This window comes from Rahnella perminowiae (assembly GCF_019049695.1).
GTDB classification, from domain to species: domain Bacteria; phylum Pseudomonadota; class Gammaproteobacteria; order Enterobacterales; family Enterobacteriaceae; genus Rahnella; species Rahnella perminowiae.
The window spans coordinates 57,672-264,311 of record NZ_JAFMOT010000185.1 but is presented as its reverse complement, the minus strand read 5'-3'; the positions used below and the strand labels follow the sequence as shown (position 1 = coordinate 264,311).

General features: G+C 52.0%; 191 protein-coding genes, 1 other RNA gene, 1 pseudogene and 1 riboswitch. Of the genes and pseudogenes, 104 read left to right on the top strand and 89 right to left on the bottom strand.

All coding sequences use genetic code 11. The features are described 5' to 3' along the window. The first annotated feature begins 422 nt into the window (after positions 1-422). Genes aceB through aceK form a run of 3 tightly spaced genes read left to right on the top strand, consistent with a single transcriptional unit; the run spans position 423 to position 5,152 of the window. Positions 423-2,021, top strand: a complete 1,599-nt coding sequence (gene aceB / locus J1781_RS20485) for a malate synthase A (RefSeq protein WP_217234119.1) — start codon at positions 423-425, stop codon at positions 2,019-2,021. Positions 2,022-2,061: 40 nt separating this feature from the next. Further along, positions 2,062-3,384: an isocitrate lyase gene (aceA, locus tag J1781_RS20480; protein ID WP_129991922.1), complete on the top strand. Its 1,323-nt coding sequence runs from the start codon at positions 2,062-2,064 to the stop codon at positions 3,382-3,384. A gap of 52 nt (positions 3,385-3,436) precedes the next feature. After that, positions 3,437-5,152 carry a bifunctional isocitrate dehydrogenase kinase/phosphatase gene (aceK, locus tag J1781_RS20475; RefSeq protein WP_217234111.1) on the top strand — a complete coding sequence of 572 codons (1,716 nt, stop codon included), beginning with the start codon at positions 3,437-3,439 and terminating at the stop codon, positions 5,150-5,152. A gap of 45 nt (positions 5,153-5,197) precedes the next feature. Here the strand turns inward: aceK and iclR are convergent, their stop codons facing one another. Then, positions 5,198-6,040, bottom strand: a complete 843-nt coding sequence (gene iclR / locus J1781_RS20470) for a glyoxylate bypass operon transcriptional repressor IclR (protein ID WP_129954849.1) — start codon at positions 6,038-6,040, stop codon at positions 5,198-5,200. Positions 6,041-6,298: 258 nt separating this feature from the next. Between iclR and metH the strand changes: the two genes are divergently transcribed. Continuing rightward, positions 6,299-10,000, top strand: a complete 3,702-nt coding sequence (gene metH, locus J1781_RS20465) for a methionine synthase (protein WP_217234110.1) — start codon at positions 6,299-6,301, stop codon at positions 9,998-10,000. 53 nt (positions 10,001-10,053) lie between these two features. Here the strand turns inward: metH and J1781_RS20460 are convergent, their stop codons facing one another. After that, positions 10,054-10,764, bottom strand: a complete 711-nt coding sequence (locus J1781_RS20460) for a UTRA domain-containing protein (protein ID WP_217234108.1) — start codon at positions 10,762-10,764, stop codon at positions 10,054-10,056. Positions 10,765-10,966: 202 nt separating this feature from the next. Here J1781_RS20460 and J1781_RS20455 point away from each other — a divergent pair, with 202 nt between their 5' ends. The 7 genes from J1781_RS20455 to J1781_RS20425 all read left to right on the top strand — a co-directional run bounded on the left by J1781_RS20455 (position 10,967) and on the right by J1781_RS20425 (position 17,896). Continuing rightward, positions 10,967-12,025: an ABC transporter substrate-binding protein gene (locus J1781_RS20455; RefSeq protein WP_129954846.1), complete on the top strand. Its 1,059-nt coding sequence runs from the start codon at positions 10,967-10,969 to the stop codon at positions 12,023-12,025. An 80-nt stretch (positions 12,026-12,105) separates the two neighbouring features. Then, complete coding sequence (locus tag J1781_RS20450; RefSeq protein ID WP_129991926.1) at positions 12,106-12,903, top strand: alkaline phosphatase family protein; 798 nt, start codon at positions 12,106-12,108, stop codon at positions 12,901-12,903. 26 nt (positions 12,904-12,929) lie between these two features. Further along, complete coding sequence (locus J1781_RS20445; protein ID WP_129954844.1) at positions 12,930-13,772, top strand: ABC transporter permease; 843 nt, start codon at positions 12,930-12,932, stop codon at positions 13,770-13,772. A gap of 22 nt (positions 13,773-13,794) precedes the next feature. Then, entirely contained in the window at positions 13,795-14,580 is a 786-nt protein-coding gene (locus J1781_RS20440) for an ABC transporter permease (RefSeq protein ID WP_129954843.1), read from the top strand. A 2-nt stretch (positions 14,581-14,582) separates the two neighbouring features. Then, complete coding sequence (locus J1781_RS20435; RefSeq protein ID WP_217221061.1) at positions 14,583-15,575, top strand: ABC transporter ATP-binding protein; 993 nt, start codon at positions 14,583-14,585, stop codon at positions 15,573-15,575. Next, entirely contained in the window at positions 15,572-16,228 is a 657-nt protein-coding gene (locus J1781_RS20430; protein ID WP_129954841.1) for an HAD family hydrolase, read from the top strand. Before J1781_RS20435 ends, J1781_RS20430 begins: the two co-directional genes overlap by 4 nt. 15 nt (positions 16,229-16,243) lie before the next feature. Beyond that, the gene (locus J1781_RS20425; protein WP_015699010.1) at positions 16,244-17,896 is read left to right on the top strand and encodes a Na/Pi cotransporter family protein; all 1,653 of its coding nucleotides are present in this window, start codon (positions 16,244-16,246) and stop codon (positions 17,894-17,896) included. Positions 17,897-17,962: 66 nt separating this feature from the next. Here the strand turns inward: J1781_RS20425 and panS are convergent, their stop codons facing one another. Continuing rightward, complete coding sequence (panS, locus tag J1781_RS20420) at positions 17,963-18,880, bottom strand: ketopantoate/pantoate/pantothenate transporter PanS (protein ID WP_217221060.1); 918 nt, start codon at positions 18,878-18,880, stop codon at positions 17,963-17,965. A 93-nt stretch (positions 18,881-18,973) separates the two neighbouring features. After that, entirely contained in the window at positions 18,974-20,362 is a 1,389-nt protein-coding gene (gene lysC / locus J1781_RS20415) for a lysine-sensitive aspartokinase 3 (protein ID WP_129991930.1), read from the bottom strand. A gap of 106 nt (positions 20,363-20,468) precedes the next feature. Beyond that, a riboswitch (Lysine riboswitch) is annotated at positions 20,469-20,659 on the bottom strand. 228 nt (positions 20,660-20,887) lie between these two features. Here lysC and pgi point away from each other — a divergent pair. From pgi to ubiA, 4 genes are all read left to right on the top strand, one after another. After that, positions 20,888-22,534: a glucose-6-phosphate isomerase gene (pgi, locus tag J1781_RS20410; protein WP_129991931.1), complete on the top strand. Its 1,647-nt coding sequence runs from the start codon at positions 20,888-20,890 to the stop codon at positions 22,532-22,534. Positions 22,535-22,785: 251 nt separating this feature from the next. Next, positions 22,786-23,193: a phosphate-starvation-inducible protein PsiE gene (gene psiE, locus J1781_RS20405; protein WP_129954837.1), complete on the top strand. Its 408-nt coding sequence runs from the start codon at positions 22,786-22,788 to the stop codon at positions 23,191-23,193. 89 nt (positions 23,194-23,282) lie between these two features. Further along, on the top strand, positions 23,283-23,822 hold the full coding sequence (gene ubiC, locus J1781_RS20400; RefSeq protein WP_129954836.1) for a chorismate lyase: 540 nt from the start codon (positions 23,283-23,285) through the stop codon (positions 23,820-23,822). Positions 23,823-23,863: 41 nt separating this feature from the next. Beyond that, on the top strand, positions 23,864-24,730 hold the full coding sequence (gene ubiA / locus J1781_RS20395) for a 4-hydroxybenzoate octaprenyltransferase (protein ID WP_217234118.1): 867 nt from the start codon (positions 23,864-23,866) through the stop codon (positions 24,728-24,730). A gap of 99 nt (positions 24,731-24,829) precedes the next feature. Here ubiA and plsB read toward each other — a convergent pair whose 3' ends face one another. Continuing rightward, positions 24,830-27,313: a glycerol-3-phosphate 1-O-acyltransferase PlsB gene (plsB, locus tag J1781_RS20390; RefSeq protein ID WP_129954834.1), complete on the bottom strand. Its 2,484-nt coding sequence runs from the start codon at positions 27,311-27,313 to the stop codon at positions 24,830-24,832. Positions 27,314-27,548: 235 nt separating this feature from the next. Between plsB and J1781_RS20385 the strand changes: the two genes are divergently transcribed. The 4 genes from J1781_RS20385 (at position 27,549) to J1781_RS20370 (ending at position 30,691) form a co-directional block, all read left to right on the top strand. After that, complete coding sequence (locus J1781_RS20385; protein WP_129954833.1) at positions 27,549-27,917, top strand: diacylglycerol kinase; 369 nt, start codon at positions 27,549-27,551, stop codon at positions 27,915-27,917. A gap of 119 nt (positions 27,918-28,036) precedes the next feature. Beyond that, positions 28,037-28,645 carry a transcriptional repressor LexA gene (lexA, locus tag J1781_RS20380; RefSeq protein ID WP_129954832.1) on the top strand — a complete coding sequence of 203 codons (609 nt, stop codon included), beginning with the start codon at positions 28,037-28,039 and terminating at the stop codon, positions 28,643-28,645. Between the two features lie 282 nt (positions 28,646-28,927). Then, entirely contained in the window at positions 28,928-30,292 is a 1,365-nt protein-coding gene (dinF, locus tag J1781_RS20375) for an MATE family efflux transporter DinF (protein WP_217158762.1), read from the top strand. Positions 30,293-30,481: 189 nt separating this feature from the next. Beyond that, entirely contained in the window at positions 30,482-30,691 is a 210-nt protein-coding gene (locus J1781_RS20370; protein ID WP_013577368.1) for a CsbD family protein, read from the top strand. Positions 30,692-30,842: 151 nt separating this feature from the next. Here the strand turns inward: J1781_RS20370 and zur are convergent, their stop codons facing one another. Continuing rightward, complete coding sequence (zur, locus tag J1781_RS20365) at positions 30,843-31,352, bottom strand: zinc uptake transcriptional repressor Zur (protein WP_129954862.1); 510 nt, start codon at positions 31,350-31,352, stop codon at positions 30,843-30,845. A gap of 99 nt (positions 31,353-31,451) precedes the next feature. Further along, on the bottom strand, positions 31,452-32,639 hold the full coding sequence (locus J1781_RS20360; RefSeq protein ID WP_129991934.1) for an ROK family transcriptional regulator: 1,188 nt from the start codon (positions 32,637-32,639) through the stop codon (positions 31,452-31,454). 109 nt (positions 32,640-32,748) lie between these two features. On the opposite strand from J1781_RS20360, the gene J1781_RS20355 reads away from it, so the two are divergent. The 5 genes from J1781_RS20355 to pspG all read left to right on the top strand — a co-directional run bounded on the left by J1781_RS20355 (position 32,749) and on the right by pspG (position 39,932). Beyond that, on the top strand, positions 32,749-36,003 hold the full coding sequence (locus J1781_RS20355) for a DUF5107 domain-containing protein (protein WP_217234106.1): 3,255 nt from the start codon (positions 32,749-32,751) through the stop codon (positions 36,001-36,003). 18 nt (positions 36,004-36,021) lie between these two features. Then, entirely contained in the window at positions 36,022-36,921 is a 900-nt protein-coding gene (locus tag J1781_RS20350) for an aldose 1-epimerase (RefSeq protein WP_217234104.1), read from the top strand. A gap of 9 nt (positions 36,922-36,930) precedes the next feature. After that, positions 36,931-38,370, top strand: coding sequence for a sugar porter family MFS transporter (locus J1781_RS20345; protein ID WP_129954827.1), 1,440 nt, complete (start codon positions 36,931-36,933; stop codon positions 38,368-38,370). Between the two features lie 129 nt (positions 38,371-38,499). Continuing rightward, positions 38,500-39,504: a tRNA dihydrouridine(20/20a) synthase DusA gene (gene dusA, locus J1781_RS20340; protein WP_217234102.1), complete on the top strand. Its 1,005-nt coding sequence runs from the start codon at positions 38,500-38,502 to the stop codon at positions 39,502-39,504. A gap of 191 nt (positions 39,505-39,695) precedes the next feature. After that, a complete protein-coding gene (pspG, locus tag J1781_RS20335) occupies positions 39,696-39,932 on the top strand; it encodes an envelope stress response protein PspG (RefSeq protein ID WP_129954825.1) in 237 nt (78 codons plus the stop codon). A gap of 510 nt (positions 39,933-40,442) precedes the next feature. Here the strand turns inward: pspG and J1781_RS20330 are convergent. Beyond that, positions 40,443-41,426 carry a quinone oxidoreductase gene (locus J1781_RS20330; RefSeq protein WP_129954824.1) on the bottom strand — a complete coding sequence of 328 codons (984 nt, stop codon included), beginning with the start codon at positions 41,424-41,426 and terminating at the stop codon, positions 40,443-40,445. A gap of 182 nt (positions 41,427-41,608) precedes the next feature. On the opposite strand from J1781_RS20330, the gene dnaB reads away from it, so the two are divergent. Together dnaB and alr are read left to right on the top strand one after the other, a co-directional pair. Continuing rightward, a complete protein-coding gene (gene dnaB / locus J1781_RS20325; protein ID WP_129954823.1) occupies positions 41,609-43,015 on the top strand; it encodes a replicative DNA helicase in 1,407 nt (468 codons plus the stop codon). A gap of 179 nt (positions 43,016-43,194) precedes the next feature. Continuing rightward, positions 43,195-44,274, top strand: coding sequence for an alanine racemase (alr, locus tag J1781_RS20320; protein ID WP_129954822.1), 1,080 nt, complete (start codon positions 43,195-43,197; stop codon positions 44,272-44,274). 3 nt (positions 44,275-44,277) lie between these two features. Here the strand turns inward: alr and J1781_RS20315 are convergent, their stop codons facing one another. Beyond that, entirely contained in the window at positions 44,278-45,057 is a 780-nt protein-coding gene (locus J1781_RS20315) for a transporter substrate-binding domain-containing protein (protein ID WP_129954821.1), read from the bottom strand. Between the two features lie 135 nt (positions 45,058-45,192). Here J1781_RS20315 and J1781_RS20310 point away from each other — a divergent pair, with 135 nt between their 5' ends. Further along, positions 45,193-45,657, top strand: coding sequence for an Lrp/AsnC family transcriptional regulator (locus tag J1781_RS20310; protein ID WP_129954820.1), 465 nt, complete (start codon positions 45,193-45,195; stop codon positions 45,655-45,657). 246 nt (positions 45,658-45,903) lie between these two features. Beyond that, complete coding sequence (locus J1781_RS20305; RefSeq protein WP_129954819.1) at positions 45,904-46,536, top strand: YitT family protein; 633 nt, start codon at positions 45,904-45,906, stop codon at positions 46,534-46,536. A gap of 66 nt (positions 46,537-46,602) precedes the next feature. Here the strand turns inward: J1781_RS20305 and J1781_RS20300 are convergent, their stop codons facing one another. After that, positions 46,603-47,352 (bottom strand): 3-oxoacyl-ACP reductase family protein, encoded by a 750-nt coding sequence (locus J1781_RS20300; RefSeq protein WP_217234100.1) that lies wholly within the window; start codon positions 47,350-47,352, stop codon positions 46,603-46,605. A 226-nt stretch (positions 47,353-47,578) separates the two neighbouring features. On the opposite strand from J1781_RS20300, the gene J1781_RS20295 reads away from it, so the two are divergent. Next, the gene (locus J1781_RS20295) at positions 47,579-48,772 is read left to right on the top strand and encodes an amino acid aminotransferase (protein ID WP_129954817.1); all 1,194 of its coding nucleotides are present in this window, start codon (positions 47,579-47,581) and stop codon (positions 48,770-48,772) included. Positions 48,773-48,866: 94 nt separating this feature from the next. Here J1781_RS20295 and J1781_RS20290 read toward each other — a convergent pair whose 3' ends face one another. Then, the gene (locus tag J1781_RS20290) at positions 48,867-49,652 is read right to left on the bottom strand and encodes a DeoR/GlpR family DNA-binding transcription regulator (protein ID WP_129954816.1); all 786 of its coding nucleotides are present in this window, start codon (positions 49,650-49,652) and stop codon (positions 48,867-48,869) included. Positions 49,653-49,688: 36 nt separating this feature from the next. After that, positions 49,689-50,585 (bottom strand): sugar kinase, encoded by an 897-nt coding sequence (locus J1781_RS20285; protein ID WP_217138136.1) that lies wholly within the window; start codon positions 50,583-50,585, stop codon positions 49,689-49,691. A gap of 172 nt (positions 50,586-50,757) precedes the next feature. On the opposite strand from J1781_RS20285, the gene yihU reads away from it, so the two are divergent. From yihU to J1781_RS20245, 8 genes are all read left to right on the top strand, one after another. Next, a complete protein-coding gene (gene yihU, locus J1781_RS20280; protein ID WP_217221054.1) occupies positions 50,758-51,654 on the top strand; it encodes a sulfolactaldehyde 3-reductase in 897 nt (298 codons plus the stop codon). Positions 51,655-51,676: 22 nt separating this feature from the next. Beyond that, the gene (gene yihT / locus J1781_RS20275; RefSeq protein WP_129991942.1) at positions 51,677-52,555 is read left to right on the top strand and encodes a sulfofructosephosphate aldolase; all 879 of its coding nucleotides are present in this window, start codon (positions 51,677-51,679) and stop codon (positions 52,553-52,555) included. 15 nt (positions 52,556-52,570) lie between these two features. Further along, positions 52,571-53,812: a sulfoquinovose isomerase gene (gene yihS, locus J1781_RS20270; protein ID WP_217234099.1), complete on the top strand. Its 1,242-nt coding sequence runs from the start codon at positions 52,571-52,573 to the stop codon at positions 53,810-53,812. A 17-nt stretch (positions 53,813-53,829) separates the two neighbouring features. Beyond that, positions 53,830-55,866: an alpha-glucosidase gene (locus tag J1781_RS20265; RefSeq protein WP_217234098.1), complete on the top strand. Its 2,037-nt coding sequence runs from the start codon at positions 53,830-53,832 to the stop codon at positions 55,864-55,866. 56 nt (positions 55,867-55,922) lie between these two features. Beyond that, positions 55,923-57,308 carry an MFS transporter gene (locus J1781_RS20260; RefSeq protein WP_217234097.1) on the top strand — a complete coding sequence of 462 codons (1,386 nt, stop codon included), beginning with the start codon at positions 55,923-55,925 and terminating at the stop codon, positions 57,306-57,308. A 45-nt stretch (positions 57,309-57,353) separates the two neighbouring features. Continuing rightward, positions 57,354-58,769, top strand: a complete 1,416-nt coding sequence (locus J1781_RS20255) for an MFS transporter (RefSeq protein ID WP_129954809.1) — start codon at positions 57,354-57,356, stop codon at positions 58,767-58,769. Between the two features lie 142 nt (positions 58,770-58,911). Then, positions 58,912-59,337, top strand: a complete 426-nt coding sequence (locus J1781_RS20250; protein ID WP_129954808.1) for a secondary thiamine-phosphate synthase enzyme YjbQ — start codon at positions 58,912-58,914, stop codon at positions 59,335-59,337. Next, on the top strand, positions 59,334-59,687 hold the full coding sequence (locus tag J1781_RS20245) for an MmcQ/YjbR family DNA-binding protein (protein ID WP_129954807.1): 354 nt from the start codon (positions 59,334-59,336) through the stop codon (positions 59,685-59,687). Before J1781_RS20250 ends, J1781_RS20245 begins: the two co-directional genes overlap by 4 nt. Here the strand turns inward: J1781_RS20245 and J1781_RS20240 are convergent. Both J1781_RS20240 and J1781_RS20235 read right to left on the bottom strand, forming a co-directional pair. Then, positions 59,669-60,589, bottom strand: coding sequence for a pyridoxamine 5'-phosphate oxidase family protein (locus tag J1781_RS20240; protein WP_217138140.1), 921 nt, complete (start codon positions 60,587-60,589; stop codon positions 59,669-59,671). The two genes, J1781_RS20245 and J1781_RS20240, sit on opposite strands and share 19 nt — an antisense overlap. 6 nt (positions 60,590-60,595) lie before the next feature. Beyond that, on the bottom strand, positions 60,596-61,216 hold the full coding sequence (locus tag J1781_RS20235) for a glutathione S-transferase (RefSeq protein ID WP_129991948.1): 621 nt from the start codon (positions 61,214-61,216) through the stop codon (positions 60,596-60,598). Positions 61,217-61,317: 101 nt separating this feature from the next. Between J1781_RS20235 and J1781_RS20230 the strand changes: the two genes are divergently transcribed. Then, positions 61,318-62,235 carry a LysR family transcriptional regulator gene (locus J1781_RS20230; protein ID WP_217158738.1) on the top strand — a complete coding sequence of 306 codons (918 nt, stop codon included), beginning with the start codon at positions 61,318-61,320 and terminating at the stop codon, positions 62,233-62,235. Positions 62,236-62,350: 115 nt separating this feature from the next. Beyond that, positions 62,351-63,532 (top strand): esterase, encoded by a 1,182-nt coding sequence (locus tag J1781_RS20225; protein WP_217234117.1) that lies wholly within the window; start codon positions 62,351-62,353, stop codon positions 63,530-63,532. A 50-nt stretch (positions 63,533-63,582) separates the two neighbouring features. Here J1781_RS20225 and uvrA read toward each other — a convergent pair whose 3' ends face one another. Then, on the bottom strand, positions 63,583-66,438 hold the full coding sequence (gene uvrA / locus J1781_RS20220; RefSeq protein WP_129991950.1) for an excinuclease ABC subunit UvrA: 2,856 nt from the start codon (positions 66,436-66,438) through the stop codon (positions 63,583-63,585). A 327-nt stretch (positions 66,439-66,765) separates the two neighbouring features. On the opposite strand from uvrA, the gene J1781_RS20215 reads away from it, so the two are divergent. From J1781_RS20215 to J1781_RS20200, 4 genes are all read left to right on the top strand, one after another. After that, a complete protein-coding gene (locus J1781_RS20215) occupies positions 66,766-67,308 on the top strand; it encodes a single-stranded DNA-binding protein (RefSeq protein ID WP_095924349.1) in 543 nt (180 codons plus the stop codon). A gap of 273 nt (positions 67,309-67,581) precedes the next feature. Then, positions 67,582-68,739 carry an FAD-dependent urate hydroxylase HpxO gene (hpxO, locus tag J1781_RS20210; RefSeq protein WP_129954802.1) on the top strand — a complete coding sequence of 386 codons (1,158 nt, stop codon included), beginning with the start codon at positions 67,582-67,584 and terminating at the stop codon, positions 68,737-68,739. A 131-nt stretch (positions 68,740-68,870) separates the two neighbouring features. Then, complete coding sequence (locus J1781_RS20205; protein WP_217234096.1) at positions 68,871-70,445, top strand: hypothetical protein; 1,575 nt, start codon at positions 68,871-68,873, stop codon at positions 70,443-70,445. Between the two features lie 156 nt (positions 70,446-70,601). Next, positions 70,602-71,141 carry a hypothetical protein gene (locus J1781_RS20200; RefSeq protein WP_217219381.1) on the top strand — a complete coding sequence of 180 codons (540 nt, stop codon included), beginning with the start codon at positions 70,602-70,604 and terminating at the stop codon, positions 71,139-71,141. 55 nt (positions 71,142-71,196) lie between these two features. Here the strand turns inward: J1781_RS20200 and J1781_RS20195 are convergent, their stop codons facing one another. Further along, entirely contained in the window at positions 71,197-71,688 is a 492-nt protein-coding gene (locus J1781_RS20195; protein ID WP_129954799.1) for a hypothetical protein, read from the bottom strand. Between the two features lie 55 nt (positions 71,689-71,743). After that, a complete protein-coding gene (locus J1781_RS20190) occupies positions 71,744-72,646 on the bottom strand; it encodes a LysR family transcriptional regulator (RefSeq protein WP_129954798.1) in 903 nt (300 codons plus the stop codon). Between the two features lie 121 nt (positions 72,647-72,767). Between J1781_RS20190 and J1781_RS20185 the strand changes: the two genes are divergently transcribed. The 3 genes from J1781_RS20185 (at position 72,768) to J1781_RS20175 (ending at position 74,223) form a co-directional block, all read left to right on the top strand. Continuing rightward, positions 72,768-73,508, top strand: coding sequence for an SDR family oxidoreductase (locus J1781_RS20185; RefSeq protein ID WP_217138145.1), 741 nt, complete (start codon positions 72,768-72,770; stop codon positions 73,506-73,508). 116 nt (positions 73,509-73,624) lie between these two features. Further along, positions 73,625-73,879: an AbrB/MazE/SpoVT family DNA-binding domain-containing protein gene (locus tag J1781_RS20180; protein WP_238483175.1), complete on the top strand. Its 255-nt coding sequence runs from the start codon at positions 73,625-73,627 to the stop codon at positions 73,877-73,879. Continuing rightward, the gene (locus J1781_RS20175) at positions 73,879-74,223 is read left to right on the top strand and encodes a type II toxin-antitoxin system PemK/MazF family toxin (protein WP_217234094.1); all 345 of its coding nucleotides are present in this window, start codon (positions 73,879-73,881) and stop codon (positions 74,221-74,223) included. The genes J1781_RS20180 and J1781_RS20175 overlap by 1 nt, the downstream gene beginning before the upstream one ends. A gap of 21 nt (positions 74,224-74,244) precedes the next feature. Here the strand turns inward: J1781_RS20175 and J1781_RS20170 are convergent, their stop codons facing one another. After that, the gene (locus tag J1781_RS20170; RefSeq protein ID WP_129954795.1) at positions 74,245-74,625 is read right to left on the bottom strand and encodes a tautomerase family protein; all 381 of its coding nucleotides are present in this window, start codon (positions 74,623-74,625) and stop codon (positions 74,245-74,247) included. A 364-nt stretch (positions 74,626-74,989) separates the two neighbouring features. Here J1781_RS20170 and zorA2 point away from each other — a divergent pair, with 364 nt between their 5' ends. The 3 genes from zorA2 to zorE all read left to right on the top strand — a co-directional run bounded on the left by zorA2 (position 74,990) and on the right by zorE (position 78,437). Further along, complete coding sequence (gene zorA2, locus J1781_RS20165; RefSeq protein WP_129954794.1) at positions 74,990-76,639, top strand: type II Zorya anti-phage system protein ZorA2; 1,650 nt, start codon at positions 74,990-74,992, stop codon at positions 76,637-76,639. 78 nt (positions 76,640-76,717) lie between these two features. After that, positions 76,718-77,350 carry a type II Zorya anti-phage system protein ZorB2 gene (zorB2, locus tag J1781_RS20160; protein WP_238483592.1) on the top strand — a complete coding sequence of 211 codons (633 nt, stop codon included), beginning with the start codon at positions 76,718-76,720 and terminating at the stop codon, positions 77,348-77,350. A gap of 4 nt (positions 77,351-77,354) precedes the next feature. Then, positions 77,355-78,437 (top strand): type II Zorya anti-phage system protein ZorE, encoded by a 1,083-nt coding sequence (gene zorE / locus J1781_RS20155; protein WP_217234086.1) that lies wholly within the window; start codon positions 77,355-77,357, stop codon positions 78,435-78,437. A gap of 51 nt (positions 78,438-78,488) precedes the next feature. On the opposite strand, the gene J1781_RS20150 is transcribed toward zorE, so the two are convergent. Further along, a complete protein-coding gene (locus J1781_RS20150) occupies positions 78,489-79,394 on the bottom strand; it encodes a DMT family transporter (protein WP_129991956.1) in 906 nt (301 codons plus the stop codon). A 188-nt stretch (positions 79,395-79,582) separates the two neighbouring features. Here J1781_RS20150 and J1781_RS20145 point away from each other — a divergent pair, with 188 nt between their 5' ends. The 3 genes from J1781_RS20145 (at position 79,583) to J1781_RS20135 (ending at position 81,739) form a co-directional block, all read left to right on the top strand. Then, the gene (locus tag J1781_RS20145) at positions 79,583-80,461 is read left to right on the top strand and encodes an AraC family transcriptional regulator (RefSeq protein ID WP_165383761.1); all 879 of its coding nucleotides are present in this window, start codon (positions 79,583-79,585) and stop codon (positions 80,459-80,461) included. Between the two features lie 85 nt (positions 80,462-80,546). Next, positions 80,547-81,080 (top strand): GNAT family N-acetyltransferase, encoded by a 534-nt coding sequence (locus J1781_RS20140; protein ID WP_129954789.1) that lies wholly within the window; start codon positions 80,547-80,549, stop codon positions 81,078-81,080. A 35-nt stretch (positions 81,081-81,115) separates the two neighbouring features. Beyond that, positions 81,116-81,739 (top strand): glutathione S-transferase family protein, encoded by a 624-nt coding sequence (locus J1781_RS20135; RefSeq protein WP_217234085.1) that lies wholly within the window; start codon positions 81,116-81,118, stop codon positions 81,737-81,739. 88 nt (positions 81,740-81,827) lie between these two features. On the opposite strand, the gene J1781_RS20130 is transcribed toward J1781_RS20135, so the two are convergent. Further along, complete coding sequence (locus J1781_RS20130; RefSeq protein ID WP_217234084.1) at positions 81,828-82,943, bottom strand: SDR family oxidoreductase; 1,116 nt, start codon at positions 82,941-82,943, stop codon at positions 81,828-81,830. Positions 82,944-83,390: 447 nt separating this feature from the next. Here J1781_RS20130 and J1781_RS20125 point away from each other — a divergent pair, with 447 nt between their 5' ends. Next, positions 83,391-84,248 carry a PA4780 family RIO1-like protein kinase gene (locus J1781_RS20125; RefSeq protein WP_129954786.1) on the top strand — a complete coding sequence of 286 codons (858 nt, stop codon included), beginning with the start codon at positions 83,391-83,393 and terminating at the stop codon, positions 84,246-84,248. 18 nt (positions 84,249-84,266) lie between these two features. Here J1781_RS20125 and J1781_RS20120 read toward each other — a convergent pair whose 3' ends face one another. From J1781_RS20120 to J1781_RS20110, 3 genes are all read right to left on the bottom strand, one after another. Next, a complete protein-coding gene (locus J1781_RS20120) occupies positions 84,267-85,007 on the bottom strand; it encodes a molybdate ABC transporter substrate-binding protein (RefSeq protein WP_217219064.1) in 741 nt (246 codons plus the stop codon). A 47-nt stretch (positions 85,008-85,054) separates the two neighbouring features. Further along, positions 85,055-86,143 carry an ABC transporter substrate-binding protein gene (locus J1781_RS20115; RefSeq protein WP_217219065.1) on the bottom strand — a complete coding sequence of 363 codons (1,089 nt, stop codon included), beginning with the start codon at positions 86,141-86,143 and terminating at the stop codon, positions 85,055-85,057. Between the two features lie 81 nt (positions 86,144-86,224). Next, a complete protein-coding gene (locus J1781_RS20110; RefSeq protein ID WP_129954783.1) occupies positions 86,225-86,857 on the bottom strand; it encodes a LysE family translocator in 633 nt (210 codons plus the stop codon). Between the two features lie 153 nt (positions 86,858-87,010). Between J1781_RS20110 and J1781_RS20105 the strand changes: the two genes are divergently transcribed. Next, a complete protein-coding gene (locus J1781_RS20105) occupies positions 87,011-87,817 on the top strand; it encodes an inositol monophosphatase family protein (protein ID WP_238483107.1) in 807 nt (268 codons plus the stop codon). A gap of 225 nt (positions 87,818-88,042) precedes the next feature. Continuing rightward, complete coding sequence (locus J1781_RS20100) at positions 88,043-89,605, top strand: methyl-accepting chemotaxis protein (RefSeq protein ID WP_217138152.1); 1,563 nt, start codon at positions 88,043-88,045, stop codon at positions 89,603-89,605. Between the two features lie 10 nt (positions 89,606-89,615). On the opposite strand, the gene J1781_RS20095 is transcribed toward J1781_RS20100, so the two are convergent. Beyond that, entirely contained in the window at positions 89,616-91,709 is a 2,094-nt protein-coding gene (locus J1781_RS20095) for a putative bifunctional diguanylate cyclase/phosphodiesterase (RefSeq protein WP_129991960.1), read from the bottom strand. A 266-nt stretch (positions 91,710-91,975) separates the two neighbouring features. Between J1781_RS20095 and J1781_RS20090 the strand changes: the two genes are divergently transcribed. The 3 genes from J1781_RS20090 to J1781_RS20080 all read left to right on the top strand — a co-directional run bounded on the left by J1781_RS20090 (position 91,976) and on the right by J1781_RS20080 (position 96,356). Then, a complete protein-coding gene (locus tag J1781_RS20090; protein WP_129954780.1) occupies positions 91,976-92,644 on the top strand; it encodes a glutathione S-transferase family protein in 669 nt (222 codons plus the stop codon). A gap of 527 nt (positions 92,645-93,171) precedes the next feature. Continuing rightward, positions 93,172-94,539, top strand: a complete 1,368-nt coding sequence (locus tag J1781_RS20085) for an NCS2 family permease (protein ID WP_129991961.1) — start codon at positions 93,172-93,174, stop codon at positions 94,537-94,539. Between the two features lie 167 nt (positions 94,540-94,706). Then, positions 94,707-96,356 (top strand): Na+/H+ antiporter, encoded by a 1,650-nt coding sequence (locus J1781_RS20080; protein ID WP_129954778.1) that lies wholly within the window; start codon positions 94,707-94,709, stop codon positions 96,354-96,356. A 72-nt stretch (positions 96,357-96,428) separates the two neighbouring features. On the opposite strand, the gene J1781_RS20075 is transcribed toward J1781_RS20080, so the two are convergent. Further along, positions 96,429-97,307: a LysR family transcriptional regulator gene (locus tag J1781_RS20075; protein ID WP_129954777.1), complete on the bottom strand. Its 879-nt coding sequence runs from the start codon at positions 97,305-97,307 to the stop codon at positions 96,429-96,431. 142 nt (positions 97,308-97,449) lie between these two features. On the opposite strand from J1781_RS20075, the gene J1781_RS20070 reads away from it, so the two are divergent. Then, positions 97,450-97,872: a CidA/LrgA family protein gene (locus J1781_RS20070; protein ID WP_129954776.1), complete on the top strand. Its 423-nt coding sequence runs from the start codon at positions 97,450-97,452 to the stop codon at positions 97,870-97,872. Next, positions 97,865-98,554 carry an LrgB family protein gene (locus J1781_RS20065; RefSeq protein WP_129954775.1) on the top strand — a complete coding sequence of 230 codons (690 nt, stop codon included), beginning with the start codon at positions 97,865-97,867 and terminating at the stop codon, positions 98,552-98,554. Before J1781_RS20070 ends, J1781_RS20065 begins: the two co-directional genes overlap by 8 nt. Positions 98,555-99,152: 598 nt before the next feature. Here J1781_RS20065 and J1781_RS20060 read toward each other — a convergent pair. From J1781_RS20060 to dusB, 9 genes are all read right to left on the bottom strand, one after another. Next, complete coding sequence (locus tag J1781_RS20060; protein WP_013577309.1) at positions 99,153-99,914, bottom strand: amino acid ABC transporter ATP-binding protein; 762 nt, start codon at positions 99,912-99,914, stop codon at positions 99,153-99,155. 8 nt (positions 99,915-99,922) lie between these two features. Continuing rightward, positions 99,923-101,032, bottom strand: a complete 1,110-nt coding sequence (locus J1781_RS20055; RefSeq protein WP_408004164.1) for an amino acid ABC transporter permease — start codon at positions 101,030-101,032, stop codon at positions 99,923-99,925. Between the two features lie 9 nt (positions 101,033-101,041). Further along, entirely contained in the window at positions 101,042-102,220 is a 1,179-nt protein-coding gene (locus tag J1781_RS20050) for an amino acid ABC transporter permease (RefSeq protein WP_217234083.1), read from the bottom strand. 184 nt (positions 102,221-102,404) lie between these two features. Continuing rightward, positions 102,405-103,430, bottom strand: coding sequence for an amino acid ABC transporter substrate-binding protein (locus J1781_RS20045; RefSeq protein ID WP_217234082.1), 1,026 nt, complete (start codon positions 103,428-103,430; stop codon positions 102,405-102,407). Between the two features lie 409 nt (positions 103,431-103,839). Then, entirely contained in the window at positions 103,840-104,025 is a 186-nt protein-coding gene (locus J1781_RS20040; protein WP_129954772.1) for a hypothetical protein, read from the bottom strand. Between the two features lie 90 nt (positions 104,026-104,115). Continuing rightward, positions 104,116-105,033 carry a kdo(2)-lipid IV(A) palmitoleoyltransferase gene (gene lpxP, locus J1781_RS20035; protein ID WP_129991964.1) on the bottom strand — a complete coding sequence of 306 codons (918 nt, stop codon included), beginning with the start codon at positions 105,031-105,033 and terminating at the stop codon, positions 104,116-104,118. A 426-nt stretch (positions 105,034-105,459) separates the two neighbouring features. After that, complete coding sequence (locus J1781_RS20030) at positions 105,460-105,888, bottom strand: DoxX family protein (protein ID WP_217234081.1); 429 nt, start codon at positions 105,886-105,888, stop codon at positions 105,460-105,462. Between the two features lie 201 nt (positions 105,889-106,089). Further along, complete coding sequence (gene fis / locus J1781_RS20025) at positions 106,090-106,386, bottom strand: DNA-binding transcriptional regulator Fis (RefSeq protein WP_004097144.1); 297 nt, start codon at positions 106,384-106,386, stop codon at positions 106,090-106,092. A gap of 21 nt (positions 106,387-106,407) precedes the next feature. Next, positions 106,408-107,373 carry a tRNA dihydrouridine synthase DusB gene (gene dusB / locus J1781_RS20020; protein WP_129954769.1) on the bottom strand — a complete coding sequence of 322 codons (966 nt, stop codon included), beginning with the start codon at positions 107,371-107,373 and terminating at the stop codon, positions 106,408-106,410. A 501-nt stretch (positions 107,374-107,874) separates the two neighbouring features. On the opposite strand from dusB, the gene J1781_RS20015 reads away from it, so the two are divergent. Then, positions 107,875-108,744 (top strand): hypothetical protein, encoded by an 870-nt coding sequence (locus J1781_RS20015; protein WP_217234080.1) that lies wholly within the window; start codon positions 107,875-107,877, stop codon positions 108,742-108,744. Positions 108,745-108,919: 175 nt separating this feature from the next. On the opposite strand, the gene J1781_RS20010 is transcribed toward J1781_RS20015, so the two are convergent. From J1781_RS20010 to msrP, 9 genes are all read right to left on the bottom strand, one after another. Next, complete coding sequence (locus J1781_RS20010) at positions 108,920-109,672, bottom strand: carbonic anhydrase (RefSeq protein WP_217234079.1); 753 nt, start codon at positions 109,670-109,672, stop codon at positions 108,920-108,922. Between the two features lie 146 nt (positions 109,673-109,818). Beyond that, entirely contained in the window at positions 109,819-110,703 is an 885-nt protein-coding gene (gene prmA, locus J1781_RS20005) for a 50S ribosomal protein L11 methyltransferase (RefSeq protein ID WP_129954765.1), read from the bottom strand. 43 nt (positions 110,704-110,746) lie between these two features. Beyond that, positions 110,747-112,192 carry a sodium/pantothenate symporter gene (gene panF / locus J1781_RS20000; RefSeq protein WP_217138156.1) on the bottom strand — a complete coding sequence of 482 codons (1,446 nt, stop codon included), beginning with the start codon at positions 112,190-112,192 and terminating at the stop codon, positions 110,747-110,749. Then, positions 112,182-112,424, bottom strand: a complete 243-nt coding sequence (locus J1781_RS19995; RefSeq protein ID WP_165383762.1) for a YhdT family protein — start codon at positions 112,422-112,424, stop codon at positions 112,182-112,184. Before J1781_RS19995 ends, panF begins: the two co-directional genes overlap by 11 nt. Before the next feature lie 84 nt (positions 112,425-112,508). Next, on the bottom strand, positions 112,509-113,858 hold the full coding sequence (accC, locus tag J1781_RS19990; RefSeq protein ID WP_217158708.1) for an acetyl-CoA carboxylase biotin carboxylase subunit: 1,350 nt from the start codon (positions 113,856-113,858) through the stop codon (positions 112,509-112,511). A gap of 11 nt (positions 113,859-113,869) precedes the next feature. Beyond that, positions 113,870-114,334 carry an acetyl-CoA carboxylase biotin carboxyl carrier protein gene (gene accB, locus J1781_RS19985; protein ID WP_013577296.1) on the bottom strand — a complete coding sequence of 155 codons (465 nt, stop codon included), beginning with the start codon at positions 114,332-114,334 and terminating at the stop codon, positions 113,870-113,872. 32 nt (positions 114,335-114,366) lie between these two features. Further along, on the bottom strand, positions 114,367-114,819 hold the full coding sequence (gene aroQ / locus J1781_RS19980; RefSeq protein ID WP_217234078.1) for a type II 3-dehydroquinate dehydratase: 453 nt from the start codon (positions 114,817-114,819) through the stop codon (positions 114,367-114,369). Between the two features lie 241 nt (positions 114,820-115,060). After that, positions 115,061-115,663, bottom strand: coding sequence for a protein-methionine-sulfoxide reductase heme-binding subunit MsrQ (gene msrQ, locus J1781_RS19975; protein WP_129954761.1), 603 nt, complete (start codon positions 115,661-115,663; stop codon positions 115,061-115,063). An 18-nt stretch (positions 115,664-115,681) separates the two neighbouring features. Beyond that, positions 115,682-116,683: a protein-methionine-sulfoxide reductase catalytic subunit MsrP gene (gene msrP / locus J1781_RS19970; RefSeq protein ID WP_217220155.1), complete on the bottom strand. Its 1,002-nt coding sequence runs from the start codon at positions 116,681-116,683 to the stop codon at positions 115,682-115,684. A gap of 319 nt (positions 116,684-117,002) precedes the next feature. Between msrP and csrD the strand changes: the two genes are divergently transcribed. From csrD to tldD, 8 genes are all read left to right on the top strand, one after another. Next, positions 117,003-118,937 (top strand): RNase E specificity factor CsrD, encoded by a 1,935-nt coding sequence (gene csrD, locus J1781_RS19965; protein ID WP_217234077.1) that lies wholly within the window; start codon positions 117,003-117,005, stop codon positions 118,935-118,937. Positions 118,938-119,292: 355 nt separating this feature from the next. Further along, positions 119,293-120,336 carry a rod shape-determining protein MreB gene (gene mreB, locus J1781_RS19960; RefSeq protein ID WP_013577291.1) on the top strand — a complete coding sequence of 348 codons (1,044 nt, stop codon included), beginning with the start codon at positions 119,293-119,295 and terminating at the stop codon, positions 120,334-120,336. 254 nt (positions 120,337-120,590) lie between these two features. Then, positions 120,591-121,598 carry a rod shape-determining protein MreC gene (gene mreC / locus J1781_RS19955; protein ID WP_129954758.1) on the top strand — a complete coding sequence of 336 codons (1,008 nt, stop codon included), beginning with the start codon at positions 120,591-120,593 and terminating at the stop codon, positions 121,596-121,598. Beyond that, a complete protein-coding gene (gene mreD / locus J1781_RS19950; protein ID WP_129954757.1) occupies positions 121,595-122,083 on the top strand; it encodes a rod shape-determining protein MreD in 489 nt (162 codons plus the stop codon). Before mreC ends, mreD begins: the two co-directional genes overlap by 4 nt. Before the next feature lie 7 nt (positions 122,084-122,090). Further along, positions 122,091-122,684: a Maf family protein gene (locus J1781_RS19945; protein WP_217234075.1), complete on the top strand. Its 594-nt coding sequence runs from the start codon at positions 122,091-122,093 to the stop codon at positions 122,682-122,684. Next, positions 122,674-124,143, top strand: a complete 1,470-nt coding sequence (gene rng, locus J1781_RS19940; protein ID WP_013577287.1) for a ribonuclease G — start codon at positions 122,674-122,676, stop codon at positions 124,141-124,143. The genes J1781_RS19945 and rng overlap by 11 nt, the downstream gene beginning before the upstream one ends. A 98-nt stretch (positions 124,144-124,241) precedes the next feature. Then, the gene (gene yhdP / locus J1781_RS19935) at positions 124,242-128,069 is read left to right on the top strand and encodes an AsmA2 domain-containing protein YhdP (protein ID WP_217234073.1); all 3,828 of its coding nucleotides are present in this window, start codon (positions 124,242-124,244) and stop codon (positions 128,067-128,069) included. A gap of 142 nt (positions 128,070-128,211) precedes the next feature. Further along, positions 128,212-129,657: a metalloprotease TldD gene (tldD, locus tag J1781_RS19930; protein ID WP_217234071.1), complete on the top strand. Its 1,446-nt coding sequence runs from the start codon at positions 128,212-128,214 to the stop codon at positions 129,655-129,657. A gap of 46 nt (positions 129,658-129,703) precedes the next feature. On the opposite strand, the gene aaeR is transcribed toward tldD, so the two are convergent. Beyond that, positions 129,704-130,642, bottom strand: coding sequence for an HTH-type transcriptional activator AaeR (gene aaeR, locus J1781_RS19925; RefSeq protein WP_129954753.1), 939 nt, complete (start codon positions 130,640-130,642; stop codon positions 129,704-129,706). Positions 130,643-130,916: 274 nt separating this feature from the next. Between aaeR and aaeX the strand changes: the two genes are divergently transcribed. From aaeX to aaeB, 3 genes are read left to right on the top strand one after another with little or no spacing between them, the layout of a single operon-like run. Beyond that, a complete protein-coding gene (gene aaeX / locus J1781_RS19920; protein WP_015698919.1) occupies positions 130,917-131,120 on the top strand; it encodes a p-hydroxybenzoic acid efflux pump operon protein AaeX in 204 nt (67 codons plus the stop codon). 7 nt (positions 131,121-131,127) lie between these two features. Then, positions 131,128-132,063: a p-hydroxybenzoic acid efflux pump subunit AaeA gene (gene aaeA, locus J1781_RS19915; RefSeq protein WP_217138159.1), complete on the top strand. Its 936-nt coding sequence runs from the start codon at positions 131,128-131,130 to the stop codon at positions 132,061-132,063. A gap of 10 nt (positions 132,064-132,073) precedes the next feature. Then, positions 132,074-134,032, top strand: coding sequence for a p-hydroxybenzoic acid efflux pump subunit AaeB (gene aaeB / locus J1781_RS19910; protein WP_129954751.1), 1,959 nt, complete (start codon positions 132,074-132,076; stop codon positions 134,030-134,032). A 75-nt stretch (positions 134,033-134,107) separates the two neighbouring features. On the opposite strand, the gene J1781_RS19905 is transcribed toward aaeB, so the two are convergent. Together J1781_RS19905 and J1781_RS19900 are read right to left on the bottom strand one after the other, a co-directional pair. Beyond that, the gene (locus J1781_RS19905) at positions 134,108-134,689 is read right to left on the bottom strand and encodes a DapH/DapD/GlmU-related protein (RefSeq protein WP_129954750.1); all 582 of its coding nucleotides are present in this window, start codon (positions 134,687-134,689) and stop codon (positions 134,108-134,110) included. Positions 134,690-134,781: 92 nt separating this feature from the next. Then, positions 134,782-136,380 (bottom strand): APC family permease, encoded by a 1,599-nt coding sequence (locus J1781_RS19900; RefSeq protein ID WP_217234063.1) that lies wholly within the window; start codon positions 136,378-136,380, stop codon positions 134,782-134,784. A 413-nt stretch (positions 136,381-136,793) separates the two neighbouring features. Between J1781_RS19900 and J1781_RS19895 the strand changes: the two genes are divergently transcribed. The 3 genes from J1781_RS19895 (at position 136,794) to J1781_RS19885 (ending at position 139,079) form a co-directional block, all read left to right on the top strand. Next, positions 136,794-138,254: an NAD-dependent succinate-semialdehyde dehydrogenase gene (locus J1781_RS19895; RefSeq protein WP_129954748.1), complete on the top strand. Its 1,461-nt coding sequence runs from the start codon at positions 136,794-136,796 to the stop codon at positions 138,252-138,254. Positions 138,255-138,330: 76 nt separating this feature from the next. Beyond that, positions 138,331-138,780: a ribonuclease domain-containing protein gene (locus J1781_RS19890; RefSeq protein WP_217234061.1), complete on the top strand. Its 450-nt coding sequence runs from the start codon at positions 138,331-138,333 to the stop codon at positions 138,778-138,780. Positions 138,781-138,785: 5 nt separating this feature from the next. Continuing rightward, the gene (locus J1781_RS19885) at positions 138,786-139,079 is read left to right on the top strand and encodes a barstar family protein (protein WP_129954857.1); all 294 of its coding nucleotides are present in this window, start codon (positions 138,786-138,788) and stop codon (positions 139,077-139,079) included. Between the two features lie 52 nt (positions 139,080-139,131). Here J1781_RS19885 and yjgA read toward each other — a convergent pair whose 3' ends face one another. Then, positions 139,132-139,683 (bottom strand): ribosome biogenesis factor YjgA, encoded by a 552-nt coding sequence (gene yjgA, locus J1781_RS19880; RefSeq protein ID WP_129954746.1) that lies wholly within the window; start codon positions 139,681-139,683, stop codon positions 139,132-139,134. A 226-nt stretch (positions 139,684-139,909) separates the two neighbouring features. On the opposite strand from yjgA, the gene pmbA reads away from it, so the two are divergent. After that, the gene (pmbA, locus tag J1781_RS19875; RefSeq protein WP_015698911.1) at positions 139,910-141,250 is read left to right on the top strand and encodes a metalloprotease PmbA; all 1,341 of its coding nucleotides are present in this window, start codon (positions 139,910-139,912) and stop codon (positions 141,248-141,250) included. A 146-nt stretch (positions 141,251-141,396) separates the two neighbouring features. Continuing rightward, entirely contained in the window at positions 141,397-141,783 is a 387-nt protein-coding gene (cybC, locus tag J1781_RS19870; RefSeq protein ID WP_217234060.1) for a cytochrome b562, read from the top strand. A 384-nt stretch (positions 141,784-142,167) separates the two neighbouring features. Here cybC and rnk read toward each other — a convergent pair whose 3' ends face one another. Continuing rightward, complete coding sequence (gene rnk, locus J1781_RS19865; protein ID WP_015698907.1) at positions 142,168-142,578, bottom strand: nucleoside diphosphate kinase regulator; 411 nt, start codon at positions 142,576-142,578, stop codon at positions 142,168-142,170. Between the two features lie 399 nt (positions 142,579-142,977). Here rnk and J1781_RS19860 point away from each other — a divergent pair, with 399 nt between their 5' ends. From J1781_RS19860 to J1781_RS19820, 10 genes and pseudogenes are all read left to right on the top strand, one after another. Continuing rightward, positions 142,978-143,328: a PRD domain-containing protein gene (locus J1781_RS19860; protein ID WP_217158722.1), complete on the top strand. Its 351-nt coding sequence runs from the start codon at positions 142,978-142,980 to the stop codon at positions 143,326-143,328. 46 nt (positions 143,329-143,374) lie between these two features. After that, positions 143,375-143,740 carry an SFCGS family glycine-rich protein gene (locus tag J1781_RS19855; RefSeq protein ID WP_120508349.1) on the top strand — a complete coding sequence of 122 codons (366 nt, stop codon included), beginning with the start codon at positions 143,375-143,377 and terminating at the stop codon, positions 143,738-143,740. Further along, positions 143,740-144,039, top strand: a complete 300-nt coding sequence (locus J1781_RS19850; RefSeq protein ID WP_129954742.1) for a DUF4312 family protein — start codon at positions 143,740-143,742, stop codon at positions 144,037-144,039. The genes J1781_RS19855 and J1781_RS19850 overlap by 1 nt, the downstream gene beginning before the upstream one ends. A 32-nt stretch (positions 144,040-144,071) precedes the next feature. Beyond that, positions 144,072-144,848 carry a DUF4311 domain-containing protein gene (locus J1781_RS19845; protein ID WP_129954741.1) on the top strand — a complete coding sequence of 259 codons (777 nt, stop codon included), beginning with the start codon at positions 144,072-144,074 and terminating at the stop codon, positions 144,846-144,848. A gap of 12 nt (positions 144,849-144,860) precedes the next feature. Then, entirely contained in the window at positions 144,861-145,508 is a 648-nt protein-coding gene (locus J1781_RS19840; RefSeq protein WP_129954740.1) for a DUF4310 family protein, read from the top strand. Positions 145,509-145,579: 71 nt separating this feature from the next. Then, complete coding sequence (locus J1781_RS19835; RefSeq protein WP_217234058.1) at positions 145,580-146,713, top strand: amidohydrolase/deacetylase family metallohydrolase; 1,134 nt, start codon at positions 145,580-145,582, stop codon at positions 146,711-146,713. Further along, a complete protein-coding gene (locus J1781_RS19830) occupies positions 146,703-147,830 on the top strand; it encodes a DgaE family pyridoxal phosphate-dependent ammonia lyase (protein WP_129954738.1) in 1,128 nt (375 codons plus the stop codon). Before J1781_RS19835 ends, J1781_RS19830 begins: the two co-directional genes overlap by 11 nt. Continuing rightward, positions 147,827-148,567, top strand: a complete 741-nt coding sequence (gene dagF, locus J1781_RS19825) for a 2-dehydro-3-deoxy-phosphogluconate aldolase (protein WP_129991977.1) — start codon at positions 147,827-147,829, stop codon at positions 148,565-148,567. The genes J1781_RS19830 and dagF overlap by 4 nt, the downstream gene beginning before the upstream one ends. 17 nt (positions 148,568-148,584) lie before the next feature. Then, positions 148,585-148,727, top strand: a pseudogene (locus tag J1781_RS26540) (beta-propeller fold lactonase family protein); the annotation flags it as partial. An 81-nt stretch (positions 148,728-148,808) separates the two neighbouring features. Continuing rightward, positions 148,809-150,728, top strand: a complete 1,920-nt coding sequence (locus tag J1781_RS19820; protein WP_129954736.1) for a BglG family transcription antiterminator — start codon at positions 148,809-148,811, stop codon at positions 150,726-150,728. A 133-nt stretch (positions 150,729-150,861) separates the two neighbouring features. Here the strand turns inward: J1781_RS19820 and npr are convergent, their stop codons facing one another. The 11 genes from npr to J1781_RS19765 form a co-directional block, all read right to left on the bottom strand. Beyond that, a complete protein-coding gene (npr, locus tag J1781_RS19815; RefSeq protein WP_120131579.1) occupies positions 150,862-151,134 on the bottom strand; it encodes a PTS phosphocarrier protein NPr in 273 nt (90 codons plus the stop codon). Further along, positions 151,131-151,985: an RNase adapter RapZ gene (rapZ, locus tag J1781_RS19810; RefSeq protein WP_129954735.1), complete on the bottom strand. Its 855-nt coding sequence runs from the start codon at positions 151,983-151,985 to the stop codon at positions 151,131-151,133. Before rapZ ends, npr begins: the two co-directional genes overlap by 4 nt. Before the next feature lie 67 nt (positions 151,986-152,052). Then, on the bottom strand, positions 152,053-152,535 hold the full coding sequence (gene ptsN / locus J1781_RS19805; RefSeq protein WP_173362074.1) for a PTS IIA-like nitrogen regulatory protein PtsN: 483 nt from the start codon (positions 152,533-152,535) through the stop codon (positions 152,053-152,055). 98 nt (positions 152,536-152,633) lie between these two features. Then, the gene (gene hpf, locus J1781_RS19800; RefSeq protein ID WP_013577259.1) at positions 152,634-152,921 is read right to left on the bottom strand and encodes a ribosome hibernation promoting factor; all 288 of its coding nucleotides are present in this window, start codon (positions 152,919-152,921) and stop codon (positions 152,634-152,636) included. A gap of 23 nt (positions 152,922-152,944) precedes the next feature. Next, a complete protein-coding gene (gene rpoN, locus J1781_RS19795; protein ID WP_217234056.1) occupies positions 152,945-154,378 on the bottom strand; it encodes an RNA polymerase factor sigma-54 in 1,434 nt (477 codons plus the stop codon). Between the two features lie 101 nt (positions 154,379-154,479). Beyond that, positions 154,480-155,205, bottom strand: coding sequence for an LPS export ABC transporter ATP-binding protein (gene lptB / locus J1781_RS19790; protein ID WP_013577257.1), 726 nt, complete (start codon positions 155,203-155,205; stop codon positions 154,480-154,482). Positions 155,206-155,211: 6 nt separating this feature from the next. Further along, a complete protein-coding gene (lptA, locus tag J1781_RS19785; RefSeq protein ID WP_015698896.1) occupies positions 155,212-155,769 on the bottom strand; it encodes a lipopolysaccharide ABC transporter substrate-binding protein LptA in 558 nt (185 codons plus the stop codon). After that, a complete protein-coding gene (gene lptC / locus J1781_RS19780) occupies positions 155,747-156,316 on the bottom strand; it encodes an LPS export ABC transporter periplasmic protein LptC (RefSeq protein WP_129954732.1) in 570 nt (189 codons plus the stop codon). Before lptC ends, lptA begins: the two co-directional genes overlap by 23 nt. After that, a complete protein-coding gene (kdsC, locus tag J1781_RS19775) occupies positions 156,313-156,879 on the bottom strand; it encodes a 3-deoxy-manno-octulosonate-8-phosphatase KdsC (RefSeq protein WP_129954731.1) in 567 nt (188 codons plus the stop codon). The genes lptC and kdsC overlap by 4 nt, the downstream gene beginning before the upstream one ends. A 16-nt stretch (positions 156,880-156,895) precedes the next feature. Then, positions 156,896-157,882 carry an arabinose-5-phosphate isomerase KdsD gene (gene kdsD / locus J1781_RS19770; RefSeq protein WP_129954730.1) on the bottom strand — a complete coding sequence of 329 codons (987 nt, stop codon included), beginning with the start codon at positions 157,880-157,882 and terminating at the stop codon, positions 156,896-156,898. A 19-nt stretch (positions 157,883-157,901) separates the two neighbouring features. After that, complete coding sequence (locus J1781_RS19765; protein ID WP_129954729.1) at positions 157,902-158,879, bottom strand: calcium/sodium antiporter; 978 nt, start codon at positions 158,877-158,879, stop codon at positions 157,902-157,904. A gap of 307 nt (positions 158,880-159,186) precedes the next feature. On the opposite strand from J1781_RS19765, the gene mlaF reads away from it, so the two are divergent. The 7 genes from mlaF to murA all read left to right on the top strand — a co-directional run bounded on the left by mlaF (position 159,187) and on the right by murA (position 164,081). Beyond that, on the top strand, positions 159,187-159,990 hold the full coding sequence (gene mlaF, locus J1781_RS19760) for a phospholipid ABC transporter ATP-binding protein MlaF (protein WP_129954728.1): 804 nt from the start codon (positions 159,187-159,189) through the stop codon (positions 159,988-159,990). Between the two features lie 15 nt (positions 159,991-160,005). After that, the gene (mlaE, locus tag J1781_RS19755) at positions 160,006-160,788 is read left to right on the top strand and encodes a lipid asymmetry maintenance ABC transporter permease subunit MlaE (protein WP_015698890.1); all 783 of its coding nucleotides are present in this window, start codon (positions 160,006-160,008) and stop codon (positions 160,786-160,788) included. Between the two features lie 3 nt (positions 160,789-160,791). Beyond that, complete coding sequence (mlaD, locus tag J1781_RS19750) at positions 160,792-161,343, top strand: outer membrane lipid asymmetry maintenance protein MlaD (protein ID WP_129954727.1); 552 nt, start codon at positions 160,792-160,794, stop codon at positions 161,341-161,343. 41 nt (positions 161,344-161,384) lie between these two features. Next, positions 161,385-162,020 (top strand): phospholipid-binding protein MlaC, encoded by a 636-nt coding sequence (gene mlaC / locus J1781_RS19745; RefSeq protein WP_129954726.1) that lies wholly within the window; start codon positions 161,385-161,387, stop codon positions 162,018-162,020. After that, positions 162,017-162,331 carry a lipid asymmetry maintenance protein MlaB gene (gene mlaB, locus J1781_RS19740; protein ID WP_129954725.1) on the top strand — a complete coding sequence of 105 codons (315 nt, stop codon included), beginning with the start codon at positions 162,017-162,019 and terminating at the stop codon, positions 162,329-162,331. Before mlaC ends, mlaB begins: the two co-directional genes overlap by 4 nt. Before the next feature lie 168 nt (positions 162,332-162,499). Next, complete coding sequence (gene ibaG / locus J1781_RS19735; RefSeq protein ID WP_129954724.1) at positions 162,500-162,754, top strand: BolA family iron metabolism protein IbaG; 255 nt, start codon at positions 162,500-162,502, stop codon at positions 162,752-162,754. 67 nt (positions 162,755-162,821) lie between these two features. Then, on the top strand, positions 162,822-164,081 hold the full coding sequence (gene murA / locus J1781_RS19730; protein WP_129954723.1) for a UDP-N-acetylglucosamine 1-carboxyvinyltransferase: 1,260 nt from the start codon (positions 162,822-162,824) through the stop codon (positions 164,079-164,081). A 75-nt stretch (positions 164,082-164,156) separates the two neighbouring features. Here the strand turns inward: murA and degS are convergent, their stop codons facing one another. The 3 genes from degS to zapG form a co-directional block, all read right to left on the bottom strand. Continuing rightward, positions 164,157-165,224, bottom strand: coding sequence for an outer membrane-stress sensor serine endopeptidase DegS (gene degS / locus J1781_RS19725; protein WP_129954722.1), 1,068 nt, complete (start codon positions 165,222-165,224; stop codon positions 164,157-164,159). An 86-nt stretch (positions 165,225-165,310) separates the two neighbouring features. Next, positions 165,311-166,678, bottom strand: a complete 1,368-nt coding sequence (gene degQ / locus J1781_RS19720) for a serine endoprotease DegQ (protein ID WP_129954721.1) — start codon at positions 166,676-166,678, stop codon at positions 165,311-165,313. A 148-nt stretch (positions 166,679-166,826) separates the two neighbouring features. Continuing rightward, complete coding sequence (zapG, locus tag J1781_RS19715; protein ID WP_013577242.1) at positions 166,827-167,228, bottom strand: Z-ring associated protein ZapG; 402 nt, start codon at positions 167,226-167,228, stop codon at positions 166,827-166,829. A 285-nt stretch (positions 167,229-167,513) separates the two neighbouring features. Between zapG and zapE the strand changes: the two genes are divergently transcribed. The 5 genes from zapE (at position 167,514) to sspB (ending at position 171,286) form a co-directional block, all read left to right on the top strand. Beyond that, complete coding sequence (gene zapE, locus J1781_RS19710) at positions 167,514-168,653, top strand: cell division protein ZapE (protein WP_129991981.1); 1,140 nt, start codon at positions 167,514-167,516, stop codon at positions 168,651-168,653. Positions 168,654-168,973: 320 nt separating this feature from the next. Further along, positions 168,974-169,402 carry a 50S ribosomal protein L13 gene (gene rplM / locus J1781_RS19705; protein WP_013577239.1) on the top strand — a complete coding sequence of 143 codons (429 nt, stop codon included), beginning with the start codon at positions 168,974-168,976 and terminating at the stop codon, positions 169,400-169,402. 16 nt (positions 169,403-169,418) lie between these two features. Beyond that, positions 169,419-169,811, top strand: a complete 393-nt coding sequence (gene rpsI, locus J1781_RS19700; RefSeq protein ID WP_013577238.1) for a 30S ribosomal protein S9 — start codon at positions 169,419-169,421, stop codon at positions 169,809-169,811. 335 nt (positions 169,812-170,146) lie between these two features. Further along, on the top strand, positions 170,147-170,788 hold the full coding sequence (sspA, locus tag J1781_RS19695) for a stringent starvation protein SspA (RefSeq protein WP_129954717.1): 642 nt from the start codon (positions 170,147-170,149) through the stop codon (positions 170,786-170,788). A gap of 3 nt (positions 170,789-170,791) precedes the next feature. Then, a complete protein-coding gene (sspB, locus tag J1781_RS19690) occupies positions 170,792-171,286 on the top strand; it encodes a ClpXP protease specificity-enhancing factor (protein WP_129954716.1) in 495 nt (164 codons plus the stop codon). Between the two features lie 272 nt (positions 171,287-171,558). Here the strand turns inward: sspB and J1781_RS19685 are convergent, their stop codons facing one another. Continuing rightward, a complete protein-coding gene (locus tag J1781_RS19685; RefSeq protein ID WP_129954715.1) occupies positions 171,559-172,977 on the bottom strand; it encodes a glutamate synthase small subunit in 1,419 nt (472 codons plus the stop codon). A 9-nt stretch (positions 172,978-172,986) separates the two neighbouring features. Then, positions 172,987-177,444 carry a glutamate synthase large subunit gene (gene gltB / locus J1781_RS19680; RefSeq protein ID WP_217138170.1) on the bottom strand — a complete coding sequence of 1,486 codons (4,458 nt, stop codon included), beginning with the start codon at positions 177,442-177,444 and terminating at the stop codon, positions 172,987-172,989. Between the two features lie 871 nt (positions 177,445-178,315). Here gltB and arcB point away from each other — a divergent pair. Beyond that, positions 178,316-180,655, top strand: coding sequence for an aerobic respiration two-component sensor histidine kinase ArcB (gene arcB, locus J1781_RS19675; RefSeq protein ID WP_217234054.1), 2,340 nt, complete (start codon positions 178,316-178,318; stop codon positions 180,653-180,655). Between the two features lie 895 nt (positions 180,656-181,550). Then, complete coding sequence (mtgA, locus tag J1781_RS19670; protein WP_217234053.1) at positions 181,551-182,273, top strand: monofunctional biosynthetic peptidoglycan transglycosylase; 723 nt, start codon at positions 181,551-181,553, stop codon at positions 182,271-182,273. 63 nt (positions 182,274-182,336) lie between these two features. Here mtgA and dolP read toward each other — a convergent pair whose 3' ends face one another. The 4 genes from dolP to J1781_RS19650 form a co-directional block, all read right to left on the bottom strand. Further along, positions 182,337-182,912 (bottom strand): division/outer membrane stress-associated lipid-binding lipoprotein, encoded by a 576-nt coding sequence (gene dolP / locus J1781_RS19665; RefSeq protein ID WP_013577231.1) that lies wholly within the window; start codon positions 182,910-182,912, stop codon positions 182,337-182,339. A 9-nt stretch (positions 182,913-182,921) separates the two neighbouring features. Beyond that, positions 182,922-183,512, bottom strand: a complete 591-nt coding sequence (gene diaA / locus J1781_RS19660) for a DnaA initiator-associating protein DiaA (protein WP_013577230.1) — start codon at positions 183,510-183,512, stop codon at positions 182,922-182,924. 30 nt (positions 183,513-183,542) lie between these two features. Beyond that, positions 183,543-183,911, bottom strand: a complete 369-nt coding sequence (locus tag J1781_RS19655) for a YraN family protein (RefSeq protein ID WP_129954711.1) — start codon at positions 183,909-183,911, stop codon at positions 183,543-183,545. 65 nt (positions 183,912-183,976) lie between these two features. Beyond that, on the bottom strand, positions 183,977-186,013 hold the full coding sequence (locus tag J1781_RS19650) for a penicillin-binding protein activator (RefSeq protein ID WP_217156589.1): 2,037 nt from the start codon (positions 186,011-186,013) through the stop codon (positions 183,977-183,979). A 61-nt stretch (positions 186,014-186,074) separates the two neighbouring features. On the opposite strand from J1781_RS19650, the gene rsmI reads away from it, so the two are divergent. Further along, positions 186,075-186,944, top strand: coding sequence for a 16S rRNA (cytidine(1402)-2'-O)-methyltransferase (rsmI, locus tag J1781_RS19645; protein WP_129954709.1), 870 nt, complete (start codon positions 186,075-186,077; stop codon positions 186,942-186,944). Between the two features lie 25 nt (positions 186,945-186,969). Continuing rightward, an RNA gene (gene rnpB / locus J1781_RS19640) (RNase P RNA component class A) lies at positions 186,970-187,348 on the top strand. 54 nt (positions 187,349-187,402) lie between these two features. Here rnpB and J1781_RS19635 read toward each other — a convergent pair. The 13 genes from J1781_RS19635 to J1781_RS19575 form a co-directional block, all read right to left on the bottom strand. Then, entirely contained in the window at positions 187,403-187,933 is a 531-nt protein-coding gene (locus J1781_RS19635) for a M23 family metallopeptidase (RefSeq protein ID WP_238483591.1), read from the bottom strand. Positions 187,934-188,218: 285 nt separating this feature from the next. After that, positions 188,219-189,016, bottom strand: coding sequence for a prepilin peptidase (locus J1781_RS19630; protein ID WP_269154573.1), 798 nt, complete (start codon positions 189,014-189,016; stop codon positions 188,219-188,221). Between the two features lie 87 nt (positions 189,017-189,103). Then, positions 189,104-190,453, bottom strand: coding sequence for a hypothetical protein (locus J1781_RS19625; protein WP_238483589.1), 1,350 nt, complete (start codon positions 190,451-190,453; stop codon positions 189,104-189,106). Positions 190,454-190,461: 8 nt separating this feature from the next. Next, the gene (locus J1781_RS19620; protein WP_129991985.1) at positions 190,462-191,508 is read right to left on the bottom strand and encodes a type II secretion system F family protein; all 1,047 of its coding nucleotides are present in this window, start codon (positions 191,506-191,508) and stop codon (positions 190,462-190,464) included. Then, on the bottom strand, positions 191,492-193,021 hold the full coding sequence (locus J1781_RS19615) for an ATPase, T2SS/T4P/T4SS family (protein WP_258452859.1): 1,530 nt from the start codon (positions 193,019-193,021) through the stop codon (positions 191,492-191,494). Before J1781_RS19615 ends, J1781_RS19620 begins: the two co-directional genes overlap by 17 nt. After that, the gene (locus J1781_RS19610) at positions 193,018-193,518 is read right to left on the bottom strand and encodes a hypothetical protein (protein ID WP_217234051.1); all 501 of its coding nucleotides are present in this window, start codon (positions 193,516-193,518) and stop codon (positions 193,018-193,020) included. Before J1781_RS19610 ends, J1781_RS19615 begins: the two co-directional genes overlap by 4 nt. Continuing rightward, the gene (locus J1781_RS19605; RefSeq protein ID WP_217234049.1) at positions 193,500-194,345 is read right to left on the bottom strand and encodes a hypothetical protein; all 846 of its coding nucleotides are present in this window, start codon (positions 194,343-194,345) and stop codon (positions 193,500-193,502) included. Before J1781_RS19605 ends, J1781_RS19610 begins: the two co-directional genes overlap by 19 nt. 3 nt (positions 194,346-194,348) lie before the next feature. Then, on the bottom strand, positions 194,349-194,906 hold the full coding sequence (locus J1781_RS19600) for a pilus assembly protein (protein WP_129954701.1): 558 nt from the start codon (positions 194,904-194,906) through the stop codon (positions 194,349-194,351). Between the two features lie 18 nt (positions 194,907-194,924). After that, positions 194,925-196,373, bottom strand: coding sequence for a type II and III secretion system protein (locus tag J1781_RS19595; RefSeq protein WP_217234048.1), 1,449 nt, complete (start codon positions 196,371-196,373; stop codon positions 194,925-194,927). 25 nt (positions 196,374-196,398) lie between these two features. Then, positions 196,399-196,863, bottom strand: a complete 465-nt coding sequence (locus tag J1781_RS19590; protein WP_238483588.1) for a TcpQ domain-containing protein — start codon at positions 196,861-196,863, stop codon at positions 196,399-196,401. A gap of 59 nt (positions 196,864-196,922) precedes the next feature. After that, on the bottom strand, positions 196,923-198,608 hold the full coding sequence (locus tag J1781_RS19585; protein WP_217234046.1) for a type II secretion system protein: 1,686 nt from the start codon (positions 198,606-198,608) through the stop codon (positions 196,923-196,925). An 81-nt stretch (positions 198,609-198,689) separates the two neighbouring features. After that, entirely contained in the window at positions 198,690-199,388 is a 699-nt protein-coding gene (locus J1781_RS19580; RefSeq protein WP_217218822.1) for a prepilin-type N-terminal cleavage/methylation domain-containing protein, read from the bottom strand. 581 nt (positions 199,389-199,969) lie between these two features. After that, positions 199,970-200,674 (bottom strand): pirin family protein, encoded by a 705-nt coding sequence (locus tag J1781_RS19575; RefSeq protein ID WP_217138180.1) that lies wholly within the window; start codon positions 200,672-200,674, stop codon positions 199,970-199,972. A 110-nt stretch (positions 200,675-200,784) separates the two neighbouring features. Here J1781_RS19575 and J1781_RS19570 point away from each other — a divergent pair, with 110 nt between their 5' ends. After that, on the top strand, positions 200,785-201,693 hold the full coding sequence (locus tag J1781_RS19570) for a LysR family transcriptional regulator (protein WP_129954696.1): 909 nt from the start codon (positions 200,785-200,787) through the stop codon (positions 201,691-201,693). Between the two features lie 70 nt (positions 201,694-201,763). Here J1781_RS19570 and J1781_RS19565 read toward each other — a convergent pair whose 3' ends face one another. The 8 genes from J1781_RS19565 to J1781_RS19530 all read right to left on the bottom strand — a co-directional run bounded on the left by J1781_RS19565 (position 201,764) and on the right by J1781_RS19530 (position 206,342). Further along, positions 201,764-202,747 (bottom strand): glutathione S-transferase family protein, encoded by a 984-nt coding sequence (locus J1781_RS19565; protein WP_217234044.1) that lies wholly within the window; start codon positions 202,745-202,747, stop codon positions 201,764-201,766. 247 nt (positions 202,748-202,994) lie between these two features. Beyond that, positions 202,995-203,387 carry a DoxX family protein gene (locus tag J1781_RS19560; protein WP_129954694.1) on the bottom strand — a complete coding sequence of 131 codons (393 nt, stop codon included), beginning with the start codon at positions 203,385-203,387 and terminating at the stop codon, positions 202,995-202,997. 240 nt (positions 203,388-203,627) lie between these two features. Then, positions 203,628-203,912 (bottom strand): YqjK-like family protein, encoded by a 285-nt coding sequence (locus tag J1781_RS19555; RefSeq protein ID WP_129991992.1) that lies wholly within the window; start codon positions 203,910-203,912, stop codon positions 203,628-203,630. After that, positions 203,909-204,316, bottom strand: coding sequence for a phage holin family protein (locus tag J1781_RS19550; protein WP_129954692.1), 408 nt, complete (start codon positions 204,314-204,316; stop codon positions 203,909-203,911). Before J1781_RS19550 ends, J1781_RS19555 begins: the two co-directional genes overlap by 4 nt. Positions 204,317-204,318: 2 nt before the next feature. Continuing rightward, entirely contained in the window at positions 204,319-204,621 is a 303-nt protein-coding gene (locus J1781_RS19545; protein WP_129954691.1) for an ElaB/YgaM/YqjD family protein, read from the bottom strand. A 147-nt stretch (positions 204,622-204,768) separates the two neighbouring features. Then, positions 204,769-205,146, bottom strand: a complete 378-nt coding sequence (locus tag J1781_RS19540) for a DUF1090 domain-containing protein (RefSeq protein ID WP_129954690.1) — start codon at positions 205,144-205,146, stop codon at positions 204,769-204,771. 132 nt (positions 205,147-205,278) lie between these two features. Beyond that, entirely contained in the window at positions 205,279-205,662 is a 384-nt protein-coding gene (gene mzrA, locus J1781_RS19535; RefSeq protein ID WP_217157840.1) for an EnvZ/OmpR regulon moderator MzrA, read from the bottom strand. Next, a complete protein-coding gene (locus tag J1781_RS19530; RefSeq protein ID WP_129954688.1) occupies positions 205,662-206,342 on the bottom strand; it encodes a DedA family protein in 681 nt (226 codons plus the stop codon). Before J1781_RS19530 ends, mzrA begins: the two co-directional genes overlap by 1 nt. Positions 206,343-206,640: the final 298 nt, after the last annotated feature.

Here is a 206,640-nt window from a genome sequence, read left to right as displayed (position 1 = left end):
GCTTCAGCCTCGCGGAGGATACTGATGATCTGTTCGTCGGAAAAACGCTTCTTCATGGGGATGTCCTCATGTGGCTTATGAAGACATTACTAACATCGTGGTGTATTAATCAACGGGGAGCAGGTCAGATCCTTTCCTTCTGTGCCTGTCCCCCCTCATCCGAAATTCATTACCATTTTACGAAAAAATAATTCATTTCTATCTCATTGATTAAAATTAATTATTTTTACAATAAAAAATAAAATGGAAATCATTTTTGATTTTATGAAATTACTGATTACGCTTAAATCTATCGGGCAATAAATGACCAGAGAAAGATCGCCTCAGGAGCATGGGGGCATCTCCGGTGTGTTTTCGACCGTAACAGCGTCTGTTCAGTGAAGTGCTCTGGCAGATTAAACAGATAAATCAGGAGATAAATGATGTCTGAGCAAATTACCCGCAGTCAGCTTGGTTTTACGCGCCGGTTTGGTGAAAATGAAGCACAGATTCTGACCGAAGAAGCCGTTGATTTTTTATCTGAACTGGTTATCCGTTTTACCCCGCTGCGTAACCGCTTACTCGCCGATCGAATTGCCGTACAGCAGAAGATAGATCAGGGAACGTTGCCTGATTTTGTTTCGGAAACAGTTTCCATAAAAAAATCAAACTGGAAGATTCGAGGTATCCCGGCAGACCTACTGGATCGCCGGGTAGAAATCACCGGTCCTGTTGAACGCAAGATGGTGATCAACGCGCTTAACGCTAATGTAAAAGTTTTTATGGCGGACTTTGAGGATTCCCTTGCTCCGGACTGGCAGAAAGTTATCGAAGGGCAGATAAACTTACGCGATGCGGTGAAGGGGACGATCAGCTACACCAATGAATCCGGCAAGATTTATCAACTCAAGCCCGATCCGGCCGTTTTGGTTTGTCGTGTACGTGGTCTGCATTTACCCGAAAAGCATGTGAACTGGCAGGGTGAGGCTATTCCCGGTTCTTTGTTCGACTTCGCTTTGTATTTTTTCCATAACTATCGCGCCTTACTGGCAAAAGGCAGTGGCCCCTACTTCTATCTGCCAAAAATGCAGTCTTATCATGAGGCTGACTGGTGGAGCCAGGTCTTCAGTTTTGCCGAGGATTATGCAGGATTATCGCGCGGCACGATTAAAGCCACGGTGCTGATTGAAACCCTGCCTGCGGTTTTCCAGATGGATGAAATCCTTTACCACCTGCGTGATCACATCGTCGGACTGAACTGTGGTCGCTGGGATTACATCTTCAGCTATATCAAAACGTTGAAGAATCATGCTGATCGTGTATTACCTGACCGCCAGTCTGTGACCATGACGCAACCTTTCCTCAGTGCGTACTCGCGTCTGCTGATCAAAACCTGTCATCGCCGTGGCGCATTTGCGATGGGTGGCATGGCGGCATTTATCCCAAGCAAAGACGTTAAGCGTAACGAATGGGTACTGAACAAAGTCCGGACGGACAAAGAGTTTGAAGCGAATAACGGACATGATGGTACCTGGATAGCACACCCCGGGTTGGCCGACACGGTACTCGAAGTGTTTGATAAAGCGCTGGGTGACCGCGTAAATCAACTGGACGTATTACGCGAAGAAGACGCCGAAATTACTGCCGGGCAGTTGCTCGAACCATGTTCAGGCGATCGTACTGAAGAGGGTATGCGCGCCAATATCCGCGTCGCGGTGCAATACATCGAAGCCTGGATTTCTGGCAACGGCTGTGTCCCGATTTACGGGCTGATGGAAGATGCCGCCACGGCGGAAATCTCCCGTACATCAATCTGGCAATGGATCCACCACGGCAAAACGCTTAATGACGGACAACCCGTGACGAAGCCGTTATTCCGCCACATGCTGAACGAAGAAATGCTGGTCATTCAGCAGGAGTTGGGCGACCAACGCTTCAGCGCAGGACGGTTCACACAGGCAGCTGCGCTGATGGAAAAAATCACCACACAGGACGAATTAATCGATTTCCTGACCCTGCCCGGCTATCAGCTGCTGGCCTGATTCTTCTTACCCTACACATAAAAAGACCGGAGCATTTGCCATGAAAACGACACGTACTCAGCAGATTCAGCAGCTTGAAGAAACCTGGAACCAGCCGCGCTGGAAAAATATTACCCGACCTTACACGGCGGCAGACGTGATTAGCCTGCGTGGTTCAGTCAATCCTGAATGTACGCTGGCACAGCACGGTGCGGCGCGCCTGTGGGATTTACTCCACGGTGGATCGCGTAAAGGGTATGTGAATTGTCTTGGCGCACTGACCGGCGGACAGGCATTGCAACAGGCAAAAGCGGGTATCGAAGCCATTTATCTTTCCGGGTGGCAGGTTGCCGCAGATGCCAATACAGCTTCCAGTATGTATCCCGATCAGTCTTTGTATCCGGTAAATTCGGTACCTGAAGTGGTGGCGCGCATTAACAACACTTTTCGCCGTGCGGACCAGATTCAGTGGGCCAATAACATTGAACCTGGGCTGCCGGGCTATACCGACTATTTCCTGCCGATTGTGGCCGATGCTGAAGCCGGTTTTGGCGGTGTACTCAATGCCTTTGAGTTGATGAAATCCATGATTGAAGCGGGTGCTGCCGCTGTTCATTTTGAAGACCAGCTTGCCGCAGTGAAGAAGTGCGGGCATATGGGCGGCAAAGTTCTGGTGCCGACTCAGGAAGCGGTGCAGAAACTGGTCTCCGCGCGCCTTGCCGCTGATGTTCTTGGCGTCCCGACGCTGTTGGTGGCGCGTACTGACGCTGATGCGGCAGATTTACTGACGTCAGACTGCGACCCTTATGATAGCCAGTTTATTACCGGCGAAAGAACGCATGAAGGCTTCTACCGGACACACGCCGGTATTGAGCAGGCCATCAGTCGCGGGCTGGCGTACGCACCTTATGCCGACGTGGTATGGTGCGAAACATCAACGCCTGATCTGGCACTGGCTCAGCGTTTTGCCGAGGCCATTCATGCAGAGTTCCCGGGAAAATTGCTGGCCTATAACTGTTCACCATCGTTTAACTGGAAGAAAAATCTCGATGATAAAACCATCGCCAGTTTCCAGGACCAACTGGCCGCGATGGGCTATCAGTATCAGTTCATTACGTTAGCAGGTATCCATAGCATGTGGTTCAACATGTTCGACCTTGCTCATGCCTATGCGCAGGGAGAGGGGATGAAGCACTACGTCGACAAAGTACAGGAACCGGAATTTGCAGCCATAAGTCGCGGCTACACTTTCGCCTCGCACCAGCAGGAAGTCGGAACCGGTTATTTTGATAAAGTCACCACCATCATTCAGGGCGGCCGTTCCTCGGTCACCGCCCTCACCGGTTCTACCGAAGAACAGCAGTTTTCCTCTGCGGCACACTGATATTTATCAGGCCCGGTAAAAGCCGGGTCTTTTTCCTCCGGGAGTCGCCACTATGCGTATAGAGTTGTTGATTGCGCAGACTATTTTGCAGGGGTTCGACGCACAGTACGGCCGCTTTCTCGAGGTGACATCGGGGGCACAGCAGCGCTTTGAAAATGCCGACTGGCCGGCGGTACAGGCAGCAATGAAGCAACGTATCCATTTGTATGACCACCATGTCGGGCTGGTGGTTGCCCAGCTCAGATGCATTACCGGCCCGCATTTTTATGATGCCGCGTTTCTGATCCGCGTAAAGGCGTGTTACTCCGGATTACTGCCTGATTATCCGCGGGCTGAAATAGCCGAAAGTTTCTTTAATTCAGTCTATTGCCGCATTTTCAAACATCGTGATCTGACCGCAGACAAACTTTTTATTTTCAGTGAGCAGCCTTTCCGGTGGCCGCAACATTGCGGCCGTCCTTTGTCACGTCTTTACCCGGTTCAGGGCCAGCTTGCCGGCACACTCGCAAGAGTTCTTCATGACCTGCCGGTGCGCTTACCCTGGGAGAATACGCACCGTGACGTAGATTATATTGCTACGGCATTACAACAACGTTTCCCCGCAGAGTGGCTTGCAGAGGCTGATATTGAGATTGCCACCGAGATTTTTTATCGCAATAAAGCCGCATGGATAATCGGTAAAATCAGGACCGGCACGCAGGTATTCCCTATGTTATTGCCGGTGCATCTCAGCAGTCATCAGAAGCAGTTGTTTGTTGATGCCTGTCTTACCGAAAGCAACGATGCCAGTATAGTCTTTGGCTTTGCCCGCTCGTATTTTATGGTGTATGCACCGCAGCCTGGCGCGCTGGTTGAGTGGTTACGCGAGATTCTACCGGCCAAAACCACGGCTGAGCTGTACAGCGCTATCGGTTGCCAGAAGCATGCAAAAACCGAATGTTACCGTGAACATCTGCGCTTTATGGCGCAAACCGATAAGTCTTTTATTATCGCACCCGGTGTTAAAGGAATGGTCATGCTGGTATTTACCCTGCCTGGCAGTGACCGGGTGTTCAAAGTGATAAAAGATAATTTTGCGCCGCAGAAAGAAGTGACCGAAGCACAGGTCAAAGCCTGCTATCAGTTGGTGAAAGAACATGATCGTGTCGGGCGGATGGCCGATACGCAGGAGTTTGAGCACTTTGTTCTGCCGAAGAAAAATATCAGTCCTGAACTGATGGCTGAACTACAGCGTGAAGTACCTGCCAAGATTGAAGATTTGGGAGACAGCATTGCGCTCAGGCACCTGTATATTGAACGGCGTATGACGCCGCTGAATTTATATCTGGAACAGGCCAGCACTAAGCAGCTTCATGATGTGATTGAAGAATATGGCAATGCAATTAAACAACTGGCTGCGGCTAATATCTTTCCCGGAGACATGTTGTTTAAGAATTTTGGTGTGACTCGTCATGGCCGGGTAGTATTTTATGATTATGATGAAATCTGCTACATGACCGAAGTGAATTTTCGCGATATTCCCGCGCCACGTTATCCGGAGGATGAACTGGCCAGTGAACCCTGGTACAGCATTGCGCCAGGTGATGTTTTTCCCGAGGAATTCCGGCATTTTCTTTGCAGCGACAAACGCCTTGGTCAGATGTTTGAAACGCTACACAACGACCTTTTCAGCGCCAGTTACTGGCGCGGTTTGCAGCAGAGGATCCGTGAGGGGCATGTCGAAGATGTCTTTGCTTATCGCCGTTCGCGGCGTTTTAGCCATCGTTAATAAACTGAAATCCTGCCGCATAATGGTGGGATTTCAGCATCTCTCTCAGTGTTTTCCGCCGCCGTAGGCCTGCGTGATTTCTTTCGCCGCGTGAATCACCAGAGCCCCCAGTTCCGTCACTCGGTCATCGGTGATGCGCGAAACCGGACCCGAAATGGAAATGGCCGCATAGGCATCGTTATGCTCGTCATAGATACAGGTCGCCACACAACGCAAACCGAGCGCATGCTCTTCATCATCAAAGGCATAACCGCGTTTACGGGTATCTGCCAGCTCCTGTTTCAGGTTCGCCGGAGACGTTTTTGTTAACGGCGTATAACTGTGCAGACCGATTTTGTGCAGCAGTTTTGCCAGACGTTCTTCCGGCAGGGTTGAAAGAAACGCTTTGCCGGCACCTGACGCATGCATGGGTAATTTTCCGCCAATAGGCGCGGACATTCTCATCAGGGCATTACATTGCACCTGATCGATAATGATCGCCTGATAATCACTATGATCCAGCACGGCCAGATTGACCGTTTCGCCGGACTCCTCCATCAGGCGGCGTAGCATCGGGTGTACCATGGCCAGTAAATTACGGCTTTGCAGGAAACTACTGCCCACGATAAAAGCGTGCGAGCCTATGGTCCACAAGCCCAAATCTCCGACCTGACGAACAAACCCCTGCTGTTGCATGGTGGTCAGAAGGCGGTGGGTGGTGGAGTTGGGTAAACCCGCTTGCTGGGCGAGATCGGTCAGCGCCACGCTGCCCTGAGCTTCGGCAATATATTCCAGCAATTTAAGGCCACGCGTCAGGGACTGAACTTGTCCGGTTGCAGCACTGCTGTTGGCGGCAGCAGCTTTAGTTTTCTTAGCACGTTTGGCCGGAGCCGATACGGACGTTGCCATGAGCCTGTTCCTTGTAAGATGCGCCAAAAGCTGGCGAAGAAAAATCATTTTTGGAATGGGTTTTCGTTTTTACAGTATGGATCGCAACGTGCCTTTACGCTCATCCGATGTGTTGCATGTGTGTTGCATGGCGTTTGCGGGATGTCTTCCCGAATTGAAAAAGTCTCACGTCAGCGCGGCCTTTTGGCTGAGGAAGATATGCTAGGATGTTGACCATAATTTCCGGCGCATGAATGAATAATTTGCCGGGTGTGCGTGATGGGTGATGAGGTGAAAGTGACTAATCGAGTTGAGGCGCTACATAAGCAGCTGGCACAGCGCATTTTGGTTCTGGATGGCGGCATGGGCACTATGATCCAAAGCTATCGTCTGGAAGAAGAAGATTACCGCGGTGAGCGTTTTGCTGACTGGGAAAGCGATCTTAAAGGCAATAATGATCTGCTGGTGCTCTCCAGACCTGAAGTGATCATCGAGATCCACAACGGTTATCTTGCTGCCGGTGCAGATATCCTCGAAACCAACACGTTCAACTCCACCACGATTGCAATGGCTGACTACCATATGGAATCCTTGTCGGCTGAAATTAACTATGAGGCCGCGCGGCTGGCGCGACAGTGCGCCGATGAGTGGACTGCCCGTACGCCGGATAAACCGCGTTATGTCGCCGGGGTGTTAGGCCCGACCAACCGGACGGCATCGATTTCCCCTGATGTTAACGATCCCGCATTCCGTAACGTAACTTTCGATCAGCTGGTTGACGCTTACCGGGAATCTACCCGTGCGCTGATCGAAGGAGGGGTCGATCTGATCATGATCGAAACCGTATTCGACACACTTAATGCTAAAGCCGCCACGTTCGCAGTTGAAAGCGAATTCGAAGCGATGGGTATTGTCTTGCCGGTCATGGTTTCCGGCACGATTACCGATGCCTCCGGCCGTACTTTGTCCGGCCAGACAACCGAAGCATTTTATAACTCATTACGCCATGTGAAACCGCTCACCTTTGGCCTTAACTGCGCCCTGGGGCCTGATGAATTACGTCAGTATGTGGCTGAGTTATCCCGTATTGCAGAATGTTATGTCACCGCACACCCGAACGCCGGTTTACCTAACGCCTTTGGTGAATACGATCTCGAAGCTAAAGAAATGGCTGAGCATATTGCCGAATGGGCACGCTCAGGCTTTCTGAACATCGTCGGTGGTTGCTGTGGTACCACGCCTGCGCATATTGCGGCGATGGTGAAAGCCGTGGAAGGCGTGCCGCCCCGTGCTTTGCCGACCATTCCTGTTGCCTGCCGTCTGGCAGGGCTGGAACCGCTGACCATCGATCCACAGACGCTGTTTGTGAATGTCGGTGAACGTACCAATGTGACCGGCTCCGCGCGTTTCAAACGACTGATTAAAGAAGAAAAGTATGCGGAAGCACTGGCTGTAGCCCGTCAGCAGGTAGAAAGTGGCGCGCAAATTATTGACATCAACATGGATGAAGGAATGCTCGACGCCGAAGCGGCGATGGTGCGTTTCCTCAGCCTGATTGCCGGTGAACCGGATATCGCCCGTGTGCCGATCATGATCGACTCCTCCAAATGGGACGTCATCGAGAAAGGCCTGAAATGCATCCAGGGCAAGGGGATTGTTAACTCCATTTCCATGAAGGAAGGCGAAGAAGCCTTCCTGCACCATGCCCGTATGGTTCGCCGCTACGGCGCAGCCGTGGTGGTCATGGCATTTGATGAAACCGGGCAAGCGGACACCCGTGCCCGCAAAATTCAAATCTGCCGCCGTGCCTATAAATTGCTGACTGAAAAGGTCGGTTTCCCGCCGGAAGATATTATTTTCGACCCGAACATCTTTGCCGTAGCGACCGGTATTGAAGAGCACAATAACTACGCCGTTGATTTCATCGAAGCCTGTGCTGATATTAAAGCACAACTGCCGCATGCGTTGATTTCCGGCGGTGTTTCCAATGTGTCCTTCTCGTTCCGCGGTAACGAACCGGTGCGTGAAGCCATTCACGCTGTCTTTCTGTATCACGCCATCCGCAACGGTATGGATATGGGTATCGTCAACGCCGGCCAGTTGGCGATTTATGATGATTTACCGGCTGAACTGCGCGACGCCGTGGAAGATGTCATCCTCAACCGTCGTCATGATGGTACTGAGCGTCTGCTCGAACTGGCCGAAAAATACCGTGGCAGCAAGGACGATGGCGAAGCGAATAAGCAGCAGGCGGAATGGCGCAGCTGGGAAGTAAAAAAACGCCTCGAATACTCGCTGGTGAAAGGCATTACCGAATTTATCGAACTGGATACTGAAGAGTGCCGTCAGCTGGCCGCGCGTCCTATCGAAGTGATCGAAGGCCCGCTGATGGATGGTATGAATGTGGTCGGTGACCTGTTTGGTGCTGGCAAAATGTTCCTGCCGCAGGTGGTGAAATCCGCGCGTGTGATGAAACAAGCGGTGGCCTATCTGGAGCCGTACATTGAAGCCAGCAAGGAAAAGGGCCAGACCAACGGCAAAATTCTTCTCGCGACGGTAAAAGGCGATGTGCATGACATTGGCAAAAACATCGTCGGTGTTGTGCTGCAATGTAATAACTACGAGATTATTGATCTCGGTGTGATGGTGCCGACTGACAAAATTCTGAAAACTGCCATTGAAGAAAACGTCGATATTATCGGGCTTTCCGGGCTTATCACCCCGTCGCTGGATGAAATGGTCAACGTGGCAAAAGAAATGGAACGCCGTGGTTTCACCATGCCGTTGCTGATTGGCGGCGCAACCACATCGAAAGCGCACACAGCGGTGAAAATAGAACAAAATTACAGTGGTGCGACCTGCTATGTGCAAAACGCTTCACGCTCTGTGGGCGTCGTCTCTGCGTTGTTGTCCAATGATCAGCGCGATGCGTTTATCGGACGAACGCGTAAAGAGTATGAAACCGTACGTATCCAGCATAGTCGTAAAAAACCGCGCACGCCGCCGGTGAGTCTGGCAGTGGCCCGCGACAACGCGACTTTTATCGATTGGGAAACTTACACGCCGCCGGTGGCTCACCGTCTGGGCATCCAGAAAGTGGAAGCCAGCATTGAAACATTGCGTAATTACATCGACTGGACACCGTTCTTTATGACCTGGTCGCTGGCGGGCAAATATCCGCGCATTCTTGAAGATGAAGTTGTCGGCGAGGAAGCGAAGCGCCTGTTCAAGGATGCCAACGATTTGCTGGATAAACTCTCCGCTGAAAAATTACTGAATCCGCGTGGTGTAGTGGGACTGTTCCCGGCAAACCGCACGGGCGATGATATCGAAATCTACAGCGACGAACGCCGTCAGGATGTGCTGGTGGTCAGCCATCATCTGCGTCAGCAAACGGAAAAAACCGATTTCGCCAACTACTGTCTGGCTGACTTTGTTGCGCCGAAATCCAGTGGCAAAAAAGATTACATGGGGGCATTTGCCGTAACCGGCGGGCTTGAGGAAGATGCGCTGGCCGAGGCGTATGACAAGCAGCATGATGATTACAATAAAATCATGATCAAGGCTCTGGCAGACCGTCTGGCAGAAGCGTTCGCAGAGTACCTGCACGAGAAGGTACGTAAAGTGTACTGGGGTTTTGCGCCGACAGAAAACCTGAGCAATGAAGAACTGATCCGCGAAAATTATCAGGGAATACGCCCGGCACCCGGTTACCCGGCCTGTCCTGAACATACTGAAAAAGGGCAAATCTGGAAGCTGCTGGATGTCGAAGCCAATACCGGTATGCAACTGACCGAGTCCTTTGCCATGTGGCCGGGGGCAGCTGTATCCGGCTGGTATTTCAGCCATCCTGACAGTAAATACTTCGCTGTGGCGCAGATCCAGCGTGATCAGGTTGAAGATTATGCAGCGCGTAAAAACATGCCGGTCGCAGAAGTGGAAAGATGGTTAGCCCCTAATCTGGGTTACGATGCCGACTAATAATATAAATGCCCGTTAACGGGCATTTTTTTCCCCTTGATTTCCTTACGGATTCAGCTCACTTCCACATCAATGTGCAGTGCGTCATAGCGCCAGTATTCTAAATCGCAGTCGATGACCCGGTCATGCTGGTCACGGTTGGTTCGCGTGATAAACAGTGCAGGGCTGCCGGGTGCCACTCTCAACGCATGCGAGGCTTCTTCACTCAGCAACGTAGGCACCATATCAAATCGTACGCGTCCGTAATGAATGCCGTAGCGCAGCGCATACAGATCGGTCAGCGATGATGTGAGATCAGCGCTGAGAATATCCTGAAAATACAGCGGATTAAGGTAGTGCTCGACATACAGTACCGGACGGTTATCGATATAACGTAACCGTCTTATGCAAATCACCTCACTCTCTGCCGGCACTAATAACTTCTGACACACCGTATCACTGGCAAGACAGTACTTCGCATCGATCACTTCGGTTTTTGCGCTGCGTCCCTGATCTTTCGCCATCGCGTGAAAATGACTTCTTTGCAGCGGGTTATAAATAATGCGCGGTGGGGACACAAACCAGCCCCGGCGCACTTCCCGGTAAATCAGACCCTGTGCCTCAAGCTGGCTCAATGCTTCCCGTAATGTGATACGGGTAGTGGAAAACTGTTCACTCAACGCGCGCTCAGAAGGCAGCCTTCCCTCTGCAGAAAATGCCCCGGCTGCAATACTTTCGCTCAATGCCTTGCAGATAACGGCAAGGGTGGTCTGCGATTCACTCATCGGTTAGCAAGCCTCATTTCAGTGCGTTTTTGCACCAATCTGACTCTGCATCGTGTCAATAATGTGCGCCCGTTAACAGCGATCAGCTTAAAACTGCTGCTTTTTCGCGCTGACATATAATTATCACAATTGAGCGTTAGATTGGCTTGGTTCTTGCTGGACTAGACCAGCACTTCACACACTATCATCTGGAGCATCCGTTATGAAACAGTTGTTCGCTTCTGTGTTAACCAGCGCGCTTGTCCTCTCCGCTTCACCGGCATTTGCCGCTGAGCCTCCTGCTGCACTCCTCAAAGCGGCACAAGCCGAAGGAACGGTAAACAGTGTCGGTATGCCTGATGACTGGGCGAACTGGAAAGGAACATGGAGTGATCTGAGCACTAAATATGGTCTGAAACACAGTGATACCGATATGAGTTCCGCCCAGGAAATCGCCAAATTCCTGGCAGAGAAGGACAATGCCAGTGCTGATATTGGTGACGTGGGCGCTGCTTTCGGACCGGTTGCTGTGCAAAAAGGCGTGACCCAGCCTTATAAACCGACAACCTGGGATCAGGTACCCGACTGGGCAAAAGATAAAGACGGTATGTGGGCGCTCGCTTACACCGGTACTATCGCCTTCATCATTGATAAATCGCAGGTTAAAGATGAGCCACACAGCTGGGCTGATCTGCTCAACAGCAAATACAAAGTGACTATTGGTGATGTGAGCACCGCAGCGCAGGCGGCAAACGGCGTGCTGGCGGCAACTTACGCGATGGGTGGGAATGAAAAGGATCTAAAACCAGGTCTGGAATATTTCGGCAAACTGGCGAAAGCAGGACGTCTGAGTCTGACGAACCCGGTGATCGCTTCTCTGGAGAAAGGTGAGGTGCAGGTTGGCGTCGTCTGGGACTTCAACGGGCTGAGCTATCGCGACAAAATCGACAGAACCCGCTTCGATGTGGTGATCCCATCGGATGGCACTATCACGTCCGGCTACACCACCATCATCAACAAATTCGCCAAACACCCAAATGCGGCAAAACTGGCACGTGAATACATCTTCTCTGATGCTGGCCAGATCAACTTAGCACAAGGTTATGCCCGCCCGATCCGTGCTGACCACATCACTCTGCCAGACGATGTAAAAGCCAAACTGCTGCCATCCAGTGAATACAAAAATGCACATCCGATTGCCGATCCGGCTGCCTGGGACAAGAGCGCGAAAACCTTGCCGCGCCTGTGGCAGGAAAACGTCATGATCAACATGCAGCAATAAATTCCTAAAAATAAGAAGAACCGGGCAGCGAAAGCATTGGTTAATGACAACACCTGTAAGAAATGAAAGGCATACATGTAATGAAAAGCATTCTGGTAGTTCTCGACGGCCTGAATTATCAGGTCGGCAACGACACAATGGGTTATTTACAGGCGCAGTGTGCCGCAGGACGTGGCCGCTTGTATCAACTGGAATGCGAATTGCCTTCGCTGTCCCGACCGCTTTATGAATGCATTCTCACCGGCATCACGCCGGTGGAGAGTGGCATCGTTCATAACCATGTTGACCGGTTATCGACACAACGCAGTATTTTTCACTATGCCCGCGACGCCGGTCTGACGACGGCTGCGGCGGCTTATCACTGGGTCAGCGAGCTGTACAACCGCACACCATTTGACCCGCCGCGTGATCGTCACACCAGTGATGAATCGCTGGCTATCCAGCACGGTCATTTCTATTACGACGACAGTTATCCTGATTCGCATTTGTTCGATGATGCCGAAAGCCTGCGACGTCGTCATGATCCCGACTTCCTGCTGATCCATCCGATGAACATTGATGATGCCGGGCATAAATTCGGCCTGTCGACACCGCAATATCGTAACAAAGCACGGATCGCAGACGGCATCCTGTCACGCTATCTGGGTGACTGGCTGGATGCCGGTTATCAGGTGATCGTGACCGCGGATCACGGCATGAATGATGACCGCAGTCACGGCGGGATTTTGCCGGAGGAGCGTCAGGTGCCGCTGTTCGTTTTTGGCAGTGCGTTCAGCTTCAAAGAGGCCGCACCGTTGCAGACCGAGTTGTGCGGAACCGTTTGTCAGATCCTTAATATTGCCCACGATAAGCCACATTGCGCGGCATTACTGGCCTGAATCCCGTCACTTTTAGAGGATACCCGATGAAAGCTAAGTGGATTGCGGCGTTGTTTATGCTGCCATTTCTGGTGTTTTTCATCGCTTTTCAGCTGGCGCCGCTGGCATGGATTGCGGTGAGCAGTTTTTACAGTGAGACGTATGAAGCCTGGGGACTGGGCAATTACACCGATATTCTGACATCACCGTTCTATTTACAGGCTATGCGTTTCTCGCTGGATATTTCCATCTGGTCGAGTTTATACGGCTTGCTTATCGCGTTGGTGGGCAGTTACTCACTTCGCCAGTTAGGCCCGACAAAGCTGCACGATTTTGTCATGTCGTTCACTAACATGACCAGCAACTTTGCCGGGGTGCCGCTGGCCTTCGCCTTCGTGATCCTGCTTGGCCTGAATGGTTGCCTGACGCTGCTGTTGAAAAAATATGGCCTGATGGAACACTTTGACCTCTATTCGAAAGACGGCCTGATTGTTCTCTATACCTATTTTCAGATCCCGCTCGGCGTGTTGCTGATGTATCCGGCATTTGATGCGCTGCGGGAGGACTGGCGTGAGTCAGCAGCCTTGCTGGGCGCGGGACGCTGGCGTTACTGGCGTCATATTGGTATTCCGGTGCTGTTCCCGGCCTTGCTCGGTACCTTCGTGATTTTGCTGGCCAATGCCCTTGGCGCGTATGCCACGGTGTATGCGCTGACCACCGGTAACTTTAACGTGGTGCCGGTGCGTATCGCGGCGTTGGTCTCGGGGGATATTTCTCTCGATCCGAACATGGGCAGTGCGCTGGCGATGTTGCTGGTGGTGCTGATGGCCTTTATCACGCTGATCCATCAGTGGTTATTGCGTAAAAGTTATCTCAGTCAGCGCAGCTGACGGGCAGAAAAAGGAACGTAAAATGTCGCGCTCTGAAGCGATTTACCACCGTGTGGTGATCTGGATTTTACTGATTGTCCTGATGTTGCCGCTGCTGGCGACGCTGGTCTATGCGCTGGTGCTGGAATGGGGTGCCACTATATTGCCTAGCGGCTTTACGCTCAAATGGCTGGTGGAATTGTGGAGTGATCCGCGTTTCCTGATTGCGCTCTGGCACTCGCTGCTGGTGTGTTTTGGCACACTTTTCCTGTCGCTGGTGCTGATCCTGCCACTCATGTTTGTGATTGCTTACTATTTTCCAAAGCTTGATGCGCTGATGAATATCCTGATCTTACTGCCGTTCGCCGTGCCACCCGTGGTGTCGTCGGTCGGTCTGATGCAACTCTATTCCGCTGAACCGCTGGCGCTGACCGGCACGCCGTGGATCCTGATCGGTTGTTACTTCACCATCGCGCTGCCGTTTATCTATCGCGCCATCTCCAACAACATGCAGGCGATCAACCTGCGTGACCTGATGGATGCGGCGCACCTGCTCGGGGCCAGCACCTGGAAAGCGGCACTGCTGGTGGTTTTACCGAACTTACGTAAAGGCGGAATGATTGCCGTCCTGCTGTCGTTTTCCTTCCTGATCGGGGAATTTGTATTCGCTAACCTGCTGGCAGGCAGCCGTTATGAAACGGTTCAGGTTTACCTCTATAACATGCGCAATGGCAGCGGCCATTTTACCAGCGCACTGGTCATCTCCTATTTCATGGTCGTCCTGATTTTCACCTGGGTGGCGAACATCCTGAACAAAGGAAAGCGCTGATTATGTCGTATTTACAGGTTACTCAACTCAATAAGTCTTACGGCCCGACGCAAATTTTCAACAACATCGATTTTTCAGCACAAGAGGGTGAATTCGTCACGCTACTGGGACCCAGCGGTTGTGGGAAATCCACACTGCTTCGCTGTCTCGCAGGGCTGACGTCGGTGGACAGCGGAAAAATTCTGATACAGGGGCAGGATATTGTGCCGTTTCCGCCGCAGCAGCGCGGTATAGGTATGGTCTTCCAGAGTTATGCGTTGTTTCCGAATATGACCGTGGAAGCTAATGTCGCATTCGGCCTGAAAATGCAAAAGATACCGGCTTCCGAGTTGCATCGCCGCGTCGGTGAAGTGCTGGAACTGGTGGAAATGAACGACTATGCCAAACGTTATCCGCATCAGCTTTCCGGTGGCCAATGTCAGCGTGTGGCGCTGGCGCGTTCACTGGTCACACAGCCGCGTCTGTTGTTGCTTGATGAACCGCTTTCCGCGCTCGATGCCCGTATCCGTAAGCATTTGCGTGAGCAAATCCGCCGTATTCAGCGTGAAATGAACCTGACGGCGATTTTCGTGACACACGATCAGGAAGAAGCGCTGACCATGTCCGATCGGATTGTGCTGATGAACAAAGGACAAATCGTCCAAAATGCTGACGCCGAAACCCTGTATACTGAACCGGTGGATGCGTTCGCCGCAGGCTTTATCGGCAGTTACAATCTGTTAAGCCCTGAACAGGCGATGGCGCTGACCGGCATACGTTATACCGGTCGCGTCGCCATCCGGCCGGAGTCGGTCACGATGTGTGAACTGACTGAGGGCATTCCGGCTAAAATTATCAGCCACAGCCTGCTCGGTAACGTCGTGCGTTATCGCGTTTTAGCGCACGGCGTTGAGCTTTCTGTGGATGTCTTAAACCGCTCTGTGGCCTCACTTCGTGCCGATGGCAGCGATATTGGTCTACAGTTAGATCTTGTTACGTTACGGGAAGTTGCATGAAACTGGCGCTGTTTGATCTCGATGAAACCCTGATTAGCGGCGACTGTTCGAGTTTGTGGTCAGCCTATATGGTGGCCAATGGCTGGGTGGCCGATGAACAGGCTTTCCTGCAACAAGATGCCGCACTGATGCAGCAATACGCTGCCGGCCAGATGGATATGCAGGAGTACATGCGTTGTACTTTGGTGCCGCTGTCCGGCCGCCGTCAACGTGATGTCGCGGCAATGGTCGCGAATTATATTCAGGATGTGATTGCCCCGCGTGTTTACGCGCAGGCGCGTGAGTGTCTGGCTGCTCACCGCGCACAGGGCGACCGGACGGTGATTATTTCCGCATCCGGTGAACATCTGGTGCAGCCAATTGCCCGTTTCCTCGGTGTTGATGAAACGCTGGCGATTGGTGTTGAAATCAAAGAAGGGCGCTTTACCGGCGCCACACAGGGGACGATGACCTACCGCGAAGGCAAAGTTTCGCGGTTACTTGAACTCATCAATCAGGACGAATCCCTGTTGCAATCAGCCAGTTTTTATTCGGATTCCCATAATGATCTGCCGTTGCTGACACGCGTTGGGCAGCCTGTGGTGGTGAATCCGGACGCCATCCTGCTCCAGCACGCCCGGCAGGCAGGATGGCCGGTCTATGCCTGGCGTTAATGGAGCTGTTTTTTCGTGTTAACCCTTTTGCATCTGTTGTCTGCTATTTCTCTGCTCGTATGGGGTACGCACATCGTGCGTACCGGCATCATGCGCGTCTTTGGCGCCAATCTGCGCCGTGTTCTGAGTAACAGTGTCGAGAAAAAACCGCTGGCGTTTGTGGCGGGGATTGGCGTAACTGCGCTGGTGCAAAGCAGTAATGCTACCGCGCTGCTGGTCACGTCGTTTGTATCGCAGGGGCTGGTGGCACTGGCGCCGGCACTGGTGATTATTCTCGGTGCAGATGTCGGGACCGCCGTGATGGCGCGTATCCTGACTTTCGATCTCTCCTGGCTTTCTCCGCTGCTGATTTTCGTCGGTGTTGCATTCTTCCTCAGCCGTAAACAAACCCGCGCGGGGCAAATGGGCCGCGTCGGTATCGGACTGGGTCTGATTTTACTGGCGCTGGAACTGATTGTGGGCGCAGCAACACCGATCATGCAGGCCTCCGGCGTGAAAGTTTTATTCTCCTCACTGACGGGTGATGTACTGCTCGATGCTCTGACCGGCGCAGTGTTTGCCATCATCAGTTATTCCAGTCTGGCTGCTGTGTTGCTGACCGCAACCCTTGCCGCAACCGGCGTGATTTCGCTTAAAGTATCGCTGTGTCTGGTCATCGGTGCCAATCTTGGCAGCGGGCTGCTGGCGATGATTAACGCCAGTAAAATGAACGCTGCCGGTCGCCGGGTCGCGCTCGGCAGCACGTTGTTTAAACTGATTGGTTTAGTGATTGTGCTGCCGTTTGTCGGACCGTTGTCGACCCAACTGGCGCGGCTTGGGATCCCGGATGAGGAACTGGTGATTTATTTTCACATGTTCTACAACCTGATCCGTTGTCTGGCAATGGTGCCGCTGACTGCGCCGATGGCGAAGATTTGCCAGATGATGATTGCCGATGTGCCGGAAGATGATCCGCGTCTGCGCCCGCGTCATCTTGACGTCAGCGCGATAGATACACCGACGCTGGCGCTGGCCAATGCCGCCCGCGAGACTTTGCGCATGGGCGACGTGGTCGAACATATGCTGATCCTCAACCGGGAAGTGATGCACGGTAAACTGGCGCAGGATCGCGAAGTGCGGCGTCTCGACGATGACGTTGATGTGTTGTACACCGCCATCAAACTGTATCTGGCGCAAATCAATAAAGAAGGGTTGGGCGAAGATGATTCCCGCCGCTGGGCAGAAATTATCGAAATGGCGCTCAACCTCGAACAGGCCGGTGACATTATCGAACGTATGACCGGCGATATCACCGCCAAATCCCACGCTACGCGCCGCGCGTTCTCGCCTGAAGGCTTGGTGGAACTGGATGCCTTACATGAAAAATTACAAGATAATCTGCGTCTGAGTTTGGGGGTATTCCTGTCAAACGATCTCACCAGCGCACGCCGTCTGCGACGTTCCAAACACCGCTTCCGCATTCTTGACCGCCGTTACGCGCATGCCCATGTTGATCGCTTGCATCAGCATAATGTGCAGAGTATTGAAACCAGTTCGCTCCACCTCGGGTTACTGGGAGATATGAAACGTCTGAACTCACTGTTCTGTGCGGTGGCGTATAACGTGCTGGATCAGGATGAGCAGGAAGACGAGCAGCGCGAACCGAATGATGATGCGCAACGGGTGTAGTCCGAATAAAAACGGGCGCTGAGGAAGGCGCCCGTTTCTTTTTCCTGTTTTTTTACGGTCTGGACATCAGTCTTTTTTGACCGGTTTGCCGGACCAGTAACCGGCCAGTAAAGAACCTGAAAGATTATGCCAGACCGAGAACAATGCACCCGGCAGTGCGGCCAGCGGGGTGAAGTAGATTTTCCCCAGCGTCGCGGCTAAGCCTGAGTTCTGCATCCCGACTTCCATCGCCAGCGTGCGACAGGTGGTTTCGTCAAAGCCAAACAGTTTTCCACCCCAGTAACCGCTCAGTAAACCAATGCCGTTGTGCAGAATAACCGCCACAATCACGATCAGTCCCACAGAACCGATAAAGCCCTGACTGCCCGCCACGACGGCGCTGATAATGGCGATAATGCACACCATTGAGAAAAGCGGCAGCAGCGGTTCGATGCGTTTTACGGTTTTCGTGAACAGATGATGAATAATCAGACCGGCTAAAATCGGGATGACGACGATTTGCAAAATGCTCAACAGCATGCCTTCCACATCGACCTTGATGTGTGTATCAACATACAGACGTGTTAGCAATGGCGTGGCGAAAACACCAACCAGCGTGGAAACCGCAGAAATCGTCACGGAAAGCGCGACGTCACCTTTCGCCAGATAAATCATAACATTAGAAGCGGTTCCGCTGGCCACGCTGCCAACCAGAATCATCCCTGCCGATAAATCTGCGGGCATATGGAACAGCTTTGCCAGTACCCATGCCGCCAGCGGCATGACCAGATAATGCAGGAAAGTAGCGGCAGCAACCGGGCCGGGCCGGGAAAGCACGCGTTTGAAATCACCGAATTCGAGAGTGACGCCCATCGCGAACATGATCAGCATCAGCAGGGTAGAAACGTGCGGGCCGATCGGCGTAAACGTGCCGGGCGAATAGTAGGCCGCAACGGATAACAGCGCGGCCCACAACGGGAACAGGCGGGTTATTATGGCTAACATTGAGGATGATCCTTGTCTTTGTTGTTTTGCAAAAGTACAGACAAAAAAAAGACCGGGCACGTGGCCCGGTCTTCTCAGATACCGCGCCCGTCTTTATTCGAATAGGTTGCGGTGTAGAGTTTTAACAACCTGATCGGCATCGTTGCCCGGCACCAGGAAGCATAAATTGTAGCTACTTGCGCCGTAGCAAATCATGCGGATATTGAACGGATCCAGTACGCCGAAGACTTCTTTGCCGACGCCACAGGCCTGTGACAGTTTGTTACCGATAATCGCGATCAGTGCCAGATTTTCTTCGACTTCCACGCGGCACAGTGAGGATAATTCTGTCAGCAGCGAGGTGGTCAGCAGGCTGTCACCCGAGGATGTGGAACCGGTGGTATCCAGCGTCAGTGCGACGCTGACTTCGGACGTTGTGATCAGATCAACAGAGATGCTGTGACGAGCCAGAATGCCAAACACTTCGGCGAGGAAACCGCGTGAATGGAGCATACTCAGGCTGTGCAGCGTGACCAGCGTTTGTCTGCGGCGCAGGGCTATCGCGCGGAACAGCGGCGGATTATCGCTGGTATCACACACCAGGGTGCCACCGCCTGACGGGTCCTTGCTCGAGCCTACAAACACCGGAATACCGCGGCGCACCGCTGGCAGCAGCGTTGCAGGATGCAGAACTTTCGCACCAAAAGTCGCCATTTCAGCCGCTTCTTCAAATGCTATACGGTCAATACGTTTTGCCGCCGGCACCAGACGTGGATCGGTAGTATAAATCCCCGGTACGTCCGTCCAGATATCCACCCGGGAAACGCTCAGCGCTTCGCCTAACAATGCGGCGGTATAATCGCTGCCACCACGGCCAAGTGTCGTGGTACGCCCTTTGCCTTCAGAACCGATAAAACCTTGTGTGATCACCAGAGCGTCCTGCAAGCGCGGTTGCAACTGCTGAACGGTTAACTCGTTTAATGCCTGAGTATCTGGCTCCGCCCGGCCAAAGCGATCATTGGTGCGCATAATTTTACGCACGTCGAACCATTCCACCGGCACGTTACGCTGGCGAATGATTTCAACAAACAGCAGAGTAGACATCAGTTCGCCATGGCTCACCAGTTCGTCAGTCAGCGCGGTAGATGTCGCCAGGCTCGCCGCTTCTGACAACATAGCGATATTTTCCAGCATGCGGCCGATTTCTTCGCGGATCACTGTCGGATTATCGAGGCGGTCGATGATAGCGCTCTGGATGCGCCGAATTTCATCAAGCAGGAACACCCGTCGTTCGGTTTCTTTACCTTCGGCCAGCTCGACTAATAAATTGGTGACGCCCGCAGAGGCGGAGAGGACAACCAGACGCACTTCAGGACGCGACAGCACGATATCCGCGCTGCGGTTCATTGCGTCGAAATCCGCCACGCTGGTACCGCCGAATTTGGCGACGATGACATTACCCAAAGGCTGCTGACTGGCGTTGCGGGATACTGCGTGATTCATGTAAAACCTCGTGTCCGGGTCGTCATACCATGACGGCCATCGATTCCATAAGAATTGGCACAAAGGGAAGAGCGGGAAACGGGAGCAGGCGTAGAGATACTACGATACACCCAGAAGCGCCCCACCTAGCCGACACCCTTTCGGGGTGTTCCGGTGACAACCCAGGGGATTCAGCCCCTGTAGTCGATCGTTCGCCTGCCGCGGGCTTATGATCTCGGCGCCGCTCCCCCTGATGTATCTTCGTAGGATTTCGGCTCCTCCGATACACTGCCTGGGCGACGCGCCTCTTCTGGCTCGCGCACCGAGCGCGCGAGTTAGGCGCTTAGGAATAGCCGTTTATCGCCCGTCTGTCAACGGTCAGGCAGCGCATGCGCTACATTTTGAGCGATTCTCATCTAATATTGTTCTCTGTCATTGTGATTAAGCAGATCTGACCTATCGCAAGAAAAGGCATCTCTTCCCGGGAACTTCAGGCTACAATCGGGACAGTTACCTCATATTTATTCTCAGCCTAAGAGCATTGCTATGAAAAATATCAATCCAACTCAGACCGCTGCCTGGCAAGCCCTGCAGCAGCATTTCGACAAGATGAAAGATGTGCAGATTAGCCATCTGTTTGCTGAAGATGGTGATCGTTTCTCCAAATTCTCTGCCACGTTTGAAGACCAGATGCTGGTCGATTTCTCTAAAAACCGTATCACTGCAGAGACGCTCGATAAACTGCAGGCGCTGGCGAAAGAGACTGACCTTCAGGGCGCAATCAAATCGATGTTCTCTGGCGAGAAGATCAACCGCACCGAAGACCGTGCTGTTCTGCACGTAGCCCTGCGTAACCGCAGCAACACACCAATCATCGTGGACGGCAAAGATGTTATGCCGGAAGTGAACGCAGTTCTGGCGAAAATTAAAGGTTTCACCGGGCGCGTTATCGGTGGCGAGTGGAAAGGGTATACCGGCAAAGCCATCACTGATGTGGTGAACATCGGGATCGGCGGTTCAGACCTCGGTCCGTTCATGGTGACTGAAGCACTGCGTCCGTACAAAAATCATCTGAATATGCATTTCGTCTCCAACGTAGATGGCACGCATATCGCTGAAACGTTGAAAGATTTGTCTCCGGAAACCACGCTGTTCCTGGTGGCATCAAAAACCTTCACCACACAGGAAACCATGACCAACGCCCACAGCGCGCGTGACTGGTTCCTGGAAACTGCCGGCGACAACAAACACGTGGCGAAACACTTCGCTGCGCTGTCTACCAACGGTAAAGCAGTGAGCGAGTTTGGTATCGATACCGACAACATGTTCGAATTCTGGGACTGGGTCGGCGGTCGTTACTCTCTGTGGTCAGCAATCGGTCTGTCTATCGCGTTGTCTGTTGGGTTCGATAACTTCGAACAATTGCTGAGCGGTGCTCATGCAATGGACAAACACTTCGCGAATACGCCGGCTGAGAAAAACCTGCCGGTGCTGCTGGCACTGATCGGCATCTGGTATAACGATTTCTACGGCACTGAAACCGAAGCTATCCTGCCATACGACCAGTACATGCACCGTTTTGCCGCTTACTTCCAGCAAGGCAACATGGAATCTAACGGTAAGTTCGTTGACCGTAACGGTAATCCGGTGGATTACCAGACGGGCCCGATCATCTGGGGTGAGCCGGGCACTAACGGCCAGCATGCGTTTTATCAGCTGATTCACCAGGGGACTAAAATCATCCCTTGTGACTTCATTGCGCCAGCCATCAGCCATAACCCGCTGAGCGATCACCACGCGAAACTGCTGTCTAACTTCTTCGCCCAGACGGAAGCGCTGGCATTCGGTAAATCTCTGGACGTTGTCGAGAAAGAATTCGCCGATCAGGGCAAAAAACCGGAAGACGTGAAACACGTTGCGCCGTTCAAAGTGTTCGAAGGGAACCGTCCGACCAACTCCATCCTGCTGCGTGAAATCACGCCTTACAGCCTGGGTGCGTTGATCGCGATGTACGAACACAAAATCTTTACTCAGGGCGTGATCCTCAACATCTACACCTTCGACCAATGGGGTGTAGAACTGGGTAAACAACTGGCAAACCGTATCCTGCCAGAACTGGAAGATGACAAAGACGTGACCGGGCATGACAGTTCGACTAACGGCCTGATCAACCGCTTCAAAAACTGGCGCTAATACCCGTTATCCTTCGCGCTGCCCCGGCGTTGGCTGCCTTCATGAACCCCGCTCACATACTTGTGTATGCTCCCGGGGATTCATTCAGTTGCCGCCTGGATGCAACACGAATGATTTAGGGCATTAAGGTTTTTATACGTCAAAATAAAAGGGTTAGCCTTCACCGGCTGGCCCTTTTTTAATGGCGCTTTTCCTGTGCTGACTCTGTGGTATTCTGCGGGTATTAATAACAAAAGTGGGATGTAGATCACATGGCAGGATCAAAGCGGGCATTAATGATATCCGTCATTATGCAGCGAATTTTGAACATATTCTTATTAGGACTGGCCGCAATCCTGATGATTTTTATCGGGCGTGAAACCTACCACTTAGCAATGGTGCTGTTCGTGAATAACGATCAGTCGTCCTCGTATCTGCTCATCGAGGGGATTGTGATTTACTTCCTCTATTTTGAGTTTATTGCCCTGATAATTAAATATTTTTCATCGGGCTATCATTTCCCTTTACGCTATTTTATTTACATCGGTATCACCGCGATCATCCGTTTGATCATCGTTGATCACAAAAGTCCTTACGACACATTGGTTTACGCCTGCGCCATCCTGGTGCTGGTTGTGACGCTGTTCCTGGCCAATGGCGAACGTCTGCGTCGCGAATAAATGAGGCAATTACTGCCTCGCATTCATACGCTAGAATGTGAGGCAGATAATTCATTGGAGGTATGAACACCTTCATTACGGAGCCATTGATGTCTGATTCCCATTCCACCGAAAAATCCCCGATCCACTGGTTTGACGATCCTTCGCAGGTGCCTGCGGATGTGGCTGACTGGCTGATGGAAATGGGATCCATGACCCGCCGGTTTGAAAAACAGGGTGTGACCGTCACCGTGAAACCGCAAAACGAATGTTTTGTCAGCCGCGAAGAACTGGGTGAAAGCGAGGCGCAGCAGTTGCCGGAAAGCGCCCGTTACTGGATCCGGGAAATCGTATTGTTTGGTGACGCACAACCGTGGCTGCTGGGGCGCACGGTCATTCCTGAAGAAACACTGACCGGGCCAGATCTGGCGCTGGTCGATTTAGGGACTGTGCCGCTGGGCCGCTACCTGTTCAGTGGCAATAATCTGTCCCGTGATTATATCCATCTGGGTCAATTACACAGTGAGCAGGGCGAGTTATGGGCACGCCGTTCCCGCCTGCGCTTGTCTGACAAGCCGCTGTTGTTGACCGAAATTTTCCTACCGGACTCACCGGTTCATCGTCCGCAAAGTCAGGCGGAGCAGGAATGAGTCAGACTAACCAAGCAGGAGAACAAAGAGTGTCAGGAAGTATGACTCAGGGCACATGGCGTGATTACTGCCGCCTGATGCGTATTGATAAGCCGATCGGCTCATTGTTGCTGTTGTGGCCAACGTTATGGGCACTGTGGGTAGCCGGTGGCGGAATGCCCTCTGCGAAGATTTTGCTGGTCTTCGTGCTGGGCGTGTTTTTCATGCGTGCCGCCGGTTGCGTAGTGAATGACTACGCCGATCGCAAATTTGATGGTCATGTAAAACGTACCGCTCAACGGCCATTGCCGAGCGGGGCGATCACTGGCAAGCAGGCGAAAATATTATTCGTCGGACTGGTGCTGGTGTCATTCCTGCTGGTTCTGCTGCTTAACCGCATGACCATTTTACTGTCTCTGGCCGGACTGGCGCTGGCATGGATTTACCCATTCATGAAGCGCGTCAGTCATCTGCCTCAGGTCGTTTTAGGCGCAGCGTTTGGCTGGGCTATCCCGATGGCTTATGCGGCGGTGAGCGAAAGTGTGCCGCTCAGTTGCTGGTTAATGTTCGTGGCAAATATCTGCTGGACGGTGGCTTACGATACGCAATACGCGATGGTCGATCGTGACGATGATGTGAAAATCGGCGTGAAATCGACAGCGATTCTGTTTGGTCGTTTTGACACGCTGATCATCGGCCTGCTGCAACTGGCAACGCTGGTGCTGATGGGCATTGTCGGTCATCTTTCCCAGCTCGGTGCACCGTTTTACTGGTCGCTGCTGCTGGCTGCTGCGCTGTTTGTACATCAGCAGAAGCTGATTGCCCAACGTGAACGTGATGCCTGTTTCCTGGCTTTCCGCCAGAACAATTATGTCGGGCTGGTGCTGTTCCTCGGCATTCTGATGAGCCTGTCAGGGTTCACGTTGTAAATATTCCTGAACTGATTCAACGCCCATAAAAAAACGCCCGGCCTCCGTAAAGAGTCCGGGCGTTTTTATGCAGCCAGCACTGGCTGGCGCTAATGGCGGTTAATGATTGGTATCGCGCACATCCAGCTTCGGCTCCGCCGGAGGCGCAGTCGGTTGCGGCAAATCAGACGGCATACCCGCACTCTCAATGGTCAGCTTGATGTCTGATGTCATCAGATCACTGAGCATGAGATAAATTTCACGTGTTTGTTCCTGAATGGCATCACCGCTGTCACTGATATAGCCTTCAGCGCGAAGTGTACCGACCAGCGTCGAGAAAACGGCTTTATCGAAGAATTCAGGGGCATTGATACCGTGCAGTACGGACAAACGCTGCGCCATAATCCGGCTCTCTTTTTCCAGCGCACCACGGTTGATACTTGGGTTATTGGTGAGCAGGGAGAAGGTAATCGCGTAGCGTTGCAGCGTTTCACGTACACCGGCCGCCAGCAGTTGCAGGGTACGGATCCGCGCCGGATTAAGGGTCAGTTCATCATCTTCAAGATGAATGATTTGCTGACGTGCCAGTTCCAGCGTCAAAACATCCAGTACCTGTGGCAGCTCAGACGTCTCGAAATGCATAAACAATTCGGCTTTGAGCATCGGATAAATCAGTTCGACCTGACGCAGTAATTCCGCGCGGCTGACCTGACGGTGATGCATCACAATGCTTGAAATCAGCGACGGCAACACCAGCATATGATGGATGTTGTTGCGGTAGTACGTCATCAGAACGGCCTGTTCGCGAGGCAGTACGATGATGTCGCCAATGTTGTCTTTCTCAACCTGGAACTTGTTCATGTTCAGCGCGTGATCGAGCAACTGATCGGCAGTCAGATCCGGCACCGTTGAATCCGCGTTGTAAGGTACGTTACGCAGTAATTGCAGGTAGCAGTCTATTTGCTCGGTCAGTTGTTCACGAGTCAGTGAACGCTGACGGGACGCCAGCAGCGCGGTACAACACAAGTTCATAGCATTGGCAGCCGCTGAATTGTTGATACGCACCATGATCTGTTCTGCTAAGTCCTGTACCGTTGGCGTCAGCCAGCTAGGACGTTGTGCTTCGATCGGGTCGATGGCTTCACGCCAGGTCGGCACATTCTGGTTCAGGTAAGTGGTCAGATGCAGCGGTTCACCAAAGTTCACATAACCCTGGCCGAGATTGCGCAGCTTGCGCAAGCCGTTAAGCATTTGCGTCAGGCTTTCTTTCTCTTTAGTCGCACCGCGCAATTCTTTGGCATAGGTGCCCACTTCCATGACGTGCTCATAACCGATGTAAATTGGCACCAGCGTGATCGGGCGTGAACCACCGCGCAACATGGCCTGAATAGTCATGGCCAGCGTACCGGTTTTCGGCTCCAGCAGGCGTCCGGTTCGCGAACGCCCCCCTTCCACAAAGTATTCCACCGAATAACCACGGCTGAATAGTTCGCCCAGATATTCACGGAACACCGTTGAATAGAGCTTGTTGCCTTTGAAGGTTCGACGAATAAAGAACGCACCCAGACGGCGGAAAATCGGGCCAGCTGGCCAGAAATTCAGGTTGATGCCAGCGGCAATATGCGGCGGTACCAGCCCCTGATGATAGAGCACGTAAGACAGAAGCAGATAGTCCATGTGGCTGCGGTGGCAGGGCACATACACAATTTCCTGACCGTCCAGCGCCAGCTGGCGTACACGCTCAGCATTATTAACATTGATGCCTTTGTACAAACGGTTCCACGTCCAGCTCAGTACGCGATCAGAGAGGCGCACGGCTTCATAAGAGAAGTCAGCGGCAATCTCTTCCATCAGGGCGATGGCATTTTGCTGGGCTTTTTCGTGGGAAATTTTCTTGCTGCGGGCTTCGTCTTCAATCGCTTTTTCAATGGCTTTTGAGGACAGCAATTTGTTGAACAAGTCCTGACGTGCCGGAAGACGTGGGCCAACGGCGGCCAGACGTTGACGGGAGAAGTGCATCCGCGCCACACGTGCCAGCTTTTGAGCAATGGTTTTATCTGTGCCGTGTTCCGTCGCCATATAACGCAGGGAAACAGTATTGGAGAAGCGGACAAAACTGTCCCGCCCCAGCCAAAGCACAGCGAAGAATTTCTGGATGCCGTTCAGTACGCGCAGATGTGGCGTGTCATCCTGACCTTCACGGCCCGGTGCCCGACCAAACATCACCGACACCGGCAACATCTGAATGTCTAAATCCGGGTTATTGCGGTGCAAATCAAGGTAGTCGTGGAACAGCTTTACGGATTCCTGCTTCGGCGTGTAATAAGAGAATACGCGCGGACCTTCAGCAATAAAGACATGGCTTGGCAGCAGGGTTCCGTCAATTTCCAGCGGAATAAGGGGATCAGGCAGATTCTGTGCCAGACATTGCGCACGCAACGTCAGCAAATCGGCTTTGGAATTATAGGGCAATACATACAAAATCGGCCGCGTCGGGTCTAAATGCAACTCGGTAACCGGATCTGAAGGTATGACCTTGCTCTTTACCAGCAATGAGAGCGGTAAATTCAATAATGTGTAATAAAGTCTACGCCAACCTGACATAAAAACGTGAAGCCTCTTGTTAGCCATTTCGCCGCAAGGATACCAGAAAGCTCAGATGAGATCTGTGGTGATGCAATACCCTTCTTATTTCAAGCCGCAGGGGTGTTGGCTTAAGACGTTCACCCGAATCACTTACTCATGTAAGCTCATCAGGATTCACTTCTTTACCGCCTTTCTGCACCCCGACTATTTGGGGTATAAAGTGCGGCAAATTCTCTAAGGATCAGTAAAAGAAATGGCTAACCAAGTCACTGGATTTACCCGAATTTATAAAGCAGCTGGCTATTCCTGGAAAGGGCTGAAAGCGGCATGGCAAAATGAAGCGGCCTTTCGCCAGGAAGCCAGCGTCGCTATTCCGTTAATTTTGTTATCTTTTTGGTTTGATGTCAGCCCCGTAGAACGCATTCTGCTGGTGGGATCCGTTGTTTTGGTCTGTGTCACTGAACTGCTCAACAGCGCGGTGGAATGCGCGATAGACCGTATCGGATCTGAGTTTCACGTACTTTCAGGCCGTGCAAAAGATATCGGCTCGGCTGCCGTACTTCTGACCATCATATTGGCGTTTTTTGTCTGGGTCAGCATCTTTTGGCCACGATGGTTCTGATTTGGAATCTGCATTCCAGGAATCAACGTTATGCCCTGTTTTTATTCAATCTTAGGTTTTCATTGATCGTTTAGCTGTATATACTCACAGCAAGACTGTATAAACAACCAGGGGGCGGAATGAAAGCTTTAACGACCAGACAACAAGAGGTCTACGACCTTATTCGCGATCATATCTCCACCACCGGTATGCCACCCACCCGCGCAGAGATTGCATCACGTCTGGGGTTCCGTTCCCCCAATGCGGCGGAAGAGCATCTCAAAGCGCTGGCGCGTAAGGGTGTTATTGAGATTGTTTCCGGCGCATCACGCGGCATTCGTTTGCTGATGGAAGAAGAAGAGGGTTTACCGCTGATCGGCCGGGTTGCTGCCGGTGAGCCGTTGCTGGCCCAGCAACATATTGAAGGACACTATCAGGTCGATCCGGCCATGTTTAAGCCGAGTGCCGATTTCCTGCTGCGTGTCAGCGGTATGTCGATGCGTGATATCGGTATTCTTGATGGCGATCTGTTGGCTGTACATAAAACGCAAGACGTGCGTAATGGACAGGTTGTCGTGGCCCGTATAGACGATGAAGTCACCGTGAAACGTCTGAAAAAACAGGGCAGTGTGGTGCAGTTATTGCCTGAAAACAGCGATTTCCAGCCGATCGTGGTTGATTTACGTGAGCAGAATTTCAGCATTGAAGGGTTGGCCGTAGGCGTCATCCGCAACGGTGACTGGATCTGACCTTCGTACTTCGGGCTGCAGATGCGTTGGCTGCGTGCGTTCACCCGAATCACTGACTCCTGTCAGCTCATCGGGATTTTTTTACTTGCCGCCTTCCTGCAACTCGAATGACTCGGTCAGATATTACTGGGTCAAATTCTTGATCCCAATGGTCATATTGTTGATTTGCGGGTTCGTTAGCCGCCTCTGACATACCGCTAAGCTTTAACGTTTCATCTCGTCGCCCCTTCCGGGGCGATGTCACTTACAGGCATAACCTGAACCTCCGGCATGAGATTCTCTATGCAACATCATTCCCTGCGACAAACACTCAAAAACACCTTTTTAAGCCCCGCCGATAAGGCGCTCTGGAGGCTGGCATTGCCGATGATTTTTTCAAATATCACGGTGCCTCTTCTCGGGCTTGTGGATACGGCGGTGATCGGTCATCTCGACAGCCCGGATTATCTCGGCGGAGTGGCTGTGGGTTCGATGATCACGACTTTCCTCTTTATGCTCTTACTTTTTTTACGGATGAGTACCACCGGCATGACCGCTCAGGCGCTGGGCGCGAATGATAACCGGTTGCTGGCGCGCGCTTTCGTACAACCCTTTCTGCTGGCCGTATTGTCTGGTCTCACCATAGTGTTGTTCCGGCACCCCCTGATGGAACAGGCGTTTCATATCGTCGGGGGCAGCCAACCGGTGCTTGAACAGGCGAGGCTGTTTATCGAAATTCGCTGGTTCAGTGCCCCGGCTTCACTGGCGAATCTGGTGATCCTTGGCTGGCTGTTGGGCATTCAGTATGTTCGCGGGCCGGTGATTTTGCTGATTGCCGGGAATCTGCTGAATATCATTCTGGATCTGTGGCTGGTGATGGGGCTGGGCTGGAATGTGCGTGGTGCTGCCATGGCGACGGCAAGTTCCGAGTATTTCACGCTATTTATCGGGCTGTACTTTGTCTGGCGGGTGATGAAGCAACGGGGTATAACCGGCGCACAAATCACCTCGGCCTGGCGTGGTAACCTGCGCCGTCTGCTGGGGCTTAACCGCGACATTATGTTGCGTTCACTTCTGCTTCAGCTTTGCTTTGCCTCACTGACCGTTCTCGGCGCACGGCTTGGCAGCCACATCGTGGCGGTGAATGCGGTGCTGATGAACCTGCTGACCTTCACCGCTTTTGCGCTGGACGGTTTTGCCTATGCTATCGAAGCGCATTCCGGTGAAGCATTCGGTGCCCGGAATCGCCAGAAATTGCTGGATGTCTGGCATGCCGCGTGCCGTCAGGCCGGGCTGGTTGCCCTGATTTTTGCCCTGATTTATGCGCTTGCAGGCGGGGCGATCATTGATGCGCTGACGTCACTACCTGAGTTACGCGAACTGGCGGACCATTATCTGGGCTGGCAAATCATCCTGCCGCTGGTAGCTGTCTGGTGTTATTTACTGGATGGCATGTTTATCGGTGCCACGCGCGGGCGGGATATGCGTAACAGTATGGTCGTGGCGGCGATAGGATACGGGCTGACGCTTTTCAGCTTACCGCTGTTGGGCAACCATGCCTTGTGGCTGGCATTGACGGTTTTCCTGGGGATGCGGGGATTATCCCTTGGCTGGATTTGGCGCCGTTACTGGCGGCACGACACCTGGTTTTCGCTTCATGCGGACTGATTTGTATGCTTTTCAAAGGAATAAACCCCGCCCTGGCGTTATTTCCTGCTTTGGATTAATCCTAATAACGGGTTTTATCTCTGTTTCAGGAGGATTAATCGAGATTCTCTACTAACCTTTAAAGTGTTAAGGACGAACTGCAAGCCAGAAATGCAGTTCACAAAACCCAAGGTAACAGGAGATATTATTATGAATAAGGATCAAGCCGACGGTAATTGGAAACAGTTCAAAGGGAAAGTGAAAGAACAATGGGGTAAATTGACTGATGATGACCTGACAGTGGTTGAAGGTAAACGTGATCAGTTAGTGGGTAAAATTCAGGAGCGCTATGGCTATCAGAAAGATCAGGCCGAGAAAGAGCTCAATGAATGGGAAACCAAAAATAAATATCACTGGTAACATGCGACTCCCCCTCGCATATCAGTGACGTATCCTGAAAAATGCTGCTCCTACCCGGAACAATTCAGGATACGGGTACACGGAAGTACCCAACCTTTGCATTTCATCTTCCCGCAGTCTTTCAGTTCCTCTGCCGTAACACCTTCATCTCTCAGCGTTTTTTCACCACTATACTGTGGTCGTGATCACACCGGTCATGGCTGTCACAGGTTTCCACTACTTTACATTCTGCACATAATCCATGCGCTTCCACCACAGAATGGCGAAGATCAAAGCCGGATTCCATTGCCAGTTTTGCCAGGCGCTCTTCAATGCCATCGGTGGTTTTTTCGGTGACCAGCCCACAGCGGTCACAGATAAACAGCGCAGAAGTATGGCTTGGCTCTTCAAAATGATGGCAGAGAACATAACTATTTGCAGATTCAACGCGGTGAATAAACCCCTGTTCCAGCAGAAAATCCAGCGCCCGGTAAACCGTTGGCGGTTTCGCCTGAGGTTCGCTCACACGCAACAGATCCAGCAAATCATAGGCGCTGATCGCACCGGGTTGTTGCGTCATCAGACGCAGTACTTCCAGCCGCTGCGGGGTCAGGCGAACATTGCGCTGCTGGCAAAGCTCTTCAGCTTGTGAAAGTAATTTTTCCGGGTTATTCAGGGTCATGGCAACGGTCTCTGAGCGCAGATTGGAATAAATAGGCCACATCATGCGACCCGTGATGATTTTACCATGCTTGCACCAAAACGACGAATTATGCGCCATTCAACCTGCCATCGCGTCCAGCGCCTTTTCCACATACAGATATCCGATACCCATAATCTGCTGCTCCCGGCTCAGTATTCCCGGTGCAATATGCGTCGCCTGAGTTTTGACGTGATCGATACGATCAAAGGGATTGAGGCCGCTTTGTCCGCAGACGGTTTTCAGCCAGGCATCGCCAAAACCACAACTGCGGCCATAAAGATAAATGTGATTGATATTCAGAATGTTGAGAAAGTTATACAGACTCAGCCCCAGCGCGCGGGCACCTTCCATAACCTGCTCGCAAATGGCACTTTCACCCCGATGATAGCGGTCGATCAGTTCCTGTGTTGAAGGCGTTCTCCTTGCCGGATCCGCAGGCTCAAGCTGACGGGCCTTTTTCTTTAATGCTGACAATGAGGCCAGCGTTTCGAGGCAACCATATCGTCCGCAGGCGCACCGGTCGCCTTGGGGATCAATGATGGTATGGCCGATTTGTCCGCTGCCAAACAGATTACCGCGATAAATTTGCTGGTTAATCACGAAGGAAGAACCGATGCCGTAATCGACATTAATTACACAAAAATCCTGATGATAATTAATGCCTTGCCATTTCTCCGCCAGCGCCAGCATGATGCAGTCATTGTCCATCAGGATGTCAGTTTGCAACTTTTCTTCCAGAAGATACTTAATCTCAATTTCACCGGTCCAGGGTGCCTGCGGCATCCGCTGTGATACGCCGGTAGTCGGATTAACCTGCCCGTGGATCGCCAGTGCCAGCCGGATTTTCAGTCCGGGATAGCTTTTTTTGTACTGATGAAAGCAGGCTTCGATTTGCGTCAGCAGTGCATCCGGCGTTCTGACCGAAATCTCCGTCATTTGATAGTCACTCAGCGGTAAAACGAGTCTGCTGACCAGAATACTTTCGATGCGGTAAGGCGTGATATTCAGGCACAGCACGGCGCTGCCGTCGGTGGCTATCTGGTAACTTCCGCCGCCCAGCCCGCGCGAGTGTAAATTGACCGGACTGTGGATGATTAAGCCATCATTTTGCAGATCGTCGAGGATCTTACTGACGGCCGGGATCGACAGACGGGAAAGCCTGGCCAGCGTGGATTTACTGGCATTTTTCTCGCGATATAGCAACGTCATCAGCACCTGCTTGTTGAACTGACGCAGCCGCAGATTATTCAATCCGGTTACCGACATTTACTAAACCCCGTTTACTGAATTGCGTGACCGTAGCAAATCCTCCCTGTCAGTACGCTGCGTAGAATCTCGAAATTGATATTTCGATCCAGCGCACTGAGGGGAAATCATGAGCACAGCGGTAAAAGTCTGGCAGGAAGCGATCGAGCTCCCGACCTGGCTGACAGGAAAACAGGACACGCACCCGATGTTTCTGGCACACCGGGTTTATCAGGGGTCTTCCGGTGCGGTATATCCGTACGGCGTGACGGATACGCTGACCGGTGAGAAGGTTATGAAAACCTATCAGGCGCTGTATCTGGAAAATGATTTTCTTAAAATCATGCTGCTACCGGAGCTGGGTGGTCGTGTCCACCGAGCCTGGGACAAAATAAAACACCGTGATTTTGTCTATTACAACGAAGTGGTGAAACCCGCGCTGGTCGGTTTACTGGGGCCGTGGATTTCCGGGGGTATCGAATTTAACTGGCCGCAGCATCACCGTCCGACCACTTTTATGCCGGTGGATTTCACTCTTCAGGCGCACGATAACGGTGCTCAAACCGTGTGGATGGGCGAAGTGGAACCGATGCGCGGCTTGCAGGTAATGACCGGTTTCACCCTTTATCCCGATAAAGCGCTGCTGGAAATCAGCGCCAAAATTTACAACGGCAATCCGACGCCGCGTCATTTCCTGTGGTGGGCTAATCCGGCAGTTACCGGCGGAGGTGGCCATCAGAGCGTATTTCCGCCGGATGTCACCGCCGTTTTCGATCACGGTAAACGGGACGTTTCTTCCTTCCCGATAGCCACCGGCACCTATTATAAGGTGGACTACTCGGCGGGCGTGGATATCTCGCGCTATAAAAACATTCCCGTTCCGACGTCCTACATGGCCGACAAATCTGACTATGACTTCGTGGGCGCGTATGACCACGACCAGCAGGGCGGATTACTGCACATCGCTGACCATCATGTATCGCCGGGTAAAAAGCAGTGGACGTGGGGGAACTGCGATTTCGGTCGTGCGTGGGATCGTAATCTGACCGATAACAACGGGCCTTATATTGAGCTGATGACCGGCGTATTCACCGATAATCAGCCGGATTTCACCTGGCTGGATGCATTTGAGGAGAAGTGTTTCGTTCAGAACTTCCTGCCTTACAGTGCCCTGGGTACGGTGCAGAATGCCTCCGGGCAGGCGGTGATTAAACTTGAGCGTCACGGGCCAAAACTGGCGTGGGGCATTTATGCGGTCAGTCCGTTGCAAGGCGCGAAAATCAGGATCAGTTCTGAAGATGGCACGCAAATTCTGCTGGAAAAGGACATGACTTTGCAGCCTGGAGACGTGGTTCAGGGCGAACTGAGTGGCGAATTCCCATCGCGCCTTCAGCTGCGCTTGCTGAATGAACAGGGGCAAGAGCTGTTGTCCTATCTGGAGCATCAGGCCAGTGAGACGCCGTTACCGTCGCCTGCCAGCGCGCCCTTGCCCGCGCAGGACATCACTTCGGCAGATGAGGCCTGGTTTATCGGTCAGCATCTTGAGCAATACAACCATGCCAGTCAGGAGGCTGTGAATTATTACCGGCGTGGTGTGGAACTGGATGCGCTGGATTATCGCTGCAATCTGGCGCTGGCAACACTCAGCTACAATCAGGCTAATTTTACTCAGGCCCTGGCTTTTGCTGATGTGGCGCTGAGCCGGGCACACAGGCTGAATAAGAATCCGCAATGCGGGCTGGCGAGTCTCGTTCGTGCGAACGCGCTTGAGGAGACCGGTGATTTTGACGCGGCTTTTGACAGCTATTACCGCGCCGTCTGGAGCGGCAACGCTAAATCCGGGGGCTACTTCGGGCTGACACGGATAGCCATCCGCCGTGAGCAGTATCCGCAGGCGCTGAGTTTCTGTGAGCAGGGGCTGGCGACGCAGGCGAATCATTACGGCCTGATAGGACTGAAAGCCACGCTGCTGTGTCTGCTAGGTCAGGACGCCGAGACGTATATCGAAGCACATTTAACACGTTACCCGCTGCATTACCTTCTGCACTTTCTGCGTTATCACCTTTCGCCTGATGCGAAATCGGCAGCGCAATTGCGCGATGTCACCGGCCGGCGTGGCGAAAACGCCATGAATATCGCCATTCAGCTGACCGGTTGCGGACTGGATGCGCTGGCACTCGAAGCGCTGGACGTGCTGAAAAGTCAGGAAACGTTACCGCTGTATTTGCAAGCTTCCCTGCAAAAAGAAGGGCGCGAGGCATTGTGTCTGGCAGCGCGAAATGCTTTCCCGCAGCATGTTCGTTTCCCGCAATGGCTGGCGGAAGTTCGCATGCTTGAGGCTTTCCCTGATGACGCATTTGCCTTGCATTTACTGGCGTCTTTCCATTACAGCAAAGGTAATACACAAACGGCGGTGGCCTGCTGGCAGCGTTGTCTGGTGCTGGAACCGGACTTTGCGGATGCATGGCGCGGACTGGGAATTGATGCGTGGAACCGTCAGCAAGATAGTGCAAAAGCGCACCACTGTCTGGAAGAGGCGTGCCGTTTACAGCCACAGGATGCGCGGCTGTTATTTGAATCTGATCTGCTTAACCGCCTGACCGGCGTTGCGCCGCAAATCCGTCTGGCGCGGTTGGAAAAAGTGTTGTCCGTCGCCACACAGCGTGACGATCTGATCGCTGAACTTCTCAGTTTATATAACCAGTGCGGACAGTTACAGGCAGCACGGGCACTGCTGGCTGACCGGAAATTCCATCCATGGGAAGGCGGTGAAGGGCGCATCACCGGTCAGTATCTGCTGAATAAACAGTTGCTGGCGTTTGAATATCTCAGTGCAGGAGATGTGGTTGCCGCGCAGACGCAGCTGTTATCCGCGCTGGAATATCCGCAAAACCTCAGCGAAGGACGGCTGGTCGGGCAAACGGATAACGATATCTGCTTCTGGCTGGGTATTTGTGCGCAAAAACTTCAGCAGCATAAACAGGCGCAGACTTGGTTTGAGCGTGCGGCGGCGGGCGACAAAGGGATTGGCGAGCGGCGCTATTACAATGATCAGCCGGTAGATTATTTGTTCTATCAGGGTATGGCACTGCGCAAACTTAATGATATAGAGCAAAGCCGTCAGGTCTTCAGGCACATGCTGGAATGGGCGGAGAGCACAGCGGACCAGCCTGTTCAGGCTGATTTCTTCGCGGTGTCATTGCCGGATTTAGTCGTGCTTACCAGCGATCGTCAGAAAGAGCATCGTATTCATTGTCTGCTGGTGAAAGCGCTGGCCCTGCGTGGTCTGGAAAACGAGGCTTACGCTGATGTGTTACAGCAAATCTTTGCGCTGGATCCTTCCTGTGCCAAAGCACATCTCTTTTCACAATTACCGGATTGCTGAGTGAAGGAGAAGAGAAAAATGGCTCTGTATTCTCTGGAAAATCATAGGCTTGCATTGACTGTGTCGCCATGCGGCGGCACTATCCTGCAACTGCTGGCAAAGCGGGCGGATGACAATATCCCTCTGCTGCGCCCGTCAGTACTGAGTGAGGATACCCCAGCCGCAGAGTCGGCCTGTTTTCCTCTTCTTCCCTTTGGTAACCGTCTGAAAGGCAACGCTTTTGATTTTGAAGGCCGCCATTACACTCTGCCGCCCAACACCGGGGACGCGCATTATCTGCATGGCGATGGCTGGCTGGGAAACTGGCAATGCGTTTTCCAGAGTGAGGTCGCGCTGACGCTGGCGTTTACGCATCGCAGCGACAGTTACTGCTATCGGGCGGAGCAGCATTTTTCTTTGCATGATAACCGGCTGGATATCAGCTTATGTATCACCAATCAGGGGGCTGATCCCCTGCCTTTCGGGCTGGGGTGGCACCCGTTTTTCCCGCTCAGCGAAACCACCCGTCTTCAGGCAAAAGCGTCCGGTTACTGGCAGGAAGACGCGCAGTGGCTGGCGGGCAAACACCATAACAAGCTGCCTGCCGGTCTGGATTTCTGCACGCCTCAGCCCCTTCCCCGCCACTGGGTGAATAACGGTTTTTCCGGCTGGGATGGCAAGGCAGAGATTGTCTGGCCAGAATCCGGCCATACGCTGCGGCTGACCACGTCTCCGGACTGCCCGGTGTTCTTCCTGTTTATATCCGACAGCCGTTTTGACCCCGGTTGTCAGCATGATTTCTTCTGTTTTGAACCCATGACCCATGCGGCAAACGATCATCATTTGCCGCACGGGGGCTCGCTGCGGGTGTTATCTCCCGGCGAATCTCTGACACAGCAAATGTCGCTGCACAGTGCGACGATTAACATCCCGGAATGAGGAATGCTTATGTCTGACTCAAAAGCTTTGAATATGCCCTACGTGTGGATGATTTGTCTGGTGGCTGCCTGCGGCGGCTTATTGTTTGGCTATGACTGGGTGGTGATCGGCGGCGCAAAACCTTTCTACGAGGCGTATTTCGGCATCACCGATGCGGCAATGTCTGGCTGGGCCATGAGCTCCGCGCTGCTGGGTTGTGTTCTGGGCGCGGCAGGTTCGGGCTCACTTTCGGACCGGTACGGACGTCGCCTGCCTCTGATTATCGCTGCCGTTCTGTTCACTGCATCAGGTGTCGGTACGGCACTGGCATTCAGCTTTAACAGCTTTGTGTTCTGGCGAATTGTGGGCGGTGTTGGGATTGGCCTGGCTTCCGCGCTGGCCCCGGTTTACATCGCAGAAATCAGTCCGGCAGAAAAGCGCGGGCGCTTTGTGGCCGTGAATCAGCTGACAATTGTGCTGGGGGTGCTGGCCGCACAGCTTATTAATCTGATGATAGCCGAACCGGTCGCCTCTGCCGCTGTGCAGGCGGACATTTTACAGAGCTGGAACGGTCAGACCGGCTGGCGTTATATGTTTGGTGCTGAAGCTATCCCGGCCGCCATCTTCCTGATCCTGATGTTTGTGGTACCGGAATCCCCGCGCTGGCTGGCGAAAGCTAACCGTTATCCGCAGGCCGAAAAAGTTCTGCAACGGATCGGTTCCGTGGAATATGCCCGCGTTACGCTGGCGGATATCCGCCGGTCACTGGGCTCGGAAAACCAGAAAGTGCCGTTTTCCACGCTGTGGGAACCGCGCGTCAGGCCGGTCATTCTGATGGGGATTGTGCTGGCAATTTTCCAGCAATGGTGCGGCATCAACGTGATATTCAACTATGCACAGGAAATTTTTGCCTCGGCGGGATTTGACATCAACGATACGCTGAAATCGATTGTCGCCACCGGCCTCATCAACCTTATTTTCACTTTACTGGCACTGCCGCTGGTGGACAGAATCGGCCGCCGTCGCCTGATGCAACTGGGGTCTGCGGGGCTGACCGTCATTTATATTTTGATCGGACTGTCTTATTCGTTTGGTGTCACGGGGTTACCGGTGTTACTGCTGGTGCTGGTGGCTATCGCCATTTATGCCATGACGCTGGCACCGGTGACCTGGGTATTGCTGTCTGAAATTTTCCCTAACCGGGTGCGTGGTAACGCGATGGCGGTGGGCACGCTGGCATTGTGGATCGCCTGTTTCCTGCTGACTTACACCTTCCCGCTGATGAACGCAGCGTTGGGTGCGGCGGGCAGTTTCTTCATCTACGCTGTTATCTGTCTGGCGGGTTGGATTTTCATCCAGTGCAACGTGCCGGAAACGCGCGGGGTGACGCTTGAAGCACTGGAGCAGCGTCTCAGCCGTACCGACGCCGAGCGAAAAGCTGAAAAAGCGGCGATGTCCGAAAGCCACTAAACCCCATACGATGCCGAATCTTTGTTCTGTGGTATAATCAGCGATTAACTTCCCTCTGGCGTTGCGCCGGAGGGAGCACCACGAACCCCTTCAGCGAATGTCAGGCCGATGTCAGAAACTCAACACGCAATGCCCCAGCCCACCTCTTTTTCCGCCCAGCGTTTTTCCGTTGCGCCGATGCTCGACTGGACCGATCGCCACTGTCGCCATTTTCACAGGCTGTTGACCGGTCAGACGTTGCTGTATACCGAAATGGTGACCACCGGTGCCATTATTCACGGCAAAGGGGATTATCTGGGGTTTGGTGAAGAAGAACATCCGGTTTCATTGCAGCTTGGCGGCAGCAACCCGGCCGATCTGGCGTATTGCGCGAATCTGGCGCAAGAGCGTGGTTATGATGAAATTAACCTGAATGTTGGCTGCCCGTCTGATCGTGTGCAGAACGGCATGTTTGGTGCCTGTCTGATGGGGCAGGCATCGCTGGTCGCCGACTGCATTAAAGCGATGCGCGATGTCGTCTCGGTTCCGGTTACGGTCAAAACCCGTATCGGCATTGACGATCAGGACAGCTACGAATTCTTGTGTGATTTTATCCGTCAGGTCTCTGAAAACGGCGGTTGCGATACTTTCATTATTCATGCGCGTAAAGCCTGGCTTTCCGGCCTCAGTCCGAAAGAAAACCGTGAAATTCCGCCGCTGGATTATCCGCGTGTGTATCAGCTCAAGCGTGATTTCCCGCACCTGACCATGGCCATTAACGGCGGCATCAAAACCCTCGAAGAAGCTAAAACGCATCTGCAACATATGGATGGCGTGATGGTCGGTCGCGAGGCTTACCAGAATCCGGGTATGTTGCTGAACGTTGATCGTGAATTATTCGGCTCTGATGCACCGCTAAAAACCGGGCCGGATATTATCCGCGCGCTGTATCCGTATATCGAAGCGGAACTGAGCAAAGGCACTTACCTCGGCCACATCACCCGTCATATTCTCGGCCTGTTTCAGGGGGTGCCGGGAGCGCGTCAGTTCCGTCGCCATCTTAGCGAGAATGCACATAAAGCGGGTGCGGGCATCGATGTGGTCGAACAGGCGCTGCAAATGGTTGCTCAGCAGCAAGTGACAGCGCAGGCCTGAAAACAGGTGGGTAAAATCACTATTTATTAGTCAAATTTACTATATTTTCGCAGGCTGTACGTGCCTGCGGAGATTTTTTCCGTTATTATTCAACAGATTATTTACCCTCTCATACTGGCACGTTTCTTGTAATGGCTAATACGTGTTTGGACGCTACGTCTTATTGCACATGGCTTATTAAGGAGCACCCGATGCTGGAAATTCTCTTCGTGCTTGGTTTTTTCTTTATGCTGATGCTGACCGGCATTTCTCTGCTGGGTATGGTTGCGGCCCTGATCGTAGCATTTGCTCTGATGATGTTGGGCGGCTTCCTGGCTATTGTTATAAAAATGTTACCATGGCTGGTTCTGGCCGTGATTACGGTCTGGATTTATCGGACATATTTCCGGCCTGATGAGCCGAAATACCGCCGCCGTCGCTTGCCGTAATAACAGCTTCAATTTATAGATTTACGTAACCGCATGAAATCATGGTGATTGCTGGCTGTGTTTTGAGCGCAAAAAAATGTAACCGTTGCAGCGATAACTTTTGCTTATGTGCTAGCGATCACAAGCTGAATCAGAATGTGCGGTCGAAATACATAAATCATATTTTTTAACATGGGTGACTGTTAGGATGGAATTCATTGGCAGCCAGCAGGCTGTAAAACGAATTCATCAAGTCCGCTGAGGCACACAATAGTCGCTTAAGTGACATCGCCCTGCGGATTTACCCGGCAGTACCCTACAGCAGTACCCGTCTGATATCAGAGGTCGTCTGAGTCAGGCAGTAAAAAAGGCTTTCACATCCGTGAAAGCCTTTTTTGCATTTTTCCCCGTCGCCCTTGCCGCCACAGCTGTATTAGCTGCACTCACTCACCCGAATCACTTACCTGAGTAAGCTCATCGGAACGCATTCGTTTGCTGCCTTGCTGTAACGTCAATGGCTTAAGGAAACTGTTATGGGAGGAGCAAACTCGAGCCTTGCGTCACGCGGCTTTCCAGCGTTTCATGTGCGCGTTTTGCCTCGGAAAGCGGGAATTTCTGGGCATCGCTGACCTCCACTTTTATCGCGCCACTGGCGATCAGTGAGAACAACTCACTGCTTGCTTCCAGCAGTTCTTCCCGGTTAGTCACGTAGCCATTCAGGGAAGGACGCGTCACAAACAGCGAACCTTTCTGATTGAGTATCGCCAGATCTACGCCTTTTACCGGGCCGGACGCATTGCCGAAACTGACCAGCAAACCGCGGCGTTTCAGGCTGTTTAACGATTTTTCAAAGGTATCTTTGCCGACGGAGTCATAAACCACACCGACTTTTTCGCCGTTGGTCAGTTCTGCCACGCGGGTTGCGATATCTTCTGTCCGGTAATTAATGGTTTCCCACGCACCGGCTTGTCTGGCACGTTCAGCTTTTTCATCGGAGCCCACGGTGCCAATCAGTTTTACACCCAGTGCTTTCGCCCACTGGCAGGCAATCAGGCCTACGCCACCTGCTGCGGCATGGAAGAGAATGGTTTCACCGGCCTGAACTTCATGGGTTTTGCGCAGTAAATAATAAACTGTCAGCCCTTTAAGGAAAGAGGCTGCGGCCTGTTCAAAGCTGATCGCCTCCGGCAAAAGAGCAATTTTTTCCTGCGGCACGTTATGGAATTCGCTGTAAGCGCCAGGCGCGGATTGTGCATATACCACACGATCGCCCGGTTTGATGTCAGTGACACCGCTGCCAACTTTGCTGACTACGCCTGCCGCTTCCGTGCCTAAACCCGCCGGAAAACTGGCTGGTGCATAAAGACCGCTGCGCACGTAAGTATCAATATAGTTGATGCCGATGGCTTTATTCTCGACCTGGACTTCACCTGCCTGCGGATCCCGGGGCTGATAATCAACGTATTGCAGGACGTCCGGGGAACCTGTTTCAGAAAACTGGATGCGCTTTGCCATGTTTTTTCCTCGTGATGGAGACTGATTTCAACCCTAGGCTAAATATCCCGGACAATCCAGATTTTCGGCACTAAGGGTTAATACCCTTTTGAAATGGTTTATACTGTCGCGCGAGTCAGGCTCCGATTTTTGGAAACCTGACGCTCATAAAACAGGCGCTTAGAGCAGGAAATAATCCACAGATGGCAGCAAAAAAACCGACCAATCAACAGAACGAAAACCGCGATCGCCAGATGGAAGGCTTGAAACTTCCGCCGCATTCGCTGGAAGCTGAACAATCCGTTCTGGGCGGGCTGATGCTGGACAATGAACGCTGGGATAACGTGGCCGAGCGGGTGGTCAGCAATGATTTCTTCAGTCGCCCGCACCGCCTGATTTTTACCGAAATGCAGCGTTTGCTGGAAATGAGCAAGCCGATCGACCTGATCACGCTTTCTGAATCTCTGGAACAGAAAGGCGATCTGGATTCTGTCGGCGGTTTTGCTTACCTGGCAGAACTTTCTAAAAACACCCCAAGTGCGGCGAACATCGGCGCTTACGCGGACATTGTGCGTGAACGTGCTGTGGTCCGGGAAATGATCTCCGTCGCTAATGAAATTGCCGACGCAGGCTATGATCCGCAAGGCCGCAGCAGCGAAGACCTGCTGGACTTAGCCGAATCCCGGGTATTCCAGATTGCCGAAAGCCGCGCCAGTAAAGACGAAGGTCCGAAAAGCATCGACCGTATTCTGGAAAGCACGGTTTCCCGTATCGAAGAGCTGTTCCAGCGTCCGCACGACGGTGTAACCGGCGTTTCAACCGGTTATGCTGACCTCGACAAGAAAACGGCGGGTCTGCAAAAATCTGATCTGATCATCGTGGCGGCGCGTCCGTCGATGGGTAAAACCACTTTTGCGATGAACCTCGCCGAAAATGCCGCGATGATGCAGGATAAACCGGTCTTAATCTTCAGCCTTGAGATGCCCGGCGATCAGCTCATGATGCGTATGCTGGCGTCGCTTTCCCGCGTCGATCAGACCAAAATCCGTACCGGTCAGCTTGATGATGAAGACTGGGCGCGTATTTCCAGCACCATGGGGATTTTGCTCGAAAAACGTAACATGTATATCGATGACTCCTCCGGCCTGACGCCAACCGAAGTTCGTTCGCGTGCGCGACGCATCTTCCGTGAGCACGGGGGTCTGAGCCTGATCATGATCGACTATTTGCAACTGATGCGCGTTCCGGCGTTGTCCGACAATCGTACGCTGGAAATCGCCGAAATCTCCCGCTCGCTGAAAGCGCTGGCGAAAGAATTGCAGGTGCCGGTGGTAGCGCTGTCGCAGCTGAACCGAAGCCTGGAACAACGTGCGGATAAACGCCCGGTCAACTCCGACTTACGTGAGTCCGGCTCAATCGAGCAGGATGCCGACTTAATCATGTTTATCTATCGTGACGAGGTCTATCACGACAACAGTGAAGAAAAAGGCATCGCGCAAATTATTCTCGGCAAACAGCGTAACGGCCCGATCGGTACCGTCCGCCTGACCTTCAACGGTCAGTGGTCGCGGTTTGATAACTATGGCGGCCCGCAATACGACGAAGATTAGTGTGGGGCTATTTTGCTTGCCATTTTGTGGCCGGGCAGTGCTCACTTTTTTTGGAAAGATTGGCTCGTGTACTACGTGTACACTCCGGTTTTTCCGCGCTGGCCGAACGCAAACTGGCTGCGCCAATAACGCCCCTTTAGGCTGCTAAAACCTCAATAATTTCATGCAAAGGACTTAAAATGAAAGCGGCTACGGCTGTCATTGATCGCCGCGCTCTGCGACACAATCTGCAACGGGTTCGTCATCTGGCGACACAAAGTCGTCTGGTTGCGGTGGTGAAAGCAAACGCTTATGGGCACGGTCTGCTGGAGACGGTGCACAGCCTGCAGGATGCCGATTATTACGGTGTTTCGCGGCTCAGTGAGGCACTGATGCTGCGTAAAGCCGGAGTGGTAAAACCCGTCCTCCTGCTCGAAGGTTTTTTCTCTGCCAGCGAATTACCGCTGCTGGTCGGCCATCAGCTGGATACCGCTGTTCACAGCATCGAACAACTTGAGGCGCTGGAAAGTGCTGATCTCGCGCGTCCGCTGAATGTCTGGTTGAAAATCGACACCGGTATGCACCGTTTAGGTGTCCATCCGGCACAGGCCGATGCATTCTATCAGCGTCTGAGTGCCTGCAAAAACGTGGTTCAGCCAGTCAATATGATGAGCCATTTCTGCCGCGCGGATGAACCGGAAAGCGATGCCACACCGAAACAGCTGAGCTGCTTTAATGAATTTGCCAAAGGCAAGCCGGGGCAAAAATCCATTGCGGCTTCCGGCGGTATTTTACTGTGGCCGGAATCGCATATGAATCTGGTTCGCCCGGGCATTATTTTATATGGTGTGTCGCCGATGGAAACCGGAACGGCCAGCGATTTTGGGCTTCAACCGGCAATGACCCTGACTTCCAGCCTGATTGCCATACGTGAACATGCCGCCGGTGAACCTGTCGGTTACGGCAGTACCTGGGTCAGTGACCGCCATACCCGCCTTGGTGTGGTGGCAATGGGATACGGCGACGGTTATCCGCGCAGTGCGCCAAATGGTACACCTGTGTGGGTTAATGGCCGTGAGGTACCGGTTGCCGGGCGCGTGTCGATGGATATGATCACCGTCGATCTGGGGCCGGAAGCCACAGACAACGTAGGGGATGAGGTGATTTTCTGGGGCGAGAAATTACCGGTTGAGCGCATTGCGCAGGCAACCGGTATCAGTGCTTATGAGCTGATTACCCAACTCAGCGAGCGGGTCGCCCGCGTTTATATTGGCGACTAAACCTTACTTTTTCACCGCCAGCCACTGGCTGACAATTTTCTGATATTCGCCGGTGGCTTTACTCAGGTGCAGCCACTGGTCGACATACATCTTCCAGCTTATGTCATCACGCGGCAGCATGTAGGCCTTTTCGCCATACTGCAGCGGCTTCTTCGGGTTCACCGCACACAGTTTCGGATAATGTTTCTGCTGATACAGCGCTTCCGACGCATCAGTGATCATCACGTCCGCTTTCTTATCCACCAGCTTCTGGAAGATGGTCACGTTATCGCTCAGTGCCAGCGTGCCTTGCGGCAGATGGCTGTGCACGAAGGCTTCATTGGTACCGCCCGCCGGTTCAATCAGGCGCACGGACGGGCGATTTAACTGCGCAATCGTCTGGTACTGACGCACATTTTCACAGCGCACCAGCGGGATTTTCCCGTCCTGATCCAATACATTAGCGAACCAGGCTTTTTGCTGGCGTTTAAGCGTCACTGAAATTCCGCCCATCGCGATATCACAATGCCCGGCGCTCATTTCGTCCGGCAGTGATTTCCAGGTGACCGGCACCCAGTTCACTTTTACATCCAGACTTGCCGCCAGTGATCCCGCCATCGCAATATCAATACCTTCGTACTCTCCGTTTTCTTTCAAAAACGTATACGGTTTATAGTCACCGGTGGTACAGACATTCAGCGAGCCTTTCTGTAATACGCGCTCAAGGTGTGAAGATGGGGTGTCAGCTTTTGCCAGACCGGGCAAGGCAGACAGCAAAGCGAGAGAGCAGAGTACTTTTTTCATTATTTTTTCCTTGCGTTTAAATCATGCGCAAGTATAAGAAAAAATCGCCGGGAAGTATTTATAACTGGCCAGAGTGGGAATGTTTTTTGCAATAAGAATCCGACACATAAAAATTAAAACGACAGGAACACTGCCATGTACAGCATTGATGATTACGATCTTAAAATTCTGACCTTATTACAAACGAACGGAAGGCTGACCAATCAGGAATTAAGCGAACTGGTGGGGCTGTCAGCATCACAGTGTTCACGTCGGCGGATAGGTCTTGAACAGGCTCAGATGATCCTCGGCTATCACGCGCGTCTGGCACCGGAAGCACTGGGCTTGGGGATGATTGGACTGATTGAAGTCAGGCTTATAAACCATTTACCTGCACAGGTCGATGCATTTCACAGCATGCTGGGTGAAGTTGATGCGATTATTGATGCCTATAAAACCACCGGGGATGCGGATTATCTGCTGAAAGTGGCGGTGAAAGATTTAGCCGGTTTAAGTACGTTGATCAGCCAAATCCTGTCAGCGCATAAAAGTGTCTCCCATGTAAAAACATCGGTAGTGCTTAACCGTCTAAAAGAAAACGGCTTATTGACGATTGCCTGAAAAAAATCCCCCCTTTATTTTGCGTGCACTATTAAGGTGATTTGTTTTGGTGCAATGTCACTTTTATGGTGCATTATTTTGAATTAATATGCGTGTTTTGTGCATGTAAAGAATAATTAACGCGTCATAAAATCTTATTTTCGATTTTTGATGCAAATTACGCGCGTGAATATTGCCTTAATTCTCTGTCTCAATAATTATCTCAAAATCAGACGTTAGGATTATTATTTTGGGGTATGGGGAATTATGGCAACTCTTGATGACATCAAACAGCCGGTTGAACAGCCGCGCATCGGGCATACGCTGATTGAAGATGCGCTGGCGATCATTATCGGTACACTGATGGTCTCTTTTGGCGTGGTGATGTTGCGGCAGGTCGGCGCACTGACCGGCGGCACGGCAGGAATGGCATTTCTGGCACATTACGTCACGCAGGTTTCGTTCGGTACGGCCTTTTTTATCATCAACTTACCTTTCTATTATCTCTCTTTCCGCCGTATGGGTTTGCCGTTCACGCTGAAAACGTTTGCCGCTGTTGCACTGGTTTCCGTCTTCTCCGATCTGCATCCGCTTTTCGTGCACTTTGATCATCTTCAGCCATTCTACGCGACGTTGTTTGCTAACGTGATTATGGGCATCGGCTTTATTGTGCTGTTCCGTCATAAAGCCAGTCTGGGCGGCGTGAACATTCTGGCGCTGTTTCTGCAGGACAAATACGGTATCCGTGCCGGTAAACTGCAAATGGGTGTGGACTGCTGCATCGTGCTGGCGTCGCTGTTCGTCGTCAGTTACGAAATGCTGATTGCTTCGGTGTTGGGCGCGGTGATCGTCAATCTGATCATTGCAATGAATCACCGTCCGGGGCGCTACAGCGTCTGACGACATGGATGAAAATGACGCAGGGTTCAGAGACCTGCGCCATTTTTGTCAGTACATCGGCATAAATTATGCGCCGAAGCCGCCGTCAATCGTCAGGTTTGCACCGGTGATATAACCCGCTTCAGAGCCGGAAAGATAAGCCACAAAGCTGGCGATTTCACTGTCTTTGCCGTAGCGGTTGAGCGCCATATAAGAACGCATGCCATCAGCCATTTCGCCGTCAGCCGGGTTCATATCGGTATCGACCGGGCCGGGTTGGACGTTGTTCACGGTAATGCCACGCGGCCCTAAATCCCGTGCCAGACCTTTGGTCAGGCCGACGATAGCTGATTTGCTCATGGCATAAACAGCACCACCCTGGAATGGCATGCGATCGGCATTGACGCTGCCGATGGTGATGATGCGTCCGCCGTCAGGCATATGGCGCGCAGCCTGTTGGCTGGCGACAAAAACGCTGCGCACATTGATGGCGATGGTACGGTCGAAATCATCCATCGTCAGCGCATCGATTTCGCCGAACGCCAGCACACCGGCGTTATTGACCAGAATATCGATTTTACCGAATGCTTTCGCCGCGCTGTCGATGGCGGAGCGGACGCTACTTTCATCGGCGCTGTCGGCTTTAATCGCCAGCGCTTTGCCACCGCTGGCTTCGATAGTTTTCACCAGCGCCTGCGCTTTATCTTCAGATGAGACATACGTGAAAGCCACGCTGGCACCTTCGCTGGCCAGACGCTGAACAATAGCGGCACCGATGCCGCGTGAACCGCCCTGAACAAATGCGGCTTTACTTTGCAATGCGTATTGAGTCGTCATATTACGGTACTCCGGATGGATGAAGTGATGGTTTGATCGTAGCTCATAGCAGCAAATCAGAATCTCAGGTGAACGGCCGGTTTGATATGCAATACGTGCCCGAAAATTGCCAACATAGTTGTCATCTTTTTTAACGAACTTTGATAGTCTGTGAAACAGTTGTGATGCGCCGGCTTACCGGACGTGGATCGCAGCGCCACTCAACCCAACCCAGGAGATGTATACCGTGTTCCAACATGTCGATGCCTATGCCGGTGACCCGATTTTGTCGCTGATGGAAAGCTTCAAGACCGATCCGAGACAAGATAAGGTAAACCTGAGTATCGGTCTTTATTACGACGGGCAGGGTATTATTCCGCAACTGGCGGCGGTGGAAAAAGCCGAGCAACAACTGAATGCCGGGCCGCAGGCCGCGTCAGTCTATCTGCCAATGGAAGGGTTACCTGCGTATCGTGCAGGTATCCAGGCGCTGCTGTTTGGTGCCGGACATCCGGCGCTGAAACAACAGCGTATCGCGACTATTCAGACCGTCGGCGGTTCCGGTGCACTGAAAGTTGGCGCTGATTTCCTGAAGTTTTATTTCCCGAATTCTGAAGTTTATGTGAGCGATCCGACCTGGGAAAACCACGTGGCCATCTTTAGTGGCGCAGGTTTCAAAGTGCATACTTATCCTTACTTTGATCCTGAAACCTTGGGAGTGAATTTCCCGGCGATGATTGACCGCCTGAAAAGTTTACCAGCGCAAAGCATCGTTCTCCTGCATCCGTGCTGTCACAACCCGACCGGTTCTGACCTGACGCCAGCACAGTGGGATCAGGTGATTGAAATCACCAAACAGCGTGAGCTGATCCCGTTCCTCGACATCGCTTATCAGGGCTTTGGCGCGGGCATTGACGACGACGCCTACGCTATCCGCGCGATGGCCTCTGCTGGCGTTAACTGCTTTGTCAGTAACTCCTTCTCGAAAATTTTCTCCCTGTACGGTGAACGTGTCGGCGGCCTGTCTGTGGTCTGCGAAGACAGCGATGCGGCGGGACGTGTGCTGGGTCAGCTGAAAGCAACCGTGCGCCGTAACTACTCCAGCCCGCCAAGCTTCGGTGCAAAAGTCGTTGCAGAAGTTCTGAGCGACAGCGCCCTGAACGCCCAGTGGAAAGCGGAAGTCGAGAGAATGCGCATCCGTATTCTGGAAATGCGCCACACCCTGGTCGACAGCCTGAAAACGGCCTTACCGGGGCGTGATTTTGGCTACCTGCTGCAACAGCGCGGTATGTTCAGCTACACCGGTTTCAGCGAAGCGCAGGTTGTCCGTCTGCGTGAAGAGTTTGGCGTTTACCTGATCCTCAGCGGCCGCGTCTGCATGGCCGGTCTGAATCACCATAACGTCAGGCAAGTGGCTGAAGCTTTCGCCGCGGTCCAGTAAATCCCCGTCATATTTCGGGCTGCGGATGCGTTGGTTGCGCTCATTCACCCCGGTCACAGGGTACGCTTAAAGGCCGACAGAAATGTCGGCTTTTTTATTCCGCCGTGCTGACTTTGATGACTTCTACCTGATGGTTTTTCAGTACCTTGAGCAACCCGGCGGCCGGAAGTTCGTCAGTGAACAGCGCTGTGGCTTGCGAGATATTGCCGATTTCGACCGCTGCAGAGGCATGATATTTGGTATGGTCAGCGGCCAGCAGAATATGACGTGAATGCGCCATCATGGTTTTCACCACGCTGGCTTCGTTGACGTCGAACTCCAGCAGGGCACCGTCGCTTTCAATAGCGCCGACACTGGTCACCAGATAGTCGGCACGGAATCCTGCGACAAAAGCCGTGGCGGCAGGGCCGATAATTCCGCCATTGTGCGGACGCAGTGTTCCGCCCGGCACCATCACTTCAAAGCGCGGATTCTTATACAAGATATGTGCGACACGCAGACAGTTGGTGATAATCCGCAGGCGGTTATGATTGAGCAGCGAATGGGCGACCTGCTCGACCGTGGTACCGATGGTGATAAACACTGTCGAGCCGTCAGGAATGTAATCAGCGATGGCTTCCGCAATGGCTTTTTTCTCTTCCGTCCAGGAAATCTCGCGCTGTTCGAAGGCGGTATTAACCACACTTGACGCACGCCCCGCACCGCCGTGATGGCGCGTGATCAGCCCCTGATCGCTGAGTTTGCGGATATCGCGGCGGGCAGTTTGGGTCGAGACATCCAGCAGCGCCGCCAGCTCTTCAATGTTCATGTAACCGCGCTCGGCAATCAGTGCGAGCAGTTGATCGTGGCGCGGATTGCCGGTCAGTTCAGTAAGACTCATGGATACATCCTTCAAAATGAGCGTCTGAGTCGTATTCTATACAGAAAGTGACAAAAAAGACCGGGTCTGATCACAGTCAGGTATCCCCGCGCGGCCACCGGGCTGTGTACATTTCAGTGCCGCGACCCCGCTGGCAAAGCGAACCGCTTCGGCAGGCAAGGCGTTCTGAGACAGACTGACCGCCAGTGCGCCATGAAAAACATCGCCTGCGCCGGTTGTGTCTACGACATTAACGGCGAAGCCCGGCTGATGATGCAGCCTGTCATTTTCCAGCCACAGACAACCTTGCCCGCCCTGTGTGACATAGACATGACCCTTTGTGAGCGTTTTGGCTTTGGCTAATGCAGAACCGGCGTCAGATTTTCCGGTCAGCCGTTGTAAACCCGGAGCGGAAAACGCGGCGTGATCGCTTAAAGCGACTAAATCGGCGATATCCTGCGGCGTCACATCGGCATCCAGCACCGTCATTACACCCGCCTGACGCGCCAGCGTAAATGCCTGTTTCGCCCCCTCATGCCAGCGCACATCTGCCAGCACCACATCCCACTGTGAAAAATCGATAGCCTGTAACCATGTGGCACAAGCGGGCAAATCCGGGCCGGGATAATTGATAATGATCCGCTCACCGTTGTTGTCCACCAGAACGGCGGATTGAGACGAGCTGGCGCCTTCCACGCGGCGGACGTACCGGGTATTTACCCCCAGGGAGTCCAGCTCCGCGAGCAGCCGGTTTCCGGTATCGTCATCACCCACACGGCCAATAAAATCCACCTGCGCCCCCAGCCGGGCTGCCGCAACGGCTGCCGTAGCGGCGGGACCGCCGCCCACTTCATGATATTTTTCAGCGACATATTTTCCCCCTCCCGCAGGCAATTCTTCAACGTAATAGATCCGGTCCATTACGGTAATCCCGACACAGGCAATGCGAATCATGGCTATTCCTTAAGCGTATTTTGATGAGGTTATTTTAATTTAGCCAATTGTTAAAAAAGTGATGGCTGTCAATTTTTTGACTTTAAATTACAAATACGATCAAAAAACGACAAACAAAGACACCGCTGATTATCAAAAAGTGACATGTCTGATCAGCACAAAGGAGAGACGCATGGCAAATGTGGCATTTATTGGTCTGGGGCAAATGGGCGCTCCGATGGCGGCCAATCTGGTTAAACAGGGGCACCGGTTAGCGGTGTTCGATCTCAGCCCGCAGGCAGTACAGAAGCTGGTACATCAGGGCGCATCGGGCGTTAAGAGTGCGGCAGAGGCGGCGCAGGGTGCGGATTTTGTTATCACCATGCTGCCCAATGGTGATCTGGTGCGCGAGGTTCTGTTTGGCCCTGAGGGTGTCTGCGAAACCCTGAACCCGTCGGCACTGGTTATCGATATGTCGACAATTCACCCGTTACAGACCGACAAGCTGATTGCTCAGATGCACGAAAAGGGCTTCAGCATGATGGATGTGCCGGTGGGCAGAACCTCTGATCATGCAGTGGCCGGGACTTTACTGCTGCTGGCGGGCGGTACGCCTGAACAGGTTGAACGCGCAACGCCGGTGCTGATGGCGATGGGGTCTGAACTGATCAATGCGGGCGGGCCGGGCAAAGGGATCCGCGTCAAGCTGATCAACAACTACATGAGCATTGCCCTGAATGCGCTCTCCGCTGAAGCCGCCGTGCTGTGCGAGGCACTGGATCTGTCTTTCGATGTGGCGCTGCAGGTGATGAGCGGAACACCGGCCGGAAAAGGCCACTTCACCACGTCATGGCCGAACAAAGTGCTGAAAGGGGATGTGTCACCCGCTTTCATGATTGACCTCGCCCATAAAGATCTGGGTATTGCGCTGGATGTCGCTAATCAGCTGCATGTGCCGATGCCGCTCGGTGCGGCTTCCCGTGAAGTATACAACCAGGCACGCGCCGCAGGACGCGGACGTCAGGACTGGACGGCCATTCTTGAGCAGGTGCGCACCAGCGCCGGTCTGACACAAAAAATACATCCGTAACGCCTTAACCAAGGAAAGTTGAATGACTCACTACAGCCTTAACGATATCACCCGTCCGTCCGGCGGATTCGCCATGCTGGCGGTCGACCAGCGTGAAGCCATGCGTTTAATGTTCGTGGCCGCCGGCGCGAAAGCTCCGGTTACCGATCAGGTGCTGACCGATTTTAAAGTCAATGCCGCGCGGATTTTATCGCCGTACGCTTCTGCAATTTTGGTCGATCAGCCGTTCTGTTACCGCCAGATTGTTGAGCAGAATGCCATCGCGCAAAACTGCGCCATGATTGTGGCGGCTGACGAATTTATTCCGGGCAACGGCTTGCCGGTGGACAGCGTGGTGATCGACAAAAGTGTAGATCCGCAGGCGGTCCGGGAAAACGGCGGCAAGGCGCTGAAATTACTGGTGTTGTGGCGCAGCGATGAAGATCCGCAACAACGTCTGGAGATGGTGAAAACATTTAATCAACGCTGCCATGCGCACGGTCTGCTGAGCATTATCGAACCGGTGGTCAGGCCGCCTCGCCGTGGCGATAAATTTGACCGCGAACAGGCGATTATTGATGCCGCGAAAGAACTCGGTGACAGCGGCGCTGACCTTTATAAAGTCGAAATGCCCCTTTGCGGGCGCGGTACACAGGCCGAACTGCTGCGCGCATCACAACACCTCAATGAACACATTCATATGCCGTGGGTGATCCTCTCCTCAGGTGTTGATGAAAAACTCTTTCCGCGCGCAGTCAGCGTCGCCATGACGGCAGGCGCCTCCGGTTTCCTCGCAGGCCGTGCAGTCTGGTCATCCGTGGTCGGTTTACCGGATACCGAACTTATGCTCAGGGATATTTCCGCGCCGAAATTGCAGCGTCTGGGCGAGATTGTCGACGACATGATGGCCCGCCGCCGCTAACGAAAGGAGTGGAAAATGAAATGGTTTAACACGATGAGCCACCACCGCTGGCTTGAACAGGAAACCGACCGGATCTTCGAATTTGGCAAAAATGCCGCTGTCGCCACCGGCTTCGGCTGGCTGGGTAATAACGGACAAGTCAGGGCGGATATGGGGACCCATTTGTGGATCACCGCCCGCATGTTGCACGTGTATTCGGTTGCCGCAGGCATGGGGCGTCCCGGAGCGTATGCGCTGGTGGATCACGGGATCCGCGCCCTTAACGGCGCACTGGCGGATAAACAGTACGGCGGCTGGTACGCCTGTGTAAACGATGAGGGCGTGGTGGATGCCTCGAAGCAAGGTTATCAGCATTTCTTCGTTTTACTGGGCGCAGCCAGCGCCGTCACCACCGGCCATCCGGAAGCCAGAACGTTACTCGATCAGGCTATCGGTGTGATCGAAAAATACTTCTGGAGTGAAGATGAACAGATGTGCCTCGAGTCGTGGGATGAAGCGTTCAGCCAAACCGAAGCTTATCGCGGCGGCAATGCAAATATGCACGCCGTCGAAGCTTTCCTGATTGTCTACGACGTTACGCACGAGCGGAAATGGCTGGATCGCGCACTGAGAATTGCCTCGGTGATTATTCATGACGTCGCCCGTCGCGGCGAATACCGGGTCAATGAGCATTTTGATACGCAGTGGAACCCGATCCGCGATTACAACAAAGATAATCCGGCGCACCGTTTCCGTGCTTACGGCGGCACGCCAGGGCATTGGATCGAATGGGGCCGCCTGATGTTGCATCTTCATGCTGCGCTGGAAGCCCGTTTTGAAACGCCTCCGGCCTGGCTGCTGGAGGATGCAAAAGGATTATTCCACGCCACAATCCGCGACGCCTGGGCGCCGGACGGCGCAGACGGTTTTGTCTATTCCGTCGGCTGGGACGGGAAACCCATTGTGCGTGAACGTGTGCGCTGGCCGGTTGTTGAGGCGATGGGCACCGCGTATGCCCTGCATTGTGTTACCGGCGAAGCGCAATACGAAACCTGGTATCAGACCTGGTGGGACTATTGCGTGAAATACCTGATGGATTACGAAAATGGTTCATGGTGGCAGGAGCTCGATACCGACAATAAAGTCACTACCAAAGTCTGGGATGGCAAACAGGATATTTATCATCTCCTGCATTGTCTGGTGATCCCGCGTCTGCCGCTGGCGCCGGGGCTGGCACCTGCCGTGGCCGCCGGACTGCTGGACATCAATGCAAAATAAAAATCACGGAGACCATCATGAGTACCCTACAAAATAAAAATACTCAGATTGAATTTACCGCCGGTAATAATGAATTTTCGCTGATTTATCAGCAGCGCCTGATTTTACGTCATACCGCGCAAGCACCCTGTTTATGGATTGGCGGCGGCGAAGCGGATATCGCTATGTTTCGTGGCAATTTCAGTATTAAAGATCGCCTGAATGAAAAGGTTGCGCTGACGGATATCACCATCACCGCTCAGGCTGCGGGGTGGCAAGTGCGTTTCAGCCGTGGTGGTACGCTCAGCGCAACGCTGATTATCACCACCGATGATACCGGGCGTTTACAGCTCAACCTGCAAAACGACGACAGCAGGCATAACCGCATCTGGTTGCGGCTGTCGGCGCAGGCGGAAGATCATATTTACGGCTGCGGTGAACAGTTCTCTTACTTCGATTTACGCGGCAAACCCTTCCCGCTGTGGACCAGCGAACAGGGCGTCGGGCGCAACAAACAAACCTATGTTACCTGGCAGGCCGACTGCAAAGAGAACGCAGGCGGTGACTATTACTGGACATTTTTCCCACAGCCGACCTTTGTCAGCACACAAAAGTATTACTGCCATGTGGAAAACAGCGGCTATATGAATTTCGATTTCAGCGCGCCGGAATACCATGAACTGGCCTTTTGGGAAGATAACGCCGCCCTGCGTTTTGAATGCGCCAGTGACTATATCAGCCTGCTGGAAAAACTCACCGCGCTGTTAGGCCGCCAGCCTGAGTTGCCGGACTGGGTGTATGACGGCGTGACGCTGGGCATTCAGGGCGGTACGGAAGTCTGCCAGCAAAAACTGGACGTGATGCGCGAAGCGGGTGTGAAGGTTAACGGCATCTGGGCACAGGACTGGTCAGGCATTCGCATGACCTCGTTTGGTAAACGTGTGATGTGGAACTGGAAATGGAACAGTGAACTGTATCCGCAGCTTGACGCACGTATTCCGCAGTGGAAAGAAGAGGGCGTGCAGTTCCTTTCTTACATCAATCCCTACGTTGCCAGCGACCGGGATTTATGCGCCGAAGCCGCAAAAAAAGGCTACCTGACGCGGGATGCCAGCGGCGGTGATTATCACGTCGAGTTTGGCGAGTTCTATGCAGGCGTGGTGGATCTGACGCATCCGGCGGCCTATGAGTGGTTCAAAAACGTTATCAAAAAGAACCTGATTGAACTGGGTTGCGGCGGATGGATGGCAGATTTTGGCGAATATCTGCCGACCGACACTTTCCTGCACAACGGCATCAGCGCGGAAATCATGCATAACGCCTGGCCTGCACTGTGGGCGAAATGTAACTACGAAGCCCTGCAGGAAACAGGCAAACTCGGCGAGGTGCTGTTCTTTATGCGTGCCGGTTACACCGGCAGCCAGAAATATTCGACGATGATGTGGGCGGGCGACCAGAACGTGGACTGGAGTCTGGACGACGGACTGGCCTCGGTTATTCCGGCGGCATTGTCTCTGGCGATGAGCGGTCACGGTTTACATCACAGCGACATCGGCGGTTACACCACACTGTTCGGGATGAAACGTAGCAAGGAATTGCTGCTGCGCTGGTGCGATTTCAGCGCCTTCACGCCGATGATGCGCACCCACGAAGGCAACCGTCCGGGCGATAACTGGCAGTTTGACGGCGACGCCGAAACCATTGCGCATTTTGCCCGCATGACCGGCGTATTCACTCATCTCAAACCCTATATCCGGCAGGCCGTACAGCAAAACAGCCAAAGCGGTTTACCGGTGATGCGTCCGCTGTTTCTGCATTACGAAGAGGATGACCGCACGTATACCCTGAAATACCAGTATCTGTTCGGTCGTGATCTGCTGGTGGCACCGGTGTATGAGGAAGGGCGCAGCGACGGGTCTCTGTATCTGCCGCAGGATACCTGGATCAACATCTGGACCGGCGAAACGCATCACGGCGGCGATGTAACGGTGGCCGCACCGTTGGGTCAGCCACCGGTCTTTTATCGTGCAGACAGCGAGTGGGCAGCGCTGTTCGGTGCATTACGTCATATCTGATAAGACTCAGCAGCCGGGGTTGGCGACCACGCCCCGGCGTATGAAGGAGAATCATAATGAGTCAGACAACACCGGAAAATCCCGCGACCCTGCGCCTGCCTTTCAGGGAAAAACTGGCCTACGGCATGGGGGATTTAGGCTCCAATATCCTGCTCGATATTGGCACGCTGTACCTGCTGAAGTTTTACACGGACGTGCTCGGTTTGCCGGGCACTTACGGTGGCATCATTTTTCTGATCGCCAAATTCTTTACCGCCTTCACCGATATGGGCACCGGCATCATGCTGGATTCACGGCGTAAGATCGGCCCAAAAGGCAAATTCCGTCCCTTCGTATTGTATGCCGCGTTTCCGGTCACCCTGCTGGCGGTCGCCAACTTTGTCGGCACACCGTTTGAGATAACCGGTAAGACCGTCGTGGCAACACTGCTGTTTATGTTGTACGGGTTGTTTTTCAGCATGATGAACTGCTCCTATGGCGCGATGGTGCCTGCCATCACCAAAAATCCGGACGAGCGTGCGTCGCTTGCGGCCTGGCGGCAGGGCGGTGCCACACTGGGACTGCTACTGTGCACTGTCGGTTTTGTGCCGGTAATGAATCTGCTCGAAGGTAATGCGCAGCGCAGTTATATCTTTGCCGCGACGCTGTTCTCGCTGGTGGGTTTGCTGTTTATGTGGCTGTGTTATGCCGGAGTGAAAGAGCGTTATGGCGAGGCGCAGCCTGCAAGTCAGACGCAAAAACCGGGGCTTTTGCCGTCATTTCGCGCCATCGCCGGTAACCGTCCTTTGTTCATCCTGTGTATTGCCAATCTCTGTACGCTGGGGGCGTTTAACGTCAAGCTGGCGATTCAGGTGTATTACACGCAGTACGTGCTGAACGACCCTATTCTGCTCTCCTATATGGGCTTTTTCAGCATGGGATGCATTTTCATCGGCGTATTCCTGATGCCTGCCGCCGTCAGACGATTCGGCAAGAAAAAAGTCTATATCGGCGGTCTGGCGCTGTGGATCGTCGGCGACATCCTCAACTACTTCTATGGCAGCGGCTCCGTCAGCTTCGTCGCATTCTCCTGTCTGGCGTTCTTCGGTTCGGCGTTCGTCAATAGCCTGAACTGGGCACTGGTGTCCGATACGGTGGAATACGGCGAGTGGCGTACCGGCGTTCGTTCGGAAGGTACGGTTTACACCGGCTTCACCTTCTTTCGCAAAGTCTCGCAGGCACTGGCAGGATTTTTCCCCGGCCTGATGCTGACGCAAATCGGCTATGTGCCCAATGTTGTGCAGTCGGCGCACACGCAGGAAGGGTTGCGTCAGTTGATCTTCATTTATCCCTGTGTGCTGGCGGCAATCACCATCGTGGCGATGGGCTGTTTCTATAACCTCAACGAGAAAATGTACGTGCGCATCGTTGCGGAAATTGAACAGCGTAAGCAGACGGCATAGTGCATTCACTGTAACAGCGCCCTGCGGGGCGCTTTGAGGATTGCCATGAAGGATTTCCATCACCCTGATCCGCTGACATTGCGGGAGAAGTGTGCCTATGGAATGGGCGATTTTGGCTCGAACCTGATGTTGTGCATCGGGACGCTGTATCTCCTGAAATTTTATACTGATGAGCTGGGCATGCCGGCGTTTTATGGCGGCATCATCTTTCTGGTGGCGAAGTTTTTCACCGCGTTTACCGATATGCTGACCGGCGTGTTACTTGATTCCCGTCGTCATATTGGAGCCCGGGGTAAGTTCAGACCGTTCATTTTATATGCTTCCGTGCCGGTCGGGCTGGTTGCGACGGCGCAGTTTATGGCGAATGATTTCGGTCTGCCGGTAAAAACGGCACTCGCCACTGTCCTGTTTATGTTGTTCGGCTTGTTCTACAGCCTGATGAATTGTTCTTACGGCGCGATGGTGCCGGCTATCACCAGAAATCCGCATGAGCGGGCGCAGCTTGCCGCCTGGCGTCAGGGCGGTGCCACACTCGGGTTGCTGCTGTGTACGGTCGGGTTTATGCCTGTCCAGGCGTTGCTGGGCAATTCCCCTTCGGTGGGATATTTCTGTGCCGCGCTGATTTTTGCCACCTGCGGTATTCTGTGTATGGGCTGGTGTTATCGCGGCGTCAGGGAGCGTTACGTCGGGATTACGCCTGCGGAACATAAATCCGGTATTCTGCGGTCATTTCGCGCCATATTCCGTAATCCGCCGTTACTGGTACTGTGCCTCGCCAACCTGTGTACGCTGGCGGCGTTTAATATCAAACTGGCGATCCAGGTGTATTACACGCAGTACGTTCTCCACGATATTCATCTGCTGTCATGGATGGGTTTTTTCAGCATGGGCTGCATATTGATTGGCGTGTTTCTGGTACCGGGTTGTGTGAAACGCTTCGGCAAAAAGCAGGTATACCTGGGAGGATTATTGCTGTGGGCAACCGGCGATATACTTAACTTCTTTTGGGGAAACAGCTCGTTAAGCTTTGTGCTGTTTTCCTGCATGGCATTCTTTGGCACCGCATTTGTCAACAGCCTGAACTGGGCACTGGTACCGGATACCGTGGATTACGGCGAATGGAAAACCGGTATTCGTGCCGAAGGCTCGGTGTATACCGGTTATACCTTTTCACGAAAAATATCTGCCGCGCTTGCCGGTTTCCTGCCGGGAATTATGCTGACGCAAATCGGTTATATCCCGAATGCGGTGCAGGGCAGCGCGACCTTACTCGGTTTACGCCAGTTGATCTTTGTCTGGCCCTGCTTACTTGCCATTACCGCCGCCATCATCATGGGCCTCTTTTATAAACTGAACGAAGCACGCTTCGCGAAAATAATTGAGGAAATCGCTCAGCGCAAAAAAGATAACGAGCCTGAAACACCGGCTGAAAAAAGCAATCTTTCCGCCGTCATACAATAAAAAAGCAGGTCGCCACGATGAACGGATAATGGGGCGGCCTTTTTCATCTTTACGGCTCTTTACGTCTCCCGCCTTTATTTTTAGCCATGTTGTTGCACACTTACTACAGTTGAATTTACGGCTGAAAGGATGTGGAAAGTATATGTGGCATCAGCAAACTATTACGCTCGGCGCGAAAGCGCGGGGTTTCCATCTGATCACCGATGAAGTGGTCAGCCAAATTGAGCGTCTGCATGAAGTACAAACCGGGCTGGTGCATTTATTTATTCAGCACACTTCAGCGTCGCTGACGCTGAATGAGAACTGTGACCCGACCGTGCGCTACGACATGGAACAACATTTCATGCGTACCGTGCCGGAAAACGCGCCCTACGAGCATGACTACGAAGGCCGCGATGATATGCCGGGTCACATTAAGTCATCGCTGTTAGGTGCATCATTAGTGCTGCCCGTTTCCCGGGGAAGGTTGCTGCTTGGCACCTGGCAGGGGATCTGGATGGGCGAACATCGGATCGACGGCGGACAACGCCGGATCGTCATCACGTTACAAGGAGAAATCCAGGCATGACCAGTTCAGAATTGCTGACCTACTGCATGGGGAAACCCGGTGCGGAGCAAAGTGTTGAAAATCAGCGCGGCGCAAATCAGGTAAAAGTGGGCGATGCGATGTTCGCCATGGTGTGTGAAATCGACGGTCGCGAGGCCATTTCGCTGAAAGCCAGCCCGGAGCTGGCAGAGCAATTACGTGCAACACATCCGGATATCGTGCCGGGAGATCATCTCAACAAAGCACACTGGAATACGGTATTCCTCGACGGTTCGCTGCCCGATTCGCAGTTTTATTATCTGATCGACGGCTCTTATGCGTTGGTGGTATCCGGTCTGCCGGAAGCGATACGTCAGGAAATCGGCCGCTGATTGTCCGGCCAGTTGCCGCTGTTAAGTGTTGAGGGGGAGAAGTCTGCCGCCTCAGCCCGCCATGGCAGTGCGCCACGAAAGCGCCACGCGCGTGTGATGTCCAGACTCCAGTAACGTTCTGCGCCCGCAGGCCCTGGAATATCTTCCGGGTGCCAGTGGATCTGCGTGTGTCCCTGAAGATGCAGCACATCACCGTTCTCAAAATCAATAAACAGCAGTGCCGCACGCGGTTCTGCCAGTAAATTCCCCAGCGTATTCATATAACGGTTACCGCGAAAATCAGGCACCCACAAACGGTTTCCCACCAGATGCGCAAACCCGGGCTGACCGCCGCGATGTGACATATCGGCACCGCCGTGTGCGTGGCTGGCGATAAAAAACGTATCGGCACGGGCAATCAGTGCGCGGGCATCAGCATCCGGTTCGGACATATCCTCCCGCGCAGGCAGCGGCAAACTGACGGGTACATCGGCCAGTTTGCGAACCTGAATATACTGCGGACAATTGCCAAAACTCTGATCGACGACGATCTCAATGCGGTTTTTATCCATGCGCCCGATCCTGCCGTTCACACGGTTACGCCGCCGGTTGGAAAAATCGATCCCCAGCCCGCCGATCTGTTTCCCCGGTTGTAAGGCGGCCAACGCCGGATCGTCATCCCGCCGCGGTGTATTGATCCGCAAATGCGACGCGTCCGGCGTACGGATAAACCCGGCGGGGCCGGTCAGCAGAGTCGCCACCGGCCAGCCGTGGTCATCCAGCGTCGAGATAAACAAATACGGTAGCGCGGCGAAAAACAGCCGGTGCTGTTCCGGCATCGCATCGCGGATGCCGTGTGCGGAAACGTCAAACCCTGCCATGTCCTGCGCCAGGATTTCGTCTGCATGGAAGGGGGTATTCATCGTCTTTTACCCCGCGTTCTCAGGCAGTGGCAACGCCGGAAGTGGCGTAAAGCCCGGCAGGCTTTCGATCCGTTTCAGCCAGCGGTGAATCGCCGGATAATCCGCCAGCGAAACGCCGCCTTCCGGTGCCGCCGCTACATAGCTGTAACAGGCCAGATCGGCAATCGTGGCCCGCTCCGTCGCCAGAAACTCGTGGTTTTCCAGATGCTGTTCAAGCTGCGGCAGGAATTTTGCCGACACTTTCAGCGCACTTTCATACACTTCCGGTGCTGAGAATTGTTTCACCATACGGGCAGATGCCGGGCCGTAGCGCACTTCACCGGCAGCGCGGGACAACCACTTTTGGACTTCCGCCGCCTGGAACGGATCTTCCGGTAACCAGTGACTGTCGGGTGCGTAGCGTTTCACCAGATATACCAGAATCGCATGACTGTCGGTGACAATGTGTTCGCCGTCGGTCAGCACCGGCACTTGTCGCAGCGGGTTTAACTGCGCGAATTCTGCGGTCTGGCGAACCTCTTTGCCGCCGTCTTTAGTTTCAAAGGGCAGACTGAGCATGTTCAGCAGCAGGATGACGCGGTGGCAGTGACCGGAAAGCGGCGTACTGTAAAGTTGAATGGCGGGCATGGGTTGTCTCCTTTTGAGGTATGAATCAAAGATTACTCTTGCGCCAGATGATTGTGATCCACGAAGATTGAAATTGAGCGTTTCACTTTGTGGAAGAATCTATGGACCGTTTGGATGAAATGGCGATTTTTGTCGCTGTACTTCAGTATGGCAGCCTGGCGGAAGCTGCCCGTAAACTTCACCGTTCTCCACCGGCCATCACCCGCGCCATCGCCTCGCTGGAACACCGGTTCGGCGCAAGGCTGGTCGAGCGCACCACGCGCAGTCTGGCGCCGACAGAAGCGGGCGCACGGCTGGCGGAAAAAGCCCGGCTGCTGCTCAGCCAGTATCAGAATGCGGTAGAAGATACCGCTGAAACTCAGCTCAGCGGCCTGCTGCGCATCACCGCGCCGGTGCAGTTCGGGCGTAAACACGTTGCGCCCCTGGTGATGGAGTTTCTGGCGCAACACCCTGATATGCAAATCGAAATGATACTCAATGACCGCAATCTGGATCTGATCGACGAAGGGTTAGATCTGGCGGTACGCATCGGTCATCAGGAAGATTCAGGCAAAGTCGCGCGCAAGGTCGCCGAAGTCACCCGCGTGCTGGTCGCCAGCCCGGCGTATCTGGCACAGCATGGCGAACCGAAGCATCCGTCTGAACTGGCGGTGCATCAGACGGTGACGGGCACGCTGCGCACGCAAATCTGCGAATGGCGTTTCGGGCCGCATGAGGATGATTTGCGCGTCCGGTTGTCGCCGCGTCTGCTCTCCAATGATGTGGAATCGCAGTTGCTGGCGGTGCGCAGCGGGCAGGGGATAGCACGGTTACTGTCGTATCAGGTGAAGGATGATGTGCAGGCGGGCCGTATGGTACGGCTTCTGGCGGATTTCGAACCTTTGCCTTTGCCGGTACAACTGGTGGCGCAGCAGGTCCAGCAGATGCCACGCAAGGTGCGGATATTCTGGGATTTTGCTTATCAGCGACTGAGTGCATTGCCTCAGCTTCATGCGTTAGACGCATCTTCTGAACAGTGACGCCGATCACGCCCGCTGACGGAAAAAATAATCTACTCTGAGAGTTGTGCAAAAACAGTGAGTTACTTAAGGGCACGTTGTCCATTTGCTCACGCCAACCCAAAAGGAAAGGATGATGACCCGTAACCGGCTGAATCTTGCCACGCTTTTGATTCTGGCGCTCAGTGCGCCGTTTCCCCTGACCGTCAGTGCGCAAAGCCTGCCGCAGGATCCTGATACGTCGGTGCCTGCGAAGAATTACATCACGGCGGTGAATCCTGATTTAACCATCACTTACCGGTTGTATGCGCCGACGGCTGAACATGTCGATGTGGTGACCGGTGCCACGCCGGTGACGTACATTCCGCATCAGATGACCAAGGACGATAAAGGTATCTGGAGCTGGACGTCAGATGTACAAAAACCTGATCTCTATGAATATTTCTTCAACGTCGATGGCTTGCGGATTGCCGATCCGGGCAGTGCAATGCCCAAGCCACAGCGTCAGGTGAATACCAGCCTGATTCTGGTGCCGGGCAGTATTCTGGATGTGAACAAGGTGCCGCACGGAGAAGTGCGCACGCTGACCTATCATTCCGTCGCGCTGAATTCTGAACGTCAGGTCGCGGTGTGGACGCCACCGGGTTACAGCGATGCCTCACAGCCGCTGCCGGTGCTCTATTTCTACCACGGTTTTGGCGACACCGGCCGCTCGGCGCTGGATCAGGGTCGCATTCCGCAAATCATGGATAACCTGCTGGCGGAGAAAAAAATCGTGCCGATGCTGGTGGTGATCCCGGATACAGAAACCGATGCCAAAGGGGTGGTGCCGGAAGATTACGTCACCAAAGATCGTCGCAAGGAATTCTATCCGCGCAATGCTGCCGCTGCCGATAAAGAACTGACCGGTGACATTATCCCGCTGATTTCCAAAACTTTCCGCGTACGTGATGATGCCGCCGGACGCGCGCTGGCCGGGCTGTCACAAGGGGGTTATCAGACGCTGGTCAGCGGCATGACGCACCTCGACCAGTTCGGCTGGCTGGCGACCTTCAGCGGTGTCAGTACCACGACGGTGCCGAATGCCGACGTTGAGAAACGCTTCGCCGAACCGGATAAAATCAACGCGCAGCTGAAAAACTTTACGGTCGTTGTCGGCGAAAAAGATGTGGTAACGGGCAAGGATATCGCCGGACTGAAAACCGAGCTGGAAGAGAAAAAGATTAAATTCGATTACCACGAATACTCGAAGCTTGGCCACGAAATGGACGTCTGGCGCCCGGCCTATGCGGAGTTTGTGCAGAAGATATTTAAGTGATCTCAGCGCCTCCCCCTTCGCAGGGGAGGGCGCTGATCGGCGCTTAAAGATTACGCTGTTTTCTTCGCCTGCTGGCTGTGGCGTTCCAGCAGCGGTTTCAGGAAGCGCGCGGTATGCGATTCTTTGCATTCCGCGACGGTTTCCGGTGTACCGGCGACCAGAATCTGTCCGCCACCCGCGCCACCTTCCGGCCCGAGATCGACAATCCAGTCCGCGGTTTTAATCACGTCCAGATTGTGTTCAATCACCACGATAGTATTACCCTGATCACGAAGCTGATGCAGCACTTCCAGCAGTTGCTGGATATCGGCAAAGTGCAGGCCGGTGGTCGGCTCGTCGAGAATATACAACGTCTGACCGGTGCCGCGTTTGGACAGCTCACGCGCCAGTTTCACACGCTGTGCTTCACCGCCGGACAGCGTGGTCGCGGACTGGCCAAGGCTGATGTAGGTCAGACCCACGTCGATCAGCGTCTGCAATTTACGCGCAAGCGCAGGGACGGCATCGAAGAAATCACGCGCTTCTTCAATGGTCATCTCCAGCACTTCGTGGATGCTCTTGCCTTTGTATTTAATTTCCAGCGTTTCGCGGTTATAGCGTTTGCCTTTGCACTGGTCACACGGCACATAAATATCCGGCAGGAAGTGCATCTCGACTTTGATCACGCCGTCGCCCTGACAGGCTTCGCAGCGGCCGCCTTTGACGTTGAAACTGAAACGCCCCGGCGTGTAGCCGCGTGAACGTGATTCCGGCACACCGGCAAACAGCTCGCGCACCGGCGTGAAAATACCGGTATAGGTCGCCGGGTTGGAGCGCGGCGTACGGCCAATCGGGCTCTGGTCGATGTCGATGACTTTATCGAAATGTCCCAGGCCTTCGATTTCACGGTACGGCGCGGCTTCAGCAATCGTCGCACCATTCAGTTCGCGCTGTGCCAGCGGGAACAGCGTGTCGTTGATAAGCGTCGATTTACCGGAGCCGGACACGCCGGTGATACAGGTAAACAAGCCAACCGGCAGCGTCAGCGTGACGTCTTTCAGGTTATTGCCTTTAGCGCCCGACAGTTTCAGCACTTTTGCCGCATCCGCAGGGACGCGCTGTGCCGGTACAGAGATTTCACGTTTGCCGCTCAGGAACTGCCCGGTCAGTGAATTCTCGGTCGCCATAATGTCTTCAGCCGTACCTTCAGCCACCACTTCGCCGCCATGCACGCCCGCGCCCGGTCCGATATCAATAATATGGTCAGCGGCGCGGATGGCGTCTTCGTCATGCTCAACCACAATCACCGTGTTACCGAGGTCGCGCAGGTGGATCAGTGTTTCCAGCAGACGTTCGTTATCGCGCTGATGCAGGCCAATGGAAGGTTCATCAAGTACGTACATCACGCCCACCAGACCGGCACCAATCTGGCTTGCCAGACGGATACGCTGGGCTTCGCCGCCGGACAGTGTTTCCGCAGAACGAGACAGCGAGAGGTAATTCAATCCGACATTCACCAGGAATTTCAGGCGATCGCCGATCTCTTTCAGCACTTTCTCAGCAATTTTGGCGCGCTGGCCGCTGAGTTTCATATTGCGGAAGAAATCCATCGCATGACCGATGCTGAAATCGGAGATTTCCGGCAGCGTGGTTTCTTCGACAAACACGTTACGGGCTTCTTCACGCAGACGGGTGCCACGGCAGGACGTACACGGACGGTTGCTGATGTATTTCGACAGTTCTTCACGTACCGCGCTGGATTCCGTTTCTTTATAACGGCGTTCCATATTGTGCAGCACGCCTTCAAACGGATGGCGACGAATCGAGGTATCACCGCGATCGTTGATGTATTTAAATTCAATCGTAGTTTTGCCGGAACCGTGCAGGATGGCATGTTGTACGTCGCTGCTCAGTGCATTAAACGGCGCTTCCACGTCGAAATCATAGTGCTCGCCCAGCGAGCGCAACATCTGGAAGTAATAGAAGTTACGGCGATCCCAGCCACGGATCGCGCCACCTGCCAGTGAAAGCTCAGGATTCTGCACCACACGATCAGGATCGAAAAACTGCTGTACGCCCAGTCCGTCACAGGTCGGACAGGCACCGGCCGGGTTGTTGAACGAGAACATACGCGGTTCAAGCTCACGCATGCTGTAGCCACACACCGGACAGGCAAAGTTAGCCGAAAACAGCATTTCTTCCGCTTTCGGGTCATCCATATCGGCGACCACGGCGGTACCGCCGGAAAGCTCGAGCGCGGTTTCAAACGATTCCGCCAGACGCTGGGCCAGATCGTCACGTACTTTAAAGCGGTCGACGACCACTTCAATGGTGTGTTTTTTCTGCAGTTCTAATTTCGGCGGATCCGACAGGTCACAGACTTCGCCATCAATACGCGCACGGATGTAGCCCTGCGACGCCAGGTTTTCCAGCGTCTTGGTATGCTCGCCTTTGCGGTCTTTGATGATGGTCGCCAGTAACATCAGGCGCTGGCCTTCCGGCTGCGCGAGTACGTTATCCACCATCTGGCTGACAGTCTGGGCTGACAGCGGAATATTATGATCCGGGCAGCGCGGCTCGCCCACGCGGGCAAACAGCAGGCGCAGATAATCGTGGATTTCCGTGATGGTCCCGACGGTAGAGCGCGGGTTGTGTGATGTTGATTTTTGCTCAATCGAAATCGCCGGAGACAGACCTTCAATATGGTCGACGTCCGGTTTTTCCATTAAGGATAAAAATTGGCGTGCGTAGGCTGACAGCGACTCGACGTAGCGGCGCTGGCCTTCGGCGTACAGTGTATCAAACGCCAGAGAAGACTTGCCTGAACCAGATAAGCCGGTGACAACAATCAGTTTGTCGCGCGGGATAATCAGGTTGATATTCTTGAGATTATGGGTGCGTGCGCCCCGAACTTCGATCTTATCCATTCATCATTCCCGGATTAACTTGATAGCTCACCGTGCCGGTGACCGCCGTGAAAACCTGTTTCGCGCGAGTCATCGAATCGGGCACAGAGAAGAACGTAACGCGCAATTATGACACAAATCACAGCCTGTGCCACCCCAAAACCTGAATGTATATCCAGTACTCGATGTAACGGGTGTTGTTTTGCTAAACGATTTATCGATGTTTCTCGCACGTAAATACTTACGTGGTGGGATTGCTGCATTTTGTGTTTATAATGACGCCATAGTGAGTTACTCACATCTCAAACTGTGGTTTCAGCCACGACATACATCATCAGGAGAATCCACATGGCCAGCAGAGGCGTAAACAAAGTTATTCTCGTCGGTAATCTGGGGCAAGACCCGGAAGTCCGCTACATGCCTAACGGCGGTGCAGTCGCCAACATTACTCTGGCAACGTCTGAAAGCTGGCGTGACAAAGCAACCGGCGAGCAGAAAGAAAAAACGGAATGGCACCGTGTTGTGCTGTTCGGTAAATTAGCTGAAGTTGCGGGCGAATACCTGAAGAAAGGTTCCCAGGTTTACATCGAAGGCGCACTGCAAACCCGTAAATGGACCGATCAGGCTGGCGTTGAAAAATACACCACCGAAGTCGTGGTTAATGTGGGCGGGACCATGCAGATGCTCGGCGGCCGTGCCGGCGGCGGCGCACCAGCAGGTGGCGGTCAGCCATCCGCAGGCGGCCAGCAGGGCGGTTGGGGTCAGCCTCAGCAACCACAAGGCGGCAACCAGTTCAGCGGCGGCCAGCAGGCACGTCCGGCTGCGCAAAACAACGCGCCAGCACAGAACAACGAACCACCAATGGATTTCGACGACGATATCCCGTTCTGATTTGTTGCCTTCGGGCTCCTCTGTCAGAAAAGCAAAAAGCCCCGAAAAGGGGCTTTTTGCTTTCTGGCTTTTACCGCTCTCAATCTTTTGCCGACGCACCAGGCTGGCTCATTGCGCCGCCATTGCGTCAAAACAGCGCCTCGTTTTAGCGCATTTTTCCCCCGTTCAGGGCTGCGGCGGATTGTACTTAAGATTGTATACAAGGCTCCGGCGGCAAATCGCTTTTGTGGTACAGAAATTGCTTTTCTCCAGAGAGACTCAGGGGAGAAAAATATGAAAGCGATCGTGATTGGTGGCGGGATTGGCGGTGCATGTGCGGCGATTGCGCTGAAGCGTTTTGGTATCGAAACGGCGGTATACGAGGCGGTGAAGGAGATCAAACCGGTAGGCGCGGCGATTTCTATCTGGCCTAACGGCGTCAAATGCCTGAATTATCTCGGCATGAAAGAGGCGCTGCGTGAACTCGGCGGCAATATGCGCTTCATGGCCTACAAAGACTATCAGCAGGGGCAGACCATGACGCGGTTCAGTATGGAACCGCTGATCCAGAGCGTTGGCGAACAACCCTATCCGGTAGCGCGTGCTGAACTGCAATCAATGCTGCTTGATACCTATGGCCGCGATAAGGTGCAGTTCGGCAAGCGCGTGACGCATGTTGAGGAATCTGACGACAGCGTCACCGCCTGGTTTGACGACGGCACCTCCGCGACCGGCGATTTACTGATTGCGGCCGACGGCACCCATTCTATTATCCGCCAGCATGTGCTGGGCTATGCGACGGAGCGCCGCTATGCCGGTTACGTCAACTGGAACGGTCTGGTAGAAATCGATGAAAGTATTGCGCCTGCCGATCAATGGACGACATTTGTCGGCGAGGGTAAACGCGTTTCACTGATGCCGGTAAGCGGCAACCGTTTCTACTTTTTCTTTGACGTGCCGCTGCCGAAAGGCTTGCCGCAGGATCGCACCACCGTGCGCGATGATTTGCAGGGTTACTTTGCGGGCTGGGCAGAACCGGTGCAAAAACTGATCAGTCAGATCAACCCGGAGACCACTAACCGCGTTGAAATCCACGACATCGAACCCTTTATGCAACTGGTCAAAGGCCGTATTGCGTTGCTCGGCGACTCCGGCCACAGCACCACGCCGGATATCGGGCAGGGCGGCTGTGCGGCAATGGAAGATGCGATCGTACTGGCGAATATGTTGCAAACCAATTCGTTAGGCATCGAAGATGCGCTGTTGCGTTATCAGGAGAAACGCGCCTGTCGCGTGAAGGATCTGGTGCTGAAAGCGCGTAAACGCTGCGATGTCACTCACGGCAAAGAAATGGCCGTGACCGAACAATGGTACGAAGATCTGAAAAGTGAAACCGGCGAGCGCATTCTTTCCGGTATGTGTGAAACCATTCTGGGTGGGCCGCTGGAATAAATCCGGGGAGGTTTTTAAAAGAAATAAATTTTTACACATCCTTAAAGTTCCCTGCGTTTTTGCCGAAAATAACATCAGAAGGATTAGGGTATCCACTGGCGCTACGGCGCAAAACATAGGGACTTATCGGGATGACAGTTATCTCCTCGGCAGGTAATCAGGCGCTTAATACACTGGTTACGACGACAAAATCACTGACGGCGGTGTCCTCCGCCGCCAGTCAGCAGCAGGCTTCAACGGCGCAATCAGCAGCGGTGATTATCGGCCAGACGGACACCACGTCGCCGGTCTATACCATTACCAAACCGGTATTAGTCTGGGAACGCTCTTCCAGCGACCTGATGTCTTCCAAACTCGCATCGAATTTCAGCAACGCCGGCAATGCGTCGCGTTTTGCCGGGCTCGGCGCGGCGCTGCTTGAGCGTTTTACCACTGACGGCAGCAGTTATTCGCAATCGGTAATAAAGCAAACTTCGGCTTCGCAGGCCACTGCGGCGGCCAATGTGGCTGCCCGGTCCCAACTCCATACCAAAGCCGATAATCAGATAAACCTGAGTATTAAAACCGCCAGCGGTGCACGGGTGGATATTACGCTGGGCAGTGGTGATGACGGTCTTGGCGTGCAGGTGAATGTCAGCAAAGGCACGCTCAGTGATGCCGATCGCAAAGCGCTGGCGGGGCTGGCGGAAGGTTTCCAGAAAGCGATTGATGGTCTGACGGCGCAGCCGCCGAAGCTGGATCTGAGCGGTCTGACGAAGTTTGATTCCTCGGTACTGTCATCGGTGGATTTACACGCTACGCTGGGCACCACCCATACTCAGACGCTGGATTTTCACGCTGATGCCAATACCCGCTCAGTGAAATCGACCGGTATTGCCGGTACGGTGGATATCAGCGTCGACATGAGTAAGCGCGCACTGCTCGGCACAGAAAACCAGCAAAAGCAGGCGCTGAACAGCTATCTCAAACAGATCAACAGTGCGGGTAATCGTGGCAATGCTGATGATTCGCTGATGACCATGTTCAAAGAGGCTTTTACCGCGCTGAACAGCAATTATGGCGATACGGCGACAACCTATAAAAGCCGGGGTTCTGAGCCGGTGTATTTCTCGCTGACCAAAACCGATAAAAACATGATGACCGGACTGGCGGATTTCACGGCCTCGGTGACGCAGACGCCGGTCAGTTCTACCAATCCGATGCGCCCGGATGAAACGGATACATTCTCTTATCAGGTGTCGCAGGCCAGCACCATCACCGGCACCAACACGCAGGATCGCAATATCACGCAGAAACAGCAGTCACATCTGGTCGCCAGCTACCATGAGTCGCTGACACCGGGGCTGAAACTGAATCTGACCAGCGACCGTAACTCGCAGAATTACCTTTACTACCAGATTGATGACACGGCAGAAAGCACGACGTCCGTGCAATATCACAAAGGTGCGCTGGTGAGTGCGTCGGTGGATCAGTCCGCCACCAACTCAACACATATTCAGAAATATGTGAAAGGTGCGCTGGAATCCGACATCACCACGCCGGAAATCACGTCGAAAACTACTGACCTGCTCGGCAAGCTGCAATCCGCCTGGGAAAATAACGCCCCGCGCATGTCGTTCCGGGATTATCTGGATCACCAGACATTGCCGGATCTGAGCGGGATGGTACTGATGGAATCGGATCCTGCGGTATTAAAAAATCATTAATCCATTGCAGTAACGTAATTAAATAAACGGAAAATATAAGCCTCTCTGAATATTTCAGGGAGGCTTTTTATTTATCGGGGATGTGATGTTTATTAATTAAAAATTGGAGACAGGAAATATAATGGAAATCCTTCGTTAAACATTTAAGGAATGAATGTGAAGCTCTTACCATTAACCGCACTATTACTCTTTTTTCCTCTGAGCGTATTTGCCAGTCAGGATATCTCGCCGGAGCCATTAAGACTAAAGCAGGCAATGCAATCTGCGATGGACAGCCTGGGCAGGCAAACCACGCTATGTGACAAAAAAGAGCAACAAAAGCCGAAAATCACCGCAGAAGATCTGAAGCCTTTTGATCGGGAAACGATATCTACTGCGCTTATTTACTTTAAAAATGAATCGCTGAAATCCTGTATTAAACAGCAAGAATATGAATATATGCTGAGTATGATTGCCTATGCGGGCAGTTTTCCTGAAAGCGCACATAGCGGGCAAGATTATCAAACAGTGATCGAATCTTTGATTGTCCTTTCGCCAGGTGCAAATCCCTCTGTGATAAAAACAGAAGGTCGGTTTTTAGCTTTACCCGCACCTTTACAGGAAAAACTTAAACAGACATTCCACTCGAAAACCTTCGATCTCGAATTCGTGCTCAATTATTACGACATCCACGGGCAGGGAAAAAATAAATCCTGATCCAGGGCTAACGTATTAGCGGCTCTGTCCGGGGCTGTTCTTTTCTCTTTAATGCTTACCTGGATATCTCAAACTTCGTCCCTTTCACCACAATTTCATCAAATTGCAGATGATGCATAAACTCGCGCAAAATCAGCAGCGTGGCGGCGAAATCATTGCCGTCAGGAATGCCTTCGAAATGCGCAGGACGGCCATTAATCACCAGCGCCAGCCGGTCAAACGTGCGTTCCACTGCATCCCGCGACAACGTCATAACTTCGTTTTCCGCCTCACCGGCAATGCGGGCCAGCACGCGAATGTCGTTGTCTGTGCTGAATAATTTAGCGCCCGGTGGAATGTCGTGCCGGATGCGCGTCACTTCATCTTCGACCACCATAATGGCGGTTTCCATTTCATCCGGCGTCGGCGGTGAATGGCGGAAATAGCCGACGGAGGTGAGTTGAGAGCCCAGTGTCAGGAGCAAACTTTTATCTTCGCTATCATCATTACGGACGATAACTTGCGTTTCTTCGCTGCCGATATGCAGCAATACAGCAGGTGTGATCATCGGCTTCTCCCAATCGTTAACGTTGTGACATCATGCTTTCTGAGCAGAAAAACTATCATGTCAGATGCGAATCACGCCGCGCAAACTCTTTCACCATCCAGTCGATAAACACCCGCACACGGGGCGAAAGCTGGCGGTTACGCGGGTAAAGCAGGGAAACCGGCAGCGAACCGGCCGGGAAATCCGCCAGAATTTGCACCAGGCTTCCCTGTGCCAGATCCTCCAGCAGACCGTAATGCGGCACCTGAATAATTCCCATCCCGCGCCGTGCGGCTTCTTTCATGCTTTCCGCGCCGTTGACCGACAAACTGGTTGGCAGCAGGATTTCGCGTGTTTTGCCTTGCTGCTGAAAAACCAGCGGCAGCAGCCCGCCGGTCGCACTGGAACGAAAACCAATCATCCGGTGACCGGCCAGATCGTCAGGTGTTTCTGGCGTTCCACAACGTTGCAGATAGTCCGGACTGGCGCAGGTAATTTCCGGCAACGTACCAAGCGGCCGCGCCACCATATCGCTGTCTTTCAGCTCTCCGGCGCGGATCACGCAATCGATGCCTTCCCGCACCAGATCCACCAGCCGGTCACCTTCACTCATGTAAAACTCAATGTCGGGATACTGCGCCAGAAAATCCGGCAGGCCGGGCAGCAGAAAATGCCGCGCCATCGACCCGTGCACATCCACCCGCAACAGCCCTTTTGGCTGCGCACCGGCAAAGGCCATCTCGGCATCTTCCACATCCGCCAGGATACGCAGACAGCGCTGATAATAGGCTTCGCCATCCAGCGTCGGGCTGACGTGGCGGGTGGTGCGTTGCAGAAGCCGGATGTTCAGCCGCGACTCCAGTTGCTTAATGGCATCGGTCACCGTCGAGCGTTTCAGGTTCAGCGCCTGTGCAGCCTGGGTAAAACTGCGCAGTTCCACCACGCGGGTGAATAACTGCATGCTGTCGAGCTTATCCATGATAATTGTTCACCTTTTCCGGATAGTGATAACGAATATCAGGTAATTATCCGGCAGCGTCAATCGGCTACGCTTTCCTCACCGACAACAGATCCGAATCACTGAAAAAAGGGAACGCATCATGACTTCATCCAAACCGAAAGTCGCGCTGGTCACCGGCGCGTCACGCGGTATCGGCGCCGCCATCGCAGAGCGTCTGGCGCGCGACGGTTTTACCGTGATTGTGAACTACTCACGCGGTGCGTCAGAAGCCGACGAGGTGGTCAGAAAAATTGAACAGGCAGGCGGAAAAGCCATCAGCGCGCAGGCGGATGTCAGCGACGCGGCGGCGGTCAGCCGGATGTTTGCCAGCGCGGAACAGGCGTTTGGCGGCGTGGATGTGCTGGTGAATAATGCGGGTATTATGACGCTTTCCGCTATCGCCGACACTGACGATGCAGCATTCGACCGCCTTATCGATATCAACCTGAAAGGCACTTTCAACACGCTGCGTGAAGCGGCGAAACACCTGCACGACGGCGGACGTATTATCAATTTCTCATCAACGGTTGTCGGGTTATATCAGCCGACTTATGGCGTGTATGCCGCGACCAAAGCCGCTGTCGAGGCGCTGAGCCGCGTGCTCACCAAGGAAATGCGCGGCCGCCAGATAACCGTCAATACTGTTGCGCCCGGTCCGACGGCAACGGATTTATTCCTCAACGGTAAATCCGAACAACTGGTGGAAACCATCGCCAAAACCTCACCGCTCGAGCGCCTCGGGCAGCCGGAAGATATCGCCTCCGTGGTCGCTTTCCTCGCCGGACCCGACGGTGCCTGGGTGAACGGCCAGACGCTGAAGGTGAATGGCGGGATTATTTAATCCTTCCGTTTAACGCAGGAAAATAAAAAGCCGGAATGCAGCTCGCAAAAACCCGTACCAGGAATACTGTGACGGGTTTTTGGTTGTATACTCTTTGTAGATACAACGGTGGAGAAATGAACATGCGTACTCAGGCCACATTACAGAAATGGGGTAACAGCATCGCGTTACGGTTGTCAGGGAATTTGAAGTCAATTCCACAATTCGAGGAAGGTGATGTCGTTGATATCGAGATTTCTGAAGACGGGCTGCAAATTCGTAAAGCCGAAAAGCAGAAGGTCACTGAGGCCAGCTTGTTATCGGGGCTGAGCGCGTATAATGCTCACGCTGATGAATTGGCAGAACCGACTGACAGGGAGCTTGATTATTAATGTATTTACCAAAGCGCGGGGATATTTGCTGGCTGGATTTTGAGCCCACCAAAGGAAAGGAAATAGGCAAATATCGCCCTGCGCTGATCCTGTCTCATGAAACTTATAATCAGGTTACCGGGCTGGTGATTTGTATGCCGGTGAGCAGCAGTATCCGGGGCGCGCCGACCGAAGTGCCGGTCAACAATCTGAGCGCACCTTATGTGGTTGCCACCACGTTGATACATACAATGGACTGGCGGCACCGGCAGGCTAAGTTTATCGCTGTTGCCGAAGATGGTGTGTTTAACGATGTACTTGCCCGGATTATTCTGCTGATTGGTGGTGAGAACTTACTGGCCTGAAGTTTACCTTCAGACCTTGTCTCACGCATATTGCGCTTCGCCGTTGCCGAAGGACCAGTTTTCTTTCGGCACTTCGACCAGGCTGATGAACACATCTTCCAGACGTAATCCGACTTTTTCATGCAGCCCGTAAGCTACGGCGTGATAGAACGCCTTTTTCATTTCCAGTGTACGGCCGGCGTTGAGCGTTACCTGAATCACAATGCAGTTCGGGCTGCGCTGGATATTCAGATAATCAGGAGAAATCATCATTTCTGCCGGAGAGTGCTCGGAGATGACAATAAACTTGTCGTTTTCCGGCGCATTAAGAGCTGAGCGCAGCGCGTCATAGACCACTTCGCCGACGGTTTTGCGGTAGGTTTCAGGTTTTCCTTCAACCATATCAATACGTACAAAAGGCATTTTATTCTCCTCATTATTTTCTATAGGGCGTGCATCTCTGAGGATGCGGTCGTTAAGGTATGCAACACGAGGAGTAGAGTTGTCGAGCGATTTTTTGTACGTACCGGTATTCTACGTACACTTCCTCATTAGCCCTTGCTTATCTCATGATACTTAAAAGTATAATAATAACTAAGGTAAAATAGTTCGTTTTCAGTAAAAGTAATAATCCGTTGTAAATGATATTTATCATGCCTTTATTGCAACTTTCTTGGTATTTTATGTCCCCTTTTTCTGATAACGATTGTTTTCAGAATTCACAGCAATAGTTAATTCAAGCATAGCCTTTCGGCGTTTGCTTCTTTCATGTTCCAAAAGGATCACAATGCTGTCAAAAGTGCTGGAATCTTTGTTAAGTGCAATGGATTCATCAACGATAACCGATTGTTTTATTTGGGCTGTTGTACTCGTTTTTTTTGGTGCTTTATATGCCAGGTATAAGAGTAAATCACCCCGTTTTTTGGAATACGCACCGACTTTAATGACTGCGCTTGGGATCTTGGGGACCTTCGTAGGGGTCGTGATTGGACTTTTGCATTTCGATACAACCAATATAGAACGCAGCATTCCTGTCTTATTGGGGGGATTAAAAACAGCATTTATTACAAGTATTGTCGGTATGTTAGGTGCTCTAGCATTTAATATTTTAGATACGATGCTCTCCTCCCCCCGGCCAAACGGTATGAATGTAGCCCAGCCAGAAGCGGTGACGCCTGATCATATTCACCAGGTTCTCCAGTCGCAGCACAAGCTTTTAGAACGAATTGCGTTCGGTTTTGATGGAAATGATGAGGTCTCTTTAGTGGGGCAATTGAAATTGTTGCGCACTGACATGGGTGATATTTCTAAATTGCAAAGAAATCATCATGAAGAGTTCAGTCAGAAATTATGGGCTGAACTGACTCACTTTGGCGATTTGATGGCAAAAGGCGCAACAGAGCAAATCATCGATGCCCTGAGAAAAGTCATTGTCGATTTTAATAATAACCTTACGGAACAATTTGGTGAGAATTTTAAGGCCTTAGACAGTTCTGTTAAAAAACTCGTTGAATGGCAAGGTGCTTATAAAGACCAAGTCGAAGTGATGAGTGAGCAATATAAGCAAAGTGTTGATTCGCTTATGGAGACAAAAAATTCTGTCGCGGGTATTTGGGAAGAGTGCAAAGAAATCCCTCTCGCAATGGCAGAACTGCAAAATGTATTGAAGGTCAATCAGCATCAGATTGATGAACTTTCAAGGCATTTAGACGCTTTCGCGACCTTAAGAGATAAAGCCACCGAAGCTGTCCCTGCAATTCAAATGAAACTGGATGAAGTTGGGGAACAATTAAAAGCCGGTGCTTTAAGTGTCAGTGCTTCGCTGGAACAGACTGGCGGACAGTTGTTGGTCAATGCTAACTCTATGCGTGTTGCTCTGGATGAAGGTGCAGAAGGTTTCAGAAACTCCGTAACGCAAACCCAGCAATCTTTTGCTTCTATGGCACATGACGTAGCGAACTCCTCAGAAGTCCTGACATCCTCTCTTGGAGAAACTGTGGAGGAAATGAAGTCCAGCGCCATTGAACTTCTTACTTCGATGCAAATCTCTGTATCCGACATGGGAGGAAAACTGAAAGATCATTCTGCGGACCTTTCCGCAATGATGAAAACTCAGTCTGATGAACTTTCTGGCGCGTTGAAAAGTAATTCGAGCAATATGCTGGATACTCTGCAGAGTTCGTTTGATAAGGCAAACTCCGGACTTACCGAACATGTTAATGATTCCCTAGGTCGTTTTGGAGAGGCAATCAATAGTCAGCTCAAAGCCTTCGGAGAGGCAACCGATCGTGAAATGAATCGTGAATTACAAATCCTGGCTGATTCACTTATTTCGATCAGTAAAGGCTTCATAAATAACTATGACCAGTTAATTAAAGAATATCAGGTTGTTATGGGGCAACTTAAGTCGATGATTAACAGCAATGAGCGCAGGTAAAAAATGGAGAAATTCTTAGGTAAACCTGTGGAAGTTAAAAAACAGGACAATGAACACTGGATATCCATGTCAGATCTGATGGCGGGGTTAATGATGGTGTTCCTTTTTATTTCTGTTGCTTATATGCACTATGTTCAGGTAGAGAAAAATAAGATCAAAGAAGTCGCCGTTGCTTATCAGAATGCACAAATAGAACTTTATAATGCGCTTGAAATGGAGTTTGCCAAAGATCTGCCTGACTGGGATGCTGAAATTGATAAGCAAACATTAGAATTTCGTTTCAAATCCCCAGATGTATTGTTCAGAACAGGTAGCTCGGATCTTCAATTAGGATTTAAGTCTACTCTCGATAACTTCTTTCCCCGGTATCTTACCGTGCTTGATAAATTTAAAGAACATATTACTGAAGTCAGAATTGAAGGCCATACCAGTAGTGACTGGACCGGGACATCTGACCGTGATGTTGCTTATTTTAACAATATGGAATTGTCGCAAGGTAGAACCCGAACAGTACTGGAATATGTCTATGAAATGGATGAAATTAAAAGCCAGCGGCCTTGGATAAAATCTCATTTTTCAGCAGTAGGTTACTCATCATCACACCCCGTGCTTAACGCTTCTGGCAGAGAAGACCCGAGCCGCTCAAGACGAGTCACCTTTAAAGTCGTCACTAATGCTGAGTTGCAGATTCGACGGATAATTCAGGAGTAATATAATGAAACTTAATATTAACTTATCTGAATTAATCCGGCTGGGAAAACGCATGCTACCAGAAGGATCGGGTTTTATTTTGGGCGAAAAGTCAGTGAGTTTTGAACCTTTAGATGTTGAATTGGAAAGCGGTATAAAAATCAACATTAGTGAGTTGGATGCCGGCACAGGGTTGATTTCATTTAAGGGACGTCAGGTTCTACTTTATATCCGAGATCATAGTCAAATATATGATTCTGCAATAGCTGATCCTGGTAGAGGCAATAAATTTCATATTGCATGGTGTAAAACGCTGGATACTATGCGGCAGGACGGTCGTTTTGGTCGCTATCATGCAACAAACCGACTTGATGGATTTTTCGAAATCGACGATGGCCATGGAAAACATCAGGATATCGAACTTAAAGTCTGTAAAAATTGTCTGGAGAAATTGAATTATCGTGAAAGCGCTAATAAGGCCGTTAGACATATTGTGTTTGCTTCTTTTGTGCTCAAAGATTTCTTTTCTCATTACAGTACTTGTTTTAGCTATATGCCTAAAGGTTTATATAACGCCACAAATAGCGGCTATACTGAAGACTGGAAAGAAATATCTAACAGGATAAGAAACAGAAGTGGTTTTGTATGCAGTGACTGTGGTGTTGATATGAGTTCACACCGTAATTTGTGCGACGTACACCACAAAGATGGTGTGAAATATAATAATACGGAAGAAAATCTAGAAGTCGTTTGTCGCGATTGTCACCGGAAAAAACCGCAGCATGGATGGATGTTCCTTTCATCATCGGATATGCAAGTTATAAAGGCTTGCCGACTACAACAAGGCGTTAATAACGTCAATACCTGGAGTGACGTTTATTCCCTTACTGATACTTCTATTCATGGCGATATTAATATATTAGAAATGAAGAAATATCCGTTACCCAAGCTGGGTTATCAGATAGAAAATGCGGGGCAGGGTAGAGAAATAACTCTGGATGCTGCCTGGGTATCGGAAAAAATTGCTGTAAATCTGGAGCCCGTTTTTTTGCCCGGTTGGACTATTTTTACAGTCAGTGAAGCTGTGTCATATATCAATGAAGGCTAAGGCTGCCGGTTTGCGGCGACCTTGCCAATTGTGTGACGTTACTGGATTTACTTAAACCACAACAGCCTTCCTCCTGAACATCCCCCGCCAGCCTGGGCGACAGAACATCACCAGATTCCCCAGCAGTATCAGCGCCAGCCCGATAACCGCATTAGTGTGCCACTGATAACCTTCATAAAATGTTGAAACCGTCAGCGCGACCAGCGGGAACAGCAGTGTGCTGTAGGCCGCCTGACTGGCACCGATACGGCCAACCAGTGTGAAGTAAATACCGAAGGCCAGTACCGAACCAAACACGGAAAGATAAACCAGTGAGCCGAGATATTGCGGTGTCAGGTCGATGGCAAAGGAAGCGCCCTGCACCAGACTCAGCGCGCCCATGACTGCCGTGCCGTAAAACATTGCGTAGGTGTTTGTGGAAAGCACATCCAGCCCGTGACGCTGATGGCGTGAACTGATCATATTCCCCAGCGAGAAGCCGTAGGTGCCGAGCAGGCTGAGGCCGATGCCTTTTAGCAGTTCCGGTGCAATGTGTGCCGCACTCAGATCATGCCAGAACAATGTGATAATGCCTGCCAGCCCGAGAACCGACGCCGGGATCACTGCCGGAGCCAGTTTCTGGCGGAAAAACAGCATGCCATTGAAGGCGTTAAACAGTACGGCCATCGAGAAAATCACCGATTCCAGCCCGCTGGTGATGTAGGCTGCGGCGTGATAGAAGCAGTAAAAATTGAAGCAAAAAACGCAGCAACCCTGAACCACGCAGAACAGGTGATCTTTCAGCGCCAGGCGGCGCAACCGGCGTGTTGCCAGCAATGCCAGCAGCATGATCACCGCAGCCAGCAGGAAACGGTAGAAAACGGACACCGTCACCGGTACGTCCCCCTGTTGCAGATAAATCGCAAACCAGGTGGTGCCCCAGATCAGGATCACCAAAATATAAAGCAGTGCATTCATAGAATTCTCTCACCCGAAAAGTAATGACTGAGGGAATTCTGCGGTAACGGCAGGCGGCTGGCTTTCAGCGATTTGCGCTGAGTTGCATATTCTTGCGCATTTTTACAGTCCTCCGCGCAGCAAGATCTGGCTCTGCAGTGGGGAAAAACCGTAAAATGAGCGTCATCTTTCTTCCACACGGGCATGTCATGACTAAGGTTTATCAGGCTTTCGAAACGCTGCGTCAGCATAAAGCGGTTCTGCATGACAGTGTGGCGCTGGGTTCCGGCATTCAGCTGGCGGCGTGGTCGAATAAAAATGACATCGTGAATCAGGAAAGCGCCGATCACCATACGCTGAGCCTGTACGTGGCCGATGGCTACGAGTGTTATCACAAAACCCGCAGTGGCTGGCGTAACGGCGGCGGGCCGGATCGTTTTTGTCTGATGCCCAAAGGCAGTATGTCGAGCTGGGATGTGCGCGACGATTTATCGTTTGTGCATCTGTATTGCTCCGACGAACATCTGCGGCATCTGGTGGAGCAGACCTGGGATCGCAGCCCGGCAGCGATTGAGCTGGAAGAACGCACATTCGAAGAAGATCCGCAAATTACGTTATTATATCGCCACTTTTTGCTCAGCAGTCAGTGGCAGGAAAACAGTAATCAGCTGATGCTGAGCAGCGCCGCCAATCTGCTGATGGCGCATCTGGTGAAACATTACACCCGTCTGCAATGGGCGCTGCCAACGGTACGCGGCGGTCTGGCACCGCATATTCTCAACCGCCTGAAAGATTATATTCATACCCATCTCGCGGAGCCTTTATTACTGCCGGAGCTTGCCGCGCTGGCAGAACTCAGCGAATTCCACTTTGCCCGCATGTTTAAACAAAGCATGGGGATGGCGCCGCACCAGTACGTGATGAATGCCCGCCTGATCCGCGCGGAAAATTTGCTAAAAACCAGCCGGATGGACATCACCACAATCGCGCTCGAATGCGGTTTCAGCTCTGCCAGTCATTTCAGTAACCGCTTCAAATCTGTGCGCGGCATAACGCCGACGGCGCTGCGTGGCGGCATTATTACCTGATTTTTATTTCCTGCTAAAACCTCTCTTCCTGTCTGGGCAATTACGGTGCTAACGTAATGGTTCTTCACCTTATTCAGGAAAAACCATGCAGACCTCCGCTCCCGTTATCGAAACCGAACGTCTGATTTTACGGGGTCATCATATTGATGATTTTGAATACATTGCCGCGCAATGGGCCAATCCGGCCGTCGTGAAATATATCGGTGGTACACCGTCAGGTCGCGAAGCCAGCTGGAGCCGCCTGTTGCGTTATCCGGGTCACTGGCAGATGCTCGGTTTTGGTTACTGGATTGTGTTCGAAAAATTGCAGGGTACAGAAGGTGCGTTTGTCGGCGAAATGGGTCTGGCGGATTATCAGCGTGACATCACGCCATCGCTCAATGGCATGGCAGAAATGGGGTGGGTGATTTCGCCGGCATTTCACGGCAAAGGTTACGCCTTTGAAGCGGCAAAGGCGGTGCTGAACTGGGCCGGTGCACATGTCGATCGCCAGCTATGCTGCATTATTGCGCCGGAACATCAGGCCTCCGTTCGTCTGGCGGAAAAGTGCGGTTTCGTGGCTCAAACCGATACCACTTATCATGGCTCAGCCACGCGGATCTTCGTTCGTCCGTCGTGACCGGCTATTCATGCATCACATTAACAGGAGCAACCATGCTAAAGATTCTGGGTAAATCACCGTCGATCAATGTACGTAAAGTGTTGTGGACCTGTCATGAACTGGGGCTGGACTTTGAACAGGAGCAGTATGGTTCGGGTTTTCAGTCTGTCCAGACAGCGGAATTTAAGGCGCTGAACCCGAATGCGATGGTGCCGGTGATGATCGACGGCGAGTTTGTGCTGTGGGAATCCAACGTGATTTGCCGGTATCTGGCGGCGCGTGAAGGACGTGAAGATTTGCTGTCATCCGACCCGAAACGTCGTGCCCTGGCCGAGCAGTGGATGGACTGGCAAGCCGGTGAACTGAATAATGCCTGGCGTTATGCGTTTCCGGCGCTGGCGCGCAACAGCCCGCAGCATCAGGATCCGGCACTGATTGACGCCGGTGTCAGTGAATGGAACCGTCACATGCAAATGCTCGAAGAACAACTTCAGCGTAGCGGCGATTACATTCTGGGCGATAATTTTACGCTGGCGGATATTCCCATCGGGCTGTCGGTGAACCGCTGGTCGATGACACCCATGTCGCGCCCGGCGTTACCGGCTGTGACGGCGTATTATGACCGGCTCAATCAGCGCGAAGGCTTTCGCCTGTATGGTCGTAACGGATTGGTTTAAATTCTGGTAGTAAAAATATGACGCAGCAATGTCCCAGGCTGCGTCATTTTATCTAAACATCTTCTATTATTTCAAACAGACGCCGGGTTTATTTAAAATCCACCTGCATCAGTTCACTAATAGACTGACCGCGGGTTGAGGAAACACATTTATCAATATAGCTATTGAAGGCGACGGGTTTTGGAATGCCCATGTCCAGTAACCGTGAATTATCAAATTTCACGTTTAACTGCGCAAAGCCACCGTAAAGTTTAATTGCGCGTAGAATAATTTTATCATTGCACGGGCCGAGTACATCTTTAAATTGTTTACGGATGCCGGTAAATTCCTGATAACTGATTTGTTCATATTCACTGATAATCCGCGGCGCATTATTGGCTTTTGCCACCGAAGTATCTATTTCATGAAATGGTGTACACATCTCTTCGCCGGAAGAAATATGATAGAAATTATGGCTGAGGCTTTTGGCGAGACACAGTTTTACCAGCACCATCGCGCAATAGTCTACCGGAATGACATCCACCTGATCGTCGAGCGTGCAGGTGAATTTCTTCAGTTTAATTGCCATCATGAACACCCAGAAGATGCTGCTTGAAGGCTGGCAACCATGCTGAGTGTGGCCGACGATAATCGACGGTCGGGCAACCACGAACGGCAGCGACGGGCATTCGGCGCGGACGAGATTCTCAATCGCGCGCTTGGAAGCCGTGTACTGCACCAGATCTTCGTTCTGTTCGTTGTCCGGCATACCTTCGTAGAAAACGCTGTCTTTATCCGGCATTGATGCCATTGCCGTGCCGACATGCACAAATCGCTGCAAACCTTTGACCTGTGCCATGCGTTTGGCGAAGGTCAGTGAACCTTCGACATTTACGCGCCACATAGCCGGATTATTGCCAAAAGAGGCGATCGCAGCGCAGTTAATAACGTGCGTGACATTATCTAAACGTGCGTCATGAATAAAACTTTCCGGTTCGGCCAGGTCACCGGTCAATATAGATTGCTCATTCAGTGCAGAAAAATGGGCATCATTTAATTCAAATTTCTTCAGGTTATCAATAATTCTGGCGAGTCCCGTCGCTTTATCGTCAGCCCTGACTAAGAGTAATAATGCATTATTGGTGGTAAGTTGCTGGCGCAGAAAATATTCGACGACAGCTCCGCCAACAAAACCAGTGGCACCGGTTATTAAAATAGTATTCATATCAGAAAGACCTGCAACGGGAAATTACCGGCACAGTACCACCTCTATTGTAAACGGAACGTATACCATTTTTGGGCTTAAATAAACGAAGGGTAAACAGCACGAAAAGCTTAAAATTGATAAAAAGTTCCGGAAGCATAAAAATTTTCTCACCGCAGATTTTACTTACAGAAGGAAATAATTATCGGGCGTGAATTAATTATTTAAGCCAAATTTAATGCTGTTGCAATAAAATTCTGAGGGGTTTTACCGGTGAAAAGAACGGCTAAAAAGTGATAACGTATGTGCATAAAGTATCCACTCCATCGCCACTACGTTAAACTGTACCCCTGAGAACAGTGAGCGATAAGGATCAGAAAGGATGACGCGAACGGCGTGTCTGGTGTGTAATGCAGGGAATATTGCGCAGGTCATTCCCTCATGCGCTGAAATAAGGTACAAGGCTGCATGAAAATCCCAAATAGAATCCAACCTCTGGTGGATGACGGCCTGATTGATGATGTGGTCCGTCGACTGAAAAGTGGCAAAGAGGCCGACGTTTACACCGTGTTATGCGGTGAAGAGATCCGTTGCGCCAAAGTGTATAAAGAAGCGACACAACGTAGCTTCAAACAGGCCGTGCAGTATCAGGAAGGCCGTAAAGTCCGTAACACCCGCAACGCGCGTGCGATGCAAAAAGGGTCAAAGTTCGGGCGTAAACAGCAGGAAGAATCCTGGCAGACAGCCGAAGTGGATGCGCTGTTCCGTCTGGCGAATGCCGGTGTGCGCGTGCCGCAACCTTACATTTGTCTGGACGGTGTGCTGCTGATGGAGCTTATCACCGATGCTGACGGCGTGGTCGCGCCGCGCCTCAGTGACGTCATCCTGACGGAAGAAGAAGCGATAGCCGATTTTGAGACCATGATCCGCAACATCGTGCGCATGCTGTGCGCCGGTATCGTTCACGGTGACTTATCGGAGTTTAACGTGCTGATGGATGCCGAAGGGCCGGTGATTATCGACCTGCCGCAGGCCGTCGATGCCGCTGCCAATAATCACGCCGAATCGATGTTCGAACGCGATGTGAATAACATGACGGAGTACTACGGCCGGTTCGCACCGCAGCTGCTGGAAACGCGCTTTGCCAAAGAAATCTGGGCATTGTACGAAGACGGCAAACTGACGCCGGAAACTATTCTGACCGGGCTGTTCACCGAAGATACGCATAAAGCCGATGTGGATTCGCTGCTCGATGAAATCACTGCCGCTGAAGATGAGTATTACGACCGTCAGCGCGCAATGAAGGAAAGAGACCTCGATCATTAAGGCATGGTTGTAGGTCCTCTATTCCGGCATTACCGCATGTTTTCCGCAAAAACCGGCGTTCTGCAAAATACGCTGGCCGGTTTCTGAAAGAATAAAGTCTGCCAGCGGTTTCCCTTTCTCCGTGCAGGTCGCCAGCGCATAACGGGCCCGCACGTTATAATCTGCCGGAATATTGAAGACTTCCAGTGCGTCGTTTTCCCGTAACAGCGTGGCATAACTGGTGTAGCCGATGAAAACATCGGCCTGACCGCTGCAGATCAGCCATTCTGCCGCCAGTTTACCTGCCGGGATTTTTGCCGATTTTTCACCACCCACCAGACGCAGTGCTTTGTTGCGTAAAATCGCCCCGGCATCAGGATGCCGCCTTTCAATCAGTTCGAACATCTGCCAGGTGTAATCACCGGAAGGATCGCTTTGCGGTGTGGACGTCGCCAGACGAAAACGGGGATCCAGTAACACGCTCAACCAGTTGAGTTTCTCCAGTTCCGGCCCTTTTCGGGCGGCGACACACAGGCTGTTACCGCAAAAGGCCTCCACTTCCAGCGCCTTACCGTGCTGCTGCAACGTCAGTGGATGCGCGGTGTTGGCGGAAGCAAACAGATCGACCTTTTCGCCCTGTTCGATCCGTTCGCGCAACAGCCCGGCGGGGCCGAATTCTACGTCGATTTTGTTGCCCGTCTCTTCCGTAAAGGCATCGCACAACGGTGCCCATGCGCGGCGCAAACTCCCTGCCGCCAGCACTTTAATCGTCTTTGTCATCAGGTCTCCTTATCACATTGCCTCCGCGTAAAGCGCCGGAGACGAGGCTATTTCTCCGCGCGCGCCGCATCTGCCGCCGATTTAAAATCTGTCCGGTAGAAGCGCTGATAATAAGCATCAGCCTGTTTGTGCATATCAATGTCAGCAAATTTTTGCGGGTAGAGTTTCTTCGCCATCCACAGTTCGCCAATCGCCAGCGCTTCAGGCATCGGATAGCCCCAGGCTTTGGCATATTCCGGCATCAGATAAACACGGTGATTTTTGACCGCATCAATACTCTGCCATTTGGGATCACCGGTGATCTGCCCGACCACTTCCGGATAACGATCCTGTACGAAGATCACCTGCGGGTTCCAGGCGATCACCTGTTCCAGCGCGACCTGCTTAAACCCTTTTACCGTCGCGGCAGCAACGTTCATCGCACCGGCATGGGCCATCATCAGGCCGGTATATTTGCCGGAACCGTAAGTGGTCAGATCGGGATTTGCCATATATGTGCGGATCCGCTGATTGGCCGGAACACCTTTCAGCCGCCCGGCGGTTAACTGGCGCTGAGAAAAAGTATAGTCGATCAACGCCTGTGCCTGTTTCTGGTGATTGACGACTTCGCCAATCAGCGCAATACCTTTCTTCAGTCCTTCGGTATACGCCTTATCTTCATCAGGCAGGACCGGGTTCATCATGTGTTCTTCGCCTTTCGGGTCATCACGCAGTGAAACCGCCACGACGGCGATCCCGGTCTGGCTGATCTGGTCGATCATTTCCTGCGGTGCATAGTGGGTGACGAATACCACTTGCGGATGCAGTGCCACCAGACTTTCCAGATTCACGCTGGTCAGGTCGCCGACCACCGGTGTTTTCGCCAGTTCCGGCGCGAGGCGTACATAACCGTTGCCCAGTTGCCGCTGCCAGTTATTCAGTACGCCGACAATATCTTTAGTGGCATCCAATTGAACCAGCAAGTTGAGGGTCTGATGCTGCAATACGACGACACGGTTAACCTGATCAGGAAGCGTGACCTGACGGCCGAGCTGATCGGTTATCTGGCGGGTGGCAAAAACGGAAGGGGAAAACAGGCTCAGGGCCAGCCCGAGCAGGGTAACCGAGGGCAAAAAACGCAATGAAAATGGGTGCACGGAAAAATCCTCTGATTTCGTTATGCAGAGAATTATATAGCGTTGGTGTGAAACTGAATATAACCGGTGACAAATGGCCGGTTATTTACGTCCGTCCAGCAACATACGCACTGCCAGTCCGCCCAGTACTGCGCCCATAAACCAGCGCTGGATGATCATCCACACAGGCCGTCCTGCCAGGAAAACGGCGATGTAACCGGCCGAAAGCGCAATGAGTGCGTTAACTGACGCACTGATCAGAATTTGCGAGCCACCAAGAATCAGTGACTGTGCCAGCACATGCCCCTGTTCCGGCACGATGAATTGCGGCAACAGTGTCAGATATAATACCGCCGCTTTCGGATTCAGCAGGTTCGTGACCAGCCCCATGGTGAACAGCTTTTTATTGCTGTCACGTGGTAACTCCCTGACCTGAAACGGTGAGCGGCCACCGGGTCTGACCGCCTGCCACGCCATATACAGCAGATACGCCGCACCGCCGATACGCAGGGCGTCATAGGCAAATGGCACCGCCATCACCAGCGCGGTAATACCGAGCGCAGCAAACAGCATGTAAAACAGGAAGCCCAGCACAACGCCCCCCAGGGAAATCAGACCGGCTTTCGGCCCCTGACACAGCGAGCGCGAAATCAGGTAAATCATATTCGGGCCAGGCGTTAACACCAGCCCGAGGCAAATTAACAGAAAGGGGAACCAATGAGCGGCATCTGGCATGACAGCCTCCGGCAGGCTTCAGAAAGTGGCAGCCCACAGATATAGAATGTTTAGCACTGGTTTGGCAAGTGACAGCTTGTCATTTTTTATTCATCGATTCCGGTGCATTCTATAAAGGTGACTTACTTCCTTCAGACTGAAAAATCAGGATTTATGATGACGAACACAACGATGTCGGCGCGTCTGGCGATTGCCGGTCAGATTGCGGCACAGGCCGCTGAACTGGCGCTGGGTTTTTTTAACCGCCGGGACGCCATCGAGGTCAGCAGTAAACGCACCCAGGATTTCGTTTCTGAAGCTGATGTGGCGGTCGAGCAGTTTATCCGCAGCCATCTGGCGCAGCATTTCCCGCAGGACGCGGTGATCGGTGAAGAGATGGGGGGCGTACTGACGGATGCCCCTTGCTGGGTGATCGACCCGATCGACGGAACGTCGAATTTCCTGCGTGGTTCGCCGCTGTGGGGCGTATCACTCGGACTGGTAGAGAATAAAAAGCCGCTGATCGGTATTGTGGCGCTGCCGGTATTAAACGATCTGTTTGCGGCAGAATCCGGCAAGGGGATTTTCCTCAACGGCAAGCCGTTTCGTCGTGATGATCGTTTTGAAGATGTGCAGATTGTGTCGCTGGGTGACAGCTCGGACGACAAACTCGACGAAGCCTCGGCATTTTATCAGGGCCTGCGTGCAGCAGACTGGTCGGTGCATTGCTATCGCTGCACGACCGTCGGCATGGTGTTTGCGGCAAAAGGTATTATCGGCGGGCATTTGCAACGCCGCACGACGCTGTGGGACATTGCAGGTGGCACGGTGCTGTGCCAGGAAGCCGGACTGGACACTGTGGTCAAATTTGCCCGCACCGCAGACGGCATTGAGGATTATCGCCATATGTCAGTAGCCGCCGGCACGGCGGATCTGCTATCGGCAGTCATTCCGCTATGGCCCGGATTTGAACCGAAGTAAGTGGCGATAATCGCTCTCTCTTTATGAGAGAGCAAATTGTCGAAACGTCTGTCAGATCCTATTTTTAACGCTGGCCGGTAACATGAAAAATTCGTCCGGTAACCCTAAAATTACATTTCGAAAGTCAGCATTTAACAAAATGAAATATAGTTTCATTTTCACTAAAGTTCCCTCTGTTCCGGCCGTTATGAGTGTTTCCTGTCACTGACTTTCCGATGTGCCCAGATGAAAAAGATCATCAACCTTTCCATACTTGCCCGTTTGCTGGGTGCATTTGCACTCGTCCTGAGTTTGCTGTTAATTTTGGCGGCGATGTCAGCCTGGCTGCTTAACAGCAGCAATCAGCAGATTGAAAACTACCGCGCTTACCGGCTTCCCGGTGTGCAGTATCCGCTGGTGATGCGTGGCACGCTGGCAGAGTTACGCCTGCAGCAGGTGCAATATATCGCCTCGCCGGAGGGTGCACCGCGTGACGGGCACCGGGGCGAAATCCTTCAGGCAGTGGCCACCTTTAAAAACGCGGAAAATGCGTATCTGAAGCTCAACAGCGGCGGCAGTCAGTCAGCCTTGTTTAAGCAGATCGTCGCTAATTTTGAGCAGTTTTCGCTGGCGAATAATCAAGTTATTGCGGCAGTTGAGCGCAATGATATTGCGCAGGCCACACAAATCAGTGGCGATAACTCACGCAAATACCGCACACAACTGATGGCGGATCTGGCAACGCTGGTCAAAAACGAGCTGACCAACAGTGAAACGGCGGCAGCGGATGCCCGCAGCAGTTACCATACGGCCAGCGCGATGTTTTTAGTGCTGGTCTGTGTGGCCTTTATTCTTTCACTGGCCATGGCGCTGCTGCTGGCGCGCACGCTGGTGAAGCAGCTCGGCGGGGAGCCGGCATATGCCGCATCCATCATGCGTGAAATTGCCGCCGGTAATCTGGCGGCAAAAATCACACTGAAACCGGGTGATGATGGCAGTTTGCTGGCTTCGCTGAACGGCATGAATCAGCAACTGAATAAAACCATTCATCAGATTATGGAAGGCAGTGAATCCATCAATCATGCCGCCAGTGAAATTGAACAAGGCAACGTGGACTTATCACAGCGCACTGAAGAACAGGCGGCCTCGCTGGTGCAGACCAGTTCCAATATGCAAAACCTGACCATGACTGTCAGCCAGAATGCCGAGAATGCCCGGCAGGCGAGTCAGCTGGCGCTGGAAACCTCGAAAACGGCGTCTCAGGGCGGCGTAATTGTGACGGGGATGCAGGCGCATATGCGTGATGTTTCGGGCAGTTCGAATGAAATCATCAATATCATCAGCGTGATTGAAGGTATTGCCTTCCAGACCAACCTGCTGGCGCTGAACGCCGCTGTGGAGGCGGCGCGTGCCGGTACGCAGGGCAAAGGATTTGCGGTGGTAGCGAGTGAAGTGCGGGTGCTGGCGCAAAAAAGCGGGCAGGCGGCAAAAGAAATTAAAGATCTGATCCAGGGCACCGTCAGCAAAATTGCCGAAGGGTCACAGCAGGCCGATCGCGCCAGTAAAGCCATGAGTGAGATCGTCAGCTCGGTGAATAAAGTGGCAGAAATTGTCCGGGAAATCTCGACGGCAAGTTCTGAGCAGCACACCGGTATTCACGAAGTGGGGATTGCCGTTGATCAGATGGATCGGGTTACCCAGCAGAATGCCGCACTGGTGGAGCAGGCGGCGGCAGCGGCGCAATCCCTCACGGAACAAAGCATTGATTTGCGCAACGCCGTGCGGTTTTTCCGCACGGCGACAGCCTGAGCCGTGCGCATCAGCCTTTATGCGTCAGGGGGAGTTTTGACTCCCAGTCCGTATCGGGGTGTTGGGCAATTTGTTGGGGCGTCATCGGACGTCCCAGAAGATAACCCTGCAAGGTATCGCAGCCCAGTTGCGTCAGGAATTCCTGCTGTTGGGTAGTTTCAACGCCTTCGGCCACCACTTTGAGGTTCAGCGTCTGGCCGAGGGCGATGATCGCAGAAACAATACTGGCATCTTCGCTGCCTGCAATCAGGTCGTTAATAAATGCGCCGTCGATTTTCAGCTCACTGGCGGGCAGACGTTTCAGATAGAGCAGGCTGGAATAGCCGGTACCGAAATCATCAATCGAGGCTTTTACGCCGTACTGTGTCAGGCGCTCCAGAATTTCTACGCTGCTATCCGGGTTGCGCATGGCGGTGGTTTCGGTGACTTCCAGCGTGAGCATTTCAGGCGGGATCTGATGGCGTTCAATGGTTTCTATCACCATTTCGACCAGATTTGTCTGTTCAAATTGCAATGTGGAAAGATTCACCGCCACCGTCCATTGCGTATGTCCGGCCATATGCCATTCTCGTAACTGGCGACAGGCTTCGTTCAGCACCCATTCGCCGATCGGAATAATCAGGCCGGTTTTTTCTGCCAGCGGCAAAAATACATCAGGGCTGAGGATGTTACCCCCGCGCTCCCAGCGCAGCAGTGCTTCGAAGCCGCTCACCGGCCCGTAAGGCGCAATAAATTTTGGCTGATAGTGCAGGCGCAGCTCATGGTGTTCAATCGCCAGACGCAAATCATTGAGCATCTGCAACTGGTTCTGCGCGTTGGCGTTCATTGACGGCTGGAAGAAACTGTGGCCGTTGCGACCGGAATTTTTGGTGTGATACATCGCGGCGTCGGCATTGAGCATCAGCTCGCGCTCATTCTCTCCATCGCCCGGATATACTGCGATCCCCACGCTGGCAGAGACCAGCAGTTCATAGCGGGAAACATAAAACGGACGTGCAATCAGATGTACCAGCTTATCGGCCAGTTGTGACGCATCGGTCGGTTCGGTGATTTCAACCAGCAGTACAAATTCATCGCCGCCGAGACGCGCCAGCGTATCCGCCGCCCGGAGCTGTGATTGCAGACGTTCAGTGACGGAAATTAACAGCTGATCGCCGATGTGATGGCCGAAGGCATCGTTAACCGCTTTAAACCCGTCGAGATCCAGAAACAGTACCGCAAACTGCGATTCACCACGCAACGCTTTCTGAAGTGCCTGACTCATGCGGTCTTCCAGTAACAAACGATTAGGTAAACGGGTCAGATTGTCGTGCAGCGCCAGTTGGGTCAGCTCGCGGTTTGCCTGTGCCAGAGAAGACGCCAGAATTGAGGTGCGTGCCTGCATCCGGCCATCGAGAATAGAGATGATCAAGGTGATGGCCAGAATCGCCAGCGTGACCACAATCACCAGTAACGCCAGCCAGTTATTATCCACGCCGCTGAACGCTGCCATACTGTGACTGTCCGTCGGGAATCGGGCTGCCTCCATGCCGATGTAATGCATACCGACAATCGCGGTGCCCATTATCACCGCAGCGCTGATGCGCAGCAGGCGGACATTAGGCGACTGCTGGCGCAAATTGAATGCCATCCACAGCGCCGCGCCGGAAGCGACAATCGCAACAACAACAGAGAGCACCACCCAGCGGTAATCGTAGGTAATGGGCGGCATCATCTGCATGGCGGCCATACCGGTGTAATGCATAGCGGCAATACCGCCGCCCATCAGTAAGGCACCGGCAAATAATCGTCTGGTCGGTAATTCCTGCAGACAGACCAGCCACAGCGCGAAGGCTGAGGAAATGATGGCGATCACCATAGAAAGCAGGGTGATGAAAGGGTCATAACCCATCGGCATCGGGGAATTAAAAGCCAGCATGCCGATAAAATGCATCGACCAGATGCCGATGCCCATTGCAATGGCGCCACCTGTTAACCAAAGTCGGGAAGCCCTTCCTTCCGTGGTGGCGACCCGGCCCGCCATATCTAGCGCGGTATAAGAGGCAAGCATTGCAACAATGAACGAAAACATCACAAGCACATTGTTGTAATTACTGGAAAACATGTGAGGCTCCACAAAGAGAGAGTCGATAGCGACGGGCTGATTTTTATCCGGCGATAATGGCATTAAGAATTATTAAAGGCGAATGAACTTACGATATTTTTTTTCATGTAATTAAGATTAATCCGTAAGTGATTTTAATCAAATAAAAAGTTTTTTGATAAATTAATCCTGAAGAAATGGAGGGTTTTAAAACGAAACAGATACGCGTTTTGAAAGCGTTGTCTATAGTTAACAAATAATTAAATGAAACAGGACGACAGACATTTATGTTAACAGTGCATCATTTGGATAATTCCCGTTCGCAGCGAATCTTATGGATGCTCGAAGAACTGGACATTCCTTACGAAATCAAACGTTATCAGCGGGATAAAAAATCCATGCTGGCACCGGCATCACTCAAAAAAATTCATCCTCTGGGCAAGTCACCCGTACTGGAAGATAACGGACTGATCCTCGCGGAATCCGGCGCCATTATTGAATACCTGCAGGAGGTGTATGACGATGCGGGCACGCTGAAACCCACGGCGTTTGCCGAGCGTCAGCAATATCGCTACTGGATGCACTACGCTGAAGGATCGCTGATGCCTTTGCTGGTCATGAAGCTGATTTTCAGCCGTCTGGGTCAACCGCCAATGCCATGGCTGATCCGCCCGATTGCCGGCGCGATCGGGCAGGGCGTGCAGAAAAATTATCTGGATAAACAGATCCATACTCATCTGGATTATCTTGAACAGCACCTGGTAACTCATCCTTATTTTGCCGGTTATCAGTTCAGCGCAGCAGATATTCAGATGAGTTTCCCGATAGAAGCGATCAATGCCCGGTCCGGACTTGGGAAATATCCGCAACTGAATGCCTGGCTATCAAATGTGACTGCACGTCCGGCCTATCAGAAGGCGCTGGAAAACGGCGGACCATTTAATATTTTACGTTAATCCATTACGCGCTTTTATATTATTCAGGCATTGATTGCGCATCATGGGGTACGCAATCAACGCCTGATAAAAATAAACCACAATAAATACCCTGCTATTTATTTCGCCTCTTTTTCTTCCTTTTTTGCCACCGGATAAATTTCCACCACAATCGCGTTTTTATTGACCGGACAACGGTAAATTATTGCCATTCACAGTTGATGTGCGCCGGTTAAAGGCGAGATAATCGTTTGCGTACCTCCCCTTCATACTTCACGTTGCAGACGTGTTGGCTACGGTCGGTCACCCGAATCACTTACCTGAGTAAGCTCATCGGGATTCCCTTCCTTGCCGCCTTCCTGCAACATGAATTATTTGGGGCGTTTTTTTAATGAGTCCCCGCCATACGCGCTGCGAGTTAAACGTTTGCTTTGCCGTTCTGACGCTGTTTCCGGCGATTCAGGACGACAAATAAGGAAAGGAACGTGCAGAAACGGTTTCATAATGACCACGCCGGCTAATCAGTAAAGACATTCAGAGGATTTTCCATGTCGAGTCAACAACCTCAGGCGGGCAGCGCCGTTGCGCCAAAAAGCCCGCTTGATGCTTTTTTCAAAATGAGTGCGCGTGGCAGTAATGTCCGTCAGGAAGTGATAGCGGGCTTAACGACTTTCCTGGCGATGGTATATTCGGTCATTGTCGTGCCATCCATGCTCGGCAAAGCAGGCTTCTCGCCAAGTGCAGTATTTGTTGCGACCTGTCTGGTTGCCGGTTTTGGTTCCTTGCTGATGGGCCTGTGGGCAAACCTGCCGCTGGCGATTGGTTGCGCCATTTCTCTGACTGCCTTTACCGCTTTTAGTCTGGTTTTGGGCCAGCATATCAGCGTACCGGTGGCACTCGGCGCGGTATTTCTGATGGGCGTCTTGTTCACTATTATCTCGGTGACGGGCATCCGTTCGTGGATTTTGCGCAATCTGCCAACAGGCGTTGCGCATGGCACCGGTATCGGTATTGGTTTATTCCTGTTACTGATCGCCGCCAACGGTGTTGGCCTGGTGGTGAAAAACCCGCTGGACGGCTTACCGGTGGCACTTGGCGCGTTCACCTCTTTCCCGGTAGTGATGACATTACTCGGTCTGGCGGTGATTTTTGGCCTGGAGAAACTGCGTGTTCCGGGTGGCATCTTGCTGGTGATTATCGCGATTTCGATTATCGGCCTGATCTTCGATCCTGCCGTGAAATATCAGGGTTTGTTTGCGATACCTTCTCTGGCAGGCGCTGACGGCAAATCGGTGATTTTCGATCTGGATATCATGGGCGCGCTGAAAGCTGCGGTATTACCCAGTGTACTGGCCCTGGTGATGACGGCGGTGTTTGATGCCACCGGCACCATTCGCGCGGTCGCCGGTCAGGCCAATCTACTGGATGAAAACGGGCAGATCATCAGCGGCGGCAAAGCCCTGACGGCTGACTCCGTGAGCAGTATTTTCGCTTCCCTGGTTGGCGCTTCTCCGGCTGCGGTTTATATCGAATCGGCAGCCGGCACGGCGGCTGGCGGTAAAACCGGCCTGACAGCCACCGTGGTCGGTGTGCTATTCCTGCTGATGTTGTTCCTGTCTCCGCTGTCTTATCTGGTCCCTGCTTACGCCACCGCACCTGCGCTGATGTACGTTGGTCTGCTGATGCTCAGCAACGTCACCAAACTGGATTTCAGCGATTTTGTTGACGCGATGTCAGGGTTACTTTGCGCGGTCTTTATTGTTCTGACCTGTAACATTGTCACCGGCATTATGCTCGGTTTCAGCGCACTGGTGATTGGCCGTATTTTCTCCGGCGAATGGCGTAAACTTAACGCTGGGACGGTGATTATCGCTGTGGCGCTGGTGGCGTTTTATGCGGGCGGATGGGCGATCTGATCTGTTTGCTCCTCTCTCTTCGCAGGGGGAGGAGCAAATCCTCTCTGATGTAACCGCACGCACTGATTTAAATCACATCTCCTTTTGATCTACTATTCCTTAGTTCGCTCCGGACTCACTCACCTGCGTCTGGCTGAAATTTATAAAAACAAGAGTCTAAGGAAAGCATGGAAATCTTCTTTACCATTCTGATTTTGATTCTGGTGGTGTCGCTCTCCGGCGTCGTCACCAGAATGTTGCCGTTTCAGGTTCCTCTTCCGTTAATGCAGATTGCTGTCGGTGCCTTGCTGGCCTGGCCAAATTTTGGTTTGCATGTGGATTTCGATCCTGAGCTGTTTCTCGTCCTTTTTATCCCGCCGTTACTGTTTGCTGATGGCTGGAAAACCCCGACCCGCGAATTCCTCCACCACGGGCGCGAAATTCTCGGGCTGGCACTGGTGCTGGTGTTACTCACCGTCGTTGGTATTGGCTATCTGATTTATATGATGGTGCCGAATATCCCGCTGGTGGCCGCGTTCGCGCTGGCAGCCGTGCTTTCACCAACCGATGCCGTGGCGTTGGGCGGGATTGTCGGTAAGGGGCGTATTCCGAAGTCGATCATGGGCGTGCTGGAAGGTGAGGCGCTGATGAATGACGCATCCGGCCTGGTCTCCCTGAAATTTGCTATTGCTGTGGCGATGGGCACGATGATTTTTACCGTCGGCGGTGCAACGGTCGAATTTCTTAAAGTGGCGATCGGCGGCCTGATGGCCGGTGTGGCGGTGACGTGGTTATACAGTAAATCGCTGCGCATCATGAGCCGCTGGAGCGGTGATGATCCGGCGACACAAATTGTCTTCCTGCTGCTGCTGCCGTTCGCCTCGTATCTGATTGCCGAACATATCGGTGTGTCGGGCATTCTGGCCGCAGTGGCGGCGGGGATGACCATCAGCCAGTCCGGCATTATACGTAACGCGCCACTGGCGATGCGCCTGCGCGCGAACAGCGTGTGGGCGATGCTTGAGTTTGTGTTCAACGGCATGGTGTTTATCATGCTGGGCCTGCAATTACCGGGGATCCTTGAGAACTCTATCGATCAGGCCACACACGACCCGTCTATTGTGACATGGCATCTGTTTGCCGACGTCGGGATTATCTATTTTGCGCTGCTGATCCTGCGTTTCGTCTGGCTGTGGGTAATGAAGAGTTTCAGCAACCGTTTTCTGAAAAAGAAACCGCTGCTGTTTGGCAACTACAGCACGCGTGAGCTGTGGGTGGCCTCTTTTGCGGGTGTGCGAGGGGCCATTACGCTGGCCGGTGTGTTGTCGATTCCGTTATTCCTGGCTGATGGTTCGGCGTTCCCGTCGCGTTATCAACTGGTCTTTCTGGCGACCGGCGTCATTCTTTTCTCACTGATTGCCGGCGTGATTGCCTTGCCGTTCCTGCTCAGAGGTGTGGTGGTGGCTGACGGCACGACCTACCGTGAAGAAGAACGCATGGCGAAATCGATCGCTGCAGAAGTGGCGATCGAAAGCCTGCATAAAATGGAAGAACGTCTGGCGGCAGATACCGAAGAAAATATTGATGAACAGACGCTGAAGGAGATCAGTTCGCGGGTGATCGGGACGTTACGACGACGCACGGCAAACCGTGATGATATGGAAACCGCGCTGAAGCTGGAAAATCTGGAGCGCCGCTTCCGTCTGACTGCACTGCGTGCGGAACGTGGTGAGCTTTATCATCTGCGCGCCACGCAGAAAATCAGTAACGAGACCCTGCAAAAACTGCTGCATGATCTGGACTTACTCGAAGCATTGTTAGTCGAAAAAGAAGTGTAAAAGTTACAAGCAATATCAGGAACCGCGTGTGCTGCAACGTTCACGCGGTTTTTATTTCCCACTAACTTCCCGCTATTTCCAGTAATCCCTGCACAGAGTGATCCAGGCCTGAGCACTGTGCGAGAGATAACTGCCCTGATGCCAGATAAGCCCGAGCTGCCACGGCATCAGCGGATCCAGCGGTAGCCACATCAGCGCATTTTTATCCAGCCGCTGGCAGACCGGTTCCGGCAAAATCGCCACACCCATACCGGTTTGTACCATCGCTGCCAGGAAATCCCATTGCCCGCTGCGTGCCGCAATTTTTGGCGTAAAACCGTGTGAGGCGAAGGCATCCATCAGCTGGCGGTACAGGGCAAAATCTTCGTTATAAATCAGGATGCTTTCTTCAGCCAGTTCGCTTATCGACATACGCGTCCTGTTCAGCCAGTGCGGGGTGCGGGGCATCACCACACACATCGGATGGCTGAAAAGCGGCAGAGAGGCAATAGAAGGCACAGCGTCCGCCGGCAGGGCGGTGAGGGCCAGATCCAGTTCGCCGGATATCACCGCCTGTTGCACCGTCAGGCCGCCAAACTCGGAAATAATCAGTTCGATGCCGGGATATTGCTGGCGAAAGCTGCCGATAAGCGGCGCAATTTGCGTACCGACCATTGGGGGGATGCCCAGCCGTAAATGACCGGATTTCAGCGAGTTAATGTCTTCCAGTTCTGCTTCCAGCTGGCGAAACTCTTCAAGAATATTCAGGCCGCGCTGATACAATGCCTGACCACTGTCGGTCAGCCGTAAGCGGCGTCCTTCGCGGACAATCAGCGTGCATGCCAGTTCTTCTTCCAGATGACGCAGCATTTTGCTGATTGTCGGCTGGGTGACAAATAACTTTTCCGCTGCGCGGGTAAAGCTCTGCTGGCGAACCACTTCGACAAAATAGCGTAAGGTACGAACGTCCATGGGCGGATGTTTTCCCGGTCAGATCGGCGAGTCACGAAGTATTCCAAACTGGAATCATTTTTATAATTTTAATTCATTTCTTTACCGGTTTCCTGCCAGCGTATACTTCTTTTTCACTCTTTCCTCTTTCGAGGTTATTCCCATGTTGTTGGCGTTGCGCACTAAAGCGCCGTCCCTGCTGACCCGTTGCCAGATCCCTGTTCAGGTGGTGCTGTATGCGGTGTTATTCGTTATAGCCGATCGCCTTGTCACTGCGCTCCATCTGCCTTTGCCTGCCAATATTGTCGGGATGCTGATGCTTTTGCTGCTGATTATGTTCCGTATTTTACCGGTGAAATGGGTGAAAGCCGGTTCCCGCTGGCTGCTGGCAGAGATGCTGTTGTTCTTTGTGCCGGCCGTGGTGGCTGTGGTGAATTACGCCCAGTTGCTGATGATCGAAGGCTGGAAAATCTTTCTGGTGATTGGTATCAGCACGATGCTGACGCTCGGGGCGACCGCAGTGGTCGTTGATAAAGTGTATCGTCTGGAGCAACGTCTGGCGGCGAGGAAGGCAAACCGTGACTGATTTACTGATCAGCATGTTGTGTTTCGTGGTCACCCTCGGGCTGTATTACGGCAACAAAAAACTGTACCGCCAGAAACGCACATTGCTCCTGATGCCGCTGGTGTTCACACCCATCGTGCTGGTGATTTTGCTGGTGGTGACGCATACGTCGTATCAGGATTACATCGGTGAAACGCACTGGTTGCTGTGGTTGCTCGGGCCGTCAACCATCGCGTTTGCGGTGCCGGTTTACGAAAATATGGCAGTGATCCGTCGTCACTGGATGTCACTCAGTGCAGGCGTGCTGACGGCGATAGTGGTTGCCGTCAGCAGTTCGGTCTGGCTGGCACGCATGCTGACGCTGCCGGAAGAAATCCAGCGCAGCCTGGCGGTACGCTCCATCACTACGCCTTTTGCGCTGGCCGCCGCTAAACAAATGGGTGGCCAGCCGGATCTGGTGGCGCTGTTTGTGGTGATCACGGGCGTCTTTGGTATGGCGGTCGGCGATATGCTGTTTCTGCGCCTGGCGGTAAAAAGCGGCCTCGCAAAAGGTGCCGGTTTCGGTGCGGCGTCACACGGTGCGGGCACGGCGAGAGCTTATGAACTGGGTGCGGAAGAAGGTGTGGTGTCGAGCCTGGTGATGATGCTGGCGGGGGTGGTCACGGTGGTGATTGCGCCGGTGATCGGGGGGCTGATGTGGTGATGATCTTTTGAAAAAGATCTGAAACTTTAAGTTCAAATTCAAATTCAAGGTTGTGGGCGTCGGCCCACACCGACCAGAGACCCGGTAACACGCGGGCCTCTGGACTCCGCGCTTTTTAACTGCGTGCTTCGCTCGCTGGCCATGTTTCAGGTGCGGCAGCGACAGCCGCAAAATCCTGCCGCTGCGCGGTGCCCTCCCGTCGGGTTACAACCCGCGCAAACTACCGCGCGGTTTTCCACCTCTCGTCCGGCGATATTTTGGAACCGGCCTCAACGTTAACCTCACAACCTCACCATCTTCTTTAAAAAAGCCTGCGGGCGATTCAGAAAGCTTGCTGAACGGAGCGGCCTGGAGACCAGAGGCTCCAGGACCGAGGGAAGGAACCGCGCAGCGGCAAGATTTCCAGCCTGTCACTGTGGTGGCTGAAACATAGCCAGCGAGCGATAGCGCGTGTTGAAAAAGCGAGGGGAAATCCAAAAGGGGAAAAGCACTTTCCCCTTTTGGGCGGTTTCGGCGGCAGCCGCTAAGCGAGCACCGCTATTGAGAAACCGAAACCTTCACCATTCCGTTCATATGCCGGTCAAGCTGCGGCCTCAGCTTAATGGATCACCTGCGATAAGAACTCCCGCGTCCTCGCTGATTTCGGATTGGCGAAGAACTCCAGTGGTGGTGCCTGTTCGACGATCTCCCCGCGATCCATAAAGATCACCCGGTCGGCGACGGTTCTGGCAAAGCCCATTTCATGCGTCACGCACAACATAGTCATGCCTTCTTCTGCCAGCGTAATCATGGTGTCCAGTACCTCTTTCACCATTTCAGGGTCGAGTGCAGACGTGGGTTCATCAAACAGCATGATTTTAGGCTTCATACACAGCGAACGGGCGATGGCTACGCGCTGCTGCTGACCACCGGAAAGCTGACCGGGGAATTTATGCGCATGTTCGGCGATGCGCACACGTTTCAGGTAATGCATCGCCAGTTCTTCGGCTTCCTTCTTCGGCATCTTACGCACCCAGCACGGCGCCAGGGTACAGTTCTGCAACACGGTCAGATGCGGGAACAGGTTGAAGTGCTGAAATACCATACCGACTTCGGTGCGTACGCGTTCGATATTGCGCAAGTCATCGTTCAGTTCAGTGCCGTCCACGACGATGCGCCCTTGCTGGTGCTCTTCCAGATGGTTAATGCAACGAATGGTCGTTGACTTCCCGGAGCCGGAAGGGCCGCATAACACGATACGTTCACGCGGTTTCACGCTCAGGTTGATATCTTTCAATACGTGGAACTGTCCGTACCACTTGTTCACGTTTTCCAGCGTGATCATCATATTTTGGTTTTCAGTGACTTGATGGTCGCTCATGGTTTACCTCAGTGTGCGGAACGTCCGGTGTGAAAGCGTCTTTCCAAATGCTGGCTATAACGCGACATGCTAAAACAGAAAATCCAGTAGACGGCGGCGGCGAAGACATAGCCTTCGGTCGACATGCCGAGCCATTCGGGATCGACGGTGGCTTGCTGAACGCTGCTAAACAAGTCGAACAGGCCGATAATGATCACCAGACTGGTGTCCTTGAACAGCGCGATAATGGTATTGACCAGACCCGGTATCACCATTTTCAGCGCCTGCGGCAGAATGACTAAGCCTTGCGTTTTCCAGTAGCCGAGCGCCAGTGACTCGGCGGCCTCGGTCTGACCTTTCGGCAGCGCCTGTAACCCGCCGCGTACCACTTCGGCGACGTACGCGGACTGGAACAACACAACCCCCACCAGTGCACGCACCAGTTTGTCGATATTTGTCCCTTCGGTCATAAACAGCGGCAGCATCACCGAGGACATAAACAGCACGGTGATAAGCGGCACGCCGCGCCAGAATTCGATGAAAATCACTGAGAGAATGCGCACGACAGGCAGGCTTGAACGCCGTGCCAGCGCCAGCATAATGCCCAGCGGTAACGCACCGGCAATACCGACTGCGGCAATGATCAGCGTCAGCGTCAGGCCGCCCCATTGGCGGGTTTCGACGCGACTCAGCCCCAGGAAACCGCCGTACAGCATGATCCAGGTGAAAATCGGGAAGAGCACCATCCAGCACGCGATATAACGTCCGCGCCGGGGCATGGCTTTAAAGAAGATCGGCGCAAGAGTCAGCAGACCGACGATCAGTGTGACGTTGATACGCCAGCGTTGATCGAACGGATACAGCCCGTACATGAATTGCCCGAAACGTGCATGGACAAAGACCCAGCACGCGCCAGCTTTGGTGCAGTCAGTGCGCGCGGTGCCGACCCAGTTGGCCTGGAAAATCACCCAGTTCAACAACGGGGGGATCACCAGCCACATCAGCCATATACAGAACAAAGTCAGCAGGCTGTTAAACCAGTTGGAGAAGAGATTTTTACGCGCCCAGAGCACGGCGATACCAAGTGGCGTACCGGGCTTCACGGCTCTGACTCCCGGAGGAAGTGTTGTCATTGTCATGGGATTCCCTTAACGCTCGACCAGTGCGATACGGCGGTTGTAAATGTTCATCAGGAAGGAAATTACCAGGCTGATGATCAGGTAGACTGACATCGTAATAGCAATGGTTTCAATTGCCTGACCGGTCTGGTTGAGCACGGTACCGGCGAACAGCGATACCATATCCGGATAGCCAATTGCTGCCGCCAGAGAAGAGTTTTTCACGATGTTCAGGTACTGACTGGTCAGTGGTGGAATAATCACCCGCATCGCCTGCGGCAAAATGACCTGACGCAGGGTGACCGGATTCGGCAGACCTAACGAACGGGCGGCCTCATGCTGGCCGTGCGAAACAGACTGGATACCGGAGCGGATTACTTCGGCGATAAAGGTTGAGGTATAGACCGATAACGCCAGCGTTAACGCTGCCAGTTCCGGGATCAACACCATGCCGCCACGGAAGTTGAAACCGCGCAGTGCAGGCTCGTCCCAGTGCAATGCAGGCCCGAAAAACAGGTGTGCCAGCGCCGGAAATGCAACGATCATGACAATCGCCCACGGCCAGATGTGCCAGATCCGGCCGGTGTGTATCTGTCGGAAATGGTTGTAGCGTTGCAGTGCAATGATGCCAAAAATAGCCAGCAGCACGGCGATAAAACCCGCCAGACTTCCCGGTGCCAGTTCCGGTGACGGCAGGTACAGACCGCGGTTACTGACAAAAGCCAGGTCAAAAGCATTCAGGCTTTGACGCGGCCCCGGCAGGTTACGCAGTACGGCGAAATACCAGAAGAAGATTTGCAGCAGCGGTGGAATGTTGCGGAACGTTTCGATATACACCGTCGAGACTTTACGAATCAGCCAGTTATCGGAAAGGCGCCCTAAGCCGATAATGAACCCGAGAATCGAGGCAAAAACGATACACAACGCAGAAACCAGCAGGGTATTCAGCAGACCGATAACAAATACGCGCGCATAGGTGTCGCCTTCCTGATAGTCAATCAGATGCTGAACAATGCCGAAACCGGCACCTTTTTCAAGAAACGCAAATCCCGAGGTGATCCCTCGTGTTGTCAGATTGGTAATGGTGTTGTGGAGCAGGTAACCCAGACAGGCCACCAGCAACACCACCGCGAAAATTTGGTAAATCCAGGCTCGTACGGCTGGGTTTGCCAGCGAGAACGACGCCTTTACGGTTGGGCGTTGCGACATAGTAATGACCTCGAAATCCCCGTCGTACTTGACGCCGCAGCTGCGTTGGCTGCACGTGCTCACCCGAATCACTTACCTGAGTAAGCTCATCGGGATTCACTCGTTTGCCGCCTTGCTGCAACGCCAATTACTTTGGGGATTTTGTATGCAATTTCTTAAACAAATCTTATTTTAAAAAACTGGATCAACGGACTGGTGGTGCGTACTGGATCCCGCCTTTATTCCAGAGGGCGTTCTGACCACGCTTGATTTTCAGCTCGCTGCCCTGACCGACGTTACGTTCAAAGCTTTCGCCGTAGTTGCCGACCTGTTTAACGATTTTAACCACCCAGTCATTAGGCACTTTCAGATCAGCGCCGTAAGTGCCGGTTTTGCCCAGCAGGTTGCTCATGTCAGGCGTGGTCGGGTTTGCCGCCAGCTGATCGACGTTGGCAGAGGTGACGCCCATTTCTTCGGCGTTCAGCATCGCGAACAGTGACCAGCGAACGATCGCCAGCCAGTCTTCATCACCACGGCGCACAACAGGTCCCAGCGGTTCTTTAGAGATAACTTCCGGCAGCACAATGAAATCATCCGGTTTGCCCAGTTTGATACGCAGTGCATACAGCTGAGACTGGTCAGAAGCCAGGGTGTCACAACGACCGGAGTCCAGCGCTTTGGCGCTTTCATCTGAACGGTCAAAGGTCACCGGGGTGTAAGTCATTTTGTTGGCTTTGAAGTAATCAGCCACGTTCAGCTCGGTATCTGTACCGGCCTGCAGACAGACCGTTGCGCCATCGAGTTCTTTGGCGCTTTTCAGACCCGCTTTCTGGTGGGTCAGGAAGCCGATACCGTCGTAGTAGTTTACGCCGGCGAAAATCATGCCCATGCCCGCATCGCGGGAAGAGGTCCAGGTGGTATTACGGGACAGGATATCCACTTCGCCAGACTGCAGGGCGGTGAAGCGCTCTTTCGCGGTCAGCGGGGTATATTTCACTTTCTCAGAATCACCAAACACCGCAGCAGCCACCGCGCGGCACACATCAACGTCGATACCGGTAAATTTGCCTTTGGAGTCAGCGTAAGAGAAGCCTGGCAAGCCATCGCTAATACCGCACTGAATAAAGCCTTTCTTTTTTACTGCATCCAGAGTGGTACCTGCATGAGCCTGACCAGCCAGTGTCACGAAGCTTGCTGCGGCAATCAGTGTTGAGAGCAATATTTTTTTCATAAAGCGTCCTGTGAGACAAAACTGAAAATTATTATTGTGTGAGTGCCGGAGCACCCTGTCTGTTATGGGGCAACGCCCTCTGCACCTGTCTTTGCAAAGGGAGTGCCAACATGAAAAATGCCCCATCAATCAAGTTGCATAGAGGAATTGCACAGTAACATTGACGAGGTGTATAAAATTTATTGCTCTCTTTCAGTGCGTGGTCAATGTGACTGCCTTAAATGAGTGCGGAATATTTCAATATTGGAGTGCAGATCGCGATGTTTGCAGCGAAGTGAAATATGCCCTCATATTTGGAAAAAAATGAGGCAAAACCATGAGCAAATCTCTCAGTTCGGATGAGCTGAGAGATAAATTGGCATGACGGGGTGTAAAACCGGGGCAGTGCAGCGGAGAAAAACGGGACGTCTTATTTGGCCTGATCTTTACTGCCTGTGATCAGTTTGCGTGCAGCCGCGATCTGGTCGCTATCCGGTGCTTTGGGTTTGGCTTTATTGAGCGCGGTGCTGAGGCCTGAACGTCCCCAGAGGTCAAAGCTGTCATCATCTTTGAGATGGTCGAAGATAGACGGTGTTGCGTCGTTTTTTTTAGCCATGAAAGTTACAGATCTCTTAATGGGATGCGATGAATGAAAAAAGCCCGACGCGGTGGCATCGGGCTGAGGGTTTATCCACTCTTGCGCTTATCAATAAAGCGAAGGTGCACCCGCGGGGCGGGTTTTAAAGCGGCGGTGCAGCCAGAGATACTGATCGGGTGCACGCATAATTTCTTTTTCGATTACCCGGTTCATGTAGGCGGCGGCTGCCATTTCATCATCGAGCGGGTAATCCTGTAATTGAGGCTGGATCACCAGTTCATAACCGGTACCGCCAGCTTTACGTACCAGCACGACAGTCACCAGCGCAGGTTTTGCCAGACGTGCCAGCATAAAGGTTCCGCTGGTGGTTGCGGCCTGATCGACCGCAAACAGAGGGGCAAATACGCTGCCGCGCGGGCCGTAATCCTGATCCGGTGCAAACCAGACGGCTTCGCCTTTTTTCAGCGCGTGAACCATACCGCGTAAATCTTTGCGATCGAGCATCGCCTTGTTAGACCGCATACGGCCCCAGGTCTGCACAAATTCCATCGCTTTATTGTTGTGCGGACGGTACATCGCCATCATCGGCTGACATAAGCCCATCGCACGGCCGCCTAATTCCAGCGACATAAAGTGTACGCCAATCACCAGCACACCCTGTTTATTTTCCTGCGCCTTTTTCAGGTTATGCAGGCCGCTGACGTCAAACCAGCGTTTTACACGGGCGTCCGACCAGAACCAGGCCATGCCGGTTTCCAGCAGACCCATGCCGAGGGATTCAAAGTTGCTGATGATGCGCGCTTCGACCTGATCAGAAGGGAGATCCGGGAAGCACAATTGCAGGTTACGGCGCGTTATTGATACACGGCGTTTCAGGAAGCGCATGGACGTTCGGCCCAACCAGATGCCGAGGCGATTTAACACCGGATAAGGGAGTTGAACCAGCAGGAACAGAACGCCAAGACCAAACCAGGTCAGCCAGTAACGTGGACGTAAAAAAGATGCGCGAAAACGAGGAGATGTCATAAAAGCCCAATCATATGCATAAAAAACCGGGGGTAACGCGTCAGGGGTTTGCTCAGTCGCGATACGGATTGTCTGTTAAAGAGTGGGACAACATCAAGGTGTAAACGTTTTCGAAAGTACACAAATTGACTCACTTTTACTTAATCAAGACATAGTTTTAAAAGGCGGGATCGCGAAGCTGAAGGGCTGTCCGTAGGCGTTGAGCGGGGCGAATACGACTCTTGAGGCGAGTATAACATGCCGCGTGATCTAACCGCAGAGGGGAATCGTCCGATAAACGCACTATTTACTGTTTCTTTACGGAAGGGTTTACACAACAAAATGAAAACGCTACCGAAAGAAGGGAGTTTTCCTTCAGACGTCGCAGTTACACCCGCAGGATATTTCAGCACGCTCCTTTGGCGAAGCATGCTGAAAAGGGGAGTATCAGCGATATAATGGATTACTCATCACAGAATATCGGCCACTGCCATACAGCGCGATCACTACAGCAGCCATGAAATAATAAACGATATCTTCAATTGCCCATGCGCCGACCGGAGAGAGCGCGAAGGTGTGGTGGACACCAACCATCAGCCAGGCGACGACCATGGTCGCAGCCGCAGAGAGCGCCGCGAGGCGGGTGAAAATCCCCAGTATCATCATAACAGGAGCGATCACCTCACCAATGATCACGCCGTAGGCGACAAATGCCGGAATACCATATCCTGCCAGCATGCCCTGAATGCCGCCCAGTCCGTCGTGCAGCTTATGCCAGCCGTGAAAAATCAGCAGGCCATAGGTGATCCGCAACAGCAAAATCGCCAGATCCGGTTTGTTCAGTGCAGCGGTAAAACGGAGATAAAATTGCTTCATCAGTATCACTCCTGGAGACATTTTATTGTCTCTATAAAGTAATTCTTAATCACTGAATGCAGGGGATAATTATTCTCATTTGGGTTGATCTGGATTAGGTTTTGCGCAGATTTTGGACTAAAGGTTTTTTCGATAAAGCAGAAAACAAAAAGGCGCTCCCCTTACGGAAAAGCGCCTTTTTAAGACATGAGCTGATGAATATCAGTTCATGCCGTATTTTTTCAATTTCTTACGCAGCGTACCGCGGTTGATACCCATCATCAGGGCCGCACGAGTCTGGTTGCCACGGGTATACTGCATCACCATGTCTAACAGTGGCTGTTCAACTTCAGCCAATACCAACTCATACAGGTCATTCACGTCCTGACCATTCAATTGAGCAAAATAGCCCTTAAGTGCTTGTTTTACCGAGTCACGCAGAGGCTTTTGAGTCACCTGATCTTGTGAGTTTACGGTAGAAACGGTCAGTACGTCAGAATTCACGCGTTGTTCGAACATAGTTCTGTCAGCTCTTTTTTGTTACGCAAGATTTTCGAAATATGCTTCCAACGCCTCCAGCTGTTCGCTGGCATCCTCTATGGCGTTGAAGGAGCGCCGAAACTGGTCATTTGGGGCATGCTCCTGGAGATACCAGGAAACGTGCTTACGGGCGATACGGAATCCCTTGCCTTGACCGTAAAAGTCGTGCAATTCCCGTACGTGCCCTATTAACAAGCGCTGAACCTCACCCATAGAAGGTGGAGGTAACAACTCCCCTGTGTCCAGATAATGCTGGATTTCCCGGAAGATCCAGGGTCTCCCCTGAGCGGCACGTCCTATCATCAGAGCATCAGCTCCGGTGTAGTCGAGTACCGCCCTGGCTTTATGCGGGTCAGTTATGTCGCCATTCGCGATAATCGGAATGGAAACATTCTGCTTAACTGTCCGAATACTGTCGTACTCTGCTTCTCCATTGAAGAGACAGGCACGGGTTCGGCCATGAATTGTCAGGGCCTGAATTCCACAGTCTTCAGCCAATTGGGCAATTTGTACACAGTTACGGTGTTCCGGTGCCCATCCAGTACGGATTTTCAACGTGACTGGCACATCTACTGCATTCACAACGGTAGTCAGGATTTGTTTAACCAAATCCGGATACTGCAGTAATGCAGAACCTGCCAGTTTGCGGTTCACTTTCTTGGCCGGGCAGCCCATATTGATATCAATGATTTGCGCACCGCTTTCCACGTTAATTCGTGCAGCGGCCGCCATATCTTCGGGGTCACAACCGGCAATTTGCACGGCGCGGATCCCCGGTTCATCGTTATGTACCATACGCAAACGTGACTTATCCGTCCGCCACACCTCCGGATTGGAGGAGAGCATTTCAGATACTGCCATCCCAGCCCCCATCGCATGACATAAGGCACGAAATGGTCGGTCAGTGATACCGGCCATCGGGGCCGCAATCAGGCAATTTGTAAGCTGGTGGTGTCCGATGCGCATGAACTAGGAATGACCATACTGATGTCCGCAAGGGCGCGTATATTACGCATTTTCGTTGCGATATGAAAGGCCAAACTTTGAGCAATTGGATAAGAAAATGCCTTGCTTGCGATGTAAGTCACTGCATTTTGTTTTTTTATCTTTGTTTTACATGGCGTTATCATGATGTGGTTAAATTGTGCGCTTGTGCAAATTCCTAATATCTCTCTGAATCCCCCTGATATAACAGTTGATTCTAAGGGTAGATTTGCCCTTTTAAGCAGCAACAACCACAAAATTCCGTGATGTAGATCACTCTTTGGTCAAAAATACGTCTCACCGACTGCCGCAGGATGAGTTCAGACTTGTCTGGCCTAAAGGCTGCGCCGTTCCCCTTTTTCTCCGCTCCCAGCGTATGGGATAAACCCTAATAATAAGCATGCTAAATGTATCATGTAGAGAAACAGGATTTTTATTACTATTTGGTTGAATTATGATCGCCCCTTATTTTGGAGACGGGTCATGTTTGAACAAATTATTGAAGAATTTCAAAACGGGGACATTATTTATGGTCTGGATGCTCCCCGGGATGCGGTGTGCCGGGCGATTAGAAGCACGATGAGAGACAACGGTATATTTATTAAAATATTACGCCACGGGAGAAAACGACAGGATATTATTATTCAAAATCAACTGACCAACAGTGTGGTCAATGTTTCAAAAATAAGCCACCGGCTGCATGCGCCCGGAAAGTTTTACTCGTCTGATAGACAAATCCGCTCAAGAGGAGAAGCGACCGCGGATCCGAAAAGGGCGATCCAATTTAAGCATTTTTTACGTAACCATCAGAAATGGAACCTGGAAAAAGGAATATCTCCGCACCAGATAAAATCAGTTCATCAGGCACAATACATACACTGGGGAAAAACGGTTGAAGTGGATATTTCTCGTTTGAAAAATGCGAGGATACGGCAACTATCCCCCAAAAATTCTAATACAAACCTCGATATTGCTAAAGAAGCATGGATTCGGGCCAGTAAAGCCGGGCTGGAGTTTCAAACCAAAACCAGAAATAAAAGGGTGCATTTTATCCTTGATGAAATCGCGTTTGAGCGGGTTATTGAAAAGAGACCGGGCGATATCACCAGCGCTGAAATAAGATGGCTTTACCGTAACCGGGGTAATCCTCAGGTCGCCAATAATGTGGTTTACTGGCTGGGTGGCGTTAAAGTTATGCCGCCCTGGGAATGCGAGCCTATTTCATCCATATTTTCCCGGTACCTGCCTCGCTCAGAATATCCTGGAATTAATCAGGAGTGCCAGGAGCTGTCAGTATGCTTTAACAGTCTTAATGATTATGTTAATCAGGAAGACGAGATCACGAGACTGTAATTTATCAGACAGTATTGAGTGATATACCGGCTACGGAAAATAACAGAGAGTCATATTTCAGCCGGTATATTTCTGTGTATGAAATATCGCAGAGAATACATGGAATAGAGGAAGGGCATCAGGTTTTAAAAATAAGGCAGCGGGCCCGCTCTGCTGCCTTGAAGGGGAAGCGCAATTATTGCGCGACGATGACCCGGCCATGCAGCCCTTGCACCGGGCGATTATTCGCATGATGCATCTCATGCTGGAATTTCTCCAACTGGGTTTCAGACAATGTCTGAGGCTCTTTAACCACCAGCCAGCGTACCCCTTCTGTGCACGGTGGAGTGGTCAGTGAGCCGCTGAAGCGGTAATGCGTCAGGTCTTTTGGCATCAGGCTAAGAAGATCAACTTTCGTCTTCAGTGCGACAGGTTCTCCTGCTTTATCAGGCATTTGTTGCCATATTTTTTCCAGTCCGGCATTAGCCTTGCCGGTTTCAAACATCACCGCAATCACCGCAATCTCCCCTTCAGCATTCATATGAACAAAATGCGCCTCCATCGGGAAGGATTTACCGTTGAGGGTATTTTCGCTCGGGGAATGGAAATGGAATTGTTGCAGAACGAATTTTTCGCCGTCCAGTGTAACGAAGTCCCCCTGCTGAACATTTACCTGCACGCTGTGACCGTTGTTAATGACACTGACCGGTGGCAACTGATAGCTGAGCTTAAGCGGGCGGGGGTGCACCTGTAAGGCATCTTTGATATCGATAGGCGACTGTGCTTTACCCTGTTCACACAGATAAAAATCAGGGCTGAGTTTCGACCAGTTTTGCGGGGCAGTGTCGCCATCATATGACCAGTGCGACGCTTCGTTTGCGCAGGCGGGTTGTGCAGAAACTGACAAGGTCAGTGCGGCCAGCGCGGCAGAGAATAATTTTCCTTTCAAGAGATATCCCTTTCATGTGTTGAGTAATAAAACCTCGCAAAGTGTAAGGGTTTTGTGCGGCAGGAGAAATATGAGAACAGGCCGTAAAAGAGTTTTAGAAGAAAATCCGCTCTTTCTGCACAAACAGAAAGAGCGGGGAACATAAATCAGGCTTTTTTAATGCCGGTGATGCGGCACCACTCTTCTTTCTCGGCCACCGGATCCAGGTCAAACTTGTCTTTATAGGCATCCGCCACGCTTTGTGCCTGGCTGGCCAGTACGCCGGACAGTCCCAGATGGCCGCCTGCGACCGGCAGTACACTGATAAGGGGAGCCAGTTCGCGCAAAGGGCCTGCCAGAATGTTGGCGACTACCACGTCGGCCGACAGATCCTCAGGCTGGTCTTGCGGCAGATACAGCGACAGACCCTCTGAAACACCGTTACGTTCGGCATTATCACGGCTGGCCTGTATGGCCTGCGGATCGATGTCGATCCCGACCACATGCTTTGCGCCCAGCTTCAGCGCGGCGATCGCCAGAATGCCGGAGCCGCAACCGAAGTCGATCACGGTTTTACCGTTCAGATCCAGACTGTCTAGCCATTGCAAACACATGGCCGTGGTCGGGTGAGTACCCGTACCAAACGCCAGCCCCGGATCCAGCATGACGTTCACGGCATTCGGATCCGGCACATCGCGCCAGCTCGGGCAAATCCACAGACGCTCGCCAAAACGCATGGGATGGAAGTTATCCATCCATTCGCGTTCCCAGTCTTTGTCTTCCAGTTGTTCGATTTTATGCGCAAAACCTTTGCCCAGCAGCGGTGCGTTTTCCAGTATAGCGATCACTTCGTCCATATCGGTTTCCGCGTCGTAAAGGCCAATAGCGTCAGTATCCCCCCACAACAGGGTTTCGCCGGGCAGCGGTTCGAAAACCGGGTTATCGTGAGTATCCTGGAAAGTCACGGATACCGCGCCACTTTCGATAAGCGCATCACTCAGCGTTTCCGCGTCGTTACCGGTGGTATTAATCTTCAGTTGGATCCAAGGCATAGCCATTCTCTTCTTAACAATCTGTAATAGCAGTACCGTCCGTTCAGGACGGCCTGAGTACGGTTTCGCGTGGCTGTTTGCCAAATTTATTGCCAGCATAAAACGCCAGCAGGCTCAGCAACAGCGACGGCACAATCGGATGCAGACCGGCAATATGCAGGTCAAGACTGGCGAGCAGGGTATAACAAACTGCGCCAACAATCATTGCGCTCAGCGCGCCCGCAGCGTTTGCCCGTTCCCAGTACAAACCGAGCACCAGCGGCCACAGGAACACCGCTTCCAGCCCGCCGAATGCCAGCAGGTTCAGCCAGATAATCATCTCCGGCGGACGCCATGCGGCCAGTAACACCAATAATCCCAGTATAAAGGTGGCCCAGCTTGATAAGCGTTTTAACTTACGCTCGTTAGTCAGTTGCTCCGGTTTAATACCGAGGTACAAGTCTTTAACGATAGTCGCTGATGACTGCAAAAGTTGCGCATTGATGGTCGACATAATGGCAGCCATCGGCGCGGCAAGAAAGATACCGGCGGCGTAAGGGGGGAGTACGGTGATCATCAATGTCGGGATAACCTGGTCTGGGATTTTCAGATCAGGCAATACCGCACGTCCCAGCGCGCCGGCCAGATGCATACCGAACATCAAAACGGCGACCACAATCGTGCCGAGCACAATGCCACGGTGTACCGCTTTGCTGTCTTTGTAGGAAATACAGCGCACAGCGGTATGCGGCAGGCCGATCACACCAAAGCACACCAAAATCCAGAAAGACGCCATAAAAGGCAGTGAAAGGACGTCATCTCCGCCATGCACGGACACCAGTTTCGGGTCGATTTGCCGGAGCTTATCTACCGCGCTGTGCAGACCCCCTGCGGCGTGAATGACGGCGATCAACAGCAAAATAGTGCCGAGCAGCATCACCAGCCCCTGCATGGCATCATTGAGGACGCTGGCACGGAAGCCGCCAAAGGCGGTGTACAGCGCAATACTGATGCCGAAAATCAGCAGACCGGTGTCATAAGGAATACCCGCCGCCGTTTCCAGCAAGCGTGCGCCACCGATGAACTGGACGGTCATCGCACCCAGAAACGCCACCAGCAAGCTCAGGCTTGCCAGCCAGACCAGTAAGCGGCTCTGGTAGCGCGCAAAAAGCATGTCGTTCAGCGTGACCGCATTATAACGACGCGCCAGAATGGCAAATTTTTTACCCAGTACGCCGAGTGAAAGCCAGACGGCAGGCAGTTGAATCATCGCCAGTAATACCCAGCCAAGACCAAATTTGTAGGCCGCACCGGGGCCGCCGATAAAGGAACTGGCACTGATGTAGGTGGCGGTCAGGGTCATGGCCAGTACGAAACCACCCATTGAACGGTTACCGAGGAAATATTCGGTCAGAAAGTTGCCCTGTTCGCGGCGGGTATAGGCATAGACAGACAACCCGAAAACCAGCAGTAAGTAGGCAATCAGTGGCAATAAGACTTCAGTCTGCATTAATGTCCTCCAGCGGAATATCGCGATAAATCACGCGAACCATCAACCAGCTTAAAAGAACGAAAATCAGCGGTACCAGCAGGCAGGCCATTTCAAACCAGTGCGGCAGACCGGTGATACCCTGTTTGTCGTCAGGAATATACGCAGCAAAACACCATGCCAGCAGATAGGCAATCGTCAGCCCGAATGCCCAGCGGGCTTCGCGGTTGGCTTGCAAAAAACGTTTATCCAATGCCATTTATTTGTCTCCCCTCAAAACGTAAAAAAGGCCGGAATATCCGGCCTTGATAAGAGAGTACGCAACGGTACGGTCTTTTTATTTTTCCTGCAAACCGAGTTTTTTCTCAAGATAGTGGATGTTGGTGCCACCATGCTGGAAATTCTCGTCGTCCATAATGCGCATTTGCAGGTCAATGTTGGTTTTGATGCCGTCGATGATCAGCTCTGCCAGTGCATTTTTCATGCGGGCAATGGCCACTTCACGGGTTTCGCCGTAAGTGATCAGTTTACCGATCATGGAATCGTAGTACGGAGGCACAGTGTAGCCTGCGTAAATATGGGATTCCCAACGAACACCGAAGCCGCCAGGAGCGTGGAAGCGGGTGATTTTGCCCGGGCTTGGCAGGAAGGTATTAGGGTCTTCCGCGTTAATACGGCATTCCACCGCATGGCCTTTGACCTTCACTTCGCTTTGTTTGATCGACAGCGGCTGGCCGGATGCAATACGCAGCTGTTCTTTGATCAAATCCACACCGGTGATCATCTCGGTAACCGGATGCTCAACCTGGATACGGGTGTTCATTTCGATGAAGAAGAACTCGCCGTTTTCGTACAGGAATTCGAAAGTACCTGCGCCACGGTAGCCAATATCCACACAGGCTTTGGCGCAACGTTCGCCGATGAAACGACGAAGATCTTCCGTAATGCCTGGTGCTGGCGCTTCTTCGACGACTTTCTGGTGACGACGCTGCATGGAGCAGTCACGTTCAGCCAGATAAACGGCGTTGCCCTGACCATCAGCCAGTACCTGAATTTCCACATGACGTGGGTTTTCCAGGTATTTTTCCATGTAAACCATGTCATTGTTGAAAGCCGCTTTGGCTTCCGCACGGGTCATGGAGATGGATTGCTCGAGGTCTTTGTCGCTGCGGACAACACGCATACCACGACCACCGCCGCCGCCAGACGCTTTGATGATGACCGGATAGCCGATGCGTTTTGCGAAGGCACGGTTTTGGTCCATATCATCGCCCAGCGGGCCGTCAGAGCCTGGTACACAAGGTACGCCGGCTGCTTTCATCGCATGGATCGCAGAAACTTTGTCACCCATCAGGCGGATAGTTTCAGCTTTCGGGCCGATGAAAATAAAACCAGAACGTTCAACCTGCTCTGCAAAATCGGCATTCTCGGACAGGAAACCGTAGCCCGGGTGGATAGCCACCGCGCCAGTGATTTCCGCCGCCGCGATAATGGCAGGGATGTTCAGATAGCTTTTTACTGAAGCTGCAGGGCCGATACAGACGGTTTCGTCTGCCAGCAGCACATGTTTCAGGTCACGGTCAGCGGTGGAGTGCACAGCAACGGTTTTGATGCCCATTTCTTTACAGGCACGCAAAATACGCAGGGCGATTTCGCCGCGGTTCGCGATAACAATTTTATCTACCATGGTACGCCTCGTTATTCGATGACGACCAGCGGCTCGTCGAATTCAACCGGTTGGCCGCTTTCTACCAGAATTGCTTTAACAACACCGGATTTGTCTGCTTCGATTTGGTTCATCATTTTCATCGCTTCAACGATACACAAGGTATCACCCGCGTTCACTTTCTGACCCACTTCGATGAAGGCTTTAGCGTCCGGGCTTGGCGTACGGTAGAACGTCCCTACCATCGGTGAGCGAACGATATGGCCACTGATTGCTGCCGGAGCCGCTTCTGCTGGTGCAGCCGCAGGGGCAACCGCAGCAGCCAGGCCTGGCTGTTGTTGTACAGGCATGGCATAAGCCTGTTGCATCATAGGATAAGCCTGCGCAGGTGCAGCACGGCTGATACGAACTGACTCTTCGCCTTCAGAAATTTCCAGTTCAGAAATGCCTGATTCTTCAACCAGTTCGATCAGTTTTTTAATTTTACGAATATCCATGGGTGTGATTCCGGACTCTTTTTGCGTAGAAATTAGTGGGTTTTTGACAAGCGGTTAACCGCTGCCTGTAATGCAAAGTGGTAGCCATCTGCGCCAAGTCCGCAAATAACGCCCACTGCGATGTCGGAAAGATAGGAATGGTGCCGGAACGCCTCACGGGCATGTACATTCGACAGATGGATCTCGATAAACGGAATCGATACCCCCAGTAATGCATCGCGCAGCGCCACGCTGGTATGGGTAAAGGCCGCGGGATTGATCAAGATAAAATCGACGTTTCCGCGTGCCTGATGAATACGTTCAATCAGGACATGTTCTGCGTTGGATTGCAGATGGCTCAGTGCCACACCGGCAGTAGCAGCCTGAACTTCCAAACCTTTAACAATATCGTTGAGCGTGGTGTGTCCGTACGTTTCAGGCTCACGGGTCCCTAACAAATTCAGGTTAGGACCGTTCAGTAGCAAAATGTCAAACTTATGCGCCATTGTGAGCCTATCTCCGGCAATTAGACAAAGATTGTAGAAAATACCCTGATGTCACCGGTTTGTCACCTTTTTCGCGGCAAATCAGCCCGTATCTTCGGCATAAGGTCGGGCATTATAATGATATCGTGGCAATTCGCAGCTAAATACTGGTCTTATCAGCGAAGATAATCAACCCTCGACGGGTGAATGTGCGCGCAATTGGCGAAATTCTGAGAGGCTGTGCCTACGCGCTTTCCCCGGTTTATCGCAGCCACTGACGGAATTTTTTATAGCGCAAGGCCAGCAGGATGGCGGCAAGTGTTGCATAGATGATCGGTTGTGGTGACAACACTTTGACTGACCAAAGGTAATGGATCGGCGCCAGTATGGCGATCAGATAGATGAGATTATGTAGCTTTTGCCAGCCAGCGCCCATTTTACGCTGGGCCCACAGTGTCGACGTACAGGCCAGCGCCAGCAGGAGGATCCAGCAGATGATACCCAGTGTGAGGTACGGGCGGGAAATCAGCTCGCTGCCCAGCAGGCGGATATTGTTAATCCCCAGTTCGAGGAATGAATAGCTCAGAAGATGCAGGGTTCCCCACGCGAAACACCATAATCCCAGCAAACGACGGGTGCGGATCAGCAACGGTTGTTTGCCATAGCGCGCGACAGGCGTCACCAGCAGTGTCACCAGCAAAAATTTCAGAGTCATCCTACCGGTAAAATGCTGAATATCTTTTGCCGGATCGGCGCTGAACCAGCCCTGGTTGATGGACAGCAGGAGCCAGAGAAAGGGCAGAATGGCAGCAAGATAAATAATGACTTTCAATCCGGTAATACTGGCAGGGCTTAAACGACGCATAGCTGAACGGCCTCTTCCTTAATAGAACTTACGCAAATCCATACCGTGATACAGCGACGCCACCTGATCGGCATAGCCATTGAACAGCAACGTCGGCTGGCGCTGAACGTCCAGCAACCCGCCGGAACCGATAAAACGTTCCGTCGCCTGCGACCAGCGCGGGTGATCCACATGCGGGTTCACGTTGGCATAAAATCCGTATTCGTTGGAGGCAATCTGGTTCCAGGTGGTCGGCGGTTCATCCTGAGTAAATTTGATGTTCACGATGGATTTAATCCCCTTGAAGCCGTACTTCCATGGAATGGTCAGACGGATGGGTGCGCCGTTTTGTGGCGGCAGTGCTTTGCCATAAACACCCACGGTCAGCATCGCCAGCGGATTCATCGCTTCATCTATACGCAGCCCTTCAACATAGGGATAATTCAGCCCGCCGCCGATAAAACGGTCTTTCTGCCCTGGCATATGTTCCGGATCATATAAGGTAGTGAAGGCGACATAACGCGCTTTGCTGGTCGGCTCTGCCAGTTTGAGAATTTCACTCAGCTGGAAACCCACCCACGGCACCACCATCGACCAGGCTTCAACACAACGCATCCGGTAGATACGCTGCTCGAGCGGGAAACGCTTCATGATGTCATCCATATCCAGCGTGATCGGTTTAGCGACTTCGCCTTCTATTTTTAACGTCCACGGTGACGTGATCAGTTGCCCGGCATTGGCGGCAGGATCGGCTTTATCCAGCCCGAACTCATAGAAGTTGTTGTAGCCGGAAACTTTGTCCTCGGGGGTGAGTGTCAGGTCATTTTGATAAGCAGCAGGCTTGGTGAAATCCAGCGGTTTACCGGCTGGGGCGGCCGGGCGGTCATGACCTTTGAACCAGGAAAGGATATCCGCACGTGCGTTTTGAGGGACTGCGAGTGCCGCGGCACTGATCCCCAGCGCCTGCAAAACTTTGCGTCGGTCATAAAAAATACTTTCGGGTGTGACGTCTGCTTCGGTCAGTTTGCGGGGTGTGGACATGGCATTCTCCGGCATTCTCATTGTTGCGATTCATTTTTTTATGGTTATAGACAGAGCATGGCGTGAAAACGGCGGCTTTGCGAGATATCGCGCTAAAAAATCGCATCCTGCCGGCAGATATTGAGTCAGCGTTTACTGTTTATATAAGAATTCCGAATTGATTGGTTTTTGTATTGCTATGCTATGAATGTATACAAACGACTCTTTGGTAAATTTCTCCTTTCATCGCGTTTTTCTGTTTTATAGTAGCGGCGTTTTTTCGTAGCAGGCTCAGAGAAAGGGTTTGTTTCCTCCTCACCGTAGCGAGTAAGGCACAGGGATGCGATTTACTACCAGACTATCGGCACTGATGACGATGTTAGTCGCGCTGGCAATGTTACTGATGTTGCTTGGCGTCACTTTCAGCTTTATCTATCTGAATAAACAAGACACTGAGCAACACCTTCAGGCGCTTGCCACAACCTATGATCAGGCGTTGCTGACGCACACTCCCGCAGAAGCCCAGCGCTGGATGCCACAGGCTATGCGCATGCTCGATGTGACTGATATCGAAGTCAAACTTAATGACACCACTGTTTTTGAATACCATGAGCGTCCGGATGTGCATCGCTCGTGGGACAGCGTGATGCCGGAATATGACACTGCCATTATCCCGCTGATGCAAAATCACGCCATGTCGCTGCATATTTCCTATGTTGATCCTGTCAGCAGCTATATCCGCTCCCTGCGTTCTACATTCACGATTGGGATCGCCATTCTGCTCATGCTGGCTATGCTGCTGCTGAGTTTTCGCTGGTTACGTCAGGAAACGGACGGCGTGGAAAAACTGGAAGACCGCGCGGTCAGAATATTACGCGGCGAACGTGAAGGATTGTCCGGTGATATGGGCGAATGGCCGCATGCTGCCAGCAGCGCAATAGATCGTCTGCTGACGGATCTGAATGAAGCGCGCGAGCAGCGCAGCCGCGTGGATACCCTGATCCGCGCTTATGCTCAGCAGGATGCGCAAACCGGCCTCAGTAACCGCCTGTTCTTTGACAATCAGCTTGCGACACAACTGGAAGAAAAGGGGGCGCACGGTGTGCTGATGTTATTGCGCTTGCCAGATTTCGACACTATGCGCGAAACGCACGGTCAGGCCGTGGTCGAAGAACTGCGTTCGGCGATGGTGAATCTGTTATCGACATTCGTGATGCGTCATGTCGATGCGCTGCTGGCACGTTATTTCCACAGTGATTTTGCCGTGCTGTTGCCACACCGCACCTTAAAGGAAGCGGAAGTGATGGCCTCTCAGCTCGTCAATGCGCTTGGCGTTCTGCCGACCTCGTCGCTGATTGACCGTGACGCGCTGATGTATATCGGCATCAGTGCTTACCGTTTCGGCCAGACACCGGATCAGGTGATGGATATGGCTGAGCAGGCGACGCGGCATGCGGCGTTCCAGGGAAGTAACAGCTGGTATATCTACGATAAAAATGTGCCGGAAAAAGGCCGTGGCAGTGTGCGCTGGCGGACACTGCTTGAAAATACACTGGCGCGCGGCGGCCCGCGTCTTTATCAGAAACCCGCGTTCACCCGGGACAGCAAACCCGATCACCGTGAATTACAGCGCCGGGTCTTCGATGGTGAGCAGGAATTGCTGGCGGCGGAGTTTATTCCGCTGGTGGTGCAGTTCGGACTCTCGCAAAGCTTTGACCGGGTGATGTTAAGTCAGATTATTCCGTTACTTAACCGTTGGTCGGACGAAACGTTAGCATTTCACCTGACGGTTGATTCATTATTGCAGCGCTCATTTGTGCGCTGGCTGCGCGATACCTTGCTGCAGTGCGAAAGATCGCAACGAAATCGAATTTTGATTGAACTTGCTGAGGCCGATCTCTGTCAACATACCGACCGGCTACGTCCTTCGATCAGATTATTACAGGGTTTAGGCTGTCGTCTGGCTGTTTCCCAGGCCGGACTGACGGTGGTCAGTACCTCTTATCTGAAAACTTTTCCCGTGGAAAGAGTCAAGCTTCATCCTGGATTAGTGCGTGACATTGATAAAAGGGTTGAAAATCAGCTCTTTGTACAAAGCTTACTCAGTGCATGCGAAGGGACTCAGGCGCGGGTATTTGCCTCCGGCGTGCGGACAAAAGAGGAATGGGCTGTCCTGCTGAAAAGCGGGATCCACGGCGGGCAGGGGGATTTTTTTGCCGGTCCGGAGCCTGTTGAACCGGTCGGTAAAAAATATTCACACAACCGCGATGTTTAAGTGACCGTTAATGCATTATTTAACGTAGAATGAGCCAGCTTTTGACCTACGCCCTTGTCTGCTAGCCGGTGCTTGTGCTCAGGCCGCAGATGGAGGGAAGATGTTGGTAAAAGTGTAAGAATTTATGTGCGGTGTTGCTACTTCGCCTGGGTGCCTGCCCGAGGTAAACCGAGCCTGCGAGACAGAATTATTTCGCAGTGCCATCAGCCTCAAAAAGTCACAGCAAGTGAATGGCGACATCGCGGACAATTTTCACGGAAGCAGGACGTTTTTGCGCCTTGTCGCTGCTTCGCGTGGTTGGTAAAGTAGGCGGATTTTATTTTCCGCCCCCAGCTAGCAGGATTATCCCTTCGTTATGTTTAAGAAATTTCGTGGCATGTTTTCCAACGACTTGTCCATCGACCTGGGTACCGCCAATACCCTCATTTATGTAAAAGGACAAGGCATCGTGCTGAATGAGCCATCCGTTGTGGCTATTCGTCAGGATCGTGCTGGTTCACCTAAAAGCGTTGCTGCTGTTGGTCACGACGCAAAACAGATGCTGGGTCGTACTCCTGGCAATATCGCCGCTATTCGTCCAATGAAAGACGGTGTTATCGCTGACTTCTTCGTGACGGAGAAAATGCTGCAACACTTCATCAAGCAAGTTCACAGCAACAGTTTCATGCGCCCAAGCCCGCGCGTGCTGGTGTGTGTACCAGTGGGTGCAACTCAGGTTGAACGCCGTGCTATCCGTGAATCTGCACAAGGTGCAGGCGCGCGTGAAGTGTTCCTGATTGAAGAGCCGATGGCGGCGGCAATTGGTGCCGGCCTGCCGGTATCGGAAGCGACCGGTTCAATGGTGGTGGATATCGGTGGTGGTACCACAGAAGTTGCCGTCATCTCCCTGAACGGCGTGGTGTATTCCTCTTCTGTGCGTATTGGCGGCGATCGTTTCGACGAAGCTATCATTAATTACGTACGCCGTAATTACGGTTCACTGATCGGTGAAGCAACGGCTGAGCGTATCAAGCACAGCATCGGTTCTGCCTATCCAGGTGATGAAGTGCATGAAATCGAAGTGCGCGGCCGTAACCTGGCTGAGGGTGTTCCACGTGGTTTCACGCTGAACTCCAACGAAATTCTGGAAGCCTTACAAGAGCCGCTGACCGGTATCGTCAGCGCGGTAATGGTTGCGCTGGAACAATGTCCGCCAGAACTGGCTTCCGACATCTCCGAGCGCGGCATGGTGCTGACCGGCGGTGGCGCATTACTGCGTAACCTTGATCGTCTGCTGATGGAAGAAACAGGTATCCCTGTTGTTGTCGCAGAAGATCCACTGACCTGCGTCGCCCGTGGTGGCGGTAAAGCATTAGAAATGATCGACATGCACGGCGGCGACTTATTCAGCGAAGAGTAATCTCAGCCAAGACTGGCTGATTTAAGCAAGTCTTGTTGCAAACAAGAATAGTCTGCCCGGGAAGGTGGTTGTCCGTCAGGTAAAACCTGCAACGTGAAGTGTGCAGTGTTCAATGTGGATCCGCGCAAACACTGGCTGAGCGATAAAGCTCTGCCAGTGTTTTGGCTATCCCATGAGATTGCCGCCTTTCTGTCAGGGGAAGTCTTTACTTCGACTGGCTGAAATCTTCTGTTGCCGAGGAACTCGCATATTTTATGAAGCCAATTTTTAGCAGGGGGCCTTCCCTGCAACTGCGACTTTTTTTGGCTATTCTCACGGCCATTGTCCTGATTGTTGCCGACAGTAAAATAGGTACGTTTGTTAAAATCCGCACCTATATGGATACGGCCGTCAGTCCCTTCTATTTTTTGTCCAATGCCCCGCGTGAATTCTTAGATCAGGTTTCCTCTACTTTTGCCACCCGTGGTCAGCTGGAACTTGAAAACCGCGCTTTGCGTCAGGAGTTGTTGCTGAAAAACAGCGACCTGATGTTGCTTGGCCAATACAAACAAGAAAATGCCCGTTTGCGCGAGTTGCTGGGATCACCGTTGCGTCAGGACGAGCATAAAATGGTGACGCAGGTGCTCTCCACCAGCAATGATCCTTACAGCGATCAGATCGTCATCGATAAAGGTAGCAACAACGGTGTGTATATCGGGCAACCTGTTATCAGTGATAAAGGCGTCGTCGGCCAGGTTGTTGCTGTTGCCGCACTGACCAGCCGTGTACTGCTGATTTGTGATGCTTCACATGCGTTGCCGATTCAGGTACTGCGTAATGATATCCGCGTTATCGCTGCCGGTAGCGGTTGTGCTGATGACTTGCAACTTGAGCATCTGCCAAGCAATACCGATATTCGTGTCGGTGATGTGCTGGTGACGTCCGGTCTGGGGGGGCGTTTCCCTGAAGGTTATCCGGTCGGCGTGGTATCTTCGGTTAAGGTCGATAATCAGCGTGCCTATACCGTGATACAGGCACGTCCGACCGCCGGTCTGCAACGTTTGCGTTACCTGCTATTGTTGTGGGGGTCTGACCGCAATGGCGAGCACCCTTTACCACCGGATGAAGTGCATCGCGTTGCCAATGAGCGCCTGATGCAAATGATGCCGCAAGTATTGCCGCCTCCGGGAGATATGGGGCCGCCGGCACCTGTTCCTCCACCGGCAACCGGAACAGTCACTGCGCCTGCCAGTACGTCTGCTGTTCAGGGAGCGGCAGAATGAACAGCTACCGGAGCCACGGACGCTGGATTATTTGGCTATCCTTCTTAATAGCCATGCTATTGCAGGTGATGCCATGGCCTGAACAGATCTATATGTTCAGGCCGTCGTGGCTGTTGCTGATCCTGATTTACTGGGTGATGGCATTACCGCATCGCGTCAACGTGGGTACCGGTTTTGTTGTCGGCTTTATCATGGATTTGATCCTGGGATCGACGCTGGGTATTCGCGCACTGGCCTTTGCCATTACCGCCTACCTGGTCGCGTTCAAATTCCAGCTATTCCGTAACCTGGCGCTGTGGCAACAAGCGCTGATTGTCATGGTGCTTTCACTGGCTGTGGATGTCATGGTGTTCTGGGGGGAATTCCTGGTCGTCAACGTGTCATTCCGGCCTGAAGTTTTCTGGAGCAGTGTGGTCGACGGTGTGCTGTGGCCATGGCTGTTCCTGCTGATGCGTAAAATCCGTCGTCAGTTTGCTGTGCAATGAGGATGTTATGACCGCACTTTATCTGGCTTCCGGGTCACCACGTCGCCGTGAATTACTGGCCTTGCTGGAACTGCCTTTTGAGCGTCTGATGACTGACGTTGCAGAAGAGCGTCAGCCTGGCGAAGCCCCGCAAGATTATGTTTTACGACTGGCGAAAGATAAAGCGCAGGCCGGTGTGGCGGTCGCGGCAGAAGATTTGCCGGTGCTTGGCGCAGACACGATTGTGGTCCTTGATGGTAACGTCCTGGAAAAACCACGTGACGAAACCCAGGCCGCTATTATGCTTAACGCATTGTCCGGAAAACAACATCAGGTGATGACCGCCATTGCGTTTGCCGACAGGCGGGATTGCCTCAATACGGTGGTTGTGACCGATGTCACCTTCCGTTCACTATCCTCCGACGATATTGCACATTATATTCTGAGCGGTGAGCCCATGGATAAAGCGGGCGCTTATGGTATTCAGGGAAAGGGCGGTTGTTTCGTCCGTGAAATTCGCGGCAGTTACTATGCAGTTGTGGGGCTTCCTCTGGTGGAAACCCAGGAACTGCTGAATGAATTTTCTGCCTTACGCGAGCTTAGGAGAAAACATGACAGCTGAATTACTGGTCAATGTCACCCCGTCTGAAACCCGCGTGGCTTACATTGACGGTGGCATTCTGCAGGAAATCCATATTGAGCGCGAGACCAAGCGCGGGATTGCCGGCAATATTTATAAAGGGCGTATCAGTCGTGTTCTGCCAGGTATGCAGGCGGCATTTGTTGATATCGGTCTTGAAAAGGCCGCCTTTTTACATGCGTCAGACATTATGCCGCATACTGAATGTGTGGCGCGTGACGAGCAGAAAAATTTCCATGTGCGTGACATCGCTGAGCTGGTTCATCAGGGCCAGGATCTGATGGTGCAGGTGGTGAAAGATCCGCTTGGCACCAAGGGCGCACGCCTGACGACAGACATTACTTTGCCTTCCCGCTATCTGGTATTCATGCCCGGCGCGTCCCATGTTGGCGTTTCGCAGCGTATTGAAAGTGAAGCCGAGCGCGACCGTCTCAAACGTATTGTCTCGGAATATTGTGATGAGCACGGCGGCTATATTATTCGTACCGCAGCCGAAGGCGTGGGCGAAGAAGAACTCAAACAAGATGCGGCCTACCTGAAACGTCTGTGGACCAAGGTAATGGAACGCAAGCGTCGCAATAAAACCAAGTGCAAGCTGTATGGAGAACTGGCGCTGGCGCACCGCGTGCTACGTGATTTTGCCGGTGAGGCACTGGACCGCATCCGTGTAGACTCCCGCCTGACGTATGAATTGCTGGTCGAATTCACCAGCGAATACATGCCGGAAATGACCAGTAAACTGGAGCATTACAGCGGTAAGCAACCCATTTTCGACTTGTTCGATGTGGAGAACGAAATCCAGCGTGCGCTTGAGCGTAAGGTGGAACTCAAGTCCGGTGGCTATCTGATTATTGATCAGACCGAAGCCATGACCACTGTGGATATCAACACGGGGGCGTTTGTCGGTCATCGTAATCTGGAAGACACGATATTTAACACTAACACCGAAGCGACGCAGGCCATTGCCCGTCAGCTGCGTTTGCGCAATCTTGGCGGCATTATCATTATCGACTTTATTGATATGTCCAATGAAGATCATCGTCGCCGTGTGCTGCACAGCCTTGAGCAGGCGTTGTCTAAAGACCGCGTGAAAACCGGTATTCACGGTTTCTCCGCGCTCGGTTTGGTGGAGATGACCCGTAAACGTACCCGCGAAAGCGTCGAACATGTGCTGTGCAGCGATTGTCCGACCTGCCATGCCCGCGGCACAGTGAAAACTGTTGAAACTGTCTGTTATGAAATTCTGCGTGAAATCGTACGTGTGCATCATGCCTACGATTCCGATCGTTTCCTGGTTTACGCGTCTGCCGCAGTAGGGGAAGCGCTCAAGGGGGAAGAATCCCATGCACTGGCCGAGGTGGAAATCTTCGTCGGCAAGCAGGTGAAAGTGCAGATTGAGCCGCTCTACAGTCAGGAACAGTTCGATGTCGTCATGATGTGATCCGATGGCTAATCGTCTGAAGCATCAAGAAGTTAAAGGTTTCCATTGCCGTCTGTGCAGGTGAAAGCCAGCATGGAATGGAAAACAAGGAGAGAGGTTTGAGGCGACTGCCCGGTATTTTATTAACCACCAGCGCAACCCTTGTCGTGATAGTGGCTTTGGTGATCAGTGGCTTACGGCTGGCATTGCCTCAACTGACCCGTTTTCAGGATCAACTGGTCGGGAAAGTTGAGGCGGTCACGGGCGTACCGATCGAATTATCGCAAGTTAGCGCCAGCTGGAAAACCTTTGGTCCGATCATGGAGATCCGTGGCCTTCAGGTCACCTTGCCGGACTCAACGTGGCAGGTTCAGCGCATTACGCTGGCGCTGGACGTCTGGCAATCCTTGCTGCATTTCCGCTGGCAGTTCCGCGACCTCACTTTCTACAATTTACAGCTGGATTTAAACAGCACGCTGGGGGGCGATAACAACAAAGGCAATGGCATCCAGCCAAACCGAGTCAGTGATATCTTCCTCAGACAGGTCGACCATTTCGATCTGCGCAACAGCCGCATTTCCTTCCTGACGCCTTCCGGCCCGCGTGCGGAATTTGATATTCCTCAGCTGACCTGGCTGAACAGTCACAACCGCCATCGCGCCGAAGGGCAGCTTAGCCTGTCGAGCTTTAACGGGCAGCATGGCATTGTGCAGTTGCGTATGGATCTGAACGATACCAACGGTCTGCTCAATAACGGTAAAATTTATCTTCAGGCCGACGATATCGACATGAAACCGTGGTTCAGTCGGTGGTTGCGCAACAATACGGGGCTGGAAAGTGCTAACTTCAGTCTGGCCGCCTGGCTGACCGTACGTAATGGCGATGTTTATGCCGGTGACGCGCTGTTGAAAAATGGCTCTGCCACCTGGAAAAACGGTGACGATGCGCACCGCCTCGATGTTGATAACCTGACTTTGCACGGCAGCCGCCAGGGTAACGGCTGGCAGATTGGTACGCAGCAACTGAATCTGAAAACTGACGGCGTGGCGTGGCCAAAAGGGCGTCTTGAAGCGCTTTATCTGCCCGAAAATAATAATTTCCTCGGCCCCTCGCAGGGCGAAGAATTGCGTATCCGCGGCACAAATCTGCAGCTCGAACGCTTAGGACCGGTGATCCCGACTTTCTCGTTTCTGACCCCGGCCTTGCTGGAGCGTTGGCAGGATTTAAAACCTGCCGGTAATGTGGCTCGCCTCGCGCTGGATATTCCGCTTAAGCAGCCGGAACAGACCCGTTTTGATGTGAACTGGCGCGATGTCAGCTGGCAGCGTTGGGAACTGTTGCCAGGCGTTAACCATTTCAGCGGTGGTCTGAAAGGCAGCGTCGCGGACGGGCAGATGACGGTGAAATTACAAGACAGTCTGCTGCCGTTCGGCGAAATGTTCCGTGCACCGCTGGACGTCAGCACAGCGACCGGAACCTTTAACTGGACCAACGGTAAAGAAGGCTGGTCGTTGTCGGGTAAAAACGTGGATGTCAAAGCGAGCGCACTGTGGGCGAAAGGCGATTTCCGCTACAACCAGCCTGCCGAAGGCGAGCCGTGGCTGAATATTCTGGCCGGTATTCGCTTATATGACGCCGGTCAGGCCTGGCGCTACTTCCCTGAGCCGCTAATGGGTAAACATCTGGTGAATTATCTGAGCGATGCGATCCGGGCTGGTCAGGTGGATAACGCCACGCTGACTTTTAACGGCAATCCTCAACATTTCCCGTTCAAAAAGAACGAAGGGCAGTTTGAGGTTTGGGTTCCGCTACGCCACTCGACCTTTGAATTCCAGCCTGGTTGGCCAGCGCTGACCGATCTGGATATCGATCTTGATTTCCTTAATGACGGCCTCTTTATGAAAGCCGCGCACACCAAACTGGGCAACGTTGACGGTAATAACGTCGTTGCCAATATCCCTGACTACCTGAAAGAAAAACTGTTTATTGATGCTGACCTTCGCGGGCAGGGTAAAGATATCGGCGACTATTTCATGGATACGCCGTTGCATGATTCGCTGGGTTCGGCGTTACAGGAATTGCAGATTGGCGGCGAAGTGAACGGTCGCTTACATCTTGATATTCCACTGGATGGCGAAGTGGTGCACGCATCCGGTGGCGTCACGCTCAATAACAACAGCCTGTTTATCAAACCGCTGAACAGCAAAATCAGCCAGCTCAGCGGCCAGTTCAGTTATGACAACGGCAATCTGCAAAGTAACCGGCTCACCGGTAACTGGTTCGGTCAACCGGTCAACGTGATGTTCAGCACGCAGGAACTGCAAGATAATTTTAACGTACAGGTCGGGCTGGATGCGAACTGGCAGTTGTCCAAAATCCCCGGCTTGCCTGCGGCGGCGGCCAGTAAAATCTCTGGCGGAACGCCGTGGAAAGGCGATGTTAATATCACGCTGCCGCATAAAGGTACGCCGACGTACACCGTCAATGTGAACGCCGATCTGAAAGATGTGAGCAGTCACTTACCCGATCCCCTGGATAAGAAAGCCGGGCATGCGATGCCGCTGGTAGTGAACGTTAAAGGTGACCTTCACAGCTTTAATCTGCAAGGGGTGCTGGCGGGTAAAGACCAGTTCAACAGCCGCTGGCTGCTGGGCAAACAACTCCAACTGGATCGCGCCTCCTGGCAGGAAAACAGTAAAAAGACACCCCCCTTGCCGGATGACAGCAGCCTGACACTTCATCTGCCCGCGCTTGACGGTGAAAGCTGGCTGGGTTTGCTGTCGCCGGATAAAGCGACGCAGGATACCAATACTAAACTGGCGGGTTTCAGCTTCCCGCACCAGATCATCCTGACAACACCTGCGCTTACGCTAGGCGGGCAGGTCTGGAACGATCTGATTCTCACCTCGGTTCAGGGGCATCAGGGCATGGAAGTCAGCGCCAAAGGTAAGGAAATCGATGGCAGGCTGAATATGAATGACAACGGTCCGTGGCTGGCAAAGCTGAAATATGTTTATTTCAATCCGCAATGGACGCCGGAAGATGTGGCTGGCAGCGCACAGCCGGGCGGTAATCCGTTTGCTACCAATAAGATTTCGTTTGCCAGCTGGCCGTCATTACAGCTGCGTTGCGAAGCCTGTTGGTTCCTCGGTCAGAATTTCCGCAAGGTGAATGCTGACCTGACACCACAGGGCGATCAGCTGATGTTGCGTAACGGTCTGATTGATACCGGCGTCGCGCGGCTTGATGTGCAGGGCGACTGGACGCAGAACGGGCAGGGCGAGAACACCGGTCTCAAAGGCAAACTGACCGGTAAAAATATTGAGCAGGCAATGTCATTCTTTGGTGTGACCACCCCCCTGAAAGGTGCGCCGTTTGATATTAACTTTGATCTGCACTGGAAATCGGTGCCGTGGAAACCTGATGTCAGCACACTGAACGGCACGTTGAAAAACACGCTGGGTAAAGGCGAGATTGCGGATATCGGCGCGGGTCGCGCCGGACAGTTACTGCGTCTGATCAGCTTCGATGCGTTGCTGCGCAAACTGCGTCTCGATTTCAGCGATACCTTTGGCCAGGGCTTCTATTTTGACTCGATCAAATCCACCGCCTGGATTAAAGACGGTGTACTTCATACCGATGACCTGCTGATTGATGGTCTGGAAGCGGATATCGCTATCACCGGGAAAGTCAATTTCGTCAATCAGCAACTGGATCTCGAAGCGGTCATTGCGCCGGAAATTTCCGCCACAGTGGGCGTAGCGACGGCATTTGTTATCAATCCGGTGGTCGGGGTTGCCGTTTTCGCTGCCAGTAAAGTGCTGGCACCGTTGTGGAATAAAATCTCGCTTATCCGCTATCAGATTGACGGCACCATCGCCGAACCTCGTATTAACGAAATTCTGCGTAAACCCGTTGAACATCCAAAAGTGGCCACTGCGCAGTAATGCTTCGGGTGAAGGTGGCAGGAAACCTCTTTCGTGCTGTGTTAGGCTGTTAATAACCTTGTAACAATGGATTGTCTTGCGGGCCGACTGTGTAAAACTCAATCTGCCCGCCGGACTTTCGTCTAAAAGAGAGTGAACATCTATGAGTCTGGCCTTAGTCAGTGAGCAGTTACTAACTGCTAATAATCTGAGTCATCAGGATCTGTTTTCCATTTTGGGCCAGTTGTCTGAACGTCGTCTCGATTATGCCGATCTCTTTTTCCAGTCCAGCTTCCACGAAGCCTGGGTGATCGAAGACAGCATCATCAAAGACGGTTCTTACAATATCGATCAGGGTGTCGGTGTCCGTGCGGTAAGCGGTGAAAAAACCGGTTTTGCCTATGCTGACCAAATCACGCTCAATGCCCTGAATCTCAGCGCAACAGCTGCCCGCAGTATTGTCCGCGAACAGGGCAATGGCAAAGCGCATATGCTGGGTGAAATTGCCTACAAATCTCTTTATTCTCCGCTGGATCCGCTGCAAAGCCTGCCGCGTGAAGCAAAAATCGAACTGCTGCACCGCGTCGACAAGATTGCCCGTGCGGCCGATCAGCGCGTGCAGGAAGTCAGTGCCAGCATCACCGGCGTGTATGAACATGTGCTGGTGGCTGCCACTGACGGTACGCTGGCGGCAGATATTCGCCCGCTGGTGCGCCTGTCCGTAAGCGTTCTGGTTGAACAGGACGGACGTCGTGAGCGTGGCTCCAGTGGCGGCGGCGGTCGTGTCGGTTATGATTACTTCCTCGAAACCGTGAACGGTGAAGTGCGCGCGGAAGCCTTTGCCCGTGATGCTGTACGTATGGCATTGCTGAACCTGACGGCAGTCGCCGCACCGGCTGGCGGCATGCCTGTTGTGCTGGGTTCCGGCTGGCCGGGTGTGCTGTTGCATGAGGCGGTAGGTCACGGTCTGGAAGGTGACTTTAACCGTCGCGGGACCTCGGTATTTAGCGGTCAGATGGGCAAGCGTGTGGCCTCTGAACTGTGTACCGTGGTGGATGATGGTACGCTGCCGGGTCTGCGTGGTTCACTGGCGATTGATGATGAGGGTGTGCCGGGTCAGTACAATGTGCTGATCGAAAATGGTGTGTTGAAAGGCTATATGCAGGACAAGCTGAATGCGCGTCTGATGGGGGTTTCGCCGACCGGTAACGGCCGCCGCGAATCCTACGCACATCTGCCGATGCCGCGTATGACCAATACCTATATGCTGGCCGGGAAATCAACGCCGGAAGATATCATCAGTAGCGTGGAATATGGCCTGTATGCGCCCAACTTCGGCGGGGGGCAGGTGGATATCACCTCGGGTAAATTCGTGTTCTCGACGTCCGAAGCGTATCTGATCGAAAAAGGCCGCATCACCAAACCGGTGAAAGGCGCGACGCTGATCGGCTCGGGCATTGAAGCAATGCAACAGATTTCCATGGTCGGCAACGATCTGGCGATCGATAAAGGGGTTGGCGTGTGCGGTAAAGAAGGTCAGAGCCTGCCGGTCGGGGTCGGTCAGCCCACCCTGAAGCTGGATAATCTGACCGTCGGCGGCACTGCCTAGTAGAAGATTATTTCGGTGTTATCCCTCCCCTTTCACACGGGGAGGTTTAATTCCACTGGGTGACTTTTATCCCCTGCCGGTATCCCTGATACACCTTGCTCACCCGTTTGAAATAATCCGTCAGATAATCAATACAGACCTGGACCTTCAGCGGCAGTTTGTCCTTTTGGGTATACAGCGCGTAAACCGGTCGCGGATCAGACTGATAGCTCCTGAACAGAATTTCCACTTCACCGGCATTGATCTCTTCAATGACCCACATCAGCGGCACATACGCGATACCGACACCGGCTTTCAGCCAGCGGATCATGGTCTGCGAATCGTTGGTGACGAAGCGGCCCTGCGGAGTAATGCGGGTCGAAATACCTTCGGGGGCGATCAGTTCAAATTCGCTGTCCGGGCGGACGCTGTACTCCAGCCATGAGAAATTCACCATATCTGCCGGTTTCTCCGGCGTCCCGTGCTGCGCCAGATAACTGTGTGCCGCGCATACCACCATCGGCATTGAGCCCAGGCGGGTGCAGAACAGACTGGAGTCTTGCAACGCACCCACGCGGATGACCATGTCCAGCCCGTCGGCGATAAGATCCGGTGCCGGAATGCCGGTCACCAGATTCACCGTCAGGCCGGGGTATTCAGTGAGCATTTCGGCGGTCATCGCAGCAAGAACATTTTGTGCCATTGTCGATGAGCTGCCGATGCGTAATGTGCCGGTCGGGGTGTTGTTGAAGGCATACAATTGTTCATGTACTTCTCGCACATCGTGCAACATTTTCCGGCAACCCTGATAGTAAAGCTTACCGGCTTCCGTCAGGCCAAGACTGCGGGTACTGCGGTTTAGCAGTTTGATTTGTAAATCATTTTCCAGCTTTGAGATCGTCTGACTGATGGCGGAAACGCTCATGTCGAGGCGTCGTGCGGCCGCAGTAAAGGAGCCGCTTTCCACTACCTGAGCAAAGATCGACATGCGTTTTAATCGGTCCATTGTTAACTCTGGCTTAAAAGTGATTTAGATCACAGAACGTTGATTAGTTGATAATAAGCACGCTAATATACCCTTCCGGGCGATAAAGCTCAGGTTTCAGTTTTCCTGACATCATGCTTACCTTCGCACACTTCCCTGGCAACTTTGCAGCTTCATTGCTCTGCTCCCGTTGAATTATTTTTCATCGGGGTCGCGTGCCGTTGCCTAAAATAATAAATAATGCGTGCGCGGGACGTTATGCGTTTGTCCGTCGTAATAATGTAAGGAATTTTTGATGAGTTTGCTTCCGGTAATGGTGATTTTCGGATTGTCGTTTCCTCCGGTGTTTTTTGAAATACTGTTGGCGCTGGTGGTATTTTTTCTGCTGCGGCGTGTATTGCAACCCACCGGAATTTACGACTTTGTCTGGCACCCGGCGTTGTTCAACACAGCTTTGTACTGCTGTCTTTTCTACCTGATCTCCTGCATGTTCGTCTGAGGGCGTTGTGAAAAATTTCTCCATAAAAATAATACGTTACACAATAACGTTGATTCTTGTCGTGCTGGCTGTCATCGCAATCTTCAAAGCCTGGGCGTTCTATACAGAATCTCCATGGACCCGTGATGCCAAATTTACCGCTGACGTGGTGTCTATCGCGCCCGATGTCACCGGTCTGATTACCGATGTGCCGGTGGTTGATAACCAACTGGTGAAGAAAGGCCAGGTGCTGTTCAAAATCGACCAGCCGCGCTACCAGCAGGCGCTGGACGAAGCGAGCGCTGACGTCGCGTATTACCAGGCGCTGGTTTCTGAGAAAAAGCGCGAAGCCGGACGCCGTGTGAAACTGGGCGTTCAGGCCATGTCGCAGGAAGAAATCGATCAGGCAAATAACGTGTTGCAAACCGCTCAACATCAGATGGCGAAAGCGCAGGCTGCACGGGATCTGGCGGTGCTGGATCTGGAACGTACGGTGGTGGTGGCACCTGCCGACGGCTGGGTCACTAACCTGACCGTCCATCCGGGTAACTACATCAACCGTGGTTCGACCGCCGTGGCGCTGGTGAAGAAAAATTCCTTCTATATTCTTGCCTATCTTGAAGAAACCAAACTGTCCGGGCTGAAAAAAGGTGACCGTGCGGAAATCACGCCGCTCGGCAGCAACCGCATCATGCACGGTACAGTCGACAGCGTAGCGGCCGCGGTGACAAACAGTTCTTCTTCTGCGGCGACCAACGGTCTGGCGACTATCGACAGCAACCTCGAATGGGTGCGCCTGGCGCAGCGTGTGCCGGTGAAAATCCTGCTTGATGCCGAAGATCAGCAACATCCTTATCCGGCAGGTACCACGGCGACGGTGGTGATTACCGGCAGCCATGACCGTAAACAAGATGAAGGATCCCCGTTCCTTCGCCTCCTGCATCGTCTGAGAGAGTTTGGTTAAGGCCGGAAAGATGAATAGCGTACTTATCCCGCGTGTGCGTTTTGCCTGCAAGCTGACGTTCGCGATCCTGGGTGCATTGGTTCTCGGCTTTTATCTGCAACTCGAAACTCCGCGCTGGTCGGCCATGACCGCCGCCATAGTGACATCCGGCCCTGCGCTGGCCGCGGGGGGAGAACCCTTTGCCGGTGCTATTCGTCATCGTGGTTTTCTGCGTGTTATCGGCACTTTTATCGGCTGTATCGCGGCGCTGGTGATCGTGATTGCCACCGCCCGCGCGCCGGTTGTTATGCTGTTACTGTGCTGCATCTGGGCGGGCGTGTGCACCTGGTGGTCATCGCTGGTGCGTATTGAGAACTCGTATGCGCTGGGTCTGGCCGGGTATACCGCGCTGATTATTGTGGTGACGTCCGCCAGTTCACCCCTGCAAACGCCGCAGTTTGCGGTTGAGCGTTGCAGTGAAATCGTGATCGGGATTTGTTGCGCCATCGTCGCTGACCTGCTGTTCTCTCCCCGTTCTATTAAAAAAGATATCGACCGTGCCGTCAGCCAGCTGATGTTGGATCAGTTTGCGCTGATGCGGATTTGCGTGAACAGCGGGACGAAGGAAGATATCGATAAGTCCTGGAATAACCTGGTAAAAAGCACCACCGCGCTGAACGGTATGCGTGGCAGCCTGATGATGGAATCTTCGCGCTGGCAGCGATGTAATCGTCGCCTGAAAGCGCTGCACAGCACCTCCCTGAGCATGATCACGCAGGCTTGTGAAACCTATCTGATTTTACAAAACTCACCGGATCGGATTTCGCCTGAACTGAAGGCGTTGTTTGCTGAACCCGCTGAAAACGTGGCGGATGTGCACCGCAGGCTGAAACAGTTGCGCCAGATAATTACCGGCATGCACAGTGATAACGTGCTCATGACGGTCAGCGCCTGGACCGGTGCCGGCACCCGTGCGCTGTTGCTGATGAAAGGCATCCAGACCAACAGCAGTATCAGCGCCACAGAAAACGGTGTGCTTGACGGCGAAGTGGTGGTGCGGCCTGTTTCGGCAGAACGTCACCATGCGCTGGTCAACGGCCTGCGAACCTTCACTGCAACAGCTATCGGCTGCCTGATGTGGTTGTGGACCGGCTGGACATCGGCCAGCGGCTGCGTGATTATCATTGCTGTGGTGACCTCGCTGGCGATGCGTACGCCAAATCCGAAAGGCATGGCTATGGATTTCATCATCGGCATGTTGCTGGCGATCCCGGTCGGTTCGATGATGTTTATGCTGATTATGCCCGCGACGCAGCAGAGTCTGTTCCTGCTGTGTCTGATGCTGGGGATCTTCACTTTCTTTATCGGTATCGAAGTGACCAAGCGTCGTCTCGGTATGCTCGGATTGCTGGCGGGTACCATTAATATTCTGGTGCTCAGCAATCCGATGGTATTTAACGTCACGTCGTTTCTGGATAACGCGATGGGGCAGGCGATAGGTACGGTGATCGCGATGGCGGTGTTACTGATTGTGCGGGATAAATCCCGTGAGAAAACCGGCCGTACGCTGCTTAACCGTTTCATGAGCAGCGCAGTGTCGGCGCTGACCACCAAAGCGTACCGGCGTCGTGAAAACCACCTTCCTGCGCTTTATCACCAGCTTAATCAGTTGCTGGTGATGTTCCCGAACGATATCGACAAATACCGTCTGGCGCTGATGCTGATTATCGCGCACCAGCGCATGAAACTGGCAGAAGTGCCGGTGAATGACGAACTGTCTGCGTTCCACAAAAAAATCCGTAATACGGCCGATCATGTGGTCTCTGCATCAGGTGAAGGCAAGCGCACCTATTATTACCAGCGGTTACTGAAAGAGCTGGGTGAGTATCAGGAAAAGCTGGTCGAGTACGACGCACCGCTGAAAGTGACCGAGCCGGTAAGGCGTCTCACTGACATGCTGCAACGTTATCAGCATGCTTTCCTGGCCTGATAACTCACCAGGACAGTGAAAATAAAAGGCCGGTGCATAAATGAATGCACCGGCCTTTTCTACTTTCGGGCCTCATTATCTTAAAAACGTTTCGCGATCAGCTGCGGTGATCGGGCGTATCACCCGGCACGGCACACCTGCTGCAACCACATCGGCTGGAATGGACTTCGTGACCACGCTGCCCGCGCCAATCACGCTGTTCCGGCCAATGGTCACACCCGGATTCACCATCACGCCAGTGCCCAGCCAGACGTTATCTTCGATGATGATGGGCAGGGAGAATTGCTGTCCGGTGATGCGGATTTCAGGGTCGATAGGATGACCTGCCGTGGCGAGGGTCACATTTGGCGCGATCATCACGTTATCGCCAATCGTCACCGTGGCGTCATCCACCACCGTGAGATTGAAGTTGGCGTAAAAGTGATTGCCGATATGAATATGCGAGCCATACGCGACATGCAAGGGCGGCTCTATCCAGCAGGATTTGCCCAGACTGCCCATAATGCTTTTGAGCAAATCCAGGCGCTTTGCCTCTTCGGACGGTCGCGTGAGGTTAAAATCATACACGCGCTCTTTTCCGGCGCGACGTTCCTCCGGCAATCCTTCGCCCATGTCTGTATACAGCTCGCCCATATTCATCTTTTCGCGCGTTGACATATCCTGTTCCCTCATCAGAAATTTACGGGGTAAAACCGCAGTCTACTGACCGGAAAAAGAAATGTGAACGCGCGACAATTTCATTGAGTCAACTATGCGACACGGGTCTCGCGTCGCGGGCTGACGGGCGGGTCTTCTTCCTCCATATCCGGCGGGATTTCCAGTTTTTCATGTCCGGAAGCCACACCCCAGTAATAGCAAACCAACGTCACGACAACCACCAGCACCATATCCAGCGGGCTTGAAATGGTGCCGGTGCCACCGTAAGTCCCGAAATAAGAGAGAATGAAAATGGCGACGTAATACGCCAGCAACCACCATGCGCTCCGGACATCACGTTTGAAATGCTGATCTTTCTTACCAAACAACACATACGCCACCCAGGCAATCACCAGTATCGGGATCAGCAACTCATTCACTGACCAGCCGCTCCAGTAAATCAGCAGGGTACTGGCGACAAATGCCAGCGGGCTGAGCAGGGCGAAAACCGGCAGTCGGAACGGACGCGGCAAATCGGGCAACCGTGAGCGCATAACACCGGCATTGACCGGGCCGGGCATATAGGTAAACACGGTGGCGGAAGTGACGGCACCAATCAGCCCGCCCCAGACCTGAAACTCAGACGGCAACGTCCACGCAATCGCCAGTATCAGCGACAGCCAGAGGGCGCCGCGTGGTACGCCAGATTTCGGATCGACCTTGGCAAAAATCGAAAACAGATGACCATTCTTTGCCCAGGCAAACAGCACGCGGGAAGCCCCGGCGAGATAGATATTTCCGGTACCTGCCGGTGAAATCACTGCATCAATCAGGATCAGGTTGATCAGCCATGTTATGCCCAGGCTGCGGGCCAGATCGGCATACGGCGACTGGAAGATAGTTTTCAGCCCCACCCAGCCGTGTGCGCTGAGAATGTCGGTTGGTACCGCACCCATAAAGGCGAACTGCAACAGAATGTAGATAACAAAACTGATGCCGATAGCCAGCATGATGGCGATCGGGATATTGCGCTGCGGGTTTTTCGCCTCACTGGCAAAATCCACCGCCTGGCGGAATCCGAGATACGCAAACACAATTCCTGCGCCGGTCAGGGAGGAGAATATACCGTGGATCCCCCCCGGTGCGGTACCTGGCACGCTCAGGTTGCCGCCATGGAAATAGCCAAATAAGGTGACGATCACCATCAGCGGCACAATGAATTTGAACGTCGTGATGATGGTGTTGATGCGCCCGAAGAAACTGACGCTCCAGTAGTTAAGCAGGAAGAAACACACCAGGAGAACGATTTGCATCACAAAGCCGAGGCGGGTCGGGCTGCCGTCGGACTGACCTAACGCGGGCCACCAGTACATGGCATATTGCCGCACAGCTTCCACCTCCACGCCCGCCGTGCTGGTATACGCCAGTAAGGAACTTACACCGATCACAAAACCAACCACATTCCCATGGGTGTAATTCGGATAGCGTACAAAACCACCCGCCCGCGGAATAGCCGCTGAAAGCTCGGCGAATACCAGCCCGATCAACAGCACCATCACGGCGCCCAGCAACCAGGCCCAGCCGGTTAAACCACCCGCATAGCCGGAACTGGTGAGTGCCGCATAGAGCCATCCTGAACCGATCATGGATCCGACACCAAGCAAGGTCAGATCCACCAGGCCTAATTTTTTTTTCAAAGTCCCCTGAGTCATAGGATCCTCTTTAGGGTTGAAGAGTTGGGTAGACGGCAGAAATCTTCACTGCCAAAAAAGGGAATTAGCACCCGCGCCGGGATTGCGCGGTCAGAGGGTATTGAGCATGAACCATGCCAGTAATGTGATTTTCGCCACACAGCACCGTGGCGGGCGTAAATACACAGTGCTTATGGTTTGCATGCTATCTGATGGCGCAAAAAGATCGCGCAGAGGTCACGCGGTGCACCTGCGTGGGGCAGGAAAAACATCAGGGTTATGCGGATATTTTCCACAATCTCAGCAGAAAAGCCCGGTGTAACTGAATGTTACAAGCACAGAACGCTAAACGCCTTGTGACCTCGTCCCGGTTTTTAGCGTCTATACTTACTGCCATATTCCGTTTTGAATGGCATAAATCAGGAGGATCCCTTATGTCTGCCCAGATTGAAAAACTCTCCGCACATCCTTTATTTAAGACCGGCTATTTTGCTGGCGGTAAATGGCTTGAGGCCAAAGACACCTTCGATGTGCTGGATCCGGCAACCGGCGAGGTGGTCGCCAAAGTGGCAAAGGCCGGAAAGGCGGAAACGGAAGCTGCAGTGAAGGCGGCCAGCGACGCTTTTCCACAATGGCGTAAAACCACAGCGAAAGCGCGTTCTGAAATCTTGCATCGCTGGTATGAACTGATGCTGGAAAATAAACAATTCCTGGGTGAACTGATGGTTGCCGAGCAGGGCAAGCCGCTGAAAGAGGCATTGGGTGAAGTCGATTACGCTGCAAGCTATCTGCAATGGTTCAGCGAAGAGGCCAAACGTGCCAACGGCGAAATCATTCCTCCGGCCAAATCCGGCTCACGCATCCTGGCGACACGCGAACCCGTCGGCGTGGTGGCGGCAATCACGCCATGGAATTTCCCGCTGGCGATGCTGACCCGCAAACTGGGACCGGCGCTGGCGGCAGGTTGTACCGGTCTCATCAAACCGGCCAGTAACACTCCGCTGTCTGCATTTGCTTTGTTGCAACTGGCACAGGATGCGGGCGTACCGGACGGTGTAATCAACGGCGTGGCCGGTGACACCGGTGCTATCAGTGAAGTGATTATGACCAGCGACGCGGTACGTAAAGTCTCCTTTACCGGCTCGACGGAAATCGGCAAAACATTAGTACGCAACAGCGCCGACACCATGAAGAAAGTGTCAATGGAACTGGGCGGTAATGCCCCCTATATCGTGTTTGACGATGCCGACATTGAGGCGGCCGTGCAGGGCGCGATCACCTGTAAATTCCGCAATTCCGGTCAAGTCTGTGTATGTATCAACCGCATTTACGTGCAGGACGGGGTGTACGAGGCATTTACCTCACGGCTGGTGGAAGAAGTGCGCAAACTGAAAGTCGGCAACGGCATGGACGAAGGTGTGATTGTCGGGCCACTGATCAATATCAAGGGGCTGGAGAAAGTCGAAGAACACGTCAGGGACGCGCTGGAGAAAGGCGCACGCCTGATGGAGGGCGGTCAGCGGCACAAACTCGGTGGTAACTTCTTCCAGCCGACAGTGATTATTGATGTTACCGATGACATGAAAGTGGCGCATGAAGAAACCTTCGGCCCGCTGGCGGCCTGTTTCCGTTTCAAAACGGAAGAAGAAGTGATTAAGCGCGCCAACGATACGCCTTTCGGGCTGGCGGCGTATTTCTACAGCCAGAATCTGCAACGTATTTTCCGTGTCGCGGATGCCATAGAAAGCGGGATGATCGGCATTAACGAATGCGCGATTTCCAACGAAGCCGCGCCTTTTGGTGGCGTAAAAGAATCCGGCCTGGGACGTGAAGGTTCGGTGCTGGGACTGGAAGAATATTTGCAGGTGAAAACGCTGCATTTAGGGAACCTTTAAGTCAGCTTTCCAGAAGCTGTTTTTTAAGAAACAATAAACAGGAACATATTCATTCGGCTTAATACAAAGGACGTCAATGAAGGCATTTAACGGGCTGCGTGCGCGCACTCTGGTGATGGCAGCCGCCGTGGTTTTTGCGCTGTGCGGTATCGCGGGGCAGGTTGTCGCTAAAGCGACATATAATCAGGGCACAATAGTCCCGGGTACCGATGAGCAAACAGTGATCGGCTATTTGCGCCAGAATCATCAATTGCCTGAAAATTACATCACCAAGAAAAAGGCACGCGAAGCGGGCTGGGATGCCCGTGCCGGGAATTTATGTGAGGTATTACCCGGTAAAGCGATTGGCGGTGACCGGTTCTCAAACCGGGAAGGGCGTTTGCCTTCGGCGTATAAAAGGGTGTGGCATGAAGCGGATATTAACTATCGCTGCGGGCGTCGCGGGGCAGACCGGGTGTTGTTTGCCAGCGACGGGCTGATTTATGTCAGTAAAGACCATTATCAGAACTTCGTTCGGGTGGAGTAATGTCGATGAATAAAATGAGCTTCGATTTTAATCACATCCCGGATTTACCCGCATTCTACCGTGAGTTCGTCCGTCAGCTTGAACTGACCGACAGCTTTGGTGCGAATCTGGATGCACTCTGGGATGAGGTGACGGGCGGAATAACACTGCCGGTTGAGATAGATTTCATTAATCTGAATGCCAGCCGTAAACGTCGTTTCGGCGCATTGATTCTGTTGTTTGAAGAAGCGGAAGAAGAACTGGAAGGCGAGCTGCGGCTGAACTTACTGGAGAAACCGGTCGCAAAGGCCAAAGGCTGAAAAGAAAAAACCCGCCATTTTCGGTTAAGTAAAAAGGCGGGCTTTTGTTTTTTTATTCCTGACCTTCAGCCAGTTCGCGCAGATACTGGAAAATCTGGCGGTAAGATTTCGGCGGCTTGTTTGCGGCTTTTTCTTTCTGCGCGTTACGGATAAGCGCACGCAGTTGCTGGCGGTCGGCTTCCGGATACAATTCCAAAACCGGCGGGATCGCATCATCACCTTCTTCGACCAGACGATCTCGCAGCATTTCCAGTTTATGGAACAGTGAAACCTGCTGGTTATGGCGGTTTTTCAGCTTATCCAGCGCCGTCTGGATCGGTTCAACATCACGTGAACGCAGCATTTTACCGATCAGTTGTAACTGGCGGCGGCGGCCTTCTTTCTTGATCTTCTGCGCTAAGTCGATGGCTGCACGCAGATCGTCGTCCAGCGGCAGTTTGTCCAGCGAGTTTTTACCCAGCTCAACCATTTCCGCACCGAGATCTTTCAGCGCCTCGGCGTCACGTTTGATTTCACTTTTACTGACCCAGATGATTTCATCATCATCGTCGTTCTCGTTGGTTTCGGGAACGTCATCGTGCCAGTCGTCAATTTTCTTTGTCATGGGCGCTTCCTCTTAACGAGGTAATCCTGTCAGTTTGATTGTGCTTTATTGCTTCGGCGGCATTATGCAGGGTTATGCCGCATACATCCATGTTCTGTTGCAACTTTGGGCATAACAACGCCGGTGTGAATGCGAAATTATGGCGAGTCTCTGTTAGACTCAAAGATATTAGTTTCTGAATACCCGTGTAGAACAACCTCTTAATCTCATAAGCGATGGCATGCCGATGAATGTAGTCAATCAAGTTGCGCAGCAGCGTAAAACCCTGGAACAGGCCGTATCTCAGGCGCTGGAACTGGCGAAAGCGGGTTCAGATGCCGCCGAAGTTGCGGTCAGCAAAACCACCGGTATCGGCGTCAGCACCCGTTTTGGCGAGGTCGAAAATGTTGAATTCAACAGCGACGGCGCACTGGGGATTACCGTTTATTATCAGAACCGTAAAGGCAGCGCGTCTTCTACTGATTTAAGCCCGGATGCCATTTCCCGCACCGTGCAGGCGGCGCTGGATATTGCCCGTTACACCTCGCCGGATCCGTTTGCGGGTGTGGCGGACAAAGAGATGCTGGCGTTTGACGCGCCGGATCTGGATTTATTCCATCCGGAAGAGCTGGATCCTGATCGCAGTATCGAACTGGCCGCCCGTGCTGAACAGGCGGCGTTGCAGGCGGATAAACGTATTACCAATACCGAAGGCGGCAGTTTCAACAGCCATTACGGTATCCGTGTTTTCGGCAACAGCCACGGCATGTTGCAGAGCTATTGCTCAACACGCCATTCCATTTCCGCATCAGTCATCGCCGAACATGAAGGCGACATGGAGCGCGACTATGCGTATTCCATCGCCCGCAAAATGAGTGATCTGAAAGACCCTGAATGGGTCGGCGCAGAGTGCGCCCGCCGCACCTTGTCACGTCTGGCTCCGCGCAAATTACCCACCATGCAGGCACCGGTATTGTTTGCTTCCGAAGTGGCGACCGGTCTGTTCGGGCATCTGGTGGGCGCGATCAGCGGCGGCAGCATTTACCGTAAGTCGTCTTTCCTGCTCGACAGCCTCGGCAAGCAAATTCTGCCGGACTGGCTGACCATTGAAGAACATCCGCACCTGCTGCAGGGACTGGCTTCTACGCCCTTCGACAGCGAAGGTGTGCGCACCGAGCGTCGTGATATCGTCAAAGACGGCGTGCTGCAAAACTGGCTGATGACCTGTTATTCCGCCCGTAAACTCGGCCTGCAAACCACCGGTCACGCGGGCGGCATCCACAACTGGCGCATTGCCGGTCAGGGTGATGATTTCGCAGGCATGCTGCGTAAACTGGATAAAGGCCTGGTCGTCACTGAGCTGATGGGACAGGGCGTCAGTGGCGTCACCGGTGATTACTCACGTGGCGCGGCCGGTTTCTGGGTCGAGAATGGCGAAATTCAGTATCCGGTAAGCGAAATCACTATTGCCGGTAATCTGAAAGATATGTGGCGCAACATGGTCGCGATTGGTAGCGATATCGAGACTCGCAGCAATATCCAGTGTGGTTCCGTGCTGTTACCCGCAATGAAAATCGCTGGCGAATAACCCTTCCTGAAGCAGCGGTCGCCCGATCGCTGCTTTAATTCTTTACAAAAAATTCATGCCGTTTTTCTCTCTCTCAGCTTATTTTTATAAAGCCTTACAAGTAATGTCGTTTTATCTAACAAATAAATAACAACAGAGAGAAAATCATGCGTAAACAACTGATGGCGTTAGCGGTGATAGCCCTGCTCGGAAGCAGCACGGCAGCACTGGCAGCAGATTTAGAAACGGACATGGACACCATTGCTGATAACTACGGCAAAGTATTGAAAACCAACGATCAGACTGAGCTGACCACGGGGCTGGCAAACATGAAATCGGCTGCTGAAGACGCGAAAAAAGCCACACCACCGAAACTCAAAGGTAAAGCGCCTGACAGCCCTGAAATGCAGGATTTCCACAAAGGGCTGGATACGCTGATCGGGCAGATTGATAAGGCGTCAGAACTGGCGAAAGCCGGAAAGATTGATGAAGCGAAGAAAGAAGCGGAAGGGTTTAAAGCCACAAGGAATGAGAACCACAAGAAGTTTAAGTAAGCAGATGGCCGGTGTCTGAGCGGCATTCTCAATGCTGAGGGCGGTGAAAGTTTCGGTTTTTTAATCGCGGTGATCGCTCGGTCTTTCGCGCCGAAACCGACCAAAGAGGGCTAAGACGAGCCCTCTTTGGAATTTCCACGTCTTAAACTGCGCGCTCCGCTCGCTGGCTATGTTTCAGATTTCCAGCCTGTCTCCGCGTTACCTGAAACATAGCCGCCAGCGACAGCGCGCAGTAAAAAAGCGGAGGGAGATCCAAGAGGGAGAAAGCACTTCTCCCTCTTGGGCGGTTTCGGCGCTGCGCGTTAAGCGATCACCGCAGGTGAGAAACCGAAATGTTCTCGGTCTTTAGTAAAGCAGTGCAGCGACTTCTGCAAAAGAAAACCCTTAACGTCTCAACTCCCCCGCCGCCTCCGGCTGAAACAACAACTCCAGCACGGTAATGTCACTCTCAGCACCATTGGGCATTTCCCACGTAATGCTTTCGCCCACGCGCAGCCCCAGCAGCGCAGCACCGAGCGGAGCCATCACCGATAATTGCTCGTTGCTGTCCTGCAATGCTGCCGGATACACCAGTGTGCGGATGTGTTCTTCGCCGTCTTTACCTTCTGTAAAGCGCACCTTGCTGTTCATCGTGACCACGTCGGCGGGGATTTGCTCAGGCGGCAAAATCTCTGCGCGATCTAACTCTTCGTTCAGTGCATCGGCGACCGGACTATTGGCAAAGGCCGGTTGTGCCAGCAGTGTATCCAGGCGTTCTGCGTCAAGTTCGTTGATGATCAGTGTCGGTTTACTCATAACATTCTCCGTGGTTCCTTTTGCATCACCCGCCTCATGCGGGTGGGGTGCCGGTCGGCAAAAAATAACACCCCCGCGGGTAAGCGCGGGGGTGTCGGTAATTTGCATGTGTTCTTTGATACTAGGCATTCTCAGGCGGAAATGAAAGCATTGTGTGGGAATTAATCCGTATTGCGAAAATTCCGATTACCAGCGAAATACGCTGCTACATGCCGCAATATTCAGTGATATGGCGACTTAACTTTTCGTTTTGCGAATGAGATCTGCTCAGCGCATCGTATTTCCACTTCGAACTGGAAAAAGACCCTCTACACAGGAAATGTACGCGGGGTTAGGGTAAAGACAGACAAAATAAACGGCTGGAAATAGTGAGTCAGACAAGGAGAGAGGTAATCGCGAGTGAATAACGCAAGCGCATCTGTGAACGGGGCCGGGCGGATTGAATTGAATGATGCGGCGGCGATAACAGAGCAAGTATTAAAGGATATTCAGGCGATGCAAAGTGCAAAGAATATCTACACCACAGATGTTCAGTTGCAGATGTTAACGTCACACGTTAAAGCCATGGTATTACGCTCTATTACCGGCGAGCCGTTACCTGATGTCGAGAAAGATTTATTTGATGAAATTTCTGCCGAGTCCATGCAAATGGCAGAGGAAGTGGTCAGCTGGTTTGGAAATTTACCGATTGAGGAGGCGTATTTACTCTCGGTGCATTTCGAAGTCGCAAGAGATAATGAGCCTGAATAAATTTTACTGAAAATTTAATGAATTAATTAATCCGGAGATGTGAAACATGGGACAAGTATTAGTGGTGATCGGCGACCGTTTAGGGAAGGGCCAGAAAGTGGCAGCAGGCGTGGAAGCAGCGGGTGGCAAAGCCATTGTTGTCCCTGGCATGGCAGCAGATATGAAACTCGGCGATGTGATGAAAGCAGAGGGTGCCAGCTTAGGTATTTCCTTCTGCGGCAGTGGCGGTGCGGGTGCGATTACCGCACAAAACAAATACGGATATAAAGCTAAATATGGGATGCGCTCCGTGGATGAAGGAGTTACGGCAATTAACGAAGGCTGTCTGGTATTAGGGTTCGGCTTTATGGATAAAGAAGAACTGGGGCAGCGTCTGGTTGAAGCTTATAACAAGAAGTATGGTCAGGCGTAATGAAGCAACAATTAACCACGACGGTCCGGGTTGAAGGAAAAGGCGAAAATAAGGCTGCCGCCTTTTCTTCCGCACTGAGTCAGGTTCAGAGAACGGTTCTCAAGTCATCTGCCAATAATGTCTTGCTACGCATTGAACCGCAGGACGTCAAGATAATAAAGGCAGAAGAATCAGTCAAAAGGGAAAAGTTTCTGTTCTTTTTTCTGGCCAGGGAAAGAAAGAGTTATTACGTGGCGTTAGACATTACCGTCAACCTGACTGTTATTAATACGGAACAGGTAGTTTTTGTCACGAAATAAAAACGTTAGCTATAAATGACAAGGATATACTGATGTTTTTAATTATTTTATTTAAGTCGCTTATTATCGGCGGACTGGTCGGTGTGGGCGTAGGTGCGGGTGCCGCACGTATGTTTCATGCACCCACCGTGCAGGGAATGGGGGCTTTTCGTACGCTTGGGGAATTAAACTCCTGTGAAGGCGATCCGGCTTCACATTTCTCCTTTGGTCTCGGCTTCTTCTTCAACGCCTGGGCTTCTTCCGTGGCGGCAGGTTCTTTCACTCAGGACGTTGACCACCGCATTATTCCTCACTGGGCAACCGCCGCCCTGATGTTCAAAAACCGCAATGTGGCTGAAACCCTGCACGACCCGCGCAAGATGGCAATTGCGGGCGGCATCATCGGCATGATCGTGGTCGCCTTCCTCAACACTACCGCCTCTGCGGTACCTGCAGCGTTACAGGTTACGGCAATTAAAGTGCTGGTACCTGCGGCTAACCTGTTGGTAAACACCGTGATGCCGGTAATTTTCTGGCTGGCGGCAATCGATGCAGGGCGTCGTTCCGGTTTCTGGGCCACCATTTTTGGCGGTATGGCGCAGATGATCATGGGTAACGCCGTGCCGGGTCTGGTGCTGGGTATTCTGATTGGTAAAGGTGTTGAAGAAAGCGGCTGGAACCACGTCACCAAAGTGATGATGGCGGCGATTATCGCGCTGTTTGTCCTCAGCGGCTTCTTCCGCGGGTTCGACGTCAAGCTGTTGCAGTCATTCATGCTGGACGTCCCGACATGGCTGAACGGCATTCACAATTCACTCAGCGGTAAGTAAGGGAGCATGACAATGGAAGAACAAGCCAAACGTGGTTTCTGGTACGCCGAGTGGTCGTTCCCGATCTTTGTCGGACTGCTGTCTTCCGGCGTTTTCGCCGGGACACATATGTATTACCTGTACGGCATCGGCGCGTTTAACGAAGTGGCCTTTGTGTCGATGCTGCGTTCCGGCATGGACACCGGCGTGTACGGCGCAGTGGCGGCTTTCGGTGCCAGTTTCCTGTTTGCCCGCATCATCGAAGGCTCGCTGGTCGGTATTCTCGATATCGGCGGCGCGATCCAGACCGGTATCGGCCTGGGCGTTCCGGCACTGTTGCTCGGCGCCGGGATCATCTTTCCGGTGGCGAACTTCGCGGCCTCACTGGTGACCGGCCTGATCCTCGGGTTAGCCGTGGGATACATCATCATTCTGGCGCGTAAATTTACCATCAATCAGAGCAATTCAACCTACGGTGCTGACGTCATGATGGGCGCGGGTAACGCCTCGGGCCGTTTCCTCGGGCCGCTGATTATCCTGTCAGCAATGGCGGCATCGATTCCTATCGGTCTGGGCTCGCTGATGGGTGCGCTGGGTTTCTATTTGTGGCAGAAGCCGATTACCGGTGGTGCCATTCTCGGTGCGATGGTGCTGGGCGCTATCTTCCCTGTTTCACTGTAGCAACAGCAGCGGATCAGCGGTAAACGGGCGTCAGGAGCATTCCTGATGCCCGAGATTATGGAGAATGTCGTATGTATGACTTAATCATCCGGCAGGCATTACGCGCAGACGGTAGCCTGACTGATATTGCAATTCGCGACGGCAAATTTGCCGCCATTGGCACACTGGCCCCCGGTGCCACTGCCCGCCAGACTCTCGATCTGCAGGGTAAGGTTTACGCCAGCGCTGGCTGGATCGATTCCCATGTTCACTGTTACCCGAAATCGCCGATTTATCATGATGAAGCTGATCTGATCGGGGTCGCCTGCGGTGTTACCACCGTGGCGGATGCCGGCAGCACCGGTGCAAATGATATCGACGATTTCTATCAGATCACCCGTAAGGCGAAAACCAATGTTTATGCTTTCCTGAATATCGCCCGCACCGGCATTGTGACGCAAAACGAACTGGCGGATATGACGCAGATTGACAAGATCGGCGTGCGTGATGCCATCGCGCGAAATCCCGGTTTTATCATTGGTATCAAAGCACGCATGAGCAACAGCGTGGTCGGGCAGAACGGCCTGAAACCGCTGGTGCGCGCCAAAGAAATACAGCAGGAAAATGCTCCTCTGCCGCTGATGGTGCATATCGGCAATAACCCGCCGAACCTCGATGAAATCGCTGATTTGCTGACCTCAGGTGACATTATTACTCACTGTTATAACGGCAAGCCGAACCGCATTCTCTCGCCGGAAGGCGTACTGCGCGACTCCGTTAAGCGTGCGCTCAGCCGTGGCGTGTTGCTGGATGTCGGTCATGGCACTGCGAGTTTCAGCTTTGAAGTGGCAGAACTGGCTATTAAGCAGGGCATTTTGCCGCACACCATCAGCTCCGATATTTATTGCCGCAACCGCCTGAACGGGCCGGTTCACAGTCTGGCGACCGTAATGTCGAAGTTCTTCAGCGTCGGCATGACATTGCCACAGGTCATTGATTGCGTGACCACTCACGCCGCCGGTGCACTCTGTCTGCCTGCCAAAGGCCGTCTGGACGCAGGCGCAGATGCCGATCTGACACTGTTCGAGTTACGTCAGGCACCGCAGGTATTTATTGATTCCGAAGGAAAGTCCGCGAAGGGCGAAAGTGTGCTGGTGCCCCTGGCCGCCGTGGTCGCGGGTGTCATCCTGTTAACCGAAGAAGGGAAATCTGCTCATGTCTTCTGAACAATCTTTATATGAAAAATATGATTTAAAACAGGTTATTAACGCATCAGGTCGCATGACGGCACTGGGTGTTTCTACTCCGCGCGAGGAAGTGGCAGCGGTAGTGAATACCGGTCTGAATCATTACTTTGAAATGAAAGATCTGGTGAACAAAACCGGCGCTTACATCGCGAAATTGCTTCACGTCGAAAGCGCGGTGGTCGTCTCCTGCGCCTCGGCCGGGATCGCGCAATCTGTCGCGGCGGTGATTGTGAAAGATGATGCCTGGCTGCTGGAAAACCTGCATGCCGCGCCGCTGGACATTCCGCACGACATCGTGCTGCCAAAAGGCCACAACGTGAATTTCGGTGCGCCGGTCGCAACGATGGTGACGATGGGCGGCGGCAAGGTAGTGGAAGCCGGTTATGCCAACGAATGTTCTGCCGCGCAACTTGCCGCCTGCATTACGCCGCGCACGGCCGCAATCATGTACATCAAATCACACCACTCGGTGCAGAAAAGTATTTTATCAGTCGCCGAAGCCGCCGAAGTGGCGCGTGCACATAACGTGCCGCTGATCGTCGATGCTGCCGCTGAAGAAGATCTGACGTGTTATTACGAAACGGGTGCGGATCTGGTGATTTACAGTGGCGCTAAAGCCATCGAAGGGCCGACCAGTGGCCTGGTGCTCGGTAAAAAACAGTATGTCGAATGGGTAAAACTGCAATCCGGCGGCATTGGCCGTGCGATGAAAGTCGGCAAAGAAGGCATTCTCGGCCTGACGCAGGCGATCGAAAGCTATCTCACCCTGCCGAAAACCACCGGACAGGAAATGGTCGACAAGATGACGCCATTCATTGCCAGCCTGAACGAAATTAAGGGTGTGACTGGCCGCGTGGTCTGGGACAGCGCCGGACGTGATATCGCCCGCACGGAAATTACTTTCGATGAAGCCGTACTCGGCTGGAAAACCAAAGCCATTGTGGACGCCATGAAGAACGGCGATATCGCGATTTATTTTCGTGGTTACCGGGCCAATGAAGGCAAGATTGAAGTCGACGTACGCAGCGTAACGCCGCCTCAGCTTGCCATCGTCGCGCAACGTTTTAAACAACTTTTCAAGGGAGACAACGCATGAAGCTGACTCCGAACTTCTACCGTGACCGTGTGTGTCTGAACGTTCTGGCAGGCTCAAAAAACAATGCGCGTGATATCTATGAAGCCGCAGAAGGCCACGTGCTGGTCGGCGTGCTGTCAAAAAATTACGCGGATGTGGCCAGCGCGGTAGCGGATATGAAGGAATATGCGGCGCTGATTGAAAACGCTTTGTCCGTCGGGTTAGGCGCAGGCGATCCGCGTCAGTCGCTGATGGTCAGCCAGATTTCCGCACAGGTTCAGCCGCAACACGTCAACCAGGTCTTTACCGGTGTCGGCACCAGCCGTGCCTTGCTGGGGCAGAATGACAGCGTGGTGAACGGTCTGATTTCGCCAACCGGTAAAGCGGGTTTGGTGAAAATCAATACCGGACCGCTGAGTTCAGGCTCTGCTGACGCGATTGTGCCGGTAGAAACGGCCATTGCGCTGCTCAGAGACATGGGGGGCAGCTCGGTGAAGTATTTCCCGATGGGGGGCCTGAAAACCCGTGACGAATTCGCTGCCGTGGCCCGTGCCTGTGCCGAACAGGATTTCTGGCTTGAGCCGACCGGCGGTATCGACCTGGAAAACTTCGAGCCGATTATGGAAATCGCGCTGGCGGCAGGTGTCACCAAAATCATCCCGCATATTTACAGCTCGATCATCGACAGTGCATCGGGTAATACGCGTCCTGAGGATGTGAAAACCCTGCTGGCCAGCGTCAGAAAGCTGGTGGGTTAAGGTTCTGACACTTGCTGCCGGAGGACAAATATATTTACGCAATGAATCAACGAAGCGATAACATCACCAGATTCAAGGTATCAGCCGAAAGCGGCACGCTGTCTTTTTCGATAGTTATGTGACGGTGGGCAGCCCCTCACCGAGGGTGATGGTGCCTTAAATGGCGCGGCAACAGTGACACCCCCGTTCGCGACACGCATTTGCTGTGAACGGGGGCCCGTTGAAACGAACTGGAAGAACTATGGTGAGATTTCCCAATCAACGTCTGGCGCAACTGTTTGATGCGCTGCAAACCGAAACGCTGCCTCAGGACGAACTGGCAAAACGTCTGTCGGTGTCGACGCGAACGGTTCGTGCGGATATCACTGCGCTTAATGAAATCATCGCAGACTATGGCGCGACTTTTATACACAGTCGCGGCAGCGGATATCAGCTGCGGATTGATGACCATGGCCTGTTCTCGTCGTTGCAGCAATCGACACAACCTAAACCGAATCCGACGCCCCGCACAGCCGCCGGGCGGGTGAAGACGTTGTTGATCCGCTTTTTGACTTCTGCCTTTTCATTAAAGCTGGAAGATCTGGCCGATGAATGGTTTGTCAGCCGCGGAACTCTGCAAAATGATATGGCTGAGGTAAGGGAGCATCTGGCCCGCTATCACCTGAATATCGAAACCAAGCCGCGCTATGGCATGAAGCTGTTTGGCGCTGAGCTGGCAATCCGTGCCTGCCTGACTGACCTGCTGTTTCAGCTCGATGCTGAAGAACAAACCAATCCGCTGCTCAAATCGGAAAGCCTGGAACCGGAAGCGCTGGTGCCACTGACGCGCTTTATGCATCAGCTTCTGAGTCAGTCTTCTATTCAGCTGACTGATGAGGGCGAGCACTATCTGATCCTCTATTGTGCGGTGGCCATTAAGCGTATCGCCAGGGGCTATCCGCTGACTGATTTTGATGCCGAAGATGGCGACCCGGCGGTGAAACAGGTTTCTGTAAGGCTGGCGGCAGAGCTGAAAGCGCTGGTCGGCAAGGAAATTCCTGCCTCTGAAGAGGCGTATCTGCGGGTGAATATCGCCGCGCGTCGCGTACAGCAAATTCTGCCGACAGACATCAATGCAGATGATGATGAATCGCTGGTCGATTACATCCTTTCGTATATCAACTCGCACTATAACTATGATTTGCAAGGCGATAAGCAGCTGCGTGCTGATCTGCTGACGCACATTAAGACCATGATTACGCGGGTGAAGTATCAGATTAATATTCCCAATCCGCTGCTAAACAACATCAAACAGCATTATCCGATGGCCTATGACGTCACGCTGGCGGCGGTTTCAAGCTGGGGGAAATACACGCCGTATACACTCAGCGAAAACGAGATTGGTTTTCTGGTGCTGCACATCGGCGTCGGGCTGGAGCGGCATTACAATATCGGCTACCAGCGACACCCGCAGGTGATGCTGGTATGTGATACCGGCAATTCGACAATCCGCATGATTCAGGCGCAGATTAATCGCAAGTATCCGCAACTGGTGATGAAGCAGGTTGTGACGTTGCGTGATTATGAGCAACTGGAACACATCGACGAAGATTTTATTATTTCCAATGCCCGCATCAGTGAGAAAAATAAGCCGGTGGTGGTGCTGTCGCCATTCCCGACCGAATACCAAATGGAGCAGCTCGGTAAACTGGTTCTGGTAGACCGCACGCGGCCTTATATGCTGGAAAAATTCTTCGACGAAAAACATTTTATGATCATCAATGAACCGATGACGCAGGCGGAGTTATTCCGCCATGTGTGCTCGCAGCTGGAAGCGGAAGGTTATGTCGATCAGGCGTTTTATCCGTCGGTGGTAGAGCGTGAAGAGATTGTCTCGACCATGCTGGGTGAAGGCATTGCGCTGCCGCACTCGCTGGGGTTGCTGGCAAAGAAAACCGTGGTAATCACGTTGCTCTCTCCCCAGGGCATTGCATGGGGAGAAGGGGAAACCGCACACGTAATTTTCCTGCTGGCGATCAGCAAAGCAGATTATGAAGAGGCGATGGCGATTTACGATTTATTCGTGACGTTTGTGCGGGAACGCTCAATGAGCCGTTTGCTGAGCAGTGAGAATTTTGAAAGCTTCAAGGCAATTGCAATAGATTGCCTTTCACGCATTTAAAATCTTACTTATCCCCAAAATAGTTCGAGTTGAGGAAGGTGGCAAACGAAGGAGTCCCGATGAGCTTACACGGGTAAGTGATTCGGGTAACTGAGCGCAGCCAACGCACCTGCAACTTGAAATATGACGGGGATTAGTCCTCGTCAAAACCGGAGTTGATCAGATTTACGACAGCGGTGAGCGCCTGTTCTTCGTCGGGCCCCGTGGCTTCGATTTCGATTTTCTGGCCTTTCGGGGAGTCTAGCATCAGCAGCGCGATAACACTGCTGGCTTCCGCTTCTATGCCCGTGCCGTTGCGCAGCATAACTTCTGATTCAAAGCTCTGCACCAGTTCAAACAATTTCATTGCCGGTCGGGCGTGCATGCCTAACCGGTTTTTGATTTCTACCGTTTGTTTCACCGTCATGATTTGCGTTTTTCCAGCGTGCGATGGCGGGACTGCACATTCTTCCCGCGGGAACGGAAATAGTCGGCCAGTTGCTCTGCGATGTACACCGAACGGTGTTTACCGCCGGTACAGCCAATGGCGACGGTCAGATAGCTGCGGTTGTTGGTTTCCAGCATTGGCAGCCACTGTTCGAGGTAGCTGCGGGTCTGGTAGATAAAGTTATGCACTTCAGTATGACGGTCGAGGAACGCCGCCACCGGCTTATCAAGGCCGGTCATCGGACGCAATTTCGGATCCCAGTGCGGGTTCGGCAGAAAACGGACGTCGAAGACGTAATCCGCATCAATCGGTATGCCGTGTTTGAAGCCGAAGGATTCGAATACCATGGTCAGTTCGCGCTCGCGTTTACCCAGCAGACGGGTACGCAGCATTTCTGCCAGTTCATGCACGGACATTTCGGAGGTATCGATGATCAGATCCGCCGACGAACGCAGCGGTTCGAGCAGATCGGCTTCTTCATCAATGGCACTTTCGAGGGACAAGTTTTTGCTGGAAAGCGGGTGCAGACGACGGGTGTCGCTGTAACGGCGGATCAAAGTATTACGGTCGGCATCAAGGAATAACAGCTGCGGCGAAAAACTCTCCGGCAGTTGTGACATCGCATGCTCATAAACTTCGGGTGTTTCCGGCATGTTACGGACGTCAATGCTCACGGCCGCTGACGTATTACGTTCAACGAGTGTCTGGGCAAGCTGCGGCAATAACACCACCGGTAAATTGTCCACACAGTAAAAACCCATGTCTTCTAATGCCCGTAGGGCAACCGACTTCCCGGAACCGGAACGGCCGCTGACAATCATCAGCACCATGGTGACACTCCCCTGGCATTCAGTGTTCAGAATTCATTTTCCCGGCACCGTACCGGGAATCAGCAATTTATTCGTTTTCAGTCATTATCTGGAACAGTTCTTCGTCGCTTTGCGCACCACGCAGACGGCGACATACTGTTTTATCAGCTAATTTCTTCGCGACTAAAGATAATGTATGTAAATGGGTTTTACATTGATCTGCCGGTACCAGCAAGGCAAAAAGCAAATCTACCGGCTGATTATCGATGGCGTCAAAAGCAATCGGCTGTTCAAGCTGAATGAACACGCCAACGGCACGTAAAGTGTCTTCTTCCAGCTTACCGTGCGGGATGGCGATCCCGGCACCGATCCCGGTGCTCCCCATACGTTCGCGGGTCAAAATAGCGTCGAAAATCACCTGTGGCGACAAATTTAATTGTTTGGCGGCCAGCTCGCTGATGATTTCCAGTGCGCGTTTTTTGCTGGCGCAATGAACGCCGCTTTTGGTGCATTCGGCATTAAGCACCGACGTTAATTGCATTGCAGTATCGTTAATCATGTCATCTTTCACTTTTGCGCTGTTTCACCCTTAAAGCTATATCGGCTCGTTTCCCGAAGGTCACAAGCCGATGCCCGAAGGTTTGTAGCACAGGGTTGGCTACATGAATGTCAGTGCTGTTTCAGTTTGTCTTTATGTTTATTCAGCTGTCGGGCCAGTTTATCAACCAGCCCGTCAATCGCTGCGTACATATCCTGATGTTCCGAGGTGGCATGTAATTCGCCTCCGTTCACATGCAAAGTGGCTTCCGCTACTTTCTGCACCTTTTCCACGCTCAACACCACATACACCTGATTAATCCTGTCGAAATACTGCTCGAGCTTAGCCAGTTTCGACGTGATGAACTCTCTCAGGGGATCCGTGATCTCAATGTGATGTCCGGTAATGTTGAGCTGCATAATGTCTTCCTTCTCTGTTGAGGTCAAACTAACTGTTTACGTTGGTTTGAGGGCGGGATGGACAAAGACTCTCGGTATTTGGCGACAGTCCGGCGCGCAACCATAATTCCCTGATCGGAAAGCAGGGTTGCTAACTTGCTGTCACTGAGCGGTTTTACAGGATTCTCCGCTGCGATTAATTTCTTCACCAGCGCCCGGATCGCGGTTGACGATGCCTCGCCGCCGCTGTCTGTACTGACATGGCTGGAGAAGAAATACTTCAGTTCGAAAATACCACGCGGACTGTGCAGGAACTTTTGTGTCGTCACGCGTGAAATCGTCGATTCGTGCATTTCCACGGCACTGGCAATATCGGCCAGCACCATAGGTTTCATAAATTCTTCACCCAGTTCAAAGAACGCCTGCTGCTGCTCAACGATGCAGCGCGTCACTTTCAACAGCGTGTCGTTACGGCTTTCCAGGCTTTTAATTAACCACTTGGCTTCCTGCAGATTGCTGCGGATAAATTGCCCGTCGCTGTCGCTGCGTGTGGAGTTACCCATCGCGGCGTACTGCTGGTTAATCTTCAGACGCGGAATGCTGTCGGAATTGAGTTCTACCGTCCAGACCCCTGACACTTTACGCACCAGCACATCCGGGATCACGTATTCGGATTCGCCGGTATTGATCGACTGACCCGGACGCGGATCCAGAGACTGGATCAGAAGCATCGCTCCTTTGAGTGTATCTTCTTTTAACCGGGTTGATCGCATAAGTGCGCGGAAATCATGGTTCGCCAGCAAATCGAGATGTTCGCTGATGATAAGACGGGCTTCAGTGATGAAAGGCGTGTCAGTGGCATATTGAGACAGCTGGATCAGCAGACAATCGCGCAGGTCACGTGCTGCCACCCCCACCGGATCAAAACGCTGAACGCGTTTAAGCACGGCCTCAACTTCCTCCATCGTGATGTTTTCATCACCGACGCTTTCGAGGATGTCTTCAAGGGAGACGGTCAGGTAACCGGTGTCATCCACCGCATCGACAATTGATGTGGCAATCGCGGCATCAGTATCAGAAAACGGCGTCAGCTCAACCTGCCACATCAGGTAATCCTGAAGGGTCTGGGTGGTTTCACCCTGATAAATGGGCAGCTCGTCGTCGCTGTAATCATTACCGGTACCGGACGGCGTGCCTGCGGTGTAAATCTCATCCCAGGTCGCGTCGAGCGGCAATTCTTCCGGCATATCTTTTTGCTCGAGCGCCTCGCGGGTGTCTAACCCCTCGCTGTCGGTGGCTTCTACCGAGTCGATTTCTTCATGAAGGTCAGTTTGTTCCAACAGAGGGTTGCTCTCCAGCGCGAGTTGGATCTCCTGCTGGAGCTCAAGCGTGGACAGTTGCAACAAGCGGATGGCCTGTTGTAACTGGGGAGTCATAGCCAGTTGTTGGCTGAGTCTGAGTTGCAAACCTTGCTTCATATCTTGGCTTAATTCCGTTGATGAGTGAAAACGGCAACACTTCTGTCAGAGACGGCCTGTTTCAGTGTAGGTGGAAACAGGCACGGTTCCGGCGGCACAGATCACAGACGGAATTCTTCACCAAGATAAACACGTTTAACTTGTTCATCAGCAAGAATGTCGGCTGGCGTGCCGTGGGCAATCAATTTCCCCTGACTGACAATATACGCGCGTTCACAAACGTCGAGTGTTTCGCGCACGTTATGGTCAGTGATCAGTACGCCGAGGCCGCTGTCACGTAAATGCTCAATGATTTTTTTAATGTCGATAACGGAAATCGGGTCAACCCCGGCGAACGGTTCATCCAGCAGGATGAATTTAGGGTTTGCTGCCAGCGCACGGGCAATTTCCACACGACGTCGTTCACCACCGGACAGTGACTGACCGAGGTTATCGCGCAAATGAGAAATATGGAACTCTTCCATTAATTCATTCGCGCGGTCATTACGCTGTTCTTTGGTCAGATCATCACGGATCTGCAGCACCGCCATCAGGTTATCAAATACACTGAGACGACGGAATATGGAGGCTTCCTGCGGAAGATAACCAATACCGCGACGGGCGCGGGTATGCAGCGGCAGCAGGCTGATGTCTTCATCATCAACGATGATACGGCCCGCATCGCGCTGGACAATGCCCACGACCATGTAAAAGGTGGTGGTTTTACCCGCACCATTTGGGCCCAATAACCCGACGATTTCACCCGAGTTGACCATCAGGCTGACATCTTCAACGACCTTACGGCCTTTGTATGCCTTGGCGAGATTCTCTGCGATTAATTTAGCCATAAAATATCAGTTACTCTTTTTGGTCGGCTGGCCGCCCGCTGCAGGCGTTTTTTGTTGCAGCTGCGAAGGGACCAGAACGGTCGTCACACGGTTACCCTTATCACTAAAAGCTTCCATTTGCTGTTTCTGTACCAGATAAGTAATGCGGTCGCCTTTCACATTGCTGTCCAGTTGCTCAAGGTAAGCATTGCCGGTCAGCGTGACGAGGTCATTTTCCACTTCGTAGCGGACTTTCTGGGCATGGCCTTTTACCGGTTTACCGTTGTCCTGCATCTGATAGAACGTCACCGGGTTACCGTAACCTTCTACCACTTCTTTACCGGACACACCCTGCGGACGTATCACCACCACTTTATCGGCTTTAACCTGGATCGTGCCCTGATTCACCACCACATTGCCGGTAAACGTCGCGGTATTGGTGTTGACGTCAAGTGCCTGATTTGCCGAGTCAATGGTGATCGGTTTCGTTGTGTCGTCTTTTAAGGCAAATGCCGGAACGCTGACGGCTAACAATGAGCTGACGATCAGAAGATCACGGATTTTATTTTTTGCTTTGAATTTCATAGGAAGTCGATACCTTTTCGATCAGCTCTGCTGTTTTATCACGCAGATTACCACGCATTTTCATGCCGTTAGATGTAAAACCTGTACCATAAAGCGTCACTTCATCGTCTGAGGCAACGTCCTGTGTCGTCAGGTTAACCTGTGCATTGTCCGTTTTGATTCTTTGCAGCTGTGATGTCTCAGGCGTCAGGCTATCGGCCTGCACATGCCCATAGAGATAAAGCATCTTATCCTGAGTCAGTTTCGCTTTATCGGAACGTAATACCCAGGTGGCTACTTTGTTCTTGTCATACATGGTCGCGACCGGATGAGTAAACCACGACACCTGATCCGTGGTGTAATATTTTACCTCGTCTGACACCAGTTTATACGTCAGGCTGCCCATCGGGTCATATACCATCGTAACGGTGTGGGAAGTCTGATAAGTCGGATCCTGATCGTTAACCACCTGCGGAACATCATCGCTGTTGTCAGACAATGACCAGCCAATCAGCACCAGGACAATGGCGGTAAGCGCCAGAATAACCCAAAGTTTTGCTTTACTCATATCGACAGCCCTTTGGCGTCCTCCAGCTTGCCCTGCGCCAGCAGAATCAAATCACACAGTTCGCGAACTGCACCACGCCCGCCAGCGATACGGGTAACATAATGCGCTTTTGGTAACAAAACAGGATGTGCATCCTGAACCGCCACAGAAAGACCCACTTCGGCCATCACCGGCCAGTCAATCAGGTCATCACCAATGTATGCCACTTCTTCGGCCCGAAGAGACAGTGTATCTAACAGTTCGCGGAAGGCCAAAAGCTTATCCGACTGGCCCTGATACAAGTGGCGAATACCCAGAGTTTTAGCGCGATCTTCCAGTAATTTTGCATTGCGGCCTGTAATAATCGCGACTTCGATGCCGGATGTCAGCAGGCAGCGGATACCGTAACCATCGCGAACGTTGAAACTTTTCAGCTCTTCTCCCTGATTTCCCATATAGATCAGGCCATCAGACATGACGCCATCGACATCGCAAATCAGCAGGCGGACCGCTTTCGCCCGTTCAAGCACTTGCGTACTGACCGGACCGTAGCAGGTTTCCGCCAGGGCTGCGCTATTACTCATTTAGGGAATTCCTCAATTAAACTACGCCAGCGCGCAGCATATCGTGCATATGTAACACACCCAGCAACTGGTCACCATCAGCAACCATCACACACGTGATGTGTTTGTCCTGCATTAAATTCAGCGCATCAACTGCCAGCAGTGACGGACGTACGCGAATGCCGCCTGTCGTCATCACATCCGCAATTGATGCCGTATTGATGTTGACACCCATATCAAAGATGCGTCGCAAATCCCCATCGGTAAAAATCCCTTCGATTTTCATCAAATCGTTGCAGATAACCGTCATGCCCAGATTTTTACGGGTGATTTCCAGCAACGCATCCCGTAACGACGCCTCGCGGCTGACGTGCGGAATCTCATCTCCGGTGTGCATGATATCGCTGACGCGAAGCAACAGCTTGCGACCCAGTGCTCCGCCAGGGTGTGACAGGGCGAAATCTTCCGGTGTGAACCCGCGAGCTTCCAGCAGTGCGACAGCCAGAGCATCGCCCATCACCAGCACCGCTGTGGTGCTGCTGGTCGGTGCCAGCCCCAGCGGGCAGGCTTCTTTGGGCACTTTTACACAAAGATGGACATCCGCCGCTTTTCCCATCGTGCTTTCAGGGTTAGACGTCATGCAGATAAGCGTAATGCCCAGGCGTTTGAGTACCGGAATCAGCCCCAGAATTTCATGGGCTTCACCGGAGTTGGAAATCAGAATGACGACATCCTGCTTTGACACCATGCCCAGGTCACCGTGGCTGGCTTCACCGGGATGCACAAAGAAGGCCGGCGTGCCTGTACTGGCAAAGGTGGCGGCCATCTTACGGCCAATATGACCGGATTTGCCCATGCCCATGACAACGACTTTGCCATTGCAGGCGAAAATTTTTTCGCAGGCGCGGGTAAAATCACCGTTAATGTATTGATCTAACTGCTCAAGTCCTTCACGTTCTGTTTTCAGTACATCACGTCCGACGGCCTGAAAATCAAAACCGGGGGCGAAGGTATCGTTAGCCATAGTCGGTTCCTGACAGAGTTCAGAAGGCAATGCTGTCTGGTAACAGGAACAGCACTGCCATATAGGCGATAAATCCACACAGCAATAATGCACCGGCTAAATGGCCGATACGGTGTTTACGCATCAGGCATAGCCCGGAAAGCACCACGCTGACCGCCAGCATGACCCAATAATCGCGATGAAATGCGTCCGGGTTGAACGAACCTGGTGCCACCAGCGCGGGTAATCCCAGCACCAGACAGGTATTAAAAATGTTTGCGCCAATGATGTTACCCAGCGCAATGTCATCTTCGCCTTTGATAGCACCGGCGATAAAGGTCGCCAGTTCCGGCAGACTGGTACCGATGGCGATGACCGTCAGGCCGATCACCAGTTCGCTGACACCCAGATAACGCGCGATGACGGTGCTGTTATCAACGATCATGCCCGATGCCAGGGGCATGATGATAAAGCCCAGCGCCAGCCATAAAAATGCGACCGTATTGCTGCTGTCTTGTGGAAGTTCGGACATTTGCTCATAGGTCAGCGTATCCAGGCCTTCTTTTTCGGCAGCACGGGCGATTTTTATCACCAGCATCATGAACACGCCTGCACTGGCCAGCAACAAAACACCATCAAGCCGGCTGAGTTCTCCGTCGCTTAACAGAAAACCACACAGAGCCGTCACCAGTAACAATAATGGGAGTTCGCGGCGTAATATATCAGAACGAACGGAAAGTGGATGAATCAGGGCGGCACCGCCCAAAATCAGAAGAATATTAATGATATTCGAACCAATGGCATTTCCGATGGCCAAATCCATCTGATCGTTGATAGCCGCGGTGGTGGAAACGACCAGTTCAGGAAGAGATATTCCGACGCCGACGACAGTCATACCAATTACCAGCGGGGAGATGCCTATCGAGCGTGCCAGCACTGCGGCTCCGTACACCAGACGATCAGCGGCATACACTAACAGTAACAAGCCGACAATCATCAGTACGATAGCGAGAAGCATGAAACATCCTTTATTGGGTATAATGCGAGGTTCGTTGCCTTTACGGGCAGGCGATTCCTTCGTCAACATGAGCTAAGGCGACATTTTGTCTGAAAACAATGCCACCAAGTTCCTGTATGTTAGACGATGAAGGCTTTTAATTTAAAATGGTAATTGGTTGATTTTGACCATCTGTGGCTGAAAAGTAAATCGATGGCAACTTTGGTAACGAAACCGGGGTAAGTTTTTGTAAAAATACCAAAGTTATACGATACCCTGTGCGTGTCAGACGTATTCTTAGCGAAAGCATTCCGAAGGGAAAAACTGAATGAGTCAAAGCGAATCGAATCTGGTTGAGATCAAAGGCATGAGTTTCGTGCGTGGCGATCGTCCCATTTTCGAAGAGATAAATATGACAGTGCCGCGTGGCAAAGTCACCGCAATCATGGGGCCTTCGGGGATCGGTAAAACCACCTTGCTGCGTCTGATCGGCGGTCAACTTACGCCCAACAACGGCGAAATCTGGTTCGACGGCGACAACATTCCGACATTGTCCCGTCGCAAGCTGTACGAGTCGCGCAAGAAAATGAGCATGTTGTTTCAGTCCGGTGCATTGTTTACTGACCTGACTGTGTTCGAAAATGTGGCGTTCCCGTTGCGTGAACACAGCAAATTGCCGGAGGAATTACTGCGCAGTACGGTGACCATGAAACTGGAAGCGGTAGGGTTGCGCGGTGCCGGTAATCTGATGCCTGCCGAATTGTCCGGTGGTATGGCGCGGCGCGTCGCACTGGCGCGTGCCATTGCGCTGGACCCTGAGCTGATTATGTTCGATGAGCCTTTTGTGGGGCAGGATCCGATCACCATGGGCGTTCTGGTCAAACTGATTGATGAGCTGAACCATGCGCTGGGCGTGACGTGCATTGTGGTTTCCCACGACGTGCCTGAAGTCCTGAGCATTGCTGATTATGCCTATATCGTGGCCGCACAGCATGTCATCGCAGAAGGTACGCCAGAGGAGTTGCAAAATAATCCTGATCCGCGCGTTCGTCAGTTCCTGGATGGTATTGCCGACGGACCGGTGCCTTTCCGTTTCCCGGCCGGTGATTACAAAACCGAGTTGCTCGGATGATGGAGTTATCTGCTTATGTTAACTAAGGCACTCGCCTCAGTCGGACGTCGCGGGATAAACACCTGTGCGTCTTTTGGTCGTGCCGGACTGATGCTCTTTCGGGCATTGGTCGGTAAGCCGCAATTTGCCAAACAATGGCCGCTGCTGATCAAGCAGCTTTACAGCGTTGGCGTACTTTCCCTGTTGATTATCCTGGTTTCCGGTTTGTTTATCGGCATGGTGCTTGGCTTGCAGGGGTATCTGATTTTAACCACCTACAGCGCTGAGGCCAGCCTCGGTATGATGGTGGCGCTCTCTTTACTGCGCGAGCTTGGACCGGTGGTCACTGCACTGCTTTTCGCCGGGCGCGCGGGTTCTGCGCTGACCGCTGAACTGGGATTGATGAAAGCCACCGAGCAAATCTCCAGCCTGGAGATGATGGCCATTGATCCGCTGCGCCGCGTTGTGGCACCGCGTTTCTGGGCCGGTCTGATTTCCATGCCTTTGCTGACGGCGATTTTTGTTGCCGTGGGGATCTGGGGGGGATCGCTGGTGGGAGTGGACTGGAAAGGCATCGACAGTGGTTTCTTCTGGTCAGCGATGCAAACTGCCGTAGACTGGCGGACCGACCTGCTTAACTGTCTGATTAAAAGCCTTGTTTTCGCTATCACCGTGACCTGGATTGCATTGTTCAATGGCTATGATGCGATACCGACGTCCGAAGGGATTAGCCGGGCAACGACACGTACTGTGGTGCATTCGTCACTGGCGGTGCTGGGATTGGATTTTGTGCTGACAGCACTGATGTTTGGAAATTAAACCATGCAAACGAAAAAGAGTGAAATCTGGGTAGGCGCATTTTTAATCATCGCTTTGATTGCTGTGATCTTCCTGTGTCTTAAAGTGGCCGACATCCGTTCAATCGGCTCCGACCCGACTTACCGTATTTCTGCTGACTTCGACAATATCGGTGGCCTGAAAAGCGGTTCACCGGTCAAAGTCGGTGGCGTGGTGATCGGCCGCGTCAGCAGCATCACGCTCGATAAAAATTATTCTCCACGTGTAGAAATGGATATCGACCAGAAATACAACCAGATCCCGAGCACCAGTACGCTGGCGATCCGCACGTCTGGTCTGCTGGGCGAGCAATTCCTGGCGTTGAATATTGGTTTTGAAGACCCTGAAATGGGAACGACTATCCTTAAAAACGGTGGCGTTATTCAGGACACTAAATCAGCGTTGGTTCTCGAAGACCTGATTGGTCAGTTCTTGTATAAGAGTGGCGATGGTAAGGCTGATCCTGACGCAACGGCGGCACCTGCAGGGAATGCTGCACCTGACGCCAATACGGCGCCGCAACCGGCTGCCCATTAACAATTTGCCATCACGGATTCTCCATAAAAGAGGAAATAAGTATGTTTAAACGTTTAGTGATCGCTGCACTGCTGGTGGTTATGGCTCCGCTGGCGAATGCCGCCGTGGACAAGACCAATCCTTACAGCGTGATGAATGAAGCGGCGAGCAAAACCTTCACCCGCCTCAAAACCGAACAACCGAAAATCAAGCAGGATCCTAACTATCTGCGCCAGATTGTTCGTGAAGAATTGTTGCCGTATGTGCAAATCAAATACGCCGGCGCGCTGGTGTTAGGCCGCTATTACCAACAGGCGACACCTGCACAGCGCGACGCTTACTTCGCGGCGTTCTCAGACTACCTGCAACAGGCTTACGGCCAGGCTCTGGCGATGTACAACGGCCAGAACTATACGGTGCAGCCTGAGCAGTCCTACGCGGGTAAAGACATCATTGCTATCCGTGTCACGATTACCGATCCGAACGGCCGTCCTCCGGTTCGTCTGGATTTCCAGTGGCGTAAAAACAGCCGCACCGGCGACTGGCAGGCTTATGACATGATCGCCGAAGGCGTCAGCATGATTTCGACCAAACAGAACGAATGGGCAGATATTTTGCGCCAGAAAGGTATTGATGGCCTGACTGAGCGCCTGAAACAAGCCGCTGCTCAGCCGATCACGCTGGATAAACAACAATGAGTGAAGCCCTGCGCTGGGAATCGCAGCCGCCGCGACTGTCGTTGCACGGTGAGTTAGATCGCGAAACGCTGGTGGCATTTTGGGATGTACGCAAAAAGCTGATGCCCGGCGTGACCTGTCTGGACGTCTCCGGGCTGGCGCGTGTTGACTCTTCTGGCCTGGCTTTGCTGGTGCATTTACGCGAGGAAGCCAGTCAGCAGGGGATTACGCTGACGATTGCGGGTATCACTGACAGGCTGAGAACACTGATTGCTTTGTATAACCTTCAGGACATTATTCCGTCGGAGACCACGACTTGTTCTGTTGAATAAATAGTTGAGCAGTTCCCGTGGGTTAGGCTGTGGGATATGAAGCGTTATCGGTATGTCCATAAAGCCCCTGTGCGAAACTCTTCGTCAGGGGCTTTTTCGTGGTTTAAGAATTGCGCCAATCCCTATAAGATATCGGGCTGTTATGATTCTTCAGAAGAATAGATCCCTATGGAAACGAGTGAAATTAAAGACGTGCTGATGAAGGCATTGGCACTGGACGAAGCCCACATTACTGGCGATGGCAGTCATTTTCAGGCCATTGTCGTTGGTGCGATGTTTGATGGCATGAGCCGCGTGAAAAAACAACAGACCGTTTACGCGCCGCTGATGGAATACATCGCCGACAATCGAATCCACGCTCTGTCTATCAAGGCTTATACCCCTGAAGAATGGGCGCGTGACCGTAAACTGAGCGGTTTATAAGACTGCCGGCGTTCCGGCAGCTTCCTCCTATCTGACCTGTCGTTTTAATAAATAGAGAGCAGTCATAATGGATAAATTTCGTGTACAGGGTGGGACTCGCCTGAGTGGTGAAGTCACTATCTCTGGTGCAAAAAATGCAGCACTTCCTATTTTGTTTGCCGCACTGCTTGCTGAAGAACCTGTTGAACTCCAGAACGTTCCTCACCTGAAAGATATCGATACCACCATCAAGCTGCTGAGCCAGCTGGGCACCAAAATCGAACGTAACGGTTCTGTTTTCGTTGACGCCAGTGCGGTGAATGAGTTTTGTGCGCCGTATGACCTGGTAAAAACCATGCGTGCTTCCATCTGGGCGCTTGGCCCGCTGGTGGCGCGTTTCGGTCGCGGCGAAGTTTCTTTACCGGGCGGCTGTGCTATCGGTGCACGTCCTGTTGATCTGCATATTACGGGTCTGGAACAGTTGGGCGCGACCATTGTTCTGGAAGAAGGCTATGTGAAAGCCTCTGTCGATGGCCGCCTGAAAGGCGCGCACATTGTGATGGATAAAGTCAGCGTGGGCGCAACGGTCACTATCATGAGCGCGGCGACCTTGGCTGAAGGCACCACCATTATTGAAAATGCCGCGCGTGAGCCGGAAATCGTCGATACCGCGAATTTCCTCAATACACTGGGTGCGCAAATTACCGGTGCGGGTACCGATAAAATTACCATCGAAGGTGTTGCCCGTCTGGGCGGCGGGGTTTACCGCGTGGTGCCTGACCGTATCGAAACCGGCACCTTCCTGGTGGCGGCGGCGATTTCCGGTGGCAAGATTACCTGTCGCGAAGCCCGACCTGATACGCTGGATGCCGTACTGGCAAAATTGCGTGAAGCCGGTGCCGATATTGAAGTGGGCGAAGACTGGATCAGTCTCGATATGCATGGCAAACGCGCCAAAGCAGTGACCTTCCGCACCGCGCCGCATCCGGGCTTCCCGACTGACATGCAGGCGCAGTTCAGCTTGCTGAACCTGGTAGCAGAAGGTACAGGTGTGATCACCGAAACCATCTTTGAAAACCGTTTCATGCACATACCTGAACTGATCCGTATGGGCGCACACGCTGAAATCGAAGGCAGCACCCTCATTTGCCATGGCGTTGAAAAACTGTCTGGCGCTCAGGTGATGGCGACCGATTTACGGGCCTCTGCAAGTCTGGTTCTGGCGGGTTGTATTGCCGAAGGTGTGACCGTGGTTGACCGTATTTATCACATCGATCGTGGCTACGAGCGTATCGAAGATAAACTGCGTCAGCTGGGTGCAAAAATCGAGCGCTTTAAAGGCGAGTGATTCATAACGCCTGCGCAATAAAAAAGCCGGAAGGGGAAACCTTTCCGGCTTTTTCGTTTCTGCAATGAATGGTTGTCAGTGGTCAGGGTATTCCTGCACCGTAACCTGCAATGTCAGTTTCTGACCATCACGCATAATTTCTACCGGAATGACGGTTCCCGGACGAATTTCTGCTACCTGATCCATGGTCTCGATAGCGGAAACGGCCGGTTTGTTGTTGACGTTAATAATCACGTCTCTGACCTGCATACCCGCATTTGCCGCCGGGCCATTTGGCGTGACTTCGTTCACCACAATTCCCTGAATGTGATCCAGCCCGCTGTTCGGCCCGTGCAGAGGGGAAACTTCACGCCCGCTGATCCCGATATAACCCCGAATAACACGGCCATCACGAATCAGCTTGCCCATGACTTTTGTCGCCAGTGCGGTCGGGATAGCAAAGCCGATGCCTTCCGGCGTGGCGCCGTCATTACTTTGGTCAAAGGACAGCGTATTAATCCCCATCAGTTCCCCGAGCGAATTCACCAGCGCACCGCCGGAGTTCCCCTGATTGATCGAGGCATCGGTTTGCAGAAAGTTCTGGCGGCCGGACGGGCTGAGGCCAATACGACCGGTGGCGCTGATAATGCCCTGTGTGACTGTCTGACCGAGGTTATAGGGGTTACCGATTGCCATCACGACATCACCGACATGCGGGGTACGATGTGGATTAATCGGGATGACCGGCAGATTTCCGGCGTTGATTTTCAGCACGGCCAGGTCAGTCAGGCTGTCAGAGCCGACCAGCAACGCTTCGAATACGCGGCCATCCTGCAAGGCGACGATAATTTGATCGGCATTATTGATCACGTGTTTATTGGTGAGGATATAGCCGTTGTCATTCATGATCACACCGGAACCCAGTGTGCGGATGGCCAGTTCGTTCTGTGTACTGTTACCCATGTTGCGGTTATAGACATTCACCACGGCCGGAGCAGCATGGCGGACGCCTGAGTTATAACTGACGGGTTCTTCGCTGTTCTGGGCGAAGTTTTTGTCAAACAGCGGTTCTGTGATGTTTTTACGCAACATAGGTACCGCCGCCAGCAAAATGCCAGCAACAATCAGGCCGATAACAGCGGATCTCAAGAGCTTAACAAACATGGGTGTATGGGATGCGAGATAAAAGTGAGGGAAGAATAGCATGACTTAATCGGACGCAGCAGCACCTGCGTCCGATTTTCAACGCTTTACGGCATGAATAAGTAGATATTTTGTCCTTTACGCAAGATGCTCAGTGCGATCAGGTCCGGTTTGCTTTCCAGAATTTTGCGGAAGGCTGCCAGATTTTCGAGCGGCTCGCGGTTGACACCAATAATCACATCACCTTTTTCAAGGCCGATCTGGTCCGCCGGCGTGCCTTTCTTCACGTCATCAACATGCACACCTTGGGTCTTTTTATCGGTGGTATCACTGAGCGTCACCCCCTGTAATGCCGGATTGAGTTTCTCAATGCTGACTTCCACGGCCGGGCTTTTATCCAGCGTGACACTGACAGTCATCGGTTTGCCATCGCGCAGCAAACCAATCTGCATCGTGACTCCCGGGCCGGCAGTGCTCACTTTCGCGCGTAACTCAGCAAAGCTGCTCAGCGTTTTACCCTGCAGGGTAATCAGCACGTCACCCGGTTTAATACCGGCTTTTGCCGCTGCCGAATCCGGCAACACCTCGTTGACGAAAGCGCCGCGCTGGCTGTCGAGTTTGAATGCCTGTGCCAGTTCCGGTGTCATTTCGCTGCCGCGGATCCCCAGCAGGCCGCGTTTCACTTCGCCAAATTCAATCAGCTGATGGCTGAGATTCTTCGCCATGTTCACCGGAATAGCAAAACCGATACCGACGCTGCCACCCTGCGAGGAAATGATGGCGGTGTTGATACCAATCAGTTCACCTTTCAGGTCGAGCAGCGCGCCACCGGAGTTACCGCGGTTAATCGACGCATCAGTCTGAATAAAGTTTTCCAGCCCTTCAAGGTTCAGGCCGCTGCGGCCAAGGGCAGAAACAATGCCGGATGTCACGGTCTGGCCGAGCCCAAACGGATTACCCACGGCAACGGCAAAATCGCCTACACGCAGGTTATCGGAATCCGCCATCGTAATTTGTGTCAGATTTTTAGCATCAATCAGCTGGATCACCGCGATATCGGACTGATCGTCTTTGCCGATGAGTTTGGCTTTGTATTCGCGGCCATCGTTGAGCTGAACGTTGATTTTATCCGCGTTGTTCACCACATGATTATTGGTGAGCACGTAGCCTTTGGCGGCATCAATAATGACACCGGAACCCAGCCCTTCAAAAGGCTGCGGCCCCTGATTGGGTTCCGGATCCTGCTGACCGAAGAAGAACTTGTATTCTGGTGGTACATCCGCACTTGGCGGCTGGGTGCCGGAAACCTGAACGCCCACGACGGCGGGTAATACTTTTTCCAGCATCGGTGCCAGACTTGGCAAAGGTTGTCCCTGAACTTCCGTTGGTAAAGCCGCATTCGCCATAGGCGCAGAAGCGAAAGTTAATCCAAGGCTAACAGCTAACACACTGAGCAAAAATAACTTTTTCTTCATCACGATAACTCTCTCGCTTTCTGTAATGGACGTCAGTTATGGATAACAGAACGGTGATTCACAACACGGGAAGGGTCTTGAGAACGGCACACGCACGGGACATGTGCCGTAACTGCATAACGATTGTTGTGCAGGTCAGGGGCGTCTGTTATTTACGAACCGGACGCTCGCCACGCAGCAAACCGGACGCGCCGTCAGAATAATCGCGTGGCATTTGCACCGGCACCTGATCATTATCGGCTTCAGAACCGGTCAGACGATAATTAAACGGATTATCCTGCTCAGGCATATCGGGCAGTAAATTGTTGGAGCTTTTAGCCATGTGCTGATACAGCTGACGGTAATCCGTCGCCATGTTATCGAGCAACTCTGCGCTGCGGGCAAAATGGCCCACCAGCTCCTGACGGTATTCGTCGAGTTCGGCTTTACTTTTCTCCAGTTCGTTTTTCATGACTTGTTGATCACGTAATTTACGATTACCAAAGCGCATCGCCACCGCACCAATTGCGATACCGACCACTAATCCAATGAGTGCATACTCCCAGGTCATAATGACTCCTATTTTGACTTCGTTGTCCCGCAGGGCTTTTTCACGTAACTTTTATGACTTAACTTTTTTACACAATGGTTTTAACGTAATTGTTACACGCATGCGTCATGCAATAGCTCCACTATAACCGTTAACCTTGTCAGAGTGGAATCCTGCGGGGAAAATCACTGCCATCTGTTGGTTTTTTCATACACAGACAGCCGGGAAAAGCGGCGAATCCACGGCAAAAAAGCGGCTAAACGACGTGAAAAACATAAAATTTTTTTCTCAGGGACGTTAACGAAGATGCAATCTCAATCACCCCTTTTTCTTTATCAGAACGCTGTGGATGCCGGTGAGTTCCAGGCGGATGCCGTTCAGAAACAAGCTGTCGCACAGCTCGATACGATTTACCAGGCATTGTCCGCGCAGCCCCTGACACGTCCCCGGTCTGCCAGCCGTGGCGGGTTGCTGAGTCGTTTGTTTACCAAAAGTCCGCAGAAAACCCCTTCGCGACCGGTACAGGGGCTGTATATGTGGGGCGGAGTGGGGCGCGGCAAAACCTGGCTGATGGATTTGTTTTTCCACAGCCTGCCCGGTGATCGCAAGCTTCGCCTGCATTTCCACCGTTTTATGTTGCGCGTCCATGAAGAACTGACGCAACTTCAGGGGCAGGAGGATCCGCTGGAAGTGATCGCGGACCGCTTTAAAGCAGAAACCGATGTGCTCTGTTTTGATGAGTTTTTTGTTTCGGATATTACCGATGCGATGCTGCTGGCGACGTTATTGCAGGCCCTGTTTGCCCGGGGTATCACGCTGATTGCGACATCAAATATTCCGCCTGATTTGCTGTACCGCAACGGCCTGCAACGGGCACGGTTCCTGCCTGCGATTGATCTGATTAAAGAATACTGCGATGTGCTCAATGTGGATGCAGGTATCGATTACCGTTTGCGCACGCTGACGCAGGCCAATTTATGGCTGACACCTGCGGGGCCGGAAACTGCTGACGCGATGCATTCAATGTTAGGGAAACTGACCGGCAATCACAGCGGTGCGCAGACGGGCGAAAGACCGCTGCTGGAAGTGAATCATCGTCCGCTGCAGGCTATTGCCGCCGTTGATGGCGTGCTGGCGGTGGAATTTCATACCTTATGTGAAGAGGCGCGCAGCCAGCTCGATTATATTGCGCTGTCGAAAATCTATCACAGCGTACTGCTGCACAATGTGCCGGTGATGGGCGCAGACAGTGAGAACGCAGCCCGGCGTTTTCTGGCGCTGGTCGATGAATTCTACGAGCGCCATGTAAAACTGGTCATTTCCGCCGCCGTCCCGATGTTTGACATTTATCAGGGCGAACGGCTGAAATTCGAATATCAGCGTTGTCTGTCACGTCTGCAGGAGATGCAGAGCGAGGAGTACCTCAGACGGCCGCATCTGCCGTGATTTTTTGTATGGTTATTTTTTGATCAGTTCGTGGTATAAAAAGCGTCAGTAAAGCCTGCAGGGTGAACCCTCAGAAGGCGGGGAGGGAAATCTTCCTTTTTGTCGAAAAAGGGTTCGATCTTTGCAGGAGACTTCTCTATAATCTTGCGACCCCACGTTACTACAAAGTTTTTTTCCCGAAACTTTATAAGTGCCAGCATTGGCTATTCGAAGGGGTAGGTTTGCTGGACGATGGTCGTGTGAACCTCAAATACTTATTTTATAAACAAGTAAGCGTTCGGGTGTTCGCCAACGTGTAACTTTAATTGGGTAAGCTTTTAATGAAAACTTTTACAGCTAAACCGGAAACCGTACAACGTGACTGGTTCGTAGTTGACGCTACCGGCAAGACCTTAGGTCGCCTGGCCACTGAACTGGCCCGCCGTCTGCGTGGCAAACATAAAGCGGAATACACTCCGCACGTTGATACTGGTGATTACATCATCGTTCTGAACGCAGAAAAAGTTGCTGTCACTGGCAACAAGCGTAACGACAAGATTTATTACCATCACACCGGCCACATCGGTGGTATCAAGCAAGCGACCTTTGAAGAGATGATCGCTCGCCGTCCTGAACGCGTGATCGAGCTCGCGGTTAAAGGCATGTTGCCAAAGGGCCCGTTGGGTCGTGCAATGTACCGTAAAATGAAAGTTTACGCGGGTAACGAGCACACTCATGCGGCGCAACAACCGCAAGTTCTTGACATTTAATTCGGGATTATAGGCAATGGCTGAAAATCAATACTACGGCACTGGTCGCCGCAAAAGCTCCGCCGCTCGTGTTTTCATCAAACCGGGTAGTGGTAACATCGTAATTAACCAGCGTAGCCTGGAACAGTACTTTGGTCGTGAAACTGCCCGCATGGTAGTTCGTCAACCACTGGAACTGGTCGACATGGTTGAGAAATTCGACCTGTACATCACCGTTAAAGGTGGTGGTATCTCCGGTCAAGCTGGTGCTATCCGTCACGGTATCACCCGTGCACTGATGGAATATGACGAAAATCTTCGTGGCGAACTGCGTAAAGCAGGCTTCGTTACCCGTGATGCTCGTCAGGTTGAACGTAAGAAAGTCGGTCTGCGTAAAGCACGTCGTCGTCCTCAGTTCTCCAAACGTTAATTTTCTGCTGCTTTTGCAGCTCAGTGCTTCGGCACGAAAATCAGCGTCAAAAACCCGGTGTTTCACCGGGTTTTTTTATGTCTTTTTTTCGGTAATTGCGGAAGAAAATGATCTCCTGACACACAATTCGCCATGAAATCGTTTCACCGTGCCCCACAGCCTGCGTAAAATCTGGTAAACTATCACACACTTTTGTACCTGTTCGCCGAGCAGTTGACGTTGCCGCGCTTCCTGGCTGGGTTCGCCTTGCCGATGGTTGTCTATGAAACTACGGGACAAAAACTGCAGGCTGGCGATAACTCGCTGTAATATTCTAGATAAACTTGGAGGTTTTCATGGCTGTCGCTGCCAACAAACGTTCGGTAATGACGCTGTTTTCCGGCCCGACCGACATTTTTAGCCATCAGGTACGTATCGTACTGGCGGAGAAAGGTGTCAGTGTCGAGATCGAGCAGGTTGAGATGGATCACCTGCCGCAGGATCTTATTGACCTCAACCCTTACCGCACTGTACCGACGCTGGTTGATCGTGAACTGACCCTGTTCGAATCCCGCATCATCATGGAATATCTTGATGAGCGCTTCCCGCATCCGCCGCTGATGCCGGTTTATCCGGTTGCCCGTGGTGAGAGCCGTCTGATGATGCACCGCATCGAAAATGACTGGTATTCGCTGATGCGTCAGATCGAGCAAGGTTCGGCAAGCGAAGCCGATGCCGCGCGTAAGCAATTGCGTGAAGAGCTGCTGGCTATTGCGCCAATCTTCTCATACATGCCTTACTTCAAGAGCGAAGAGTTCAGCCTGGTTGATTGTTACCTGGCTCCGCTGCTGTGGCGTTTGCCGGAACTGGGTATTGAACTGGCAGGTGCCGGTTCTAAAGAGCTGAAAGGTTATATGACTCGCGTCTTCGAACGAGATGCTTTCCTGGCTTCCCTGACCGAAGCAGAGCGCGAAATGCGTTTGCATACCCGAGGTTAAGGTATGGAGATGACCGACATGTCTCCGCGTCGCCCCTATCTGCTGCGGGCTTTTTATGACTGGTTGCTCGACAACCAGTTAACCCCGCATCTGGTGGTTGACGTAACGATGCCAGGCGTGATGGTGCCGATGGAGTTTGCGCGTGACGGACAAATTGTCCTGAACGTTGCGCCGCGTGCTGTCGGCAATCTCGAACTGGGTAACGATGACGTACGCTTTAATGCCCGTTTTGGTGGCGTACCGCGTAACGTGTTTGTACCAATTGCCGCTGTTCTGGCGATTTATGCCCGCGAAAACGGTGCCGGTACCATGTTCGAACCGGAACCAGCTTATGAAGCCGAAGGTGCCTTTGAGGGTGATCTGAGCGCTGATGAGCCGGCAGAACCGACGATGTCAGTCATTGATGGCGATTTGCCCGATGTGGCTGAAGAAGATCCGAACGATGAGCCGCCAACGCCGCCACGCGGTGGTCGTCCGGCACTGCGCGTAGTGAAGTAACAACCCACTCACTCCGGTTCCGTGCTTAAACCCTGCGTTGTTACGCGGGGTTTTTTATTGCCTTCAGTCCGCTGACTTCTCCTTCCGGCAGTGCAGATTTGCTGTGTCATCATTGAACACGTTATTCGCTTGAACCGAAGCTGAGCCTGACGCTATGAGGATATTCGACGAATAACCGGCAGAAAAGGGGGATGTCATGAGGAATTCTTTTGAGTTATGCGTAAAAAAGGTCTGCCAACCATTGTTAGCAGACCTTTTTATGAGGCGATGGATCAGACTTCGAGGAAGTTCATGATGCCTTCTGCTGCTTTACGGCCTTCAGCAATAGCGGTCACCACCAGATCGGAACCGCGAACCGCATCGCCACCGGCGAAGATTTTCGGGTTGCTGGTCTGGAAGGCATTGTCGCTGCCTTCCGGTGCCACGATACGCCCCTGGGTATCCAGCTCAACGTCGTGGGCTGCCAGCCATTCCATTTTATGAGGACGGAAACCAAATGCCATCACCACGGCATCGGCTTCCATTACATGTTCGGAACCCGCCACGATTTCAGCACGACGACGACCATGAGCATCCGGTGCGCCCAGTTCAGTACGCGCCATGCGTACACCACATACGCGGCCAGAATCATTCAGTTCGATGCTCAGCGGTTGCAGGTTGAATTTGAAATCAACCCCTTCTTCGCGCGCATTCTTCACTTCACGACGTGAGCCCGGCATGTTCTCTTCATCACGACGGTATGCACAGGTCACGTGAGTAGCACCCTGACGGATTGAGGTACGCACGCAGTCCATCGCGGTATCACCCCCGCCCAGCACCACAACGCGTTTTTTATCCATGGTGACGTAAGGCTCTTCCTGACTGTCGGCATAACCCATCAGTTGCTTGGTATTGGCGATCAGGAACGGCAGGGCATCGTAAACGCCCGGTGCATCTTCATTCGCCAGACCACCGCGCATTGACTGATAAGTCCCGACGCCGAGGAACACAGAATCGTATTCCGCCAGCAGTGCATCAATGGTGACGTCTTTGCCGACTTCAGTATTGAGCTGGAACTCGATACCCATCTCAGTGAAGATTTCACGACGTTTGGTCATCACCGATTTTTCCAGCTTAAAGGCCGGGATGCCGAAAGTCAGCAAGCCGCCGATTTCCGGATGGCGATCGTAAACCACCGCTTTCACACCGTTGCGGGTCAGGACATCAGCACAGGCCAGACCCGCCGGCCCTGCGCCGATAATCGCCACGCGTTTGCCGGTTGGCTGTACGTGAGACATATCCGGACGCCAGCCCATCTCAATGGCTTTATCGTTAATATAGCGTTCGATGTTACCGATGGTCACTGCACCGAACTCATCGTTCAGGGTGCAGGAACCTTCGCACAGACGATCCTGCGGGCAAACACGCCCGCAGACTTCCGGCAGGCTGTTGGTCTGGTGCGCGAGATCTGCCGCTTCCATGATGCGGCCTTCGTTCGCCAGCTTCAGCCAGTTCGGAATATAGTTATGTACCGGACATTTCCATTCACAGTAAGGGTTACCGCACGACAGACAGCGGTCTGCCTGTGAGGCGGCTTGCGTCGCTGAGAACGGCTCATAAATTTCCACAAACTCAATTTTGCGGATCTTCAGCGCTTTCTTAGGCGGATCAACACGCTGTAAGTCGACAAATTGATAAACGTTTTGACTCATCTTAACCTCTTACTGCGCTTGTACCCGCAGCTCAGCTGCGGAACGACTACGGTGACCCAACAATGCTTTGACATCACTGGACTTCGGTTTTACCAGGGCAAATTTAGGCGCCCACTCCGGCCAGTTCGCCAAAATCTCTTCACCACGGGTCGATGCGGTCAACTGTACGTGTTCGATGATCAAACCGCGCAGATGCTCTTCATGGATAGCCAGATCGGCCACTTCCAGCACTTCAACCAGTTCCGGGTTAACACGTTTGCGGAATTCGCCATCTTCATCAAGGACATAAGCGAAACCACCGGTCATGCCTGCGCCGAAGTTGACGCCGGTACGGCCGAGCACACACACAATACCACCGGTCATATATTCACAGCCGTTATCACCGATGCCTTCTACCACAGTGATAGCACCGGAGTTACGGACAGCGAAACGCTCACCCGCACGGCCTGCCGCAAACATTTTGCCACCGGTTGCACCATACAAACAGGTGTTGCCGATGATGCTGGCTTCGTGGCTGCGGAACGCAGAACCGATTGGCGGGCGGATAGCAATACGGCCACCGGCCATGCCTTTGCCCACATAGTCGTTTGCATCGCCGGTCAGCATTAAATCTACGCCGCCAGCGTTCCAGACGCCGAAACTCTGGCCCGCGGTGCCATTGAAGTTAATGCGCACCGGATCAGCCGCCATACCCTGATCACCGTGTTTCTCCGCAATCGCCCCGGACAACATGGCACCCACTGAACGGTCAGTGTTGCGGATATCAAAGTAGAACGCTTTGCTCTGCTTCGAATCGATATGGGGTGATGCCTGTTCCAGAATGTCTTTATTCAGCTGACCCTTATCGAATGCCGGGTTGCTTTCTGTGCAGTACACAGATTTACCTTCATGCGGCGTGGCCGTTGCCAGTATCGCAGAAAGGTCGAGATTGTTTTGCTTGGCGGTGAAGCCGTCCAGCTCGGTCAGCAGGTCGGTACGGCCAATCAGGTCCACCAGCTGGCTGATGCCCAGTTCGGCCATGATTTCACGGGTTTCCTGGGTAATGAAGCGGAAGTAGTTCGTCACACGTTCCGGCAGACCGTGATAATGGTTGCGACGCAGTTTTTCATCCTGAGTTGCCACGCCCGTTGCACAGTTGTTCAGGTGGCAAATACGCAGGTATTTACAACCCAGCGCCACCATCGGGCCAGTCCCGAAACCAAAGCTTTCTGCCCCCAAAATCGCTGCCTTGATGATGTCGAGGCCGGTTTTCAGGCCGCCATCCACTTGCAGACGAATTTTGTGACGCAGCCCGTTCGCCACCAGCGCCTGTTGTGTTTCCACCAGCCCCAGTTCCCACGGACAGCCGGCGTATTTCACGGAAGACAGCGGGCTTGCGCCGGTGCCGCCATCGTAGCCAGCGATCGTGATGAGATCGGCGTAGGCTTTTGCCACGCCGACGGCGATAGTGCCGACGCCCGGTTCAGAAACCAGCTTCACCGAAATCATTGCTTTCGGGTTGACCTGTTTCAGGTCGAAAATCAGCTGCGCCAGATCTTCAATGGAATAAATATCGTGATGCGGCGGTGGAGAAATCAGGGTTACGCCCGGCACGGAATAACGCAGTTTCGCGATGTACGGCGTCACTTTGTCCCCCGGCAACTGGCCGCCTTCGCCTGGTTTTGCACCCTGCGCCACTTTGATCTGAATAACATCGGCATTCACCAGATACGCCGGTGTTACCCCGAAACGACCTGATGCAACTTGCTTGATACGGGACACTTTATTGGTACCGTAACGCGCCGGATCTTCGCCGCCTTCCCCGGAGTTAGAACGTCCGCCGATGCTGTTCATCGCCTCGGCCAGAGATTCATGCGCTTCCGGGCTCAGTGCGCCGATAGACATTGCAGCCGTATCGAAACGGGTAAATAAACCTTCCGCCGGTTCAACCTGATCAACAGGGATCGGCTGGCCTTTAGGCGTGACTTTCAGCAAGTCGCGCAGTGTGGCCACCGGACGTTCGTTAACCAGTTTGGCGTATTTCTTATAATCGTCGTAATCACCGCTGTTGACGGCAGTTTGCAGGGTAGTGACCACGTCCGGGTTATAGGAATGGTATTCGCCACCGTGGACAAACTTCAGCAGACCGCCCTGATCCAACGTTTTGCGTTTCAGCCATGCGCGTTTGGACAGGTTCAGCAAGTCCTGTTCGAAGTCGCTGTAACCGGCACCGCCGATACGGCTGACGACGCCGTTGAAGCAGGTGTTGCACAGATCTTTCGCCAGACCGACCGCTTCAAACAGTTTAGAGCAACGGTAAGAGGCAACGGTTGAGATGCCCATTTTGGACATGATCTTGTACAGGCCTTTATTGATGCCGTTACGGTAATTCAGCATCACTTCACGGTATTTCTTCTCGATGACCTGCGAGTCAACCAGTTTTGCCAGCGTTTCGTAGGCCAGATACGGATAAACCGCTGTGGCACCGAAACCAATCAGCACGGCGAAATGGTGCGGGTCACGGGCGCTGGCCGTTTCAACAATGATGTTGGCATCGCAGCGCAGGCTTTTCTCAACCAGACGCAACTGTAGCGCACCGACGGCCATGGGCGCAGGCAGCGGCAGACGGTTCGGGGCGATGTTGCGGTCAGACAGCACCAGCAGAACCGCGCCGTTACGCACTTTCTGTTCGCCTTCGTCACAGAGTTTCTGGACGAACTGCTCCATATTTTGTTCGGTCGGATCGTACGTGATATCCAGTGTTTCAGCGCGATAATGCTTGCTGTCGAGCGTGGTCAGCTGTTTAAAGTCAGACCACAGCAGGATTGGCGATTTGAAGCTCAGGCGGTGAGCCTGACCTTCGGCTTCGCAGAACACATTCATCTCACGGCCAATGCTGGTCGCCAGAGACATCACGTGGGCTTCACGCAGCGGATCGATTGGCGGGTTGGTGACCTGCGCAAACTGCTGGCGGAAGTAGTCATACACGATACGCGGACGGCTGGAGAGCACGGCAAATGGCGTATCATCGCCCATGGAACCGACGGCTTCCTGACCGTTTTCACCCAGCACGCGGATGATCTGATCGAGTTCTTCACTGCTGTAGCCGAACTGCTTCTGGAAGGTTTCGAGTAACGAATCTTCCAGCTCGCGGCTGCCCACCTGATCTTCCGGCAGGTCTTCGAACGGCACCAGACGCTGGACGTTTTTCTCCATCCATTGTTTGTAAGGGTGACGGCCTTTCAGGTCGTTATCGGTTTCAGCGGAGTGATGAATTTTGCCACTGCGGGTGTCGATCACCATCAGCTCGCCCGGTCCGACGCGGCCTTTTTCGACCACTTCATCAGGCTGGTAATCCCAGATGCCAACTTCAGAGGCACAGGTGATCAGCTTGTCTTTGGTGATGACATAGCGCGCAGGGCGCAGCCCGTTACGGTCAAGGTTACAGGCGGCATAACGACCATCTGACATTACGATGCCGGCAGGACCGTCCCACGGCTCCATGTGCATGGAGTTAAAATCGAAGAACGCGCGCAGGTCGTCGTCCATGTCCGGGTTTTGTTGCCAGGCTGGCGGCACCAGCAAGCGCATGGCGCGCAGCAAATCCATCCCGCCTGCCAGGAACAGTTCGAGCATATTATCCAGCGAGCTGGAATCCGAACCGGTTTCATTCACGAAAGGTGAAGCATCTTGCAGATCAGGGATCAGCGGCGTTTTGAATTTATACGCACGGGCACGTGCCCACTGGCGGTTACCGGTGATGGTGTTGATTTCACCGTTGTGCGCCAGATAGCGGAAAGGCTGAGCCAGCTGCCAGCGCGGTACGGTGTTGGTCGAGAAACGCTGATGGAACAGGCAGATGGCCGATTCCAGGCGCAGGTCGGCCAGATCTAAATAGAAGCGTGGCAGATCCGCCGGCATACACAGGCCTTTATAGATCGTGACCACGTTGGAGAAACTGCAGACATAGAAGTCTTTATCCTGAATGCGTTTCTCAATGCGGCGGCGCGCCATATACAGGCGACGCTCCATGTCACGCGGACGCCAGCCGGCGGGCGCGTTGACAAAAATTTGTTCGATGCGGGGCAGGGAGGAAAGCGCGATTTCACCAAGTACGTCCGGATTAGTCGGAACGTCACGCCAGCCCACCACGGACAGCGTCTCGTTTTGCAACTCTTCTTCAACAATGCGGCGGCTTGCCTCCGCTTCTTTTTCATCTTTGCTGAGGAACAGCATGCCAACGGCATAGTTTTTCGCCAGACGCCAGCCACGTTCTTCGGCAATCATGCGGAAGAAGCGGTCAGGTTTCTGTAAATGAAGGCCACAGCCGTCGCCGGTCTTGCCGTCAGCAAGGATCGCACCACGGTGTTGCATACGGGCCAGTGCGTGGATCGCAGTACGCACGACCTTATGGCTAGGTTCGCCTTCTATATGGGCGATCAGGCCGAAACCACAGTTGTCCCTCTCTTGGGATTTATCGTACAACATTACGTGAACCTCCCCAGGCTCTGCGAGACTCTCACACCAATCGCGAGCGGGCTTATACACAGAGGTTTATCCGCAATTTCGCGCACTCTTGCGGTGCGTTGATTGCCCGGACATCTCCGTCAAAGTCCTCTCGTGATGGTTCTCACAAGTGGTGGTTGACTTGTTTTAATGAGGGAGTCTTCAATTACTGCATAAATATGACGAGTTGCTCACCCGTCGAGATTGCTTCCAGCGGACTCCCAACTTAGCGAGAAAGCACAGACAGGTCAAATGGCGATTTAAGTTATATTAAAAGTGATATAAAGCGATTTAACTTATTGAAATATATTTAATTTATGGTGTTTTTATTGGCGTATTTTCGATAGGGTCATGCCCGTAAAGTGTGAGCTGACTCACTATGGGGAAAGCGTAAGATCTCCGCACCATGCTGGCAGGGGCGTAATTACCAGTATTTTATACTGGAAAATGCTGTGCACATGCGGTTTGTCACTGTTTTTAACCTGACAGTAATAATGTGTTAGTCGCGGGTTTGTAATAAGAATTATTCATACTGCCAGGAGTGACTTTATTTGCAGTAATAATGAATAGTTATGCCTGTGCGAAATACGCCGGCAGGGAAGATATTCGGAGGATAAAAGGAAAAAATGTTAGCCGGACGGCAGTTGGCGATGCTTGCGGCCTGATAAAGCCAGCCGATATTAATAATATCACCGCAGATAATAGTCAATACTCTGCCCCCCTTACCTGCATTGCACCATGACAAGCCCCTGCAAGGTGCATCTCGCAAACTTCACGTTCAATTTATGCCCTGCCATCACGCCGGGGAGGTTTTGCGGTATGATTCAGAGGACTTCGTTTTAAGGGAAACGTTATGAAGCAAATCCGGGTTTTAGCGCAGTATTATGTCGATCTGATGGTCAAGCTGGGGCTGGTGAGATTTTCACTGTTGCTGGCATCTGCGCTGGTGGTGCTGGCAATGATTGTCCAGATGGCGGTCACTATGCTCCTGCGCGGGCAGGTTGAGAGTATCGACGTCGTTCGTTCCATCTTCTTTGGTTTGCTGATTACGCCCTGGGCGGTTTATTTCCTGTCGGTGGTGGTTGAACAGCTTGAAGAGTCACGTCAGCGTTTAGCGCGTCTGGTCGATAAACTGGAGGAAATGCGCCACCGCGACCTCGAACTGAATCAGCAACTCAAAGACAATATCACCCAGCTGAATCAGGAAATCGCCGACCGTGTGAAAGCGGAAGAAGCACGTCTGGCGGTGGTCGATAAGCTGAAACTTGAAATGCAGCACCGCGAACAGGCGCAAATCGAACTGAGTCAGCAATCTGCATTATTACGCTCTTTCCTCGATGCCTCGCCGGACCTGGTGTATTACCGTAACGAAGACAAAGAATTCTCCGGCTGTAACCGTGCGATGGAACTGCTGACCGGCAAAAGTGAGAAGCAATTGATCGGCCTGACGCCCAACGATGTTTACACGCCGGATATCGCCGAGAAAGTGGTTGAGACTGACGAGAAGGTTTTCCGTCACAATGTTTCCCTGACTTACGAACAATGGCTGGTCTATCCGGACGGACGTAAAGCCTGCTTTGAATTGCGCAAAGTGCCGTTTTATGACCGCATCGGCAAGCGGCACGGGCTGATGGGCTTCGGACGCGATATTACCGAGCGTAAGCGCTATCAGGACGCGTTAGAGAATGCCAGCCGTGAGAAGACCACCTTTATCTCAACGATCAGCCACGAGCTGCGTACTCCGCTTAATGGCATCGTCGGGCTAAGCCGCATACTGCTCGATACTGAACTGGATAAAGAACAGCACAGCTACCTGAAAACTATCCATGTCAGCGCCATCACCCTCGGTAATATCTTCAACGATATTATCGAAATGGATAAAATCGAACGCCGCAAAGTGCAGCTTGATAACCAGCCGGTCGATTTTACCGAATTCCTGACTGATCTTGAAAATCTTTCCGGCCTGCTGGCTCAGCCGAAAGGGCTGAAATTTATCATGGAGCCTGATCTGCCGTTGCCGCGCAGTATTACGACGGACGGCACGCGTCTGCGCCAGATTTTATGGAACCTGATTGGCAACGCCGTCAAATTTACCCGCGAAGGTCAGATTGTACTGAGCGTGCATTATGAGCCGAACGATATGCTGCGCTTTGTTGTGCGCGATTCCGGTCTGGGGATCCCGCAGGATGAGCAGGACAAAATCTTCGCCATGTATTATCAGGTAAAAGATCGCAACGGCGGTAAACCGGCAACCGGTACGGGTATCGGACTGGCGGTGTCAAAACGTTTGGCGCAGGCGATGGGCGGCGATATCACCGTCAGCAGTGTGCCGGGGCAGGGCTCCTGCTTTACGCTGACTGTCCGCGCACCGATGCTGGATGCACCGGCTGATCTGGCCGGTGACGAAGAAGACATGCCGTTACCGGCGCTGCATGTGCTGCTGGTCGAAGATATCGAGCTGAACGTGATTGTGGCGCGTTCGGTGCTGGAGAAGTTAGGCAACAGCGTTGAAGTGGCGATGAACGGCCATGATGCGCTGGAGATGTTTGATCCCGACGAATTCGATCTGGTGCTGCTGGATATTCAGCTACCGGACATGACCGGACTGGATATCGCCCGTAAGCTGCGTACCGATTACGCCGGGCAATCTCTGCCGCCGCTGATTGCCCTGACAGCAAACGTGCTGAAAGACAAAAAAGAGTATCTTGATGCGGGAATGGATGATGTGCTGAGCAAGCCGCTGTCTGTTTCCGCACTGACCACGATGATTCAGCAGTTCTGGGATCATCAGCCTGACGTTTGCGTATTGGAAAAGGAGCCTGTAGTGATGAAAGACAGCGAATTGTTGCTTGATACCGCCATGCTCGAGCAGTACATCGACCTGGTCGGGGCGAAACTGATTTATCAGAGTGCGGATATGTTTGAAAAAATGATGCCGGGCTATCTGGCTGTGCTGGATTCCAACATGACCGCGCGCGATCAGAAAGGGATTGCCGAGGAAGGCCACAAAATCAAAGGTGCGGCCGGTTCCGTTGGCCTGAAACATTTACAGCAACTGGCACAACAGATCCAGACCCCGACGCTGCCTGCCTGGTGGGATAATGTTCAGGAATGGGTTGATGAGCTGAAGGCTGAATGGCGCAATGACATCAAAGTATTGCGTGACTGGACGTCAAACGCTGAAAAAAAATAACCCCAGCCGAGGCCGGGGTGCGCGAATACTGCGCCAACACCAGGGAAAGAGGTAACCCACGATAGTTTTTAGGGTTTGGTTTTCGCAGGTCTTGGAATTCAGTTTTAAAGTCTAATACATCCTGTAGCAATCAACATAACAAATATAAGCAAGGCTGTTACAACATTCATTAAAAACTGTGATGTAGATTAGTCTTTGTCTATACAAAACATCAAGCCTTTATCGCAGGATTTTTCACAGAATACAAATGAAGCCTGTTGATGTTGTATCGGCGACATGCAATTTTGCTTATGGAACTGAACACGAGCAGACTGTTTTACCGGCGGATTTGCGATATGCTCGTTTCTGAAACCGGTTCTATAAAATCTAAAATAATGTATAACCCTTTGTAATATCTGTTTTTATGTCGAATTTTAACGAGCTGACTTTTCGGAAGCCCCAAGCGACCTGAAATTTATGTTAAATGAAAAAATTTCACTTAGGTTGATGCATTTTTTATCTGATAAAAAGTCATCCGGGATGCTGATTTTTATACATTACGGGTAATTTATTTGACTTAGTGCATCTGTTCGCCCATGAATAATCGATGAGAATTGATTCACTTTTGTCAATCTTAATCATAAATTTTACTAACGTATTTTTCGCGGATTAGGTTACAAGTATTTTACTTTTTTGCTTAAAAATTATCCATCGTGAAAAAAGTAAGCATTTCAGGCTATTTGCCGGAACTCCTTGATGGCAGTAGTTTAATTGGAATTAACTGGGCTGAATGTAAGTAAAAGTTTCATTGTTATTGCTGAGTTGTTAGCAATATTGTTCACCATTTCGCTAGCCTGATCTTGCAGGTTATTATTGAGATTGATTAGATGGTCGGATGTGTTGTGGAAAGCGCCAAATGAATAAAATGACTCGAAAGAGCGGGTTGCGGTTGCCGCTGTTATGGATGAAACGCGCAATCCTGCTTTTACTCAGCTTATGGATAACGGGCATCCTTCTTTTTTCTTTTATACCCGTGCCTTTTTCTGCCGTGATGGTGGAACGACAGATTTCCGCGTGGTTTACCGGTGATTTTGGCTATGTTGCTCATTCGGACTGGGTGCCAATGCGTGAGATTTCCGCGCCCATGGCGCTCGCGGTAATGGCAGCAGAAGATCAAAAATTCCCGACCCATTGGGGATTTGATGTCGATGCTATTCAGTCGGTGCTGGATAAAGACGGCGGAAAAATGCGGGGGGCTTCCACACTGTCCCAGCAGACCGCTAAAAACCTGTTTTTGTGGGACGGGCGCAGCTGGGTGCGTAAAGGGCTGGAGGCCGGCCTGACGGTGGGCATTGAAACCGTATGGACAAAACGTCGCATTCTGACGGTGTACCTGAATATTGTGGAGTTTGGCGACGGCGTCTTTGGCGTCGAGCAGGCTGCGCAGCATTTCTTTCATAAGCCAGCCAGTCGCCTGACCGCTTCTCAGGCTGCGTTACTGGCGGCCGTGTTGCCGAATCCGCACCTGTTCAAAGTCAACGCGCCTTCCGCGTATGTCATTCGCCGTCAGCAATGGATACTGCGCCAGATGAGCCAGCTCGGCGGGGAGTCTTTTCTGCAAGAACATAAACTTCATTAGTACGGGTCATTAACGCAAAAAAGGACAGCACGCAGGCTGTCCTTTTTGTTATCACGCACTGAATTATTTGACGTAGGTAAATGCCGTAGTGACGTGTTTAACGCCGCTCACGCCAGCAGCAATCCCCGCCGCAGATTTACCTTCTTCCTGCGTCACCAGACCCAGCAGGAATACTTCGCCGTTTTCGGTAGTGACTTTGACGTTAGATGATTTAACCGAATCACTGGTCAGCAGCTGAGAACGGACTTTGGTGGTGATCCACGTGTCCATAGACGCTGTGCCCATGCTGACCGGTTTACCGGTACGGATTTCGTTATACACTTCCGTTGCGCCTTCAACACCCATCGCAATTTGTTTGGCGCGTGAGGCCATATCCGCCGTCGGTGCCTGACCGGTTAACAGGACTTTACCCTGATACGCTGTCGCCACGATACGGGCTTCGTCTTTCAGTTGTTTATCTTTGCTCACCGCGTTAGAAACACGGGCTTCCAGCGTGCTGTCATCAACCTGCGTACCGACCGTACGTGGGTCAGTCGTTGTTTTTGTTGCGACGCCAGCTGCACCAACTACCGCAGCGGCGACACAGCCTTGTAACAGAAGGGCGCTTAACAATACTGCAAAGAGAGGACTCGCCTTCATGTGATCTCCTTAATCGTCCTGGTGTGGGAACAGCGTGTTATCTATCAGGTCACAGAGACAGTTAACTGTGAGCATATGCATTTCCTGAATGCGGGCGCTGCGATGAGACGGAATACGGATCTCAACATCATGAGGCCCCAGTAAACCCGCCAGTTCGCCGCCGTCATAACCTGTTAATGCGACAATAGTCATATCACGGGTTACCGCTGCTTCAACGGCTTTGACAATATCACGGCTGTTGCCGCGGGTAGAAATGGCCAGCAGAACATCACCCGCCTGACCTAAGGCGCGCACCTGTTTAGCATAAATTTCTTCATGCAGACGATCGTTGGCAATCGCAGTCAGCACAATGTTATCTGCACATAATGAGATTGCAGGAAGGCTCGGTCGTTCAGTTTCAAAACGATTAATCAGACTGGCGGAAAAATGCTGTGCGTTTGCCGCAGAGGTGCCGTTGCCGCAGCACAGAATTTTATTGCCGTTGAGCAGCGATTGCACCAGCGTCATCGCGGCGCGGGAAATCGCGTCAGGCAAAGCTTCTGCCGCCGCAATCTGAGTTTGGATACTTTCTGTAAAGCAGACTTTGATTCTATCCAGCACGGGTTGTCGTCCAGTCAGTCGTCGTAATATTTATTCCGCATTGAAGGCATCACGCAGCCATTCTACCTGGCTGCCGGTGATGGCAAAAACATCAAAACGGCAAGATGATGTGTCAAAGCTTGCATTCTTTCCTGCAAGCCAGAAAGACGCAGCGCGTAACAGGCGCTGCTGTTTTTGAACCGTTACGCTGGCCGCTGCGCCACCAAAACTGGCGTTGCGCCGGTAACGAACTTCAACAAACACCCAGGTTTGCTGGTCATGCATAATCAGGTCAATTTCACCGGCACGGCAGGCCACATTGGCCGCCACAAAGGTTAACCCGGCTTTTTCGAGATAGCGCCGTGCAAAGGCTTCGTATTTATCGCCGCACGCCCGCGTCTTTGACAAAAAAGGCTTCATCAGTACGTCCTTGTACCTGTAATCGTTGAGAATTCCGATCTCAGTCATGCTGTTTCAGTTTTCTCTTAAGAAGAAACTGGCACCAGCGAGCCCTGGCGGTATTGCAGCCATGGCAATTTACGGTGGATGACACAGTTGCCATTGGCACTCAAATCTCCGGTGCTGCCGGAAACCTGGAAGCCAGGCAATGTGCGCATCTGGGAGAAGTGATTCGCCAGACTCCACGCATCGATACCCATCGCATAGAGACGAACCAGTGAATAATCGTTACCAAATTTCGCGGCTGCCTGCTGCATCAGCGCCGGGTTACCGCCTGCCAGCAACGGAATATCGCTAAACTGTACGCCTTCCATTTCCAGACGGTAGTCCGGCCCGGCACCTGCCTGGTAGCTACGTGAACTGGCATAGACTGCCGGATGTGAACGGCCATTTACGGCAAGATCCAGCATCGGTTTGATCAGCGTCAGTTCACTTTGTGTCGCGACAACGTAGACGGAATCCACCGCCCCCCCGGTACTGCCTTGCGTAATCTGTGCATCTGTTGGCGGTGCCGGGATAGTAATGCCACCAATAGTCACGCCCTGCGCTTGTGCTGGCGCGGCGGCATCACTGGCGATGACCGGCGTACCCGTCAGGCGGATACCGCTGCCGATAGAAGAACGTAATTCACCGGCTGAACCGAGACCTTGTTTCAGCACGGTTTGGCCGCCCAGTTTCTGCCATTCATTAGCAAAAGCCTGTGCGATACGGTCGCCGAAGTTGCCACGCGGCACCAGTAACAGCGGCATACGTTTCTGCTCAGACCACATGTGGCGCGCAGCATCCTGTGCCTCGTCTTCCGGCGAGAGCGCAAAGTAACAGATATTCGGGCTGTTTTTCTCAGTTTCTGGCTGATTGAGCGCTAAAACATTCAGCGGGGTCTGATCAGAAGAGAGTTCATTCACCTGATCTTTCAGCAGCGGACCGACAACCAGCGTTGCGCCATCCTGCTGAGCCTGCGTCAGAAGTGCGGCCAGCGGCTGACCATTAGTGTCATACACTTTCACCTGCGCATTACTGCTGGCAACGGGGGCCGCCGCCGGCGTTGCGGCCGGCTGGGCCGGTGAAGGATCGGTCTGCGCCGGGGTGTTTTGTGCGCCGGCATCCGGTGCGGAGGTACTGACGGCCGCGTTCGGGTCAGCCGGTACCTGCGGTTGTGCGTTAGCATCCGCCGTGGCTGCCTGCGGCGCCGGCTGGCTGATCTGACCGTTCATGGCCGCATTAAAGCCCTGCTGAATGGCATTCCCGTAAACTTGTGCCGGGCCGCTCATCGGCAGGAACAGTGCAATTTTGCCGGTTGAGGCAGGCTGGAAGGTCAGCACATTATTAAGCTGAGTTGGCAGACTTTTCGCTGCCGGATTCACCGGATAACGACGTTGCCAGTCTTTAATCCCGGCTTTCAGCAAATCAGGATCCTGTTTGTTGCTTTGCCATACGCTGAGTAAATCCAGCCATCCCTGCAACGTATTTTCATCAGCATTGATCACGATGCTGCTGACGTCCTGCGGGGACAGCTGCGTCAACGCCATCCAGGTGTGGTCAATATTGTCCTGATGTGGCTGTCCTTGTAACAGCGATTCCTGTGCGATATAGGCGCGGATCACGCCGAGGCTGGTGCGTCCCTGGCTGGCATCGATTTGCGCCTGATAATAACGGGCTTTCTGATCGTTGGTCAGACTGTGAGGGTCGAGCTGGCTCAGGCTGGTGGCGGCTGCCGGATAATTTTTCAGCGCAACCTGCACTTCTGCACTGGTCAGTTGCTGCTCGACGGTTTGAGCGGCGGTCAGATTTTGCGGTACTTTAGCCAGTTGCTCCGCCGCCTGAGGCGCTTTGCCTTCGCGTATCAGGGCACGCACTGCAAGCAATTGCCAGTCAGCCTTGTTATCATCACTGCTTTGCTGCGCCTGCTGCAAATAATAGTCAGAGCTGCCGGACGCTGCACCCTGGACACTTTCTGTCGGTGCCTGCGGCGCCTGGCCAGAACAGCTGGCGAGAAGCATCGCCACGATGATGGCAGGGAGTAAACGTCCCGAACGGGTACGAAAGGTCATTGAGGAAGGCATTCAGTTTCCAGTGATGTTTTTTTAAGATGCTCAATATTAAATCGGCAATCCGGATGAAACAATGAATCAAGACGATCAAGCAGATATTTCTGCCTCAACGCTGTATATCGTACCGACGCCAATTGGCAATTTAGGGGATATTACCCAACGCGCGCTGGCCGTACTGAACAGTGTCGATTTGATTGCTGCAGAAGATACCCGCCATACCGGATTGCTGCTGCAACATTTCGCGATCACCGCAAAAATGTACCCGCTGCATGACCATAACGAACAGCAGAAAGCCGAGCATTTACTGGCGAAATTGCAGGAAGGCCAGACCATTGCGCTGGTCTCGGATGCCGGTACGCCGCTGATTAATGACCCCGGTTATCATCTGGTGCGTCGCTGCCGCGAAGCCGGTATCCGCGTGGTGCCGTTACCCGGTGCCTGTGCGGCGATCACCGCCCTTTGTGCGGCGGGTTTGCCTTCTGATCGTTTCTGTTACGAAGGGTTTCTGCCCGCTAAAACCAAATCCCGTAAAGATACGTTGCAGTCACTGATTGAAGAACCGCGCACGTTGATTTTCTATGAATCAACGCATCGTTTACTCGACAGTCTGCAGGATATGGTCGAAGTGTGGGGGCCTGAGCGGTATGTGGTGCTGGCGCGTGAACTGACCAAAACCTGGGAAAATATTCACGGTGCGCCTGTCGGCGAGCTGCTGGCCTGGGTGCAGGAGGTCGAAACGCGCCGGCGCGGCGAAATGGTGCTGATTGTTGAAGGCCATAAAGTGGATACCGAAGCGTTACCGGCAGAAGCCCTGCGTACTCTGGCGCTTTTGCAAAAAGAACTGCCACTGAAAAAAGCTGCCGCGCTGGCCGCTGAAATCCACGGTGTGAAGAAGAATGCGTTGTATAAATACGCGCTTGATGAGCAAGAGGGTGACAAATAGGGCGTAATACCCTATTATCCGCCGCGGAGTTGACCAGACAGTCGCCGCTTCTTTGCCGTCCCTTTCGGGGGAGACAGAAGGAGGGGAGGAAAGTCCGGGCTCCATAGGGCAGGGTGCCAGGTAACGCCTGGGAAGCGCGAGCTTACGACAAGTGCAACAGAGAGCAAACCGCCGATGGCCCGCGCAAGCGGGATCAGGTAAGGGTGAAAGGGTGCGGTAAGAGCGCACCGCGCGGCTGGCAACAGTTCGTGGCATGGTAAACTCCACCCGGAGCAAGGCCAAATAGGGGTTCACATGGTACGGCCCGTACTGAACCCGGGTAGGCTGCTTGAGCCAGTGAGCGATTGCTGGCCTAGACGAATGACTGTCCACGACAGAACCCGGCTTAACGGTCAACTCCACTCCATTGAAAACAAAAGCGGGTGTTCCCCTCAGGGATACACCCGCTTTTGTTCCCTTCAGGACAGCTTGTACAAACGATAACGTCCGTTCTGCAACAGAACTTTGTAATGTCCAAACACTGTCTGGTTTGCACCGGCGTAGATCGTTTTCCCTTTATATTTCACCATCACTTTTTCCTGACCGCCTATTTCCGTGACCAATATAATTTTCGGAACCGCAGGTTTCGGCGGACTGACGGCTGCGGCAGGCAGAACAGTATTTGTCTCTGAAGCCGACAGGAGTTTTGCTGAATCCATTGTCTGCCCGTGATACATCAGCTCAAAATGCAAATGTGGCCCGGTGCTGCGTCCGGTATTCCCGGAGTAGCCAATCACTTTGCCCCGTTCAATTTCTTGCCCGGTGGCCACAGTGATCCTGTCAAGATGCAGATAGCGGCTACGCCACCCGAGCGGATGACGTATTACCACGTAATTTCCCGCAGTCGGATGAGACATGGCTTCCACGACGATCCCCTTCTCCGTAGCCAGCACCGGCGTTAACCGTGGCGCGGCAAAATCAGTCCCCTCATGCGGGGAAAAACGTTGCATGAGGGGGTGCCACCGCAGGCTGAACGGGGACGTGATCCGCAACGGAATATTTAATGGCGAAAGGAAGTGGGGATAGCGAATTGACGATGTTTTTGATGTCTCTGTATTCCCCTCTGATACTTTGTCTCCTGGGGCAGTCAGTAACATTGCTGAAGAAAAATGATCCTCAATAACTTCAACATCGGGACGCGTAGCCTGAATCAGAGCCAGCGTTACCGCCACATCGTCCGTCGCCTGAGTTAAAAGCGGAATGAGCAGCAGGAAAAGTAATACCCGGCGCATGGATTAAAGTCGCTCAATAAAAAACATCACCAGCCCGGCCATGGCGATTGAAGGTCCGAAGGGGATGTAATGTTTGGCGGATTCAGGATGGTCTTCATCCAGCGACCGGCGTTTGTTGAGTACTGTACAGAGCAGGTAAACAATAATACCGGACCCTGCAGACCAGAGAATCAGTTCAGGGAGTTTTTCCATGCCCAGCCAGGCGGTGATGGCAGCCATCAGTTTAACGTCGCCATAACCTAATCCTTCGCGGCCACGTAATTTTTCATAGGCTGCCATGAGGGTATAAAGCAAAAGCCAGGCAAGCGCTGCGCCACAAATCGCTGAGCGAGGCGCAATATCAGTCGTACCCAAAACCGAACCCAGTAAGCCGCTCCATAGCAGCAGCGATACTAAACCGTCAGGCAAAATCAAATGCTGAAAATCAATCACTGACAAGCTGTAGAGCAGGCAGAAATAGAGGAAAAAGCAACAAACCTGAATTTCAGTAAACTGCGGCAGCGCCACCAGGGTCAGCAAGGTAAAAACACTACCGCACAGTATTTCGGATATCAGATACTGTGGGGAGATAGTGCTCTGACAATGACGACACTTACCTTTAAGCCATAACCAGCTTAGGACAGGAATATTGTCACGTTTCCAGACCGGCGCACCACATGCCGGGCAATGTGAAGGTGGCCACCAGAGATTCACTTTTACCGCATCCGGTTCCGGGCTTAATTCGGAAAAAATCATTAACGGAAGCCGGTAAATCATTACATTAATAAAGCTGCCAATAAATAATCCGAATATCAGTGCCATGATAGGATAAAACCAAAAATAGAAAAGCGTCATTAAATAATTCCCTGCGAGAATGAACTGAAGAATACGGTATTTTCAGTGAGAGCATTATTTCTCTGTGATACCTTTTTTTACTTCCATAAAATCAATGAATATATTTGGTCGTTCTTCCGTTGCAATTTCTAATCGCTGCGAAAATAACTGAGTGCCTTTGGTGTCGCAAATATAAGCATTGTCTGATGTCGGTTGCTTTCCCATCATTTGTGCAAAGGTAAATCCTTTCTGCCCTTCCGGAACATGGATAATATTGAAACCGGGCACTTCCCTAAACGAATCGACAGCCGGATCCTGGAAATGGGTTAAGTCGGTATAATCATCCACCGATCCTTTAGCACCATTCAGGCATGTAAATATATCACTACCCCGTATACCCTGCTCGTTAATAGCCCCCTCTCCTTCCCAGAGACCCGACCAATGCACACCTCCGGCAAGACGAGTATGAATTGCTGCAACATCAGTTATGGCTATCCTCTCGTTATCCAGGTAGTAGGGAATAAGATACATACTCTCCGTTTTACGATGATTGAGTGTATCTTTCCCGTTTGAAACGAAAGCATAATTGGCAGGATAATCATTGTTGATTCTGGAACTCACATAGGGTAAGAAATATTCTCCGTCATCACTCTGAATTGTCCAGGCAGCAAGCCGCGGTTCACTTCCATCCGCATCGCCGAGCAACAAGGCTTCTAAGTGTATGACTTCCATATGGCGATGAGGAAGATAAACAACCAGTTCATGTCCTTCCCCTCCCGTGCTGTTATTACTGGTATTACCTTCAGGGCCGTCTGAAGCCCGGGGGAAAATAACCGTGCCAACCCATAATTTTTGATTTTTGCTGGCGGCCAGTTCAATCAGTTCATCATATAAAGAGAGGTTTCGCGTAGAGCTGGTCATTGCTGGCTTACATTTATAACGTTGCTCTTTCAGGGTGACAGGCGTACCTGAACATGCCGTGATTGCCGGGAAGGGGTCGCCTTTCTGATAGGGTTTCGCATTAATAATGGGGAGGCCCCAGTCTCCTTCTTTACCGCCACTCACCCAGCTGTAATTGGCTTGTGTATCATAGTGAAGGTAGTGTTCTGAGAAATCAAAATTGTCATCTGTTATCTCCGGCAAACGCTGGGCAGGAACGTGTCCGGAAGAGGATTCTATATACATAATATTTATTGCAATTGGCAGGGAGTTTTTCTCCTCATAGGAATATTTGTTACCACTTCGGGTATATCCAAAAAAATTAGCAATAGGTAACGCGAGGGGCATATCCAGCGGTTGTGCTGTACCGCCACCGCTATCAGGTTCAGCAAATTTGAACGCGCCTCCTTTAGGTATCGTGGCCGAAAAGCTATTAACCGATGCTATATTCAAGATAATGAAAAGCATAATTATTTTTTTCATCATACATCCTTTTAAAAAGAACCGCTTGCGCCCATTTTCCCTAATGTATCCGAAAGGGCGAATAGTGCTGCGAAAACCCATATAACACAGCCACCTAAAACGAGGGTAGATAATGACTTGAGTAAACCGGATAATTTCTGAATATATTCTCTGATATGTTCTCTTGATTTATGCGATACAGAGGTTAATACTTCATTAAATGACGATAAGCCCGCATAGAGGCTAATGTTTAGCAAAGTTTCAGGGCCAAATAATCCGGTGTTCAGCGCATCACCGTATCCTAACCCTATCGCCATTTTCTCCCGCATAGTGTTGATATGATTTTTCAGCCATCGGTTGGAGTTCAATAAAATGATCGCCAGGCCATCATTCAGTGGGATCCCATTCTTAAGCATTAGCGCCAGATTGTTGAGGAAGATAGAGGCCGCAATTTGCTTGTAAGTGGAAAAGGGTAAAATGCGGTCAAGAAATTTATTCCTGAATGAGCCGCAAAGATTAATCATGACAAACCGGATAATAAAGACGGTCAAAATAATAGCAATTAACATGTAGATCCATAACCCTGCGACCAGGGATAGACCAAAAGAATAAAGTGACTGGGTGATACCTGGCCATTTAGTCACAGGGACAACACTTTCAAAGGCAGGAAATACTTTGACAGAGTAGCCTGCGATCACTGTTAATGAAAGGATCAGCATAATGAAAGGAAAGAGGACGGCAGACGTCAGTTTTTTCTTTAACTCACTATTATAAGTGATGACATTAACTAAGGTTATAAACCCGTCAGCGAGACTGCCGCTCTGTTCGGCTGCATTGATAACACTCAGCTCACTTTGTGGAACAAGGCCATCAAACATGACCGCAATAGATGCACCCGTCAGACCTGCTTTCATGTTATTGGTTAATATGCCAATGTTTTTGGCAAAGCCAGATCCCAACAGGCTTTTTCCTTCAACCTGAAGTTTTAACAAAGAATCGTAAAGTGGTAATTCTGTGCTGATCATGTCAGCACAGAATTTATAGAGAAATAATCGTTGTTTTTTATTGAATTTTGCCAAGGATCACCGCCATGTTTTCCTGTTCGACGTCACCAAATTCCATGCTAAACCAGGCTGCACAAACCCGACCGCGAAGTATCTCAGCGAAGACCTTTTCTTTTATTTCAAACCCTTCGCTCAGGCCAGGTGCTGACAGCCTTTTTTTCCGCCATAGGGTATAAACCTGCAACCATTCCTGTTTTGAAATCGCCGCCAGTTCATCGTAAGTGGGAAGCATATACTCCATCACCAGCTGTCTGCCGCTGATGCCGGTATATTTACAATGAACGCAACCAGATTCATTTTGTTCATATAGCGACATTGTTTTTCCACCGAATGTCATTTCAACGGAACGATGACAATGGGGACAAATAACCGGAACCAGCTTCTGGCACTGCAATCCGGCAATAAAACCGGGTGTAGAAAGTTTATCGCTGGTGATACCCATCGCAGATAAACGCTGAAGTAATGAGACGATATTCCCGGCATGCACGGTCGTGAAACAGTAGTGCCCGCTCTCTACGGCACCGGCAAGTGCATTGGCCGAAATATTGTCACGTATTTCCCCCACCATCAGAACGTCCGGATCCCGGCGCAGTGCAGATTTAATCGCAGAATGAAAACCGCCGCCTTCTACACTGACGACAGAGCTTTGTTTGGCACCGAAGATCTGATACTCAACCGGGTCTTCGACCGTCAGGAAACACCCTCTGCTGCTGTAGCGGTTTATTTGCAGCCATTCCATTAAATTCTTCAGCGTTGTAGATTTACCCGAACCGGTCGTACCGGCAATGATGTAAGCACCATAAGGATTACTGAGGATTTTTTTTAAATCTTCTAACTCATCATCTGAAATACCCAGCCTGCTAAGATTTGCGACGGCACTTTTCGATAATCCGGAAGGAATAATACGCAACACGGCGTGATAGCAATCGTTCGTCTCACCAAAAATGGGGAAATGCGCATAGCGGAAGCGGAAACTGAGTTTATTAAGTGTGTAGAGGATATTGGCGCTTTGCGGAATAGTGCGGTTCCACGTGGTGTCACGTGTACTGGCCTGGACGTTATACAGCACGAAAACCAGTTCATCACATTTGCTGGATGCCATCTGCATCATGGGCACCAACATACCGTTTACACGCACTTCCAGCTGAGCCAGGATATCGTTGCGGGTTATATGCAGGTCACTGGCTCCCATATTTACCGCTTCAATTAATATCGCCTCGAGCTCTTTCTGCGTTTCACTGATATCCAGGGCCACACTGCTGAGCTTCTGTAATGAAACCAGCTCGAAAATTTTGAAATAAACGCTTTCGCTGACCCCGGCTACCCCGAGTACCTGATGACGATGAACATCATTGAGTTTGCGAATTTCATATTGAATAATATGCAACTCTTCTACTACAGAGCGTTGGGAGACCAGAAACTCCTGCCCCTGCGAGCGGGCCAGAAGCATATGATCTTCTATTTCAGAGAAAGTCCATTCACCATTGTGAAGGGATTCTTCGGTAAGCCGGACAAAATCGAGTATCACCCGGAAATTTCCTGAACATACGAGTGCTGCCCGTTTTTATCCTGATGTACCGTATAGCGCTTTCCGTTAGCAGAAAAGACTTCACCTATACGCACGAATACTGTTTTCGTGCCCACGGAAACAGCCGCTTTGGTAATGCCTGCAATTTGCGACAACATCATCACCCGGGGCTCATCCACCGGCGCTGATTCGGTTTTCGGCTCTTCGCCTGAAGGCCCGTCATTCATGATTGGCATCGCGGATACCGGATTCAGTTCAGCCGCTTCATTTTTGATTTTCGCCATCTCAAGCCGTAATTTCGCCAAGACAAGTTGCTGGGAAAGTAGTCGCTGAGACTGATTAAACTGCATGTCTTCTTCCATCAGCCTGGAAATATGTTCCTGTACAGGCGCAGGGACGGGAGAGATATTCTGACCGGTTGTGCTGATCTCGTCGGCAAAGTTGCTGGTCGAAAATAAAGCAACCAGGGTAGTGAGGATTATTTTCCGCTTCTGCATACCATTACTCCTGTAATTTTATTTTCCTTGCTACTATCAACTTTTTGTATGATAAAAGCGTCCTTAAAGGCATGACGTTCCAGTACGCTGGCGATATTCAATATATCCAGATAATGAAGTGGTTTGGGAAGTGACATTTCCCACGAAATAACGTTTAAACCGTAATATTTCGCCTTACCTTTCTGTGAGATTTTCTTTTCAGTTGCTATTACAGCAGCGCCTGGCAGGGCGGTTATTTTCAGCGCCTGTTCGCTTCCCGTCGCAGAGTTATAGGAGTAAATATAATTCAATGCATCGCTACAGGCAGGAGGCGAAATTTCCTGCTTCCTTTTATAGGCATTCAGGAGGGGATTTTCGCTGAGACCCGATTTTACCTCTGTAAAATCAAAAGTGTTTTCAGAAAAGTTAGCGTTATAGGTTTTTCCCCAGAAAATTTTTTGGGCAACGCTAAATATCGCTCCCTTGCTTAACTGATAACTGAATGCGCACTTTTGTGCATCACAAGAGAATGTTTCATTCGTATAATTCATGTCATACAATTTACTATAACTATTAGTTATCTCAACGGCCAGTTTAGTGAAGGCCGAAATACTCCCTCCCGTGAGCGCTTTCAAATAGAAGGCGTCAACAACTTTAACATCTGCGGCCAGTTGTGTTTGTTCACGAACTTTTTTTGCTTTCAGTTCCTGGTCAGGTACATACACTAAGTAATACCAACCGGCAAAACCTGCCGCAATCAACAATACCAGAGTGGCGGCGGCAATACCTAATTTAGTATTCTTAGAAACCGGTAGCGTATTTTTCCGTAATTTTAATTTTTTGATCATTTTTTATCCGGAAATAATAGTATATAGAAAAACAGATGACGCAATAAGTAACAAAAATATGCCAAATCCTACTGCGCTCCAAAACATACGTTGTTTCTTTTTGAAAATTTTCTGATTTGATTTACAAGATTCAGCAATAGTGTCTAATTGTGCCAATGAAATTTCAGTTACCTGAAGTCTGGCGTATTTTGACTCAGGCAACGAAGCCACCATTTCCTGAAAGAAATTTTCGGTAATAACACAGTCACTGCCGCTGATAATGATACCGTCCATGATCATCAGCAAGTAAATCTGTCCTTTACCTGCCGAGAAATAATAGAATCCATCACCATAGAGATTTCTAAGATGGACAGCAAAAGGTTCACAACCCGGAGATGTTCTTTCAGAATAACCGATAAGCTCACTGACTTCAGCATCCCCCTGAACACTATAAATATATCTCCGGTGACTACGCCGTATGTTTGCCATCCATTTTAGATATCCCGGCGCCATATTATCGTGTATGGGTAAGTCCCAGATTAAACCGGTCAATATGTTATTGCGCGATAGTGTATTTAACATGACTGTCACATCCAATAATTAATGATTCAGAGGTGCACGATAATAGTCAATACCCACAACCATCACGACGGTATTCTCATCGTCAGCTGTATTTTCACTATAACCTAACAGCTGATATTCTTTATTTTTACTCAGGTCATTCATTTCATACTTCGCGACCATGAGTAAACTACCCGGCGTAACCGCTGTAGAGTTAAACATCTCGGTGGTAGTCACATTGGGCAACTGTACGGTGTCGAAAACATCAATAGAATTTAACTGACTCTTGGTAAAACCGCTGGTGACTTCTACCCGCCCGTCTTTATTGATCCGTGGGGTAATAATAAAACTGGTGCCGGTAATGATTTCAGAGGTTTCGATCTCTACATCTTCCTGACCATTATCATTATTAATGGTGCGTGTTCGCCCGGAAACATAGTATTGAGAATTTGTCATATTGAGCGGTACCGGCGTGTTATTACGGGTGACAAATGTCCCGCTCTGCAGAACTTTACTGCCCGTCAGGGAATAGAGTGCGTTCAATTTGGCCGATACACTGAGTGCATGATCAGCACCCGCACCGAGCGTCATTCCACTATCCATTGTATTCATCATGGCAGTATTAATAACAATGCTTTCACCGCTGTCTATATAGGACATGTTCAGACCTGCACCATACTCTTCCATTTTCTCTTTATTGAGTGTGAAAATTTTGTAGGTGACAATGAATTGGCGATTATTGTCAGCCTGGTATTTTTGCAACACATCATTCAACGCTTTATATTCTGACGGCCGTCCGGTTAGCGTTACGATGGAAGCATCTTTAAATACGGTATACATGCCGCTTGAGACATACTTTTCTGCCATGTCTTCAACGTCATCCCAAAATGTAGATTCGAATTTAGTTTCTGATTTTCCTTTCAGTCCCCCATTGCTAACCGCATCATTCGAAAGATCGAGACTGGCTTCAAATTTATTATTTTCTCCATAAAAATCGAGTTTTATGGCATACACGCTATAAGCATCCACTTTAAGAATATTATTCTCATCAAGGGTAGTATTCACATCGTAAAGGGCTGAAATATAGCGCATGAATTCTTCAAAAGTCCCTGTGAAATTAATGCTGTGTGCTTCAATGTTTACTTTACCGCCTTCAAGGCCTTTCTGGTCGGGGAAAGCCAAATTTACTTTATGGCTGACACCTGTTTGCGCGAGTAAAGCATCGAGCACGGTATTCAGATCAGTGGGTTCATAGGAGTTCACAGTAACTTTTTTAGCGAGCAGTGTTTGCCGCGTAGAACTGTAATCCACTTTTTTACCTAAATAAGCAGCATCATATTTCACATAAGGTTTAACTTTCATTTCTCCTGCAGAAGTCGCTCCCGGTAATGTATCCTTAACATTTTCACGTGCAAATGTCTGATTGAATTCATGGTTACACCCCTGAATAAGCAATACCAATGTAATTAATCCAATTCTAGTTTTCATATATCCTTATCCTGAAAATCAGTCGTTACATATCATCAACAAGTAAAACGCGGTTCTTCTGATAGTTTTTGATGATTAATCCATAATTTTCAGAAGCAAAAAGATCCCCTAAACCTGTCAGCACCTCGTCTTCATTTTTGCCTGTCAGGGTGATGGGGCTAAAAATCAAATAATCACTTTTACTTTGCCAAAGTAATTTATATCCGGAGTCCCTGGCCCATTTCTGTAAACCCTGGCTCAGCAGATCACCGCTATTCAATAACAAAGTCACTTGTAAAGGAGTTGATAAGACGCCCTTAGGTTCAGCAGGAATGGGCAACGAGGGAGAATTCCCGCCGGAAAAGGGGTTGCGGCCTGTTTGTGAGGATGGACTCACTGAAGGGGTTTGAGATGTGGCTGAAATAGTGCCATCGGCATTGACCATTGCATGTGCATATTGCCCCATAGCCACGGACAGTATAATAACGCATCCAATCATTTTAATTTTCATCTTATTTCATCCTGAAATTTTTCATAAAAATACAGTGCCGTACCTTCATTTACGTTGCGCTAATAGGGCGGCATGGGGGGGGCATCAGCCCCAGCAGCGGGTTGTTTGATCGAGCTACACCATGAAGTCAGCACAACTGAAAGTGAACTTGGATTAATGACACTGACACCTTTCCCTGAAATATTATCAAACACGCCACTGGTGGCGCTGATGACCCAGTAATCGTCAGGAGATATTTTCTTGTCATTCTCCCGGATGAGATTCACCTGTACGGCAACACCGCTTAAATGATCTAAAACGCCTTTTGTCGTTGTCCGGTTATTTTCGCTGTTGGAGAAATCAGAAAAATCCTCCCCGCCTTCACTTTCGCTGCCTGCGTTTCCCTGTTTGCCTACATCAGCGACAATGGATGAGATTGCAGCAGCCAGCCGTGGATAAAGTACTCGCGGCGCATTTTGGGGATTACCCGGGGCCGGAGGCGCTAAGGGGCATTTTTGCACCGGAATTTTAATATACCCTGGCTCATCGGTGACGCTTTTATCATAGTTATCCGGGTCATCAATAATGACATCATTGGTGCCCCTGTCTTTTTTATTGCCAAAGGATTGATAGGAAACAACCGGACTGGTCATGAGCGCAATGATATTTCCTTTTTCAGGATCGAAAGCTTCACCTTCAAAAATAACATTCGCCATTAATGTTCCCGTTACAGTTTGGTTGTTAGCATCTTTGGCCGTCAGATGCATGATGCCTTCCTCATTGTTCCGGCCTGTACCGTCTTCAACTTCCAGGCAATGCGTCATCATATTTTCTTTAAGATTCCAGCAGAGCTTATCCACGCCGACTAAGCCATCGGGTTTTATCACTTTCCCCAAACCTGCCTTAAAACTAAACCTAACCCCCAGCTGAGCGGCAGTTTGATCAATCTTATCGAGGTAGGACACCATGCTGCCGAAAGGTACCGCTTCGTCATCTGTCTTCGCGTCATGGGTTTTCAGCAGTTTCCAGCCGGTGCCGAAATTTGCTACATCGGTGCCCTTTGCTTCCCGCCGATAGATATAGTCAGCGTGTTGATATGCCAGGTCGTAATGAGTGAATGCTTTACTAAACGCGGTCGCATAATTTTCGATAGTAAATTTATCCATATCATTTTTACCGTTAATTCCCGGATGAAAACTCACGTAGAAATCAACGCGATCAATAGTTCGTGTCTCTTCGTCACCCACCAGATCCACACGTTCTAATACCAGAGATTTATCCTGGTTGTTTGCCGGCTGATTGCAGGCTAAATCTTCAACCTTGAATTCCTTATCAGCGACTTTCTTGTTGCCCGTGTTGTAACAGCGATGGCTGGTGAAATAACCACGAGACAATGTGTTATCCCACTGAATAAAATGGTCAGTATCTTTCGGGTCAGTGCTGAAAGCCTGATCCTCTACACGCCAGCCATAGGTTTTACCTTTTTCATTAGCTGTAGAAATCGTTCTGTCGAAAAGCGGGTTCACTATGAAATCCATTTCACCATCAGCGTCGCTGTCCTCAGTAATCTGAATTTCATCCCTGTTAATAAATTGCAACATGCCATGCACTTCGTTCGCAATAATATTGGTCAGGTTTTCTCTGGCCACTGATTCTATTTGTTTCTTTTTAAAGAGAGCGAATGAAGTAAAAACGAGACCCATGATTCCCATTACAACGATCATTTCCAGTAAGGTAAAACCTTTGCTGTTGCTTACCTTTGGCATAAAAATTCCCATCGTTATGGAAGTCATCGAAAATGAGCCTGCAACGATAACGGCCGCAGGCTCCTGTACTCATAAAAACAATTATTTACTGCCTAAAATCAGCGCATTATCTGAACCTGTCGATGCATCGCAGAATCCTGCAGCCACGATGGTTGTCGGACTCAGGGTATCGGCAGTCAGGGTTTTGAGAATAGACGTGGTAGGTTCGCCGGATAACTCTGCGGGTTGTGGTGTTACGAGTGCGCCGGCTGCTGCAGTACCAGAAGCCACATAATCCCATTGTCCGCCCAGCTGGGAAGCAATGTTACGGCAGTCTTCTGTTTCCAGCCCGTTTATCACCAGGTAGAAGCCTTTCGCTTTTGCATCTTCAGAGACGTATTTCACCCCACCAATTTCAAACGCATCATTTGACATGCCATTGAAGGCTTCAGCCGCAGAAATTTTCCCCATCTTAACTAACGTAGAAATTATTGAGCCAGTCGTGTCGGTTGCAGTACCAATTGTCGACTTAGTCAGATCTACAGCACTCACCATCGCAGGGTATTCTGCACTGTCTTTATAAGCTTCAGTCGTCCCTACCCGCACTGAGTTGGTATTATCGGCTAAGTCACTGATATCCTGTGCAGTAAAGGCACGGTTTGCCAGGATTACAACACCTGCAGCAATAATACCGATAATGCCCAGCACGATGATGATTTCCAGTAAGGTCACACCGCGTTGTTTCTTAAGTTCCTGATATTGATTTGCTTTGCGCTTTAGCGCATTAATTGCGTTTTTCATACCTTAATCCTTAGGCTTGAAATATATTCATAAAATGACATAGTAATACGATCCCGCTGAAATACAGTGGGAGTAATATAATAAGACTAATGTCTTAATGTTATGTATAACGTTTTAAAGCTATTAGTACATCTCACTCCTTATTATAAAACCCCATTTCCCTGACCAGCGTTGAAAAGCATAAATCAAAATAAAGCGTTCGTATAGATAATAGGGCAATAAAGAAGATAAAAATAAATTATAATTTAATTATCAAAATACAACCCGTAAGATCATTTAAATGAATATTATAAATACAAATATCAATATAAAGATTTAAGTATCAATATTAATGATCATTCATGACTTTTAATAGCTGACTGTTTTGAGGTTATTTATTTGTTTTTCAGACAGTTGAAAGGATAGGTGGTCTGTCTCATCGAATCACGGTAAAAGGTTAGTCTATCCCGCAAATTGCACGATGACAGGACGAAAAAAGCAGGACCGGATATCATTTCCCTGAGGGAAACTGATAAACAGGTGTACAAAAAACCGCACAAAAGAATTTGTGCGGTGTGGTTTTTATAACAAGGGCCGGAGAATCAGAGTGGCATATCAATCAGTAGCGCCCGTAGCGGGGTGCAGGCAGAAACCGTCAGGCTGTTTTCCTGATGGATAAATGCGCCATCACCGCAGGCCAGTTTTTGCAGTTCACGGCTGGCTGCTCCCAGAGCATCCACCTGGCCATGAATCGATTGCAAATATGCGCGTGGCCCGCGTACCGGCAGCGTAATTTTTTCACCTGCCGCTAAATCCAGATGATGGATCCACACCTTTTGCCGCAGTTGCAGGCTCCCGTTTTCACCGTCCGGTGAGGCCAGCAGGAAATGCGTGACCTCTGGCAGCGTCATTTTCTGCGTCAGCGGATTCTCATGCTCAGGGCAGGCATCCAGCCACAGTTGCATCCGTGTCAGTGGCCGGGTGGTGCTGGTATTCAGTTCGCTGTAACTGACATTCGCCTGCGTCGACAGCAATGCGGCTTCACCGGCACTGACCCCGGTACTGTTGCCTTCGCTGTCACGGTATTCCGCTGAACCCTGTAAAACCAGATTCAGCACATCCACGCGAGGATAGGTGCGTGGCTGGAAACTGGCGCCGGGTGCCAGCACTTCCTGATTCAGGACGCGCAGAGACGCATAGCCCATCAGTTTGGGGTCAAAGTAATGGCCAAAGGAGAATGTATACCGTGCCTGGAGCCAGCCAAAGTCAGCGGTACCGCACTCTTTTGCCGTTCTGCTGGTAATCATGGCGGTCGCCTCTCTTAAAAATTTCGATGTATAAATGGTAAGCGTCTGGACGTGTGATTGTTAGCCAGTTAATCTGGTCGCTATATTCAAATTTCCTGAAAGAGAAAAGAATGGCTAAGGATCGCGCACTCACACTGGAAGCATTACGGGTCATGGATGCGATTGACCGCAGGGGGAGTTTCGCCGCAGCTGCTGATGAGCTGGGCCGCGTCCCGTCTGCACTGAGCTACACCATGCAGAAACTGGAAGAAGAACTGGATGTGGTGTTATTTGACCGTTCAGGTCATCGGACAAAATTCACCAATGTTGGCCGGATGTTGCTTGAGCGCGGACGGGTGTTGCTGGAAGCTGCAGACAAGCTAACGGTGGATGCCGAAGCGCTGGCCCGCGGTTGGGAAACCCATATCACCATTGTCTGTGAAGCCTTATCGCCGGCCGCGCAACTGTTCCCGCTGATTGAAAAGCTGGCGCTGAAAGCCAATACGCAGGTTTCTCTGATCACCGAAGTGCTCGCCGGGGCGTGGGAACGTCTTGAGCAAGGCCGCGCGGATATCGTGATCGCGCCGGATATGCATTTCCGATCTTCTACCGAAATTAACAGCCGTAAACTGTATAAGCTGGCCAGTATCTATGTGGCCGCGCCGGATCACCCGATCCACCTTGAAGCCGAGCCGCTGTCGGAAGTCAGCCGGGTTAAATATCGCGGGATCGCCGTGGCGGATACCGCCCGTGAGCGTCCGGTATTAACCGTTCAGTTGTTGGATAAACAGCAGCGTCTGACGGTCAGCACCATTGAAGAGAAGCGTAAAGCGTTACTGGCGGGATTAGGGGTGGCGACAATGCCTTATCCGATGGTCGAGAAAGATATCGAGGAAGGGCGTTTGCGGGTGGTGAGTGCGGAATATAACCGTGAAATCGATATTATCATGGCGTGGCGTCGCGACAGCATGGGTGAGGCGAAAGCCTGGTTCCTGCGTGAAATTCCAAAGCTACTGGCTACGCGGGAAGTGAAGTCATAGCGTTTTCATTCAGTAAACCCATACCCGATGCCAACCTTCCCCTGGTGAAAGGGGAAGGAGCAGAGCGAAATTAAAAACGGGTATCGCGGCCGTGCTCAGAGTCTAAATCCTGCGCCGGTCCGGTGGAAATAATGCCATACGGGTTGATGGTTGCATGGCTGCGGAAGTAGTGATTACGAATGTGCGCGAAGTCCACCGTTTCACGAATGCCCGGCATCTGGTAGATATCACGCAGAAAACCATACAGGTTCGGGTAATCACTGATGCGGTAGCGGTCACATTTGAAATGAGTGACATACACCGGATCAAAACGCACCAGTGTGGTCCACAAACGCAAATCCGCTTCGGTCAGCTGATTGCCGGTCAGATAGCGGTGCTTGCTCAGCAATTCCTCAGCACGGGACAGCGCGCTAAACACACCCTCAACCGCTTCGTCGTAGGCATCCTGAGACGTTGCAAAACCCGCCTTATAGACACCATTGTTAATTTGCGGATACACCCACTCATTGATCTCATCAATCTCTGAGCGTAATGCCTGCGGATAGTAATCTCCGGCTTTGGCACCCACGGCATCAAATGCGCTGTTGAACATGCGGATGATATCAGCGGATTCATTGCTGACGATGGTTTGCTGCTTTTTATCCCACAGGATCGGCACGGTGACGCGGCCGGTGTAATCATTCTGCGCCCGCAGATAGATTTCATAGGCATAATTGAGATGATACAAATCGTCGCCGGTGGCTGCCGGAAAATCGGTGCCGAACGTCCAGCCGTGTTCCAGCATCAGCGGATGTACCACAGATACCGGAATCATCTCCTCCAGTCCTTTGAGGGTTCGCATCAGTAAGGTGCGGTGCGCCCACGGGCAGGCCAGTGAAACATACAGATGATAACGGTCACGTTCTGCGGTAAAGCCGCCAACGCCATGCTCGCCCGGTTCACCGTCAGGCGTTATCCAGTTGCGAAACTGCGCTGCTGAACGTTTGAAATGACCGCCGGTTGACTTGGTGTCGTACCAGGTGTCCTGCCAAACGCCATTGACTAGTTGCCCCATTTTTCCTCCTTCCCCATCATCCTTCGAGCTGCCTCTGCGTTGGCTGTCTTCTCAAACTCCAGTCACATACTATTGTATGCTCCCGGGGATTTACTCAGTTGCCGCCTTGATGCAACTCGAATGATTTAGGGGATATTTACCGATAAGTAATAAAAAAGGGCGAGGTGATAAATCACATCGCCCTGCAGGTCTGACATAGTGTCTTATTTAATTATAGCTGAGCTGTCACTCCCTGGTGTCGGAGCAATTACCAGTTTTTCTTGATCAGACGGTCGATGCTGAATGCACCAGGACCGGAAGCAAACAGGACGAAGAATCCTCCAGCGATAGACAGGTTTTTCATAAACATCATCTGGTTCACGCCCTGTGCAAAATCAGTGTGGAAGATCAGAGCCGTCAGGATAGTGAAAATTGCCGTGATCAGCGCTGTGGTGCGGGTAAAGAAGCCGAACAAGATAGCCAGACCACCGCCAAACTCTAACAAGATAGTCAGTGGCAGGAAGAAGCTTGGCACGCCCATAGACGTCATATAGCCCGCAGTCGCGGTGTAACCGTTAATTTTGCCCCAGCCTGCAACGATAAAAAGCACTGGCATCAAAATACGCGCAACCAGCAAAGCAGTGTCTTGTAACTTGTTCATCTTCGACTCCGAGAGTGATATACCCAAATTGGGTTAAAAGTGTTACCGGCCCGGTCGGAAAATGTTTCCTGCCGTTACCGCATCAGTTGATGACGAGATAATAAGTCGGATGAATAAGTTATGTTAGCAAGTAAATCTGTCTGAATGATTCAAATAAATTGAACAGCCACGGGGTTGTTATTCAAAAAGAAAAGGGCTGATGGTTTGCCCATCAGCCCTTTTTGATTGCGGAGGTTGAGACTATTTGTTGCCGAGGGTTTTACGGAACAATTTTACGGTGCCCCAGATGCCGAAAGCGCGCCGTGACCAGCGAACCACTGCGCTGGGATGGCGAATACCGTAAACGGCCAGCAGACTGGAGCCGACAACCAGATATTTACGCATATCCACGAGTTTTACCCAATAGTGATCCACTTTCGCGGTGGCATCCAGCCAGTCTGAACCGGCCTGAGAAAGCTCGCTGCGCTGACGCTCAATTTTGCGCATCAACCTGACTTTTTCGATAGCACGGTTCGGGATACTCATAGCTCGTCATCCTTTTCCAGCAGGGCACGATCGATGTCCAGTTGTTTACGGGTGAGGCTAAGCAGGGTTGAACGTTTGGCTTTCGCCAGCGTCATCGCACCCAGGATCACCGCCAGAAGCAGCAACACGCCGGTCGTCGTTGCTATCGCCGTAAGGCGATAGGCCGGGTCAATGGCCCAGAATAAAACCACCAGCAAACTCATCAGACCAAAGGCGGTAAATATCAGGGTAATGCCAGCCATGAGCAGCAATTGGAAAATATTGGCCTTTTCCTCTTCCAGCTCAACCACGGCCAGCCGGACACGTGTTTCAACAATGCTTACCACCACGGTAGCAATGCGTGAAACGATGTCAAATAACCCTTTTCCCGGCCCTTGTGGCGCAGGTTTGATTGGTTCAGCCATAATCAGCGGCGGGCTAACAGAACGCCAATCACAACACCGACCGCGGCACCAATACCGACGCCCGTCCAGGGTTTTTCACGCACATAATCGTCAGCTTTGCCGGCAATTTCTTTGGTCTGATAGGCAATTTTATCACCTGTGTCACTCAGACGCTCACGGGTATCTTTGAGCAGGGATTCTGCTTTACCACGCAGTTTATCGAGTTCAGCTTTCGGCTTGTCGGTAGAGGTCTGGAGAACTTCTTCCAGGGTGTCCGCCAATGACTTGAGTTCAGCGCGCAGTTGTTCTGATGTATTACTAGCCATGTGTAAGTCACTCCATACGTTAACTGATTCGAACTTTTAACATAGCGGATATTCGGGTGATCGCAAATGCGAATCATCTGTTTCAAAAGGCAAGATCACTGAAAATCCGCTGTGGCATGAGATAAAATCTGTCAGGCTGAAAAGCGATTAATGGCCTTCCGCTTCTTTGAGTTCTGACGTCGCTTCTTCCAGTTTTTGCTGTTTCCTGAGGATTTTTTCGTGATCGCCTTTGGCCAGAGCCTCTTTCAGCTCCTGCTCACGTTCGGCAACTTTTTCACGTTTTTCATCAACACGTTTTTGGTTTTCAGCTTTCAGACCTGCATCGGTGCAATGCGCTTTATTTTCACGTAATGCTTTCTCCAGACCGTCAATGCGGTTCTGGTTGTTATGCGCACGGGCTTCGCCGATTTGTTTCTGGATTTCCTGTTGTTTGGTTACACAACTTTCCGGCTGAGGTGCGGCAAAAGCGGCTGTGGTGAACAGCAATGCAGGAACAAGCGTGAGGGCAGATAGCGTGATTTTCATCGTCAGGTTTCCTTTTGACGTTTAAGTGAGTGTGGCACTTAATTCCATTAATGATTTTTTTCTGAATGTGTAGCGTCTAAATCATATCACCGCTGAATAGGCGGTGATATGAGACAAATCCTGCGCGTTTTCTTATCCAAATTTGATGCGGTCAAGATCCCGTTTAGCCATCCAGGTTTTATCATGCGGAGGTTCGTAGTACCGGATGATGAATCCGGCTGGCAAAATGTCCTGTAATACGGTTTCGGCCATTTTGCGTTGTGAGGCGGTGTCCAGTTGCACCACCAAAGCATCATCCAGTGGCGTAATGCTTTTAATATGGATACCGTGCTGGCTTAGCCCCTGGTATACATAAAAACCATCAGGTAAGGAGATGCCCGCTCTGGCGGGGCGGATTTGCAGCGCGCCGGCCGGTGCCGGCAGACGTGATACTGCCAGCCCGATCATAGCGGCGGCGGCCAGCAGTATGAGCAGCACAGGCCAGATAAATGAACGTTTGAACAATCTGCGCTTCATTATGCGTTCTTGCCTTTGTTCTGTCGGTCTGCATGTTTTTTGCGCCACAACACGACAATCGAACCGACCAGGCCACCGACCAGCAGCAGGACAGGGAGCAGCATCAGGCAGTTCATCACCTGATCTTCGTACTTCAGGAACAGCGGGGTTTTACCGAGGAAATACCCCAGCGAGGTCAGGATCAGGATCCACAACAACCCGCTGGCCCAGTTGAAAAACTGGAAACGGCTGTTGCTCAGGCCTGACAGCCCGGCAATGGTTGGCAGCAGTGTACGTACAAAGGCCAGAAAACGCCCGACTAACAAGGCGGAAAGACCGTGTTTATGGAAAAGTGCGTGCGCACGTTCATGATAATGCACAGGTAAATGGGCCAGCCAGCTTTGTACTATTCGGGTGTTGCCCAGCCATTTTCCCTGAGCGTAACTCAGCCAGCAACCGAGGCTGGCCGCACTGGTCAGCAGGAAAATGGTGAGGGGGAAATTCATGGCATCTTTGGCGATCAACACGCCCACCAGGATCAGCAGGCTGTCGCCCGGCAAAAAAGCCGCAGGCAACAAACCGTTTTCCAGAAAAATAATCATGAATAAAATCAGGTACAACGCCCAGACTAATTGCGGATTAGCCAGGGTTTTATAATCTTGCTGCCAGAGGGCATCGATAAGCGAACTGATAATTTCCATCGGTGTAGTAAAACTCCATCATTTTCAGTGGGTCAGCGAAAGACATCAGCGGAGAATTCGTCTCGACGCTGCCTGTTTTACTGATAAGGTCGCCTTTTCCCTGGCGGGCTTCTGGTCATGAGTTCTTCGGGGATTTACGCGTCCCGGCGCCTGTTTAACCGGGCCTGAACGGGTAAAAAAAGTGGTCTAACTGTAACAAAATAACAATAACTCAGACAGGTAAATATAGCGTGTTGAGACCGATCATTTAAGTCTGAAGCACATTATGGAAAAGGGTTTTACATTGACTGACACTACT

Excerpts from the sequence above, each read along its gene's own strand:
- aceB (WP_217234119.1), top strand. The coding sequence starts at position 423 with ATGTCTGAGCAAATTACCCGCAGTCAGCTTGGTTTTACGCGCCGGTTT.
- aceA (WP_129991922.1), top strand. The coding sequence starts at position 2,062 with ATGAAAACGACACGTACTCAGCAGATTCAGCAGCTTGAAGAAACCTGG.
- aceK (WP_217234111.1), top strand. The coding sequence starts at position 3,437 with ATGCGTATAGAGTTGTTGATTGCGCAGACTATTTTGCAGGGGTTCGAC.
- iclR (WP_129954849.1), bottom strand. The coding sequence starts at position 6,040 with ATGGCAACGTCCGTATCGGCTCCGGCCAAACGTGCTAAGAAAACTAAA.
- metH (WP_217234110.1), top strand. The coding sequence starts at position 6,299 with ATGGGTGATGAGGTGAAAGTGACTAATCGAGTTGAGGCGCTACATAAG.
- J1781_RS20460 (WP_217234108.1), bottom strand. The coding sequence starts at position 10,764 with ATGAGTGAATCGCAGACCACCCTTGCCGTTATCTGCAAGGCATTGAGC.
- J1781_RS20455 (WP_129954846.1), top strand. The coding sequence starts at position 10,967 with ATGAAACAGTTGTTCGCTTCTGTGTTAACCAGCGCGCTTGTCCTCTCC.
- J1781_RS20450 (WP_129991926.1), top strand. The coding sequence starts at position 12,106 with ATGAAAAGCATTCTGGTAGTTCTCGACGGCCTGAATTATCAGGTCGGC.
- J1781_RS20445 (WP_129954844.1), top strand. The coding sequence starts at position 12,930 with ATGAAAGCTAAGTGGATTGCGGCGTTGTTTATGCTGCCATTTCTGGTG.
- J1781_RS20440 (WP_129954843.1), top strand. The coding sequence starts at position 13,795 with ATGTCGCGCTCTGAAGCGATTTACCACCGTGTGGTGATCTGGATTTTA.
- J1781_RS20435 (WP_217221061.1), top strand. The coding sequence starts at position 14,583 with ATGTCGTATTTACAGGTTACTCAACTCAATAAGTCTTACGGCCCGACG.
- J1781_RS20430 (WP_129954841.1), top strand. The coding sequence starts at position 15,572 with ATGAAACTGGCGCTGTTTGATCTCGATGAAACCCTGATTAGCGGCGAC.
- panS (WP_217221060.1), bottom strand. The coding sequence starts at position 18,880 with ATGTTAGCCATAATAACCCGCCTGTTCCCGTTGTGGGCCGCGCTGTTA.
- lysC (WP_129991930.1), bottom strand. The coding sequence starts at position 20,362 with ATGAATCACGCAGTATCCCGCAACGCCAGTCAGCAGCCTTTGGGTAAT.
- pgi (WP_129991931.1), top strand. The coding sequence starts at position 20,888 with ATGAAAAATATCAATCCAACTCAGACCGCTGCCTGGCAAGCCCTGCAG.
- psiE (WP_129954837.1), top strand. The coding sequence starts at position 22,786 with ATGGCAGGATCAAAGCGGGCATTAATGATATCCGTCATTATGCAGCGA.
- ubiC (WP_129954836.1), top strand. The coding sequence starts at position 23,283 with ATGTCTGATTCCCATTCCACCGAAAAATCCCCGATCCACTGGTTTGAC.
- ubiA (WP_217234118.1), top strand. The coding sequence starts at position 23,864 with ATGACTCAGGGCACATGGCGTGATTACTGCCGCCTGATGCGTATTGAT.
- plsB (WP_129954834.1), bottom strand. The coding sequence starts at position 27,313 with ATGTCAGGTTGGCGTAGACTTTATTACACATTATTGAATTTACCGCTC.
- J1781_RS20385 (WP_129954833.1), top strand. The coding sequence starts at position 27,549 with ATGGCTAACCAAGTCACTGGATTTACCCGAATTTATAAAGCAGCTGGC.
- lexA (WP_129954832.1), top strand. The coding sequence starts at position 28,037 with ATGAAAGCTTTAACGACCAGACAACAAGAGGTCTACGACCTTATTCGC.
- dinF (WP_217158762.1), top strand. The coding sequence starts at position 28,928 with ATGCAACATCATTCCCTGCGACAAACACTCAAAAACACCTTTTTAAGC.
- J1781_RS20370 (WP_013577368.1), top strand. The coding sequence starts at position 30,482 with ATGAATAAGGATCAAGCCGACGGTAATTGGAAACAGTTCAAAGGGAAA.
- zur (WP_129954862.1), bottom strand. The coding sequence starts at position 31,352 with ATGACCCTGAATAACCCGGAAAAATTACTTTCACAAGCTGAAGAGCTT.
- J1781_RS20360 (WP_129991934.1), bottom strand. The coding sequence starts at position 32,639 with ATGTCGGTAACCGGATTGAATAATCTGCGGCTGCGTCAGTTCAACAAG.
- J1781_RS20355 (WP_217234106.1), top strand. The coding sequence starts at position 32,749 with ATGAGCACAGCGGTAAAAGTCTGGCAGGAAGCGATCGAGCTCCCGACC.
- J1781_RS20350 (WP_217234104.1), top strand. The coding sequence starts at position 36,022 with ATGGCTCTGTATTCTCTGGAAAATCATAGGCTTGCATTGACTGTGTCG.
- J1781_RS20345 (WP_129954827.1), top strand. The coding sequence starts at position 36,931 with ATGTCTGACTCAAAAGCTTTGAATATGCCCTACGTGTGGATGATTTGT.
- dusA (WP_217234102.1), top strand. The coding sequence starts at position 38,500 with ATGCCCCAGCCCACCTCTTTTTCCGCCCAGCGTTTTTCCGTTGCGCCG.
- pspG (WP_129954825.1), top strand. The coding sequence starts at position 39,696 with ATGCTGGAAATTCTCTTCGTGCTTGGTTTTTTCTTTATGCTGATGCTG.
- J1781_RS20330 (WP_129954824.1), bottom strand. The coding sequence starts at position 41,426 with ATGGCAAAGCGCATCCAGTTTTCTGAAACAGGTTCCCCGGACGTCCTG.
- dnaB (WP_129954823.1), top strand. The coding sequence starts at position 41,609 with ATGGCAGCAAAAAAACCGACCAATCAACAGAACGAAAACCGCGATCGC.
- alr (WP_129954822.1), top strand. The coding sequence starts at position 43,195 with ATGAAAGCGGCTACGGCTGTCATTGATCGCCGCGCTCTGCGACACAAT.
- J1781_RS20315 (WP_129954821.1), bottom strand. The coding sequence starts at position 45,057 with ATGAAAAAAGTACTCTGCTCTCTCGCTTTGCTGTCTGCCTTGCCCGGT.
- J1781_RS20310 (WP_129954820.1), top strand. The coding sequence starts at position 45,193 with ATGTACAGCATTGATGATTACGATCTTAAAATTCTGACCTTATTACAA.
- J1781_RS20305 (WP_129954819.1), top strand. The coding sequence starts at position 45,904 with ATGGCAACTCTTGATGACATCAAACAGCCGGTTGAACAGCCGCGCATC.
- J1781_RS20300 (WP_217234100.1), bottom strand. The coding sequence starts at position 47,352 with ATGACGACTCAATACGCATTGCAAAGTAAAGCCGCATTTGTTCAGGGC.
- J1781_RS20290 (WP_129954816.1), bottom strand. The coding sequence starts at position 49,652 with ATGAGTCTTACTGAACTGACCGGCAATCCGCGCCACGATCAACTGCTC.
- J1781_RS20285 (WP_217138136.1), bottom strand. The coding sequence starts at position 50,585 with ATGATTCGCATTGCCTGTGTCGGGATTACCGTAATGGACCGGATCTAT.
- yihU (WP_217221054.1), top strand. The coding sequence starts at position 50,758 with ATGGCAAATGTGGCATTTATTGGTCTGGGGCAAATGGGCGCTCCGATG.
- yihT (WP_129991942.1), top strand. The coding sequence starts at position 51,677 with ATGACTCACTACAGCCTTAACGATATCACCCGTCCGTCCGGCGGATTC.
- yihS (WP_217234099.1), top strand. The coding sequence starts at position 52,571 with ATGAAATGGTTTAACACGATGAGCCACCACCGCTGGCTTGAACAGGAA.
- J1781_RS20265 (WP_217234098.1), top strand. The coding sequence starts at position 53,830 with ATGAGTACCCTACAAAATAAAAATACTCAGATTGAATTTACCGCCGGT.
- J1781_RS20260 (WP_217234097.1), top strand. The coding sequence starts at position 55,923 with ATGAGTCAGACAACACCGGAAAATCCCGCGACCCTGCGCCTGCCTTTC.
- J1781_RS20255 (WP_129954809.1), top strand. The coding sequence starts at position 57,354 with ATGAAGGATTTCCATCACCCTGATCCGCTGACATTGCGGGAGAAGTGT.
- J1781_RS20250 (WP_129954808.1), top strand. The coding sequence starts at position 58,912 with ATGTGGCATCAGCAAACTATTACGCTCGGCGCGAAAGCGCGGGGTTTC.
- J1781_RS20245 (WP_129954807.1), top strand. The coding sequence starts at position 59,334 with ATGACCAGTTCAGAATTGCTGACCTACTGCATGGGGAAACCCGGTGCG.
- J1781_RS20240 (WP_217138140.1), bottom strand. The coding sequence starts at position 60,589 with ATGAATACCCCCTTCCATGCAGACGAAATCCTGGCGCAGGACATGGCA.
- J1781_RS20235 (WP_129991948.1), bottom strand. The coding sequence starts at position 61,216 with ATGCCCGCCATTCAACTTTACAGTACGCCGCTTTCCGGTCACTGCCAC.
- J1781_RS20230 (WP_217158738.1), top strand. The coding sequence starts at position 61,318 with ATGGACCGTTTGGATGAAATGGCGATTTTTGTCGCTGTACTTCAGTAT.
- J1781_RS20225 (WP_217234117.1), top strand. The coding sequence starts at position 62,351 with ATGACCCGTAACCGGCTGAATCTTGCCACGCTTTTGATTCTGGCGCTC.
- uvrA (WP_129991950.1), bottom strand. The coding sequence starts at position 66,438 with ATGGATAAGATCGAAGTTCGGGGCGCACGCACCCATAATCTCAAGAAT.
- J1781_RS20215 (WP_095924349.1), top strand. The coding sequence starts at position 66,766 with ATGGCCAGCAGAGGCGTAAACAAAGTTATTCTCGTCGGTAATCTGGGG.
- hpxO (WP_129954802.1), top strand. The coding sequence starts at position 67,582 with ATGAAAGCGATCGTGATTGGTGGCGGGATTGGCGGTGCATGTGCGGCG.
- J1781_RS20205 (WP_217234096.1), top strand. The coding sequence starts at position 68,871 with ATGACAGTTATCTCCTCGGCAGGTAATCAGGCGCTTAATACACTGGTT.
- J1781_RS20195 (WP_129954799.1), bottom strand. The coding sequence starts at position 71,688 with ATGATCACACCTGCTGTATTGCTGCATATCGGCAGCGAAGAAACGCAA.
- J1781_RS20190 (WP_129954798.1), bottom strand. The coding sequence starts at position 72,646 with ATGGATAAGCTCGACAGCATGCAGTTATTCACCCGCGTGGTGGAACTG.
- J1781_RS20185 (WP_217138145.1), top strand. The coding sequence starts at position 72,768 with ATGACTTCATCCAAACCGAAAGTCGCGCTGGTCACCGGCGCGTCACGC.
- J1781_RS20180 (WP_238483175.1), top strand. The coding sequence starts at position 73,625 with ATGAACATGCGTACTCAGGCCACATTACAGAAATGGGGTAACAGCATC.
- J1781_RS20175 (WP_217234094.1), top strand. The coding sequence starts at position 73,879 with ATGTATTTACCAAAGCGCGGGGATATTTGCTGGCTGGATTTTGAGCCC.
- J1781_RS20170 (WP_129954795.1), bottom strand. The coding sequence starts at position 74,625 with ATGCCTTTTGTACGTATTGATATGGTTGAAGGAAAACCTGAAACCTAC.
- zorA2 (WP_129954794.1), top strand. The coding sequence starts at position 74,990 with ATGCTGTCAAAAGTGCTGGAATCTTTGTTAAGTGCAATGGATTCATCA.
- zorB2 (WP_238483592.1), top strand. The coding sequence starts at position 76,718 with ATGGCGGGGTTAATGATGGTGTTCCTTTTTATTTCTGTTGCTTATATG.
- zorE (WP_217234086.1), top strand. The coding sequence starts at position 77,355 with ATGAAACTTAATATTAACTTATCTGAATTAATCCGGCTGGGAAAACGC.
- J1781_RS20150 (WP_129991956.1), bottom strand. The coding sequence starts at position 79,394 with ATGAATGCACTGCTTTATATTTTGGTGATCCTGATCTGGGGCACCACC.
- J1781_RS20145 (WP_165383761.1), top strand. The coding sequence starts at position 79,583 with ATGACTAAGGTTTATCAGGCTTTCGAAACGCTGCGTCAGCATAAAGCG.
- J1781_RS20140 (WP_129954789.1), top strand. The coding sequence starts at position 80,547 with ATGCAGACCTCCGCTCCCGTTATCGAAACCGAACGTCTGATTTTACGG.
- J1781_RS20135 (WP_217234085.1), top strand. The coding sequence starts at position 81,116 with ATGCTAAAGATTCTGGGTAAATCACCGTCGATCAATGTACGTAAAGTG.
- J1781_RS20130 (WP_217234084.1), bottom strand. The coding sequence starts at position 82,943 with ATGAATACTATTTTAATAACCGGTGCCACTGGTTTTGTTGGCGGAGCT.
- J1781_RS20125 (WP_129954786.1), top strand. The coding sequence starts at position 83,391 with ATGAAAATCCCAAATAGAATCCAACCTCTGGTGGATGACGGCCTGATT.
- J1781_RS20120 (WP_217219064.1), bottom strand. The coding sequence starts at position 85,007 with ATGACAAAGACGATTAAAGTGCTGGCGGCAGGGAGTTTGCGCCGCGCA.
- J1781_RS20110 (WP_129954783.1), bottom strand. The coding sequence starts at position 86,857 with ATGCCAGATGCCGCTCATTGGTTCCCCTTTCTGTTAATTTGCCTCGGG.
- J1781_RS20105 (WP_238483107.1), top strand. The coding sequence starts at position 87,011 with ATGATGACGAACACAACGATGTCGGCGCGTCTGGCGATTGCCGGTCAG.
- J1781_RS20100 (WP_217138152.1), top strand. The coding sequence starts at position 88,043 with ATGAAAAAGATCATCAACCTTTCCATACTTGCCCGTTTGCTGGGTGCA.
- J1781_RS20095 (WP_129991960.1), bottom strand. The coding sequence starts at position 91,709 with ATGTTTTCCAGTAATTACAACAATGTGCTTGTGATGTTTTCGTTCATT.
- J1781_RS20090 (WP_129954780.1), top strand. The coding sequence starts at position 91,976 with ATGTTAACAGTGCATCATTTGGATAATTCCCGTTCGCAGCGAATCTTA.
- J1781_RS20085 (WP_129991961.1), top strand. The coding sequence starts at position 93,172 with ATGTCGAGTCAACAACCTCAGGCGGGCAGCGCCGTTGCGCCAAAAAGC.
- J1781_RS20080 (WP_129954778.1), top strand. The coding sequence starts at position 94,707 with ATGGAAATCTTCTTTACCATTCTGATTTTGATTCTGGTGGTGTCGCTC.
- J1781_RS20075 (WP_129954777.1), bottom strand. The coding sequence starts at position 97,307 with ATGGACGTTCGTACCTTACGCTATTTTGTCGAAGTGGTTCGCCAGCAG.
- J1781_RS20070 (WP_129954776.1), top strand. The coding sequence starts at position 97,450 with ATGTTGTTGGCGTTGCGCACTAAAGCGCCGTCCCTGCTGACCCGTTGC.
- J1781_RS20060 (WP_013577309.1), bottom strand. The coding sequence starts at position 99,914 with ATGAGCGACCATCAAGTCACTGAAAACCAAAATATGATGATCACGCTG.
- J1781_RS20055 (WP_408004164.1), bottom strand. The coding sequence starts at position 101,032 with ATGACAATGACAACACTTCCTCCGGGAGTCAGAGCCGTGAAGCCCGGT.
- J1781_RS20050 (WP_217234083.1), bottom strand. The coding sequence starts at position 102,220 with ATGTCGCAACGCCCAACCGTAAAGGCGTCGTTCTCGCTGGCAAACCCA.
- J1781_RS20045 (WP_217234082.1), bottom strand. The coding sequence starts at position 103,430 with ATGAAAAAAATATTGCTCTCAACACTGATTGCCGCAGCAAGCTTCGTG.
- J1781_RS20040 (WP_129954772.1), bottom strand. The coding sequence starts at position 104,025 with ATGGCTAAAAAAAACGACGCAACACCGTCTATCTTCGACCATCTCAAA.
- lpxP (WP_129991964.1), bottom strand. The coding sequence starts at position 105,033 with ATGACATCTCCTCGTTTTCGCGCATCTTTTTTACGTCCACGTTACTGG.
- J1781_RS20030 (WP_217234081.1), bottom strand. The coding sequence starts at position 105,888 with ATGAAGCAATTTTATCTCCGTTTTACCGCTGCACTGAACAAACCGGAT.
- fis (WP_004097144.1), bottom strand. The coding sequence starts at position 106,386 with ATGTTCGAACAACGCGTGAATTCTGACGTACTGACCGTTTCTACCGTA.
- dusB (WP_129954769.1), bottom strand. The coding sequence starts at position 107,373 with ATGCGCATCGGACACCACCAGCTTACAAATTGCCTGATTGCGGCCCCG.
- J1781_RS20015 (WP_217234080.1), top strand. The coding sequence starts at position 107,875 with ATGTTTGAACAAATTATTGAAGAATTTCAAAACGGGGACATTATTTAT.
- prmA (WP_129954765.1), bottom strand. The coding sequence starts at position 110,703 with ATGCCTTGGATCCAACTGAAGATTAATACCACCGGTAACGACGCGGAA.
- panF (WP_217138156.1), bottom strand. The coding sequence starts at position 112,192 with ATGCAGACTGAAGTCTTATTGCCACTGATTGCCTACTTACTGCTGGTT.
- accC (WP_217158708.1), bottom strand. The coding sequence starts at position 113,858 with ATGGTAGATAAAATTGTTATCGCGAACCGCGGCGAAATCGCCCTGCGT.
- accB (WP_013577296.1), bottom strand. The coding sequence starts at position 114,334 with ATGGATATTCGTAAAATTAAAAAACTGATCGAACTGGTTGAAGAATCA.
- aroQ (WP_217234078.1), bottom strand. The coding sequence starts at position 114,819 with ATGGCGCATAAGTTTGACATTTTGCTACTGAACGGTCCTAACCTGAAT.
- msrQ (WP_129954761.1), bottom strand. The coding sequence starts at position 115,663 with ATGCGTCGTTTAAGCCCTGCCAGTATTACCGGATTGAAAGTCATTATT.
- msrP (WP_217220155.1), bottom strand. The coding sequence starts at position 116,683 with ATGTCCACACCCCGCAAACTGACCGAAGCAGACGTCACACCCGAAAGT.
- csrD (WP_217234077.1), top strand. The coding sequence starts at position 117,003 with ATGCGATTTACTACCAGACTATCGGCACTGATGACGATGTTAGTCGCG.
- mreB (WP_013577291.1), top strand. The coding sequence starts at position 119,293 with ATGTTTAAGAAATTTCGTGGCATGTTTTCCAACGACTTGTCCATCGAC.
- mreC (WP_129954758.1), top strand. The coding sequence starts at position 120,591 with ATGAAGCCAATTTTTAGCAGGGGGCCTTCCCTGCAACTGCGACTTTTT.
- mreD (WP_129954757.1), top strand. The coding sequence starts at position 121,595 with ATGAACAGCTACCGGAGCCACGGACGCTGGATTATTTGGCTATCCTTC.
- J1781_RS19945 (WP_217234075.1), top strand. The coding sequence starts at position 122,091 with ATGACCGCACTTTATCTGGCTTCCGGGTCACCACGTCGCCGTGAATTA.
- rng (WP_013577287.1), top strand. The coding sequence starts at position 122,674 with ATGACAGCTGAATTACTGGTCAATGTCACCCCGTCTGAAACCCGCGTG.
- tldD (WP_217234071.1), top strand. The coding sequence starts at position 128,212 with ATGAGTCTGGCCTTAGTCAGTGAGCAGTTACTAACTGCTAATAATCTG.
- aaeR (WP_129954753.1), bottom strand. The coding sequence starts at position 130,642 with ATGGACCGATTAAAACGCATGTCGATCTTTGCTCAGGTAGTGGAAAGC.
- aaeX (WP_015698919.1), top strand. The coding sequence starts at position 130,917 with ATGAGTTTGCTTCCGGTAATGGTGATTTTCGGATTGTCGTTTCCTCCG.
- aaeB (WP_129954751.1), top strand. The coding sequence starts at position 132,074 with ATGAATAGCGTACTTATCCCGCGTGTGCGTTTTGCCTGCAAGCTGACG.
- J1781_RS19905 (WP_129954750.1), bottom strand. The coding sequence starts at position 134,689 with ATGTCAACGCGCGAAAAGATGAATATGGGCGAGCTGTATACAGACATG.
- J1781_RS19900 (WP_217234063.1), bottom strand. The coding sequence starts at position 136,380 with ATGACTCAGGGGACTTTGAAAAAAAAATTAGGCCTGGTGGATCTGACC.
- J1781_RS19895 (WP_129954748.1), top strand. The coding sequence starts at position 136,794 with ATGTCTGCCCAGATTGAAAAACTCTCCGCACATCCTTTATTTAAGACC.
- J1781_RS19890 (WP_217234061.1), top strand. The coding sequence starts at position 138,331 with ATGAAGGCATTTAACGGGCTGCGTGCGCGCACTCTGGTGATGGCAGCC.
- J1781_RS19885 (WP_129954857.1), top strand. The coding sequence starts at position 138,786 with ATGAATAAAATGAGCTTCGATTTTAATCACATCCCGGATTTACCCGCA.
- yjgA (WP_129954746.1), bottom strand. The coding sequence starts at position 139,683 with ATGACAAAGAAAATTGACGACTGGCACGATGACGTTCCCGAAACCAAC.
- pmbA (WP_015698911.1), top strand. The coding sequence starts at position 139,910 with ATGAATGTAGTCAATCAAGTTGCGCAGCAGCGTAAAACCCTGGAACAG.
- cybC (WP_217234060.1), top strand. The coding sequence starts at position 141,397 with ATGCGTAAACAACTGATGGCGTTAGCGGTGATAGCCCTGCTCGGAAGC.
- rnk (WP_015698907.1), bottom strand. The coding sequence starts at position 142,578 with ATGAGTAAACCGACACTGATCATCAACGAACTTGACGCAGAACGCCTG.
- J1781_RS19855 (WP_120508349.1), top strand. The coding sequence starts at position 143,375 with ATGGGACAAGTATTAGTGGTGATCGGCGACCGTTTAGGGAAGGGCCAG.
- J1781_RS19850 (WP_129954742.1), top strand. The coding sequence starts at position 143,740 with ATGAAGCAACAATTAACCACGACGGTCCGGGTTGAAGGAAAAGGCGAA.
- J1781_RS19845 (WP_129954741.1), top strand. The coding sequence starts at position 144,072 with ATGTTTTTAATTATTTTATTTAAGTCGCTTATTATCGGCGGACTGGTC.
- J1781_RS19840 (WP_129954740.1), top strand. The coding sequence starts at position 144,861 with ATGGAAGAACAAGCCAAACGTGGTTTCTGGTACGCCGAGTGGTCGTTC.
- J1781_RS19835 (WP_217234058.1), top strand. The coding sequence starts at position 145,580 with ATGTATGACTTAATCATCCGGCAGGCATTACGCGCAGACGGTAGCCTG.
- J1781_RS19830 (WP_129954738.1), top strand. The coding sequence starts at position 146,703 with ATGTCTTCTGAACAATCTTTATATGAAAAATATGATTTAAAACAGGTT.
- dagF (WP_129991977.1), top strand. The coding sequence starts at position 147,827 with ATGAAGCTGACTCCGAACTTCTACCGTGACCGTGTGTGTCTGAACGTT.
- J1781_RS19820 (WP_129954736.1), top strand. The coding sequence starts at position 148,809 with ATGGTGAGATTTCCCAATCAACGTCTGGCGCAACTGTTTGATGCGCTG.
- npr (WP_120131579.1), bottom strand. The coding sequence starts at position 151,134 with ATGACGGTGAAACAAACGGTAGAAATCAAAAACCGGTTAGGCATGCAC.
- rapZ (WP_129954735.1), bottom strand. The coding sequence starts at position 151,985 with ATGGTGCTGATGATTGTCAGCGGCCGTTCCGGTTCCGGGAAGTCGGTT.
- hpf (WP_013577259.1), bottom strand. The coding sequence starts at position 152,921 with ATGCAGCTCAACATTACCGGACATCACATTGAGATCACGGATCCCCTG.
- rpoN (WP_217234056.1), bottom strand. The coding sequence starts at position 154,378 with ATGAAGCAAGGTTTGCAACTCAGACTCAGCCAACAACTGGCTATGACT.
- lptB (WP_013577257.1), bottom strand. The coding sequence starts at position 155,205 with ATGGCTAAATTAATCGCAGAGAATCTCGCCAAGGCATACAAAGGCCGT.
- lptA (WP_015698896.1), bottom strand. The coding sequence starts at position 155,769 with ATGAAATTCAAAGCAAAAAATAAAATCCGTGATCTTCTGATCGTCAGC.
- lptC (WP_129954732.1), bottom strand. The coding sequence starts at position 156,316 with ATGAGTAAAGCAAAACTTTGGGTTATTCTGGCGCTTACCGCCATTGTC.
- kdsC (WP_129954731.1), bottom strand. The coding sequence starts at position 156,879 with ATGAGTAATAGCGCAGCCCTGGCGGAAACCTGCTACGGTCCGGTCAGT.
- kdsD (WP_129954730.1), bottom strand. The coding sequence starts at position 157,882 with ATGGCTAACGATACCTTCGCCCCCGGTTTTGATTTTCAGGCCGTCGGA.
- J1781_RS19765 (WP_129954729.1), bottom strand. The coding sequence starts at position 158,879 with ATGCTTCTCGCTATCGTACTGATGATTGTCGGCTTGTTACTGTTAGTG.
- mlaF (WP_129954728.1), top strand. The coding sequence starts at position 159,187 with ATGAGTCAAAGCGAATCGAATCTGGTTGAGATCAAAGGCATGAGTTTC.
- mlaE (WP_015698890.1), top strand. The coding sequence starts at position 160,006 with ATGTTAACTAAGGCACTCGCCTCAGTCGGACGTCGCGGGATAAACACC.
- mlaD (WP_129954727.1), top strand. The coding sequence starts at position 160,792 with ATGCAAACGAAAAAGAGTGAAATCTGGGTAGGCGCATTTTTAATCATC.
- mlaC (WP_129954726.1), top strand. The coding sequence starts at position 161,385 with ATGTTTAAACGTTTAGTGATCGCTGCACTGCTGGTGGTTATGGCTCCG.
- mlaB (WP_129954725.1), top strand. The coding sequence starts at position 162,017 with ATGAGTGAAGCCCTGCGCTGGGAATCGCAGCCGCCGCGACTGTCGTTG.
- ibaG (WP_129954724.1), top strand. The coding sequence starts at position 162,500 with ATGGAAACGAGTGAAATTAAAGACGTGCTGATGAAGGCATTGGCACTG.
- murA (WP_129954723.1), top strand. The coding sequence starts at position 162,822 with ATGGATAAATTTCGTGTACAGGGTGGGACTCGCCTGAGTGGTGAAGTC.
- degS (WP_129954722.1), bottom strand. The coding sequence starts at position 165,224 with ATGTTTGTTAAGCTCTTGAGATCCGCTGTTATCGGCCTGATTGTTGCT.
- degQ (WP_129954721.1), bottom strand. The coding sequence starts at position 166,678 with ATGAAGAAAAAGTTATTTTTGCTCAGTGTGTTAGCTGTTAGCCTTGGA.
- zapG (WP_013577242.1), bottom strand. The coding sequence starts at position 167,228 with ATGACCTGGGAGTATGCACTCATTGGATTAGTGGTCGGTATCGCAATT.
- zapE (WP_129991981.1), top strand. The coding sequence starts at position 167,514 with ATGCAATCTCAATCACCCCTTTTTCTTTATCAGAACGCTGTGGATGCC.
- rplM (WP_013577239.1), top strand. The coding sequence starts at position 168,974 with ATGAAAACTTTTACAGCTAAACCGGAAACCGTACAACGTGACTGGTTC.
- rpsI (WP_013577238.1), top strand. The coding sequence starts at position 169,419 with ATGGCTGAAAATCAATACTACGGCACTGGTCGCCGCAAAAGCTCCGCC.
- sspA (WP_129954717.1), top strand. The coding sequence starts at position 170,147 with ATGGCTGTCGCTGCCAACAAACGTTCGGTAATGACGCTGTTTTCCGGC.
- sspB (WP_129954716.1), top strand. The coding sequence starts at position 170,792 with ATGGAGATGACCGACATGTCTCCGCGTCGCCCCTATCTGCTGCGGGCT.
- J1781_RS19685 (WP_129954715.1), bottom strand. The coding sequence starts at position 172,977 with ATGAGTCAAAACGTTTATCAATTTGTCGACTTACAGCGTGTTGATCCG.
- gltB (WP_217138170.1), bottom strand. The coding sequence starts at position 177,444 with ATGTTGTACGATAAATCCCAAGAGAGGGACAACTGTGGTTTCGGCCTG.
- arcB (WP_217234054.1), top strand. The coding sequence starts at position 178,316 with ATGAAGCAAATCCGGGTTTTAGCGCAGTATTATGTCGATCTGATGGTC.
- mtgA (WP_217234053.1), top strand. The coding sequence starts at position 181,551 with ATGAATAAAATGACTCGAAAGAGCGGGTTGCGGTTGCCGCTGTTATGG.
- dolP (WP_013577231.1), bottom strand. The coding sequence starts at position 182,912 with ATGAAGGCGAGTCCTCTCTTTGCAGTATTGTTAAGCGCCCTTCTGTTA.
- J1781_RS19655 (WP_129954711.1), bottom strand. The coding sequence starts at position 183,911 with ATGAAGCCTTTTTTGTCAAAGACGCGGGCGTGCGGCGATAAATACGAA.
- J1781_RS19650 (WP_217156589.1), bottom strand. The coding sequence starts at position 186,013 with ATGCCTTCCTCAATGACCTTTCGTACCCGTTCGGGACGTTTACTCCCT.
- rsmI (WP_129954709.1), top strand. The coding sequence starts at position 186,075 with ATGAATCAAGACGATCAAGCAGATATTTCTGCCTCAACGCTGTATATC.
- J1781_RS19635 (WP_238483591.1), bottom strand. The coding sequence starts at position 187,933 with ATGCAACGTTTTTCCCCGCATGAGGGGACTGATTTTGCCGCGCCACGG.
- J1781_RS19630 (WP_269154573.1), bottom strand. The coding sequence starts at position 189,016 with ATGGCACTGATATTCGGATTATTTATTGGCAGCTTTATTAATGTAATG.
- J1781_RS19625 (WP_238483589.1), bottom strand. The coding sequence starts at position 190,453 with ATGATGAAAAAAATAATTATGCTTTTCATTATCTTGAATATAGCATCG.
- J1781_RS19610 (WP_217234051.1), bottom strand. The coding sequence starts at position 193,518 with ATGCAGAAGCGGAAAATAATCCTCACTACCCTGGTTGCTTTATTTTCG.
- J1781_RS19605 (WP_217234049.1), bottom strand. The coding sequence starts at position 194,345 with ATGATCAAAAAATTAAAATTACGGAAAAATACGCTACCGGTTTCTAAG.
- J1781_RS19600 (WP_129954701.1), bottom strand. The coding sequence starts at position 194,906 with ATGTTAAATACACTATCGCGCAATAACATATTGACCGGTTTAATCTGG.
- J1781_RS19595 (WP_217234048.1), bottom strand. The coding sequence starts at position 196,373 with ATGAAAACTAGAATTGGATTAATTACATTGGTATTGCTTATTCAGGGG.
- J1781_RS19590 (WP_238483588.1), bottom strand. The coding sequence starts at position 196,863 with ATGAAAATTAAAATGATTGGATGCGTTATTATACTGTCCGTGGCTATG.
- J1781_RS19585 (WP_217234046.1), bottom strand. The coding sequence starts at position 198,608 with ATGCCAAAGGTAAGCAACAGCAAAGGTTTTACCTTACTGGAAATGATC.
- J1781_RS19580 (WP_217218822.1), bottom strand. The coding sequence starts at position 199,388 with ATGAAAAACGCAATTAATGCGCTAAAGCGCAAAGCAAATCAATATCAG.
- J1781_RS19575 (WP_217138180.1), bottom strand. The coding sequence starts at position 200,674 with ATGATTACCAGCAGAACGGCAAAAGAGTGCGGTACCGCTGACTTTGGC.
- J1781_RS19570 (WP_129954696.1), top strand. The coding sequence starts at position 200,785 with ATGGCTAAGGATCGCGCACTCACACTGGAAGCATTACGGGTCATGGAT.
- J1781_RS19565 (WP_217234044.1), bottom strand. The coding sequence starts at position 202,747 with ATGGGGCAACTAGTCAATGGCGTTTGGCAGGACACCTGGTACGACACC.
- J1781_RS19560 (WP_129954694.1), bottom strand. The coding sequence starts at position 203,387 with ATGAACAAGTTACAAGACACTGCTTTGCTGGTTGCGCGTATTTTGATG.
- J1781_RS19555 (WP_129991992.1), bottom strand. The coding sequence starts at position 203,912 with ATGAGTATCCCGAACCGTGCTATCGAAAAAGTCAGGTTGATGCGCAAA.
- J1781_RS19550 (WP_129954692.1), bottom strand. The coding sequence starts at position 204,316 with ATGGCTGAACCAATCAAACCTGCGCCACAAGGGCCGGGAAAAGGGTTA.
- J1781_RS19545 (WP_129954691.1), bottom strand. The coding sequence starts at position 204,621 with ATGGCTAGTAATACATCAGAACAACTGCGCGCTGAACTCAAGTCATTG.
- J1781_RS19540 (WP_129954690.1), bottom strand. The coding sequence starts at position 205,146 with ATGAAAATCACGCTATCTGCCCTCACGCTTGTTCCTGCATTGCTGTTC.
- mzrA (WP_217157840.1), bottom strand. The coding sequence starts at position 205,662 with ATGAAGCGCAGATTGTTCAAACGTTCATTTATCTGGCCTGTGCTGCTC.
- J1781_RS19530 (WP_129954688.1), bottom strand. The coding sequence starts at position 206,342 with ATGGAAATTATCAGTTCGCTTATCGATGCCCTCTGGCAGCAAGATTAT.